The 230,686-nt window shown below is 63.9% G+C and carries 200 protein-coding genes, 2 tRNA genes and 1 pseudogene (1 of these 203 cut by a window edge); 111 read left to right on the top strand and 92 right to left on the bottom strand.

The window, feature by feature from the left end; translation table 11 throughout:
* A protein-coding gene (locus tag K1X15_RS04080) for an LPS-assembly protein LptD (protein WP_220306209.1) crosses the window boundary here: on the bottom strand, positions 1–1,427 show its 5' portion. Its footprint begins 862 nt before the window's first position; 1,427 of the gene's 2,289 nt are visible here — the first part of the coding sequence; the start codon lies at positions 1,425–1,427; its stop codon lies off the left edge, out of view.
* A gap of 268 nt (positions 1,428–1,695) precedes the next feature.
* On the opposite strand from K1X15_RS04080, the gene K1X15_RS04075 reads away from it, so the two are divergent.
* Positions 1,696–2,883 (top strand): O-antigen ligase family protein, encoded by a 1,188-nt coding sequence (locus K1X15_RS04075; RefSeq protein WP_240549730.1) that lies wholly within the window; start codon positions 1,696–1,698, stop codon positions 2,881–2,883.
* Between the two features lie 136 nt (positions 2,884–3,019).
* Here the strand turns inward: K1X15_RS04075 and K1X15_RS04070 are convergent, their stop codons facing one another.
* The 7 genes from K1X15_RS04070 to K1X15_RS04040 form a co-directional block, all read right to left on the bottom strand.
* Positions 3,020–3,424 (bottom strand): DUF6634 family protein, encoded by a 405-nt coding sequence (locus K1X15_RS04070; RefSeq protein ID WP_220306207.1) that lies wholly within the window; start codon positions 3,422–3,424, stop codon positions 3,020–3,022.
* 14 nt (positions 3,425–3,438) lie between these two features.
* Positions 3,439–5,337 carry an AAA family ATPase gene (locus K1X15_RS04065; RefSeq protein ID WP_220306206.1) on the bottom strand — a complete coding sequence of 633 codons (1,899 nt, stop codon included), beginning with the start codon at positions 5,335–5,337 and terminating at the stop codon, positions 3,439–3,441.
* Positions 5,338–5,438: 101 nt separating this feature from the next.
* Positions 5,439–6,329, bottom strand: coding sequence for a DUF4357 domain-containing protein (locus K1X15_RS04060; RefSeq protein ID WP_220306205.1), 891 nt, complete (start codon positions 6,327–6,329; stop codon positions 5,439–5,441).
* A gap of 463 nt (positions 6,330–6,792) precedes the next feature.
* Complete coding sequence (locus tag K1X15_RS04055; RefSeq protein WP_220307427.1) at positions 6,793–9,156, bottom strand: phosphoketolase family protein; 2,364 nt, start codon at positions 9,154–9,156, stop codon at positions 6,793–6,795.
* The gene (locus K1X15_RS04050; RefSeq protein ID WP_240549658.1) at positions 9,156–10,343 is read right to left on the bottom strand and encodes an acetate/propionate family kinase; all 1,188 of its coding nucleotides are present in this window, start codon (positions 10,341–10,343) and stop codon (positions 9,156–9,158) included. Before K1X15_RS04050 ends, K1X15_RS04055 begins: the two co-directional genes overlap by 1 nt.
* A gap of 626 nt (positions 10,344–10,969) precedes the next feature.
* Positions 10,970–11,998 (bottom strand): site-specific integrase, encoded by a 1,029-nt coding sequence (locus K1X15_RS04045; protein ID WP_220306203.1) that lies wholly within the window; start codon positions 11,996–11,998, stop codon positions 10,970–10,972.
* Positions 11,999–12,544: 546 nt separating this feature from the next.
* Entirely contained in the window at positions 12,545–13,594 is a 1,050-nt protein-coding gene (locus tag K1X15_RS04040) for a hypothetical protein (protein WP_220306202.1), read from the bottom strand.
* A 562-nt stretch (positions 13,595–14,156) separates the two neighbouring features.
* On the opposite strand from K1X15_RS04040, the gene K1X15_RS04035 reads away from it, so the two are divergent.
* The 8 genes from K1X15_RS04035 (at position 14,157) to K1X15_RS04000 (ending at position 22,555) form a co-directional block, all read left to right on the top strand.
* Positions 14,157–14,984, top strand: coding sequence for a hypothetical protein (locus K1X15_RS04035; protein WP_220306201.1), 828 nt, complete (start codon positions 14,157–14,159; stop codon positions 14,982–14,984).
* 134 nt (positions 14,985–15,118) lie between these two features.
* Positions 15,119–15,496, top strand: a complete 378-nt coding sequence (locus tag K1X15_RS04030; RefSeq protein WP_220306200.1) for a hypothetical protein — start codon at positions 15,119–15,121, stop codon at positions 15,494–15,496.
* 580 nt (positions 15,497–16,076) lie between these two features.
* Positions 16,077–17,153: a LacI family DNA-binding transcriptional regulator gene (locus K1X15_RS04025; RefSeq protein WP_220306199.1), complete on the top strand. Its 1,077-nt coding sequence runs from the start codon at positions 16,077–16,079 to the stop codon at positions 17,151–17,153.
* Positions 17,150–18,406, top strand: a complete 1,257-nt coding sequence (locus K1X15_RS04020) for a sugar ABC transporter substrate-binding protein (protein ID WP_220306198.1) — start codon at positions 17,150–17,152, stop codon at positions 18,404–18,406. Before K1X15_RS04025 ends, K1X15_RS04020 begins: the two co-directional genes overlap by 4 nt.
* Before the next feature lie 69 nt (positions 18,407–18,475).
* Complete coding sequence (locus K1X15_RS04015; RefSeq protein WP_220306197.1) at positions 18,476–19,549, top strand: carbohydrate ABC transporter permease; 1,074 nt, start codon at positions 18,476–18,478, stop codon at positions 19,547–19,549.
* Entirely contained in the window at positions 19,549–20,427 is an 879-nt protein-coding gene (locus K1X15_RS04010; RefSeq protein WP_220306196.1) for a carbohydrate ABC transporter permease, read from the top strand. The genes K1X15_RS04015 and K1X15_RS04010 overlap by 1 nt, the downstream gene beginning before the upstream one ends.
* A gap of 28 nt (positions 20,428–20,455) precedes the next feature.
* A complete protein-coding gene (locus K1X15_RS04005) occupies positions 20,456–21,448 on the top strand; it encodes a glycoside hydrolase family protein (protein WP_220306195.1) in 993 nt (330 codons plus the stop codon).
* 27 nt (positions 21,449–21,475) lie between these two features.
* Positions 21,476–22,555 carry an ABC transporter ATP-binding protein gene (locus K1X15_RS04000; protein ID WP_220306194.1) on the top strand — a complete coding sequence of 360 codons (1,080 nt, stop codon included), beginning with the start codon at positions 21,476–21,478 and terminating at the stop codon, positions 22,553–22,555.
* Between the two features lie 10 nt (positions 22,556–22,565).
* On the opposite strand, the gene K1X15_RS03995 is transcribed toward K1X15_RS04000, so the two are convergent.
* A complete protein-coding gene (locus K1X15_RS03995; RefSeq protein ID WP_220306193.1) occupies positions 22,566–24,227 on the bottom strand; it encodes a Na/Pi cotransporter family protein in 1,662 nt (553 codons plus the stop codon).
* Between the two features lie 62 nt (positions 24,228–24,289).
* Positions 24,290–24,460 carry a hypothetical protein gene (locus K1X15_RS03990; protein WP_220306192.1) on the bottom strand — a complete coding sequence of 57 codons (171 nt, stop codon included), beginning with the start codon at positions 24,458–24,460 and terminating at the stop codon, positions 24,290–24,292.
* A 39-nt stretch (positions 24,461–24,499) separates the two neighbouring features.
* Between K1X15_RS03990 and ugpB the strand changes: the two genes are divergently transcribed.
* The 11 genes from ugpB to K1X15_RS03935 all read left to right on the top strand — a co-directional run bounded on the left by ugpB (position 24,500) and on the right by K1X15_RS03935 (position 36,092).
* On the top strand, positions 24,500–25,825 hold the full coding sequence (gene ugpB, locus K1X15_RS03985; protein WP_220306191.1) for a sn-glycerol-3-phosphate ABC transporter substrate-binding protein UgpB: 1,326 nt from the start codon (positions 24,500–24,502) through the stop codon (positions 25,823–25,825).
* 53 nt (positions 25,826–25,878) lie between these two features.
* Positions 25,879–26,763, top strand: a complete 885-nt coding sequence (gene ugpA, locus K1X15_RS03980) for a sn-glycerol-3-phosphate ABC transporter permease UgpA (protein ID WP_220306190.1) — start codon at positions 25,879–25,881, stop codon at positions 26,761–26,763.
* A gap of 3 nt (positions 26,764–26,766) precedes the next feature.
* A complete protein-coding gene (ugpE, locus tag K1X15_RS03975) occupies positions 26,767–27,615 on the top strand; it encodes a sn-glycerol-3-phosphate ABC transporter permease UgpE (RefSeq protein WP_220306189.1) in 849 nt (282 codons plus the stop codon).
* Between the two features lie 3 nt (positions 27,616–27,618).
* Positions 27,619–28,677 carry a sn-glycerol-3-phosphate import ATP-binding protein UgpC gene (locus tag K1X15_RS03970; RefSeq protein WP_220306188.1) on the top strand — a complete coding sequence of 353 codons (1,059 nt, stop codon included), beginning with the start codon at positions 27,619–27,621 and terminating at the stop codon, positions 28,675–28,677.
* A 44-nt stretch (positions 28,678–28,721) separates the two neighbouring features.
* On the top strand, positions 28,722–29,468 hold the full coding sequence (locus K1X15_RS03965; RefSeq protein ID WP_220306187.1) for a glycerophosphodiester phosphodiesterase family protein: 747 nt from the start codon (positions 28,722–28,724) through the stop codon (positions 29,466–29,468).
* A gap of 10 nt (positions 29,469–29,478) precedes the next feature.
* Positions 29,479–30,264, top strand: coding sequence for a DeoR/GlpR family DNA-binding transcription regulator (locus K1X15_RS03960; RefSeq protein WP_220306186.1), 786 nt, complete (start codon positions 29,479–29,481; stop codon positions 30,262–30,264).
* Positions 30,261–31,037, top strand: coding sequence for an HAD family hydrolase (locus K1X15_RS03955; protein ID WP_220306185.1), 777 nt, complete (start codon positions 30,261–30,263; stop codon positions 31,035–31,037). The genes K1X15_RS03960 and K1X15_RS03955 overlap by 4 nt, the downstream gene beginning before the upstream one ends.
* 117 nt (positions 31,038–31,154) lie before the next feature.
* Complete coding sequence (locus K1X15_RS03950; RefSeq protein WP_220306184.1) at positions 31,155–32,063, top strand: sucrase ferredoxin; 909 nt, start codon at positions 31,155–31,157, stop codon at positions 32,061–32,063.
* A 91-nt stretch (positions 32,064–32,154) separates the two neighbouring features.
* Positions 32,155–34,806, top strand: a complete 2,652-nt coding sequence (locus K1X15_RS03945) for an outer membrane protein assembly factor BamB family protein (protein WP_240549657.1) — start codon at positions 32,155–32,157, stop codon at positions 34,804–34,806.
* 36 nt (positions 34,807–34,842) lie between these two features.
* Positions 34,843–35,595, top strand: a complete 753-nt coding sequence (locus K1X15_RS03940; protein ID WP_240549656.1) for a cytochrome c oxidase assembly protein — start codon at positions 34,843–34,845, stop codon at positions 35,593–35,595.
* The gene (locus tag K1X15_RS03935) at positions 35,592–36,092 is read left to right on the top strand and encodes a CopD family protein (protein ID WP_220306183.1); all 501 of its coding nucleotides are present in this window, start codon (positions 35,592–35,594) and stop codon (positions 36,090–36,092) included. Before K1X15_RS03940 ends, K1X15_RS03935 begins: the two co-directional genes overlap by 4 nt.
* Here the strand turns inward: K1X15_RS03935 and K1X15_RS03930 are convergent.
* A complete protein-coding gene (locus K1X15_RS03930; protein WP_220306182.1) occupies positions 36,073–36,630 on the bottom strand; it encodes a DUF2231 domain-containing protein in 558 nt (185 codons plus the stop codon). The two genes, K1X15_RS03935 and K1X15_RS03930, sit on opposite strands and share 20 nt — an antisense overlap.
* Positions 36,631–36,702: 72 nt before the next feature.
* Between K1X15_RS03930 and coxB the strand changes: the two genes are divergently transcribed.
* The 3 genes from coxB to K1X15_RS03915 are packed head-to-tail and all read left to right on the top strand — an operon-like array spanning position 36,703 to position 40,114.
* Positions 36,703–37,305: a cytochrome c oxidase subunit II gene (gene coxB, locus K1X15_RS03925; RefSeq protein ID WP_240549655.1), complete on the top strand. Its 603-nt coding sequence runs from the start codon at positions 36,703–36,705 to the stop codon at positions 37,303–37,305.
* Positions 37,302–39,803: a cytochrome c oxidase subunit I gene (gene ctaD, locus K1X15_RS03920; RefSeq protein WP_220306180.1), complete on the top strand. Its 2,502-nt coding sequence runs from the start codon at positions 37,302–37,304 to the stop codon at positions 39,801–39,803. Before coxB ends, ctaD begins: the two co-directional genes overlap by 4 nt.
* Positions 39,800–40,114 carry a hypothetical protein gene (locus K1X15_RS03915; protein WP_220306179.1) on the top strand — a complete coding sequence of 105 codons (315 nt, stop codon included), beginning with the start codon at positions 39,800–39,802 and terminating at the stop codon, positions 40,112–40,114. Before ctaD ends, K1X15_RS03915 begins: the two co-directional genes overlap by 4 nt.
* A 16-nt stretch (positions 40,115–40,130) precedes the next feature.
* On the opposite strand, the gene K1X15_RS03910 is transcribed toward K1X15_RS03915, so the two are convergent.
* Positions 40,131–42,050, bottom strand: coding sequence for a DUF5054 domain-containing protein (locus K1X15_RS03910; RefSeq protein ID WP_220306178.1), 1,920 nt, complete (start codon positions 42,048–42,050; stop codon positions 40,131–40,133).
* An 8-nt stretch (positions 42,051–42,058) separates the two neighbouring features.
* A complete protein-coding gene (locus K1X15_RS03905; protein ID WP_240549654.1) occupies positions 42,059–43,099 on the bottom strand; it encodes a LacI family DNA-binding transcriptional regulator in 1,041 nt (346 codons plus the stop codon).
* A 300-nt stretch (positions 43,100–43,399) separates the two neighbouring features.
* On the opposite strand from K1X15_RS03905, the gene K1X15_RS03900 reads away from it, so the two are divergent.
* From K1X15_RS03900 to K1X15_RS03875, 6 genes are all read left to right on the top strand, one after another.
* Entirely contained in the window at positions 43,400–44,743 is a 1,344-nt protein-coding gene (locus K1X15_RS03900; RefSeq protein WP_220306176.1) for an extracellular solute-binding protein, read from the top strand.
* A gap of 212 nt (positions 44,744–44,955) precedes the next feature.
* Positions 44,956–45,900: a carbohydrate ABC transporter permease gene (locus K1X15_RS03895; protein ID WP_220306175.1), complete on the top strand. Its 945-nt coding sequence runs from the start codon at positions 44,956–44,958 to the stop codon at positions 45,898–45,900.
* A 10-nt stretch (positions 45,901–45,910) separates the two neighbouring features.
* Positions 45,911–46,741 (top strand): carbohydrate ABC transporter permease, encoded by an 831-nt coding sequence (locus K1X15_RS03890; protein ID WP_220306174.1) that lies wholly within the window; start codon positions 45,911–45,913, stop codon positions 46,739–46,741.
* Between the two features lie 6 nt (positions 46,742–46,747).
* Entirely contained in the window at positions 46,748–47,851 is a 1,104-nt protein-coding gene (locus K1X15_RS03885; RefSeq protein ID WP_220306173.1) for an ABC transporter ATP-binding protein, read from the top strand.
* A 173-nt stretch (positions 47,852–48,024) separates the two neighbouring features.
* Positions 48,025–49,428, top strand: a complete 1,404-nt coding sequence (locus tag K1X15_RS03880) for a CehA/McbA family metallohydrolase (protein WP_220306172.1) — start codon at positions 48,025–48,027, stop codon at positions 49,426–49,428.
* 2 nt (positions 49,429–49,430) lie between these two features.
* Positions 49,431–50,285, top strand: coding sequence for a sugar phosphate isomerase/epimerase family protein (locus tag K1X15_RS03875; RefSeq protein ID WP_220306171.1), 855 nt, complete (start codon positions 49,431–49,433; stop codon positions 50,283–50,285).
* 19 nt (positions 50,286–50,304) lie between these two features.
* Here the strand turns inward: K1X15_RS03875 and K1X15_RS03870 are convergent, their stop codons facing one another.
* Positions 50,305–50,544: a hypothetical protein gene (locus K1X15_RS03870; RefSeq protein WP_220306170.1), complete on the bottom strand. Its 240-nt coding sequence runs from the start codon at positions 50,542–50,544 to the stop codon at positions 50,305–50,307.
* Between the two features lie 6 nt (positions 50,545–50,550).
* Positions 50,551–51,216, bottom strand: a complete 666-nt coding sequence (locus K1X15_RS03865) for a helix-turn-helix domain-containing protein (RefSeq protein ID WP_220306169.1) — start codon at positions 51,214–51,216, stop codon at positions 50,551–50,553.
* A 107-nt stretch (positions 51,217–51,323) separates the two neighbouring features.
* On the opposite strand from K1X15_RS03865, the gene K1X15_RS03860 reads away from it, so the two are divergent.
* Positions 51,324–52,034, top strand: a complete 711-nt coding sequence (locus K1X15_RS03860; RefSeq protein WP_220306168.1) for a response regulator — start codon at positions 51,324–51,326, stop codon at positions 52,032–52,034.
* Between the two features lies 1 nt (position 52,035).
* Here K1X15_RS03860 and K1X15_RS03855 read toward each other — a convergent pair whose 3' ends face one another.
* Positions 52,036–53,586, bottom strand: coding sequence for a PAS domain S-box protein (locus K1X15_RS03855; protein WP_220306167.1), 1,551 nt, complete (start codon positions 53,584–53,586; stop codon positions 52,036–52,038).
* A 128-nt stretch (positions 53,587–53,714) separates the two neighbouring features.
* Positions 53,715–54,158, bottom strand: coding sequence for a pseudoazurin (locus K1X15_RS03850; protein ID WP_220306166.1), 444 nt, complete (start codon positions 54,156–54,158; stop codon positions 53,715–53,717).
* Positions 54,159–54,373: 215 nt separating this feature from the next.
* On the opposite strand from K1X15_RS03850, the gene nirK reads away from it, so the two are divergent.
* From nirK to K1X15_RS03830, 4 genes are all read left to right on the top strand, one after another.
* Complete coding sequence (gene nirK, locus K1X15_RS03845; protein WP_220306165.1) at positions 54,374–55,501, top strand: copper-containing nitrite reductase; 1,128 nt, start codon at positions 54,374–54,376, stop codon at positions 55,499–55,501.
* Positions 55,502–55,584: 83 nt separating this feature from the next.
* Positions 55,585–56,469 carry a formylglycine-generating enzyme family protein gene (locus K1X15_RS03840; RefSeq protein WP_220306164.1) on the top strand — a complete coding sequence of 295 codons (885 nt, stop codon included), beginning with the start codon at positions 55,585–55,587 and terminating at the stop codon, positions 56,467–56,469.
* Between the two features lie 94 nt (positions 56,470–56,563).
* Positions 56,564–57,259, top strand: a complete 696-nt coding sequence (locus K1X15_RS03835; protein WP_240549653.1) for a Crp/Fnr family transcriptional regulator — start codon at positions 56,564–56,566, stop codon at positions 57,257–57,259.
* Between the two features lie 85 nt (positions 57,260–57,344).
* Positions 57,345–58,556, top strand: a complete 1,212-nt coding sequence (locus K1X15_RS03830; RefSeq protein WP_220306163.1) for an NnrS family protein — start codon at positions 57,345–57,347, stop codon at positions 58,554–58,556.
* A 7-nt stretch (positions 58,557–58,563) separates the two neighbouring features.
* Here the strand turns inward: K1X15_RS03830 and K1X15_RS03825 are convergent, their stop codons facing one another.
* Genes K1X15_RS03825 through K1X15_RS03810 form a run of 4 tightly spaced genes read right to left on the bottom strand, consistent with a single transcriptional unit; the run spans position 58,564 to position 61,023 of the window.
* Positions 58,564–58,875 carry a metal-sulfur cluster assembly factor gene (locus tag K1X15_RS03825; RefSeq protein ID WP_220306162.1) on the bottom strand — a complete coding sequence of 104 codons (312 nt, stop codon included), beginning with the start codon at positions 58,873–58,875 and terminating at the stop codon, positions 58,564–58,566.
* The gene (locus K1X15_RS03820; protein WP_220306161.1) at positions 58,872–59,381 is read right to left on the bottom strand and encodes a DUF2249 domain-containing protein; all 510 of its coding nucleotides are present in this window, start codon (positions 59,379–59,381) and stop codon (positions 58,872–58,874) included. The genes K1X15_RS03825 and K1X15_RS03820 overlap by 4 nt, the downstream gene beginning before the upstream one ends.
* Positions 59,378–60,727 carry a hypothetical protein gene (locus K1X15_RS03815; protein ID WP_220306160.1) on the bottom strand — a complete coding sequence of 450 codons (1,350 nt, stop codon included), beginning with the start codon at positions 60,725–60,727 and terminating at the stop codon, positions 59,378–59,380. The genes K1X15_RS03820 and K1X15_RS03815 overlap by 4 nt, the downstream gene beginning before the upstream one ends.
* Before the next feature lie 50 nt (positions 60,728–60,777).
* Positions 60,778–61,023: a DUF2249 domain-containing protein gene (locus K1X15_RS03810; protein ID WP_220306159.1), complete on the bottom strand. Its 246-nt coding sequence runs from the start codon at positions 61,021–61,023 to the stop codon at positions 60,778–60,780.
* Between the two features lie 210 nt (positions 61,024–61,233).
* Here K1X15_RS03810 and K1X15_RS03805 point away from each other — a divergent pair, with 210 nt between their 5' ends.
* Complete coding sequence (locus tag K1X15_RS03805; protein ID WP_220306158.1) at positions 61,234–61,686, top strand: hemerythrin domain-containing protein; 453 nt, start codon at positions 61,234–61,236, stop codon at positions 61,684–61,686.
* Positions 61,683–62,369 carry an NnrU family protein gene (locus K1X15_RS03800; RefSeq protein WP_220306157.1) on the top strand — a complete coding sequence of 229 codons (687 nt, stop codon included), beginning with the start codon at positions 61,683–61,685 and terminating at the stop codon, positions 62,367–62,369. The genes K1X15_RS03805 and K1X15_RS03800 overlap by 4 nt, the downstream gene beginning before the upstream one ends.
* Here K1X15_RS03800 and K1X15_RS03795 read toward each other — a convergent pair.
* Positions 62,366–62,950 (bottom strand): UbiX family flavin prenyltransferase, encoded by a 585-nt coding sequence (locus K1X15_RS03795; protein WP_220306156.1) that lies wholly within the window; start codon positions 62,948–62,950, stop codon positions 62,366–62,368. The genes K1X15_RS03800 and K1X15_RS03795 overlap by 4 nt on opposite strands.
* Positions 62,947–64,458: a UbiD family decarboxylase gene (locus tag K1X15_RS03790; RefSeq protein ID WP_220306155.1), complete on the bottom strand. Its 1,512-nt coding sequence runs from the start codon at positions 64,456–64,458 to the stop codon at positions 62,947–62,949. The genes K1X15_RS03795 and K1X15_RS03790 overlap by 4 nt, the downstream gene beginning before the upstream one ends.
* Positions 64,459–64,566: 108 nt before the next feature.
* Between K1X15_RS03790 and ubiT the strand changes: the two genes are divergently transcribed.
* Genes ubiT through K1X15_RS03770 form a run of 4 tightly spaced genes read left to right on the top strand, consistent with a single transcriptional unit; the run spans position 64,567 to position 67,312 of the window.
* On the top strand, positions 64,567–65,061 hold the full coding sequence (ubiT, locus tag K1X15_RS03785; RefSeq protein WP_220306154.1) for a ubiquinone anaerobic biosynthesis accessory factor UbiT: 495 nt from the start codon (positions 64,567–64,569) through the stop codon (positions 65,059–65,061).
* Positions 65,062–65,064: 3 nt separating this feature from the next.
* Positions 65,065–66,042 (top strand): ubiquinone anaerobic biosynthesis protein UbiU, encoded by a 978-nt coding sequence (gene ubiU / locus K1X15_RS03780; RefSeq protein WP_220306153.1) that lies wholly within the window; start codon positions 65,065–65,067, stop codon positions 66,040–66,042.
* A 2-nt stretch (positions 66,043–66,044) separates the two neighbouring features.
* The gene (gene ubiV, locus K1X15_RS03775) at positions 66,045–66,950 is read left to right on the top strand and encodes a ubiquinone anaerobic biosynthesis protein UbiV (RefSeq protein ID WP_220306152.1); all 906 of its coding nucleotides are present in this window, start codon (positions 66,045–66,047) and stop codon (positions 66,948–66,950) included.
* Entirely contained in the window at positions 66,947–67,312 is a 366-nt protein-coding gene (locus tag K1X15_RS03770) for a hypothetical protein (protein ID WP_220306151.1), read from the top strand. The genes ubiV and K1X15_RS03770 overlap by 4 nt, the downstream gene beginning before the upstream one ends.
* 3 nt (positions 67,313–67,315) lie before the next feature.
* Here K1X15_RS03770 and K1X15_RS03765 read toward each other — a convergent pair whose 3' ends face one another.
* The 4 genes from K1X15_RS03765 to K1X15_RS03750 all read right to left on the bottom strand — a co-directional run bounded on the left by K1X15_RS03765 (position 67,316) and on the right by K1X15_RS03750 (position 73,956).
* Positions 67,316–68,653, bottom strand: a complete 1,338-nt coding sequence (locus K1X15_RS03765) for an HlyD family type I secretion periplasmic adaptor subunit (RefSeq protein ID WP_220306150.1) — start codon at positions 68,651–68,653, stop codon at positions 67,316–67,318.
* Positions 68,650–70,821, bottom strand: a complete 2,172-nt coding sequence (locus K1X15_RS03760; RefSeq protein ID WP_240549729.1) for a type I secretion system permease/ATPase — start codon at positions 70,819–70,821, stop codon at positions 68,650–68,652. Before K1X15_RS03760 ends, K1X15_RS03765 begins: the two co-directional genes overlap by 4 nt.
* Before the next feature lie 120 nt (positions 70,822–70,941).
* On the bottom strand, positions 70,942–72,912 hold the full coding sequence (locus K1X15_RS03755) for a hypothetical protein (protein ID WP_220306148.1): 1,971 nt from the start codon (positions 72,910–72,912) through the stop codon (positions 70,942–70,944).
* Positions 72,913–73,005: 93 nt separating this feature from the next.
* A complete protein-coding gene (locus K1X15_RS03750; RefSeq protein WP_220306147.1) occupies positions 73,006–73,956 on the bottom strand; it encodes a hypothetical protein in 951 nt (316 codons plus the stop codon).
* 481 nt (positions 73,957–74,437) lie between these two features.
* On the opposite strand from K1X15_RS03750, the gene K1X15_RS03745 reads away from it, so the two are divergent.
* The 4 genes from K1X15_RS03745 (at position 74,438) to K1X15_RS03730 (ending at position 78,381) form a co-directional block, all read left to right on the top strand.
* Positions 74,438–75,199: a helix-turn-helix transcriptional regulator gene (locus tag K1X15_RS03745; protein ID WP_220306146.1), complete on the top strand. Its 762-nt coding sequence runs from the start codon at positions 74,438–74,440 to the stop codon at positions 75,197–75,199.
* A 13-nt stretch (positions 75,200–75,212) separates the two neighbouring features.
* Positions 75,213–75,692 (top strand): hypothetical protein, encoded by a 480-nt coding sequence (locus K1X15_RS03740; protein ID WP_220306145.1) that lies wholly within the window; start codon positions 75,213–75,215, stop codon positions 75,690–75,692.
* A gap of 101 nt (positions 75,693–75,793) precedes the next feature.
* Complete coding sequence (locus K1X15_RS03735; protein ID WP_220306144.1) at positions 75,794–77,152, top strand: GNAT family N-acetyltransferase; 1,359 nt, start codon at positions 75,794–75,796, stop codon at positions 77,150–77,152.
* A 422-nt stretch (positions 77,153–77,574) separates the two neighbouring features.
* The gene (locus K1X15_RS03730; protein ID WP_220306143.1) at positions 77,575–78,381 is read left to right on the top strand and encodes a Crp/Fnr family transcriptional regulator; all 807 of its coding nucleotides are present in this window, start codon (positions 77,575–77,577) and stop codon (positions 78,379–78,381) included.
* Here the strand turns inward: K1X15_RS03730 and K1X15_RS03725 are convergent.
* The 6 genes from K1X15_RS03725 to K1X15_RS03700 form a co-directional block, all read right to left on the bottom strand.
* Positions 78,359–79,198: an alpha/beta fold hydrolase gene (locus tag K1X15_RS03725; RefSeq protein ID WP_220306142.1), complete on the bottom strand. Its 840-nt coding sequence runs from the start codon at positions 79,196–79,198 to the stop codon at positions 78,359–78,361. The two genes, K1X15_RS03730 and K1X15_RS03725, sit on opposite strands and share 23 nt — an antisense overlap.
* Positions 79,195–80,241, bottom strand: a complete 1,047-nt coding sequence (locus K1X15_RS03720) for a branched-chain amino acid ABC transporter permease (RefSeq protein ID WP_220307423.1) — start codon at positions 80,239–80,241, stop codon at positions 79,195–79,197. Before K1X15_RS03720 ends, K1X15_RS03725 begins: the two co-directional genes overlap by 4 nt.
* 88 nt (positions 80,242–80,329) lie before the next feature.
* Positions 80,330–81,349 (bottom strand): branched-chain amino acid ABC transporter permease, encoded by a 1,020-nt coding sequence (locus K1X15_RS03715; RefSeq protein ID WP_220306141.1) that lies wholly within the window; start codon positions 81,347–81,349, stop codon positions 80,330–80,332.
* Positions 81,350–81,359: 10 nt separating this feature from the next.
* Positions 81,360–82,073, bottom strand: a complete 714-nt coding sequence (locus tag K1X15_RS03710) for an ABC transporter ATP-binding protein (protein WP_220306140.1) — start codon at positions 82,071–82,073, stop codon at positions 81,360–81,362.
* Positions 82,073–82,843: an ABC transporter ATP-binding protein gene (locus K1X15_RS03705; protein WP_220306139.1), complete on the bottom strand. Its 771-nt coding sequence runs from the start codon at positions 82,841–82,843 to the stop codon at positions 82,073–82,075. Before K1X15_RS03705 ends, K1X15_RS03710 begins: the two co-directional genes overlap by 1 nt.
* A 75-nt stretch (positions 82,844–82,918) precedes the next feature.
* Complete coding sequence (locus K1X15_RS03700) at positions 82,919–84,109, bottom strand: substrate-binding domain-containing protein (RefSeq protein ID WP_220306138.1); 1,191 nt, start codon at positions 84,107–84,109, stop codon at positions 82,919–82,921.
* A gap of 214 nt (positions 84,110–84,323) precedes the next feature.
* On the opposite strand from K1X15_RS03700, the gene K1X15_RS03695 reads away from it, so the two are divergent.
* From K1X15_RS03695 to K1X15_RS03660, 8 genes are all read left to right on the top strand, one after another.
* Positions 84,324–84,881 carry a PAS and helix-turn-helix domain-containing protein gene (locus K1X15_RS03695; RefSeq protein WP_220306137.1) on the top strand — a complete coding sequence of 186 codons (558 nt, stop codon included), beginning with the start codon at positions 84,324–84,326 and terminating at the stop codon, positions 84,879–84,881.
* Positions 84,882–84,925: 44 nt separating this feature from the next.
* Complete coding sequence (locus tag K1X15_RS03690) at positions 84,926–86,320, top strand: sigma-54 interaction domain-containing protein (protein ID WP_220306136.1); 1,395 nt, start codon at positions 84,926–84,928, stop codon at positions 86,318–86,320.
* A 611-nt stretch (positions 86,321–86,931) separates the two neighbouring features.
* Positions 86,932–87,714: a 3-hydroxybutyrate dehydrogenase gene (locus K1X15_RS03685; RefSeq protein WP_240549728.1), complete on the top strand. Its 783-nt coding sequence runs from the start codon at positions 86,932–86,934 to the stop codon at positions 87,712–87,714.
* Entirely contained in the window at positions 87,711–88,469 is a 759-nt protein-coding gene (locus K1X15_RS03680) for an ABC transporter ATP-binding protein (protein WP_220306134.1), read from the top strand. Before K1X15_RS03685 ends, K1X15_RS03680 begins: the two co-directional genes overlap by 4 nt.
* Positions 88,462–89,193: an ABC transporter ATP-binding protein gene (locus tag K1X15_RS03675; protein WP_220306133.1), complete on the top strand. Its 732-nt coding sequence runs from the start codon at positions 88,462–88,464 to the stop codon at positions 89,191–89,193. The genes K1X15_RS03680 and K1X15_RS03675 overlap by 8 nt, the downstream gene beginning before the upstream one ends.
* A 42-nt stretch (positions 89,194–89,235) precedes the next feature.
* Positions 89,236–90,432 (top strand): ABC transporter substrate-binding protein, encoded by a 1,197-nt coding sequence (locus K1X15_RS03670; protein ID WP_220306132.1) that lies wholly within the window; start codon positions 89,236–89,238, stop codon positions 90,430–90,432.
* 76 nt (positions 90,433–90,508) lie between these two features.
* A complete protein-coding gene (locus tag K1X15_RS03665) occupies positions 90,509–91,396 on the top strand; it encodes a branched-chain amino acid ABC transporter permease (protein ID WP_220306131.1) in 888 nt (295 codons plus the stop codon).
* Positions 91,397–92,377, top strand: coding sequence for a branched-chain amino acid ABC transporter permease (locus K1X15_RS03660; RefSeq protein WP_220306130.1), 981 nt, complete (start codon positions 91,397–91,399; stop codon positions 92,375–92,377).
* Between the two features lie 47 nt (positions 92,378–92,424).
* Here K1X15_RS03660 and K1X15_RS03655 read toward each other — a convergent pair whose 3' ends face one another.
* On the bottom strand, positions 92,425–92,979 hold the full coding sequence (locus K1X15_RS03655) for a helix-turn-helix transcriptional regulator (protein ID WP_240549652.1): 555 nt from the start codon (positions 92,977–92,979) through the stop codon (positions 92,425–92,427).
* A gap of 82 nt (positions 92,980–93,061) precedes the next feature.
* Between K1X15_RS03655 and K1X15_RS03650 the strand changes: the two genes are divergently transcribed.
* Genes K1X15_RS03650 through K1X15_RS03640 form a run of 3 tightly spaced genes read left to right on the top strand, consistent with a single transcriptional unit; the run spans position 93,062 to position 95,600 of the window.
* Complete coding sequence (locus tag K1X15_RS03650) at positions 93,062–93,775, top strand: CoA transferase subunit A (protein ID WP_220306129.1); 714 nt, start codon at positions 93,062–93,064, stop codon at positions 93,773–93,775.
* The gene (locus tag K1X15_RS03645; protein ID WP_220306128.1) at positions 93,775–94,431 is read left to right on the top strand and encodes a 3-oxoacid CoA-transferase subunit B; all 657 of its coding nucleotides are present in this window, start codon (positions 93,775–93,777) and stop codon (positions 94,429–94,431) included. The genes K1X15_RS03650 and K1X15_RS03645 overlap by 1 nt, the downstream gene beginning before the upstream one ends.
* Positions 94,428–95,600 (top strand): acetyl-CoA C-acetyltransferase, encoded by a 1,173-nt coding sequence (locus K1X15_RS03640; RefSeq protein WP_220306127.1) that lies wholly within the window; start codon positions 94,428–94,430, stop codon positions 95,598–95,600. Before K1X15_RS03645 ends, K1X15_RS03640 begins: the two co-directional genes overlap by 4 nt.
* On the opposite strand, the gene K1X15_RS03635 is transcribed toward K1X15_RS03640, so the two are convergent.
* The 8 genes from K1X15_RS03635 to K1X15_RS03600 all read right to left on the bottom strand — a co-directional run bounded on the left by K1X15_RS03635 (position 95,597) and on the right by K1X15_RS03600 (position 107,207).
* Positions 95,597–96,607 (bottom strand): sodium:calcium antiporter, encoded by a 1,011-nt coding sequence (locus K1X15_RS03635; protein ID WP_220306126.1) that lies wholly within the window; start codon positions 96,605–96,607, stop codon positions 95,597–95,599. The two genes, K1X15_RS03640 and K1X15_RS03635, sit on opposite strands and share 4 nt — an antisense overlap.
* Entirely contained in the window at positions 96,604–99,315 is a 2,712-nt protein-coding gene (locus K1X15_RS03630) for a cation-translocating P-type ATPase (protein ID WP_220306125.1), read from the bottom strand. The genes K1X15_RS03635 and K1X15_RS03630 overlap by 4 nt, the downstream gene beginning before the upstream one ends.
* 13 nt (positions 99,316–99,328) lie before the next feature.
* The gene (locus K1X15_RS03625) at positions 99,329–99,772 is read right to left on the bottom strand and encodes a DUF2267 domain-containing protein (protein WP_220306124.1); all 444 of its coding nucleotides are present in this window, start codon (positions 99,770–99,772) and stop codon (positions 99,329–99,331) included.
* A 278-nt stretch (positions 99,773–100,050) separates the two neighbouring features.
* A complete protein-coding gene (locus K1X15_RS03620; RefSeq protein WP_240549726.1) occupies positions 100,051–100,818 on the bottom strand; it encodes a carbohydrate ABC transporter permease in 768 nt (255 codons plus the stop codon).
* Positions 100,819–100,931: 113 nt separating this feature from the next.
* Positions 100,932–101,813: a carbohydrate ABC transporter permease gene (locus tag K1X15_RS03615; protein WP_220306123.1), complete on the bottom strand. Its 882-nt coding sequence runs from the start codon at positions 101,811–101,813 to the stop codon at positions 100,932–100,934.
* A 71-nt stretch (positions 101,814–101,884) separates the two neighbouring features.
* The gene (locus K1X15_RS03610; protein WP_220306122.1) at positions 101,885–103,159 is read right to left on the bottom strand and encodes an extracellular solute-binding protein; all 1,275 of its coding nucleotides are present in this window, start codon (positions 103,157–103,159) and stop codon (positions 101,885–101,887) included.
* 91 nt (positions 103,160–103,250) lie between these two features.
* Positions 103,251–104,333, bottom strand: coding sequence for an ABC transporter ATP-binding protein (locus tag K1X15_RS03605; RefSeq protein WP_220306121.1), 1,083 nt, complete (start codon positions 104,331–104,333; stop codon positions 103,251–103,253).
* Between the two features lie 93 nt (positions 104,334–104,426).
* Entirely contained in the window at positions 104,427–107,207 is a 2,781-nt protein-coding gene (locus K1X15_RS03600; protein WP_220306120.1) for a glycoside hydrolase family 2 protein, read from the bottom strand.
* 195 nt (positions 107,208–107,402) lie between these two features.
* On the opposite strand from K1X15_RS03600, the gene K1X15_RS03595 reads away from it, so the two are divergent.
* Positions 107,403–108,425: a LacI family DNA-binding transcriptional regulator gene (locus tag K1X15_RS03595; RefSeq protein WP_220306119.1), complete on the top strand. Its 1,023-nt coding sequence runs from the start codon at positions 107,403–107,405 to the stop codon at positions 108,423–108,425.
* On the opposite strand, the gene K1X15_RS03590 is transcribed toward K1X15_RS03595, so the two are convergent.
* The 4 genes from K1X15_RS03590 to araD all read right to left on the bottom strand — a co-directional run bounded on the left by K1X15_RS03590 (position 108,422) and on the right by araD (position 113,000).
* The gene (locus K1X15_RS03590) at positions 108,422–109,489 is read right to left on the bottom strand and encodes a LacI family DNA-binding transcriptional regulator (RefSeq protein ID WP_240549651.1); all 1,068 of its coding nucleotides are present in this window, start codon (positions 109,487–109,489) and stop codon (positions 108,422–108,424) included. The genes K1X15_RS03595 and K1X15_RS03590 overlap by 4 nt on opposite strands.
* A 130-nt stretch (positions 109,490–109,619) precedes the next feature.
* Positions 109,620–110,330: a ribonuclease activity regulator RraA gene (locus K1X15_RS03585; protein ID WP_220306118.1), complete on the bottom strand. Its 711-nt coding sequence runs from the start codon at positions 110,328–110,330 to the stop codon at positions 109,620–109,622.
* A gap of 12 nt (positions 110,331–110,342) precedes the next feature.
* Positions 110,343–111,242 carry a dihydrodipicolinate synthase family protein gene (locus K1X15_RS03580; RefSeq protein ID WP_220306117.1) on the bottom strand — a complete coding sequence of 300 codons (900 nt, stop codon included), beginning with the start codon at positions 111,240–111,242 and terminating at the stop codon, positions 110,343–110,345.
* Between the two features lie 15 nt (positions 111,243–111,257).
* Positions 111,258–113,000 carry an L-arabinonate dehydratase gene (araD, locus tag K1X15_RS03575; protein ID WP_220306116.1) on the bottom strand — a complete coding sequence of 581 codons (1,743 nt, stop codon included), beginning with the start codon at positions 112,998–113,000 and terminating at the stop codon, positions 111,258–111,260.
* Between the two features lie 194 nt (positions 113,001–113,194).
* Here araD and K1X15_RS03570 point away from each other — a divergent pair, with 194 nt between their 5' ends.
* On the top strand, positions 113,195–114,226 hold the full coding sequence (locus K1X15_RS03570; RefSeq protein ID WP_220306115.1) for a LacI family DNA-binding transcriptional regulator: 1,032 nt from the start codon (positions 113,195–113,197) through the stop codon (positions 114,224–114,226).
* Positions 114,227–114,242: 16 nt separating this feature from the next.
* Here the strand turns inward: K1X15_RS03570 and K1X15_RS03565 are convergent, their stop codons facing one another.
* Positions 114,243–115,604, bottom strand: coding sequence for a mandelate racemase/muconate lactonizing enzyme family protein (locus K1X15_RS03565; protein ID WP_220306114.1), 1,362 nt, complete (start codon positions 115,602–115,604; stop codon positions 114,243–114,245).
* 186 nt (positions 115,605–115,790) lie between these two features.
* On the opposite strand from K1X15_RS03565, the gene K1X15_RS03560 reads away from it, so the two are divergent.
* Both K1X15_RS03560 and K1X15_RS03555 read left to right on the top strand, forming a co-directional pair.
* The gene (locus K1X15_RS03560) at positions 115,791–116,537 is read left to right on the top strand and encodes a ribonuclease activity regulator RraA (RefSeq protein WP_220306113.1); all 747 of its coding nucleotides are present in this window, start codon (positions 115,791–115,793) and stop codon (positions 116,535–116,537) included.
* A 46-nt stretch (positions 116,538–116,583) separates the two neighbouring features.
* The gene (locus K1X15_RS03555; protein WP_220306112.1) at positions 116,584–117,741 is read left to right on the top strand and encodes a mandelate racemase/muconate lactonizing enzyme family protein; all 1,158 of its coding nucleotides are present in this window, start codon (positions 116,584–116,586) and stop codon (positions 117,739–117,741) included.
* Between the two features lie 31 nt (positions 117,742–117,772).
* Here K1X15_RS03555 and K1X15_RS03550 read toward each other — a convergent pair whose 3' ends face one another.
* From K1X15_RS03550 to K1X15_RS03520, 7 genes are all read right to left on the bottom strand, one after another.
* Positions 117,773–118,735, bottom strand: coding sequence for an ABC transporter permease (locus K1X15_RS03550; RefSeq protein WP_220306111.1), 963 nt, complete (start codon positions 118,733–118,735; stop codon positions 117,773–117,775).
* A gap of 9 nt (positions 118,736–118,744) precedes the next feature.
* Positions 118,745–119,782, bottom strand: coding sequence for an ABC transporter permease (locus K1X15_RS03545; protein ID WP_220307419.1), 1,038 nt, complete (start codon positions 119,780–119,782; stop codon positions 118,745–118,747).
* A gap of 5 nt (positions 119,783–119,787) precedes the next feature.
* Positions 119,788–121,314 (bottom strand): sugar ABC transporter ATP-binding protein, encoded by a 1,527-nt coding sequence (locus tag K1X15_RS03540; protein ID WP_220306110.1) that lies wholly within the window; start codon positions 121,312–121,314, stop codon positions 119,788–119,790.
* 69 nt (positions 121,315–121,383) lie between these two features.
* Complete coding sequence (locus tag K1X15_RS03535; RefSeq protein WP_220306109.1) at positions 121,384–122,520, bottom strand: sugar ABC transporter substrate-binding protein; 1,137 nt, start codon at positions 122,518–122,520, stop codon at positions 121,384–121,386.
* A gap of 95 nt (positions 122,521–122,615) precedes the next feature.
* On the bottom strand, positions 122,616–123,368 hold the full coding sequence (locus K1X15_RS03530; RefSeq protein ID WP_220306108.1) for a FadR/GntR family transcriptional regulator: 753 nt from the start codon (positions 123,366–123,368) through the stop codon (positions 122,616–122,618).
* Positions 123,365–125,326 (bottom strand): ABC transporter permease, encoded by a 1,962-nt coding sequence (locus K1X15_RS03525; RefSeq protein ID WP_220306107.1) that lies wholly within the window; start codon positions 125,324–125,326, stop codon positions 123,365–123,367. Before K1X15_RS03525 ends, K1X15_RS03530 begins: the two co-directional genes overlap by 4 nt.
* 137 nt (positions 125,327–125,463) lie before the next feature.
* Positions 125,464–126,864: an ABC transporter substrate-binding protein gene (locus K1X15_RS03520; protein ID WP_220306106.1), complete on the bottom strand. Its 1,401-nt coding sequence runs from the start codon at positions 126,862–126,864 to the stop codon at positions 125,464–125,466.
* Between the two features lie 338 nt (positions 126,865–127,202).
* Between K1X15_RS03520 and K1X15_RS03515 the strand changes: the two genes are divergently transcribed.
* Entirely contained in the window at positions 127,203–128,261 is a 1,059-nt protein-coding gene (locus tag K1X15_RS03515; protein WP_220306105.1) for an ABC transporter ATP-binding protein, read from the top strand.
* A gap of 164 nt (positions 128,262–128,425) precedes the next feature.
* Positions 128,426–129,235: a FadR/GntR family transcriptional regulator gene (locus K1X15_RS03510; RefSeq protein WP_220306104.1), complete on the top strand. Its 810-nt coding sequence runs from the start codon at positions 128,426–128,428 to the stop codon at positions 129,233–129,235.
* 434 nt (positions 129,236–129,669) lie between these two features.
* Here K1X15_RS03510 and K1X15_RS03505 read toward each other — a convergent pair whose 3' ends face one another.
* The gene (locus K1X15_RS03505; RefSeq protein WP_220306103.1) at positions 129,670–131,076 is read right to left on the bottom strand and encodes an MFS transporter; all 1,407 of its coding nucleotides are present in this window, start codon (positions 131,074–131,076) and stop codon (positions 129,670–129,672) included.
* A 367-nt stretch (positions 131,077–131,443) separates the two neighbouring features.
* Between K1X15_RS03505 and K1X15_RS03500 the strand changes: the two genes are divergently transcribed.
* Complete coding sequence (locus K1X15_RS03500) at positions 131,444–132,205, top strand: class I SAM-dependent methyltransferase (protein ID WP_220306102.1); 762 nt, start codon at positions 131,444–131,446, stop codon at positions 132,203–132,205.
* A gap of 50 nt (positions 132,206–132,255) precedes the next feature.
* Here K1X15_RS03500 and K1X15_RS03495 read toward each other — a convergent pair whose 3' ends face one another.
* The 7 genes from K1X15_RS03495 to K1X15_RS03465 all read right to left on the bottom strand — a co-directional run bounded on the left by K1X15_RS03495 (position 132,256) and on the right by K1X15_RS03465 (position 144,128).
* Positions 132,256–132,969, bottom strand: coding sequence for an NAD(P)/FAD-dependent oxidoreductase (locus tag K1X15_RS03495; protein ID WP_220306101.1), 714 nt, complete (start codon positions 132,967–132,969; stop codon positions 132,256–132,258).
* Complete coding sequence (locus K1X15_RS03490) at positions 132,927–135,713, bottom strand: winged helix-turn-helix domain-containing protein (RefSeq protein WP_220306100.1); 2,787 nt, start codon at positions 135,711–135,713, stop codon at positions 132,927–132,929. The genes K1X15_RS03495 and K1X15_RS03490 overlap by 43 nt, the downstream gene beginning before the upstream one ends.
* A 25-nt stretch (positions 135,714–135,738) precedes the next feature.
* A complete protein-coding gene (locus K1X15_RS03485; protein ID WP_220306099.1) occupies positions 135,739–136,530 on the bottom strand; it encodes a DUF4386 domain-containing protein in 792 nt (263 codons plus the stop codon).
* Between the two features lie 111 nt (positions 136,531–136,641).
* On the bottom strand, positions 136,642–137,538 hold the full coding sequence (locus K1X15_RS03480; protein ID WP_220306098.1) for a LysR family transcriptional regulator: 897 nt from the start codon (positions 137,536–137,538) through the stop codon (positions 136,642–136,644).
* A gap of 262 nt (positions 137,539–137,800) precedes the next feature.
* Positions 137,801–138,259, bottom strand: a complete 459-nt coding sequence (locus K1X15_RS03475; RefSeq protein WP_220306097.1) for a cupin domain-containing protein — start codon at positions 138,257–138,259, stop codon at positions 137,801–137,803.
* A gap of 520 nt (positions 138,260–138,779) precedes the next feature.
* On the bottom strand, positions 138,780–139,322 hold the full coding sequence (locus K1X15_RS03470) for an invasion associated locus B family protein (protein WP_240549650.1): 543 nt from the start codon (positions 139,320–139,322) through the stop codon (positions 138,780–138,782).
* Positions 139,323–139,349: 27 nt separating this feature from the next.
* Positions 139,350–144,128 carry an autotransporter domain-containing protein gene (locus K1X15_RS03465; RefSeq protein WP_220306096.1) on the bottom strand — a complete coding sequence of 1,593 codons (4,779 nt, stop codon included), beginning with the start codon at positions 144,126–144,128 and terminating at the stop codon, positions 139,350–139,352.
* Between the two features lie 324 nt (positions 144,129–144,452).
* Here K1X15_RS03465 and K1X15_RS03460 point away from each other — a divergent pair, with 324 nt between their 5' ends.
* From K1X15_RS03460 to K1X15_RS03430, 7 genes are all read left to right on the top strand, one after another.
* Positions 144,453–146,453, top strand: a complete 2,001-nt coding sequence (locus K1X15_RS03460) for a sensor histidine kinase (RefSeq protein WP_220306095.1) — start codon at positions 144,453–144,455, stop codon at positions 146,451–146,453.
* 5 nt (positions 146,454–146,458) lie between these two features.
* Positions 146,459–147,166 carry a response regulator transcription factor gene (locus K1X15_RS03455; protein ID WP_220306094.1) on the top strand — a complete coding sequence of 236 codons (708 nt, stop codon included), beginning with the start codon at positions 146,459–146,461 and terminating at the stop codon, positions 147,164–147,166.
* Positions 147,167–147,772: 606 nt separating this feature from the next.
* Complete coding sequence (locus tag K1X15_RS03450; protein WP_220306093.1) at positions 147,773–148,789, top strand: LacI family DNA-binding transcriptional regulator; 1,017 nt, start codon at positions 147,773–147,775, stop codon at positions 148,787–148,789.
* On the top strand, positions 148,786–149,676 hold the full coding sequence (locus K1X15_RS03445; protein WP_220306092.1) for a carbohydrate ABC transporter permease: 891 nt from the start codon (positions 148,786–148,788) through the stop codon (positions 149,674–149,676). Before K1X15_RS03450 ends, K1X15_RS03445 begins: the two co-directional genes overlap by 4 nt.
* On the top strand, positions 149,673–150,539 hold the full coding sequence (locus tag K1X15_RS03440; protein WP_220306091.1) for a carbohydrate ABC transporter permease: 867 nt from the start codon (positions 149,673–149,675) through the stop codon (positions 150,537–150,539). Before K1X15_RS03445 ends, K1X15_RS03440 begins: the two co-directional genes overlap by 4 nt.
* Positions 150,540–150,559: 20 nt before the next feature.
* Complete coding sequence (locus tag K1X15_RS03435; RefSeq protein WP_220306090.1) at positions 150,560–151,795, top strand: ABC transporter substrate-binding protein; 1,236 nt, start codon at positions 150,560–150,562, stop codon at positions 151,793–151,795.
* 60 nt (positions 151,796–151,855) lie between these two features.
* Positions 151,856–155,053, top strand: coding sequence for a glycoside hydrolase family 31 protein (locus K1X15_RS03430; RefSeq protein ID WP_220306089.1), 3,198 nt, complete (start codon positions 151,856–151,858; stop codon positions 155,051–155,053).
* Between the two features lie 640 nt (positions 155,054–155,693).
* Here the strand turns inward: K1X15_RS03430 and K1X15_RS03425 are convergent.
* A tRNA-Gln gene (locus K1X15_RS03425) sits at positions 155,694–155,768 on the bottom strand.
* Positions 155,769–155,940: 172 nt separating this feature from the next.
* Between K1X15_RS03425 and K1X15_RS03420 the strand changes: the two genes are divergently transcribed.
* From K1X15_RS03420 to cydB, 3 genes are all read left to right on the top strand, one after another.
* A tRNA-Pro gene (locus K1X15_RS03420) sits at positions 155,941–156,017 on the top strand.
* Positions 156,018–156,334: 317 nt separating this feature from the next.
* A complete protein-coding gene (locus tag K1X15_RS03415; RefSeq protein WP_220306088.1) occupies positions 156,335–157,759 on the top strand; it encodes a cytochrome ubiquinol oxidase subunit I in 1,425 nt (474 codons plus the stop codon).
* Positions 157,749–158,753: a cytochrome d ubiquinol oxidase subunit II gene (gene cydB, locus K1X15_RS03410; RefSeq protein ID WP_220306087.1), complete on the top strand. Its 1,005-nt coding sequence runs from the start codon at positions 157,749–157,751 to the stop codon at positions 158,751–158,753. Before K1X15_RS03415 ends, cydB begins: the two co-directional genes overlap by 11 nt.
* A 129-nt stretch (positions 158,754–158,882) precedes the next feature.
* Here the strand turns inward: cydB and K1X15_RS03405 are convergent, their stop codons facing one another.
* Complete coding sequence (locus K1X15_RS03405; protein WP_220306086.1) at positions 158,883–159,917, bottom strand: LacI family DNA-binding transcriptional regulator; 1,035 nt, start codon at positions 159,915–159,917, stop codon at positions 158,883–158,885.
* Positions 159,918–160,164: 247 nt separating this feature from the next.
* Between K1X15_RS03405 and K1X15_RS03400 the strand changes: the two genes are divergently transcribed.
* The 5 genes from K1X15_RS03400 to K1X15_RS03380 all read left to right on the top strand — a co-directional run bounded on the left by K1X15_RS03400 (position 160,165) and on the right by K1X15_RS03380 (position 166,775).
* Positions 160,165–162,480 carry an alpha-L-rhamnosidase gene (locus tag K1X15_RS03400; protein WP_220307417.1) on the top strand — a complete coding sequence of 772 codons (2,316 nt, stop codon included), beginning with the start codon at positions 160,165–160,167 and terminating at the stop codon, positions 162,478–162,480.
* A 58-nt stretch (positions 162,481–162,538) separates the two neighbouring features.
* Complete coding sequence (locus K1X15_RS03395; protein WP_420828362.1) at positions 162,539–163,837, top strand: ABC transporter substrate-binding protein; 1,299 nt, start codon at positions 162,539–162,541, stop codon at positions 163,835–163,837.
* A gap of 75 nt (positions 163,838–163,912) precedes the next feature.
* Positions 163,913–164,827 (top strand): carbohydrate ABC transporter permease, encoded by a 915-nt coding sequence (locus K1X15_RS03390; protein ID WP_220306085.1) that lies wholly within the window; start codon positions 163,913–163,915, stop codon positions 164,825–164,827.
* On the top strand, positions 164,824–165,651 hold the full coding sequence (locus K1X15_RS03385) for a carbohydrate ABC transporter permease (protein ID WP_220306084.1): 828 nt from the start codon (positions 164,824–164,826) through the stop codon (positions 165,649–165,651). Before K1X15_RS03390 ends, K1X15_RS03385 begins: the two co-directional genes overlap by 4 nt.
* Before the next feature lie 35 nt (positions 165,652–165,686).
* The gene (locus K1X15_RS03380) at positions 165,687–166,775 is read left to right on the top strand and encodes an ABC transporter ATP-binding protein (RefSeq protein WP_220306083.1); all 1,089 of its coding nucleotides are present in this window, start codon (positions 165,687–165,689) and stop codon (positions 166,773–166,775) included.
* Here K1X15_RS03380 and ligD read toward each other — a convergent pair whose 3' ends face one another.
* Positions 166,776–169,334 carry a DNA ligase D gene (ligD, locus tag K1X15_RS03375; protein ID WP_220306082.1) on the bottom strand — a complete coding sequence of 853 codons (2,559 nt, stop codon included), beginning with the start codon at positions 169,332–169,334 and terminating at the stop codon, positions 166,776–166,778.
* A 3-nt stretch (positions 169,335–169,337) separates the two neighbouring features.
* A complete protein-coding gene (gene ku, locus K1X15_RS03370) occupies positions 169,338–170,204 on the bottom strand; it encodes a non-homologous end joining protein Ku (RefSeq protein WP_220306081.1) in 867 nt (288 codons plus the stop codon).
* A 127-nt stretch (positions 170,205–170,331) separates the two neighbouring features.
* Between ku and K1X15_RS03365 the strand changes: the two genes are divergently transcribed.
* Positions 170,332–171,375 (top strand): DNA topoisomerase IB, encoded by a 1,044-nt coding sequence (locus tag K1X15_RS03365; protein WP_240549649.1) that lies wholly within the window; start codon positions 170,332–170,334, stop codon positions 171,373–171,375.
* Positions 171,376–171,451: 76 nt separating this feature from the next.
* Here K1X15_RS03365 and K1X15_RS03360 read toward each other — a convergent pair whose 3' ends face one another.
* Positions 171,452–172,066, bottom strand: coding sequence for a biotin transporter BioY (locus K1X15_RS03360; RefSeq protein ID WP_220306080.1), 615 nt, complete (start codon positions 172,064–172,066; stop codon positions 171,452–171,454).
* Between the two features lie 94 nt (positions 172,067–172,160).
* Here K1X15_RS03360 and K1X15_RS03355 point away from each other — a divergent pair, with 94 nt between their 5' ends.
* Positions 172,161–173,078, top strand: coding sequence for an MBL fold metallo-hydrolase (locus K1X15_RS03355; protein ID WP_220306079.1), 918 nt, complete (start codon positions 172,161–172,163; stop codon positions 173,076–173,078).
* Here the strand turns inward: K1X15_RS03355 and aroC are convergent.
* Entirely contained in the window at positions 173,075–174,190 is a 1,116-nt protein-coding gene (gene aroC, locus K1X15_RS03350) for a chorismate synthase (protein ID WP_220306078.1), read from the bottom strand. The two genes, K1X15_RS03355 and aroC, sit on opposite strands and share 4 nt — an antisense overlap.
* 48 nt (positions 174,191–174,238) lie before the next feature.
* Positions 174,239–174,880, bottom strand: coding sequence for a histidine phosphatase family protein (locus K1X15_RS03345; protein WP_220306077.1), 642 nt, complete (start codon positions 174,878–174,880; stop codon positions 174,239–174,241).
* Positions 174,881–175,006: 126 nt separating this feature from the next.
* Here K1X15_RS03345 and K1X15_RS03340 point away from each other — a divergent pair, with 126 nt between their 5' ends.
* Positions 175,007–176,422 carry an FAD-binding oxidoreductase gene (locus tag K1X15_RS03340; protein ID WP_220306076.1) on the top strand — a complete coding sequence of 472 codons (1,416 nt, stop codon included), beginning with the start codon at positions 175,007–175,009 and terminating at the stop codon, positions 176,420–176,422.
* Positions 176,423–176,616: 194 nt separating this feature from the next.
* Positions 176,617–177,180, top strand: coding sequence for a hemerythrin domain-containing protein (locus tag K1X15_RS03335; protein WP_220306075.1), 564 nt, complete (start codon positions 176,617–176,619; stop codon positions 177,178–177,180).
* Positions 177,181–177,202: 22 nt separating this feature from the next.
* Here the strand turns inward: K1X15_RS03335 and K1X15_RS03330 are convergent, their stop codons facing one another.
* Positions 177,203–177,952 carry an SOS response-associated peptidase gene (locus tag K1X15_RS03330; RefSeq protein WP_220306074.1) on the bottom strand — a complete coding sequence of 250 codons (750 nt, stop codon included), beginning with the start codon at positions 177,950–177,952 and terminating at the stop codon, positions 177,203–177,205.
* A gap of 77 nt (positions 177,953–178,029) precedes the next feature.
* On the opposite strand from K1X15_RS03330, the gene K1X15_RS03325 reads away from it, so the two are divergent.
* The 4 genes from K1X15_RS03325 (at position 178,030) to K1X15_RS03310 (ending at position 179,947) form a co-directional block, all read left to right on the top strand.
* Positions 178,030–178,431 (top strand): NUDIX hydrolase, encoded by a 402-nt coding sequence (locus tag K1X15_RS03325; protein ID WP_220306073.1) that lies wholly within the window; start codon positions 178,030–178,032, stop codon positions 178,429–178,431.
* 164 nt (positions 178,432–178,595) lie between these two features.
* Complete coding sequence (locus tag K1X15_RS03320; RefSeq protein ID WP_220306072.1) at positions 178,596–178,955, top strand: TIGR02301 family protein; 360 nt, start codon at positions 178,596–178,598, stop codon at positions 178,953–178,955.
* 95 nt (positions 178,956–179,050) lie between these two features.
* Complete coding sequence (locus K1X15_RS03315) at positions 179,051–179,329, top strand: hypothetical protein (protein ID WP_240549648.1); 279 nt, start codon at positions 179,051–179,053, stop codon at positions 179,327–179,329.
* A gap of 66 nt (positions 179,330–179,395) precedes the next feature.
* On the top strand, positions 179,396–179,947 hold the full coding sequence (locus K1X15_RS03310) for a hypothetical protein (RefSeq protein WP_220306071.1): 552 nt from the start codon (positions 179,396–179,398) through the stop codon (positions 179,945–179,947).
* Here K1X15_RS03310 and K1X15_RS03305 read toward each other — a convergent pair whose 3' ends face one another.
* Positions 179,948–181,273, bottom strand: coding sequence for a dihydroorotase (locus K1X15_RS03305; RefSeq protein ID WP_220306070.1), 1,326 nt, complete (start codon positions 181,271–181,273; stop codon positions 179,948–179,950). It abuts the gene before it with no gap.
* A gap of 87 nt (positions 181,274–181,360) precedes the next feature.
* Between K1X15_RS03305 and ygfZ the strand changes: the two genes are divergently transcribed.
* The 3 genes from ygfZ to K1X15_RS03290 all read left to right on the top strand — a co-directional run bounded on the left by ygfZ (position 181,361) and on the right by K1X15_RS03290 (position 183,459).
* The gene (gene ygfZ / locus K1X15_RS03300; protein WP_220306069.1) at positions 181,361–182,203 is read left to right on the top strand and encodes a CAF17-like 4Fe-4S cluster assembly/insertion protein YgfZ; all 843 of its coding nucleotides are present in this window, start codon (positions 181,361–181,363) and stop codon (positions 182,201–182,203) included.
* Positions 182,204–182,271: 68 nt separating this feature from the next.
* Positions 182,272–182,889: a YfbR-like 5'-deoxynucleotidase gene (locus tag K1X15_RS03295; protein WP_220306068.1), complete on the top strand. Its 618-nt coding sequence runs from the start codon at positions 182,272–182,274 to the stop codon at positions 182,887–182,889.
* A gap of 114 nt (positions 182,890–183,003) precedes the next feature.
* On the top strand, positions 183,004–183,459 hold the full coding sequence (locus K1X15_RS03290; RefSeq protein WP_220306067.1) for a hypothetical protein: 456 nt from the start codon (positions 183,004–183,006) through the stop codon (positions 183,457–183,459).
* A gap of 6 nt (positions 183,460–183,465) precedes the next feature.
* Here K1X15_RS03290 and K1X15_RS03285 read toward each other — a convergent pair whose 3' ends face one another.
* The 4 genes and pseudogenes from K1X15_RS03285 to K1X15_RS03270 all read right to left on the bottom strand — a co-directional run bounded on the left by K1X15_RS03285 (position 183,466) and on the right by K1X15_RS03270 (position 188,401).
* A complete protein-coding gene (locus K1X15_RS03285; RefSeq protein WP_220306066.1) occupies positions 183,466–184,134 on the bottom strand; it encodes a DUF2306 domain-containing protein in 669 nt (222 codons plus the stop codon).
* A 103-nt stretch (positions 184,135–184,237) separates the two neighbouring features.
* Positions 184,238–184,651: pseudogene (locus K1X15_RS21490) on the bottom strand (cell wall hydrolase); the annotation flags it as partial.
* An 838-nt stretch (positions 184,652–185,489) separates the two neighbouring features.
* Positions 185,490–186,044, bottom strand: a complete 555-nt coding sequence (locus K1X15_RS03275) for a hypothetical protein (protein ID WP_220306064.1) — start codon at positions 186,042–186,044, stop codon at positions 185,490–185,492.
* An 86-nt stretch (positions 186,045–186,130) separates the two neighbouring features.
* Positions 186,131–188,401: a putative PEP-binding protein gene (locus tag K1X15_RS03270; RefSeq protein ID WP_220306063.1), complete on the bottom strand. Its 2,271-nt coding sequence runs from the start codon at positions 188,399–188,401 to the stop codon at positions 186,131–186,133.
* A 121-nt stretch (positions 188,402–188,522) separates the two neighbouring features.
* Between K1X15_RS03270 and ispH the strand changes: the two genes are divergently transcribed.
* From ispH to K1X15_RS03250, 4 genes are all read left to right on the top strand, one after another.
* Positions 188,523–189,494 (top strand): 4-hydroxy-3-methylbut-2-enyl diphosphate reductase, encoded by a 972-nt coding sequence (ispH, locus tag K1X15_RS03265; RefSeq protein WP_220306062.1) that lies wholly within the window; start codon positions 188,523–188,525, stop codon positions 189,492–189,494.
* The gene (locus K1X15_RS03260; RefSeq protein WP_220306061.1) at positions 189,491–190,018 is read left to right on the top strand and encodes a GNAT family N-acetyltransferase; all 528 of its coding nucleotides are present in this window, start codon (positions 189,491–189,493) and stop codon (positions 190,016–190,018) included. Before ispH ends, K1X15_RS03260 begins: the two co-directional genes overlap by 4 nt.
* The gene (gene rnhA, locus K1X15_RS03255) at positions 190,011–190,481 is read left to right on the top strand and encodes a ribonuclease HI (RefSeq protein WP_220306060.1); all 471 of its coding nucleotides are present in this window, start codon (positions 190,011–190,013) and stop codon (positions 190,479–190,481) included. Before K1X15_RS03260 ends, rnhA begins: the two co-directional genes overlap by 8 nt.
* Positions 190,482–190,556: 75 nt before the next feature.
* Positions 190,557–191,639, top strand: coding sequence for a nucleotidyltransferase family protein (locus tag K1X15_RS03250; protein WP_220306059.1), 1,083 nt, complete (start codon positions 190,557–190,559; stop codon positions 191,637–191,639).
* Here the strand turns inward: K1X15_RS03250 and K1X15_RS03245 are convergent.
* From K1X15_RS03245 to K1X15_RS03230, 4 genes are all read right to left on the bottom strand, one after another.
* A complete protein-coding gene (locus K1X15_RS03245) occupies positions 191,636–192,616 on the bottom strand; it encodes a DUF808 domain-containing protein (protein ID WP_220306058.1) in 981 nt (326 codons plus the stop codon). The genes K1X15_RS03250 and K1X15_RS03245 overlap by 4 nt on opposite strands.
* A 68-nt stretch (positions 192,617–192,684) precedes the next feature.
* A complete protein-coding gene (glyS, locus tag K1X15_RS03240) occupies positions 192,685–194,709 on the bottom strand; it encodes a glycine--tRNA ligase subunit beta (RefSeq protein ID WP_220306057.1) in 2,025 nt (674 codons plus the stop codon).
* Between the two features lie 80 nt (positions 194,710–194,789).
* Positions 194,790–196,694: a DUF2207 domain-containing protein gene (locus tag K1X15_RS03235; RefSeq protein ID WP_220306056.1), complete on the bottom strand. Its 1,905-nt coding sequence runs from the start codon at positions 196,692–196,694 to the stop codon at positions 194,790–194,792.
* 7 nt (positions 196,695–196,701) lie between these two features.
* A complete protein-coding gene (locus K1X15_RS03230) occupies positions 196,702–197,256 on the bottom strand; it encodes a LemA family protein (RefSeq protein WP_220306055.1) in 555 nt (184 codons plus the stop codon).
* A 314-nt stretch (positions 197,257–197,570) separates the two neighbouring features.
* Here K1X15_RS03230 and rnk point away from each other — a divergent pair, with 314 nt between their 5' ends.
* The 3 genes from rnk (at position 197,571) to K1X15_RS03215 (ending at position 199,511) form a co-directional block, all read left to right on the top strand.
* Positions 197,571–197,981: a nucleoside diphosphate kinase regulator gene (gene rnk / locus K1X15_RS03225; RefSeq protein ID WP_220306054.1), complete on the top strand. Its 411-nt coding sequence runs from the start codon at positions 197,571–197,573 to the stop codon at positions 197,979–197,981.
* A gap of 133 nt (positions 197,982–198,114) precedes the next feature.
* On the top strand, positions 198,115–198,750 hold the full coding sequence (locus tag K1X15_RS03220) for a TetR/AcrR family transcriptional regulator (RefSeq protein WP_220306053.1): 636 nt from the start codon (positions 198,115–198,117) through the stop codon (positions 198,748–198,750).
* Entirely contained in the window at positions 198,747–199,511 is a 765-nt protein-coding gene (locus K1X15_RS03215; RefSeq protein ID WP_220306052.1) for a hypothetical protein, read from the top strand. Before K1X15_RS03220 ends, K1X15_RS03215 begins: the two co-directional genes overlap by 4 nt.
* A 21-nt stretch (positions 199,512–199,532) precedes the next feature.
* On the opposite strand, the gene K1X15_RS03210 is transcribed toward K1X15_RS03215, so the two are convergent.
* The 6 genes from K1X15_RS03210 to K1X15_RS03185 form a co-directional block, all read right to left on the bottom strand.
* Positions 199,533–200,456 carry a glycine--tRNA ligase subunit alpha gene (locus K1X15_RS03210; RefSeq protein ID WP_220306051.1) on the bottom strand — a complete coding sequence of 308 codons (924 nt, stop codon included), beginning with the start codon at positions 200,454–200,456 and terminating at the stop codon, positions 199,533–199,535.
* Between the two features lie 64 nt (positions 200,457–200,520).
* Positions 200,521–200,757: a hypothetical protein gene (locus tag K1X15_RS03205; RefSeq protein WP_220306050.1), complete on the bottom strand. Its 237-nt coding sequence runs from the start codon at positions 200,755–200,757 to the stop codon at positions 200,521–200,523.
* A 101-nt stretch (positions 200,758–200,858) separates the two neighbouring features.
* Positions 200,859–201,830 (bottom strand): LuxR C-terminal-related transcriptional regulator, encoded by a 972-nt coding sequence (locus K1X15_RS03200; RefSeq protein ID WP_220306049.1) that lies wholly within the window; start codon positions 201,828–201,830, stop codon positions 200,859–200,861.
* Between the two features lie 60 nt (positions 201,831–201,890).
* The gene (locus tag K1X15_RS03195) at positions 201,891–202,121 is read right to left on the bottom strand and encodes a hypothetical protein (RefSeq protein ID WP_220306048.1); all 231 of its coding nucleotides are present in this window, start codon (positions 202,119–202,121) and stop codon (positions 201,891–201,893) included.
* A gap of 12 nt (positions 202,122–202,133) precedes the next feature.
* A complete protein-coding gene (locus tag K1X15_RS03190; protein WP_220306047.1) occupies positions 202,134–202,976 on the bottom strand; it encodes a S49 family peptidase in 843 nt (280 codons plus the stop codon).
* 49 nt (positions 202,977–203,025) lie between these two features.
* Positions 203,026–203,769: a tRNA1(Val) (adenine(37)-N6)-methyltransferase gene (locus K1X15_RS03185; RefSeq protein ID WP_220306046.1), complete on the bottom strand. Its 744-nt coding sequence runs from the start codon at positions 203,767–203,769 to the stop codon at positions 203,026–203,028.
* Between the two features lie 130 nt (positions 203,770–203,899).
* Here K1X15_RS03185 and K1X15_RS03180 point away from each other — a divergent pair, with 130 nt between their 5' ends.
* On the top strand, positions 203,900–204,919 hold the full coding sequence (locus K1X15_RS03180) for a polyprenyl synthetase family protein (RefSeq protein WP_220306045.1): 1,020 nt from the start codon (positions 203,900–203,902) through the stop codon (positions 204,917–204,919).
* A gap of 100 nt (positions 204,920–205,019) precedes the next feature.
* Here the strand turns inward: K1X15_RS03180 and K1X15_RS03175 are convergent, their stop codons facing one another.
* The 4 genes from K1X15_RS03175 to K1X15_RS03160 all read right to left on the bottom strand — a co-directional run bounded on the left by K1X15_RS03175 (position 205,020) and on the right by K1X15_RS03160 (position 211,898).
* Positions 205,020–207,371: a S8 family peptidase gene (locus K1X15_RS03175; protein ID WP_220306044.1), complete on the bottom strand. Its 2,352-nt coding sequence runs from the start codon at positions 207,369–207,371 to the stop codon at positions 205,020–205,022.
* 145 nt (positions 207,372–207,516) lie between these two features.
* Positions 207,517–208,407, bottom strand: a complete 891-nt coding sequence (locus K1X15_RS03170; RefSeq protein WP_220306043.1) for a 4-(cytidine 5'-diphospho)-2-C-methyl-D-erythritol kinase — start codon at positions 208,405–208,407, stop codon at positions 207,517–207,519.
* A 7-nt stretch (positions 208,408–208,414) separates the two neighbouring features.
* Positions 208,415–210,148: a tetratricopeptide repeat protein gene (locus K1X15_RS03165; protein ID WP_220306042.1), complete on the bottom strand. Its 1,734-nt coding sequence runs from the start codon at positions 210,146–210,148 to the stop codon at positions 208,415–208,417.
* Positions 210,149–210,245: 97 nt separating this feature from the next.
* Positions 210,246–211,898 carry an electron transfer flavoprotein-ubiquinone oxidoreductase gene (locus K1X15_RS03160; protein ID WP_220306041.1) on the bottom strand — a complete coding sequence of 551 codons (1,653 nt, stop codon included), beginning with the start codon at positions 211,896–211,898 and terminating at the stop codon, positions 210,246–210,248.
* Between the two features lie 77 nt (positions 211,899–211,975).
* On the opposite strand from K1X15_RS03160, the gene K1X15_RS03155 reads away from it, so the two are divergent.
* The 3 genes from K1X15_RS03155 to moaB all read left to right on the top strand — a co-directional run bounded on the left by K1X15_RS03155 (position 211,976) and on the right by moaB (position 214,728).
* Positions 211,976–212,791 carry a uracil-DNA glycosylase gene (locus K1X15_RS03155; protein ID WP_220306040.1) on the top strand — a complete coding sequence of 272 codons (816 nt, stop codon included), beginning with the start codon at positions 211,976–211,978 and terminating at the stop codon, positions 212,789–212,791.
* A 97-nt stretch (positions 212,792–212,888) separates the two neighbouring features.
* On the top strand, positions 212,889–214,214 hold the full coding sequence (locus K1X15_RS03150) for an MFS transporter (protein WP_220306039.1): 1,326 nt from the start codon (positions 212,889–212,891) through the stop codon (positions 214,212–214,214).
* Positions 214,192–214,728: a molybdenum cofactor biosynthesis protein B gene (gene moaB, locus K1X15_RS03145; protein ID WP_220306038.1), complete on the top strand. Its 537-nt coding sequence runs from the start codon at positions 214,192–214,194 to the stop codon at positions 214,726–214,728. The genes K1X15_RS03150 and moaB overlap by 23 nt, the downstream gene beginning before the upstream one ends.
* Before the next feature lie 98 nt (positions 214,729–214,826).
* Here moaB and K1X15_RS03140 read toward each other — a convergent pair whose 3' ends face one another.
* Positions 214,827–216,311, bottom strand: a complete 1,485-nt coding sequence (locus tag K1X15_RS03140) for an MDR family MFS transporter (protein ID WP_240549646.1) — start codon at positions 216,309–216,311, stop codon at positions 214,827–214,829.
* 380 nt (positions 216,312–216,691) lie between these two features.
* On the opposite strand from K1X15_RS03140, the gene K1X15_RS03135 reads away from it, so the two are divergent.
* Complete coding sequence (locus tag K1X15_RS03135; protein WP_220306036.1) at positions 216,692–217,840, top strand: PA0069 family radical SAM protein; 1,149 nt, start codon at positions 216,692–216,694, stop codon at positions 217,838–217,840.
* Between the two features lie 221 nt (positions 217,841–218,061).
* Here the strand turns inward: K1X15_RS03135 and K1X15_RS03130 are convergent, their stop codons facing one another.
* Complete coding sequence (locus K1X15_RS03130) at positions 218,062–218,643, bottom strand: hypothetical protein (RefSeq protein WP_220306035.1); 582 nt, start codon at positions 218,641–218,643, stop codon at positions 218,062–218,064.
* 145 nt (positions 218,644–218,788) lie between these two features.
* Here K1X15_RS03130 and K1X15_RS03125 point away from each other — a divergent pair, with 145 nt between their 5' ends.
* The 3 genes from K1X15_RS03125 (at position 218,789) to K1X15_RS03115 (ending at position 221,068) form a co-directional block, all read left to right on the top strand.
* Entirely contained in the window at positions 218,789–219,154 is a 366-nt protein-coding gene (locus K1X15_RS03125; RefSeq protein WP_220306034.1) for a DUF4180 domain-containing protein, read from the top strand.
* Positions 219,155–219,156: 2 nt separating this feature from the next.
* Positions 219,157–219,849 (top strand): ribonuclease HII, encoded by a 693-nt coding sequence (locus K1X15_RS03120; RefSeq protein WP_420828361.1) that lies wholly within the window; start codon positions 219,157–219,159, stop codon positions 219,847–219,849.
* Positions 219,850–219,931: 82 nt separating this feature from the next.
* Positions 219,932–221,068: a site-specific DNA-methyltransferase gene (locus K1X15_RS03115; RefSeq protein ID WP_220306033.1), complete on the top strand. Its 1,137-nt coding sequence runs from the start codon at positions 219,932–219,934 to the stop codon at positions 221,066–221,068.
* A gap of 109 nt (positions 221,069–221,177) precedes the next feature.
* Here K1X15_RS03115 and mutY read toward each other — a convergent pair whose 3' ends face one another.
* Positions 221,178–222,230 carry an A/G-specific adenine glycosylase gene (gene mutY, locus K1X15_RS03110; RefSeq protein ID WP_240549645.1) on the bottom strand — a complete coding sequence of 351 codons (1,053 nt, stop codon included), beginning with the start codon at positions 222,228–222,230 and terminating at the stop codon, positions 221,178–221,180.
* A 259-nt stretch (positions 222,231–222,489) separates the two neighbouring features.
* Between mutY and K1X15_RS03105 the strand changes: the two genes are divergently transcribed.
* From K1X15_RS03105 to K1X15_RS03070, 8 genes are all read left to right on the top strand, one after another.
* Positions 222,490–223,005, top strand: coding sequence for a DUF721 domain-containing protein (locus K1X15_RS03105; protein ID WP_220306032.1), 516 nt, complete (start codon positions 222,490–222,492; stop codon positions 223,003–223,005).
* Between the two features lie 92 nt (positions 223,006–223,097).
* Positions 223,098–223,907: a thioredoxin domain-containing protein gene (locus tag K1X15_RS03100; protein ID WP_220306031.1), complete on the top strand. Its 810-nt coding sequence runs from the start codon at positions 223,098–223,100 to the stop codon at positions 223,905–223,907.
* Positions 223,908–223,931: 24 nt separating this feature from the next.
* Positions 223,932–227,387 carry a chromosome segregation SMC family protein gene (locus tag K1X15_RS03095; RefSeq protein ID WP_220306030.1) on the top strand — a complete coding sequence of 1,152 codons (3,456 nt, stop codon included), beginning with the start codon at positions 223,932–223,934 and terminating at the stop codon, positions 227,385–227,387.
* 205 nt (positions 227,388–227,592) lie between these two features.
* A complete protein-coding gene (locus K1X15_RS03090; protein ID WP_240549644.1) occupies positions 227,593–227,988 on the top strand; it encodes an AtpZ/AtpI family protein in 396 nt (131 codons plus the stop codon).
* A gap of 18 nt (positions 227,989–228,006) precedes the next feature.
* The gene (locus K1X15_RS03085; RefSeq protein WP_220306029.1) at positions 228,007–228,786 is read left to right on the top strand and encodes a F0F1 ATP synthase subunit A; all 780 of its coding nucleotides are present in this window, start codon (positions 228,007–228,009) and stop codon (positions 228,784–228,786) included.
* 59 nt (positions 228,787–228,845) lie between these two features.
* Positions 228,846–229,073, top strand: coding sequence for a F0F1 ATP synthase subunit C (locus tag K1X15_RS03080; protein ID WP_067459640.1), 228 nt, complete (start codon positions 228,846–228,848; stop codon positions 229,071–229,073).
* A 101-nt stretch (positions 229,074–229,174) separates the two neighbouring features.
* A complete protein-coding gene (locus K1X15_RS03075; protein ID WP_220306028.1) occupies positions 229,175–229,825 on the top strand; it encodes a F0F1 ATP synthase subunit B in 651 nt (216 codons plus the stop codon).
* Between the two features lie 5 nt (positions 229,826–229,830).
* Positions 229,831–230,319, top strand: a complete 489-nt coding sequence (locus K1X15_RS03070; protein WP_240549643.1) for a F0F1 ATP synthase subunit B family protein — start codon at positions 229,831–229,833, stop codon at positions 230,317–230,319.
* The last annotated feature ends 367 nt before the right edge of the window (positions 230,320–230,686 follow it).

The following is a 230,686-nucleotide window of genomic DNA, read 5'->3' as shown; positions in this document are numbered from 1 at the left end:
TGCGCCGAAGGGGCCTTAGCGAGGCCGCTGCCGCCATCATAATTGGCACCGTCCAGCCGCAGGCCGAGGAAGGGCGTCACCACCGCGCCGCCGGCGATCCACTGGTTCTGCCAGCTGGCCTGCGCCATGCCGTGGATGCGGTTGCCGGCATAGCCGTAGTCATAGGGAATGAAGTTGGCCGTTGTCGTCGAGTCGGCGGCGCGCCGCATCGCCAGCAGGCGCCCCTCGACCTCGATGCGCCCGGCCCCGTCGGGGAGGGTGAAGCTGCGGGCCACTTGCACATTGGGCAGCGCAATGCCCTGCTGGTCACGTGTCTGATTGGTGTTGTTGCCCAGGAGGTTAAACTGCTGAATCCGGGCGTCGATATAGGTGTCGTCGCTCAGATGGGTCGCGTAGACCTCGTTGACCGCCGAGCGCCGCGGGTCGAGCAGATAATCGGCGAAATAGGCGCTGTCGGTGAAGATCGAATAGGCGGCCCCCAGGGTCCAGTCGTCCACCGGCTTGAACGCGCCATCTGCCTGGACGGCGCCGCGCCAGTCACGCTGCGCATCGGCAAAGGTGAAGGCCGCCTTGTCGCGCTGGTAAAGGCCTGACGCCTTGATGCGGAATGAGCCGCGATCGAACCGCTGAATCCATTCAGCACCCATCAGAAAGCCCTGCCGGCTCATCAGGGTGGGCGAAAGGATCACGCTGGTGTTTCGGGTGGAATAGACGGCGAACGGGAACTCGGCCTTGACCCCGATCTCGTCGGAATAGCCCAGGCTCGGCTTGGGGATGCTGTCGAGCGCCTCGTTGCTCATGTCGGGCAGCCAGAGATAGGGCAGCCAGGCGACAGGAATACCCAACAGCGCGATGCTGGGCTGTTCGAGCGTGATGGAATTGTCCTCGGCGTTCTGGACGATCCGCGCGGCGCTGATCGACCAGCCGATCCGCTGGCCCTGGGGCCCGACGCACTCACCGCAGGGCGCGTATTGCGCGTTGGTGAGGATGGAATTGAGCACTTGGTCGAACTCGGCGCTGTCTGCCGTGATGCGCGAACCGTCATAGGCGGTCAGGGTCATACTATCGAGCACGGCCCGCTTGAGTCCGCCGGTCAGGTCCAGCGTATCACTGTGCGACACATTGCCGGCTGGATCCGTGACGGTCGCGTCGCCGATCAGTTGCATGACCCCTTCAGCGCGCCGATAGACCAGTTCTCGACCGGTCAGTACGTAGCCGCTCACTTTCAGTAAGACGTCGCCCCGGGCAGTAATGACATTGCTCACGGAGTCGAAAACCAGTTCCTCGGCCTCGATTTCCGTGGGGGATGACGGATCAATGGGGGCGGAAAAGAAGTCCTGCGGCACAAGGCCCTGCGCCGCGGCGGGCGCTAGTCCGGACGCACCGGTCAGGATAAGCGCGGCCACCATGAGCGGCAATGCGCGCATGCCGGACTTCATCGCAAAGCCCCTTCCGCGTTCTTTGCTCTGGAACTCCGGGTTGCCATGCTCACACTACGCCGACTTAAGAAACGCAACGCCGTCCAAAGCCGAAACGCCCGCGGACGACAACCTACCGGCCAATGTAGGCGTGAGCAATGAAGAATGTGCAAACCCTGGCCGGGTGTGACCAATTCGCTTCACCGCCCCGTTCGGACTATGCCAGAGGATCGGGTCCCCGCTTGCAGGTGTCCTGAAGCCCCGATATTTGAACGCCATGACCCAAGGCCTCAGAAGCATCGTCCCGACCATCGCGCTGATCGCTGTCCTGGCCATGGCGCCCGTGGCACCAGAGGCGGGGAATATGCTGTTCCTCGTTGCCGGGGCCCTGGGATTTTCTCTGATGTGGCCCGAGGCAATAGTGCAGGTTCGGCGTCCCATCGTCTGGATGCCGCTGGCCGGTCTGGTATTGGTCGCCACCGCATACGGAATTAGCGCCGGGGCCAATGGGCTGGTCGGGCTACTCTATTTTGCGCCACTGCTGGCAATCTGGCCGCTCGTGACCTTGTTGCAGTCAAGTGGCCGCCCCCAGTTGGCCCTGCTTTCCGGCGTCCTTGCGCTTTGCGGGGCGAGCGGTGCCGCGATCATGGCGATGTTCGAAGTCCAGTCGACTGGCACGACGCGAGCGGGTGGATTGGTGGCCAACCCCATTCATTTTGCAGATGTGGCCCTGCTGGTGGGATCCACGGCGCTCATTGGCGCCCTGGTGGTCAAGGCGCGTTGGAGATTCATGTTCGGTCTGGCACCAGTGATGGCCCTGATTGCGGTGCTTCTTTCCGGGACAAGAGGCGCTGTGGTTGCGGTTGTCGCCATGCTGGCCATCGCAGTCGTGACCGCGGTACTTCATCGGCTTTTTTCACTCCGCCTAATGCTGGCCTTGGGGGTTTGCCTAATCGTGGTGGTCGCCGGATTCTTGGTGTTGGGCGGCGCCCAGATATCAGGGGTTCAGCGAGTTCTCGCCGATATCGCTGCTACTTTATCAAGCGGCGCACCCACCGACGGCTCTACCGCACTACGCCTGCAGATGTATCTCGGCGGCTTCAGGGCGTTTCTCGAAGCTCCGATTGTGGGGCACGGTCCGCTGGCCTTCACGGCCGTTGCCGATGGCCTCGCCGATACCTCCTTTGGCGGCGCGCCGCACCTTCACAACGATCTTGCCGACATGGCCGCCAGTGCGGGGCTTTTCGGCGTTGGCGCTTATATTCTGTTCCTGCTGGCGCCGGTCGTGGAAATCATCCGGTCTCCAGAAAAGCCGGGCAAGAGGGCAAACGTGGTCTTGATCGCGACACTCGTGGCTGGTTTCTTCACAATGGGACTGACGAATGCCATGTTCGGCATTCTCACCGTGACCGTTACCTTCGCAGCGATCTGCGCGATCACCGGGCTGCTTGCCGCACCAGAATAATAGGGCAGAAAACCAGGGGCTAGCCGCCGTGGCTTGGGCGATGGTGACTAGGGTAGACTGACTGAAGCCCTACGCCCTACGGCGATTGCCGGGGGCGGCAGCTTTCACCCCCGCCCAAAGCTTGGTTTCACCAAACCTACCCTACCGGATAACCCATCGGCTCTCCCAGGACATAAAACCGCGACAGGGTGCGGGCCCATTTGAGATGGGTGGCATCGAGCCCGATGAGGTAGGAGGTCTGCACATAGGGCCGGTCACCGAGGCGCGGATGGCCGATGACCGTGCCGACCAGGATTGTGCCGCGGGGTTCGACCTGGATAAAGCGCCAGTCATGGAGGCGCGGCGCCAGTTCGAGAATGTCGGGTCCGGGGCACCAGCCGGCGCGTAAACGCTGCAGCGACTTGCGGGCCGCCGCGATCTTGCGGCGCATATGCTCGCTGAGCTTGTCGTCATCGACATCGATCAGGCGGTCGAGATCCATCAGGCCGATGCTGCCGCTCCGGTTGGAGACGGCGATATCGAAGGGCGGAAGGATCATCATGGGTTCGGGTCCTTTCAGGGAGTGGAGGGATCTGTGGGATTGTTGGGCTCGGCGCTGCTTGAGCCGCCGAGATCGTGCGGCTCAAGCAGCGCCGTGAGTTCGGTGCCGGTGAGCACGGGTTTGGCGAGGAGAGCCTCGGTCACGGCCTCGAGCGCCAGGCGGAGCGGGGTGAGGATGGCGATGGTTTCATCGAGCAGACGACCCAATCGCTCCTCGACGAGGCGCCGGCGATCCTTGAACTCGGCCCCCTGCCCGGCCCATTGGCGGGTGGGTCCATAAAGAAAGAGCTCGAAGCAGGCGTCGTGAATGAGTTCGGCGGCCCGGGCGATGTCCGAGCGGGCGCCGGTATTGGCCCCGCGCCCGGCCAGCATATCGGCGGCGCGACCGGCCAGGAGGATGCGCACATTGTCCTCGAGGACACCGGCGGTGATAATGCCGGCGGGCGGCTCGGCAATATCGGTCTCACCCTCATGCCCGGCCCCGGGCAGGATCGAGACCGAGTGGACCGGACGCCCCAGATAGAGAGCCATCACCGCATGACCGGCCTCGTGCAGCGCCACCGCGCGACGCAGTTCAGTTGGACGGGTGTCGGGCGGCACGAGGACCGCAAGGAGATGCTCAAGAGCGGGTGATTTGTTCTCCTTGGTGGCCTCGGCCGTCGCCAGCACCGCCAACTGCTTGAGCTCGGCCTGGGTCTGGGTGCCAAGGAAGGGCAAAAGATGGGTCAGATCGGCCTTCTGGAGCGCTTCGGGCAGATGCAGCTTGAGCATGGAAAGACGCTGGCTGCCCGAGTGGGGTGGCGGCAGCGTTAGGTGCTGCCCCAGGCGCCCGGCGCGGATCAGGGCCGGATCGAGCCGCTGGACATGATTGGTGATGCCGATCAGCAGCACCGGCTTGCCTGACGCCACCATCTGGTCGATGCCGGTGAGCAGGCTATTGGTGAGGCTGACCCACCAGGGGTCATATTCGCCACGCAGATCCTGCCGGTTGGGCACGGAATCGAGCTCATCGATCACCCCGATGGCCGGGGCCAGGCGATGGAGCTCGGCAAAGAAACTCGCCTGGGCGGAGAGGACATCGGAAAGATGTCCCTTGCCGGTCTGCAGCCAGTTCGCGGCATTGGTCATCACCAGAGGCAGTCCGGCACTCGCGGCGAGCGAGTGCGCCAGCAGCGTCTTGCCGGTGCCGGGCGGGCCTTCGAGCAGGACATGTTCAAGACCGGCGGTCTTGCCCTGCGGCAGGTCGGTCACCACCCGCCTCGCCCAGTCCGACACGTTGTCGGGCACGCACAGCGTGTCGATGTGTGGCGCGTCCGGCACGTTCTGCGCCCCGCTCTGCCTTTTGGCGATGGCGGCAAGGCGTTTGGCCATGGCCCCGGCGCTGGCTGCCGGACGCAGGGCCGCCAGCAACTGACCGGCATCGAGCCCTGCGAGATGCTCGGCCTTGAGGGCACGCGGCATGCAGGTGGTGAGATCGATGATGCAGTCCCGCACCATGGCGTAGTCGGGGCGCGCCAGATCGGGCTTGTGGTCGGCGGTGTCGAGCAGCAGGGAGGGCAGCAGCCCCTCAGGATCCTGGGAGACGCCGATCACCGAGCGGGAGTGGAGGAAGGGCATCAGCGACGAACTGGTCCAGCCGGCAAGTCCGCGGCCCGCACTCTCATGGCGGGCCACCACCAGGGCCTGGGGATAGACCTCGCGCAGATGCTCTTCGAGATAGTCGACCCAGTCCGCTCCGGGCGCTTCGAGAATGACCACGACGGGCCTGTTCGCCGTGAGAGCTGCAACCAGACTCCCGGGCAGCGCGGCCTTGAGCATGGCGGTGCAGAAGCGGTCCGCAATGGCCCGGACCCGGATCTCGGGATCGGGCAGCAGCGGCGATTGGGGGTCTTGTGTTTGCTTGGATTTGGGCATGGCTGTCCTGGGCGCCCGCGCGGATGCGGCGGCGCTATGCGTGAGAATGGAGAGATTGGGTGGGTGCCGGCGCGATCCCGAGGGCAGATACCGGGTTCGGCCTAAGGCTGGCGCGGCAAGGGACCGGGCACGCCGTTCCTGACCATGCAGAGGCGGCGCCAGCCGGTCGGCCCATAACCCTTGCTGCCGGCCACAAAGAGCGCGGCGCCACTGGCAGAGGAAAAATGCAGATGCCGGCGGGTCACCAGCAGCCGCGGATCGTCGGCATGCGCCTCGATGCAGCCCGAATAGAGGAGGCTTTCGTGCCGCACCCGCAGCAGCTGGCCGGCCGAGGGGACCGGCGCGCCCCAGATCTCGCTGCCTGCCAGCAGCATCCAGTCGCCCTCTGCCGTCTCGACGGCCTGGGCCGCAATGCCCTTGCCGACAAATTCGTGCAGCACGCCTTCATAAAGACCGGGCAGATCGTCGCCCAGAATGTCGCTGTTGCCGGTGGCGCCGACGAGGAGCGCGGCATCGGATATGGTGGTCAGGGCATGGCCGCTGGCGGCGATGATCTGCAGCGCCCTGCCGCAGAACATGCGCAACTGCGGATAGCGGTCGGCCACCGGCGCCCCCAGCGGGATCTGCCCGAGGGTAATATAGCCGCAGACCTCGTTGAGGCTTTCCCAGACGATGCGCTCGGCGGCGCGGGCCTCGTCGAGCGTCCAGCGGTCTTGGGCCTCGGTGAGGACAAAGACCTGCTCGAGCGGACCATGCCAGGTGAGATGCGGGCTTTCCCCGGCCCGGGCGGAATAGTCGCCGCTGACCCCAACATAGGCATGGATGCCATCGGCATAGAGCGCCACATAGACGGCGGGGCCGGTGACGCGCAGACGGCTGAGATCGCCGCGGCGGTTGCCGGGGACATGCAGCACCGTGGGCACCAGCGGATGATCGTCATCGCCGAACTGGCTGACGGCGGAAAAGGCAGAATGAATGGACAGAAAAGACAATGGACTTCTCCCGCGCAAAGCCCAAGGGGCTGCGCCTGATCGAATGAACCAAGAGGGTGTGAGGACGGAGAGCGCCGGCTAGGGGCGCCGCATCAGCGCCAGGGGCGCCGTCTCAATCTCGATCGGGTGGGGAAAAGCGCTTGCCGGGAAGCGGCAGCGATTGTGCGGGACGCGCGTCCCGCTAGGATTGGCCTCAGCCATATTGCACCTGCTAACTCAGGTTGATGTGGTCAGGCCGTCGCTCCGCGCCAACGGATCGGCGGCCGCTTCTTATGCGAAGCGGCCCGGCCAGTCCGAATCGTTCATCGATCCGGTATCGATTACCTTGACGAAGGTTCCGCTTCCGTTCCAGCACTCCTCGATCGCATGGTTAATTTGGAAAAACGGGGCGACCTGCCCGCAAGCTAAGCTCTGGTCGCCCCCTGCCCCCGTCTGTGCCTTGCCAGATGCTTGTTGCCCCCGGTTATTTCTGGGTCCAGCGCCAGTTACGGATTTCGGGCATGTCTTCCCCATTCTGCCGGACATAGCGATCATGCTCGGCGAGTTGGGCATCAACGAACTGGGCGAAGGCCGTCCGCCTCCCGGCAAACCTCTCGATGCGGTCAATCACAGCCCTGGCCAGATGGAAGCGATCGAGCTCATTGAGGACGGCCATATCGAATGGGGTCGTCGTCGTGCCTTCCTCCTGAAAGCCATGGACATGGAAATTATCATGGTTGCGGCGACGATAGGTCAGCCGATGGATCAGCGCCGGATAGCCGTGATAGGCAAAGATGACGGGCGTGTCGGTGGTGAAAATGGCGTCGAATGCTGCATCATCCATACCGTGAGGGTGCTGGCTGGGCGCCTGCAGGGCCATCAGGTCCACCACATTGACAAAGCGCATCTTCAGCTCGGGGATTTGCTCACGCAGGATGGTGACGGCGGCCAGCGCCTCCATGGTGGGCACGTCGCCGGCGCTGGCAATCACCACATCGGGTTCATCTGCTCCGCAATTGGACGCCCAGTCCCAGGTCCCGAGGCCAATGGTGCAATGCGCCGCCGCCGCGTCCGGGCTCAGCCATTGCGGTGAGGGTTGCTTGCCGGCAACGATGACGTTGATGTAGTCGCGGCTGCGCAGGCAATGGTCCACGACGGAGAGCAGAGTATTGGCGTCGGGCGGCAGATAAACCCGGACCACGCTCGCCTTCTTGTTCATCACATGATCGATGAAGCCGGGATCCTGATGGCTGAAACCATTGTGGTCCTGGCGCCAGACATGGGACGTCAAAAGATAGGTCAGCGAGGCGATCGGCTTACGCCAGGGCACGTCCCTGGCCACGTTCAGCCACTTTGCGTGCTGGTTGAACATGGAATCGACGATGTGGATGAAGGCTTCATAGCACGAGAAAAAGCCGTGCCTGCCGGTCAACAGATAACCTTCGAGCCAGCCTTGGCACAGATGCTCGCTGAGCACTTCCATGACGCGCCCGTCTGCGGCCAGCTGCCGGTCCGTTTCGAGCTGGGGGCCGATGAAGACCCGGCTGGTTGCTTCAAAGACCGCGCCGAGCCGGTTGGATTCGGTTTCGTCAGGGCCGAACACCCGAAAATTGGCAGTGTCGGCGTTGAGCCTGAGGACATCGCGCAGAAACTCGCCCGCCGCTCGCGTCGCCTCGCCGATGGTGGCGCCGGGTTGCGTCACCTCGAGCGCATAGTCGCGGTAGTCGGGCAATCTGAGGTCCGACAGGAGTTGGCCACCATTGGCATGTGGATTGGCGCCCATGCGGCGTTGACCGGTCGGCGCCAGGTCAGCCAGCTCGGCCTTCAATCGACCGGCGCTGTCGAACAGCTCTTCCGGCCTGTAGCTGCGAAGCCAGTCCTCGAGGATATCAAGATGACCCGGAACTTCGGCCAGTTTGGCCAGCGGAACCTGGTGGGAGCGCCATGTGCCCTCGGTGGGATTGCCATCGACCTCCTTAGGACCAGTCCAGCCCTTGGGCGATCGGAGGACAATCATCGGCCAGGCCGGCCGATCCATTGCGCCGCGGCTACGGGCGTCCCTCTGAATGGCCCGGATGTCCGCGAGCACGGTGTCGAGCGTTGCCGCCATCAACTGATGCATTGTGGCAGGGTCGTCACCCTCCACGAAATGCGGCACATAGCCATAGCCACGAAACAGCGCGTCCAGTTCGTCGTGGCTGATGCGCGACAATATTGTGGGACTGGCAATCTTGTAGCCGTTGAGATGCAATATCGGCAGGACCGCGCCATCGCGTGCCGGGTTGAGGAATTTATTGGAGTGCCAGCTTGTGGCGAGGGCCCCGGTCTCGGCTTCGCCGTCTCCGACCACGCAGGCAACGAGCAGGTCGGGATTGTCGAATGCGGCGCCATAGGCGTGCATGAGGGAATAGCCCAGTTCGCCCCCCTCGTTGATCGATCCGGGCACTTCGGCAGCGACGTGGCTTGGGATGCCACCGGGCCAGGAAAACTGCGTCACGAGCCGCTTGAGCCCTTCCACATCCTGACCGACCTCGGGATGGAGCTCGCTATAAGTCCCTTCGAGATAGGTGTTTGCCACCAGTCCCGGCCCGCCGTGACCGGGCCCGGTGACATATATCATGTTGAGATCCATGGCCTTGATCACCCGATTGAGGTGGACGTAGACGAAGTTCAGTCCCGGCGTCGTTCCCCAGTGTCCCAGAAGGCGCGGCTTGACATGGGCCAGGGTCAGCTTTTCGCGCAACAGAGGATTGTCCCGCAGGTAGATCTGTCCGACCGACAGATAGTTGGCGGCCCGCCAGTAGGCGTCCATGCGGGCCAGTTGGTCCGGGGTGAGCGGCGTCTTCATCATGAGACATCCTTGGGTTGGAGCAGTTCCGCAAGGGCCGCGGCAATAACCGCTTCCTCATCGGTGGGAATGACGCGGACCGACACGGGCGCATCGCGCCTCGATATGACCGGGCCCCCGGCACGGTTGAGCTCGTTGTCGAGGGCAATGCCCAGGAAATCGAGGCCCGCGCATATCCGTTCCCGGATGGGCGCGGCATTCTCCCCGATACCGCCGGTAAAGACGATAGTGTCGAGGCCACCCAGGCTGGCGGCAAAGGCTCCTATGGTCTGCTTTATCCGGTAGCAGAACAGGGCCAGCGCCTCGGCTGCCCGGGGGTCGGCCGTTTCGCTCGCCAGCAGCTCCCGAATATCCGAGCTGCTGCCGGACACACCGAGCAGTCCCGACTGGTGGTTGGCCATGCGGTCGAAGGCCAGGGCGTCCATATCGTGCACTTGCGCCAGATATCGAACCAGGCCCGGATCGAGATCGCCGCTCCGGGTCCCCATCGGAACCCCGGCTGCCGGCGTAAAACCCATCGACGTATCGACGCTGCGCCCCTCATGAACGGCAACCAGGCTCGCGCCATTGCCCAGATGGGCAAGGACCAGGCGGCCTTTGACCGCCTGCTCGCCGGCGCGCCGACGCAGTTCTCCCAAGAGATAGGTATAGGACAGGCCGTGAAAGCCGTAACGCTGCACGCCATGATCAAAGAAGTGGCGCGGAATGGCCAGCATCCGGGCGATCTGGGGCATGCCAGCGTGGAATACGGTGTCAAAGCAGGCAAGCTGCGGCAGTGCCGGATAGCGCGCGCGGCATGCTTTCATCATGGCGATTTCGGCCGGCAGATGCTCCGGCGCATAATCGGAAACGCGCTCGAGTTCCTCGAGCATCGCCTCATCGACCTCGCCATGGACGCGATAGCGTGGTCCGCCATGGACGACGCGATGGCCTATTCCCGCGATCGCCTCCGGCCCCAGTTCCCGGTCCAGCCAGTCAAACAGCACGTTCAGCGCCTCGGCATGGCTGGTCGCGGACACGCGCTCGATCCGATGCGGCAGGCCAGTACCGCCAACTTCAAAGGAGGCGCCGGACTGCCCGAGCCTGTCGAACTTGCCACCAAGGCGCCGGGTCTTGCCGTCGGGTGCAAAGAGAGCAAATTTCAGGCTCGAGGACCCGCCGTTGAGCGTGAGCGCGAACCGGTCCACGAGGCTTCCCTTCCGTTGCTGGCGCTGCGTTGGTTCCACGATATTGCCGATCGGTTGGGCGCAATTGCTGACGCCGACATGGGTTATCTTGGCTGCGCCCGCATCGAGGCCGCCTGCGATCTCTCTGCCTGATCGGCATTGCATTGCCCCATCGTAACGGTTGTGAGACCGGCGCGCTTTCCTGGGCCACCTTCGCCGAAGCCATATTGAGCACGCGAAGCGCGCAGCATCGTCCGGCCTGACGGCATAGCCTAGGGTCGACGGTCAACCTAGAAGACAAATGGCAGACGCGGATTGACCTGCATCAAGTCAACCAACCGGTGAACTTCTTTTCAACGGTTGAGCAGATAGTCGATGTGAGACACAGCCGCGTCGAGGATTTCGACAGAGTTCGCAGAGCCAGTCAAAAGCTTATGCTTGCTCGTCGGCGCAACGGGGCCAGGCATTGGCCGGGGGATCGGGGCCTTGCCGTTTCTCGTCTCCATGGGCGCCTTAATCGTCCAGCTTTGCTTAAGTCCGGAGCAATTGCCAAGCTGCCCGGCACACCCGATCAAAAGTGATCCGTTCCTTGGCGACAGGCTTTGCGGGGGAGCAGCCATGACCGAAACCCGAAACGCTGCTCACTCTCAATCATCCTCGAGCGTCGAATTAAGGGAGGATACGGCATCCAGATCCCGCTCCTTCTCCCGCATTCTCGCCTGAGCCCGCCGAATGTTGGCCGCAATGGTTTCTGGATCACCAGCGTCGGGGATGTGGGCCCGGGCAGCGGCAATTTCCTCGGCCGTCAGCGCCGGTCGCGTCGGATCGACCCGATAGATCGGGGCGGGCATATCCGAGAAGTCGAACGTGGGGTCCTGGGGCGCAGAATTGCCAGCCGCATGAGTATTTCCGCGGTCGGGCAACAGCTGGCCGGCAGCTTGCTTAACTTGGCCCGTGGGGGCACCCAGCTGACCATCGATTCGGGGCTGCAATCCTGGCACGGGTCTAATCAAAGCTTTGCGCTGATGTCCCACCTTGGCACGAGCATAGTGGGTGATGTGGGTCCTGGCAGAGAGATGCCCTGCCAGTTCCGCGATCTCGGCCGGTGACAGTCCTGCCTTTGCCCAGGTGGCAATCGCCACATGCCGAAACGAATAGGGTGAGAGTATTCTGATGCCGACCCGCTTGCAGGCGCGGCGCATCTGGGCGGCCATTGCCTTGTGCCAATCTTCGAACTGGCTCGCCGTCATTGCATCAGGCGTAAGATCGATGAGGAGCGCGACGGCGACACGAACATCGGCATGAAGGGGTGAAAGGTCGTGACTGCGCAACTCGGGCATCCCAGCGCGTCGTTTGGCGGAGCGCAAGAAAAGTCTGCTGCCTTCAATCCTGGCGCCTACCAGCTCAATCGGGCGAAAGCCGGAATGGTTTGCGACCAGAACGTAAAGCGCGGCCAGGATGGCAAACAGCCTCTTGTGAGCCAGTGCATGGCGCTTGAGCTCGATAAAGAGGGTACGGGCCTCTTCATCTGTTGCATCGACCACTTTGAGGGCAGATGTGCGGCGTGCAGCTTTGGGTATTCGGGCGCGGCGCGCATCAAGAGCAGCCTCGAGCGGAGGCCATAGGACAGCGAAAGCGTTCGCCCGACGGTCAAGGCGCAACAGGACTTCGAGCATGCGTCTGTGGTCGGCCTTGTATCTGTCCACCGTGGCTGTCGCGAGCGGGCCGCCGCCCGACTGAGCGGCCAGAAGTGCATTGACCGGAGGCAGCGAGGGGTGGCGCGCGAGGGCTGCCCGAAGATGCCGCCGCCCTTCCCTATAATAGGAGAGCCGCGACCGTGCACCGGCGGGTCCGTAGAAGGGTGGGGGCTTGCGGGGCATTGGAAGGACCTGTGATGCAGCGCACTATAGCCACGATTTCCCATTAGTCTACGCTTTTGATGCACCTGACTCATTCCGTTTCTTGCCTCTCGCGACAGCATAGAACCAACGAAATACAACGTACCGCCAACGCGCTACCAACACGCCACAAACGAAAAGAAGCCGTGCACCTTCACCTAGACGACCTGGTGTCAGCAGCTCGCCAACAGACCATCGCCAAACCACCAAGGAGAGGCCGGGTTCGGGGATATTTGAGCCAAGAAATCGTGGGGCCTCAACCGGCAAGAGCACGCCGTCTGTCCTGTCTCGGGACCCTCCGTCCGCCCGGGTGAATGGCCTCAGTCAGTACAGCCCCGTGAATTCGCCGGCCCACCTTTGGCCATCAGACCAGAGGCGCTCCTCTCCCTCGACTTCTCTGGTAGAACGCGAGCGCTTCTTGCGCCCCTTTGACCCAGCCTTCCTGCCCTGCGGGACGCGCCATCGTGGACCCGGTGGCATTGTGAGATCCTGCAAGAGGCTGAACGGGGTCGAAAACAGGATGAGGCCCAGGCCCGCGGTGGCTCCGGCGACGATGGGCACCGAGGTCCCCTTGCGTTGACCAGACAGTCTTTCCGGATCGGCGGGATGACCGAGCCAGGCACTGGCGGCGGTGGGTGGGATGACAGACAAGAGCTGCCGCCGCGCCCCCGCATTTGGGCTCACGATGATGACCACTCGATAATGAGCGCTTGCGGCGACGGCACGAGTCCAGATTCCGCGCGCTTCGGCTGCATAACGCTCCGGCATGACCATGGACGGAACCTCGATCAGGCCCGCCCATGCGCCTGCAGTCTCTCCCTTCTGTCCAATTTTTCGCCAGGACAGTTGGGGCATTGCTGCAGCTTCCATTGGTTCCTCCAGCACGGCCTCGTGCCGAATGCCATAGAAGGCGGCGACTGCAGGATCGACCCCGACGAACCTGACGGCCTCCCTACGCCACCGCCAACTGGCCATCGAAAAGACGGAACGGGGGTCGGCGGTCACTAACGACCCTTCGGGTTCGGAGAGACGCTGCAGACACTGCTCGAGTGTCAGTGTCTGCTTGGCCGGAGCCGAACGTTTGGTCGTCCGGACACCAAGGGCGGACCGCACCACGGCATCGGTGATTTCTTCACGCTGGTGGAGAAAGGCAAGCACGGCATCGGGATCCTCCAGGAACCAACGGCTCAATGCCGCAGAAGCCACAGCCGAGGCCTCTCGACGGAGGCGCATCGCAAGATCGAGCGGCAAGTGGTTTGTCAACACGTAGGCGTCGCGATAGTGCCGCAACGTCGCTCGCGAAACGCCCAGGCGGCTGGCAAGCTCACTTTCCCGCTGCAGGCGCCGTCCGGCTCCGCTGTCCCGAAGTTTCATTCTTGCAAGCCGGCCTAGAAGAGCCCAGCGGCGTACCCTGTCCATGGTCTATTCGGTGTCGGAGTCGACTTGGCTTGACAAGTCCAATTCCTCACCCGACAATGAAACGAAATTTCGTTTAGTGATTCATGAACGACCTCCACCACGCTCAGCTATGCGCACGCCTTCAGCGCCATCACGCCGATATCGGCGGCCCCACTTCGCTGGCGCGCTTCCTCACGGTGGCAGCGCCGACTATCGAGCCGCTTTTGGCCAACGGTGTGCGCTGGGCCTGGATCGCGCCGCGCATCGACGCCGTGCGCGCTTCAAGCGAGCAAGTCATCCCATCCGACCTTCCTGACGCAACGGGGTCCCGCGTTCACCTCATGAGGAATACCTATTGCCGTGTAAGGAAGCGGCACCTGGAACCGGCCCGACACAACCTCGTCGCCCCGGTCCCGATTGCTCCCTCAGTCGCCCCTTCCAGCACCGAGCGAGGCCATGATCCGCCTCGACCTGCCGGCGCTCGCGGACGCATTCACAGTTCCGCAGACCGGCTGGATAATTTCGGAAACCTGGAGACATGATGAAAGCCAACCTTCCTCCCTACGCCGGTCCGAGCATTGCCCGTCTGGGCTTCATCGGCGTGTTTCAACCCAAGAAATCGGGCAAGACGAGTGTATCGACCCTGGTCGCCAACCAGGCCCGCGACCTCGGCCTGAACGCTGCGGTCTTCCAGCATGACCGGCATGATCGGCTCACGCCCTACGGGGCTGTGACCCGCATCGAGCTTGCAAGGGCCCAGGACATCATTGGCGGCGACACCTCGGCTGATCTCAAGGCTCATGAAGCACTGGCCGCCGCCATGGAAGCACTGCCGAACCAGCCGTCCGGTCTCGTTATCCTTGATAGTTCGGGGCCCGCGGCGTCGCTTATGGCGCCTGTGCTGGAGCTGGCGCGCTTCGATGGCTTCCTGACCCGGCATGGCCTCTCCGGGTTGCTGTTGGTGCCCGCGCGCCCGATCCTTGACGTGGCGGAGGGTGCTCTTGCCATGGCAAGGGACCTGCGGCAGGCCATGCCCGGGCATATTGTCATGCCGGTCGTCATTGCATCCCGCATCGAACTGGCGGGCCTGGGCGACAACCACCCGCTCTGGAGCGTGGTGGCGGAAGCGAGCCAGGGTGTGATTCATCTGCCGGCCCTGGGTCCTACGATCGCCGCTGGCTTGGAGAGGGTCCTCCACCCGCTCTCCGAGATCGCCGATCCAGGAAGTGAAGACGCTCTCAGCCTGATCCGGGACCACACTGGCTATGGACGGATCGAAGCTGGTGCCGTGGCCGCCGGTGCAGCCTCGCTGATCACGGCCTTTGACCGGGGTCTCGCGCCACTGGGTTTTACGCCGGGCGCCTAGCGCCCGGCCCGCACATAAGGCGATATCAGCGCTGGCTGGCGAATAGCTTCGCCAGCCGCATTGATCTCAAGAACCCGGGACTTGTCAGGCACCTGCCAAGGCTCGCGCCTCTTCTCGACGACAGCGACCTTGCGTTGGTCAGCGATGCCATCAAGGCAAACCTGGCCAACGCATCTGAGGCTGCGTTGGTGGAGCTCCTGAAGACTGGTGGACCGGCCGGGTTCCGAAAGCGCTATCCGCATTTGGCGACGACGCTTGCGAGACAGTTTGCCAGCAACCGTAGCCGTTTCACGCGGTTGTGGATTGCCAGTGGTGGCCGGCACCGAATTCCGGCGCCCGCCGCGAGGGACGCGGAGGCGCTGGTAATGCGCCTCCCGATCCTACTGCTGGTGCGGCTGAAGCTGAGGCTCTACCGCAGGCACTCGTTCTGGCGTCTCCATCGCCGCCGCAGGCGCAAGGCCTATGTCGCGCTCCTCGCGTCGTTGTCGCGCCGCCACAATCGCGTGCGGTAAAGGGTGCAACCGGTGCATGAACCGTCATAGGCGTTCCGCTTCCCGGAACCGACCGGACGGACTCGCCGGTTGCACCACCCCTATTACACCCCTAGAGGCTCGCGAAGTGTCATGGTGTGCGCCTTCCTATTGGCAATAGAACCGACCCGCACCGAGCAGCGAAGAGTCCCCATTAGTCTACGCTAATTCCGGATGGATGAGATGCCGTCGCAGGAGAGGCTAACAGCAGAGCACCAATGCCGCACCCTCCGGTCACCAGCTCCGTGCCAACAGTCTGCCGACACACCACCAATGGTCTGCCACCAGAGCGACAACCCGTCGCAAACGGGTCCGGATTGGTCCATCGAGTGAACGCGCTCTAAGTCCGGCGGGGAGAAAACCTGGGCGTGCAGGCACCCCACGCCGCCCCTCCAAGACACACTTTGCAGCAAAACGCTTGACTCCCGGCTTCTCCTCATTCATTCATGACACCGATGTCATGACATCGGTGTCATAGAGCGCCGGCGACATCTCGATGCTTCGTTACCCCGCGCTGCGCGACCGCGTAGACTGGTGTTTCGATTCATCGGAGGAGGAATGAATGGCCACGATCTACGATGTTGCCAAAGCTGCAGGGGTCTCACCCAAGACAGTGAGCCGGGTGATGAACGGCGATGCGCCGGTCAATCAGGCGACGCGCGAGGCTGTCGAGCAGGCCATGCTGGCGCTCAACTATGTGCCCTCGAGCGCAGCCCGCACCATGCGCTCGCAGCGCTCGGGCCTGATCGGGATGATCACCGGCGCCATCAGCACCACCCATCAGTTCGAGGATGCGGGCCTGCCCGAAATCTACCTGGTGCAGGGCGCCCAACGCGTCATCGACCAATCAAACCGCACCTTGCTGATCGCCGATAGCGGCGGCCAGGCGGAGCGCATCCCCACCCTGCTCCAGACCTTTCGCGAGCATCGGGTGGAAGGCATCCTCTATGTGGCCGAGTACCACCGTGAAGTCAGCCTGCCAGCCACCTTGCGCGACCGGCCGATCGTGCTGGTCAACTGCTTCGATGCCGAGGACACGCCCTGCGTTCTCCCCGATGACGAAGGCGGGCAATTTGCCCTGGTCGATGGGCTGATCCGCCGCGGCCATCAGCGCATCGCCTATTTGACCCTGCCCGAGCATCAGGTTGCGTGCGGCCTGCGCGTTTCCGGCTATCGGCGGGCGCATACCCAGAATGGCATCGAAATCGACGAACGGCTGATCCAGGTCGGCGCCCTGCCCAGCCCTACGCACGAATATGACCTGCTCTGGGACGCGCTGGATCGCGTGCTCAAGGCGGAGCCGACCGTCATTTGCTGCGCCAACGACAAGATGGCCATGCGCGTCTATGGCCTCTTGCGCGAGCGCGGCATTGCCATTCCCCAGCAGATGTCGGTGGCCGGCTATGACGACTACCGGATGATCGCCGAGCACCTGCATCCCGGCCTCACCAGCGCCGAGCTGCCCTATGGCGCCATGGGCGCCCGCGCTGCCGACAAGCTGCTGCGCCTGATGAGTGGCACCACCAAACCCAACGAGCCGAACCGCGAACTGGTCTCGGCTCCGGTCGCCTGGCGCGAAAGCGTCCAATCCCGTGACGTCAATGTCACGCAACTGAACTCAAGGAGGAGAGAAACATGACATCCCTACGCCTGTTGGCCACCAGCCTGGCCATCACCACCGCGATGAGCAGCGCCGCAATGGCGCAAACGACGCTGACCATGTGGTATCATGGTGCCGGCAACGAGGTTGAATCCAACATCGTCAACCAGATCATCTCGGATTTTAACGCCAGCCAGTCCGACTGGGCGGTGGAAATGCAGAGTTTCCCGCAGGCAGCCTATAATGACAGCGTCGTGGCCGGCGCCCTGGCGGGCAATCTTCCCGATATTCTCGATGTCGATGGCCCGGTGATGCCCAACTGGGCCTGGTCGGGCTACATGCAGCCGCTGCAGATCGACGAAGCCAAGATCGCCAACTACCTGCCCGGCACCAAGGGCGTGTGGAACGACCAGCTCTATTCCATTGGCCTCTGGGACGCAGCCATCTCGCTGGTGACGCGCAAATCCTATCTCGATGAACTCGGCCTGCGTGTGCCCACGCTGGAGCAGCCCTGGACGGGCGAAGAATTCATGGATGCCCTGGCCAAGGCCAAGGCATCGGGCAAGTTCGACTACGCGCTCGATCTGGGCACTGCCTGGACCGGTGAATGGTATCCCTACGCCTTCTCGCCATTCCTGCAGAGCTTTGGCGGCGACATCGTCGACCGCTCAACCTACACCACCGCCGAAGGCGTGTTGAACGGCGATGCCGCAGTCGAATTCGGCAATTGGTGGCAGGGCCTCTTCAACGATGGTTACGCCCAGGCGACGCAGGACCCGGCGGACCGCGACAACGGCTTCAACAGCGGCAAATATGCGTTCTCCTGGAACGGCAACTGGGCGGCCCTGGGCACATTGGATGCCTATGACGATGTGCTGTTCCTGCCGGCCCCGGACTTCGGCAATGGCCCCAAGATCGGCGCCGCCTCCTGGCAATTCGGCGTCTCAGCCGCATCCGAGCATCCCGAGGGCGCCTCGGCCTTCATCGAGTTCGCGCTGCAGGACAAGTACCTGGCCGAATTCTCCAACGGTATCGGTCTGATCCCAGCCACCGCTTCGGCTGCCGCCATGACCGAGAACTACAAGGAAGGTGGTCCGCTGGCCGTCTTCTTCGAGCTCTCCGAGGCCCAGGCGCTCGTCCGTCCGGTCACGCCTGGCTATGTCGTTGCCGCCAAGGTCTTCGAGAAGGCCCTGGCCGACATAGCCAATGGCGCGGATGTCCAGGACACGCTGGACTCGGCGGTCGATGAAATCGACGCCGATATCGCCAAGAACGACAATTACGGCTTCTAGAGTCCTCCCCTCGACTCTGGAGGGACCCCGGCGACAGCCGGGGTCCCGATGCGGAAAGGTTCGCGGCCGATGGCCTCCAAGTTCACACGCTCCAATTCCACCGGCTGGATGATGGCCGGGCCTGCGGCCGCGCTGATGGCGCTGTTCATCGTGCTGCCCTTCATCTTCGCGATCGGCCTGAGCTTCACCAATCAGCGACTGATCTCGCCCAATCCCACCCAGTTCGTGGGCCTGAGCAACTATTCCCAGCTGCTGGGCGTGGGCTTGCTGACGCTGGAGCCGGAGCGGGACGACGCCGGAGCCATTGTGCGCGAGGCGGATGGCTCGCCCGCCTACCCCGCCCTGCGCGGCTATACCCGCAACAATGAGGACTATCCGCAGCTCGACGGCATGCGCGAGTGGTTCAGCGTCTCGCTCGGCGACAGCCGCACCTATGTGTTGGCGCGAGACGTGGTGTTCATGAAAGCGGTGGTCAACACCGTTATCTTCGTGCTCGTCGTGGCGCCGGTCCAGGGCGGGCTGGCTCTGGTCCTGGCGCTGCTGATCAATCAGAGGCTGCGCGGCATCAATGTCTTTCGCGCCATCTATTTCATGCCGGTCGTGGTCTCGATCGTGGTGGTGTCGCTCTTGTGGCGGTTCATCTATGACGGCCAGAGCGGCCTGCTGAACAATCTATTGGGTGCCCTGACATTCGGCGCCTTCCCGCGCATCGACTGGCTGGGAAATCCCAGCACGGCCCTTGGCGCGATCATCGCCATGTCGATCTGGCAGGCGGTGGGCTTTCACATGGTCATCTGGCTTTCCGGCCTGCAGACGATCAGCCCGTCTCTTTACGAGGCCGCGGCCATCGAGGGCGCCAGCAAGTGGCAAACCTTCCGCTATGTGACCTGGCCGGGCCTGCGCAATACAGCGGTATTGGTGCTGATCGTCATCACCATGCAGGCCTTTGCCCTGTTCGCGCAGATCGACGTGATGACCAGCGGCGGGCCGCTCGACTCCACCCAGACCATCGTGTTCCAGGCCGTCGAGCGCGGCTATGGCAAGCAGGATATCTCCGGCGGCTCGACCATCTCGGTGATCCTCTTCGTGTTCGTTCTGGCCATTTCGCTGCTGCAGCGCTGGCTCACCCGGGAGAAAAAGTGATGGCTCAGATTTCCGGTGACAATCATGGGCTGCGCCTGGCGGTGCGATACACGGTGCTTGGCCTGATCGCCCTGATCTTCGTGTTCCCGCTGGTCTTCATGCTGATGTCGAGCCTGAAGCCCGACGCGCAGTTGCTCAGCGACACGCGGAGCCTCCGCGCCTTCCTGCCGGTTGGCGACATCTCGCTCGACAATTATTTCGATGCGTTCCGCCGCGCCCCGGTGGGGCTCTTCATCTTCAATTCCGTCATCGTCACCGGTGTGACGGTGGCCCTGTCCCTGCTCATCTGCTCGGCCGCCGCCTTCGCCTTTGTCTTCATCGACTGGCGTGGCCGGGACCTGGTCCTGGCGTTGATCCTTGCAACCCTGATCGTGCCCTTCGAGACGATCGCCATTCCGCTGCTTTTGATTGCCTCAAAGCTCCCCTGGCTGGGGCTCGAAGGCCTCACCTATGGCTGGCTGAACTCCTACCAGGTGCAGATCATTCCCTTCGTGGCCGATGGCCTCACGATTTTCCTGTTCGTCCAATACTTCAAGGACCTGCCCGGCGAGTTGATCGAAGCGGCGCGCGTGGAAGGGGCCAGCTGGTGGCAGGTCTATCGCCGCGTCGTCATGCCCCTGGCCGGCCCGGTATTGGCGACGGCTGCCATCCTCAAGTTCCTGGTCATGTACAACCAGTATCTCTGGCCGCTCATGGTGGTTCAGGAAGAGCGCTACCGGCCGGTGATGGTCGGGTTGCAGTACTTCTTCCAGCTCAACCGCGCCTGGGGCGAGATCATGGCCTATCTCTCGCTCATCACCGTCCCGGTGCTGGCCTTCTACCTCTTCCTCCAGCGCGCCTTCATCGCCTCCATCGCCTCGACCGGCGTCAAGGGCTGATGCGGCACACTCTTTGAAAGACCGACAAGTGGTTATTGCCCTTAAAGACAAATGGATTTGGGACTTCTGGATTTATCGCGACGGCGATGACTACCACGCCTATTTCCTGCAGGCCGACAACACCCTGGCCCATCCCGACATGCGCCACCGCCATGTCTCCCAGGGGCACGCCGTGTCCAAGGACCTCGTCAACTGGACCCAACTGGGGACCACTTTTGCACCCGCCCCGGCCCCGGCATGGGATGACTGGACCACCTGGACCGGCTCGACCCTGCGCGACGACACCGGGCTCTGGCACCTGTTCTACACCGGCACCGAACACGCCGAAGAGGGCATGAAGCAGCGCCTGGGTCATGCGACTTCGACCGACGGCCACAACTGGACCCGCGTGGGCAATGGCCTGGCGCTCGACATCTCGGGGCCTGACTATGAAGAGTACACGCCCGGCCATTGGCATGACCGGGCCTTCCGCGACCCATGGGTGATGAAGAACCCCAAGGGCGATGGCTGGGTGATGTATTTCGTGGCCCGTCGCCCGGGTGTGGCCGAGCCCAATGCCGGCGGCACGATCGGCTTTGCCACCTCGCCCGACCTCTATACCTGGACGCTGCAGCCCCCGGTCTATGCCGGCGGCATGTTCGGGCAGATGGAAGTGCCGCAGGTCTTCGAGGCCAAGGGCAAGTGGTACATGCTGTTCTGCACCGACGGGACCCACTGGTCCGAAGCATATAAGCGCCTCAACCCGGAAAAGCCGGTGCGTGGCACGCATTACCTGATCGCCGATGACCCGTTTGGCCCCTGGGAAGTGGCCCCCGGCCCCTTCTTCGACGGGGCCCAGGGCAGTCGCTATGCCGGCAAGATCGTCGAAACCGACAATGGGCTGGTTTTCATGGGCTTCCGCCACGACGCCCCCGACGGCTCGTTCATCGGCCAGGTCTCGGACCCCATCCCGGTCCGCATCGATGCCGATGGCCTGTTGCACACCGAACTCGACAAGCTGCCACCCGGCGCCAAGGTCTGACCCCGAACCCCCGCAAGGACACTCATTATGGCCAGCGTATCCCTCAAAAATGTCCGCAAGAATTATGGCGCCGCCGATATCATCAAGGGTGTCGACATCGAGATCGCCGACGGCGAGTTCTGCGTCTTTGTCGGGCCCTCGGGCTGCGGCAAGTCAACGCTCCTGCGCATGATCGCGGGGCTGGAAGACATCAGCGGGGGTACGCTGAGCATTGGCGACCGCGTGGTCAACGACCTGCCACCCAAGGACCGCAGCATTGCCATGGTGTTCCAGTCCTACGCCATTTTCCCGCACATGACCGTGCGCGAGAACCTGGCCTTCGGATTGACCATCGCCAATGCGCCCAAGGCCGAGAAGGACGCCAAGGTCGCCGAGGCCGCCCGCATCCTGCAGATGGAGCACCTGCTGGAACGCCGCCCGAGCCAGCTTTCGGGCGGACAGCGCCAGCGCGTGGCGATCGGCCGCGCCATTGTCCGCAAACCCGGGGTCTTCCTGTTCGACGAACCCCTTTCCAATCTCGATGCGGCGCTGCGTGTCGACATGCGGATGGAACTGGCCAAGCTGCACAACGACCTCGGGGCAACCATGGTCTATGTGACGCATGACCAGGTCGAGGCGATGACGCTGGCCGACAAGATCGTGGTGCTGAGTGCCGGCACCGTGCAACAGGTGGGCACCCCGCTCGAGCTCTATCACCGCCCGGCCAATATCTTCGTCGCCGGCTTCATCGGTTCGCCCAAGATGAATTTTGTCGAGGTGACGGTCGATGCCCTCGATGCCGGTGCCATGCGGATTTCCAGCCCGGTGATGCGGACGCAGGTGCTTCCCCTCTCCGGCTCGGGGCAGAAGGCCGGCGACACGCTCACCCTGGGCGTGCGTCCCCATGACTTCAAGCCAATGGACGACGGCCCCTTCTCCGGCAGGGTGACGCTGGTCGAGCATCTCGGTAACGAGACCATCGTCAACATGGAACTGGCCAATGGGCAGCATCTGATCGTGGCGCTGGATGGCGATACGGACTGCAGCCTCGGTCAGACGCTTTCGGTCGGCTTCACGGCGGAAAAGGCGGCGCTCTTCGATCAGGCCGGCGAACGCATCACGGGCTGACTGGCCGCCATCAAGCCTTGTCGGCCACCAGCTTGCTTGGCAGCAGTTCGCCCTGCTCGCTCAGGATGGAATAGGCAATTCCGGTCAGCAGCGAGTTGATGCGACGCAGGGCGTGCATGGTTTCGAGGTGCAGTTCGCTAGTTTCGAAGCTGTTGGGATCGCCGGCGCGCAGTCGGGCGAAGTGCCGTTCCATGCTGCGCCGCTCCATCAGGCCCACTTCGTCCTTTTCGGCGACGAGCTGGCGGGCCGATTCGGCATCCTCTGAGACCAGCACGTTGAGCGCGAGCTGCATGTTGGCGAGCACCCTTGCGTGCAAATCGGTCAGTTCCTGCCAGCCCTGCTGGGAGAAGGCGATACGCCGCTCCGACTTCTGGTCGGCAACGCGCAGGAGCTGGCGCGCCACGATGTCGCCGGCCTGTTCGAGACCGATGGCAAAGGTGCTGAGATCGGAGGCGCGGCGCGCCTGATCGGGATCCATGCGATCCCAGTCAAGGCGCGTCAGGAAGAGCTTGATGGCGCGGTTGGCGCCATCCACTTCGGGCTCCAGATCCTTCACCCGGCGGATCGCCGCCTTGTCTCCGCTGCGCACGATCTCCATGACCGGCTGCAGCATCACCTCGACCATTTCGCTCATGCGCAGCAATTCGCGCGTGGCGCTGGCCAGGGACGCGTCGATATTGCCGTTGGGGTCGATCGCCAGCGCCGTTTGGCGCAGACGGGCGATGTCGGACTGTCCGGCAATGGGTGCCTCACGGATGATCAGGGTCATCAGCGCTTCTACCGGCCGCACCAGCGGCAGGCCGATGATCAGGACACCCAGGTTGAACAGGATGTGCAGCAGGCTGGCCTGCTGGCCCACCGTGCCGGGGAGGCCGGACTGGTGAAGCTGGAACAACTGGAACAGCACCAGACAGACCAGCGCCGCCCCGCCCCTCAGGGCCAGGGCACCTGCCGCGATGCGACGCGCCCTGATATCGGCGCCGCGCGTCATGCCGAAGGCGATCAGCGTACCACCCAGATTGGCACCGAGCAGGAAGGCGGCCGCGATCTCGATGGGGATCACGCCCGTGGTGCCGAAGGTGATGATGACCAGCACGCTGGCGACCGAGGAATAGGACGCCCAGGTGATGAGCGCCGCCACGGCGAAACTGGTCCAGAGATCACCCCGCAGATAGGTGATGACGACTGCCAGCATGTCACTGTCGCGCCAGGGCGCGGTGGCCTCGGAGACCATTTCAAGCGACAGCAGCACGAAGGCGATGCCCAGCACCAACCGCCCCACCTGCTTGGTGCGCCGGGCATTGCCGCGCAGGAAGAGCAGGCCCCCGATGATGATCAATGGCGCCGTCAGCAGGGATAGATCGAAGGAGAGGATGCTGGCGACGAAGGCCGAGCCGAGATAGGCGCCCAGCATGAGCGCCAGGCCCGTGGCCACGGACATCAGGCCACCGCTGGCAAAGCTTGCCGCAAGGGCGGCAACGGCGGTGGAACTCTGCAGCGCGATCGCCAGCACCATGCCGATGACCGAGGCGCCGATGCGGCTGCGCTCGGCGCGTCCAAGCGTCCGCTTGAGCTCGGCAGCATAGGCGCGCTCGACTGCGGTTCGCACCATGCGCACCGCCCAGAGCAACAGGACAATGGCGGCGATCAGCTGGACGATGATGAAATACATGGACCTCCCCGATTGCACTCGTGTGCAGAATGCGGTCAACCATAATGTTCACATGAGCATAATCAGCGCAATCCGCTCAAGTGAATGTTGAAAACCCAGCGCCATTCGCTCAAAAATGCTGATTTTTCAGATAATTGATAACAGATGCCCTGACCCACCGTACAGCCGGAATGTTCAAATGAACATTTTTTGGTTGCAATGGCACGGTCCGGTGCTACCGTCTGCGCCAGCACGGAGCGGGAGGCTCCGGCATCGAAAACAAGGGAGTGAGCATGTCCAAGAACACTTTGTGTCTGTCCGTTGCGCTGGCCACCCTGCTGTCGGCAAGTCCGGCCATGGCCCAGACCGAAATTGCCTGGTGGCACGCCATGGGTGGCGAGCTGGGTGCCAAGCTCGAGGAAATCGTCGCCGGCTACAATGCCAGCCAGTCCGACTATGTCGTCACCCCCGTCTACAAGGGTAGCTACGACGAAACCATGACCGCCGCCATCGCGGCTTTCCGCGCCGGCGAGCAGCCCGCAATCGTGCAGGTCTATGAAGTGGGCACCGGCACCATGATGGCCGCCAAGGGCGCGACCTACCCGGTCTATCAGCTGATGGCCGACATGGGCGAGGACTTCAATCAGGACACCTATCTGCCGGCCGTCGTTGGCTATTACACCGACACCGAGGGCAACATGCTCTCGATGCCGTTCAACTCCTCGACGCCGATCCTTTATTACAACAAGGACGCGTTCGAGGCTGCGGGCCTCGACCCGAATACCCCGCCCAAGACCTGGGGTGAGCTCGAAGAGTTCTCCCGCAAGATCATGGATTCGGGCGCCGCGAAATGCGGCTTCACCTCCGGGTGGATTTCCTGGGTTCAGCTCGAAAATCTCTCGGCCTGGCACAACCAGCCCATCGGTACGCTGGAGAACGGCTTTGGGGGCCTGGGTTCCGAGCTGACCGTCAATGGTCCGGTGCAGACCAAGCACTGGGAAAACCTGAAGAAATGGCAGGACGAGGGCCTGTTCCAGTATGGTGGCCCGGGTGGTGGCGGTGACGCTCCGCCGAAGTTCTATTCGGGCGAATGCGCCATGTATATGAACTCGTCGGCCTCCCGCGCCGGCGTCCTGGCCAATGCCAAGGATTTCGAGGTCGGCTTCGGCATGCTGCCCTATTACGACGATGTCGAAGGGGCACCGCAGAACTCGATCATCGGTGGCGCCACGCTCTGGGTGCTGCAGGGCCGCGATGAAGCCGAATACAAGGCCGTGGCGGACTTCTTCACCTATCTCTCCTCGCCAGAGGTCCAGGCGGACTGGCACCAGTTCTCCGGCTATCTGCCGATCACCCAGGCCGCTTACGAACTGGGCCAGGAGCAGGGCTACTACGAATCCACCCCCGGATCGGACGTCGCCATCAAGCAGATCACGCTCAATGAGCCGACCGAGAACTCCAAGGGCCTGCGCTTCGGCAACTACGTGCAGATCCGCACCATCATCGACGAAGAGTTCCAGCAGCTCCTGTCGGGCGACAAGACCGCCCAGGAAGCCCTGGATGCCGTGGTCTCGCGCGGCAATGAGCTGATCCGCGACTTCGAATCCGCCAACAGCTAATTGCAGCAGCTTTTGGCCCGCGCCTCAGGGCGCGGGCCTGCCAGGGGGCCAAAATGCAAACCAAAAGAACCGTCTTTACGAACAAGGGACTTCCCTATGCCCTGCTGTTTCCGCAGCTGGCGATCACCGGGATCTTCTTTATCTGGCCCGCCGGGCAGGCCATCTGGCAATCGTTCCTGCGGCAGGACGCCTTTGGCTTGCGAACCAGTTTCGTCGGCCTGGCCAACTTCCAGGACCTGTTCCACAATTCCGAATACCTGAACTCGATCTGGGTAACGGTGGTCTTTGCCACCAGCGTGACGCTGCTATCGATGGGGCTGTCGCTTGCGCTGGCGGTTGCGGCAGACCGCATGATCCGTTCCCGCAATGCCTATACCACCTTCCTCGTCTGGCCCTATGCGGTGGCTCCCGTGGTCGCTGGCGTGCTCTGGTGGTTCATGTTCAACCCGTCCATCGGCGTGCTGACCTATCTTCTGGATCACCTGAACTACAACTGGAACCACTCGCTCTCGAAGACCGATGCGATGCTGCTGGTCATCTTCGCGTCCAGCTGGAAGCAGATTTCCTACAATTTCCTGTTCTTCCTCGCAGGCCTTCAGTCCATCCCGGCATCCCTTTCCGAAGCGGCCGCGATCGACGGCGCCGGACCGGTGAAGCGGTTCTTCACCATCCTGCTGCCCCTGCTGTCGCCAACGACCTTCTTCCTGTTGGTCGTGAACATCACCTACGCCATGTTCGACACCTTCGGCATCATCCACGCCACCACCTCGGGTGGACCGGCCCAGGCCACCAATGTGCTGGTCTACAAGGTCTATGAGGATGGCTTCATCGGCCTCAATCTGGGGTCCTCCGCCGCCCAGTCCGTCATGCTCATGGCGGTCGTGCTCACCCTCACCGTCATTCAGTTCCGCTATATCGAGCGGCGCGTGGAGTACTAGGACATGGTCGAAAACCGTCCCTTCCTGACCTTCCTGGCGCATCTGGTGCTGATCGTCGGCGTCGTCATCGTCGCCTTCCCGGTCTATGTCGCGATCATCGCCTCCACCCGCGCATCCAATGAGTTCCTGTCCGGTCTCATCCCTCTGCTGCCAGGGCCGCATGCGATCGAGAACTACACGCGGATGCTGTCCTCGGGCGTGTCGACATCCGGCGCACCGCCGTTCGGCCTGATGATGGCCAACTCGCTGATCATGGCGCTGGTCATCGCCGTGGGAAAGATCGCGATCTCGCTGCTCTCGGCCTTCGCGATCGTCTATTTCCGCTTTCCGTTCCGCCAGCTCTGCTTCTGGACGATCTTCATCACCCTGATGCTGCCGGTGGAAGTGCGCATCCTGCCCACCTTCGAGGTCGTGGCCAATCTGGGGCTGCTCAATTCCTATGCCGGGTTGACCATTCCGCTGATCGCCTCGGCAACGGCCACCTTTCTCTTCCGCCAGTTCTTCATGACCATTCCGGACGAGTTGATGGAAGCGGCGCGCGTGGATGGTGCCGGCCCGATGAAATTCTTCCGCGATATCATGCTGCCGCTCAGCCGCACCAATATCGCCGCCCTGTTCGTCATCCTCTTCATCTACGGCTGGAACCAGTATCTCTGGCCGCTGCTGGTGACCACGCAGGAGCGCTATTACACCGTCGTGATGGGCATCAAGCGCATGGCCGCGACCGCCGATACCGAACCCTTGTGGAACGTGGTCATGGCCGGCGCCGTGCTCGCCATGCTCCCCCCCGTCCTTGTCGTCATCTTCATGCAGCGCCTGTTCGTCAAGGGCCTCGTGGAAACGGAGAAATAAGCCATGGCAACGATCGACCTGATCGACCTCAAGAAGAACTACGGCAATGTCCCGGCCGTCAAAGGCGTCAACCTCAAGGTTGCCGATGGCGAACTGATCGTCCTGGTCGGTCCCTCGGGCTGCGGCAAGTCCACGCTCCTGCGCATGGTGGCCGGGCTTGAAACCGTCACCTCCGGGCGCATCGAGATTGCCGGCAAGGACGTGGTCAAGGCCGAACCGGCCGAGCGCGACATCGCCATGGTGTTCCAGAACTACGCGCTCTACCCGCATATGAGCGTGCGCGGAAACCTCGAATATGGCCTCAAGAACCGCGGCACGCCGCGCGCCGAGATCGACCGCCGCGTCCAGGAAGCGGCCGATATCCTCGAGATCGGGCCGATGCTCGAGCGCAAACCGCGCCAGCTCTCGGGTGGCCAGCGCCAGCGCGTGGCCATGGGCCGCGCCATCGTGCGCGAACCAGCCGCCTTCCTGTTCGACGAGCCGCTGTCCAACCTCGACGCCAAGCTGCGCGTGCAGATGCGGGTGGAAATCCGCAAGCTGCAGCGCCGGTTGAAGACCACCAGTCTCTACGTCACGCACGACCAGCTCGAAGCCATGACCCTGGCCGACCGGCTGGTGGTGATGAACGGGGGCCTCGTCGAACAGATCGGCACACCGACCGAAGTCTATGACCGGCCCGCCACCCTTTTCGTTGCCGGCTTCATCGGCTCGCCGCCCATGAACCTGATCGAGGTCTCCTCGGTGGCGGACAAGGCGGCGCTCGGCGGCCTGCCCGCCCAGACCGACATTATCGGCATCCGGCCCGATTCACTCTTTCTGGACCTGCCGGAGGGTCCGGCGATCAGCCTCAAGGGGACAGTCGAACTGCTCGAGCCGATCGGCGGCGAAAGCCATCTGCATGTGCGGCTGGACAGTTCGGGCCAATCGGTGGTGCTGAGCGTCCCGGGCCGGCCGCAAATCGAGGAGGGCGCGGCAGTGACCGTTCATGCGCGCCGCGCCGACCTTCATCCCTACAATGCCGGCACGGGACGGCGAACCGACGACCCTGTCGCAAATCTGTAGCAAAATCAGCCTAAGGGCCTGCCATTCCATCACGAAGACGCGTCATGACAACCCAATTCTCCATCGGTCCCCAGCGGGACGAAGTTCAGGCCCATCGGGGCGCCTCGGCCATTGCCCCGGAAAACACCATTGCCGCCTTTCGCGCGGCCGCCGAAGCGGGTGCCAAATGGGTCGAACTCGACGTGGCGCTCAGCGCCGACGGCACGCTGGTGGTCATCCATGACGACAGCGTCGACCGCACCAGCTCGGGCAAGGGCTCGCTGGGCGAATTGACCGGTGCAGAGATCGGCGCCCTGGACGCCGGCACCTGGTTCGATCCCAGGTTTGCCGGCGAGCGGATCCCGACCCTGGCCGAGACCATCGTGGCTCTTGGCGAACTGGGGCTCAGCGCCAATGTCGAGATCAAGCAGCACAAGCACCACAAGTCGCTCGACCAGCTGGTACGGGCCGTGCAGGCCGATATTTCAAAGCGGGCCGCCAACACGCAGATCATGATTTCGAGCTTCGATCCCGAAGCGCTCAAGGCCATGCATGCGCTCGAGCCGGAGCTGGAAATGGCCATGCTCTGGGGACGACCGCCGGAAGACTGGGCAGAACAACTGGCTGCCATTCCCGCGACCACCATCCACATGCATTTCAAGGCACTCAGCATTGGCCTTCTGGAAGAAACCACCAAGCGCGGCATCAAGGTGCGGGCCTGGACCTGCAACGATCCGGTGCAGCTCGTCTCCTTCTGGGGCGCAGGGCTGAGCGGCGTCATCACCGACAATCCGAAGGTCTTCCTCGGGTAGTGGGGGCATTATGGGGCAAGACATGCTGTCGAGCCGGCAACGCGATATCCTGGCCCTGATAGAGGCGGAAGGCGCTCAATATATCGAGCACCTCGCCAGCCGCTATCAGGTGACCACCCAGACGGTGCGGCGCGACATCAACGCGCTGTGCGACCTGGGCTATGCGCGCCGCTTCCATGGCGGGGTCGATGCGCCCGTGGAGAGCCGCAATATCTCGATCAATGCCCGCGCCGCCCTCAACAGCGCCGCCAAGCGCCGCATCGCGGCACGGATCGCGGCGGCCATAGAGCCCGGCTCCACCGTCTTCATGGGCATTGGCAGCACGGTGCAGTTCGTCGCCGAGGCCCTGCGCGCCCATGACAGCCTGCGCGTCGTCACCAACAATATCGACGTGGCCCTGATGCTGTGCGAAGCGCCGCAGGTTGAGGTGCACATGACCGGGGGCCTCTTGCGCCACAATGATCGCGACGTGGTGGGCTCGGATTCGCTGCAGTTCTTCGAAAAGTTCTATGCGTCCTACGCCGTCATCGGCGCCGGCGCGCTCGATCCGCAGAAGGGCATTCTCGACTTCAGCTATTCGGAAGCCCAGACCACCTCCACGCTGATCGCCAATTCGCGCGTGCAGTTCCTGGCCGCCGATGTCAGCAAGTGGACGCGCGATGCCTCCGTGCGCGTGGTACCGTTCAATCGCATCACCACCCTTTTCACCGACCGCCTCCCGGACGATGGCCTGGCCGCTGCGGCCCTGGCCGAAGCGGGCACCGAGGTCGTGCTTTGCGACCAGGATCAAGCATGATGTTCCAGGGGCCGGCTCCCGCGCCGGAAGATCTGAGCGGGGTCCAATATCTGTTCACCGATATCGACGACACGCTGACCACCGAAGGCCGGCTGCTGCCTGAGACCTATCAGGCGCTGTGGGATTTGCATGTTGCCGGGATCAGCATCGTGCCGGTCACGGGCGGCTCGGCGGGCTGGTGCGAACACATCGTCCGGGCCTGGCCGGTGAAAGCCGCGATCGGTGAAAGCGGCGCGTTCGTCATGACGGCCCGAGGCAATCGCGCCGAGTTCGAATTCTGGGAAGACGAGACCTTGCAGCAGGAGCGCAAGGAACGGCACCTGGCGGCGGTCCTGCCCCTGCTCGGAGACCGGTTCCGGCTGGCTCATGACCAGCGCCTGCGGGTGGCCGACGTCGCCATCGACATCGTCGGACATGCCCGCGCCGAAGTCGACGCGCTGGCCGAACGCATCCGCGCCATCGGCGGAACCGTCGCCATCAGTTCGGTGCATATCAACACGTGGCTGGGCAATTACGACAAGAAGGCGATGAGCGAGCGCGTGCTGCAGCGCCTGGGCATAGACGATGCCGGGGTGGCGCGCTTCGTGTCCTTCGTGGGGGATTCGCGCAATGACGCGCCCATGTTCGGCTATGTCGGCAAGTCCTTCGGCGTTGCCAATATCGTGCCCATATTGGGGGACCTGCCCAGCCGGCCGCGCTGGATCACCAGCAGCCCCGCAGGGCTCGGATTCGTCGAAATCGCCGATGCGTTGCTCGCGGCAAAGGGACGTTGACGGGGTCCGTTTCGCGTCCCTGCGTTAAACCCTGATATTGACACTCATCTTTTAATAGCCCAACAAGACTCGCGACCCGGCCACCTTGGAGCGGGCAACGCCAGGCATTTTGGGCGCATGAACAAGCACGTCTTTTGCACCGATCTCTGCCTCGCGCGAGGCGAGCCTCTGGCCGGAACCGGGGATGCGCCCGAGCGCGTGCTAATGCTCGCCTGGCCGCGTGGCAAGTGGCGCAACCCGCGCTGGCAGTCCGTGGATATGTCTGAGCCGCTCGGCCAGGCCCTGCATGAGGCGATGGAGGCCGGCATCCATGTTGCACTCGTGGACAAGGTCGAGGCGCCGGCCGCCCTGCCCATGCTGCACGCCATGCCTGAAAACGTCCGGGCCGACTTCGACGATGACGCAAGTCTGATCGCGGCGATCCGTGACTATGTCCGCGGCAATGTGTTCGTCGGCCGGCCCGATGCGCGCACGACTATCCTGTGCTGCACCGACAGTCGCCGCGACGCCTGTTGCGCCCGCAATGGCTTTTCCACCTACAAGGCGCTGGTGGCCATTGCCGATCCCGGACGTTTCAACATCGTGCAAGCAACCCATATCGGCGGATGCCGTTTCGCGGCCTCGCTGATGGTGCTGCCGCAGCGCCAGCGCTACGGTCGCATGACCGCCGGGCTGGTCCCGGCCTTCCTCGCGGCGCTGGAACGGGACGAGATCTATCTCCCTGCCTTCAAGGGGCGCACCGACCAGCCGGAGCCACTGCAGGTGGCGGAAATCGCCGCGCTCAACTGGGCTTATGCCGAAGGACGGCCGACGCAGCAGGTGACGCTGCATGGCGATGTACCGCATGCGGCGCCGGCCGGCACGGCGGTGACGTTAGAGGCGCATTTGCCGCATGCCAGCCTCATGATCGGCCTGCGCGCGGAGGATTTTTTCGTCCAGGGCAATTGCCGGATCGTTGCGAACGGGGGCGGCAAAACCGAACTGCGCTGGCTGGTCGAAAGCGTTGAGGTGGCGAACCGGCTTTGATGCCAGCGAGCGGGCGCGGCCACTGAGGCAAGACATTTTTTGGAACACATGGCCCCAACCTTCGTTGGCCCCTACGAAGGGAGGTATAGTCATGACAGATCACCACACCATGCATCACAACGCACATCCGGGAGGCCGCTGGTACGCCTGGCTGCTTGGATTGATCGTCGGATTGATCGGGATCACGATCACAGTCGGGGGCGTCTGGCTCGCGACCCTGGGGGGCTCCTGGTACTATCTGATTGCCGGAGCCGGTCTGTTGGCGACCGCGTTCTTCCTGTTCCGGCAGGAGATGCTTGCGGTCTGGCTATACCTCCTCACCTATCTCTTCACTCTTGCCTGGGCCCTGTGGGAAGTCGGCTTCGACGGATGGGCGCAGGTGCCGCGCCTTGTGGCGCCAACGGTGATCCTGGTTCTGGTTCTGCTGGCCATCCCGACGCTACGGCGCCGCGAAAGCATAATGGGCGCACGCACGGCCGCCCCTGCGGCCATGGCCATTGTCGGGGTGTTGGGCGTCATAGGGCTCACAGGTCCCGCACGCACCGATCATGCAATGGCACAGGAAGCCGGCTCGCCCGCACAGGACGAGCCGGTCAGTGTCGAGCCACCGGCCCCTGACGTCGCTCCCGAAGTCGAGGCCCAATCGCGTGAGGCCGAGGACGTTGCACCTCTGTCGCCGGCAAATGACCAGCCCGCCCCTGCCGAAGACGGTGCTGCTCCGGCGCCTGGCACAGACGCGTCGGCCCCGCAGGCCGGCACACAAGAGGCTTCCGCGCCGAGCGCGCCGACAACGCCAACTGGCATAGAAATTCGCGCCGCCGCGCCGGCCCTCGAAACCGGCGCCGACTGGCCCGCCTATGGCGGCACTTATGAGGCGCGTCGCTTCTCGCCGCTCGCCAGCATCACGCCCGACAATGTCGGTCAGTTGCAACGCGTCTGGGAATACCGGACCGGCGATATGCCGAGCGAAGAGGCCGAGGGCAAGTATTCTCCGGAGAACACGCCGCTCAAGGTGGGCGACGATCTCTATCTGTGCAGCGCCATGGGCATCGCCATTTCCGTGGATGCCGCCACCGGGCGCGAGGAATGGCGCTACGATCCCGAGGTGCCCGTTGACGCCATTCCTTATGGCGCCACCTGCCGCGGCGTCACCTATTACGCGGTGCCCGACGCCGAACCCGATAGCCTCTGCGCAACGCGGGTCATCTGGGGGACGCTCGATGCGCGGCTGATCGCCGTGGACGCGAAGCTCGGGCAACCCTGTCCCGATTTCGGCATGAACGGGGAGGTCTATCTCGAGGACGGTATCGGCGACACGGTGCCGGGCTGGTATTCGATCACCTCCGCGCCCACCATCGTCCGTGGCATCGTTGTCACCGGCGCGCAGGTGCAGGATGGTCAGGCCGAGGATTCTCCCTCCGGCGTCGTGCGCGGCTATGATGCGGTGACCGGCGAACTGGCCTGGGCCTGGGACCTGGGTAATCCCGGCAACCGCGGTGCCCCTGCGGAAGGCGAAGTCTATACCCGTGGCACGCCCAATATGTGGACCACGGCCGCCGCCGACGAAGAACGCGGTCTGGTCTACCTGCCGCTCGGCAATTCGGCCGTGGACTATTACGGCTCCAATCGCAGCGAGCTCGAGAACGAATATGCGACATCGCTGGTCGCCGTGGACGTCACCACGGGCGAAGACGTCTGGCATTTCCAGACCGTCCACAACGACGTTTGGGACTATGACCTGGGCTCGCAGCCGAGCCTGGTCGACTTCCCGGCCGATGACGGGACGGTTCCGGCCATCATCCTCTCCTCCAAGCAGGGCGACATCTATGTGCTGAACCGGGAGACCGGGGAGTCGCTATTCCCGGTCGAGGAGCGCGAGGTGCCCACGGGCATGGGCGTGGAGCCGGGCTATCTCTCCGAGACCCAGCCCTTCTCGGCCTATCACAGCCTGCTCTTCCCGGCGCTGGAGGAAAAGGACATGTGGGGCATGAGCCCGCTGGACCAGCTCTGGTGCCGCATCCAGTTCCGCATGGCCAATTACGAGGGTCCCTATACCCCGCCCACCACGGATGGCCGCTGGATCCAGTATCCAGGCTATAATGGCGGGCAGGACTGGGGCTCGATGGCGGTCGATGTGGAGCGCGGTATCCTCATTGCCAACTACAACGACATGCCCAACTACAACCGGCTGATCCCGCGCGAGGAAGCTGGCGACGCCCATGCCATTTTCGAGCCGGAATACCAGCCGGGCGGCTCCGAAGCCGGACCGCAGCTTGGCTCGCCCTATGCCATCGACGTCAATGCTGGCTGGCGCGAGAGCTGGACCGGGCTGATGTGCAAGCAGCCGCCCTATGGGGGCCTGCGTGCCATCGATCTGGCGACCGGTGAAACGCTCTGGGATGTGCCGCTCGGCACCGCCCGCGCCAATGGCCCATTCGGCATTCCCTCCATGCTGCCGTTCAAGATCGGCACGCCCAATAATGGCGGCCCCCTGGTGACCGCCGGTGGACTGGTGTTCATCGCCGCGGCGACCGACAACCTGATCCGGGCGGTCGATATCGAAACCGGCGAAACGGTGTGGAGCGACACGCTTCCGGCTGGTGGGCAAACAACGCCGATCACCTATTCGGTCGGCGAACGGCAATTCATCGCCATCGCACCGGGCGGTCATCACTTCATGGAAACGCCCATCGGCGACTACGTCGTCGCCTGGGCCCTGCCTGAGGGTGATGGGGCCGAATAGCCCCGGCTCCGCCCGATCACAGCAAACGGAACGGAAATGGACCCAGCGTCAGCCTTTTCCTTCGACATGAGCTATTGCGGATCGCCACCGACCCTGGACACGCTCTGGGGCCGGTGGAACTTCGATCCGCTGCTACTGACGGCGCTGATTGCGCTCGCGATGGGCGCTGCGTTCACCCTTCGGCGGGCGGAGCGTCACCGGCAGCTCGCCTTTTGTGGCGCCTGGCTGCTCGCGGCCGTGCTCTTCGTCTCGCCAATTTGCGCGGCCAGCGTGGCGCTGCTCTGGGTGCGGGTCACGCACCACATCGTCCTCACCATGGTGGTGGCGCCGCTCCTGGCGCTGGCGCTGCCTGCCGCGTGGGCCCGCCGAATAGGGATGCTGCCCGCCCTCGTCGTCTCGACAATGGCGATGTGGCTCTGGCATGCGCCTGATCTTTATGCCTCGGCCTTCGCCCACCCCGCGATCTATTGGGCGATGCAGGCGAGCCTCTTGGGCAGTTTTGCCTGGCTCTGGCTGGGGCTGCTGCGCAAGGACGGGGCCATGACCGCGGGAACCGCGGCCCTTCTCAGCGCGATGCAAATGGGCTTTCTCGGCGCGCTGCTGGTCTTTGCGCCGGGGCCGCTCTACCTGCCGCACCAAGCAACCACGTTCGCCTTCGGCTTCACACCGCTGGCGGACCAGCAATTGGCAGGCCTCATCATGTGGGTGCCGGCGAACCTGCCGCTCTTGGCGCTGGTGCTCTGGCGCCTGGCGGATGCTCTCAAGCCCCGGGGGGCGAGCCCCGGATGATCATGATCTGGATCAAGTTCATCCACGTGGCCGGCATCGCGCTCTGGTCGGCGGGGCTGATCGCCCTGCCCTTTCTCTTTCGCCAGCGGCGCGGCCTTGCGGGGCAGCGGCTGCACGAGCTGCACTCGTTCACCCGCTTTTTCTACATCAACCTGGTGTCGCCGGCGGCCTTCGTGTCGGTGGCCTCGGGCACGGCGCTGATCCTGATGCAGGAGACATACAGCAACTGGTTCTATGCCAAGCTGGTCGGCGTCTCCGCCATGACCGGCATCCACATTTTCTCGGGACTGGCGATCCTCACCATTTTCGAGCGGACGGGTCACTATCACACCGGCCGCTTCCTGCTGGCGGTCCCGCTGACGATTGTCGTGGTGGGCGCCATTCTCGTGCTGGTCCTGGGAAAGCCGGAGATGGATTGGCCAACGCCAATCGACAGCTTCTTTGCCCCGGGCGCCCTCTCGGAATGGACCGCCTGGATCACTGGCGGGTGGAAATGATGAGACCGACGCCATGATCGAACACCAGCTTTCCGCCGTGCCAACTGGCAAAGGCCGTGGCCATGCTGGCCAGAACCGAGAGCATGAGACCCGCCGGCAGGATCTGCTCGGGGAAATTGATGCGCAGCCCGGCATTGGCCGCCGCGATCGCCAGCAGCACCATGGCCGCCACGGCATGGTTCCAACTCGCCACGCGCACCCGGATGCCGGGCACGGCCAGCAGTTCGAGCGTCCCGGCCAGGGCGGCAAACACGCCGAAGGCGAAGGCCGCGCCTGCCGACCAGGTGCCGACCGCGACCCAGAACTGGTCGGCGGTGTACCAGTAGAAGATGTCGATCCCCAGCGTGGCGATGATGAAGGCGATGGGGAAATGCACCATCATGGCGTGGATGGGATGGCCCGCCACGGCAATGGCCGAACCGGTGTCCTGCTCGGCCACCTCGCGAATACGCGGATTGGGATGATCGGCCCGAATTTCCGGTGGCGCCTCCTCCTGGGCGATTTCGTCCTCTTCGGCGCGGCGCGTGTCGTCGGACATGGATCTCTTCCCTGGGTCAGGATTGCAGCTCTGGCTGCAACGCCGCTGGTGCTGACCGGTTGCAGCGGAGAGTTGTCGGCGCTGGATCCTGCCGGGCCTCGCGCGGCCAATCTGGCATTGCTCTGGTGGGTCATGTTCTGGGGCGCAACGGCGCTGTTCGCCCTGGTCATGGCCCTGTTCGCCCTCGCCTATCTGCGCAGCGACCTCGTGGCGCGCCTCACCCCCGGCCAGTGGATCGTCGGGGGCGGGCTGGTGCTGCCCATTCCCATCCTTGTGCTGCTGACCGGCACGGCACTGGTGCTGGGCGAGCAATTGCTGCCCAGGGGCGATGCGCCGGTCCGGATCGAGGCGCAGGCGCAGCGCTGGAACTGGTCCTTCGCCTATCCCGGCGGCGTGGTGGTGCCCGGCGAGACACTGCACCTGCCGGCCGGCGTGCCCGTCGATATCGTCGTCACCTCCGCCGATGTCATCCATTCATTCTGGGTGCCCAGGCTCGGCGGCAAGATCGACGCCATACCCGGCCACACCAATGTCATCCGGCTCGAAGCGGACGCACCGGGCATCTACTGGGGACAATGCGCCGAATATTGCGGCGAGGGCCATGACGGCATGCAGTTTCGCGTGGAGGCCCACGCGCCCGCGGATTTTGCTGCGCTGATGGAGGCAGGCCAGTGAGTCAGACCCCATCTCCCATCCGCCTCCACAAGCAGTTGGATGCCATCTGGCAGACCCCTTCGGGATGGGGGCGGCTTTCCAGCGTCAATCACACCGTTCTGGGCAAGCGCTTCATGTTGGTGGCGCTGGTCTTCTTTGCCATTGGCGGGCTGCTCTCCATGCTGATCCGCGCCCAATTGGCGACCCCCGACAGCGCCTTTCTGGGCCCCGAACTCTACAACCAGATCTTCACCATGCATGGCACGGTGATGATGTTCCTGTTCGCCATTCCCATGTTCGAGGGCTGTGCTGTCTATATGCTGCCCAAGCTCTTGGGCGCGCGCGACATGGCGTTCCCCCGGCTCACTGCCTATGGCTTCTGGTGCTATCTGTTCGGCGGCACGATCCTGATCGTCGCCATGCTGCTGGGCGCCGCCCCCAATGGGGGCTGGTTCATGTATACCCCGCTCAGCTCGCGCCCCTATACGCCCGGGATCAACGCCGACGTCTGGCTTCTGGGCATAACCTTTGTCGAAATTTCCGCGGTCACTGCGGCGGTTGAAATCTTCGTCACCATTCTCAGGATGCGGGCGCCGGGTATGAGCCTGCCGCGCATGCCGCTCTTTGCCTGGTACATGCTGGTGACCGCCGGGATGATGATCTTCGGCTTCCCGCCGCTGATCCTGGGCTCGATCCTTCTCGAACTCGAACGGGCTTTCGACCTGCCGTTCTTCGACCCGAACCGGGGCGGTGATCCGCTTCTCTGGCAGCACCTGTTCTGGCTGTTCGGCCATCCGGAAGTCTATATCATCTTCCTGCCTGCCGCGGGCGCGCTCTCCACCATCATCCCGGTCTTTGCGCAACGCCCCATGCTGGGCTACCGCGCCATCATCGCGGCCATCGTCGCCATGGGTTTTCTCAGCTTCGGGCTCTGGGTGCACCACATGTTCACCGTGGGTATTCCCCATATGGCCCTGGCCTTCTTCTCGGCGGCCAGTGCCCTGGTTGCCGTGCCCACGGCGGTGCAGATCTTTGCCTGGATCGGCACGCTGGCCTCGGGCCGGCCGCGCTGGGACATCCCCATGCTCTATGTGGCCGGGTTCTTCGTGGTCTTCGTCATTGGGGGGCTGACGGGGGTCATGCTGGCCATGGTACCGTTCAACACCCAGGCCCATGACAGTTATTTCGTGGTGGCGCATCTGCACTATGTGCTGGTCGGCGGCTTCGTATTCCCCATGCTGGCGGCCATCTACTACTGGCTGCCGCATATTTCGGGGCGGCAAAGTCTCTACCGGCTTTCCGTGCCGGCCTTCTGGCTGATCCTGATCGGCTTCAACCTCACTTTCTTCCTCATGCACCTGACCGGGTTGATGGGCATGCCGCGCCGCATTTCCACCTATCCCTCCAACTGGGGCTGGGACTGGCTGAACCTGCTCTCCTCGATTGGCGGCTTCATCCTCACCATGGGCCTTGCCCTGGTGCTGGCCGATATGGTGCTGCAATTCCGCCTGGGGCGGCGGTACCGTCGCGATCCCTGGCAGGCCGGGACGTTGGAATGGGCCACGGCGACGCCACCGCCGACCTACAATTTCGCCGCCCTGCCCCGCATCGACACGCGCGCCGACCAATTGTCGCCGGACCGGATCGGTCCTCGCCTGGCCGGCGGTGAGGGCTATCTGGGTTTTGCGCGCAATGGCGAGCAGGAAACGCTGGCCGTCGACATCGCAACGGGCGAAATCGATCATGTCATTATCCTGCCGCGTCGCAGCTTTCTGCCACTATGGACCGCGCTGGCGACAGGAAGCATCTTTCTCGCGCTGTTGTTCAAGCTCTACTGGGCAGCGCCCTTGGGCGCGCTCGTGACCCTGGCCCTGTTTCTGATGTGGCCGCGTAGCCTTGGGCAGCGGCGCGATGTCGGGCCGGTCGATATCGGCCGCGGCGAAACGGCCGTACTCGACGCCGAGGCAGTGGGCAATGTCACCGTGTTGGCCAACCGGACTGCCGTGGCAATGAATGGGACCTTGTTCGCCTCGCTGCTGTTCGGAGGCCTCTTCCTGCTGATTGTCGCTCCGAACTGGACCGATATCGCGCCGCTCGATATGCCCATATGGGCAGGTCTTTCCGCCCTGCTGGCCGCGGCAGCGGGCGCTGTGCTGGCCTGGCTGGCCCGGAAGCGCAACGGCGCCGGCAGGCCCGCCGGCGGTTTCCTGGCCGCCGCCGCCATAGCGCAGGGCGTTGCTACTGGGCTGGTGGTGCCCTTGATGCTGGCCGTGCCCGACCCAACCGGCCATGCGCGTCAGGCGGTGATCATGGCGGTCCTCTTATATGCCATACTGCATTGCGGCCTTGGCGCCCTCATGGCCGCGCACGGCGTCTGGCGCATCGGCCGCGGCTTCGTATCGGCGCGGCGTCAGACCGAACTGGTTCTGGCCACCTTGTGGGCGGCCTATGCGGCGGGCGCGACTGCACTTGCGCTGGGACTCACCCTGCTGTTGGGATCGGCGGGAGGCGGCTCATGACCAGCGGGGACAAGCGCGCATTGCTGTCGCTGGTGGCCGGCTTCACAGTCTGGTCGGCCGCTTTCGTGTTGCTCTATGCCCTGCAGGCGCTGGGTTGCGCCTATGGCTGGAGCCAACACCGGCTGGTCCTGTGCCTCGCCTTCGTCGTCGCCTCATTGCCCCTTGTCTGGCTGGCCTTCTGGCAATCACCGGCAGATGACGAGCCGGCGTCATCCCTCTCGGTCATCGCCCTCTGGGCCAATCGCGCCGCGCTCGGTGCCACAGTGCTGGTGTTCCTCGGCCCGATCGCCGCCGTCAGCCCCTGCCTCTAGGCCGCAGCGCCGCCCGCTATGACCCGAGCGTCACGACGAACCGGAAGGCGATGCTGCCCTCCCACCACATGGGGAAGTTGGTGCCCCATTTGTTGTTGTAGAGGCAGAAGCGCAGCCCTTCGCTGAAGTCCGGCACCTCGGGCTGAAACGGCATGAAGAGTGTGCCGGCGGGGGCAACGAGCGCGCTGTCGACCGGCATGATGGTCAAGGCGCCGGCGCGGGCCGCCTCCACGCCCTGCAATTGACCACCGCCGCGGCGCGCGATGTTGTCGCCGGCATTCCAGAGCCCCAGTTTCTGCAATGACCAGGGTCCGGCATTGCGCGGCGTGAACGTCAGGAAGCCGGCCTCCGGCATGCGATTGGCGGGTTTGGCCCGCAGGACCAGGCGGATTTCGACGCGATCGGCATCGAGGCCCCGGATGCCAATCTCGACGGCGGCGGGGGCCCCGAGCAGGGCGGCCGCGTCTTCCGGCATCTCTGCGCCTGCCGTGCTGGCGTCGGTGGAAATGCCGCGATGGAGGGGCTGGAAATGGCCGGTGCGCGCAGTCTTCGCCCCAGCAAGCCCCGGCTTGTCGTGATCGAGAATGGCCCAGTCCTGCCGGTGTTGCAGATAGCTGTCGAGATGGGTCTGCAATTCGTCCCAGTCGTAACTTTCATGCCGGTAGCCCAACAGGCTTCCCGCCGCCCCCTCGAGAACGCGTCCGTCCGGGGCGGTGATGCGGACAATATCGCTACTTTGCGCATCGAGGTCGGCTTGCCACCCCCCGTTCTGGATCTGCGTGCCCGGCACCAGTGCCGGGGACTTCCCCGGCTCCAGCGCTTCCAGCGCCATCCTGGCCAGAAGCCGATCGGCCGGGGCCAGGCAATCCACCGCCGCGGTGAGATAGGCGCGCTGTTCGCGCCAGGATTGCTCGGCATAGGCGAAGCGATAATCGCTGCGTCGCGCCACCTCGAAATCGGCGCGATCCCAAGCCTGCTCGTCGCGGAGATAGGTCTTGATGTCGACGCCCCAGGTATGCTCGGCCACCATGGCCAACTCACGTCCGAAGGCCAGCCGCTCCGGCGTCAGGGCCCCGGCCCAGCCATCATAGAGGCGCGACAAGGACCGGAACTGCGCCAGCTTCTCTGGATCGCTGGCCGTGCCGTGAATCCAGCTGTCGCCGATTTCGCTGGTGACGACAGGGAATGCCTCACGGCGCGCCCACATCTCGGCCCCGAACGCGTCCAGCGTCGAGGCCTTGATGTCGCTGTCCGGAAACTGGTGCTGCAGATGGCGCAGCGCCTCGACCGTCTGCCCCACGCTTTGCGGGCCGATATTGTCATTGGTATGCGCGAAGCTGAGGCCGATATCGGCACCTGCCGGAAAGTCGGTGGCGCCATATGAGCCCTGGTACATGACCACCACTTCCTCGCCCGAGGGTGCCCGCCAGCGGAAGATCGGCGGCACGTCGGGTACGGGGCTGGCCGTGTTGACGCCCAGATGCAGGAAGCGAATGCCCGCCTGGGCCAGTAGCGGCACCATGCCCAGCGTGTGCCCCGGCACATCCGTCATCTTGGCCGCGATGGTGGTCTTGCCGAAACGCTGGTCGAGTTCGGCAGCATAGGAGAGGCCGGCCCGGAAAATGGCCGGGGTCATCAGTTCGGTATGGGTGGTGAAAGGCAGGCCATGCCAGCCGATCAGGCCGCGTTCGATCGCCTGTTCCAGCGCCCGGACCCGCTCGGGCCCCTGCGAATTGAGGTGGTCCCATATCAGCCAGGCCCCGGTGGTCCAGACGAAAGCGGGCGCCTGCGGGTTCTCGTTGAAAAAATGGGCTCCCGTGGCAATGGCCTGGGGGATGAACTGCTCGTGATATTGCTGCCGCACGCGCGCTGCGTGGTCGGTGAAGCCGATATCGAGATGCGTCTTGAAGACGAGATGAATGGTGTTTTTGGTCATGGAAATGGTCAGCCGACCGTGCCGCGCACGACAAGGCGGGTGTTGAGGGTCTCTTCGAGGCCGGGCGCCTGTGGGTTGTTCAAGCGTCGCAGGATCAGACGCACCAATGCGCGCACGCGCGCCTCGAGGTCGAATTTCACCGTGGTCAGGTTGTAGCTTTTCCAGTGCGACTGGGCGATGTCGTCGAAGCCGACCACGCTGACATCCTGGGGTACGCGCAGGTTCAGTTCATGCTTGAGCGCATCGAGAGCCCCGAAGGCGCTGACGTCATTGGCGGCAAAAATGGCGTCGGCGCCCTCGCCGACCCGGAAAAGGTCGATCGTGGACTGGAAAGCCGCGTCATAGCCAAAATCGCCCTGAATGACGATGGGCGCCGCCATGCCCCGCTCGGCCATCACCTGGCGCAGCGTGGTCTCGCGGGCAATGCTGGCGCGGGACTTGTCGAGGCCGGAGAGATAGGCGATGCGCCGGACGCCATAGCCCTGCAGCAGCGCCACTGCCTGGTCGATGCCGTCGTGCTGGAGGATATTGAGGCGATCGAACAGCGGGCCGCTCTCGGGGGCCTCGGCCTCGCCCGCCAGCGGATAGTCGACATAGATGGGCACCGCCCGGTCGAGGAACCGGGTCAGCGTCTTGGGTTTGACGTTTTCGACGAAGGCAATCACCGAGTCGGGATTGAAGCCGCGCATATAGGCCAGCAATTGCTCGTCCATCGAGTAGTCGGTGCGGGTCTTGAACAGCAGCGTAGCGAAGCCCTCCGCCTGCAAGGCGGTGGTCAGAGCGTCGATTTCCTGACTTTCCCAATTGCTGCACACATCGGGCACGATGACGCCGACCAGGTGGGTGCGGCCGCTCACCAGCGCCCGCGCTGCGCGGTCCGGCGTGTAGTTCAATTCCTGCGCGATCCTGAGGATCAGTTCGCGCTTTTCCGGCTTGAGCGAGGTGTGTGGGTTGAAGGCGCGCGAGACCGCAACGCGTGACACCTTGGCGCGCTCAGCAACCATCTCGGCCGTCGCCCTGCCCCGCGACACTCCGGCACCCTCCGACACTGAACCCCTCCCGCCCATGCACATTTTGAAAGCGTGTTCACTTTCATCGGGCGTCAACCCAGCAAAGTCAAGCTAGCCCAGAATCTGGAAACTCACAATAATTCGACCGATTGTCACCGGAATGTCGCGATTCTCTGCGATCCAAGGCCACGCTTCTCTGACGAAACTTTTCCACCGCGAATTCTCCGCATTGACGAAAAGTGAAAACGTGTTCAATCTGGCCAGGTCGGGTGCGAGGAGCCATCCGGCCAAGACCGGCTACCGGAGAATTCGGAGCCATCATTTGGGAGGAATTCAACGATGAAGAATCGTATTCGCGCACTTGCGCTTGGCCTGATCGGCGCTTCTGCCGTGGCCGTTCCGGCCTTTGCCGTTGACCTGGACATTACCTGCCGCTGCGTCATCGGCGGCGTGAACAGCGCCACGGCCCAGTGGCTTGAAGAACAGGTCATTCCGGCCTTCGAGGCCGCCAATCCCGACATCAATGTCACGCTGAACCAGTTCGGTGGCGAGGATGCCCAGCTCACCCAGCAGCTGGCCCTCGACTTCTCGACCGGCGCCGGCCCCGACATCTCCGCTTTCGACGGCTTCCTCATCCCGGCCTTTGCCGAGGGTGGCCAGCTCAAGTCGCTCGACGACCTGATCGGCGAGGACTACGCCAATTGGGAAGGCTGGGATCATATCTCGCCCGGCATCCGCTCGATCATGTCCTATGACGGGGAAACCTATGGCATTGGCCTGGGCACCGACGTGCGCATGATCTTCGTGCGCAAGGACCTGCTCGAACAGGCCGGCATCGCAGCCGACTGGCAGCCCAAGTCCTGGGACGACGTGCTCGATGCGGCCCGCAAGCTCAAGGAAGCCGGGATCGAAGCCCCGCTGCAGCTCAATGCCGGCGTTGCCATGGGCGAAGCCACGACCATGCAGGGCTATTGGATGGCGCTGCTCGGCACTGGTGAAGGCGTCACCGACGAGAACGGCAAGTTCGTCGTCGAAAGCCAGGGCATCCTGGACGTGCTCAACCTCTACAAGACCATCTATGTCGATGAAGGTCTGGGCGACCAGCGTGCGCAGCTGCTGGCCGATGGCCGCAACCGGTCCTTCGCCAATTTCCGCGACGGCAAGACCGCCATGCTGGTCGAGGGCGACTGGTTCTACCGCTCGGTCACCGCACCGGGTTCGGAATTCGAGGTCGCCGACCGCGACAATGTCATGAGCTGGGTCAAGATGCCGGCCGAAGAGCCCGGCGCCGCCATTCGCGGCCAGGACTTCGTCTCGATCTCGGGCGGCACCGGCTTCGTGATCAACCCGAACACCGACACGCCGATGGAAGCCTGGAAGCTGCTCTCCTTCATGATGAGCAAGGAACAGATGACGGCCTTCCAGGACTACCAGCCGGGCATCCGTTCGCGCTCGGACGTGCCGATCCCGAACAACCCGTTCCTGACCGAAACCAGCCAGACGCTGCTGCCCCTGACCACGGCGCGTCCGAACAACCCGAACTACAACGCGGTGTCGCAGGAAATCCAGCGCATGACCGAAGCGGTGGTGTCGGGTGAACTGTCGCCGGAAGACGCCATGGCCCAGTACAAGGCCGCGGTGATCGGCATTGTCGGTGAAGAAAACACCGTCAGCCTGCTCTAGTTCCTTCCCGGGGATGCCCGGCGCCCCTCGGGGTGCCGGGTTCTGCCGGCGGCCAGCAAAAGAGTATTCACACCCACTGGCCGTCCTCGGACTTGATCCGAGGACCTATCGACACAGGCACATGCTGCGCGTGGCCCTCGGGTCAAGCCCGAGGGTGGCACATAGTGTGACGAGCGTCGAGCCATGCCATGCCTCAGACCAAGGCGAAGCCCATGACCACCGAACCCATCACCACGCGGCCCAAGCGCAAGTCGCGCAACTTCGCGCTCCTGTCCAATCGAGCCGGCGCAGCCTTCATGCTGCCGGCCGGACTTCTGGTATCGGTCTTCGTCATCGTCCCGTTCTTCTGGGTGATCTTTGTCTCCTTCACCAACCGGACGCTGATCGGCAAGACCGCGCTCAATCCCGACTTTGTCGGCCTGGGCAATTACCTGGCCCTATTCGACCCGGCGACCTTCTTCCAGCGCGGCCAGTTCGGTTTTTCGCTGATCCTGACCACGCAATTCGTGCTGGCCTCGGCGCTGATCGGCCAGGCCCTGCTCGGCCTTCTGCTGGCCTGGCTGATCCAGACCGTGCCACCCTGGATCAAGCGCATCACCGAAACCTTCGTCATCGCTGCCTGGATCCTGCCCGAAGTGGTCATCGGTTTTGCCTGGTTCGCCTTTCTCGATCGCGACAATGGTACGCTCAATGCGCTGCTCACCGGCCTCGGCCTGCCGCAGGGCGATTTCCTGCTGCAGCAGCCCTTCTGGGTCATCGTGGTGTTCAACACCTGGCGCGGCGCGGCCTTCTCGATGATGCTGTTCAACTCGGCGTTTTCGTCCATTCCACCGAGCTATTTCCAGGCCGCGGACGTGGCCGGCGCCTCCAGCTGGCAGAAATTCCGCGATATCGGCCTGCCGCTCATTCGCGGCCATATCGTCACCGATCTCATCCTCATCACCATGTGGACCTTCAACACGTTCACGCCGTTCCTTTTGACCAATGGCGGGCCGAGCTACCGGACGGAGCTGGTGTCGATCTACAATTACCGCGTCGCCTTCCAGGACTTCCAGTTCGGCAAGGGCGCCGCCGTGGGCGTCATCATGATGCTGATCAACCTGGCCTTTGCGCTCGTCTATCTGCGCCTGGGCCGCAAGAAGGCCCCGAAGTCCTGAGGATCGCGCCATGAACCTGACCCTGCCCGCCTTTGTCGGCCGCATCGCCTTCTCCGCCCTTGCCGCGCTGATCGGTGCCGTCTTCGCCCTGCCGCTCCTGTGGTTCCTGTTTGCGCCGTTCAACGCGCAGGCCGAGATGGGGCTGGCGCTGCCCGACCCCTGGACGCTGAGCAATTTCGTCACCGTGTTCGGCAATTCCTATGCCGTGCAGGCGCTGTGGAACAGCTTCATCCAGGCCACCGGCGGCGTCATCCTGGTCGGCGCCGCGGCGACGCTGGCCGCCTATGCCCTGTCGCGCTCCTCGGTGCCGGGCAAGGGTGCGGTCACCTATATCCTGCTGCTGTTTTCCTCGGTGGTTTCGGGATCGGCAGCGATGGTGCCGATCTTCCTCATCATCTCGGCCGCCGGCATCATGGATACCCATATCGCGGTCATTCTCACCTTCGCCGGCGGGTTGCTGCCCACCGCCATGTTCATCCTGCGTGACTTCATCGATTCCATTCCCAAGTCGTATGAGGAAAGCGCCATGGTGGCGGGCGCCTCGCCGGTGCAGGCCTTTTTCGACGTGGCCCTGCCGGTCATCCGGCCTGGCATCGTGGTCGTGGTCGTCTGGGCCTTCGTCAATATCTGGGGCTCGTTCCTGATCCCCTTCATCCTCCTCCGTAGCTCGGACAACATGCCGGCTTCGGTGGCCATCTATTCCTTCTATTCGGAGGCGGGCACGCCCATCGTCACGCTGCTGGCCGCCTATTCGCTCATCTACTCCCTGCCCGTCGTGGCGCTCTATCTCTTCGTCAGCTGGAAGTTCGGCTTCCGGTTCTTCGGCGGCATCAAGGCTTGATCATCCATGGCATCTGTTGAATTCAAAAACGTCACCAAGAGCTTTGGCGACTTCAAGGCCGTCTCTGACGTCAATTTCGATATTGGCGATGGTGAGTTCGTCTGCCTGCTCGGGCCCTCGGGCTGCGGCAAGACCACCTCTCTGCGCATGATGGCGGGGCTCGAAACGCCGACCTCCGGCCAGATCCTGATCGGCGGCGAGGAGGTAACGCATCTCCACCCCAAGGACCGCAACATCGCCATGGTGTTCCAGGATTATGCGCTCTATCCGCATATGAACCTGGCCGACAACATCGCCTATCCGCTCAAGGTGCGCGGCGAAGCCGTCGCCAGCCGCCATGGGCGCGCCCGCGAGGTCGCCGACGTGCTCAAGATCGGCCATCTCATGGATCGCCTGCCCAGCCAGATCTCGGGCGGCCAGCAGCAGCGCACCTCGCTCGCCCGCGCCCTGGTTTATCCGGCCAAGGTCTATCTCTTCGACGAACCGCTCTCCAACCTCGATGCCAAGCTGCGCCTGGAAGCCCGCGGTTTCCTCAACCACTTGCAGCGCGACATGGGGATGACGGCGGTCTATGTGACCCATGACCAGGCCGAGGCCATGGCGCTCGCCACCCGCATTGCGGTGATGGATCAGGGCAAGATTGTCCAATACGCTTCGCCCATCGAAATCTATCGTCGCCCGGCCACCACCTTCGTCGCCAATTTCGTGGGCAATCCGCCGATGAACCTGGTCGAGGTCGAGGGCACACAGGTCGATGGACAGCTGGCGCTCAAGGGCGAAGGGCTGACCATGGCCGGCCTGCCCATGACCGATGCGATCGGCAAGGCACTGGCAAATAGTTCGAAACTGACGCTTGGCGTCCGGCCCGAGCATCTCTCGCTCACGGCGGCCGGTGCGATCAACTCCATCAGCGCCCCGCTCTTTGCCAATGAAAACATGGGCCCGGAAAGCCTGGTCACCATCGATCGTGGCGAAGGCGCCCGCGTCACCGCCCGCATCTTTACCGACGACCACCTGGACGTCTCCGACCAGGTGAGCCTGAGCTTTTCGGCCGAGCACGTGCATCTGTTCGACGCGGCCGGCAAGCGCATCCCCGCCGTTGGGGAGTGATGCGTGCGCGGCACCACGGCTTGCGTCATCACCCCACCCTCATTCCCTCCCCATCAAGGGGAGGGAGGCGCAGGACCTCGGCGCCTGAGCTCATCGTCTCCCTCCCCTTTGTGGGGAGGGACCAAGGGTGGGGGTTCGGAGCCATCTGCGGCGCCGCAGTCTGAGAAACAGCCATGAAAACCATCATCGCCCACGTCACCCGCGCCGACCAGGCCGCAAACCCCTACTACTACATTCCCTTTGACGTCCCCGAAGGCACGACCCGCATCGATGTGACCCTCAGCTATGCCAAGGCCGAGGACTGCATCATCGATCTGGGCGCGTTCGACCCGCGCGACACGGGTTATCCGACCGCAGAGGGCTTTCGTGGTTGGAGCGGCGGCGCGCGCGACCGCTATTTCATTGCCACCGATGACGCGACGCCGGGCTATATCCATGGCGAGATCCACCCCGGCACCTGGAACGTCATCCTCGGGCTCTACCAGGTTCCCGAGGCCGGAGCGGACGTGACGGTCTCCATCGCTCTCGACAGCGCCCCCCGCAAATTGGAGCCGCAGCCGGCCCGCACCTTTCCAGTACGATCCGAAGCCGGCTGGTACAGGGGCGACCTGCATTGCCACACCTATCATTCCGATGCGCGCGGCGCCCCGGAACTGCTGCATGCTGCCGCCAAGCAGGCGGGCCTCGATTTTCTCGCCATTGCCGACCACAACACCATCACCCAGCGACGCTATTTTCACCCCCAATCCTCGCCGGACCTGGTCTTTGTGCGCGCCATGGAAGTGACCACCGCCGTGGGCCACGCCAATGTCTATGGCGTGGACGAGTGGATCGATTTTCGCATGACCAGCCCCTCGGACGCCCATGTGCTGGAGCGCCTGGTGCATGACAAGGGCGGGCTGCTCTCGATCAATCACGACAAGCCCACCATTCCCTGGGACTACGACTTCCCCGCCGCTGACTGCCAGGAAGTGTGGCAATCGACCTGGATGGCCTGGAACTGGGTCTCGCTGGAGCGCTATCAGCGCCGCCTCGCCTCCGGCATGAAGCTGTCGGCCATTGGTGGCTCGGATTTCCATCAGCCCGACCGGCTCCTGCCTGAGGGACCGCTGGTGCTGGCACGCCCGACCACAGTGCTGTTCCTGCCCGAGTTGAGCGAGGACGCGGTGCTGGCCGCGATGAAGTCAGGCCACGGCTATGTCACCGAAAGTCCCACTGGCCCGCATCTCGAAATCCGCACTGGCGAAATAGCGATGGGCGGAACGGCCAGCGCCATCCCTGCCATCGACGCGGTTATTCGCGGTGCTGCCGGCGATCGCCTGGTGCTGATCGATGCGACCGGTCCCGTGGTCGATGTCGAGATCGGCAGCGACGACTGGTCCGTCACCCTCCCACTGCCCCAGGTCAAGACATTCATCCGCGCCGAAGTCATCGCCGCTGCGAGCCGGCCGCGCATGATTGACGAGTTCACCTCCGCGCTCGACGGCCGCGACCTGCCCTGGCAGCTCAAGGGCGCCGACCTTGCCCAGCAGCCCATCCGGCGGGCCCTGAGCAACCCCATTTATGTCGAGGCCTGACCATGCTGATCGGCAATGCGCCCTGTTCCTGGGGCATCACCTACCCCATTGGCAACAGCTTCACCTGGCAGCAATATCTCGATGAAGTGGCAGCGGCCGGATATCGCGGCACGGAGCTGGGGCCATTCGGCTTCCTGCCCAAGGATGCGAACCTGCTCAAGGCCGAGCTGGACCGCCGCGGACTGACCCTGATCGGCGTCACCCATGTCCACACCTTCAGCGATACGGGGACGACACCACAGTTCATGGCCACATTGGCCGAACTGGCCCGCCTGCTTGTCTCGCTGGAGGCCCGGCACCTGGTCATCATGGACGAAAGCAATGCCTATCCTCCGGGCCAGGAAGGCGTTCTGGATGAATCAGGCTGGCGCGGCCTCATCAACATGGTGGCCGATGCCCGCAAGCTGGTCGAAGATGAATTCGGCCTCAAGCTCAGCTTCCATCCGCATATCGGCACCGCCATCGAGAAGGAGGCGCAGATCGACCGCTTCCTGGCCGACACCGAAATCGATCTTTGCTTTGATACCGGCCACCATGCCTTCTGGGACCAGGACCCGATTGCCTATATGGAGAAGGTCTTTCCCCGCATCGCCTATATGCACCTGAAAAATGTCGACCCGGCGGTGCGCGCCCGCGTTCTCTCGGGCGAACTTGCGGTCAGCGATTCATACGCCGCCGGGGTCATGTGTCCCTTGCCCGATGGCGCCGTCGATATCCAGGCGGTGATGCGCCTCCTGACCGATCGCGGGTTTGATGGGCCCGTCGTCGTCGAGCAGGACATGGCCGAGAACGCCAGCGAAACGCCGCTGCAGCTCGCCGCGCGCAATCTCGCCTATATGAACGGGCTACCGGCCTGAGGCTCGGACCCGGTCGAGCTCAGCTGTCTCTATCGTGGACCTCGACCCGGCTGGCTTCACTGGACAGCAGGATCTCGAGCAGACGGCGCTCGATGGTGGGTGGCAGAATCACTTCGAGCCGGCAGCCATCTGCACCGACCGCAACGTCATCGGCGCGAATCTCGATGCCGCTTGCGCCTTGGGCGATCAGGGCCCGGCGCATTGCATGGGCGGCTTCGGTGCTGTCAAAGTGGGCGATAGCGAAACGGGCACGCGGCATTTCGGATCAGTGGACCACAGCCTCGCATTCGGCCAGCGCCTGCAGGCGTCCGAGGTCGCGCAGGATGAAATTGCCCCGCCCCGGCAGGTCAATGATGCCCCGCAGCTTGAGCTTGGTGAGGTTGCGGCTGACCGTCTCGATCGTCAGCCCCAGGTGATCGGCGATGTCGGCGCGGCACATGGGCAGGCTGATGCGCTGGTCATTGGCCAGCTTGCCGGTGCGGGTGGCCAGCGAGAGCAGGAAACCGGCGATGCGTTCCATGGCCGACTTGCGGCACAGCAGCAGCGAAAGCTCATGCATGCTGGCGATTTCGCCGGCGGCCAGGGTCAGCAGCTTCTCGCCCAGTTCGGGGCGCTGGCGCATGGCCTGCGAAATGTCGCCACGCGCGGTCACCTGTACCCGGGCCGGGGTCAGTGCGTCGCAATCGAAGCGATAGGCATCGCCATGACCAAAACCGATAATGTCGCCGGGATAGGCGAAGGCGACGACCTGGCGGCGGCCATCCTGGAACACCTTGGTTGCCCGGAAGACGCCGGTCACCACTTCATAGAGGGCGTCGGCGTGGTCGCCTTCATGGAACAGCACTGTGGTGGCGCCGACCACGCGACCCGGCGCGTCGGCCGCATTGCGCTCCGCGTGGCTCTCGGGGGCTGCGTGGGGAAACAGGTACATTTTTCGGCTCCATTCCGCTGTGGTGAAACGGAATTGACCACGCGGACGTAATCGGCCTATCCGGTAATTGTAACCGATTGTAACGGCGCAACCTGGCCCATCGCCCCATGCAGACGCACCACATCCTTATCGTGGACGACGATGCGCAGATTCGCCGCATGCTGCGTCGCTGTCTCGAAGACGAGGGCTATCGCGTCAGCGAGTCGGGGGATGGCGAAAATATCGAGGCGGCGCTGCGCGGCGGCGTGGACCTGGTGACGCTGGACCTCAATCTGGGACGCGCCGACGGGCTGGCCGTGGCCCGCCAGATCCGGCAGGTCTCGGAGGTGCCGATCATCATGATCACCGGCAAGGGCGACATGATCGACCGCATCGTCGGCCTCGAGCTGGGCGCTGACGACTATATCGCCAAGCCTTTTCACCTGCGCGAAGTGCTGGCGCGCATTCGCAGCGTACTGCGGCGCAGTGCTGCGGGCGGCGCTCCCGCGGCGTCATCGGGCGGTCTCATTCGCTTCGACGGTTTCGTGCTCGACCCGACCCGGCGCAGCCTTGTCGGCCCGGACGGCAATGACATTGGCCTGACGACCGGCGAATTCGACCTGCTGCTGATGTTCTGCCGCAATGCCCATGCGGTGCTGGACCGGGACAGGATCATGGACCTGCTCAAGGGGCACGACTGGGCCCCCAACGACCGCAGCATCGACAATCAGGTGGCCCGGCTGCGCAAGCTGATCGAGACCGACACGCGCAATCCGCAGCTCATCAAGACGGTACGGGGCGCCGGCTACAGCTTCACCCCGCGCAGCCTCGAGAGCTGACCTAGCGCTCGCTGTCGAGTGCCTCGGCGATGGCATTGGCCAGGTCGGCGAGGCGATAGGGCTTGTTGAGCACCTTGAGGTGGGCGATGGCGTCCTCGTCCCGCCGCACCAGTTCATCGGCATAGCCCGAGGTCAGCAGCACGGGAAGATGTGGCCATTCGGCGGCGACCCGGTGCGCCAGTTCATAGCCGGAGAGGCCTCCGGGCATGACCAGGTCGGTGAACACCAGGTCCACCTCGGCGCCACTGCCCAGAACGGCCAGTGCCTCATGCGCGTCCGCCGCCACCAGCGTCGCGTAGCCCAGGCTTTCGAGGCGCGTCACGGTGAGCTTGCGCACCCTGGGATCATCCTCGACGACCAGGACGGTCTTGCCCGTCGCGGCGGGTCCGACTTCCTCGGGCGCGGTTTCCGGGGTGATCGAGTCAGCATGGCGCGGCAGGTAGATATTGACGGTCGTGCCGCGCCCGGGCTCGCTATAGATGGTGGCGTGGCCGCCCGATTGCTTGGCGAAACCATAGATCATGGAAAGGCCGAGCCCGGTGCCGCGCCCTTTCTCCTTGGTGGTGAAGAAGGGCTCGAAAGCGCGTTCGCGCACCGCGGGCGGCATGCCCTGGCCGGTATCGGCCACCGAGAGCCGCACATAGTCTCCCTTCGGCAGCCCTTCGAGATCCTCCGACATCGAGGCGTCGATGCTGACATTGCCCGTTTCAATGATCAAACGGCCGCCTTCGGGCATGGCGTCTCGCGCGTTGACCGCCAGATTGACGATGGCGCTCTCCACCTGCGACGGATCGATCCGGGTCGACCAGAGCCTGGGTTTGAGCGCATTTGACAGCGAAATGGTCGACCCCAGCGTGCGGTGCAGCATGTCGGTCAGGCCCAGCACGAAGTCGTTGAGGTTGACCACTTCGGGCTCGAGATGCGAGCGCCGCGCAAAGGCGAGGAGCCGGGCCGTCAGCCGCGCCCCGAGATCGGCGGCCTCGAGCGCTTCGGTGGCCAGTTCGCGCTGCCCGGTCGTGGTCAGCTTGCCCTCGAGCATCTCGAGATTGCCGATGATGACCGTGAGGAGGTTGTTGAAATCATGGGCAAGGCCGCCGGTCAGCTGGCCCATGGCTTCCATCTTCTGGGCCTGGCGCAGGGCCTGCTCCGTCGCCTTCTGACCGGAGAGGTCGTGGATAATGCCGGTAAAGTGCACCCGCCCATCCATCTCGAATTCGCTGACGGCCAGATGCATGGGGAAGGTCGAGCCATCGCGCCGCCGCCCGGTGACTTCACGGCCGATGCCGATGATCTTGCGCGTGCCGGTGGCCCGGTAGTTGGCGATATAGCCGTCATGCGCCGAGTGGTATGGCTCGGGCATCAGGAAATGGACATTGCGCCCGATGAACTCGTCCTGGGCATAGTCGAACAGGCGGGCCGTTGCCGGATTGACCGTGGTGATGATGCCGCGGCCATCAATGGTGATGATGGCATCGACCGCAGATTCGAGCATGGCCTGCAATTTGCGGGCCTGCCCGATCAGGTCGGCATGGTCTGGCTCTTGCTCGGTCACAGCTGGACTCGTTCCCCTCGATCGCTGGGGACCAGATTAGCCGGTTTGCCGGGCCGGGCAAATGGGCCCCGCAGCACAAAAAACCCTCCCGCGGGAGCGGGAGGGTCGAGATCGCTCAGACGAAGTGTTCAGAGGCCGAGGCCGGCATAGGCCGCGTCGAGACGCTCCTGCGCCTTGTTGGGCACCTTGACCGCGCGGGCCGCATCCAGGTTCGGCAGCTCGTCGCCGACGGCGATCGCGCCCACCATGCCCATGGCAAAGTGCGGCGTGCACTTGAAGCCATAGAGGCCCGGGACGTCGAAGGTCATGGTGAATTCCTCATTGACCTTGCCCTTGAAGGGCTCGACCCCGTCCGGGATCATGTCCTTGATATTTTCGACATTGTGGCTCTTGTCGGTGGGAATGAAGGTCACGGTGTCGCCCGGCTGAATGGCCAGGAAATTGGGCTCGAACACCATGGTGCCGGCCTCGCCCTTGTTCAGCATGTGGATTTCGTAGTCCGCAGCCAATGCGGGAGCGGCCATGCCGCCCAGGGCAGCGAGGGTGAAGAGGGTGGCGGCGATTGCGCGCATCGGGGTTCTCCTTGGCAATCGGGTCGGCTGACCCGTTGCCGCCCTTCTAGAAAAGCACGTCCGTCCCGTCTTTGATCCATCGCAAATATAGCGACGCAGTGAGCGTACGAGAGGAGCGCATTTTATTTGCGCTCGATCAACGAAGGATTGCCTCTACCCACATAGTCTGCAGATCGAGGGCACAAAGAAGCACGTGCCAAGTCGTGGAGAAACAAATGACTAATAACACCATGCTATCGCGCCGCGCATTGCTTGCTGGCGCTGCCGCGATTGGCGCAACGGCCCAGCTTGCTGCAGTCGTCGCCAGCACCGCGCAAGAGGCTGCTGCTGCCGTTGCTGCGGTGGACTTCAACACGCTCGAACGTGTCAAGGTGGATCTGGTCGCACCGCCCTTTGTGCATGCCCATGAGCAGGTTGCGACTGGCGCGCCCAAAATCGTCGAGTTCACCATGACGATCGAGGAAAAGCGGCACGAAGTGGAAGAGGGGGTCGAATTGTGGGCCATGACCTTCAATGGTTCGGTGCCCGGCCCGATGATGGTGGTCCACGAGGGTGACTATGTCGAACTGACCCTGATCAATCCCGACACCAATCTCATGCCGCACAATATCGACTTCCATGCCGCCACCGGCGCGCTGGGCGGCGCCAAGCTCACCAATGTCAATCCGGGCGAAAAGGCCATTCTGCGCTTCAAGGCAATCAAGGCCGGTGTGTTTGTCTATCACTGTGCGCCCGAGGGCATGGTCCCCTGGCACGTCACCTCGGGCATGAACGGCGCCATCACGGTGCTGCCGCGCGAGGGCCTCAAGGATCCCCAAGGCAACCTCATCACCTATGATCGCGTCTATTATGTGGGTGAGCAGGATTTCTACGTCCCCAAGGATGCGGACGGCAATTACATGGCCTTCGAGAGCATTGGCGACGGCTATGCCGATACCATCACCGCCATGCGCACGCTGACACCGAGCCACATCGTCTTTAACGGCAAGGTCGGTGCCCTGACCGGCGACAATGCGCTCAAGGCCAATGTGGGCGAGACCGTGCTGATCCTGCACTCGCAGGCGAACCGCGATACCCGCCCACACCTGATCGGTGGCCATGGCGATTTCGTCTGGCCCACGGGCAAGTTCCACACGCCGCCCGATGTCGACCAGGAAACCTGGTTCATCCCCGGTGGTACGGCCGGCGCGGCGGTCTACACGTTCCGCCAGCCGGGGGTTTATGCCTATGTGAACCACAACCTGATCGAGGCCTTCGAACTCGGTGCCGCCGGCCATTTTGTGGTCGAGGGCGAATGGGACGACGACCTGATGACCAGCGTGCTGGCACCAAGCCCGATCTGATTGGTTCCGCCGGGGTCCCGCCAGGACCCCGGCGAAGCCTTGCCGGTGTCCGCCCGTGCATCGGCATTTTCCCGGAGGCAGAGATGACGGCCCATGCTGTTCGCGCCAAGGACATAACCACCCTGCTGCTGCCTGCGACCTTGCTGGCAGTGGCCGTGGGTGCTTTGGCCTTCCAGCTGGCGCCATCGCTGCCGGACCCGTTCCGCCCGGCAGCAATTGTTGCACCCGCAACTGTCACATTGCCTCCGGGGAACCTCACCTATCGGCCCGAGGGCCATTTCCTCCAGGACAATGCGCCGATCGACGGCCCCAGGGTGACCACCACCATCGCCGCGCCACTCGTCATCATGCGCCACCAGGTCAGCGTCGAGGACTATGCGCGCTGCGTTGCCGATGGGGCCTGCGCGGCGACGGCGGAAGCCGGGCTCGACGGCTACCCGGTGACCGGGGTGAGCTTTCAGGATGCAATTGCCTATGCCGACTGGCTGAGCGCACAAACCGGCCAGGTCTGGACACTGCCCACCGATGCTGAATGGGCCTATGCGGCGGCCGAACGCTATGTCGATGAGGCGGCAAATGTTGAGGATGTTGGCAACCCGGCCCTGCGTTGGCTCGCCGAGTACCGGGAAGAAGCGGCCCGCAGCCGCACGGCCGATCCCCTGCCCCATCCTCAGGGCCATTTTGGGGCCAATAGCAGTGGCCTCATGGATCTCAGCGGCAATGTCTGGGAGTGGACCGATACCTGCCACCGGCGCATCCATGTCGACGCGGCCGGCGCGATCCTCAGCGAGCAGCCCGCCTGCACGATCCGGGTGATCGAGGGCAAGCACAGGGCCTCGACCAGCTATTTCATTCGTGACCCCAAGAGCGGCGGCTGCTCGGTTGGCCTGCCACCCGACAATCTCGGCTTCAGGCTTGTCCGGCGCCCGGCCTGGCACGAGCAATTGCTCGACCGGATCGGGCTGTGACGGGCTGGCCCGGGGCGGGTGCGACGGCGGCGCAGGTATCGCTGCAGCGGCTTTTGATGTATCTCAGGCACATCGAAAGTCGGGGAACTGCCCTTTGGCCGATATCGACCGCAGCCTGATCAAGAGCCTGCCGCTCTTTGCCAACATGGCCGATGACGCCCTGGACCGGCTATTGCTGCGCGCGTCCATGCGCCGCCTGCCCATCGGGGAGGCCGTCTTCGAACAGGGCCAGAGGGCGACGCACTTCTTCCTGTTGCTGCATGGCCGGCTCAAGGTCACCCAGGTGACGCCGGAGGGATCGCAGATCATCGTGCGCGTGGTGCATCCGGGTGACCTCTTCGGCTTTGCCCAGGCCCTGCAGCGCGACGACTATCCGGGCACGCCTGTCGCCGCCGCCGAAAGCGTGCTCATGTGCTGGCCCAACGAAGTCTGGGGCAGCATTGTCGAGCAGAATCCGCAAATGGCGGTCAACGCCATGCGCACAATCGGCCAGCGCCTGCAGGAGGCGCATACCCGCATTCGCGAGATGTCGACCGAAGAAGTCGAACGCCGCGTGGCCCATGCCGTGCTGCGGCTGATGGATCAGGCCGGACGGCGCGAGGATGATGGTGTGCGCATCGACTTCCCCCTCACCCGCCAGGACGTTGCCGAGATGACCGGCACGACGCTGCACACGGTATCGCGCCTGTTCAGCGCCTGGGAGAGCCAGGGCATCGTCAAGGGCGGGCGGCAAAAGCTGCTGGTGCGTGACAAGGCCCGCCTGCAGGCGCTGGCAGAGGGCCAGGCCTAGCCAGGCCAATCGGTCCTTGCGCTGGCGCAAGGATAGCCAGGGCAATGCGGGATAGGGCGGAAGCGTCCAGTTCCGGAGCCCGTCAATGAATCAAATCCATGCCATCAAGCGCAAGCCGGTGCCGCGCGGCATCGCTCATACGGGCCCGGTCATTCTGGCCTATGGCTTTCGCCCCTTTTTCCTCGGCGCCGGAATCTGGGCGGTCCTCGCCATGGGCCTCTGGATCGGCGCCCTGGCGTTGGGCCTGCCCATCGGGGAAGGCTATGGCGGCGCGGCCTGGCATGCCCATGAGATGCTGTTCGGCTATAGCTCGGCGGCGCTGGCCGGGTTCCTGCTGACCGCCATCCCGAACTGGACCGGACGCCTGCCGGTGTCCGGTGCGCCCCTGGCCCTGCTGTTCCTGGTCTGGTTACTGGGCCGCCTGGTCCTGATCGCGCCCACACTGCTGGGTCTCGGCTGGGCCGTCGCGCTCGATCTCGCCTTCCTGCCGCTGCTCCTTGCCATCTGCCTGCGCGAAGTGGTCACCGGACGCAAATGGCGCGACCTCAAGGTGCTGGCGGGCGTTCTGGCCCTGGCGCTGGCCAATGGCGGCTTTCATGCGCTGGTGATCTGGAACGGCGATACGGGCCTGGCCAGCCGGCTCGCGATCTCGGCCTATGTCATGCTCATCGGCATTATCGGCGGGCGGGTCGTGCCCAGCTTCACCCGCAATTGGCTGGCCAAGCGCCATGTCACCGCCCTGCCCGCTCCCTATGACCGGCTCGACACCATTGCCCTTCTGGTTGGTCTGGCGGCGCTTGTCTGCTGGGTGGCCGCACCGGAGCAATTGGCCACCGGTTTGATCGCCCTTGCCGCCGCGGCCCTGCACGCGGCCCGGCTCAAGCGCTGGCAGGGATGGCAGACGGGCGAGGAGCGGCTGGTTCTGGTGCTGCACCTGGCCTATGCGGCGATCCCGCTCGGCTTTGTTGCTATGGCTCTGGCCGCGAGCGGCCTGCTGGAAGCCACAGCGGCGCTACATGTGTTCACCGTCGGGGCCATCGGCCTGATGACCCTGGCGATCATGAGCCGGGCGACCCGCGGTCATACCGGCCTGCCGCTCACCGCGCCGCTGCTCACCGGCGTCAGCTATGCGTATATCATTGTCGGGACGATCCTCAGGCCCGTGGCCGTGTTGATCCCGGACCACTATCTGATCCTGGTGTCGCTCAGCGGCCTCTGCTGGATGGCGGCGTTCTCGCTCTATCTGGTCGAATACGCGCCCGCCCTGGTGACCCGCCGCAAGCCCCGCCCGGCCTGACGCCGGCTCAGAAGCGCATGGCGATCTCCGGCGCCATGCGGTCGGGGGTCCAGGGTGGGTCGTAGGTGAGTTCGACCCGCACCTCCATCACCCCCGGCACCGCCCCGGCGGCGGCAGCCACTGCCCCTTGCAGAAAAGCGCTGGCCGGGCAGAAACGCGCCGTGGTGGTCATCACGATGGCCACGGCCCCATCGGCAACCACATCGACATCATAGACCATCCCGAGATCGATGATGTTGTGCCCAAGCTCGGGGTCGATCACCCCGCGCAGCGCGGCCCTTATGTCGGCCTCCATCTCCATGCGCGGGTTGGCAATCATGGCCGGGAACCTGCCCGCATCATCAGCCGGTAGGTCGTGCCTTCGGCATCGAAGTCGCCGACCCAGGCGTGGCCGCGCGCTTCGAGCTCGGGGAACAGGAAGACCGGCTCCCGCGCCAGCAGGGCAAACAGCACCTCGCCCTTCGCCATGGCCTCCAATTGCGCCAGAATGCGCACCATGGGCTCGGGCGGGTCGAGTTCGGTGCAATCGAGATAGTGCGCCGGGTCGGGCCAGTTGTCCGGATCGTCGCTGCGCGATCCCGCCGGTTCGGATGCCGCGCCATCGGGCGTGAACAGCACCTGCCAGTCGCCGCCGTCCAGTGGGGTCGCCTCGTAGTCGAAACCCTTGGCCTGCATGACCTTGAACAGCGGCTCGGGCCGGAAGGTGGCGTAGAGTCTCAGCCCCTGCCCCGGGGCCAGGCTGCCCACGGCGCCCATGATGGCCCCGAAGGGCTCGCCGCCATTGTGCAGCAGCGGACGCACGTCCAGTTCGAGAGGATCGGTCATGTGGGGCTCCTGAAATTGCGTGCCGGCCAGAGCAGGCGCGGCCGGGGGTGGTCTTGCCAGAGCAGCGGCAGATCAGCGAGCCGCCGCGCCCGATAGAAGTGGTGGATCAGATAGAGAACGGCCGCCATTTGCAGGACTGCGGCCAGCTGCAGCAGAGCCGGAACACTTGCGGCAATGGCCACCGCGCCCGCCGTCACGGCGCCGAAATAAAGGCCGAAACCGAGCCGCGCCGGCGCTTCGCGCACCATGTCCTGCACGCGCGGCGTGGGCAGGCGGCCCATGGACGGGGCGAAACATTCAAGCCAGGTCAGGAACGGGATGATCTTGTAGAGCATGGCCAGGCCCAGCCCACTGAGCCAGCCCAGGCCGAGCAGATGCACGGCTGCGGCCACGGCACCCTCCCAGCCCAGCCAGGTGGCGAGGGTGAGCAGCAGCACCCCCAGAACCAGCATGATGAACGCGCCGATGGCCGCAATCATGTGCAGTTCGAGCTGGGCCCGCCGGCGGCGGCGATAGAGCGTCACCACGTCGCCCAGATAGGCGCCGAGAGCAAGGAGCGCCGCAAGACCCACCACAGCCAGGCCGAGGGGCCATGGCGCGTTCAGCCATAGGAGAACCCCGAGCGCTGCGCAGGCGAGGGCCAACCCGGCCACAGCTGAGAGAAAGGCCACCCGCGGCACCCATCCCGTGCGCTCGGGGGAAATCAGAAACATCGAGACCAGCCGGTAGCTCACACCCATGGCCGCCAGGGTCAGCCAGCCCCCCAGGCCAAAGCCGGCATGGAGGGTCACGCCATGGGTCACCAGCGCCACCGCGAAATCGCCGCCGATCAGCCCGGCCAATGCGGCGGCCAGCGTGTCGCCGAGCATGGCGGCCACGAGCAGGCTCATCAGCGCGACGGTCACAAATCCGGCGGGTAGCGGCAGGGATTTGGCGCGCAGCAGGGTGGCAAAGAGCGGCACCGCCGCGATGCCGAAGCCCGCGATCACGACCAGGCCGCCCAGCGGCAGCAGTTCGGCACTACCAAGCCAGCCATCGAGGGCGGCAAAGCCGCACAGCATGAGAAAAAGGCCAACAAGGATCGTGCCCAGTGCAACAGGCGCCAGGCCCGGCAATGCCAGCTCCCGCCCCACCAGCACCGGCAGGAACTGCATCAGCGCGCCCAGCATCAAGAGGCTCAGCCAGCCAATGGCGAGCAGATGCACGACAATGAGTGTCGAGGGCGCAGCCAGCGGGTTCTGGGGGTAAGCCCAGCCCAAGCCGATCAGGGCTAGCGCCACGACCAGCGCGGTCAGCGCGCAGCCGAAATAGGCAAGTGTCCAGCGCGAGAGTGTGGCCATCTGCATCCTGGTGCTCCCCGACAGGGGAACCGAACGGGCCGGTTCCCCAATGTGTCTCAGGCCGCCTCGGCGCGGCCCAGTTGCACCCGCCAGACCTCCGGGCCGCTCTCGAGATAGGTCCAGGAGAACTGGCCGGGATATTCGGCCTGCAACTGATAGTGCAGCGGCCGCGGATCGTGGTCGTTGACGATCACGAAGCTGTCCCCGACGGCCAGGTCATTGGCCATGGCAAAGATTTTCGGATGCCGCTCCCGCGGCTGGATGGTGCGCACATCGATGAAGGCCAGTTCCTTGTCTGCCATCTGTCCTGTCCTGACCGCTGATGAAAATGACGGCGGGCGGCGGTCCTGCGTCCCGACCCTGGCCAAGCTAGGACGGAACGGTCCGGGCTCACTTTGTCGCAGCGCAAACTCTCTTGCCCCATCCGGGCGGCACCGCGCCTTGATCCAAAGCAAAGTCGGCCCTGAGTGCGGCCACTAAAAGGGAATGGACTGAAACGGGAAGGTGTGGGGATGACCCAGGACGTCGCGCTCGACGCACTCAAGAATTGCTACGAGCGGCTTCTCGAGGCCTGCGACATGCTGGAGCTGATCGCGGACGGCCTGCCCGGCAGCGTGCCCCTGGCGCTATGCAACCGGCTCGTGGTCAGCCTGGTCAGGCTGGTGACCGAGACCCATCTGCAGGAGAACCAGGTGCTGCTGCCGATGCTGCTGGCCTCGGAGCGCGCCGAAATGCGCCAGGCCGCCGAACGCCTGCGGCAGGAGCACGACTATGACGACCAGGTCGCCATCGAAGTCGAGGAAGCCCTTGTTGACCTCGTCTCGGGCCGCTCCGTATTGTCACCCGACGCGACCGGCTATCTGCTGCGCAGCTTTTTCGAGAGCATCCGCCGCCATGTCTATGCGGAAATGGACCTGCTCTCGCTGATCGTCAACGTCGCTCCACGAGGCGGACATCTGCATTGATCCAGTTTCTACTTGCCTTCGCGCTTTTTCTGGCCCTGCATTCCGTTCCCGCCATACCCGCAATCCGCCAGGGCCTGGTCGCGCGGTTGGGGCGCCGCCCCTATCTGGCGCTCTATTCCATCGCTTCGATTGCGAGCCTGGTCTGGGTGTTCCAATCTGCCCTGGCGCTCGATTATCTCGAACTCTGGCCGCCCGCGGCCTGGCAGGCGTGGCTGGCGCTGGTCCTGGTCCCGGTCGCTCTGGTGCTGCTGATTGCCGGACTTGCCAGCCCCAACCCACTTTCCATCAGCTTCCGCCGCGGCTCTGATCATCCCGGCGCCATCACGGCCATTACCCGCCACCCGGTGCTGTGGGGCTTCGTTCTCTGGGCCGCCAGCCATGTGCTGGCCAATGGCGACGTGCGCAGCCTGATGCTCTTCGGGGCGTTGGGCCTGTTCGCTGTGTTCGGCATGGTGATGACCGATCGGCGCAGTCGGCGTCGCCTGGGTTCCGACTGGACGCGGCTGTCCGAGACCTCTTCGGTGCTGCCCTTCGCAGCCATGCTGGCGGGTCGCAGCCGGCTGCGCCTCGACCTGCCCCTCGGCATCGGTATTGCTGGCGCCGCCCTGCTCACGGCCTGGCTGCTGCTGGGCGGCCATGCCGCGCTCTTCGGTGCCGACCCGCTGGTGCTGGCAGCGAGCTAATCAACGCCGCCGTCCCAGGCCTGGGCCTCGGGGCCGCCCGGCAGGCCCAGCAGATCGATGGCCCGCGCGGCCAGATGGTCGACGATCTCGGCCAAAGATTGCGGCCGGTGATAGAAGGCGGGGACCGGCGGCATGACGATGGCACCCATCTCGGTCACGGCCACCATATTGCGCAAATGGCCCAGATGCAGCGGCGTTTCCCGCGCCAGCAGCACCAGTTTCCGCCGCTCCTTGAGGTGAACATCGGCTGCCCTTGTCACCAGATTGTCGGTAATGCCGGCGGCGATGGCAGCCAGGGAGCGCATGGAACAGGGAGCAATGATCATGCCGGCGGTGCGACAGGACCCGCTGGCGATGGTGGCGCCGATATTGGTGGCATCATGGACGGTCTCCGCCAGCCCCACCAGTCTTTCAAAGGCCGTGGCCCCGACCTCCTCGGCCAGGGTGCGGCGGGCGGCAGGCGACACCACCAGGTCGGTCGCAACCTCCGGCCGGGAAGCGAGCCGTTCCGCCACGCGCAAGCCGATGGCGGCGCCCGAAGCGCCGGTCAGCGCCAGCACGACGCGATGTGCCCCGCTCATGGCTGGAGACCCAACTGGGTCCAGATGGCATCGACGCGGGTCCTGATCGCATCGGACATGACCAGCGGACGCCCCCACTCGCGCTCCGTTTCCGCGCCGATCTTGGTGGTGGCATCCAGGCCGAGCTTCCCCCCGAGGCCTGGCCGGGGCGAGGCAAAATCGAGATAATCGATGGGCGTGTCCGCGATGGAGAGCAGATCGCGGGATGCATCGAAGCGCGTCGAGAGCGCCCACATCACGTCCGCCCAGTCGCGGACATCGATATCGGGATCGACCGCAATGATCAGCTTGGTCATGCTGAATTGCGGCAGCATGGACCACAGCCCCATCATCACCCGCCGGGCCTGGCCGGGATAGCGCTTGTCGATGGCAAACACCATGGTCCGGTAGGAGCAGGCCTCGGGCGGCAGCCACAGATCGCGGATTTCCGGGAATTGCTGTCGGGCCAGCGGCACGAAGAGCGGTGTCATTGCCGCGCCAAGGCGCGAGGGCTCATCGGGCGGGCGCCCGGTATAAGTGGAGAGATAGACCGGCTGGCGGCGCATGGTGATGGCGCTGAGGCTCACCACAGGAAAGGGCTCGACGGAATTGTAATAGCCCGTGTGGTCGCCATAGGGCCCCTCGGGTGCGGTTTCAGTGGCACTCACCACCCCCTCAAGCACGATTTCCGCCGTGGCGGGCACTGGCAATGCAATGGTCAGCGCCCTCGCCACCGGGGTCGGTCGCCGCCGCAGCACCCCGGCGAAGGCCATTTCGTTCAGCCCATCGGGCAGCGGCATGACGGCGGCCAGCAGCGTTGCCGGATCGGCGCCGATGGCAATGGCGATGGGCATGTCCTTGCCCTTTGCCTGCCACAGCCGGTGGTGCCGGGCGCCGCCGCGGCTGGGCAGCCAGCGGACGATGGCGCGATCCGGGCCAAGGACCTGCATGCGATAGACGCCGACATTGATATCGCCCGGATCGTCGGGCGCCCGGGTGATGACCAGCGGCCAGGTGATCAGCGGCGCCGGCTCCCCTGGCCAGCAGACCTGGATCGGCAGCCGCGACAGATCGATGTCCTTGCCGCGCCAGACGATTTCCCGGCAGGCAGGCCGCGCCACGGTTCGCGTGCGCAGGCTGAGGGCGGCCCGCAACATGTCGCGCTGCGCCCAGGCGCCTCCGAGATCGCGCGGCGGGTGCGGTGTCCGTAATTGCGCCAGCCCCTCCCCCAGCCCTACCAGATCGGCCGCATCCAGGCCCATGCCCAGGGCAATGCGCTCGGTAGTGCCGAAGAGATTGACCAGCACGGGCATGGGCGAGGGCGTGCCATCGACCATGACGGGGTGCTCGAACAGCAATGCGGGACCATCGGCCGCCAGCACGCGCCGGTGGATTTCGGTGATCTCGTGCCGCATCGACACCGGATGCGCGATCCGGCGCAGCAGACCGCGGGCCTCCAGAAGTGCGGCAAACTCTGACAGATCAGCGGCGATGGGGTGCCTGGGGCGCGGCAATAGGGGGGCGGTCATGCGCCAGCCTTGCCAGAGCCATGTTCGGAGTTCCTTGCGCTACATCAAGGTGCTGGCGGGCAGGACCGGTTAGTGGTCACCCGCTGCCCACTCAACAGGAGCTGCCAGATGCTGCTGCCGCGCCCGCTATCCCTTGTCATCAACCGCATGCCTATCGCCTTGGTGCAGCGCCTTGTCGACCAGGTGTTCCAGCGCGCGTTGCAGCAGCATCCTGACCTGTTCGATCGCCTCGGCGCGGAGGCCGACAAATATTTCCGGTTCACGCCGGCGGACCTTGACCTGAGCTTCATCGTGCACCCCGCCGGGCGCACCATCCGCGCCTGCCGCAAGAAAGACGCGCCGGCGGCCCATGCCAATATCTCGGGACCATTGCTGACCCTCCTGGCGCTGCTGGAAGGACGGATCGATGGCGATGCGGTGTTCTTTTCGCGCAGCCTGACCGTGACCGGCGACATGCAGGCCATGCTGGCCCTGCGTAATGGCCTCGATGATAGCGGCTTCGACCTGCCCAGCGACCTGGCGGGTCTGGCCGGACCCTTCGCGCAACCGTTCCGGCAGGTGGCCGAACTGGTGCGCCGCCGTGCCCTGGCCGGGCTGGGCTGAGCCATGGAACTCATCTGTCCCGCCGGCACGCCGGCCGCCTTTCGTGAAGCCGTGGAAGCCGGCGCCGATGCCGTCTATTGCGGCTTCCGCAACGAGACCAATGCCCGCAATTTTCCCGGGCTCAACTTCATGCCAGAGGAGTTGCAGAGCGCTATCGCGTTTGGCCGGTCGCGGGGCGTGCAGACCTATGTGGCGCTCAACACCTTCATGCGCGCCGGAAACGAGGATCTCTGGTACCGCGCTGCGGACGATGCCGTGGCCGCGGGCGCCGATGCGCTGATCCTCGCCGACATGGCGCTGATGGACTATGTGGCCTCCACCTATCCCGAGCAGCGCCTGCATGTCTCGGTCCAGGCCTCCGCATCCAATACCGATGCGGTCAACCTCCTGGTGGAGAGTTTTGGAGCAAAACGGCTGGTGCTGCCGCGCGTGCTGACGGTCGCCGAAATCGCGGCGCTGGCCCGGCAGGTCGATTGCGAACTCGAAGTCTTCGCCTTTGGCGGCCTCTGTGTCATGGCCGAGGGGCGCTGCTCGCTGTCCTCCTATGTCACCGGCCAGTCGCCGAACATGCAGGGCGTATGCTCGCCCGCCAGCCATGTGCGCTACCGCGAGGATGGCGATGACATGGTCTCGGAATTGGCTGGCTTCACCATCAACCGCTTCGGACCAGGCGAGGCGGCGGGCTATCCGACCCTCTGCAAGGGCCGGTTCCACATTGCCGGAGACGAGGGCTATGCCTTCGAAGACCCGGTGAGCCTCGACGTCATGGACCATCTCGATGCCCTGCAGGCCGCCGGGGTCACCGCCCTCAAGATCGAGGGGCGGCAAAGAGGCAAGGCCTATGTGGCCGAAGTGGTCTCGAGCCTCCGCGCCGCCCTCGCGGCGCCCGCCGCGGACCGGCCGCAGATGCTGGCGCGCCTGCGCCGCCTGTCGGAGGGGCAAAGCACCACATCCGGCGCCTATGAGAAGAAATGGCGGTGAGCATGTCCGAAACTGCCGACCTCAAAATCACCATTGGTCCGGTGCCGTTTCTCTGGTCCGGCGAGAAATGGCGCGACTTCTATTACCGCATCGCTGAATCGGGGCATGTCGATGCGGTGACGCTGGGTGAGGTGGTCTGTTCCAAGCGGGACCACTTCACCCGGCCCTTCCTGCCCCAGGTGGTGGAGCGGCTGACCGCTGCCGGAAAATCGGTCGCGCTGGCCTCGCTCGCACTGGTTACCCAGGAGCGCGAGGCCGCCCAGACCCGGCGCCTGGCCCGCGAGGCGCCGCTGGCCGAGGCCAATGACCTCTCGGCCCTGCGCGAGCTGGCCGGCAAGCCGCATCTCGTGGGGCCCTTCGTCAATGTCTATAATGGCGCTACCGCAAGGCTGCTGGCCCGGCGCGGCGCCACCCGCATCTGCCTCGGCCCCGAATTGCCGGCCGCCTCGATCGCGGCGATCACCGCCGGCGCGCCCGGGACCGAATTCGAGATCATCGCCTTTGGCCGCCTGCCGCTGGCCATTTCGGCGCGCTGCGCCCATGCAAGGGCCAAGGGGCACAGCAAGGACAATTGCCAGTTCGTGTGCGGCGAGGACCCCGACGGGCTCGACGTGGACACGATGGATGGCCAGCCATTCCTCAGCCTCAACGGCGTGCAGACCATGTCCCGACATTGCCAGGTGCTGCTGGGCGAGTTGCCCGCTCTGGCGCGGATGGGCGTGACGCATCTGCGCCTCTCGCCGCAGGATTGCGACATGGTGGCGGTCGCCGCCATCTATGCCGCGGTCCGGGACCGGGAGATGTCCGCCGAAGACGGCATTGCCAGGCTCGGCGCTATCTATCCGGGCGCGCCCTTCGCCAATGGCTTCCTCCATGGCGCGGCCGGCATGGACTGGGTCGCGGCGTGAGCCGGCAGGCCGACCAGCCCGACGCGTCGGAGCCGGAGGCGCTGGTCGAACGCATCCGCGCCATCATCGGCACGGTGGCGCTCGATTGCACCTGCCGCCAGCGCGTGCACGATGCGCTGGGGCGGTTCATGAGTATGGAGGTCCAGCGCGAGGCCCGGCGCCACCTGATCGCCTCGCGCCATCACCGAGCTGCCATCGCGGCGCTGGTGGAGCTCCTCGCCGAGCTCGAAGAAATCGGTTTCGAGGAGGCCGATCTCAGCGTCTTCGCCGAACTGGCGCATCTGTTCGAGGACATTGCCGATCACGCCGCGCAGGGGGCAGCCGACCTCCGGGCGATCGGCGCGGTGCGTGGCGGCCGGTAGCGATCAGTTCTCGCGGAAGGCGCGGCTCATGCTGTCGCTGATGGGCTTGGCCAGATAGTCGAAGAAGGTCCGCTCGGCCGTCTGCACCATGACTTCGGCAGGCATGCCCGGCGTGGGGACGAAGCCGGGCACCCGCGCGATCTCATCAGCCGAGATCGTGACGCGGGCCAGATAGACCTCGGGCTGCCCATTCGACGACCCCTCGCGGATGGAGTCTGCAGAAAGGTAGTCCAGCCGCCCCTCGAGCACGGGCGTGGTGCGTTGGCTCAGCGCAATCAGGCGGACGGCCACCGGCTCGCCCTGCCGCACGTCGTCGATCTGGTTGCGCGAAATCATGGTTTCGATCAGCAGCGGCACGCCGCTGGGCAGGATCTCCATGATCGGCTTGCCGCTTTCGACCACGCCACCGGTGGTGTGGTAATGGATGCGGACCACCTTGCCATCCACGGGCGAGCGGATCTGGGTGCGCTCGAGCACATTGCGCGCGTGCCGGATCTGCTCCCGCACCGAGTCGAGCTCGATTTCCACCGACTGCACCTCGTTGAGCGCCGTCTGGCGCGCGCCATCCTGCACCTGCACCATTTCGCCCATATATTTGGCGATCTGCGCGTCGATCTCCTGCATCTCTGCCGAGAGACGGGCGATATCGCCGTCAGCATCGGCCACGGCGCGCTGCAATTCCATCACCTCGGAGCGGGTGACCAGGCCCTTTTCGAGCAGGGTGGTGCGCGACTGCAGCTCGAACAGCAGCAATTCGCGCTGCCGTTCCATGGACTGGAGCTGGCTCTGCTCGCCGCCGCGGCGGAAGTTGAGCGCATCGACATTGTGCTGGTAGAGTGCCAGATCGTTGTCCAGCTTTTCGCGCCAGGACACGAAATGCGCGCGCTGGCTGTCATAGACCTGCCGGGCCTCCTCGGTCATCGCCTTGGGGTCGCCTTCGGGCTCAGTGAAGCTGCGCGCATTGAGCGCCTCGTCGTTGAGCCGCTTGAGTATGGCCTCCAGGCGCAGCTCGCGCATCAGCAATTGCCGTTCAGTAGCCAGCGCCGCAGTATTGTCGAGGGTAACGAGCACCTGCCCGGCCTTGACCAGTTCCCCCTCCCCCACCGCCAGATCCTCAATGATGCCGCCTTCAAGGTGCTGGATGACCTTGTTCTGCCCGGTGGCCACGAATGTACCCTGGGAGATGACTGCGGCAGCCAGCGGCGCGGTCGATGCCCAGACACCAAAGCCGCCGAAGGCGATGGCCACCAGGCCAACGCCGAAAATGGCGTGGCGGCGGATCGAGCGCGGCACATCGCGATACCATTCAAGGTCTATGGCATGGGCGTTGACGACGGTCATTCGGCGGCTCCCTGCATTGCGGCATCCGTGGTTTTGACTGGGTTCGAATTGCTCCGCTGGGAGAGCGCCGTCATCACCTTGTCGCGGGCGCCGAACAGCGCCACCGCGCCATTGTTGAGCACCATGATCTTGTCGACGGCGCTAAGCAGTGCCGGGCGCTGGGTGATGGTGACCACTGTGATGTTCTGCGCCTTGGCGTGCTTGAGCGCCCGGGCAAGCGCTATCTCGCCCTGGCTGTCGAGATTGGAATTTGGTTCGTCCAGAACCACCAGGCGCGGATTGCCGAGGAAGGCGCGGGCCAGCGCCACGCGCTGCTTCTGGCCGCCCGAGAGCGGCGAGCCGTCGCCGGCGACATAGGTTTCATAGCCCTGGGGCAGCGTCGAAATCAGCTCATGCACGTCGGCGAGAACGGCAGCATCGAAGATGGCCCGATCGGAAATATCCTCGCGCATGCGGGCGATATTGGCCTTGATGGTGCCGGGGAACAGCTGCACGTCCTGTGGCAGATAGCCGACGCTCTCGCCGAACTGCCGCGGGTCCCAGTTGCGCAGGTCCATCAGGTCCAGCCGCACATTTCCCGAGGTGGGCAGGATGGAGCCGACGAGCATCTTGCCCAGCGTGGTCTTGCCGGCGCCCGAGCTGCCGATGATGGCCAGCGATTCTCCGGGCTGCAGCGAGAAGGTGATACCGTTGAGAATGACCTTCTTGTTGGGCGGCGGCACGAACAGCACGCGCTCGACATCCAGCCGGCCCTGCGGCGATGGCAGGCGCAAGCGGGCGAAGTTGAGCGGCGAGTTCTGCAGCAGCGTACGGACCCGGCCAAGGGCCGAGCGGGCCTGGACGACGCTGTTCCACCCCTCGATGGCGCCCTCGATGGGGCCCAGCGCCCTGCCCGAGACGATGGACGCCGCAATCACCATGCCACCGGTCAGGTGACCGCCAAGGGCGAGATAGGCGCCCCAGCCGAGCAGCGAGACCTGGGTGACCAGGCGCGTGGCCTTGGAGAGCGCCGCAAAGACGATATTGAGGTCCTGCGCCCGCACCTGGGCTTTCAGCGAGCCGGCTGTATCCTTGCCCCAGATGCGCACGGCCTCGGGGATCATGGCCAGGGCGTTGATGATCTGGGAATTGCGCGACATCGATTCCAGATGCGCATTGGCCCGCCCCAGAAAGGTGTTCGCCTCGCCGAAAGGCTGCGCCGTCAGCCGCTGGTTGAGCGTCGCGATTATCAGCAGGATCAGCGACGACCCCACCACGATAAATCCCAGATGGGGATGGATCAGATAGACGACCAGCACGAAGAGTGGCGCCATGGGGGCATCGAGAAAGGCCAACAGGGTTCCCGAGGTCAGGAAGGACCGGATCTGCTGCAGGTCGGCAAGGGTCTGGTATTCCCGGCCATTGCTGTTGAGCGAGGCGCGCGCCGCGGCGCTCAGCACCGGCGCGCCCAGTTGCACCTCGGCTTCCACCGCCGTGCGCATGAGAATGTGGCGCCGCGTTGCGTCGAGCAGCACCTGGGCCACGATGGCGCCGATCACGAAGACAGTGAGCATCACCAGCGTGTCCAGCGAGCGACTGGTCAGCACCCGGTCCGACATCTGGAACAGATAGACCGGGATGGCCAGCACCAAGATGTTCACAAAGACGGTGAAGAACATCACCAGGACCAGGTTGCGGCGCACGGTGGTGAATGCGTTGTGATAGGCCTCGGCAAAGCTGACGGGTTTGACCCGGCGGTGGAAATTGGCGCCATTGTCGTTGCGCGCCTCGGGGGTGCCGCGCCGGCTGCCCCTGGTGGTCGCCGGTGTGCCGCTCCCTTCTTCCCCCTTCTTGTCGTCTTCGTCGTCCTGCTCGGCCAGGATCGGCCCCCGGTCGATGTCGACCACGGGTGAGAGTGGAGCGGCCGGGCCGCCCCGTGACGCCTCGCGAAGCGGCCGCGCGGTCAAGATTTCGTCAGCCTCCCGGGGCTGCGCCTCCGGCCTCGCGCTGCGGGCGGGCCGCTCCGGTTCCTGGATTTCGACGCGCGGTTGCTCGCCTTGTTCGTCTGCCTCGTCGCCGATCGCATCCTCGACCGCGGCATAGAGCCTGGCCTCGGTCTCTTCGGGATGCGGATCGCGGGGCTCCGCCGCACCCCCTTCGGCCATTTCGGTCAGCGTCCCGGCCGCCATCTCGATCTGATGGAGATAGCCCTCTGGGTCGCTGTCGTCCTGGGGTGACTCGACCGGGTCAATGTCGTCCTGCACGGGCTCCCGCGGCTCGTCGTCTGGGTGTACGGTCATGGCTTGCCCCTAGGTCAAAACGGAACTCAGGACGTCCACGCTGGTGCTGTCGGTCGGCACGAGGTTGACCCCGTCATCGGCCGTGAAGACACCGTCGCAGTCGTCGGCGGTAATGAAGGCGATGGCCTCGTTGACCAGCGCGTCCGGGCCGCCCTCGGTGGGCCCTGAGAGGATTTCGGACTGGATCAGCACCGCGTCCGAATAGAGCCGGCCACCGACATAGGCGATGTCACCGAGGCTGTCGGTGTCGAGAATGGAGGCCGTGTTGACCAGTGCATTCTCCCCCGTCGAAATGTCCCAATTGCTGCCGCTATCCACGGCCTTCTGCAGGGCAGCCGCTTCGGCGGCGGCAACCAGGTCGGAGTCGCCGACCACATTGGTCTGGCTGATGTAGCAAAGGTCATAGACATTGCCCGTGACCACCAGCACCGAAATGGTGTCAAAGCCGGTAAAGGCCGCATCATCGCCAAATCCTTCGGGCATCTTGCCACCGCCGGCGGAAAGCCGCTCGAGTGCCTCCAGATAGTGAGACGGCAGGCCGTCCAGCCAGTTCTGCGCGCCCATATTGGTGATGCTGGCGCCATTGTAGAGAAGGTTGCCGCTGGTCTCGTTGGTCCCCCCAGACCCGCCGCTCCCGGCCAGATCGAGCCAGTCGTCATCAAGCAGGACGTTCATCTGCGAGATGATGTTAGCGTCATAGAGATTGCCGCCGATCAGGATCAGGTCATAGACTTTCCCCAGGTCGCTGAAATCAAGGATGTTGTGCGCCATATTGGCGCCGGTCACGAAATTCGAATAGGCGCCGGTCTCGGTGAGCACGTGGATGTCGTTGTCGATAACGAAATTGCTCTGCACGACCCATTGGGCAAAGATCAGGTCGCCATCGACGACGCTGATGACCCAGTTGTCGGGACCACCGGTGTCTTCGCCTGCCGGGGTCGGAGCCACATAGGCCATGGGCACGTGTGCGAACGAGGCGTAGTTGACGGTGGTCGTGCCGTTGTCCTCCGTCGGGATCAACTCGCCGTTGACATGATCGGTGTCGCTATAGGCGTTGGACTGGATGATGGCGTCGAGCCGGTACACATTGCCCGCTACTGCTATGACCCCACCCAGCAAGCCCACATCGCTGATGACGGCCGCGTTCATGGCCATGTTTGCGCCGGCCTGAAGGGCCAGTCCGCCGTCTCCCACTTCGTTCTGGGTCTTGATGATGTAGTCGGTCTCCCTGGGCTCGGCCTCGGGGTCCGGCAGGAAGGGGCCCGGGAGCAGGTCGTCAAGCAGCGGCGGCTCGTCGGTGGCCTCACCGTTCATGAACCCACCCGACAGGCTCGGGCCGAGCGCCACCACATCGGGGCTGTCCTCCGTCAGCTCGGAAACGATCTCGTGCGCCGTCGTTACGATGGTCCCCAGGTCGGACTCGTTATGGGGCATGCCCAGCACATTGAGGAGGTCGATCGCCTCTGCCCTGGCGGCCAGTTCCAGCAGGCGATGGGTCAAGGTCGGATCGAGTTCGGGCAGGTCGCCGCCGACAAGATCGAGAATGTCGTTGTCTTCGAGATAGATCGCCTGGTTGGCGATGAGAAGGACCTGGCCCGGTGAGTCGATGACGTGGACAAGGTCGGGGTAGGACCAGTTGTGCAGGCTGGGCCAATGCGCGCCGAGCCGCGGGCCATGCAGGTGGAAGGTCTCGTCCAGATCCTGCGGCCAAGCGGGTAGCCGAGGCATGTGGAAGGGCGCCGCGCCGGTGGGGTCCCATTGATGGGGATGGTAGTCGACGCCTGGCTGGTAGTCCTTGATGTTGTGATATTGCCGCTGGTTGAAGCGGTAGCTCGCGACGTCGCCGGGTTCGTCTTCTTGCTGCTGCAGGCGGCGGAATGCGATCAGTTCATCGCGCATTCGCGCGCCTTCGGTGGCCATGTGCCACTGGCCGATGAAATGCAGAATGTTCTCGTCATACAAAGCCGAATAGACAATCATGGCGTTTCTCCCCCATGCGGTCGCGCGTCCGTAAAGACGGCTGACCTGCGCGTTGGCGCGCAGGTCGAGTTTGCAGAACTCTGAGGAGAGCGATCAGGCTTCGGCTTCTTCGCCGCCGACACTGGTGTAATTGGTGTCGCCGCCCACGATGGTGACGTCGATCGCATTCTGCTGCAGGTTCGCGCCCAGCACGATTTCCTGCGAGAAGGCATTCGAGCTCAGCGCAGCATTGGCACTTGCAGCAGCCGAGGCAGCGATGTCATCGCCCGCATCTATCCGCCAGCCGGCACTGTCCTGGCTGTCATTGTCACCGCCGCCGCGATGGTGCCCATCATACTTGCCATCGGATTCGCCAGCGCCACCGCCGCCGCCAATGCCGTCACCGGCCGTGGCGTCGCCGCCCTTGGCTTCCCAGTGCATGTCGTAGGTGCCGGAATTGTCCATCCGGACGCCACTCAGGGAGTCGTTGTCGACGAGGTCGGCGATCTGGTTGACCGCGAAGGCAGAGTTGTTGCTGCCCGCCCCGAAGGCATTGTTGAAGATGTTTTCGAAGTTGACGTCGTCACCCGGATCGAAGCTGATCGACGAGCCATCATCGGCCATGAAGATATTGTCGAACTTGACATCCTTCATGTCGATGTCGCCGAAGTCGTTGTCATCGGGCGCACGCAGGTGGTCGAGGTCCAGGTCAACATCGACGTCAACATCCACCTTCACGTCGGTGTCGCTGGTGTTCTCGTTGTAGTTCAGGTTGCCGTTCAGGTTGCCGTTCAGGTTGCCATTGCCGTTCAGATTGCCATTGCCGTTGAGATTCTCGTTCTCACTGCTGGAATGCTGCCACTGGCCCTGGTCCTGGTCCTGCTTTTGGTCCTGATCCTGATCCTGCTTCTGGTCCTGATCCTGGTCCTGGTCCTGCTTCTGGTCCTGGGCCTGCAGTTCAGCCTGGAGCTGAGCCTGCAGTTCGGCCTGAAGCTGGGCCTGAGCCTGATCCTGGTCCTGGGACGGATCGATCGGGTTGTAGTGGTTGTGCCTGCTGCGGGACATGGTGGTCCTCCATCTTGTCGTGCGATCGGCAGAACCCCACTCATCTCAAAAGGGTCATGTGCCGAATATCGCCTTCGTTACCGGCCATCGGCGCAAGGGCATCCGGTGCCAGAACACCCGCTTAAGGCGCCGGCATGAAGGGCGATTGCGACTTTGACCGTGGGCTGACTGGCCGCCCCTGACACACTTGCCCGGGATACCGACCGACGGCGCCAGAACGGCACTCCGCCATTCCAGGGCCCACCTGGAACCTCTCGATCCCATCCCGAATGGCCGGTGAAGTTAAGACGACAATTGGAGCTAACCCGTCGGGCTGATCACGGCCTGGCATAATTTGACCAGCGTCAAGTCAGGGGCCGTGATTTCTGGGCACCTGTTGGCTCCTTCGGGCTAACCCCCGGGGGCGGGCGCGTCCGGCGTTCGCGACAGGGCGCGTGCATTTCGACCAATGGCGCCGGGAGTGAGAGAGAGGAGTACGAGGATGACGAACCCCCGCACAAGCTTCGCTTCGGCCGACCGGTCGCATCATGACGGGAGCCATCTCCCGCAGCCCCGCATGCTGTTCCGGGCCAGGCATGACCTGATATCGCACTCCCTGGTGCGGGCCGTAGCGGATTGCTACATCGACTATCAGGTTGAACTGGTCTCGCATCTGAACGGCGAGGAGAGCGGGGTGGCGCTGGTGGCCTTCCAGCTCGAACCGGACGCCGACGCCGATGCCGGGGTCGCCCAGTTGCGCCATCTCTACCCCGAGGCCGTCCTGACGGTTCTGGTCAGCAGCCCGGCCCAGGTGCCGGCGGGGATCGACGACCTGGTCGGCCGTGGCATTCTCCAGGGCGTCGTTCCCCTGACCCTGTCGCTATCCCTGTGGCTGGCGGCCTTCGGCCTGCTGCTCAATGGCGGGATCTACCTGCCATCGGGTGTGCTGCTCCGCCGCGCGTTCAATGCGGACGGGCACAGTCTGGACCATGACGCGGGCCACCCGGAGGAGGAGGAGGAGTGGTCCGAACCCGATGGTGCGGACCGCCAGGATGACCTGACCAATCGCGAGCAGGAAGTGCTCAAGCTCCTCTCCATGGGATTTCAGAACAAGATCATCGCCTCGCGCATGAACCTCTCCGAATACACCGTGAAGGTCCATGTCCATAACATCATCCGCAAGCTGCGCGTGCACAACCGCACCCAGGCGGCCGCCTACTGGCTGGGCAACGCGTCGCGAAGGCCTGACAAGCCGCTGGACTGAGGGAGGCCGAGCCATGATTGCCATCAATGAAACCCTGCTCCTGGTCGGCCGGATGAACTATGTCTGGACCAATACGGAGAGCCTGTTCATCTACCTGATCGCGCAGTTGATGGGCACCACCAAGGAAGCGGCGATCCTGGTCTTCCTGACGCTCAACACCACCCGCGCGCGTCTCGACCTCATCCAGCGCCTCGCCAAGCTTCGCACCACCTCCCCGGCAGACCGGGAGGCCGTGCTGGGATTTGCCGACCGGCTGGGCAAGGAAAGCGGCCTGCGCAACAAGTTCAACCACTGCATCTATTCGTTCGACGAAAAGGGTGAGGCAAGTACACAGCTGATGCGCGTGGCCGATGTCGGCGAGGATCTGCGCTATGGCAAAGTGGAACTGCTGGACCGCAACGAACTGGACCGCCTGAACGCGGCCATCGACCGCATTGTTTCGGTCAATCGCGACATCTGGGACTATATCCGCAATCACAAGATCGCCCCCTGACTCGATCAAATTGGCTAGGCCAGTAGTCGATGCGGGTAATATTGGCCCGTCAGGTCTGTTGCTAGTCTTGTCAGGCATTATTGGGGGAAAGGCCGCCCATCATGATCGTGGAAATTGTCGATACGATGGATGGATTTGACCAGCTCGCCCAGAACTGGGACGAGGTCTATCTGGCCGATCCGCATGCGCGCTATTTCGTGTCGCACCGCTTTCTGCGACGCTGGCTGCGCGCCTTTGGCGGCCAATGGTTCGTCCTTGCGGCCAAGCCCACCGCCAAGTCGAAATACGAGGCCTTCCTGCCGCTGCGCCTGCGCACCTATGCGCGCCCCGACGGCCATTGCGTTTCGGAAATCCTGATGGCCGGAAATTACGGGGCGGACTATACCGGCCTGGTTGCCCTGCCCGCCCGACTGAATTCGGCCATGCCGGCCAGGGCCGGTGCGCTCAAGCTGATGCACTGGCACCAGATCAGCTTCGATTATGTCGATGCCGGGGACATGCGCTACCGGGAGTTGCTGAACCATTTCGCCGATCCGGCCTTCCGGATCAGCAGCGAATTCCGCGTCAACAAGCGCGACAATGTCAACAATCTGGTCTGCCCGGTCGTGCACCTGCCAGGGCAATGGGAGCTCTATCTCGAGCAACTGAGCGCCAATACGCGGCAGAAGCTGCGGCGATTGCTGCGTGCATTCGAAGCCGACCAGTCGCTGACCATCACGCAGCCCACCGCCGCCAGCATCCGTGACGATATCGAAAAGATGAATGCGCTCTGGCTCACCAAATGGTCGGATCGCAAGGGTGTCGAGCGGGCCCAGAGGATCCTGGCGACCAACCGGCAGATGCTGCTGGATGCCTTTGCCAACGGGCATCTGTTCATGCCCATCCTGCGCCAGAACGGGCAGATGGTGGCGGCGCTTGCGACCATGCTCGATCCGCTCAAGCGAGGCGCCAATTTCTACATGACCGGCCGCGACGAAAGCTTCGAGGGCCCCTCCCCGGGCCTGCTGCTCCACGCCTATTCGATCCGCGCCCTGATCGAACAGAACTTCGTCACCTATGATTTCCTGAGAGGCGACGAGCCCTACAAGGCGCTGTTCGGCACGCGTCTCGAGCATCTCCAGTGCCTGCGCGTCACGACGCGATCCGGTCTCAACCTCGGCAATGGCATCGAGGCCCGGGCGGCGGCGACCGTGCTTGCTCTGGCAACGGCCGCCCATCGCCAGGGCCGTTTTCGCCAGGCCGCAATCGGCTATGGACAGGTGCTGACACAGAACCCCGACAATATCGACGCGCTCTACCGCTATGGGCAATTGCTGCAATATATCGGCCAGCTCCAGAGTGCGCGCCGGCTGCTGGGCCGTGCCCGGGCCCTGCGGGCAAAGAGCGCCCTGCCGGAGACTACCGATGTTGCGTCGGCGCCATCCGAACCGGCTCCCGGCAACAGGCCGGCCGTTCACTAGGCAATTTCAGTAGTAAGCGCGCGCAGACCCGTGGCGAGAAGGTCGATTTCCCGCCTCCCGGCCGGCACCTGGGCCCCCTGCACCGGTCAGTCTTGTCGCGCCCCTTGCGAGCTCTCGTCCCTGAGGCGGCGGAGTGCCGTCAGTTCCGCCTTCAAGGCCCGCTCCAGCTGGACGCGGCGGTGCGGATCGTGCTCCCGGGCCAGGTCGTCCCTGTACCGCACGATATTCTGCTCCGCCGCCCAAACAAAATGTCTGTGTGTCTTGTCGTCCATAAGAACTATGCTAGGTCGCCCAAGCTGCCTACGGGAGTCCACGGACGGTCTATTTATTGATCAGGATCAAGGTCCGGTTCAAAATTGCAGTTATTGGTGACATTGTCGGCAATACTGACGAGGCCTGGCCTCCGAGGAGCAGTTCACAGCATGGCAAATCGCCCGCTCGCCCCAAAGCTGATAGCTACGCGCGCTTGGGTGCCGGGCAGTGCCGACGCCGGTCTGTCCCGATCGCTTCTGAGCCAGGAAGAGGCTGCCAAGCTGGCGACAATCGCCACCATCTCCCGTTTCCGCAGGGGCGACACCATCTACACGGCCGGGACACAAGCGGACGCGGTCTATATCATCAGCTCGGGCCTGGTGAAGGTTTTTCGCCAGGATCAGCCGGGATCGCAAATCCTGATCTTCGCCTTTGCGCTGGAGGGCGACATCATCGGGATGGCCGATGACGGGGCCTATTCGAACTCGGCGACTGCCGCGAACAATGTCACGGCCTACAGGATCCCGATCAAATCCCTGCGCAGCCGGATGCTGTCCGATCTGGGGCTCGACCTGGCCCTATTGGCCAAGCTGGTGCATGAGTTGCGCGCCAGCCAGCGCCACGCCTTCATCCTCTCCGAACGCCTGGTCGCCAACAAGATCGCCATGTTCATCGAAATGCTCGAGCAGGACCAGGCCAGCCGCCTCGGTCTGACGCCGGAGGAAGTGCACCTGCCCATGTCGCGTCGGGACATGGCCGAATTTCTTGCGGCCACCCCTGCAGCCATCACCCGCGGGTTCAAGACCCTCGAAAAGGCAGGCATCCTGCGCTGCCGCGACAACCACCATGTGGCAATCCTGGATCAGGCCGGTTTTACCCAGCTTGTGAACGGAAGCCTTCACCCCGGCGGTGACGTCGCGACACGTACACGGAATGGCGGCTCGCGCCTGCCGCTCAAGCGCTCAGGAAGTCGGTAAGCAGCCCGATCTGGCTTCTATCGGCCAGGGTCGGGGCGTGGCCGCAATCGGGAATGACCACGAGTTCAGGGCAAGGCCCGCGCATGCGCATGGCACTGGCAATGGTGGGTGCGAGCACGTCGGAATGTTCTCCCCGAAGCAGCAGGGTGCGGGCGGTGACACTGTCATAGGCCTCCCAGACATCGAGATCGGCCTTGTTCTCCCCCATCAGCGAGACGATTGCAGGGTCATAATGCACCGTGATCTTGCCATTGCCGGTGCGGCGCAGGGATGTGTCGACCATGCGCCGCCAGAAGGCGTCGCTATTGCTACCGAATGGCGCATAGGTGCGGCGCAGCCAGGCTTCGTATTCGGCCACGGTTTCAAAAGTCGGCGGGTTCCCCACATAGTCCGAAATGCGCTTGGCGCTGTCGACCGGTATGTCGGGCCCGACATCGTTGATGACCAGGTGGGTGATGCGATTCCGCAAGGCCCCGGCCGCAAGGGTGATGCCTAGAAGTCCCCCCATCGACGTCCCCACCCAGCCGAAGCGATCGATGCCGTAGTGATCGAGCATGGCGGCCGCCATGTCACCATAGGTCGCGAAGGTGTAGTCGGCAGCACCTCGGGTCGCCCAGGCCGAAAGACCGCGTCCCAACGTGTCCGGGCACAGCACGAAGAAGCGTGAGGACAGGGCGCTGGCCGCTTCGTCGAAATCGCGGCCGGTCCGGGCCAGGCCGTGCCACATGACGATGGCGGGCTTCTCCGGATCGCCCCATTCGGTCACATGCATCTCGAAGCCCGCGGCATCGAGATAGGTCGATCGGGGCTGGGTCATTTCCTGCCTCCCTTGCCCAAAAGGGTCCCGGCAATGCCCGAGGGGAAGAAGTAGACCAGAAGGATGAAGCCCAGGCCGAGCCAGAGCAGCCAGCGCTCCGGATTGAGCAGATCCGGTACAATGGGCAGGTCGGCCGTCGCCTCTGCGCCGAGCACCATCAGGTCCTTGAGATAATATTGGGCGAGGGTCATCAGCACGACGCCGATGACGGCACCGAGCATGGTGCCCATGCCCCCGATGACGACCATGAGCAGGATGTCGATCATGATGTCGAAGGACAGCACCACTTCGGGTCCGGTATATTTGAGCCAGACGGCGCGCAATATGCCCGCGCCGGCCGCCATGCCGGCGGCGATGCAGAAGATCGTGGTGCGGTAGAATACCACGCGATAGCCGATGGCCTCGGCCCGCATCTCATTTTCACGAATGGCCTCGAGCACCGAACCGAGCGGCGAGGCGACGATGCGCATCATCGCCAGGAACAGCACCAGTGCCGTCAGGAAGACGAAATAATAGAGCGCGAGCTTGCCATTGAGCGGCACCCCGAACAGCCGCAACGCCTTGCCGTCGGCATCGGCGAGCAATTCGGTGGCCGGCGAAAAGAGCTTGGGAATGGAATAGGTAATGCCGTCCTCGCCGCCGGTGAAGTCGGAGAGCTGGCTGGCCAGCACCATCATCACCGAGGCGGCCGAGAGCGTGACCATGGCAAAAAAGATGGCCTTGACCCGGAGGGACAGGAGCCCGATCAGCAGCGCCAGGACCAGCGCCGCTGCAATGCCAGCGCCGCCGCCGAGCAGGATCGCCTCGAAACCGGGGCCCATGGTTTTGATGGCAATGGCGGTGCCATAGGCGCCCAGGCCGAAGAACATGGTGTGGGCAAAGGAAACAATCCCGGTATAGCCGATCAGCAGGTCATAGCTGGCGACCAGGACGATGAAGACGCAGATGCGCGCCGCCACTTCCTGGCTGCGGATGTCGGGGAAGAGAAACGGCGCCAGGGCCAATGCGAGGGCGATGAGGCCCACCGCCCCATAGACCAGCATGCGGCCGGACCAGTTGGCCGCACCTGCCCGGTCTCGGTTCGGCTTGGTGGCGATAGCGGAATTGGATTGGGTCATGGTCATGTCCGCCTCACCGCTTGACCGCCGGCAGCAGCCCATAGGGGCGCCAGAGCAGGATGGCCATCATCAGCAGCATGTTGGAGGCCAGGGCCATCTTGGGCACGAGAAAGGCGACATAATTCGCCATCAACCCGACCAGGATCGCGCCCAGCAATGAGCCCTGGATCGAACCCAACCCACCGATGATGACGACGATGAAGACCAGGATCATCATTTCCGAGCCGAGTGCGGCGGTAATCAGGCCCTGATAGCCGGCCCACATGGCCCCACCCATGGCCGCAAGGGCCGAGCCCGCCATGAAGACGAGGATGAAAAGCCGGTCGACCCGGAAGCCCAGGGCCTCGACCATTTCGCGGTTCTCCACCCCTGCCCGGATCAGCAGGCCCAGCCGCGTGCGGTTGAGCACCAGATACATCGCCACATAGACCAGAAGGCCCAGCAGAAATGCAAAGATGCGGTAGATTTCGACGGACACGCCGGCAAAGATGATCGAACCGGTCAGGACCTGCGGACGTGGCACCGGGATCGGTGCGCCACCCCAGATCAGCAGCACCAGTTCCTCGGCGACGATCAGCGCGCCCACGGTGATCAGGATCTGCCGCAGATGGTCCTGATAGACGGGGCGGATGACCACCCGTTCGAAGAACCAGCCGGCCAGCGCCCCGAAAATGGTGGCTGCCGCGATGGCGAGCAGGAGACCGGTCAGGTTGAGGGCGGGATTGCCCCCGGTCACCCAGAAGCCGAGCCAGGCCAACACCGTCGCACCGATGAAGGCACCGGCGGTGACAAAGGCGGAATGGCCGAAATTGAGCACGTCCATCAGGCCGAAGATCAGCGACAGGCCCGAGGCCATGAGGAAGATCATCATGCCCATGGCAAGCCCGGCTATGGTCAGCGTCGCCCAGGTCGAGGGCTGGCCGATCAGCACCAGCGCCACCACGGCCAGCACCACGGGCAGCCAGAGGACACCGCCGAAGCGTTCGATATCGGCCTTGATCCTTGCGGGGAGAGAGGCGGTTGTTTCGGTCATTCTGTCCTCGCTAGGCCTCTACCGACAGGCTCAGGAAGCGGCTCTGCAATGCGGCATCACCCGCCAGCTCGGCCATGGTGCCACGATGCACGATGCGCCCGTCATCGATGACGGCCACGGTCTGGCCCAGCGCCTTGGCGAAGTGGAAATTCTGCTCGACCAGGAGGATTGTGGTCTCCGCGGCGACCTCGCGGAAGGCGGCGATCATGTTGCGGATGATCGCCGGGGCGAGCCCCTTGGTCGGCTCGTCGATCAGGATCAGGTCGCGTTTTTCGATGATGGCGCGGGAGACCGCCAGCATCTGCTTCTGCCCGCCCGAAAGCGCATGCGCCGGCTTGGTCCAGAACTGCGCCATGGCGGGAAAGATGGCATGGATGCGCTTGAGACGTTCGGCGTCGAAACTGCCGTCGGCGGTGGCGAGGCGCATGTTTTCCTCGACCGTCAGCCCGCCGAATATGCCCATGTTCTCGGGCACGAAGGCGATACCGAGCCGGGCGATGTCCGGGGTCTGCAGCCTGGTGATGTCCTGCCCGCGAAACCGGATGGACCCCTGGCGCGCCTTCCACAGGCCCACGATGGTCCGCAGCGTTGTCGTCTTGCCCGCGCCATTGCGCCCCAGGATGACATGGACCCCGCCCTCGGGCACTTCCAGGCTCACCCCATGCAGGATGTGATACTGGGCAATGTCGGTGTGGACATCTTCGAGCGTCAGGACCGGGGCCATCACGCCACCTCCTCGGCGCCCACGCCGAGATAGATGTCGCGGACCAGCTCCATGGCCATGACCTCGCCCGGCGCGCCATCGGCGAGCAGTTCGCCATTGTGGAGCACCACGATGCGATCGGCCAGGGCGCGGACCACGTCCATCTTGTGCTCGACCAGGAGGATGGTGCGCGAGGGGTCCTGTTTGATGCGGGCGATCAGCTCGAGGATCACCGGCGCCTCGTCCACCGACATGCCGGCTGTGGGTTCGTCGAACATGAAGATGTCAGGCTCCATGGCCAGCAGCATGGCCACTTCCAGCTTGCGCTGGTCGCCATGCGGCAGCGCCGCAGCAGGCAGCTGCGCGACCGCTGCGAGATTGGCCTCATCGAGATAGTGCATGGCCTTGTCGGTGAGCCCGGTCAGCGCTGTCGCCCGCGCGAACAGCCGGTGCCCCTGCCCCGCCCTTGCCTGCACGGCCAGCCGGACATTTTCCAATACGCTGAGCTTGGGAAAGAGATTGGTGAGCTGGAAGGCGCGCCCGATCCCGGCCTTGGCGCGGGCGGAGGGCGAGAGCGCGGTGATGTCGCGCTCGCCGAGGAATATCCGCCCGGCGCTGGGCCGCAATTGCCCCGAGACAAGGTTGAACCAGGTGGTCTTGCCCGCCCCATTGGGGCCGACGACCACGGTCAGCTCGCCGGGGAAAAAGGCGCAGCTCACGCCGTTGACGGCCGCGTGGCCGCCGAAGCGGATGGTGAGGTCCTGGGTGCGGATGGATGGGGTTTTGGGCACTTCGGTTCCGAAACTCTGGTGTGTCCGGCCGGCAGGAGGGCGCCGGCCGGACACGGTGTAGCCGCTTGTGGCGGGCTATTCCTGGTTGTTGCGGCCGACGGGAATATCCATCTCGTCCGCCCCGATGACCCGAACGAGCTCGGGAATGGCCCAGTCGACGCCGTCTTCGACCTTGATCTTGAAGTGATACATGTCCTGGAGCGCCTGGTGATCCTCGGGGCGGAAGGTCATGGTGCCCTTGGGCGTCTCGAAGCTCATGCCTTCCATGGTTTCGATGAGGGTCTCGGTCTCCCAGTCGGGCGCGGTTTCGAGCGCCTTGACGATCGCCATGGCCGAGGCCATGCCGCCGGCGGTGAAGAAATCGGGCGGGGTGCCGAAGCGCTTCATGTGTTCCTCGACCAGCCAGTCGTTCACTTCATTGTCCGGCGCTTCGTAATAGTAGTAGATCGCCCCTTCCATGCCCGGCACCTGCTTGTAGGCGGCGAGCGCGGGCAGGATATTGCCGCCGGTGGAAAGCTCGATGTCGAACCGCCCCGGATCGGCCGAGGCCAAGGGCGTCATCGCATCGATGCCGGCGACATAGATCATGATGACCTTGCGGCCGGGCTGGTCCTTGAGCGCATTGAACAGGCGCTCGATGGTGGCGGTGAAGTCGGTGGTCTGCTGGGGTACATATTCTTCGCTGACGATATGGGCGCCCGTGCCCTCGAGCGCCGACTTGAACGCGGCCACGCCGTCGCGGCCAAAGGCATAGTCCTGGGCCAGGGTCGCGACATAGAGGTTCTCGTCGGGGTCCAGCGCCAGCGCCTGGGCCTGCATGTCCATGGAGGAATTGCGCGAGGTCTTGAACACATAGCGGTTCGAATCCGGGCCAGTGAGGCCATCGGCCACGGCCGGCTCGACCACCAGGATGCGCTCATATTCCTCGGCCACCGGCAGCATGGCCATGGCGACGCCCGAAGAGGTGTCGCCCACTGCGATCAGCGCATCGTCGTCGCCATAGGCCTCGGCCAGCAGCGCGCGGGCGATATCGGGCTTGAACTGGGTGTCCTTGACGATCAGCTCGATGGGCTTGCCCTTGACCTGCATGGTGCCGCCGGTCGCATATTCGAGCCCCATTTCGAAGCCGGTATGGGTCTGTTTCGAATAGGCCTCGAGCGGCGAGCCCGACAGGCCGTGGATCAGGGCGATGCGCGCGGCGTCCTGCGCAAATGCGGCGCCGGTCAGCGCCGTCGAAATAGCCAGAGCGGCCAGAAACGTCTTCATTGATATCCTCCCTCAACCGGCGGCGGGATGCGCTGGGCGCCCGGCCAAACCGTATTCGATCTCATCGGGATCGTGCAGCGAAACCTTGCCCGCGGCGCGTCCCTCCTCCGGTTCCCCCCGGCGTGCCGATTTCGGCTTTGACTGGCGCGGGGCGAATTGCTGGCTATTATCCGTGTGGCTTTCCGGCGCGGACAATACCGTAGAAACACACCATATGACCGACCCCCACGATCTCAGCACCCTCGCCTTCGAACATGCGCCAATCGGGCTGGTGGTGACGGAAAGCCGCGTGATCAAGGGCTGCAATCCGAGCTTTGCGGACATGTTCGGGTATCGTGTCGAAGAGCTGCTGGAACAATCCTTCGCGATTCTCTATCCGTCCATGGAGGAGTTCGAGCGCATTCGCGATGTCGGGGTGGAACCCCTCAAGCGCAATAATCGCTATTCGGACGAGCGCATCATGGCACGCAAGAACGGCTCGCTGTTCTGGTGCCGGGTGCGGGGCCATTCGCTGACCCGGGACGACGACCCGTTGCGCCGCGCGGTGTGGAGCTTTGCCGACCTCTCGGAAACGCGCAATGTGCTCAACCTTTCTGGCCGCGAGCGGCAGATCGTGATGCATTTGGGCGAAGGGCGGACCTCCAAGGAAATCGCCCGCATGCTCGACATCTCCCCGCGCACCGTGGAAAGCTATCGCGCCAGGCTGCTCAAGAAGTACAATGCGCACAATGTGGCCGAGCTGCTCTCGCATCTGAGCTCCATGCCCGGCTGACGGCCCGGCCCCACCCGAAACCCGGTATGACGATCGGCCCATAAATGCCCGCCAAGCTCGCCCTTCCCAAGTCCGTCGCCACCGTGCTCGACGCCTTCAATGCGCTGGGCGAAAGCTTCAAGGGCGCCATTACCGTCGACGCAGCGGCCCGCATCACCTGGATCGACGAGCGCTATCGTGAATTGCTGGGCATCCCCGGCCATGTCGACATTATCGGGCAGCAGGTCGAAGAGGTCATTCCGCATTCGCTGCTGCGCCGCGTGGTCGAGACCGGGCGGCCGATCCTGATCGACATCATGGCCTTTGACGACAAGCAGTTCGTTGTCTGCCGATTGCCCTTGCGCAACGAGACCGGGGAAATCCAGGGCGCCGTGGGCTTCGTCTTCTACGAGGAAATCGACTATCTCGCGCCGATCCTCGAAAAATTCGAAACCATGCAGCGCCAGCTCAGCCGCGCCCAGGCCGCGCTGACGCGCGAGCGGCAGACCAAATATTCGCTGTCGAGCTTTGTCGGCGCCTCCGAGGCGGTGCGTGACCTCAAGACCGTGGTGCGCCGCTATGCGCTGCGTGACGGCGCGGCGCTGATCCTGGGGGAGACCGGCACCGGCAAGGAATTGCTGGCCCATGCCATTCACCAGCAGTCGGACCGCGCCGATGGCCCCTTCGTGGCCGTCAATGTCGCGGCCATCCCCGAGGCGCTGCTGGAAGCCGAATTCTTCGGCGTGGCCCCGGGCGCGTTCACTGGTGCAGACCGGAAACCGCGAAAAGGCAAGTTCGAGCTGGCCCATGGCGGCACGCTGTTTCTTGACGAAATCGGCGACATGCCGGCGTCGTTGCAGGCCAAGCTGCTGCGCGCCCTGCAGGAGGGCGAGTTCGAGCCCCTGGGCTCCAACAGTGTCAAGAAGGTGGATGTCCGCATCATCGCGGCGACCTCGCAGCCGCTCGAACAGAAGATCGAGGACAGGAGCTTCCGCGCCGACCTCTATTATCGCATCGCCGTATTGGCCATTCATGTGCCGCCGCTACGGGAGCGGCTGGACGATATCGGGCTAATCGCCGAAGCGCTGCTCGAAACCACGACACGTCCACGCGATCAGCGCGGCTGGATCATCACGCCCGAAGCGGTGGAACAACTCAAGCGCCACGACTGGCCCGGCAATGTGCGCGAATTGCGCAATGTGCTGGAGCGCGCTGCCGCCATGGCGCCGTCGGAGGTCATAGACCTGCACCTGATTTCCAAGGCGTTGCCCCCCAAGGCCAACCTCGACCTCATCCCGCCCATTACCGGCAACCTCTCCGAGCGCATGGCGGCCGCCGAGCGCTCGGCACTGGTCGAGGCCCTGGCCGCCGAGGCAGGCTCAAAGAGCGCTGCCGCCCAAAGACTGGGCGTGTCTCGCTCGCAATTCTACGAAAAGCTCAAGCGGCATAGCCTGGATTAGCGCGGCCTCATCGCCCCGTCCCGACGTCCGAGCGCGCTGCCCACCCCACCCTCAATCCCTCCCCATCAAGGGGAGGGAGGCGCAGGATCGGAACGTCTGTGTTCATCGTCTCCCTCCCCCTTGTGGGCTTCGAGCCGTCCTGAAGGCAAATCTCTCCGGTGGAGAGATTTGAGGCGCGAAGGCCATGAGCGCTACGCGCGAGTGGCTGACAGCGTGGCTCCACGCTGTAGGGCGTAGCAGAGCTAGGGTGAGATGGAGGGTGATAGAGCCTTTGCGGCTAGGTTCCCCTCCCCCCTTGAGGGGAGGGGTTAGGGGTGGGGGTGTCGCGTTCGACATAGGCCTACCAACTGCGTCAGCACCGACACCCCCACCCTCGGTCCCTCCCCTCAAGGGGGAGGGAGGCGATGGAGCCATTGGTCGCGGTTTGCGGAACCCGATCGTCCGCAAACCCGGACACATGTTCCAGACTCCGTCCGATAATCCGGACATTCGGCCAACCTTCAAAGACCCACATATCGCAAAACCCCCGGAAACCGGGCACTGGCACGCTTCCTGCAAAGCTGCACCCAATAAGCAAGGCCAAAAGGCCGACGTCAGGGTGGAGGCAAGGGATCGTGTCAGAGCGCGTTGCGCTGGTGACGGGATCGACGAGCGGTATTGGGCTCGCGATCGCGCAGAAATTTGCTCAAATGAACTATTCGGTGGCGCTCAACAGCTTTGAGCCGGCCGACACCTGGTTCGGTCTGGTCGCCGAACTGGATCGCCTCGGCTCGGGCGAGATCGTCTATGTCCAGGCGGATTTGGCCGACGCCGCCGCAAGCCGGGCATTGTCCGATCAGGTTCTGTCGCGCTTCGGCCGGGTCGATGTGCTGGTCAACAATGCCGGCGTTCAGAAAGTGTCGCCCATCGAGCAGTTCGAGGACGCCGATTGGCAGCGCATCGTGGCCGTCAGCCTCGACTCTGCCTTTCACGCCATCCGGTCCTGCCTGCCGGGCATGACGGAAAGGGGCTGGGGCCGCATCATCAATATCGCCTCGGCCCACGGGCTGCGGGCCTCCCCGTTCAAGTCCGCCTATGTCGCCACCAAGCATGCCGTGGTGGGCCTCACCAAGACCGTCGCGCTGGAAGCGGCGGAAAAGGGCGTCACCGTCAATGCCATCTGCCCGGGCTATGTCTGGACGCCGCTCGTCGCCAAACAGGTAGCCGATCAGGCGCGGGTGCACGGCCTTTCCGAGGAAGACGTCATCCGCCAGGTCATTCTCGCCCCGCAGCCGACCAAGCAGTTCGTGCAGCCCGAGGAGATCGCCGAAATGGCCGCCTATCTCTGCTCGGATTGGGCCCGCTCGATCACCGGCTCGACCATTTCCATCGACGGGGGCTGGACCGCCAAATGAGCGCATCCGATACCATCCTCTCCGCCCGCGGGCTGACCAAGCGCTTTTCCGGTTTCACCGCCGTCAATGGGGTGGATCTCGATATCGAGCGCGGCACCATTCACGCTCTGATCGGCCCCAATGGCGCGGGCAAGACCACCTGCTTCAACCTGCTCACCAAGTTCCTGCAGCCAAGCGCCGGCAGCATTGCCTTTAACGGCCGCGACATTACCGGCCTGGCCCCCGCCGCCATTGCCCGGCTGGGGGTCGTCCGATCCTTCCAGATTTCGGCGGTGTTTCCCCGCATGAGCGTGCTGGAAAATGTGCGCATCGCCCTGCAGCGGCGCCGTGGCGACAGCTTCGATTTCTGGCGCAACCAGAAGGTGCTCAATGCCTATGACGAGGAGGCACGGGAGCGCGTCGAGGAAGTGGGGCTCACCGAGTTTATCGGCGAGATGGCCGGCGAGTTGAGCTATGGCCGCAAGCGCGCGCTCGAAATTGCCACCACCCTCGCTCTCGAGCCGGAAATGCTGCTGCTCGACGAGCCCATGGCCGGCATGGCGCAGGAAGACGTCAGCCGCATCTCGGCCCTCATCCGCCGGATCGCCGCCAAGCGCACCATCCTCATGGTCGAGCACAATCTGTCCGTGGTCGCCGACCTTTCCGACAAGATCACCGTGCTGGCGCGCGGCGAAGTGCTGGCCGAAGGCCCCTATGAAACCGTCTCGAAGGACCCGCGTGTCGTCGAGGCCTATATCGGAGCCGGTCATGGCTGATGCTGCACGCAAACTGGAAGCCGCCCAGAGCGCCCTCGCCGTCCGAGACCTCCAGGCCTGGTATGACGAAAGCCATATCCTGCATGGCATCAATTTCGATGTGGCGCCGGGCGAGGTCGTGACCCTGCTCGGCCGCAATGGCGCGGGGAAGACCACGACCCTGCGCGCCATCATGGGATTGATCGCCAAGCGCACCGGCTCGGTGCAGTTCGAGGGCCGCGAACTCATCAACCTGCCCGCCCGAGCCATTGCCAAGGCTGGTATCGCATTCTGCCCGGAAGAACGCGGCATCTTCTCATCGCTCTCGGTGGACGAGAACCTGATGCTGCCCCCGGTCATCAAGCCGGGCGGATTGAGCCGCGAGGACGTGCTGATCATGTTCCCGAACCTGCGGGAACGGCTCTCGAGCCAGGGCACCAAGCTTTCGGGCGGCGAGCAGCAGATGCTCGCCATCGCCCGCATCCTGCGCACCGGCGCCAAATTCCTGTTGCTGGACGAACCGACCGAGGGCCTGGCCCCGGTCATCGTGCAGCAGATCGGCCGGACGCTGGCGAGCCTGAAACAACAGGGCTTCACCATCGTCCTGGTCGAACAGAACTTTCATTTCGCCGCCTCGGTCGCCGATCGCCACTACGTGGTCGAACAGGGCCGGGTCATCGACATGATCCCCAATTCAGAGATCCAGAACAATCTGGGAAAGCTGCACGCCTATCTGGGCGTGTGAGCCAAAAGGTCCGCAATCGGGCCACCAAAGGAGGAGAATACAATGATCTTCAAGACTGCAACCCTGGCGGGCCTTGCCGCTCTCTTGATGGCGGGTTCCGCCATGGCCATCGACATCAAGCTGGGCGTGCTCAACGACCGCTCCGGCATCTATGCCGACCTTTCGGGCGAAGGCTCGGTGGTCGCGGCCCGCATGGCCATCGAGGATTTCGAAGCCGCTGCCAAGGGCATCAATGTCGAGGTCATCTCGGCCGACCACCAGAACAAGCCCGACGTGGCCTCCACCATTGCCCGCCAGTGGTATGACGAGGAAGGCGTCGATGTGATCGTGGACGTGCCCACATCCTCGGCCGCCCTGGCCGTCAACGAGATCACCCGTGAAAAGGGCAAGATCTTCCTCAACTCCGGCGCCGCCTCGACGGACCTCACCGGCGCGCAATGTGCTCCGGGCACGGCCCACTGGACCTATGACACCTATGCCCTCGCCAATGGCACGGGCAAGGCCATGGTCGATAATGGCTACAAGAACTGGTATTTCCTCACCGCCGACTATGCTTTCGGCCATTCGCTGGAGGAAAACACCACCGCCGTGGTCGAGGCCGCGGGCGGCAAGGTGCTCGGCTCGGTTCGCCATCCCTTCCCCGGCACCGATTTCTCGTCCTTCCTGCTGCAGGCCCAGGCCTCGGGCGCGGACGTGATCGGTCTCGCCAATGCCGGTGGCGACACCGTCAACTCGATCAAGCAGGCGGCCGAGTTCGGCATCACCCAGGCCGGCCAGGCGCTTGCCGGGCTCCTGATCTTCATCACCGACGTGCATGCCCTTGGTCTCGAAACCGCCCAGGGCCTCGTCCTGACCGAAGCCTTCTATTGGGATCTCAACGACGACACCCGCGCCTGGTCCGAACGCTTCTCGGAAGAAATGGGCGGCTCCAAGCCCACCATGGTGCATGCCGGCGTCTATTCCGCCGTCCTGCATTACCTCAAGGGTGTCGAGGCCACCAACAGCAAGGAGACCGATGCCGTGATGGGCTGGATGAAGTCCAACCCCTCTTCGGACCCGGTCTTTGGTGAAGGCGAGTTGCGGGCCGATGGCCGGCACATCCACGACATGTATCTGTTCCAGGTGAAGGCGCCGTCCGAATCCACCGGCGACTGGGACTATTACAAGCTGCTCGCTACCATCCCGGCCGAGATCGCCTTCCGTCCGCTCGAAGACGGCGGCTGCGCCCTCGTCGAGTAATTCATAATCCGTTCATTATCGGGGTCCTGGCTACGGTCAGGGCCCTTCCCCAACCGGTAGGCGAGAGACCGAAATCATGTTCGAGCTCCTGGGAATCCCCCCACAGGCCCTGTTCGGCCAGCTCCTTCTGGGGCTGATCAACGGGTCGTTCTATGCCCTGCTCAGCCTGGGCCTGGCGGTCATTTTCGGCCTGCTCAACATCATCAATTTCAGCCACGGCGCCCAATATATGATGGGTGCCTTCGTCGCCTGGATGGCGCTGACCTGGCTCGGCATCCCCTATTGGGGCGCCCTCGTCATCGTGCCGCTGGTCGTCGGCGCCACCGGCGTCGTCATAGAACGACTAATGATTTCAAAGCTTTATCATCTCGATCATCTCTATGGCCTGTTGCTCACCTTCGGCCTGGCGCTGATCATCCAGGGTCTGTTCCGCAACCAGTTCGGCGTGTCGGGCCTGCCCTATTCCATCCCGCCACAGCTTTCGGGCGGCACGAATCTCGGCTTCATGTTCCTGCCCAATTATCGCGGCTGGGTGGTGCTGGCCTCGCTGGTGGTCTGCTTCGGCACCTGGTTTGCCATCGAGCGCACGCGCCTCGGCGCCTATCTCCGCGCCGCCACCGAGAACCCCACGCTGGTCGGCGCCTTCGGCATCAACGTGCCGCGCATGATCACGCTAACCTACGGATTTGGCGTGGCTTTGGCCGCCTTTGCCGGCGTCCTCGCCGCCCCGATCTATTCGGTCAATCCGAACATGGGCGCCGATCTCATCATCGTGGTTTTCGCCGTGGTGGTGATCGGTGGCATGGGCTCGATCCTGGGCGCCATTCTCACCGGCTTCGGCCTCGGCATCGTCGAGGGGTTGACCAAGGTCTTCTATCCCGAAGCCTCGTCCGTCGCGATATTCGTCATCATGGCCATTGTGCTGCTGGTCAAGCCGGCCGGCCTCTTCGGAAGGACCGCGTAAATGAGCGCCAGCACCGAAACCACCTATGCGAGCGCCTCGGCAGCCATGCCCATCGGCACGCCGCGCCACCACATCATCATCTTTGCAGGTCTCCTGGTCCTGCTGCTGATCGCGCCCTATGTCCTCTACCCGGTCTTCATCATGAAGATCCTGTGCTTTGCGCTCTTCGCCTCCGCGCTGAACCTGCTGCTCGGCTTTGGTGGATTGCTCTCCTTTGGCCACGCTGCCTTTTTCGGCTCGGCGAGCTATGTCACCGCCCATGCCGCCAAGGTCTGGGGCCTGACCCCGGAAGTCTCGATCCTGCTCGGCACCGTGGCCGCCGCCTTTCTCGGCCTCGTCATCGGCGCTCTCGCCATCCGCCGCCAGGGCATCTACTTCGCCATGGTCACGTTGGCCTTTGCGCAGATGATCTTCTTCTTTGCCCTGCAGGCCCCGTTCACGGGCGGTGAGGACGGCATCCAGGCGGTGCCGCGCGGCGACCTTTTCGGCTTCATTCCGCTCGCCAACGACATGACACTCTACTTTGTCGTGCTGGCCATTGTCTTCGGCGGGCTCCTCGCCATCTACCGCATCATCCACTCGCCTTTCGGGCAGGTGCTCAAGGCCATTCGCGACAACGAGCCGCGCTCGATCTCGCTCGGCTACAAGGTCAATCGCTACAAGCTCGCCGTCTTCGTCATGTCCGCCACCCTGGCCGGCATGGCCGGCGCCACCAAGGCGCTGGTGTTCCAACTGGCCTCCCTCACCGACGTCTACTGGTCCATGTCGGGCGAGGTGGTGCTGATGACGCTGCTGGGTGGCATGGGCACGATCTTCGGACCTTTTGTGGGCGCCGCAGTCATCGTCACCATGCAGAACTATTTCGCCAGCTTCGGCGCCTGGGTCACCGTCCTGCAAGGCACCATCTTCGTGGTCAGCGTGCTGCTGTTCCGCGAAGGCATTATTGGCGTGTTGTCGCGTTGGCTGAAAAAACCACTTTGAGCGGGCCATGCCGGGCGGGGCCGCAGGGTCCTGCCCTGCCGCGGGTGTCACACCGCCGGCTGCGAGAGGAACCACGCCACCAGTTCGGCGGAATTCGCCACGCCCACGGAGCGCGCCAGTCGCAGCCTGTGCGCCTCCACCGTTCGGCGCGACAGCCCCACTTCTGCGGCAATTGCCGCATTGGTCTTGCCCTGCGCGACCAGCGTCATGATCTGGCGCTGCCGTCCCGTCAGTTTCAGCGTCGTCTCGGTCACCGGGCGGTTCATCGGTTCGAAGCAATAGAGCGCTGCCGCGAAGGGGTCCCCCGCATCGCGCGAGCGACCATTCACCCGGCACCAGAAACGCTTGCCGCCGGCCCCGGCCATGATGCGCTCGTCATAGTAGACGGCGCCACCCGGCAGGTGGTGCCGCCACATCTCGCCCGTGCGGACGAAATCGGCAATGGCCGGGTAGAGCCTGGAAAAACTGGCGTCCACCAAATCCTCGCGACGATAGCCGAACAGGCCCGCGAACTCGGGATTGCAGTCGCGGATGATCCGATGCGTGGCGTAGACCATGGGCACAGGGATGTCGGCGAGGGTGAATTTGGGCTCTGTCGTCATGTCGTAGAAATACGACTAACGCGGGCCATGCAGCAAGCCCTAGCGTCGGGGCAATGATCCGGAAATGGGAGGGGAAAGCGCGATGCGCAAAGTTCGTTCTAGTGTTGCCGAAGCGCTGGCCGGTGTGCTGGCCGACGGCATGACCATCATGTCGGGAGGTTTCGGTCTCTGCGGCATTCCCGAGGCATTGATCGAAGGCATCGAGGCCTCGGGCGCCAAGGGCCTCACCGTCATTTCCAACAATGCCGGTGTCGATGGCATTGGCCTCGGACGCCTGCTGGCCACACGGCAAATCAAGAAGATGATCTCGTCCTATGTGGGCGAGAACAAGCTCTTTGCCGAGCAGTATCTGTCCGGTGAGCTCGAGCTGGAGTTTAATCCGCAGGGCACCCTGGCCGAACGCATCCGCGCCGGCGGCGCGGGCATTCCGGCCTTCTTCACCAAGACGGGCGTCGGCACGCTGATCGCCGAGGGCAAGGAAGTACGCCGCTTCGGCGAGGATGACTACGTGATGGAAACCGGCCTCGTTGCCGATGTCTCCATCGTTCACGCCTGGAAGGGCGACCCGGAAGGCAATCTTGTCTACCGGATGACGGCGCGAAACTTCAACCCGATGATGGCGACGGCCGGCAAGGTGACCATCGCCGAGGTGGAGCACCTGGTGGAAACCGGCAGCTTCGACCCCGACCAGATCCACACGCCCGGCATTTTCGTCGACCGCATCGTGCATGTGCCCAATCCGGCCAAGCATATCGAACAGCGCACCGTGCGCCAGCGCGACGAGGAGGTGGCATAATGGCCTGGACCCGCGACCAGATGGCGGCCCGCGCCGCCCGTGAACTCGAAGACGGCTTCTATGTCAATCTGGGCATCGGCATCCCCACGCTGGTGGCCAATTTCATCCCCGAGGGGATGGATGTGCGGCTCCAAAGCGAAAACGGCATGCTGGGCATGGGCCCATTTCCCTATGCGGGCGAGGAGGACGCCGACCTCATCAATGCCGGCAAGCAGACCATCACTGCCCTGCCGGAAACCAGCTTCTTTTCGAGCGCCGACAGCTTCGGGATGATCCGGGGTGGCCACATCGACCTGTCCATCCTGGGCGCAATGCAGGTGGCCGAAAACGGGGACCTGGCCAACTGGATGATCCCTGGCAAGATGGTCAAGGGCATGGGCGGGGCTATGGACCTGGTGGCGGGCGTCAAGCGCGTCGTCGTGGTCATGGAGCACGAGGCCAAAGGCCAGGCCAAACTCCTCAGGGAATGCACCCTACCCCTTACGGGCAAGCGCGTTGCCGATCTGGTCATCACCGATCTCGGTGTCTTCTCCATCGCCCGGCGCGGCGACGTGGACATGCGCCTGATCGAACTGGCGGATGGCGTCAGCGTCGATGAAATCAGCGCGAAGACCGAGGCGCGGTTCACCGTCGCCCTGGAGGAGAAGGCAGCATGAGCGATATCGTCATTGTTTCGGCCGCCCGCACGCCGGTCGGCAGCTTTTTGGGGCCGTTGAGCACCGTTCCGGCCCACGACCTCGGCGCCACCGCCATCACGGCGGCGCTCGGGCGGGCGGGTGTCTCGCCGGCAGACGTCAACGAGGTCATTCTGGGCCAGGTGCTGACAGCAGGCGCGGGACAGAACCCGGCCCGCCAGGCGGCGATCAAGTCCGGCATTCCCAAATCGGCAACGGCCTTCGGCATCAACCAGGTCTGCGGCTCCGGCCTGCGCGCCGTTGCACTGGGCATGCAGCAGATCGCCTCCGGTGACGCGGATATCATCGTCGCTGGCGGCCAGGAATCCATGTCGCTGTCGCCGCACTGCCAGGTGCTGCGATCCGGCGCCAAAATGGGCAATATCAGCCTGGTCGACACTATGATGTCCGACGGGCTGCTGGACGCTTTTGGCGGCTATCACATGGGCATCACCGCCGAGAATGTCGCCCGCGAATTCGGAATCTCCCGCGACCAGCAGGACGCCTTTTCCCTCGAGAGCCAGCGCAAAGCCGCGAAGGCCCAGGCGGACGGTCTCTTCAACGAAGAGATCGTGCCGGTGAGCATCGAGACGCGCAAAGGCACAGTCGTGGTCGATGCAGACGATCACCTGCGTCCGGACACCAGCGCCGAAGTCCTCGCCAAGCTGCGTCCTGCCTTCGACAAGGATGGCAGCGTTACTGCCGGCAACGCCTCGGGCCTCAATGATGGCGCAGCCGCACTGGTGCTGATGCATCAGGACGAGGCTGCACGTCGTGGCCTTATCCCACTTGCGCGCATCGCCAGTTGGGCTACGGCCGGCGTCGATCCCGCCCTGATGGGGACTGGGCCGATCCCGGCGTCGAAAAAGGCACTCGAGAAGGCCGGCTGGTCGATCGACGATCTCGACCGGGTGGAGGCCAATGAGGCCTTTGCGGCCCAGGCCTGCGCCGTCAATGCAGGCATGGGATGGAACCCGGATATCGTCAATGTCAGCGGCGGTGCCATCGCCATCGGCCATCCCATCGGCGCGTCGGGCGCCCGGATCCTGGTGACCTTGCTCCACGAGTTGAAGCGCAACAATCTCAGGCGTGGCCTCGCCACGCTGTGCATTGGCGGCGGCATGGGCATTGCGATGTGCGTGGAGCGCTAGTCTCCTATCAGATAGCTCGCATAGGAGCTGAAGAGCGACACGGCCAGAAGGGCAATGCTTGACCAGCCGATTGTCCCCCACAGGCGTGTCGCCGGACGATAGAGCACGGAGGCGATGAATATGCCGGACATGATCGTGGCCGAAAGCGCGGTGATGGCGTGGGTCGGCGAAATGGCCGCGCTGAGCGGGCCCGGAGTGTAGACCAGGTCATCTATGGCCAGGATGAGAATGTCGAACAGATTGCTGCCGAGCAGGTTGGCGATGGCCAGGTCCGCCGCGCCGAGCCTTAACGCACTCACGGTGACGACCGCTTCGGGAATTGAGGTCGCACCGGCGATGAAAAGCGTGCCAACGAAAGTGGCGCGCCAGCCCATGACGTCTGCCAGTTCGGTCCCCACGAATGGCAACCAGGTGCCGGCGGCGACCACGACGGCAGCGGCCGCGGCATAGCGCTGGAGGGCCTTGCGCAACGCAGTACCGCGATCCGCTTCGGCGGCATCCTGCGGACGCGGCTCTCGCCGCTCGTACATATAGGCGGCGCGCATGGCCACGAAATAGATCGCGACGATCAACGGCGTCGACAGGCTCACATGGAACAGCTGCCCCCCGACACCATGTTGCTCGAGGAGGATGAAGGCGCCCGTCGCCCCGATGAGGATGACACCGAAGCCGGCGGTCAGTACCTGGCCCTGATCGACCCGGGAATAGAGCGACGGCTTGCGGCTCAATGCATCGAGCACCACCAGCATCATGAGGTTGAAGACGCAACTTCCCAGCGCATCGCCCGCGGCGATATTGGGCGCGTTCGCGATTGTCACGGCGCTGACCCCGGTCAGCAATTCCGGCAGGGACGTTGCCGTGGCCAGCAGGACCAGGCCAATCCAGGATCGGGACAGCCCCGTCAGGCGCGCAATGGCGTCGCCGTTGCGCACCAGTATGGGCCCCGCGACGCCGATCATGACGACGCAGGCGGCCAGTTTCAGCCATGGCAGCAGCATCACCATCATGCAGCTGTCACCAGGGCCCGGCGCAGCAGCATGCCCGCCTGCAGAATGACCAGTGGGGCAAGGCTGCATGCGAGGACAATCGTCCACATCGTGCGGTCCGGCGGGGCAACCCCAAGGAGGCCGGCCAAGGGCGCGAAGTATGGTGGAAGGACGAGAAGCACACCGCAGAGCGCCAGGGCAATCCATATCCAGACATTACCGGTGATCTCGTTGACGAACAGACCCGCCCGCACGCTGCGCATATTGAACACATGCCAGACCTGGGCGAATGCCAGCGTGAGGAAGCTGACGGTCACGGCCTGCGTCTCGGACAGCGCATACCAATGTGCGGCAACCACCGCCGCCAAGGTTGCGGCGGTCAGGGTGGTCGCAAAGAGGACAATCCGTCCCCATTGGTCCGCCCCCAGAATGGACTCGGCGGGCTTGCGCGGCGGTCGCCTGAGGACGCCGTGCTCACCTTCCCCCATCGCCAGGGCGAAGGCGGGAAAGATGTCGGTGACCAGGTTAAGATAGAGGATCTGCAGCGGCAGCAGCGGCAAGGGCAGCCCGAACAGCACGGCCGCTGCGACCACCAGAACCTCGCTCAAATTGCACGAGAGCAGATAGACCACGAAGCGGCGGATATTGCCGAAGATGACGCGACCTTCACGGATTGCCTTGACGATGGTGGGAAAGGCATCGTCCAGCAGGACCATCGCAGCGGCCTCGCGGGCGACATCGGTGCCCCGCAGCCCCATGGCAACCCCGATATCGGCCTGGCGCAGGGCGGGTGCGTCGTTCACGCCATCACCCGTCATGGCGACGATTTCACCGGCCGCCTGATAGGCCTTGACCAGTGCCAGTTTCTCTTCGGGACTGACGCGCGCGAAAATGCCGATCCTGGACAAGGCGGCGGGGCCATCCTCAATGACGGTCTCCACAGCGTCCCCTTCGGCCGCCTCAAGCCCCTGCGCGAGACCCACCGCGTGCGCAATGCTTCGTGCCGTGGTGGCATGGTCTCCCGTTACCATGACGACGCGGATGCCGGCGGCGAGGCAATCGGCTATCGCGCCGGGGACATCGGCCCGTGCCGGGTCTTCAAGGCCGATCAGGCCGACCAGGACCAGATCATCGAAAGGATCATTGGTCGACCGCGTCTCCATCTTCATGGCGCAGGCGAGGACACGCAATCCGTGATGGCCGAAAGTCTCTGCCTGAGCCAGCCATTCTGCCCGCAATGCGTCGTCGAGATCGGTTTCGCGGTGATCGAGCACCACACGGCTTGCTGCCGAGACAATAGCCTCCGGCGCACCCTTTGCGGCCACCAGAAAGCCGTCGCCGCTCTCATGGACAGTCGCCATCATGCGCGAGCGTGGATCGAACGGTTCCGTGCGCACCAATCTATGGGTAGCCAGCAGCCGGTCACGCTCCTGGCCTGCCAGCAGACCGGCACGCAGCAGCGCGACCTCCATCGGATCACCGCTTCCCGTCTCATCGACGCCGGCGAGGTCGGCGCCATTGCAGAGCACCGCTATGCGCAGTAGCGAGACTGCCTGGGGATCCTCGATCAGTCTGGCCAAAGCGGGATCGGGTCCCTGTTCGGCAAGGTCGACTTCGCCGTCGGCGAAATGCAGACGCCTCACCGTCATGCGGTTTTCGGTCAGCGTGCCGGTCTTGTCCGTGAGGATCACCGTCGTGGCGCCCAGCGTCTCCACGGCCGACAATCGTTCGACCAAGGCATTCTGACGGGCCATTCGCCACATGCCGCGGGCCAGAGCGAGCGTTGCCACGATCGGAAGGCCCTCGGGGATTGCCGCCACCGCCAGCGCGATCGCGGCCTCCAGAATAAGTACTGTGTCGCGTCCGCCCAGCACGCCGAGCAGTGCGATGACTCCCGCGATGACGAAGGTTGCGACAACCAGTTGACGGGACAGGCGAGCCAGTTTGCGTTCAAGCGGCGAATGACCGGGATCGGCCTCCTCGATCAGCCGTGCAATCCGCCCGATCTCGGTTCGCGCTCCGGTCGCAACCACGACACCGAGCGCGCCGCCCTGTGTCAGGGCGGTGCCCTTGTGAAGCATGCAGGTCCGGTCCCCGAGACGTGTTTCCCCCGGCACTGGCGCGGGGGTCTTTTCGACGGTGATCGACTCGCCGGTGAGCAGCGATTCATCGACACGGAGATTGGCAGCCTCAATGATGCGGATGTCGGCCGGAACCGCATCGCCGGCTTCGAGGATGACGATGTCTCCGGGCACGAGGTCCTGCGCCGGAAGCAGCCGCACAAGTCCATCGCGCTTCACCCGCGCGCTGTGTGTCCCCAGCCTGCGCAGGGCCGCGATGGAGCGAATGGCCCGAAGTTCGGTTGCGAACCCGATGGCTCCGTTGATCGCGAGAACCGCCAGTACCGCGATGGCCTCCTCCATCTGACCGGCATAAAGGGCGAGGGCCGCGGCTGCGCCGAGCAGGTAGACAATCGGGCTATTGAACTGGTGCCAAAGCAGTCGCCATGCGCTGGCTGGCGGGCGCATGTGGGCAATATTGGCGCCGTGATGATGGCGGCGCTCCATGATCTCTTCTTCGGCAAGACCCGAGCCAGGGGAAACCTGCAAATCCTGGAGGACGTCCACGAAGGGCGCGGCATGCGGCGCAGGCGGGACGACCGACCTGCCCCGTGCAACCGGTTCAGGATCGCTCTTCGCCGACCCGCGCGGGCCGGGCGCCGGTTCCATGTCCCGACTTGTCTCAGGCCGATTCACGGCGTGCAATGGAGGGCCAGAGTTGCCGCAGCCCCTTGGGCATCTGATCAATGACCTTGGCCGACTCTCCGGGGTCGAGCTGCCTCCAGACGACGTCGAATACAGCCTCGGCGACCATCTTCGGGTTGCGCTGGTAGTTGGGCGGCAGCTCCCGGCCTAGCCTTTCACAGAATTCCTCGACGGTGTTGTCGGGCGTGGGCTTGCCGGCCATCTTCCAACCTTCGAAGAAAAGGCCACGCACGATAAGCGGCAGCTGTGCCGACAGATGCACCGCTGCCTCGGGTGGCAGGCGATCGCGCAGGGCGTGCAGTCCCGCGCGCAGGGCGGGGTAAGCCAGCCGGGAATCGTCGAGATGCAGTGTCTCTGCAGTGGCCTTGAGCCAGATATTGCCGTCCTCGATGGCGGCGTCGAATGGTGATCGTCTCGTCATGCGGTCCTCCGCCGGATCTTGTCCTGCTCGGCATGGTTGCCGCTTGCAAGACTGCCCGGCTTTGAGGGCCTCGACTTTGACTGGTGTCATATTGCACGCGACTTTTTCGCCCGCCCCTGCCGGTCGCGCACGGGCCGAAGTCGGTGGCTAGTCTCTGGGCGGGTCGCTGATGCTGGTAGGTCCGGTGGGGGCCGATTGCGACAAGAGGAATGCCCAGGGATAGAGCAAACGCATAACCGGGCGCCGGACGCATTTCGGCGTCCGGCGGCGGTTCTCCCTCATCCTTTCACACCGGCGGAGAGCATGATCGCCTGGGTCACGCGGCGCTGGAACAGAAGGAAGACAGTGGCCACCGGCAGCCCGGCCATGACCGCGGAGGCCATGAGCCGCGCATAGACGATGCCATAGGCATCCTTGACCTGCGTGATGCCGACCGGCACCGTCATCGTCGCCTCCCCGGTTGCGGCCAGGAAGGGCCACAAGAAGCTGTTCCAGGCGCCGATGAAGGTGATGATGGCCAACGCGCTGGTGATGCCCCAGTTCATCGGGAGGTAGATGCGGAAAAGCGTCTTGAAGTGCCCTGCCCCATCCATCTGTGCGGCCTCGCGGAACTCTCGTGGCACGCTGTCGAAGAACTGCTTGTAGACGATGATTGTCACCGGCACGACGAGCTGCGGCAGGATGATGCCCGCCCATGTGTTGAGGAGCTTGAACTGCGCCATCAGGACGAAATGATTGATGATCAGCGCCTGCATGGGCACCATGAAGCAGGCCAGGATCAGGATGTAGATGATTTTCCGGCCAGGAAAATCCAGCTGGCTCAAGGCATAGGCGCAACCAGCCGAACTGACGATTACTCCGAAGGTGATCAGTGACGAGGTCACCAGCGAGTTGATGTACCAGGACCCGATATTGGTGTTGTTCCAGATGTGCTGGTAGGCCTCGGTGTTGATTTGGCTCGGCCACAGGGAGATGCCGCTCGCAATGACCTCCGTCTCGGATTTGAAGGAGGTCACCACTGCCCAGTAGATTGGGAAGATGGCCATGAGTGCAAAGGCAAAGGTCACCAGCGTCAGGATGATGCCGCCAATGTCGATCAACCGATCATGGCGAAACCGTTCAGCAAGCGCGGCGCCGGGTTGTGTCATGGTTTCGCTGCTCATTTTTCACCCCTGGCGCGGAGCGCCTGATACTGCACGACGGAGAGGATGATGATGATGGCGAACAGGATTGTCGCTGCGGCAGCGCCCTCCCCGCCCTTGTTCTGCTGGAAGGCGAGTTTGTAGACGTACTGCACCATGACAATGGTCGGGTCCTGCCGTCCCCCGATCGAAAACAGATAGACCTGGTCGAAGATCTTGAGCTGAGCGATGAGCTGGATGGTCAGCACCAGCGCCGTCACCGGCCAGATCAGCGGCCAGGTGATCTTGCGGAACTGCCGCCAGCGCCCGGCGCTGTCGAGGGACGCGGCCTCATAGATTTCCGGCGAGATGTTGCGCAAACCGGCAATGAACAGCAGCACATTGAAGCCCAGCGTCCACCAGATCGTGACCACAGCCACCGTGGGCATGAAGAACGGGATGGTCCGCGTCAGCGACATCGGCTCTCCGCCGTTGAAAGGCCGGACGATGTACTGGATCAACCCATATTGCACGTCGATGATCCAGTTCCAGGTGAGATAGACCACCGAGACCGGCAGGATGTAGGGGAGAAAAAAGCAGGCCATGACAAAGCCCTGCTTCCAGCCCCTGAGGCGATTGACCGCCATGGCAATGGCCAGCGACACCAGCGTGTTGGGAATGACGGTCAGGAGCACGAAATAGACCGTGTTCCAGGTGGCGTTCTGAAACAGGCGGTGCGAGAGGATCTTGACGTAATTGTCGATGCCGACCCATTGGCCGGGGCCGATGAGCGGCGCCTTGGTGAAACTGAGCATCACCATCTGAATGGTCGGCCACACGAACAGCAGTCCGTAAATGGCTATGAAGGGCCCCACCAGGATCAGGGCCGCCAGATATTCCGAGCGCTTGTCGCGGATCATGTCGTTTCTCCTCCCGCCAAGAGATGGTGTCATGGCCGGCACCCTGGGAGCGCCGGCCGGTTGTCAGCGGGTCAGAGCTGGCTGTTGAGATCGTCGCGCATTTGCATGGCAGCATCGGCCGGGTCGAGTTCACCGGTGGTCGCGGGCACGATGTAGTTGGTCCAGGCATCGCCGAGCGGGGCGGCGGGGCCAGCGAGGATCGTGCGCGGGTCGAACACGGCCGTCGCGGCAAATCCGGCGTAGTCGGATTGCGGCTTCAATGCCTGGAAATCGGCGCTCTCGCGCACCGCGTTGAAGGCCGGGATATGACCTGCGCCCGCCCAGTCAAGGCTGTGCTCGTCCATCCATGCGATCACTTCCATCACCGCAGCGCGCTTGTCCGGATCGGCGTCCTTGCCAGCATTGGCGGGAATGACGAAGGCATGGGAGTCGGACCATGCGGCCGGCTGGTCGAACAGCACCGGCAATTCCACGGCGCCCCATTCGAACAGTTCGCCCTTGGCGGCCAGATCGGTGAACGTGGGGACTTCCCAATTGCCGTTGATGAAGAAGGCGGCCTGACCAGAGGTGAAGAGCGCCAGCGCGGCCGGGCTCTCGATCTGGGCGGGGGTCCAGCCATTGTCTACCCAGCGCTTCATGGTCTCGGTGGCGGTGGTCAGCTTGGCGACATCTTCGTCGGAGGGGAAGAACCCGCCGGCATCGGCGTCGAACATGGTGCCGCCCTGCTGGCCGAAGAACGAGTAGACTGCGCGGTATCGGTCACCGGTCGGCATGGACAGGCCATAGGCGCCGTCCTTGGTGAACTGGGCCAGCGCGCTCTCGAAATTCTCCATGCCGTCGAGCCCGGTGGGCAGGCCGTTTTCGCCCAGCATGCCGGCGGCTTCGAGCATGTCCTTGTTGTAGTAGAGGATCAGGCCGTGCTGATCGAATGGCACACCATAGCGCACGCCATCCACCTTGGCGGCCTGAGCCGCCGCAGAGGTGAAGCTGTCGTCGGAGAGGCCGACCGAAGCCAGGTCCTCGTCACTGATCTCGGACAAGGTGCCGCTATCGACGGCCAACGGCATGCGAGAAAGGTGATAGGTGGCGATGTCGGGACCCTCGCCAATCGCCGCTGAAGTCTGCAGCTTTGTGTAGAAGGGGGTGCCCCATTCCAGGGTCGTGCCTTCGATGGTGATCTCGCCTGCATGCTCCTCATTGAAGGCGTCGATCAGCGCTTTCATGCGGACGCCGTCGCCGCCGGCCAGAAAGTCCCACCAGACGACCGTCTGCTGGGCAAATGCTGTGCCCGTCAGGCCCATGAGTACCGTTGACACCAATGCCAGGCGTTTCATTGTCTTGTTCATGTTCACTCCTCCCATGTCATGCCCAATGCATGATCCTATTTCGGGTCCCGGCGGCGCATTGAGCCGAGCCGCCAGTCCGAATTTCGTGTACTCAGTTGCCGTGGAAAGCTGTGCCCTGGGCGTCGAAGAGATGGGTGGCGGCACCGTCCACCGACAGCTGGACCTCCATGCCGGGCTCCAGCAGGCTCTTGCCGACGTCTTCTCCGATCACCAGCGTGCCGTCGGTCAGGGTGACATGCACCAGTGTGCGGTCGCCCAGCCGTTCGACCAGCGCTATGGTTCCGCGCAATTCTCCGGCTTCGGCCACGGTCAGCGCCTCGGGGCGAATGCCCAGAACAAGGCCCTCCGCCATGGCCGGCGCATTGCTTTCCGCGATCGTGGTTGAGACCCTGCCGCCCCCCGCTGTCGCGACCATTCGACTATCGACCACATCGAGCGCGCTGACGGGCACAAAGTTCATCGATGGGGAACCGACAAAGGCTGCAACGAAGCGGCTGGCCGGGCGGGAATAGACATCCATCGGCGAGCCGATCTGCTCCACTCTCCGGTTGTTCATCACCACGATCCGGCTGGCCAGCGTCATGGCCTCGGTCTGGTCATGCGTGACGAAAATCATCGTGGTCCCGATGCGCTGGTGCAATTGGGCCAGTTCCACCCGTGTGCGCACCCTGAGGCCGGCGTCGAGATTGGACAGCGGCTCGTCGAGCAGGAAGGCCTGCGGCTCGCGAACGATGGCCCGGCCGATGGCGACGCGCTGACGCTGGCCGCCGGACAACTGCGCCGGCCGGCGATCGAGCAATTGCCCGATTTCCAGCATGCGGGCGGCCTCGTCGACGCGCCGGGCGATCTCGCCCTTGTCGGTACCGATGTTTTCGAGCCCGAAACTCATGTTCTGGCGCACGGTCATATGCGGGTAGAGGGCGTAGTTCTGGAACACCATGGCCACGCCGCGCTGATTGGGCGGCAGTTGGTCGACGCGGCGGTCACCAATGTGGATTTCGCCATCATTGACCGCCTCGAGACCCGCGATCATCCGCAGCAATGTCGACTTGCCGCAGCCCGAGGGGCCGAGAAAGACGATGAATTCGCCAGAGCGGATATGCATGTTCACCCGCTCGAGCACCTTCACCGTGCCATAGGACTTGCTCACGTCCTTGAGGACGATATCGGCCATACTGGTCTCCTCCGAACTACTGGGGTCCGTCGGCTCTCCGTCCGATCGGCTCCACGCTGACCTTGCCGATGCGGCGCGGTCAGGGACTGGTTTCTAGATCGCTCCCCGATCCACCGGCAGGTCCGCCGCTGTCGCCACGATGGCGTCGAGAAGGGCCGCCGCCACCGGATCGGCGCCCGGTGCCTCGCGCGTCAGCCGGAATGTCGTCGCCACCACCCCGCCGCGGCCGACGCGCTTCTGCCCGATAATGGCCGCAGGCTTGTGGACCCAGCCGCAGACCATCCCGGAAATCACGTTGCTGCCGAACTCCCAGGGCCGGAACCCGGTGAGCAGGTGGTGCGGCACCACGCCGGACAAGCTCAGGTCGAAGAGCGGGCCGCCCGGGATATTGGAGAAGTGCCCGTCGCGCCGGATCCAGGAGAAACCTGCTATCCAATCGCCCCGCCAGATTGTCCCGTCGCGCTCCACGAGGCTGATGCCTGGCAGGTGCTGGTCGAGGCTCGGGCGAAACTGCCTGCCATCGGCGACGATGGAGCGATGTGGCAGTTCCCCGTCCGGCATGTCGGTGCGCAGATTGTTGTTCGTCCGGACCGTGCCGTCCGCCAGGATCACATAGCGGGCGCCGGCCTTGATGGCTTCGACGTCGTCGCCATTGACGGCGTGCGTAATGACAATGTCGGCCTCGGATGCCGGCACCACCCGGTAACCGAGGCCGCTGGCGTAGGCTGCGAGATCGGCGTCGGCGGTTGCGATGGAGGAAAGGCCCGCCGCCTTGCGCTGGGAGTAAAGCGCGATGTCGCAACTGTTGCGCGCCAGAACTTCGCCATCGGCTTCGAGCACGAATTCGATGGTCAACATTTCATTTGTCGCAGCGTCGGGCATGCGAATGGCCGTCCTGCCCAGATCGGCCACGGAAACGGGACCGGTCGCGGGCACCTCCAGAGAGCCGCTGACCCCGCCGCGCCAGGTCAGTCGCGCGCCCGCCGGTATGGACAGACCGCCCGTGGCAATCCTGAGTTCGAGATCGAGGTCTTCGCCGGCCCAGGCCGCGTATCGCGCCGGCCGCGGGACGATGACAATATCGGTGTTGATGGTGGCGAAGACATCGTGGAACACACGGGGATTGCGCTCGATGTCGAGCAGCCCATTGGCCTCCCAGTGCACATCCGTCAGCTCGGTGATGACGTAGCCCATGATCGAGGGATAGCGCCGCATTTCCTCGATCTGGTAGCGCAGGTTCATGAACTGGTACCACTGGACCTTTTCGATGAAGCCATGGAAGCTGCCAAAGGTGCGTGCCATGTCGAGTGCGCCGAAGCGCTCTTCGACGCCATGCGGCAGCGCCACGCCGTCGCCCCAGAGCGATCCGGTCTCGAACCAGTCCGGCTCCGTGCCGTCCTCGCGGCGCAATTTGCCCGGATCAGGCAGGCCCCAGACACCGAATTCGGACACGATCAGCGGCTCGTCGCCCCGCCGCTCGGCGTCGCCCAGCGGCGAGAAGGTCCAATCGGCACCTGCCGCGAACTGGGCGGTGATATCATCCCATTCCTGCCGACGCTCGGGAACCGAGCGGTAGTAATGGTAGTCGTTGAGGTCGGTCTTGACGTGGAAGTTGGGGAAACAGGCGGAGTTGTCGATCACCAGCCGAGTGGGGTCCTCGGCCTTGAGCCAGTCATAGCTCTGCTTTAGCCATTGCCGGTGCTCCGCATTCTCGACGAGGCGCGTGCCCCAGTCCTCGTTGATCAGCGTCCAGGCGATGATCGAGGGATGATTGCGATCGCGGGCGAGAATGCCGACCATGGTCTCGCGCATGCGGCGCGCTGAGTCAGCAGTGAAGCTCTGCACATTGGGGACTTCCGTCCACACCAGAAGGCCAAAGCGGTCGGCCACGTCGTAATAGCGCGGGTCGGGCACCTTGATATGGCAGCGCAGCGTATTGAGGCCGAGTTCGACGGCTTTTCTCGCCTGGTCCTCTAGGAATTCAAGCGAAGGCGGGGTGTAGATGCCGTCGGGGTAGTAGTCCTGGTCCAGCGCTCCGCGCATGTAGACCGGCTTGCCGTTAAGCAGAATTTGGCCATTGGCGGTGGTGACGGTGCGGAAGCCGAAGGTTTCCTCATGCACATCGATACCGTCGGCCAGATTTACCGCGAGGGTATAGAGGTTGGGCTGGCCCACATCCCAGAGCTTGGCGCCGGGCACATGAAGGACTACCGGCAAGCGGCCATCGGCCGTGATTGCGGCTTGCGCCACCACAGTTCCGTCGGCGTCGCGCACTTCCACATTGGCAGCAAGACCCTTCGCCGCATCGGAGAACGCCAGGTTGGCGCGCAACACGCCATCCATGCCTGCCTCGATGACGACGCTTTCGAGCCGCCGCCGGTCGCGGGCCTCCAGTGAAACGGATTGCCACAAACCACCGATCCGCCCGTACCAGGAGATCTTGCCGTGCGGCACCTCGGCGAAAGGAAACTCGGGAAAGGCGTGGTGATCGGCCGAAGGCAGGGCCACCCTCACCTCAATCTCGTTGGTCGCGCGCAGGATTGAAGCGTCAACGGCGAATTCGAAAGGGAGGAAGGCGCCTTCGTGGCTGCCCAGCGTCTCGCCGTTGAGGAAGACTTCGCAGAAATAGCTGACGGCACCGAACCGCAATGCCAGATCGTGCCCCTCCCAACCGGACGGCAGGGTGAAGCTGCGCTTGTAAATGGCACGCCCGAACGTATCGACCAGATCCGAAAACTCGGCCTGCCAGGGCTGTGGCACATGCGCATCGCGCCAGGGGCCACCCTCGTGCCGGAACTGCCAGACCCCATCGAGCGACAAGCTCATCCGCGACGCGTCAGCCGACACGGAGGTTGCGGCATTGCCCAAGTTCATAATCTCCACCCTAAGCACTATTAGTTATATTATTAGCACCGTATTACCTTTTCTACGGCTTTGGCAAGAGGGTGCGCGGTGATGCAATTTCACGCGGGGAATTCCGTCGAGTCATGCGATCTCACGGGCGCGAAAAGCTGGCAGGAGACGGGGTTTATGCATTAGAAGCGGGTGGCCGGTGGCGATGGAGGGGATGTGGAAAAGCGCGCAACCATGCATGACGTGGCGGAACTGGCTGGCGTGTCCCAGGCCACCGTTTCGCTGGTGCTCAATGGCGTGCCCAATGCCCGCATCTCTAAAGCCACGCGCAGGCGCGTCGAGGAGGCTGCCGAGCAACTGGGATATCGGCGCGGCGCGGCCCATCCGGTTCCGGCCGGACGGCAGCGCGTCATCGGCCTCTTCATCGATGAGGTCTCGACGACCCCATTCCTGGCGCCATTCCTGGAAGGGGCACGTGACGAGGCGGCCCTGCAGGATGTGGCCGTCGCCGTGTTCTGCACGGGCAACAGCGCGAAGCTGGAGCGCGCCGCCATGGACATGCTGGTTGCGCAGAATGCCATCGGCTCCATCTATGCCACGCTGATCACCCGAGAGGTTGCCATTCCGGACCATTTTGCCGGACTGCCGCTGGTGCTTCTAAATTGCTACGAGCGCAGGGTGCGCTACCCGTCGGCGGTCCCGGGAGACATTGTCGGGGGCTACACGGCCACCGAGGCCCTGATCAAGGCGGGTCACAAGCGTATCGCCCATCTGGCGGGCGAGCACATAGTCGAAGCGGCCGTGGATCGAGAAAAGGGGTTTCGCCAGGCCATGGAAAGGCACGGCCTGGCTGTGGATGAAAGCCTTGTGACGCTTGGGGGCTGGAGCGTGAAGGCAGGGCGAGAGCGGGCGCTCGAACTGCTTTCGCGACCAGATCGGCCGACTGCCGTCTTCTGCTATTGCGACCGGATGGCGATGGGCTGCTACGAGGCTGCCCGCCAGCTCGGACTATCCATTCCCGAAGATATTTCCATCGTAGGATTTGACGACGAGGACATCGCGGCCAGTCTTAACCCGCCCCTCTCCACGCTGGTCCTGCCCCATGACGAAATGGCACGCTGGGCGGTCAATCAACTGCTCGATGACTTCGAAGGCATCGACGCCGACGAACGGCTGCAGAAGCTCAAGATCGAATGCGAGTTCATCGGGCGGCAATCCATAGTGCCGCCTAAGGCCTAGCCGAGGGCGCGTGGCGGCGCCACCGAATCGCGCTCGACCAATGGGCATTCCAGCTTGGTCAGCGAATGGCGCTCGTCCGTCTCGGCCTCCAGCATCTGTTCGATCACCCATCGCCCCATGGCCCGATGCGGCAGGATGGTGGTGGTCAGCCGCGGGTGCAGATGCCGAGCGATCTCCTCGTCGTCATAGCCGACGACCGACATGTCGCGGGGGATGTCGAGCCCAGCTTCCTTCAGGGCCTCGAAGCACCCGATGGCCATGCGGTCATTCTGGCAGAAGATGGCAGACGGCACCTCGGGCAGGGCGAGGATGCGCCGGGTCGCGTCATATCCCGCACTCGCCGACCAGTCGCCGTTAAAGACCAGGCTGTCGTCGAAGGGGATGTCAGCAGTTGCCAGGGCCCGTCGATAGCCCTTGAGCCGGTCCCGCGCGGCCTCCATCCAGATTTCGCCCGTGATGGTGGCGATGCGCCGATGCCCTTGCGTAATCAAATGGTGGGTGGCGCGCTGGCCACCGGCGATTTCGCTGGGAACGACAGCCGCATGGGTCATGCCGGTCGTGTAGCAGTTGAGCAGATAGACCGGTATGCCGAGATTGCGCAAAGCCAGCGGCAACTCCACCTCGCGGGTGAAAATGGTCATGTAGACCAAGGCGACGACACCCTGGTCCACAAAGGCCGCGATCAGGTCGGACTCGGTGTCTGCGTCGTTCTCGCTCTGGGCCACGAAGACCAGATCGCCCTGCTCCTTGGCGGCCTGGGTGATCCCGTCAATCGCCTGAACGGCCTCCGGGCTGGTCGCGATCTGGTCGACGATAAAGCCAATCCGCCGGGCGCGACGGGTCGGGCGCGCGTCCGGCCGTGCCTTCGGCGCCGCTTCTCCATAGCCCAACCGCCTTGCCGTCTCGAGAACACGTTGTCTCGTGTCCGCCGAGAGGCGGATACCGGGGACGGCGTTGAGCACAAATGACACGGTGGCCTGTGAACACCCTGCCTCACGCGCCACATCGGTCATGGTGACGCGGCGCGCCCTGGGCTGGCGTTTGAGCGCAGGGCGTCTGGACATAGATGCGGTCTTGGAGGGCGGCATGGGCGGCTGCGGAGTTGATACTGGCTAATAACTATTAGCACGCGCAATTAGCATTGTCTTGCTCTCCGCGACAGCACGAGAATGGGCAGCGGAAACCGAAACGGCCCTAGCGGTTTTCGCGGCGACGCCATGCTTCAAACTCGGCGACGAAGTGGTCCTGTGTCCGCGGGTAGAGGCCGATCACAGGCGTGCCTGCTTTGACTTTCTCCACCACGAAATCTTCATAGGCCGTCATCTCGACCGCCTCGTCGGCAACTTCGCCGGCAATGGCCTGCGGAATGACGATGACGCAGTCGTCGTCTCCGACGAGAATGTCACCGGGGAACACGGCCACGTCGCCGCAGCCGATGGGAACATTGAGATCGAGCGCTTCATGCAGCGTGAGGTTGGTCGGGCTCGAAGGGCGGGTATGATAGGCCGGGATGTCCAGCGTGCCGATCGTCGCGGCATCGCGGAAGCCGCCATCGGTGACGACGCCGGCGACCCCGCGGACCATCAGCCGCGTGACGAGAATGTCACCGGCGGAGGCAGCGCGCGGATCCTTGCGGCTGTCCATCACCAGAACGTGCCCGGCCGGGCAGGTCTCCACCGCGACGCGCTGCGGGTGTTGCGGATTGCGGAACTCGCTCAGCTGATTGCGGTCCTCGCGAGCCGGAATGTAGCGCAGTGTGTAGGCAGGGCCGACCATGTTGACGCCCTTGGCCCTGACCGGATGCACCCCCTGGATGACCTGATTGCGCAGGCCGCGCTTGAACAGGGCAGTAGCAAGGGTTGCGACTGAAACGGTCATGAGCTTGTCGCGAAGGACCTTGTCCATGTCGAAGACCTCCTAAGTCAGCTGGTTCTGGGTGATGAAGGCGTCGAGTTTCGCCTGCTGGGCCGCGGTCAGCGGCCAGGCAGAAGGCGGACGCGTCGGTCCGCAGTCCCGACCGAGCGCCAACAGAACGGCCTTCACTCCGGTCACATTGGTGCCGTTCATTTCCTCGGCGCGTATCTCTTCGAAGGCCTTCATGCCGGCGATAAGGTCATTGGCCTCGGTGTACCGTCCCGCCTCGAGCGCGCCATGGATGGCCAGGGAGCGCTCCGGCCAGACATTGATCAGCCCGGAGGTGAAGCCGCGTGCACCCACCGCATAGAAGGCGGGCGCCCAGATTTCCGCCAGTCCGCCGACCCAGACCAGCGACGGATCGCAGGCGGCCTTGGCCTCGGCCAGCTTCAGCGGATTGGGTGTCGCCCATTTGATACCCTTGACCTGCGGCAGGGCGCAGAGATCGGCAATGGCCCTCGTGCCAATGGCGTCATTGCGCAGATAGAGCATCATCGGCAGCCCGCCCGACGCGTCGGCGATGGCCTTGAGGTAGTCGACAATGCCGCGGGGGGCGACGAAGGGGTCGGGCGGCTGATGGACCATGAGCGCGGTCGCGCCCGCCTCCGCCGATACCCTTGCGAGCGCCGTGGCGTCGCGGATGCCTCGGCCGATGCCGGCCAGCACCGGGGCGCGACCGGCCACCAGGCGCACGACTTCGCGCACCATCGTGGAGGCTTCCTCGGTGGTCAGGGCGTAGAACTCTCCGGTATTGCCATTGACCACGGGCATGTGCAGCCCGGCGCCAAGCGCGCGGTCGAGAATGGGGACCAGCCGATCCGGCGCGACGTCGCCTTTGTCGTCATAGGGCGTAACCAGAATGCCGGAAATGCCCGTCAGGGCCTGATCCAGGGTAAGTGTCATGATGAAACCCCTTGCTCAGAAGATGTCGGGTTCGCCGGCGGCCCGGCCGAAATCGCGTTCGAGAAAGTCGAAGTCGCAACCCTTGTCGGCCTGGGTGACGTGCCGGGAATAGATCCAGCCCCAGCCCCGCTCGAAGCGGGGCGCAGGCGGCGTCCAGGCGGCACGCCGGCGGTCGATCTCCTCTTCGGCCACCAGCATGTCGAGCCGTCGATTGGGAAGGTCGAGCCGGACTATGTCGCCCGTCTGCAGAAATGCCAGCGGACCGCCGACAAAGCTTTCCGGGGCCACGTGCAGCACGCAGGCGCCATAGGAGGTGCCGGACATGCGCGCATCGGAAATGCGCAGCATGTCGCGATGCCCCTGCTTGATCAGCGCCTTGGGGATGGGCAGCATGCCCCATTCGGGCATGCCCGGACCGCCCTGCGGCCCGGCATTGCGCAGCACCAGCACGTGATCGGGTGTCACCGCGAGGTTTTCGTCGTCGATGGCCTTCTTCATCTCCGGATAGCTGTCGAAGACCAGCGCCGGACCTTCATGCACATAATATTTCGGGTCGCAGGCGGCCGGCTTGATGATGGCGCCGTCGGGGCAGAGATTGCCGCGCAACACGGCGAGCGACCCTTCATGATAGACCGGGTTGGAGAGTGGGCGGATGACGTCGTCATTGTAGACAACCGCATCGGCGATGTTCTCGCCGAGCGTCCTGCCATTTGCGGTGACCACGCTGGTGTCGAGGCGATCGGCGATCTGCCTGATCAGCGCCAGCAGTCCCCCGGCAAAATAGAAGTCCTCCATCAGATAGCCTTTGCCCGATGGCCGGACATTGGCGAGGAGTGGGGTATTGCGGCCCAGTGCGTCCAGATCATCAAGTGACAGCTCCACCCCTGCCCGGCGCGCCATGGCGATCAGATGCACGACTGCATTGGTGGAGCAGCCCGTGGCCATGGCGACAATGGCCGCGTTGCGTACCGCGGCTTCGGTCACGATCCTGTCTGGCGTCAACTCCTCCCAGACCATATCGACAATCCGCCTTCCGCAATCGGCCGACATGCGGGCATGCGCCGAATCCACAGCCGGGATGGATGAGGCGCCCGGCAGGGTCAGCCCCATGGCGTCGGCAATCGCCGTCATCGTCGAGGCAGTACCCATGGTCATGCAGACGCCGGCCGAACGCGCTATGCCGCCCTGCACGCCGCGCCATTGCTCGTCGCTGACATTGCCCGCGCGGCGTTCGTCCCAATATTTCCAGGCGTCGGATCCCGAACCAAGCACCTGACCGGCATAATTGCCACGCAGCATGGGACCGGCAGGCAGATAGATCATCGGCACACCGGCAGTGATACCGCCCATGACCAGGCCCGGCGTGGTCTTGTCGCAGCCACCCATCAGCACCACGCCATCGAGCGGGTGCGAACGGATCGTTTCCTCGGTCTCCATGGCCAGCATGTTGCGGTAGAGCATGGAGGTCGGCTTGGTGAAGCTCTCATCCACAGACAGGGTCGGCAGCTCCACGGCGAGACCCCCGGCCTGCGCGACGCCGCGCTTCACGGCTTCAACACGTTCCGGAAAATGACTGTGGCAGGAATTGAGCTCAGACCAGGTATTGAGGATGCCGATCACCGGCTTGCCCGCGAAATCGGCTTCCGAATAGCCCAATTGCATGAGGCGCGAGCGATGCCCGAAGCTGCGCAAATCGTCCGGCGCAAACCACCGGGCCGACCGCAATGTGGCGGGATCTTTACGCGACTTTTCGGTCATGGGTTCCTCCGCAATCGAGTTGATGTGTATGCGCATACATAAGAGGCTGTCAACGAGCGGCGTGACCCGAAATCATAGGCCTACCCTAAGGCAAATATGTCGCCCATGGCGCGCAATGATGAAAGCGAATACATAATGCCGTCGAAACAAGCATGACCCTTTGCGCCCCTTCGGGCATTCGGTAAGAGCATTGCATGGCAAACCGCACCCGGGACCCAGCGCAGATTCGTCGAGGCAGTGGCGTGACCATGGCCGAAGTGGGACGGCTGGCGGGTGTGTCGCAGGTCACGGTGTCGCGGGCCCTGTCCTCGCCCTCCAAAGTCTCCCCTGAAACGCTGCAGCGCATCCAGGATGCCATCGCGCGGACCGGCTTTGTTCCCAATGCCGTCGCCGGGGCGCTGGCCTCCAGCAAGTCGAACCTGATTGCGGCCCTCGTGCCCTCGGTCACCAACATCGTCTATTCGAGCATGCTGCATGCCTTCTCGGACATCATGTGGGAGCATGGCTATCAGATCATGCTGTCAGAGACCGGGTTCGACCTCGACCGGGAAGAGAAGGCCATCGCCACCCATCTCTCGCGCAGGCCCGATGCCATCCTGCTGACCGGCGTGCGACACAGTGCCGGCGCCCGGCGCATGCTGCTCAACGCCGGCATTCCCGTGGTGGAAATCTGGGATATCTCCGATACGCCCATCGATTGCTGCGTCGGTTTCTCCCATGTCGATGCGGGGCATGCGGCTGCAGACTTCGCATTCAATGCTGGCTATCGCATAGCCGCCACCATTACTGCCGGCGACGAGCGGGCGGTGCGTCGCCGCGACGCTTTCCTTGCTCGCTTCGCCAAGCGCGGCGGGAGTATCGCTGGTGGCATCGACTACACCACCTCCGCGACGCTTGGTCTTGGCCGACAAGCATTGTCGAGCCTGCTCGATCGGGGACTGCAGCCGGGGACACTCCTGTTCTGCAGCTCTGACCAGTTTGCCCAGGGCGTCCTGATCGAAGCCCAGGCGCGTGGCCTCAAAGTGCCCCAGGATGTCGCGGTCATAGGCTTCGGCGACCAGGAATTTGCCGCCCTGATGGAACCGGCCCTCACCAGCATCCGCATCGACCGGCAAGTGCTCGGCCAGGTCGCCGCAAGGGCATTGGTGGAACGCTTTGCGGCCAGTACCGACCTGCAGGCGGTCCATGATGTCGGCTTTGAACTGGTTCCCCGCTCCTCGACCTGAGCCGGGGCCGACACCATCAACTCCAGGTCCGATCCCACGAATATTCGTCGTCCCAGTGATCCGTCGGCTGCCATATGCCGGCAACGCCTGGCTGCAGATGCTGGCTGATGACCTCATCGACCACATCGTCAATGCCCAGCCCGGGCTTGTCCGGAACCTCGATGAAGCCGTCTTTGACAAGCGGCTTGGGAAGCCCGGTCACGATGTCATCCCACCAGTCGACTTCAACAGAGTGATATTCCAGCGCCATGAAGTTTTCCGTCGCAACCGCCACATGGGCGGCGGCCATGGCAGCTATGGGGCTTTCGGCCATGTGGATAGCCATGGCCACGCCGTGATCCTGGGCCATGTCGCCAATCTTCTTGGTTTCGAGAATGCCGCCCGACGTCAACAGATCCGGATGAATGATGGACACGCCGTTGCTCTTGAGCAGGGGCTCGAAGCCCTCCTTGAGGTAGATATCTTCGCCCGTGCAGATGGGCACCGTGGTGGCCTGCTGAAGCTGTTGATATTGCTCGGTATATTGCCAGGGAATGACATCCTCGAGCCAGGCTGGGACGTATTTCTCGATCCGCCGCGCCAATCGGATGCCGTTCTGGAGAGAAATGTGCCCCACATGGTCGATGGCGAGCGGGATGTCGTAGCCGATGACGTCCCGCACCTCATGGATATACTGTTCGAGAAGGTCCAACCCCTTGTCGGTAAAGTGCAGTCCGCTGAACGGGTGCCGGACATTGTGGGTGTCATAGACCGCATTTCGGGTCCGCCGCTCCTCCATGGAGCGCGCAGGGCCGCGACCGGGGTGAACGCGATAGCCTTCCAGCGATCCGGCCGGCGCGACAACAGCGCCGGGAATGTCGGCGATCTGCATCAGGCCCAGATCCATCTTGAGGAAGGTGAAGCCCATCTCCATGCGCGCCTTGAGCCGCTTGCCCGTCTCGGTGCCACTGGGCTTTTCGGCGTCCGTGTCGCAGTAGCAGCGAACCCTGTCCCGGAATTTGCCGCCCAGCATCTGGTAGATGGGCACCCCATAGGCCTTTCCAGCGAGGTCCCACAGCGCAATTTCAATGGCCGAAACGCCCCCACCCTGCCGGCCATGACCACCGAATTGCTTGATGCGGCGGAACAGGCGATCGATATCGCAGGGGTTCTCGCCCAGAAGGCGGGACTTGAGCATCAAGGCGTAAGTGGCGCTGGCGCCATCGCGGACCTCGCCGAGCCCGACAAGGCCCTGATTTGTGTAGATCTTGATCAGAGCCGAGGTGAATGGCGCCCCTTCGATCTCGGCGACCCTGAGGTCGGTAATGCGCAAATCGCTCGGTCGTGAGGCGGTCCGGACATTGGTTTCGATTGTCTCAGCAGCCCTGTCGGCGTCCATGAAATCCTCCCCCGTTTTGGCCCCCGGCTCGCAAGCTGAAGCAGCGTCGCTTCGCTACCGGGCAATTCCAGACCCTCGACTACATAGTTCGGGCGAAAGCGACCGCGATTTTGCGCACTCGCTGCAAGCCGCAGAACGACAGCCCGATTTTGAGCTGGTATGGTAGCAGATAGAGGGGAGAACAACATGATCAAGACTGCCGATATCAACCGGCCATCAAAGCATCTGATCGAAGGCCTGAGGGGGCTCGGCGCCGCCACGATTGCCGGTACGCTAGGGCATCTGGGCTTCCGCAATCCGCACATGACCGGCATCCTGCCCCAGACAATGGGCAAGGCCATCTGCGGCCCTGCGCTGACCTTGCAGTGCCTGCCGCAGCGGCCGGACCTGTTTACCGAAGGCGAATATGCCGATCCCGAAACGCAGCTGCATCGGCACGTCCTCTATCACGTGCAGGAGGGGGACGTTGTCGTCGTGGATGCGCGCGGGGACATGCGTTCGGGTATCTTCGGGGACATGATGTCCACCTATTTCAAAGGGCGCGGCGGGGCCGGCATCATTATCGACGGGGTGATGCGCGATCGACCCAATGTCGAAAAGCTCGACCTGTCGCTCTGGCTCAGGGGATGGTCTCCGAACTACCACGTCCAGACCGACATCTACCCCTATGCCGTGAACGTGACGATCGCCTGCGGAGGGGTGACCGTGGTGCCGGGCGACATCATCGTGGCCGACGACGACGGCGCCGTGGTGGTGCCGGTATCCATGGCCGAACGGGTCATCGAAGACGGCCACAAGCACGCGGAATGGGAAGAATTCTCCCGCATGAAGCTGATGCAGGGCGAGCCGCTGCAACGCTATTATCCACTGCATCCCGATGCCCAGGAGGAATACGAGGCCTGGCGCCGGCTGAACCCGGTCAAACCCGGCTGATTGGCGGCCGGGACCAAACAATAACCACACGCTCGGGGGGAGCATTGTGAAGATCACATCGGTCAAGACGGCCGCCACGACTGGCCATTGCATGCATTTGTGGGTTCGCATCGAAACAGACGCCGGCATTACAGGCCTCGGCGAATGCGTCCATGGTGGCCACCAGGCCATAGCGATCATCCAGCAGGAACTGGCCGACAAGCTGATCGGCCGCGATCCCTTCGCCATCGACGCGATCTTCGAGGAGATCCGCCGCAGCCTGGTGTTCGAAGGCGGCTTTGCCGGCGCGCTGATCACAGCGCTGACCGGCATTGAGATTGCGCTCTGGGACCTCAAGGGCAAGGCGCTCAAGGTGCCGATCTATGAACTGATGGGCGGCAAGTTTCGCGACGACATCCGCGTCTATTGCGACTGCGAAGTGTCACCCGGCATGAATATGGACGAGGTCCAGGCCGAGGTGGACCAGGTGCTGGCGGCCGGCTTCACTGCGCTCAAGGTCGATCTCGATATCCGCGCCTATGGCCATACCGGCACGGAGACCGGCTGGTATGAAAAGGACAGGTTCAACATGACTCCCAATAAATGGGAGCACGACCGCATGGTGCAGCTGGCCGAGATGGTGGTGAAGGCCGCCGGCAAGGGAGTAGAGGTTGCCTGTGACCTGCATACCAGGCTCGACAAGCACAGCGCCATCCGCCTCGCCCGGGATCTCGAACATCTGCAGCTGATGTGGCTCGAAGAGCCCATTCCGCCCGAGAATATCGACGTGATGGCCGAGATCACCCGCAGCACCTCGACCCCGATTTGCGCCGGCGAAAACCTCTATCTGCGGCATGGCTTTCGCAAGCTGCTCGAACAGCAGGCGGTGGACATCATAATGCCCGACATTCCCAAATGCGGCGGGCTCTCGGAGTGCCGCAAGATCGCCGAGCTGGCCGATCTCTATTCAATCCCCTTCGCGCCGCATAACGTGTCCTCGCCCATCGGGACCATGGCATCGGCGCATGTCTGCGCCACCATTCCCAATTTCCTGGTGCTGGAATTCCACTGGTTCCATCGCGACTACTGGTCGACGATCACCGATGGCGGCGAAATCATCAAGAACGGCAAGATCGCCCTGAGCGACCGACCCGGGATCGGGCTGGAACTCAATGAAGAGGTTGCGAGGGCGCACCAATATCCTGGAACCACGTGGTTCGCCTGATCGGGACGGTCCTGGCGCATGGCGTCGGGACCTATCCCCCCAGATTGCGGCTCCCGCGGCCATAGACCAGAAGCATGCCGATGATCACGCTGCCATAGATCACCTGCCGTCCGGCTTCGGGCATCTGCATGATCGAGAGCACCGAATTGAGCAGGACGATCAGGGTGACGCCAACCAGCGTCCCCACATAACGCCCCTGCCCGCCCAGAATCCGCGTACCGCCGATGACCACGGCGGCAATGGCCGGCAGCAGGTAGGCATTGCCCATGCCCTGATAGGCTTTGGTGGAATAGCCCGCCAACAGGATGCCAGCGATGGCCGCGCAGACGCCTGAGGCAACAAAGGCACCCACGATCACCCAGCGGGTCCTGATGCCCGAGAGGTAGGCAGCAGCCTCGCGGTTTCCGGTCGCATAGACCGATCGTCCGAATGCCGTGCGGGTCAGCAACAACACGATGACAAGCGACACCGCTGCCCACACGAAGATGGCGAGAGGCACGCCGAACAGCTTTTCTGCCGCCAGCATGCGCATCAGCGGCGTTGCCTTGTCCTGCGGGGCGAAGCCTCCCGTATGCCAGACCATGAGCCCGCGCATGACCGAGTCCACGCCAAGCGTGAAGATCATCGAGGGAATGCGCAGATAGGCGACGCCAAGGCCGTTGACCAGCCCCACGGCGACGCCCACGGCGATGCCGGTGGGCAGCGCGAGGTCACCGCCGACGGCGGTGGCCATCATCGCTGCGGCTGCAAGGGTCCAGGGCACGGACAGATCGATATGGCCAAGCAGGATGACCATCATCATCCCGGCCGCGACGATTCCCAGGAAAGACCCTGTCTGGAGCTGCTGGAGCAGATAGTTCGGAGAGAACAGTGGCGCGGTGCCCTGGGTTGCGAGCGTATAGACCGTGCCCAGTATCAGGATGACGACGATGAAGCCGGCCGAAATGAACACGGGCCTGTCTTCCGGTCGAAGGCGCGAGAGAGCGGTCTGCATGGCGTTCTCCTAGCGGAAGAGTTCGAGGCGGTTCTTGATCCGCAACACGCGAAACGCCCCCAGGCTGACGGCCGCGAGCAGCACCACCCCCTCCACCAGAGGCTGCAGCAAGGGGTCAATCGAGAGGATGCGGAAGTAGAAGGACATGACGCGCAGTATCAGCGCCCCGATGATTGAACCGATGGCGCCGCCCACCCCGCCAAGCAGCGACGTTCCCCCCAGAACGACAGCCGCGATGGAATTGAGCGTATAGGCTCCTGCCTGGGTAATGTCGGCATTGCCCGAAGCCGTCTGGATCGCCAGATAGAGCCCGCCACAGGCGGCGAAGAACCCCGCGAGGGTGAAGGCGGCAATCTTGGCGCGGTCGATCGGCAATCCGGACATGTAGGCCGCGCCCTCCGCCGACCCAGTCGCATAGATGGTCCGGCCGATGACGGTCCGCCGGAATGGCAACCAGACACAGGCGCCAAACACTACGATTATGAGCAAGGGCACCGGTATCCAGGACACCGGCGCGAACCAGACGGTGTCCGGGTCAAAGAGGCCATAGGTGTCCACGAAGTCCCAGAGGGAATTGGTGAGCGCCCAGTTGAGATCACCATCGATATCGCCACCCGGCTTGGGCCGGATGAAAAGCGCCAAACCCATGGCGATGGCCCCGGTGGCCAAGGTCGCGATGATCGGCTGCAGACGTCCGTAGACGACGATGAGACCGTTGCACAATCCAAACGCCGTACCTGCTGCCAGGGTGACGACCATGCCGAAGACGATCTGAAGCGGCGAACCATTGACCAGCACCGATGCGATGCAGGCGGCCAGCGTCATGACGGCCCCCACGGACAGATCCAGTCCGCCGAGCAGGACCGGAATAGTCTGCGCCATAGCAACGAAGACAATTGCCACCGATTCATTGGCGTTCTGGATCAGCACCGCGGTCGAAAAGCCGCGCGGATGCAGCAAATTGTAGAGGAGATAGAACGCAGCGAGCAGAACGACTGCACCGTAAAAGCCGCGGTTCTGCCGCATGGCAGTGCCAAGGGAGGTCATGTTGCTCACGACACGGCCTCCGGAGCTCTGGTGCCAATGTTCAGCGAGGCACCGACGATTGCCTCCTCGTTGATGTCGGCACCCGTCAGATCTGCGACGATGGCGCCGTCATACATGATCGCCACCCTGTCGCAGCAGCCGATGAGCTCGGCATAGTCGGTGGAATAGAAGAGAATGGCCCTGCCCTCGTCGGCGAGCTGGCGCATCAGCCGGTAGATTTCCTGCTTGGTGCCAACATCGATGCCCCGCGTCGGATCGTTGAGCAGGATGACCTCCGGATCGGTCATCAGCCATTTGGCGATGACCACCTTCTGCTGATTGCCGCCGGAAAGCGTCGCCACGGCATCCTGCGGCGAGCCGACCTTGATCTGCAGCTTGGCAATCGCGGCATCGACCGCCTTGCGCTCCTGGCCTGGGTTGATGAACGGCCCCACGGAGACGCGCGAATAGGACGCCGCAAGCAGATTGTCGGCAATCGACATGGGTAGCATCAGGCCCTCGGTCTTGCGATCCTCGGGGACAAGGCAGATGCGGCGCGGATCGCGTTTTGCCGTCGCGGGAGAAGAAGGCGCGCCGCCAACGCCGCCGACATCAACCCTGCCCTCCACGCCACGCAGAACGCCGAAAAGGGCCAGCATCAGCTCCTTCTGACCCTGACCGTCCAACCCACCCAGACCGACAATTTCGCCCTTGCCCACGGACAGGGTCGCGCCCTTGAGGCGGTTCTCCCAGACCAGATTGCCGACGCTCAAATGCGGCGGCCGCGCCATGGCGGCAGGCTTGGGCGGGAACTGGGCATCGACCTCGCGCCCGATCATCAGCCGAACGACGTCCCTGTCCGTCCTGCTGCCCTTGGCAAAGGTCTCGACATGGCGCCCATTGCGGAACACCGAAAGCGTGTCGCACAGGCGCTCCACCTCATTCATGCGATGAGAGATGAACAGGCTGGCGACGTTTTCCTGCCGCAGATCGGCCAGAAGCTCATAAACTGTTTCAACGTCGTTCCGGGTCAGGGCCGAGGTTGCCTCGTCCAGGATCAGCAGCCGAGGTGACTTGCCGAGAGCCTTGGCTATTTCGACCATCTGACGCCGCGACAGCGAGAGGTCGCGCACCAGGGTATTGGGGTCCACATCCTCGCATTTGATCCGCGCCAGGACAGCCTCGGCGAACTCGCGCTGGGCCCGGCGATCGATCATGCCCAATCGGCGCGGGGGCGTGGCCAGGCAGATATTGTCGGCCACCGTCAGGTCCGGGACCAGAGAGAGTTCCTGGAAGATGCAGACCACCCCGGCGGCGTTGGCCTCGGAGGGTCTCGAGAATTCCACAAATTGCCCATCGATCTGCATTGAACCGCTATCGGGCTTGAGCACGCCGGCAATGATTTTGATCAGCGTTGACTTACCGGCGCCGTTTTCGCCCAGAACGCCGTGAATGGTCCCGCGCTCGCAGGCAAAATCGACATTTTCCAAGGCGCGAGTCCCCGCGAAATGCTTGGAGATCCCGGCAAGCTGAAGAAAAGGTTGGGCTGACATCAGGCTTGGGCGCTCCAGGACCAGCACGTGGATGGGGCAGCGCCAGCGGGTGGCGCCGCCCCGCTCAACTCAGTTCACGTCGGCCTCGGACTGCGACATGATCGCCGGACCCGAGATATTCACGCCGCAGGGCGGGAATTCATTGACCGTGAAAAAGTTGTCCGGCAGGTCGGACCAATAGTTGGTGCCGTCCTCGAGCTGGTCATAGGTCGCCACCGGCAGCGGCACTGAAATCAGCTGCGGCATGACGTTGCCTTCGAGGGCCGACACGGCCGCCTTCATGGCAATCGCGACAAGGCCGGGCGACTGGCCGATGGAAATGCCCTTCAGGCCATCCGCAGAACGTTCGGCAACCAGCTTGCGGAAGCCGTTTTCGGATTCACCGGCGATCGGCACCATCGGGTGGCCAGCATCGATAAGCGCCTGCACCACGCCGGTCGTGCCACCCTGTGCCGCAACAGCGTCGAACTGGCCATGGACCGCTATGGCATCGGCCGTCACTTTCTGGGCCGTCCCATCGTCCCAGTTGCCAACGACCTCGACGATTTCCCAATCGCCGCCGCTGGCGGCGAAGGTGTCGTGAATGGCCGCGGAGCGATCACGGTCAACGGAATTGCCGGCCAGGCCACGCACTTCGAGGATCTTGCCGCCCGTCTTGCCCTGGGCGGCAAGCTCGTCGATGATGAATTGGGCCCATTTCCGACCCATCTCGGTCTGGTCTTCGTTGACCTGCATGACCGCGTCGGTGTCGAGCACGTTGTCAAACGGCACCAACACGACGTTTTCACGGTCTGCCAGCCGAATGACACGGTCGAAACCATCGGGCGATACCGCAATGGTGACGATGGCATCAAAGCCCTGGTTGATGAAGTCTTCGATGGCGCCGAGCTGCGCGGGGGCGTCCGTGCCGGTGGAGACCACCTTGAACTCGGCAATCTTGTCCTTGATGGCCGGATCTTCGGCGAAAGCCTTGGCGGTCTTGATCATCTGGATGCGCCAGGTATTGCCAACGAACCCATTGACCACGGCGATGCGGTATGGTCCTTCCTGGGCAGGCCATTGCAGGAACTTGGTCTCTGCACTCCATGGCGCAAAGCAAGTGGGATCGGCCCCGGGTCCCGACACAACTTCGGGACCGGCGATCGTCAGACTGGTCGATGCGAGCATGCCCGCTACAACCAGTGATGCAACACTGATGGTCTTCATAGTCGTCCTCCCTCTCAAACGTCTCAACGACGCTATGTCCGGGCGGCCGGGCCCCGTATGGGTCGGGCGGCCCGCACATTCGGTGCAGCAAAGGCCTACACGGCCTGCTGTTCGGGCCTCGTCTCCTCCTCGAAGGCCCAAAGTCCCAGTTCCAGATGCGACACGAGCGCGTATTGGTAGTGAATGCGGTCCTTCTGTTCGAGCGCATCGACGATGGCCGAATGCTGTTCGAACGTGTCTTCGTTGAAGTCGCGCAATTGCTTGGCGCGTTCCATGATGCGGATGATCACGGGCTTCATGATACGGTAGACGTCGCGGACGGCACGATTGTTGAGAATGGAGACCAGCCGCAGGTGAAACCTGAAATCCTGCTCGGATGCGTCGGAAATCGTCGGAGCGTGCCGCAATTGCGCATTGATTTCGCGCAGGGCCGCAATATCGTCCGGCTGCACGTTGTCGAAAAGGGTATCGACCGTGCCGACTTCGATCAGCTTCCTGAAACCCTGGATATCATTGAATGTGCGGCGCGATATCTCGAGCGTGTTGAACGAGAACAGGTCCAGTGCCCGCTCCATGCGGTCATCGATCAAGGTCGCACCGACCTTGGGCCGCACAGAGACAATCCCATAGGCCTTGAGGATGCGCATGGCCTCGCGGACGGTATTGCGCCCGGCGTCGAACCGTTCGCAGAGTTCCTTTTCCGTCGGCAGGCTGTCACCGACCTTCAGGCCGCCGTCGGTAATCAGGGCCCTGATATTGCTGACCATGGCGTCGACGGCCGAAGGCGCCGGGTTCACCCTGGCGCGCGCAGAGCCGACTGCCGCCTCCGCCGACCGTTTGGCACTCATCCCTTTACCGCCCCGACAGTCAGGCCCTCGGCCAGGAAACGCTGCGCATAGACGTAGAGCACGGCAACGGGCACTGCGGTCAGGAGCGATGCCGCCATCAACTTGCCCCAGGGCAGGATGTCGCCAACCACCAGTGACTGCAGTCCGATGGGCAGGGTGCGCAGGGACTCGGAGGTAATGAACACAAAGGCGAAGAGGAACTCGTTCCAGGCGTTGGTGAAGGCAAAGAGCGTCACCGAGAGAATGGCCGGGGCCGCAAGCGGCAGGGTAATGCGCCAGAAGATATAGAACCGGCTGGCGCCATCAATGAGCGCCGCTTCCTCCAGTTCCACCGGGATGGAGCGGAAATAGCCCATCAGCACCCAGGTTGCGAAAGGCAACAGGAAGGTCGGGTAGGTCACGATCAGCGCCGCGTGCGTGTTGATCAACCCCATCGAGTTCAGCGTCTGATAGAGCGGAATAAACAGGAGAGTGCCCGGCAGCAGGTAGGTGATCAGCAGCAGCGTCGTCAGGACGCCCGCGCCTCGGAACCGCAGGCGCGACAGGGCATAGGCCGCCAACGCCGCCAGCGAAACCGAGATGACGGTGGCCGCTGCCGCCACAAAAGCGGAATTCAGCAGCCAGGTGAGGAAGGGTGTGTCCTGCACCAGCGAACGGTACTGTTCCAGTGTTGCCGGTTGCGGCCAGAAGATGGATTGGCGCTGGCTGATCTGCTCGGTCGTTTTGAGCGAGGTGGTGACGATCCAGTAAAAGGGGAAGGCCACGAAGATCAAAACCGGCAGGAGCAGAAGCACGCGCAGCCATGGCCCGACTTCGCGGCGGACAGCCGTGCTGGTCAGCGGCCGCGTCTCCGGCCTGCCCGTCGCGCGCCGCACCCGGCGGATCAGCGCCTCGAAGCCGGAAAAGACGAGCTGGATGGGCCAAAACACGATATCGAGCAGCAGGTTGACGCCCTTGCCCCCAAGCGCCACCAGCCGGTCGGCGATGCCCGGCCGCGCGTCAAAACCGCCATCGCGCTTGTCGTCATGCCGCATGAAACGCGCAAGGAGCCAGATGAGAATGGCCATCAAAGGCGCGACCGAAAAGGCAATCGCGATGCCGGGGCCGTATTGCAGCGAACCGATGGCCTTCTCGTAGGCGAGGATGGAATAGAGCTTTGTTGCTCCGCTCGGTCCGCCACCCGTCATGAGGAACGGCAATCCGAACTGATTGAAGGTCGAGATGAACGACAGCAGCATGGTCACCACGATGACGTAGCGCAGGCTTGGAAGGGTGACGTGGCGGAAGCGCTCGACAGCATTGGCGCCATCCACCTGTGCCGCCTCGATCTGTTCGCGGTCGACCGCCTTGAGGCCGGCGAGCAGCAGCAGCACGTAGAAGGGTATGCCCTTCCAGACGTTCACCGAGATAATCGAGCCCATGGCCATGTTGGGGTCAGACAGCCAGCCCAGCGGTCGATCGATGACGCCAATTCCCTGCAGGATAGGGTTCAGGCCGCCGAACATGGGATCGTAGATGCTCTTCCAGGCCAGTGCGGTGACGATCTCCGGCACGATCCAGGGCAACAGCATGATGCCGCTGAGAAGGCTTCTGAATGGCAGGCGGCTGTTCAGGATGAGGGCCACCGACATGCCTACGACAAACTTGTAGAGCAGCGACCAGAAGGTGAAGACGAGCGTATTCTGCATGGAGAGCAGGAAATCGCTGTTGGTCCAGAGGCGCTGGTAGTTGCGCAGCCCGACGCTGTTGGTTTCACCGGTCAGGAAATTGAAGGAGGTGGTGCTGATGAAGATGGCATTGACGAAGGGCCAGAAGATCAGCAGTGCCATGATCAGCACCATGGGCAGCACGAAGAGCTGTCCGACCTTCCAGTCGGGCCCGAAAAGCCTCTCGAAATACTTCTTGCGTGACGTTTGCGGCTTTGCCGCTCCAACGGCCAGCGTCATCCGGTCTTCCATGCCTGAACTCCATCCCGGGCGCCGCAGCGGCCCGGTCGAACAAAAGTTGGCAATTGCGCCGCCGGAGCGGCGCAATGCATGAGCAATGAACGACCTGGCGGGACGGCTTTCGCCGGCCCGCCGGCCATTCGGACCAGCTACATGATGCCGCCTTCTTCGAAGAGCTGAACGATCTTGTTGTGGGCATCGGTGACCGCTTCCTGCGAGGTCATGCGCCCGGCAATCACATTGCCCATGGACTGTTCGAGAATGCCCTGTGCCCGGATGGCGTCGATCTGCGCGGCAGGCTGTGCCGGCCAGGACGGGCCGATGAACGGCTCGGGCACGCTGACCTGATCCTTGATGATCGCGAAGTTCGGGTCGGCCGCGATCAGTTCGGGAGTCCAGAGGTTTTCGTAGGCCGGCATGAACAGGCCACCGGCAACCGACGACATCGGGGTGAAGTTGGCCGGATCGAGAAGATCGAGCGCCAGCTTCTTGGCGAGGTCGGCGTTGGGCGCGCCCTTGAAGATCGTCAGCCAACCGCCGACCTGGCCACCGTCGCGGCTATCGCCATTGTTCGCATTGGGCTGGCGGAGCAGCACCGTGCCAGGGAAGACCGGGTTGTTGTCGCGCTTGGCCGCCGCATAGACCGAGAAGGCGTTATGCGTGTAGCCGATGCTGCCGGCGAGATAGGCCTCGTTGTTGGAGATGTCGCCCCAGCTCTCGACGCCCGGCGGCAGCATGGCCGCGTATTTGCCATTGCGATCATAAGTTTCACGGACGAACTCGTAGGCAGCAACCGTCTCGGGCGAGTCGAATTCGACCTTGGTGCCCGAGGCATCGGTGAAGTGGCCGCCGAAGGCATTGAGGATGCCCGAAGCCACGCCCCAGCCGTCGCCGGACTGGTTGACCGTCAGGCCCCAGCCCCAGAAGCCATTGTCGGGATCGGAAATGGCAAGAGCGGCCTCGCGGCGCTTTTCCCAGGTATCCAGGGTCTGCGGGTCGATACCCTTTTCCGCCAGCTTGTCGCCTCGGAAGAAGGTGCCCGTGGTGTTGGCGATGAAGGGGATAGCGACCCAGCGACCGTCGATCTTGCCGGACTTTTCAGCATTGATGCCCTGCATGACATTGCCATAGCGGCTGATGGCTTCCTCGACGACGTCATCGACGTCTTCCAGCAGGCCCAGCAGTTGCATCTGCGGAACAGAAACATTGCTGGTATAGGCCAGGTCGGGCGGATTGCCCGCGCGCACGGCCGCCGACATCTTTCCAAGGAAGTCACCAAAGGCTTCCGGATTGGTGGTCGAAATGTCGAGTTCGACACCGTTGTCCGCGGCGAACCCGGCCACGGTTTCCCGGAACAGGTTCTGCGCCTCCTCGAAATATTCCGTCCGATGAATGACCGTGAGCTTGCCGGCGCTGCCGGTCGGCAGGTCCATTTCGGGCTGCGCATCCTGCCCGAATGCCGGGAAGCCTTGGCTGCCTGCCAGCAGACCCAGGCCCGCAGCACTGCCACCCCGTAATACGTCACGCCGAGTAAACTTGTTTGACGACATGGTTCCAGTCTCCTCCAGTGGAACATGCGACCGGCGTCCGCACGCCTCAGGGCGCGGGCACATCATTGCCAACGGCTGCCAGGTCCTCCCTGCCGGGGCCAATTCCCTCGCCCCGCATTCACCGCCACGCTCTCTTTTGTCCCAGCATTGGCGATCAATATGCCGACAATTATGCCCATCAAAGCTATCCGTCAACATATTGTCGGACAAAATGCTTGTTCACGCGCAATCTGTGGACTACATAGCAAAGCCAGGCCTGCCGGGCCGGTGCCTAAGGGCGGGGACACACCGCCGGGGCCGCGGCAGATCGCCGGCAAGGATTGCATGGGAGGGGACAGATGGGCGCAGTCACGATCCGCGACGTACGAAAGAACTATGGTAGCCTCGAAGTTCTGCACGGCGTCTCCATCGACATTGCCGATGGAGAATTTGTCATTCTCGTGGGGCCCTCTGGCTGCGGGAAGTCGACATTGCTGCGCATGATTGCGGGCCTTGAGGACATTACCGGCGGCGAGATCGAGATCGGCGGCCAGGTGGTGAACGATCTCGCGCCCAAGGACCGGGACATCGCGATGGTGTTCCAGTCCTATGCGCTCTATCCCCACATGACGGTCGAAGAGAATATGGGGTTCTCGCTCAAGCTGGCGCGAGTGCCCAAGGATGAAATCAGGGCGCGCGTCGCCAGCGCGGCCGAAGTGCTTGGCCTGCAATCCTATCTGGAGCGCTACCCGCGGCACTTGTCCGGCGGGCAGCGGCAGCGTGTCGCCATGGGCAGAGCGATCGTGCGCAGTCCTCAGGTGTTTCTGTTCGACGAACCGCTCTCCAATCTGGACGCCAAGCTGCGGGTGCAGATGCGCAGCGAAATCAAGATGAACCATCGGCGCCTGAGCACCACGACCGTCTATGTGACGCATGACCAGATCGAAGCCATGACCATGGCGGACCGGATCGTGGTGATGCGGTCCGGCTACGTGGAACAGATCGGTAGCCCGCTCGACCTCTATGACACGCCCAACAATCTGTTCGTCGCGGGATTCATCGGGTCACCGGCCATGAATATCCTGGACGGATCGCTGGTCGGTGCGACATTCACCATGCCCGATGGCACCGCCATTCCCTTGTCGCCCGACGCGGCGAGCTTGCATCAGGGCTCGGTCAAGCTTGGGATTCGGCCGGAACATCTCCGGCTCGATCCCAATGGGCTTCAGGCAGAGGTCCTGGTTGTCGAGCCGACCGGGTCGGAGACGCAAGTCGCCTTGCGTCTGGGCGATCAGGAACTGGTGGGCATATTTCGGGAGCGCATCCCCATGAATCCCGGCGACATGATCGGGATCGGCATCGCCCGTGAACAGGTTCACCTCTTCGACCCCGATAGCGGAAAACGCCTGGCCCGCTGACCGGGTCGTCACGGAAGACCGGTTCTGGAACGATGCGCAGCACACCTGGCTGCCTTCGACGGCAATGCATTGCTAAGTCGCACTTTTAATCGCAACCCTAAAGGGATATGGGGGACATCACCGAGACTGCCCTGCTCGCGGCACCAGACTTAATTGATATATTTATGGCTTTCAGCAATCTTTCCGCCGACGACGAATACCGCCCCGACCACAATCCCGCCGTTGAGAGACTGATATCGCCCCCGCCCAGCGCCAAGGGCGATTCCAGCCTGCTGCACCAAATTGGCCGCGAGATTGTCATTGGCGACTATCCCCCAGAGGCGCGCATGCCCGACGAGGCCAGCATGCTGGCCCGCTATGACATCACGCGGACCGCGCTGCGCGAAGCCTATTCGCAACTGACCGCCAAGGGCATGATCGTGGCCAAGCCCAAGGTTGGAACCAGCGTCACCTCCCCGATCTTCTGGAACATGCTCGATCCGGACGTGCTGCTCTGGCATCTGGAGTCCAGGCCCCTCGAGGACATCGCGATGAGCCTGCATCCGCTGCGCCGGATGATCGAACCGGGTGCCGCGGCGCTGGCGGCGCAGCTGCGCACGACCGATGAACTGGCGCGCCTGGAACGCGCCTATGAACAGATGCAGGGAGCCGGCCCCGATGCGGAGGCGCTGATCGCGGCCGACCTGCGCTTCCATCTCGAGATTCTAAGCGCGACCCATAATCCGTTCATCGGCGCTTTCAACACGCTGCTCAGCACCGTGATGCTGCGGACCCTGCGCCTGGGCTGGGACGGCGTCGACGACGCCGCGCTCAAACCCGCCCGGCTGTTGCAGCATGAGGATGTGCTTGAAGCCATTCGGCGACAGAACCCCGACATGGCCCGGATGCGGATGGAAATTCTGGTCGACGATTCACTCAAGGACATCATGCACGCGCTGGGGTCTGGCGCAGGCAAACGCCAGCAAGGGCGATAGTAGTCCGACAATTTGCTTGAAATGCCTTGATACAGGCCAGGCCGGATCCACGGCTTTCCGACGGTCCACGTCTCGAGCTTGATGGGCGTAACCTACCCACATTTCCATGGCCAGGCTCGAGGCTGTGCGTGGCTCGGGCAGAGATCAGCGTGTGCGAGCGCTGGTCGGCCTGGCTAATGTCCACCACCAGCACAAACAGGGGCACGAAGATCGACTTCGGAATGCTGAGGGGAAATAAAGGATCGGCTTGATCACCTTCGACCTATAGCGAGATTTGGAGATCAGCGCGACTGTGATAACGCCCGCCGGAACGCGCAATCAGAAGCATAGTGACCAGGGCAATCAACGTCGCGAGGAGTTCTCCCGAACTTCAGGATTCTGAAGCAGGTGCGCTGCCGACTGCGATCCGGGCCTGTCTGCGGTCCTGGGCGACATCACCTCTGTCGTCCCTTCACCACCAGCAGCAGGGTGGCTATCGCCAGCATGACCGCGGCCCCGAACGTGGCCTTGAGTCCGGCCGCTTCACCCACGGCAAGGTCCCAAAAGACCAAGCTCTTGGTGGCGAACGCAAACAGCGCCCCCATGGCGGATGCGCCCGTGATCAGCCCCAGGTTTCGGGAAAGTCCGAGCAGCGCGGAGGTGACGCCGCGGCGGTCCGGCCCGACACTGTTCATCACGGCAGTGTTGTTGGCGGCCTGGAAGAGAGCGTAGCCAGCAGTAATGGTGGCCAAAGCACCGGCATAGCCTGGAACCCCGAACACGTCTGGCAGGACTGTCATAAGGGCAGCGCCCGAAGCGACAAGCACGATCCCGGTGAGCATGATCCGGAAAGAACCCAGACGATCAACCAATTGACCAGCGGGAAATCCGGTGGCGGCGGCAACACCAGGGCCGATTGACATCACCAGCCCCGTGCGCACCGCGTCCAGTCCGAGTGCGTTGGTCAGATAGAACGGCCCCACCACCAGGGTGGACATCATGATGACGGAGACCAGACCTATCGAAACGAGGCCTGTTCCGATCGTTCGATCGCGCAGCAACTCAAGCTTCACGAGTGGCGATGGCACACGGGTTTCGACGAAGGCAAAGGCAACAAAGCCGACCGCCGCAAAGGCCGCCATCATGGCGTTGAACCATGTCAGCTCCCCTCCCCCCAATGTCATGGACAATGCATAGGCGCCCAGCGAAAGCGCCAGGAGGATGGAACCAGCATAATCGAATGAGGCGCTCGCCCGCTCGACGGGCCGGTCGATCGCGATGCTCCGCCGAACGACAAGAAGGGTAGCCACACTGGCGCCCGCAAGGAAGAAGAAGACCGCTGGCCAGTCGAACCAGTGGATCAATGCGCCCCCAAGGGTGGGCCCGAGTGCCGTTCCGACCGCCGAGACTGTGCCCAACAGACCAATGGCACTGCCGGTGCGGTTCTGCGGCACCACGTCGCGAACCATTGCGGTTGTCAGAGCCATCATCACGGCAGCTCCAAGTCCCTGCAGGAAACGAGCAGCCACAAGCGCCCACAGGCTGGGCGCCAGAGCACAGCTGACGGAGGCAACAGCAAAAATGGCGATGCCGACGAGCAACAAGCGCGTTCGTCCGAACACATCGCTGAGTCTGCCCGCGCTGACGATCAGTGTGGTGAGCGCCAACAGATAGCCCAGAACCACCCACTGGACCTGCGGGAATGTCGCTCCGAAGGCACCTGCCAGGGTGGGCAGGGCGACATTGGCGATGCTGGTTCCCAAGGATGGGAGCAGCATAGCCATGGACAACGCGAAGAGCTGCCAGCGATAGGGGCGGACGGATGAATCAGTTTGAGGTGGGGGGACCGTGGCCGATTGCATGATGGGTCTCCTGTATGAACCGCGCTGACAGATAGGCCAGCCCACTCACGTGCGGAACACACAGCAGAAGCACGTTATTAGTGCACCAGACGCCTTGTCGCCTATGCTTCGACACAGCGACATGCTCCCAAGGCACCATTCGCGCGAAATGGAGACCTGCGAGCGTCATGACGTGAAGTCCCGCAGGTCAGCGGACACCCAGCAGGAATTGGTGCTCCGGCCGGACGGTCATTGGATCGCAGGCAGCAAATGGCCTGGCGCTCGGACGCGTTACTGTTGGGGCGCACAGTGGTCTCGGCATTGTCGCGCTGCACGAGATTGTGTCTGTGGTAGACTGGATGCCGCCAGGCGAGGCGGGGAGGAAGACATGCAGATCCAGTTCAGCGATGGGACACACTATGAGCGCTTCATGGGTTCCTGGAGCCAAAGTGCAGGTGGCATCTTCCTGGATTGGCTAGAACCCCAGGCGCGAGTTTCATGGCTGGATGTTGGGTGTGGCAGTGGCGCCTTTTCGAGCCTCATCCTCGATCGCTGCGCCCCCGCATCGCTTCTCGGCATTGACCCGTCAGAGGCCCAGCTCGCTTTTGCACGGAGCCGCGACCTGGGACCTGCAGCGACCTTCAAACGCGGAGACGCAATGAAGATCGAGTTGCCCGACCAATCCGTCGACATCGCGGTCGCAGCGCTTGTTCTGCACTTCATGCCTGATCCGGCGCTCGGCGTCCGCGAGATGGCGCGCGTGGTTCGTCCCGGAGGCATTGTGGCCTGCTACACTTGGGATCTTGAGGGGGGCGGGTTTCCCTACGAAGCGATGAACCGTGCCGCGCGCGACTGCGACTTCGAGGTGCCAGTCCCGCCACATCCGGAAGCCGGCGATGCTGACGAGATGAAGCGCCTTTGGATGCAAGCGGGCCTCTCCAACATTGAAGGCCGAGAAATCCGGATCACGCAAGGATTTCGGGACTTCGATGAGTTCTGGGCGACAGCCATTTTGTCGCCGCGCCTGGGCGCTGCAATTGGCAGCATGTCCCCCCAGGAATTGCTTCGATTTGAAGAAGCCGCTCGGCGACATGTTCCCGATCCCCCATTAATCCACGCGCGCGCAAATGCCATCAAAGGCACAGTCTAGTCCGAACAGGCATTGATGCGGTGTGGCCGCCAGGGCAATCAATCCTGCGCTCAAGATTGAAGGACCAGTGATCGATGGATAGCCATGGCGGCCGCTACCCCATCGGCGCAGGCGAAGCTGATGTTGTGTGATGTGCGCGCAATGTCGCCGGCTGCGTAGACGCCCTGGACCGTTGTCATCATCATGTCATCCACGGCAATGAAATGCCCATTCGGGGCCTCCCGAATTTCGCAATCAATCAGGCTGGCAATATTGCTGTTGAGCGCGACCTGAGGGCTGATAAACAGCGCTTCCAGGGGGCGAGAGCGACCGTCCACAAAGTGGATAGCTGAAAGTTTGTCTTGCTCACCCACCAGTCCTGCGACCGGTTCCATTTCGATCTCGATATCACGTCGCTTCAACTGTTCAATGCCGAGTGGGTCCAGCTCGGCGCCATTCGCATAGAAGGTGGTCGGCCCCCAATCGGAAACGAGCAATGCCTGCTGCAACGACATCGCCGAAACGTTCAAGACACCGAGTTGCTGCCGGCTGACTTCATAGCCGTGACAATAAGGGCAATGGAGCACCGATTTTCCCCATCGCTCTGCAAGACCCGGAATGCTTGGGAGAATATCCGAGACACCGAATGCCAGAAGCAGGCGCGAACCGGATACGATCGACCCGCCCGCAAGGGCAACGTTGACGCCACCACTGTCCTTGCTGGCATCGACGGCGCCGTCATTTATGAAGTGCACTGTTGGATATGCCGAGACCTGCCGGCGCATGGTCTCGAGGATGGTTCGCGGTTCGCTGCCATCCTGAGCAAAGAAGCCATGTGACTCCTTGGCAAATCGGTTGCGCGGCCGCTGTCGGGGCCGCTGAGATCGCTGCGGAGCATGCGCAGGACATCGCTCTCCCGGTCACTGAGCGGTTCGATCAATGCTGGATGCTCGATTGCCGGCGGTGGCGGGAAATCGCCAGTCGGCGGAACGAGGCTCGACACGAAGGCGCCCGCACGCTCCGACTTGCTCAACTGCGCGAACAGACCCGCCAGCCCTTCACCCTCATCGAGAAAGGGGCGCCGGATCGCTTCGGGCTCGGCGAGGCTGATGGCGCGGCGAAGGGACTCAAGGGCATGACGCGTGTCATGCCGCGCCTGATGGGCCAGGGCCGCCAGGATCGACAGGGTTACGAGGCTCCCACCGCGTCCGCCCCTGGCGGCGGCGTGGGTCAGGCGATCGATGAGACCGAGTGCTTCGCCGATGGCCTCTGGTCCTCCATGCGCGATGAGCAGCCGCGCCAGCGTCATGTGCTCGAATTCCCGCAGGTAGGTCGGTGTGTCGTCAGCCGTGACACCTGCCGCTCGCGACCAGCGATCGGCCTCATCGAGATGTCCAAGTCGGATATGGGCATTTGCGATCAGTGCCGGGATGGGCCGGACGTTGGGGAAGAAGTCGCTGACATAGCGGCGCTCCGCCTCTCGAAGCAATGCTATCGCGTCGATCGCCCTGCCCTCGGCCAGGGCAAGACCGGCCTGGGCTACCCGCAGGCGGTACGGATACTGGGGCAAACCAAACACCTCGCCAAGTTCGCTGCTTTTAGCCAGGTGCTCGCGTGCCAACTCCAACGCGCCGCGTTCGAGGTGAAGCATGGCCATGCTGGCATGGATGTCGGCCGCGCCGCGCGCCAAGGGCCCACCATTCCGGCTCGCAAGGTCCAACGCTTCCGTGCAGGCACGCTCGGCGTCGTCCAGCCGGCCCTGGGTCATCCGCATATCGGCGAGGGCGATCGTCGTCCCCTGAACGTCGGCAATGTGGCCCTGATTGCGCAGGCCGTCGCGGCATTCGGTCCAGAAGCCGATCGCGTCTTCAAGCTCTCCGGCTGTCCACGAGACGATACCGAGAAATCCTGCCGCACTGGCCCGGGCAAGGTGATCATCTGCGGGCGCCAGGGCAAGCACGCGGTGGGCATGGCTGGCGGCTCCCTCGATGTCTCCCCGCACCTGCGCAAGTGCCGTGCGATAGAGCTCGACCTGGGCGAGCAGAGCTTCGGGATTCTCCAGTTTCGCGCCTTCGGTCTCCGCCATGCGGAGGCGCTCTTCAACGCCTCCGAAAGCACCGAGCGAAACCAGTATGCCCGCATAGCCCACGGCAAGATTGGGGCGCGACCGGACGATCGCGTCCGGTATGTCTTTCATCCAGGTGCGGAACAGGGCCTCCTGGCGATGTTTCCGTACCTGCGGAAGCGCTCGCTCGATCAGCTCCGCGGCCCACTCAAAGTCCCGTGCCGCCAGTGCGTGGTGGATGGCTTCGGCACGTTCTCCGTTGGCCTCAAACCACTCGCTCGCGCTGCGATGGATTCCGAGCAAAGCCTGCGCCTGTTCCGCGTCGAGATGGGCGAGCAGGACGTCGGCGAACAGATGGTGATAGCGGTACCACTGGCGGCGGGAATCGAGCGGGACCAGAAACAGGTTCTGTCGTTCCAGCCGGTCCAGCATCGGCTTGCTGCCGCCCGCTTCGCCCAGGACGAAGTCGCAAAGAGGCGCGCTCATGCGGCGCAGGGCCGAAGTCGCCACCAGGAACATGCGAAGATCATCGGGGAGACGGCCAAGCACTTCTTCGACCAGGTAGTCGACGATGTAGCGCCCGGTGCCCGCGAATTCTTCTATGAATGCCGTGGGGTCGTCTCGCCCCTCAAGCGACAGCACGGCCAATTGGAGCGCGGCTATCCATCCTTCGGTCTTTGCCTCCAGGGTCGCTGTGTCGGCAGATGAAAGCTCGAAACCCATCGCGTCGAGATAGGCGGCCGCTTCGTCGGATGTGAACCTCAGATCGGCCGAGCGAATTTCGACCAGGTCGCGCCGCACCCGCAGTCGCGCCAGCGGAAGACCAGGATCGGCGCGCGTACTGATGACGACATGGACATGGTCCGGGAGATGTTCGATGAAAAAGCTGAGCTGCTCGTGTATGTCGGCCCGATCCACCAAGTGAAGGTCATCAAGGATAACCACGATCGGTGTTGCCATGCGCGCGAGCTGGTTCAGGAGGGCAACTATAAGGCCCTGATCCGCCGGTCCCGATTGCGGCAGGTCCGGAAAGGCCGTCTCCGCCTTGGCGAAGGTCGCCTGTATTGCAGCGGTGAGGTTGGCCCAGAACGCAGAGGGTTCGTTGTCGCTTTCATCGAGCGACAACCAGGCGATCAGTCGTCCCGTGTCGGATGCCTGCGCCAGCCAGTCGGCGAGCAATGTCGTCTTGCCGAAACCAGCAGGGGCCGAAATGAGCGTGAGCTTGGCGCCTGCACTGCGATCGAGGATCTGGCGCAATCGCTGCCGCACCACGATACCGTGTCGGAGGATTGGCAAATTGAGCTTGGTAGCAACGAGCGGCGCGGCCATCGTCCAACACAAATGCGCCTCGACCATCCCCAAATCAAGCTGGCATATGAGCGAAGGGGGAGGCCAGTGGCCTCCCCCTTCCAGTCGTGAAGCCGGCGATGTCCCTCTACGACGAGACGCGACATCGCAGGTCAACGGGGTGGATGTCGTTCGACCGACCTCACGCCTGATCGGTGTCCAGTGCCGCAAGGGCTGCGGGATTGAAGCCCCGCACCAGCAGCCAGATGCCAAGCAGCAGCTCCCAGAAGAACTCGGGGACAACGGATAGGCTGTGGATGGTCGAGCCAAAGTCGAAGTGGCCGAACATCACGCCACAGCTGCCGAGGAGGAGGGCCGGACCGCCGATGAGACCGAGGGTTGACAGGAAGCGCGGCAGCAGCCGGGTCTTCCACATCATGTACCCGAGGATCAGACCATTGCCGACGCCGACCACGACACCGGGCCCCATCTTGAATGTCCAGTCATGAATGGCGACCAGAGCCTGTCCGACCACGGCGAGAGCGGCCGGGTCGGCGTCTCCGGCGGTCGCCCGCAAAGTGATGAGAGCGAGCACCGAGATGATGCCAATCGCAATGAACGCGCTTTCCATGACACGCGCGGCGACGAAGCCGAGGCTCAGCACTGGGAAACGCTTCCTGAGCACCGGATAGAGCGTGAGGGCTGAGGCGATGTTGGCGGCGATGAGCAGGAGCTCGAGGATGGCGCCCCAGGTCACACTGTCGATGAAGGGTCCACCGAGGATGAAAGCGGGATCGCTCAGCGCCGGAACATAGAGCGTCAGGACCGGCGGGATCGAGGTTGCGTAGGTGATGAGGAAGAAGAGGCCGGTAAGCCGAGCCAGTCGCTGCGACTGTTTCTGGCTTTCCAGGCTCGCAGAACGCGGACCTGGACTAAAGGCGGAACTTGATTGGGTAATGGCGGCGGCCGGGGCCGACGTAGCGATCGTAGTCATCTAGTGCCCTCCGGGGGTTGGCGGTGATGTTGAACGCCACTTTGCTACGCCCGGAGACATTGTTGCGGAACGCGCGTCGTTTGCATTTCATCAGTGCACGCAACGCCTGATTTACTTGCGCGCCACGGTGGAGCAGGCTTCACGCAGGCAGGACCTGAGCCATCGATGGGCCAGATCGCCATCCATGCGCGGGTGCCATATCATGGAGACAGTAAACCCGCCGATCTTGAAGGGCAGGTCGAAGGTGGTGACGCCTCTGCGCAGACCTTCGGTGTGGAGCTCCGGCACCGTCGCAATGAGATCGGTATCCCGGGCCAGTGCAATCGCCGCGGCGAACCCGTTGACCACGACACCGACCGGACGTTGCGATCCGCCGGCCATGGCGGCCTGATCAACCTCGGAGCTATGCAAGCCACGCCTCAGGATTTGCACGTGGCTTTCCGCCCCATAGCGCTCGGCCGTAACCTCCCCCTTGAGAAGTCGATGACCATCGCGTGCCACCCCGACCCAGCGATCCTCGAACAACGGAAAGGCCCGCATCTCGGGCGCCGTGGTCAGGTCGATGACACCCGTCTCCAGGTCCACCTCGCCTTCGCGCAGGGGTGCGCTATCCTTGTCCGGCTTGGCCACGAATTGTAGCAGCACGCCGGGAGCATCCTGGTGAACCTTGGCAATCAGCCCTGGGCCGAAGGTTTCAACGAAGCCTTCGCTGGTGCGCAGGACGAAGCGACGTTCGAGCCTGGCGAGATCCAGCTTTTCCGCCGGGCGCAGAATTGCCGTTGCGCTATCGACAACAGTTCCGACCTGGGCGCGCAGTTCAATAGCCCTCGGCGTGGGGACCAGGCCGCGGCCGGCCCGCACCAGCAACGGATCTCCGGTGACCTCGCGAAGCCGCGCCAGCGCGCGGCTCATCGCGGACGGGCTGAGCCGCAGCCGACGCGCCGCGCCCGCAACGCTGCCCTCGGACAGCAGCACATCGAGTGTCACCAACAGATTGAGATCTGGCATCTGCGTCTGCGCCTCGAATGTAGCGTACCAGTGCGACTATGGTGCACTCCCGCATTGGTTCGCAATAGAAGCTGCTGCGGGACCAGCCGGCGCCCACGGCGCGATCGGACGGCGCTTGTGCCGGCGACAATTCATGCTGCCCCGGGTGGGTCCACACAGACCGAAGGAAGGCTGATGCTGTCGAGGGCCAACCGCTCGAAAGTGAAAGAACCATACTTCAGGCGCGGGTCAACTCACCCGGTCACGCGGTCTGACCATTCATTCAATAGGGTGTGCCGTCCTTGTGGGTGAACACCCACCCCTTGGCGCCTTTCGCGGCCTGCAGGTCGTCAGCGGGATAGCTGACAGCATCACCTTCCGTCCGATCGCCCACCTCAAGGTAGACCGCCGGGTCAGTGCCTCGATTCTCCAGGTGATGGCTCGCCCCGCCTGCTGGGAAACCGATGCATGAACCAGGGCCAAGCGTTTCGACCACATCCCCCATTATCAAAGTCACTTCGCCCTCGAGCACGAATACGAACTCGTCCTGCAGACTATGGCGATGCTGGAGCGCCGAGACCGCCCCGGCGTCCAGGGTGGTGAGATTGACACCGAAGTTGGTAAGTCCGAATACGTCGCCCAGCTGCCGCTTCACCCGACCGCGCATTCTGGATGCGAATGGCTCAGGATAGTTCGACGGCTTCGTCCGGGGATCGACATCCGCAGCAACGACCGGTTTCATGGTTGATCCTCATCCGCCAGGGAACCATCGAGCATTGGACGAAGCTTTCTTGCGCTGAGAGGATGGCCAAGCACACTTTTAGCGCCGCTCGATCTGAAGCGGAAGTGATCTGTGCCGGCGATTTGAAGAGATGATCAAGTCCGGCAACCTTGGATTGCCGGGAGCACCAAATGGTGGTGCGGCGCAATGAACTCACGCGCCCAGCCAAAAGCGCGCAAAAGCGTCTGATCGTCCTGTAGCGGACCGACAACTTTTTAGAAGGTGGGACAGCAGCGCGAATGACCAAGATGGGGCGCCCACCTGCCCGGCGGGTTATGGAAGCTCCCTGCCCCACAATTCTCCACGCCAGCGCCTTAAGCGGGGCCGTAACCTGTTAGTCTCCTTTGAGCGTTGAAGGTCGGATAGCGGTCGGTCAGTGGCAGTCTAGGAGGGCTGCCGTTGGTCAGGGCTGCTGGACTGACGGGAGCGGATAGTTCCGCTGGACGATGATATCCGCGCCCCGCACGCTGGGCAGATCTTACTATCGCAGAAGGGCATTCATGCGGTCGTGTGCATTCGAAAACCCAGCAAGCGAGATCGAGAAAGCGATCTCTTGGCCACCATCAGCGGTGGCAATGACATCGAGCTGGTCACCGGTCCCCAGCGATGCGACCATGTCGGCGTCGAAGGCGATGTCGACCAAGCAACCGACCGGCAAGCAGGTTCGGAAAGGTTGGACGGCGCTGGCCTGATCTTCGTCGAGCCGGTAGGTGATCCCCCTCGCAAGGTCGAGGCCGAAAGGCAGGACCAGAACGCCACTGGCCGTGTTGCGGTCGTCTCCGTGGGATAGCTCGATGCTCAAGACCTTCTGACGATTCTCAGCCAGCTGGGTTTGCGACAGGACGCATCTGACTGTGCCTTCGGGGGACGTGCAGACGAGCTGCCAGCTGCCATGGCTCTCAAGCAGGCTCGAGGCATTGCCGGGCAGTCCCGTTTCCTGTCCGTGGGAAACTGAGATGGACAGCACCAGGGCAAGGGTGGCGGCAAGAACTGATTTGGGGGAAGGCATGGTGAGGGTTTTCACATTTCTACGGAATGGCGCCGCTCGCGGTCAGAACTTTACATTCAAACTAAGGCTGGCGCTGTGGTTCTGAATGCCCGAACCCAGCTGGCCGCCATAGGCGAATCCCAGCGTTGCGCTGTCGGTCAGGTTCACATCGAACCCGGCATCAAACACCAGGCTGTCCTGCGCCAGCGGCACGCCGGCTATAGTGAAGGCATTGCCGCCCGACGTGAATGCCATCTGCGCATTTGGCGCGCCGCCAAAGGCGTGCTGCCAGCCCACCATGCCGCTCAGCTTTGCTTCCAGCTCGCCGAGCGAGACATCTGTCTCGGCGCGCAGACCCAGCGTTGCAAAGGTCGCACTGACCACATTGGCAGCAGCGCTCAGGGCCGCGGCGCCGCCGCTCTCGGTGTAGCCATCGGTGGCGAGGCTGACATGAGCGAGATTGGCAAAGGGTTCGAACCGGACCGCGCCAGTCTCGAAGCCATAGGCGGCTTCGCCCCAGGCCTGCAGGGTCCGGGCGCCGTAGGAGGCCGAAAGGCTGTCCGTGAAGCCGGTAAACGCCGCCGAGCGCGACGTGTCGAGGCTGTGCCAGCTATGGGCCAACCCGCCACTCAGGGCGAACGAGTCCCATTCGCCACCGCCGTAGACGCCCAACGTATAGGTATCGGCCGTGCCGGACGACAGGCGATCATCTACGCTGAAGTTTGAGCGAGAATAGCCGCCCAGAACCCCGAACCGCGCATTCTCCCAGACCACCGCGTCGCCGCCCATGAGGAACCCGCCGATGGCGCGGTCCAGTACGGCGGCATTGCCGTCGCTGTCCCATGGGCCCCAGGAGCCGAAGCCTTGGCCCCATGGGCCGGAGTTCTCGGAAAATCGGTCCTCGATCTGGGCGCTGTCGTCAGCCCCAACACCGCCGCGTGTCACACGCAGCCGGTCCATCGCCGCCTCGCGCGGGAACCGGCTGTCTTCCAGAAGCGCCGTCTTGGTAGAGGCGTGAATCTCGCCGGAAATTGCGTCGAAAGCCGCCCGGGCCTGGGCCGCGGTGCCGAGCACGCCGATCGCATCGAAGACCGCGTTACCCGAGACGAGACTGTCGGCTCCGCTCGCCGCCGCGATCTGGTTCGGCGTCATCGCAACCGCACCAAAGGTCGTCTTGCCCAGCGTTACGAAGGCGTTGTTGCCGTCATAGGTGAGCGTCGGGGTAATGAAGAGAGAACTGCCCCCGAAATTCGCCGCATCGAAGGTGCCGGTCATGCCGCCCGCCGCGGTGACTATGGTGTAAACCGTGTCGAGCGCGTAGTCCGGGAAAGGCACCACGGTAACCGTGCCACCATTAATGGTGACCGTTCCGGTGGCGTTGATCAGGTCGCTCTGGCCCGCGCTGTTCACCTCCACCGAATAGGTCGAACCTGCTGCGATGGTGATATCGCCAACGTTGAGCGTGCCGATGGAATTGCCCGGGGCGACGGTGCCGCCGGAGGCAATTGCGACAGTGCCCAGCGTGCCCGAACCGCCAAGCGCACCACCCGTGACGTTCACAGTGCCGCCAAGCGCGTTGTTTACATAAAGCGTACCGCCGGTGACATTGGTGGTGCCGTCGAAGGCGCTGGCATCGCCGGACAGCCTGGTGACCCCAGCAAGGTGGTTGATGGTGCCGGAACCGAGTGGCCTTGAAAGATCTACGGCGAACTCATAGTCGGTGTCCGTGTGGTTGAAGTTGATTGTGCCGGCACCTTGACCGAATTGCACCATCTCCGCGTCAAGCGTGCCCGCGCCAACCGCAGTATCGCCCGCCGCAGCACCGATATTCAGTGTGCCATTGGCACCCAGTTCCTTGCCGAGATCGACAATCCCGGCATCCGAACGCACCACGCCGCCATCGGCAATTGTCATCGTGCCCGTCGCGAAATCGCCGATGACAAGGCGCTGCGCACTGGTCCATTTCGAGCCACTGCCGGTCACCGTCGCTATCCCCGTGCCGGTTTCCGCGCCGAGATAGCCGTTCGTTGTCACGAGTGCGCCGCCATCGGCAATCGTGATCCGGCCGGTGCCGTGATCGCCGATAATGGTCGCATCCGTGTCCCAGATCGAACCGGCTCCGGTTACCGTCACCGTGCCCTCAGAGCCGGCGTTATAGGCGATATAGCCGTCTTCCGCACTGACCGAGCCGCCATTTTCGACCTTCAATATCCCCTCGCCACTATAGCCGATGGAAAACATGCTGCTGTGATCCCAGCTCGAACCCGTGCCATTCACGGTGACCGTGCCGGTTCCGTCGGTGGTTTTGCCGACATAAGCCGTGTTGTCGCTGACCGAAGCGCCATCAAGAATCGTGAGAACGCCCGTGCCGAAGTCGCCGACAAAGAGATCGTTCGCGTTCGTCCAGGTCGAACCCGGACCCGTCACTGTCGCGAAGGCGACGTCGCCGGTGTCGTCGCCTATGGTGCTGTCGAGCGTCGAGTTCGCCATACCGCCATTGTCGATGGCGAGCGCGCCATTGTTCACCCGCAAAACGCCGCCAAGCGTTCCTTCAAGCCTGAGGAACCCGCCACTGATATTGGTGGTACCGAGAAAGCCGGAGCTGTCACCCGTGAGCGTTGTGGTGCCCGAAAGATGGTTGATCGCGCCGTCACCGGAAATCGCCGCCCCAAAGTCGTAGTCTCCCTCCGTGTGGTTGAAGACCAGCGCGCCATCACCGTCGCCGAAAATGACGTTCGCTGCGTCGAGCATACCCGCGCCTGCAGCCATATCGCCTGCCGCCGCGCCGATATTGAGCGTGCCGGTGGCATCCACGTCATTGGCGATCACGACATTTCCGCTGCCGCCGCCCGCGCGGACCGCCCCGTCATCAGCGATGGTCAGGGTGCCGGTTCCGATGCTCCCGACGACTACATTGGCCGAATTGGTCCATGTCGAACCCGCGCCGGTCACCGTCACCGCGCCATTCGACCCGGCTCCGCTGCCGATAAAGCCCAAGGTATTGCTGACCGCGCCGCCATTGGTGATGTCCAATGTTCCAGCGCCGATTTCGCTGATGGTCAGGAATGACGCATTCATCCAGCTCGAACCCGCGCCATCCACCGTCACCTTGCCGTCTGAACCGGTGCTGTTGCCGACATAGCCTGCATTGCTGCTGACCGCGCCGCCGACCGTAACGTTCAGCGTGCCGGCGCCGGAATTGCCGACAATAAGGGTCTGCGAGTTGGTCCAGATGGAGCCATCGCCGTCCACGTTCGCGGTACCGCTTGCGGTGGTGGCGTCTCCGATCCAGCCATAGGTATTGGTGACCGAACCGCCCTCCGCGATGCTCAACGTGCCATTGCCTTCAAAACCGACAACGAGATTATCCGAATTTGTCAGCTTGGAGCCTGAACCGGTAACTGTCACCTCTCCCGACGACCCGGAATCGTCCCCGATATAGCTCGCCGCCGTGCTGACTTCGCCGCCCTCCGTGACGTTCAGAACGCCGGTGCCCTCATCACCGGCAAACAGATCGTTGCTGCCCATTTCGAAGCTCGACCCGTCGCCCGATACGTTCACCGTGCCGTTGCTGCCCGACCTGGCGCCAATAAAGGAATCGTTGCCCGCAGTGACCGTCGCTCCGTCCAGTATATTGAGCGTTCCGGTGCCGAAGCGGCCGATATCCACGCCGTTCGAAGCTGCCAGGCTTGAGCCGGCACCGGTCACGCTTGCCGTGCCGATAGCGCCGGAGGCATTACCGATCCACGCGTCGCCGCTGCTCACCGTGCCGCCACCGGCGATGGTCAATGTGCCGTTGCCTTGATCGCCGACACGTAACGTCGTCGTCGTCCAGCTTGCCCCCGATCTAAGGACCGAGACGTCACCCGTCGTTCCGGCGCTGCTGCCGATAATACCGCCGGACCCGCCAAGCTGGCCGGTAATGAGCAGTGTGCCCCCGTCTGCGTACGTCGTGCCGGTAAAGCCGGAGGAATCACCCGAGAGATCGGTTACGCCCGAAAGCTGGTTGATCGTGCCCGCGCCGGAAATATCCACCGTGAATTCATAATAGTCTTCGGTGTGGTTGAAATTGAGCGTGCCGGTGCCGCTGCCAAACCAGAGTTCCCCCGCAGTGAGCTTGCCCGCGCCCACAGCCGCATCGCCCGCCGCCGCGCCGATATTGAGCGTGCCGGTGGAGCCGGAACTTGATGCAATATTCACGTATTTCAATTCATTCCACGGACCACTCGCGACAACCGCGCCGCCATTGGTGACGCTCAGGGTCCCCGTGCCGGCATAGCCAATGTCAAGGGTCTCCAAGTTCGTCCAGGTGGAACCCGCGCCGTCCACCGTCACCGTGCCGACGGAACCTGAAACATCGCCGACAGAGCCAAATGTATTGCTGACCGCGCCGCCACCCGTGATGCTCAGACTTCCGGTCCCGCCATGACCTACAGAAATATCCTGCGAATTGGTCCATGTAGAGCCGGTGCCATCCACCGTCACCGTGCCGTTTCCTCCAATAAGGCCGATAAAGCCAGCTGTATTGTTGACCTCGCCGCCAGCGGTAATATCCAGCCTTCCGGAACTGAGGTCCCCAACGGTAAGAGGACCGCCGATATTCCAAGGGCTCGCCTGCGTGCCACCACCCGTGCCGATGACGGTGTCCGTTTTGTTGTCGATGGTTACTTGCGCCTGCACGGGGACGCCGAAGGCCAGCAGCGTCGCCGTGCAGAGCGCGCTGGTGGTGAGCAGCCGTCCCCTGCACCAGTTCGCTGCCGGCCCCGCGGACTCGCTGTCCCGAACCAAATCCGTCCGTGCCGTTCGGTCCGGATCGCATTCTCCTGTTTCGTGAATGCTCACCACGTCGCGTCCTTATTCGAGCCTCACGACATCTATTAACTTCGATTCACCCAAATAAAAACGACTCTTTTCGTGTGATTACTTGAATATAAATACGATTTCGTATTATAAATACGAAGCGGTTCTATCGTTTCTGCATTTTTTGTTCGGTTGATCCCGACCTGCGTTGTCGCCATGCGAGAATGACGATAGAGCAATTGTTGTGACAGGCAGCGACACGACGCCATGAGAAGGACGCAGCTCAGGCAGGCACAAAAAACGCGCGCGCAACCGTTTCGGACGGACTGGCGGGGCGCATTTCGTCGCGCACTTTTCTTGGCGGCGATGCTCTCCTTTCCCGCGGCCGTCGGCGCCCAGGATCGGCCTGCGCCCGTCACGCACGATCTCGCGGGACATCTCGAGGCGCTTTACGACCCGACTGGCGCGCTAACGCTCGATGACGTCGCTTTCGGGGAAGAGGCCAAGGAATTCGCGCCCGTCGCCGCAGACTACAACAAGGGTTTCGGCAAGCCCGGCGCCGCCTGGGTCCGGTTCGACCTTGCTGCCGGACAAGACCTGGCCGAGACCGGCGAAGCCTTTTTCCTTGTGCTCGACCCGCCATTTCTCGACCGGCTTGATGTCTATGTCGCAAATGCGGCGCGCCCGGTCGACCCGACCGATTTCAAGGCTTTCGAGATGGGCGCCGTGCGTGGTGATGCGGCGCGCGATTTTGCCCTGCCGAGCTTTGTCGTGCCGTTCAAGCCGGCCGCCGAGCCGCGTTCCGTTCTGATCCGCCTGGAGAACCGGACCACGCTGTCGCTGCGCGGGTCGGTCGAAAGCACGAAAAGCCTGTTCTGGCTGTCGCTGTCGAACTGGCTCTATCTCGGCGGCTATTTCAGCGCCTGCCTGATCGCCGCAGGCATCAATTTCGCGTTCTGGTACTGGCTACGCGAGCGCTATTACCTGCTCTATGCCGGCTTTTCCCTGTCGCTCGGCGCCATGGCCTTCTGGCGGGCCGGATTGCCGTCGCTGTTGCTGCCCGGCCTTGCCCAGCACGTCCATATTCCCTTTCTCGGACTGGCAACTGGTATGGCGACGTTTTTCGCCTACGGCTTCGCCGCTACCTTCGTGCCCTACCGTCGGGTCGCGCCCTTCGCCTGGCGCCTGACCTGGGCCATCGCGGCAACGGGCCTCCTGCTGATCGCGCTGGCCTTTTTCGATCTTTGGGACGAGTTTTCCTCGCAGATCATCGTGGCGGACCTGACCTTGGCCGTTTTACCCCTATTCGTGGTCTTCCGCCTCGCGCTCGGGGGAAACCTGTCGGCCCGCATCTACCTCTGGTCCTTCATGCCCATGAATATTGGCATCGCGGTACTTCTCGCGCGCAATTTTGGATGGCTGCCGTCCAATATCCTGGTCGACCACGGCCTGCAGATCGGCGCAGCGCTGCATCTTCTGACCATGACGGTTTCGCTCGGCAGCCGCATCAACCGATCGGAACGCGAGCGGCGCAAGGCCGAACAAAATGCGCTGCTGGCGGCGCAATCGGCCGAGAAGCGGGCAAACGAGATCGCTGCGGCACGGACCCGCGAACTGGAACAGGCGACGGTCGAGCTCGAGGGCGCGCTCGAAACCGAGCGGCGCGTCTCGCGCGAGCAGATGCAGTTCATCGACACCGTCTCGCACGAATACCGGACGCCGGTCGCCATCCTGCGCGCCAATCTCGACGTCCTGCATTTCGCCCAGGCGAACGAGTCGCCGGTCCCGGCAAGCCCGCTCAAGCGCATGAACGAAGCCATCCAGCGGCTGGTCGAGATCGTCGATGTCAGCTTTCAGCGTTTTCGCGTTGCTGGCGAAAAGCTGGCGCCGACACTGGTTGAGCTGGATGCGCGCCAACTTGTCGACGACGCGATCAAGGTCGCCTGCGGCGCGCATCAGGACCGGACAGTCACAGTTCGCCAGCATCCCGAAACCGAGAACTTCACTTTGTTGGCGGATGCGCCTCTGCTCAAGACCGCCCTTAGCAACCTGGTCGAGAACGCCCTCAAGTATTCTCCAGCGGTCAGCATTGTCGAAATCGACCTCACCTCTGCGGGGGAGGACAAACTGTCGATCAAGGTCATTGATGAAGGCATTGGTATTCCCGACCGGGACCTGCCTTTTGTCTTCGACAAATATTACCGCGCCGCCAATACCATGACGCGAGCCGGCGCTGGTCTTGGCCTGCACCTGGTGCGTTCCATCGTCACCGCCCATGGCGGCGATATCGCCCTTGCCTCTTCCGGCGGCGGCACCATTGCCACCATGACACTGCCGCTCATCCAACGCGAGAACGGAGCGCCCTGATCGCCATGTTGGCTCCCAATGTCATTCTGGTCGAAGACGACGACGCGCTGCGCGAAAGCCTTATGGACTGTTTCGATCCGTCCGGCCTCAACGCCGTGTCGGCGGGCACGGCAATGCAGTTCTATCGCCTTCTGGCCAGCCGGCCCTGCGATGTCGTCGTTCTCGATATCGGTCTACCCGACGAAGACGGGCTTTCCATCCTGCGCTTCCTGCACGAGCAAAGGCCGGAAATCGGCGTCATCATCATGACGGCGCGCGGCACAGTCGCCGACAGAATATCCGGGCTGCAGACCGGCGCCGACCTCTATCTCGTCAAGCCAGTCGAGTTCGAGGAGCTCGAAGCGGCCATTCGCAACCTATCGCGACGCCTGAGCACCCAGACCGCACCGGACACCGGCCTGCCGCCTGCCGGCAAGCTCTGGCTGTTCCAGAACCAGAATCTGCGGCTCATCGCCCCGGACAACACGCCCGTGCCCCTGACCAATCTCGAATGCCGGCTGCTCAATGTCATGGCACGTGCCGGCGACAGCGCCATATCCCGCGCCGATCTGCTCGAGGCGCTCGGTTATTCCGAAACCGACGCCGGCCACCGCGGCCTCAATGCCGCCTTGGTCCGCCTGCGCGCTAAGGTCACCGAAGCGACGGGCCTCGCTCTGCCGATACAGACATTGAGAGGCCAAGGCTACGTCGCCCGGAACCTGATTCGCGAGTGATGAAAGGCAACCATGGAGGGTATGGCAGATTGCCGGCATCTCTGCGCTCTGAGACCTGCCTGAAAACTCAGCTCGGACGCCGCAACCTGGAACCTCTGCGTACACCGGGAGCATGGACACCGCGCTTCATTCCCCAGCGATCAGCACCTGGAGATGGTCAGCTCGGCGCTTTGCTGCCCCTTAAGCCGCCATTCCGCATCCGCCCCCTCGTGAGCCATTGCACTTCGCCAAGCCAATGACCTTTTTGGGGCGCGTTCCGGTCTTGGGAAACCGCCTCTGCTGTATCACGTTCGCGAGTAGGAGAATGCATTGCGGTTGGTCGAGAAGCAGAGGTCAGGGCCGGCGAACGTGAAAAGGGCGGCCCCGAGACCGCCCTTTTCACGAATCTTTCCTTTGACGATCAGGCTTCTTCGCCCTTGAACGCCTCTTCGCGGTTCTTGCGGAAATTCGGCGCGATCTATGAGCCCCCTCCGAACGTGGGGCGATTGACAGTCGCCCACGTTGATGTCACTGTTTCTTAGTTTAGCGCAAAACCACAAGGTCGTCGGACTTGATCCGACATTTCTCGCTAGATCAGGTTTAGCGTTATACGCAGGGAGGATATGTGTGGCACGGGTCACCATCAAAGACATTGCACTGGCGGCAAATGTGTCGCCTATGACCGTCTCGAACGTCATCAATGCGCGCGCTTCCAAGGCGTCGCCGGAGACGATCGAGCGGATCAATGAGGCGATCCGGACGCTGGGCTACCAGCCAAACCTCTCCGCCCGTGCGTTGGCCTCGAACGCATCGCGGCTGATCGGCGTCGTCGTTCCATTCACTGAAGACCAGAACCAATTGCTGCTGGACAATCCGTTCTATGCCGAAGTGGTCTCCGGCATAGAAAGTGCCCTGCGCGCGCGCGGCTATTTCATGATGCTGTCGGGCCTGGGCGAGACTTCCAACGAAGTTGACGCCCTGGCGCAGTGGAATGTCGACGCGCTCATTGCCATAGGCATCTATCGCGAAGGTCTGTTCGAGCGGCTGCGCAAGCGCCATCTCCCCACCCTGCTGGTGGATTCCTACCTGACTGACGACCACGTCCACCATCTGCGTGTGGCTGACGATCAGGCCGCGCGCCGGGCCACTGAACATCTCATTGCCCACGGGCACCGCCGCATCGCCCTTGTCACCGGTGCGGTTCGCGATGGCGGGGTCATCGAGCAGCGTCTTGCAGGTTATCGGCTGGCTCTGGATGCCGCAGGGATCGCCTTTGACCCAGACCTGGTTCTGGCCGGTTCGGTGACCTTCGACTGGGGCATCGATGCAGCTGACCAGCTGGTCGCCCGTCGCGCCACGGCTGCCTTCTGCACCGCAGACCTCATTGCTGCCGGCGTCCTCACCGGGTTGCACCAGCGCAATATCGACATACCCGGCGATGTCAGCGTGTTGGGGTTCGACAACCTTCCGGTCTCGCGCATGGTCTACCCGGCGCTCAGCACCGTCGATCAGACGATCCTGGCCAAGGGCAAGCTCGCCGGCGATATCGTTCTCGACATGCTCGAGGGCCGCAAGCCACCGCGCGAGACGCTGCTCGACGCCCGGATCATCGAACGTCAGAGCGTTGGGCCGGTACCAAAATGAGCACGGCCTCCTTTTCCCGTGGCTGGTCCAAATATGCGGCACTGGCCGTTCTGCTGACCCCGAGTCTTGTCGGCATGGCCATTTTCGTCATGGGACCGATCCTGGGCTCGCTGGCCCTGAGCTTCACCAGCTGGGACATGTTCGCCGCCATCGAATGGGTCGGTTTTGCCAACTACTTCAAGGCGATCGGCGACCCCGCGGTCCGAACCGCGCTGGGCAATACCATGCTGTTCATCCTGGGTTACCTGCCGCCGGTGGTGGGCATCGGGCTTTGCCTGGCACTTCTTCTCAACCGCGCCTTTCCTGGCCGCACGCTGTTCCGCGCCATCTACTTCATCCCGGTGGTGACCTCCTGGGTTGCCGTCTCGCTGGTCTGGAAGTGGCTGCTCAATCCCGAATTCGGCCTCGTCAACTACGGGCTTTCGCTGATGGGCATCGAGGGGCCGGGCTGGCTCTACGATCCGCAATGGGCCATGGCCGGCATCGTGCTGACATCGGTCTGGAAGGACATCGGCTTCGTGATGGTCATCTACCTCGCGGGCCTGCAGGAAATTCCGGACAACCTCTATGAGGCAGCCGCCATCGACGGCATCCATCCGCTGAACGTGTTCTGGCGCATCACCCTGCCACTCCTGGCTCCCACGACCTTTTTCGTCACCACGATCTCGCTGATAAACTCCTTCCAAGTCTTCGACCAGGTTTGGATCATGACAGAGGGCGGCCCGGCGGGCGCCACCAGCGTCGTCATGGAACTGATCTACAAGAACGCCTTCCGCTACTATCAGATGGGCTATGCATCGGCGATTTCCTGGCTGTTGTTTGCCATCATTTTCGCCGTCACCATCGTCCAGAACCTGGCGCAGCGCCGTTGGGGGGCCGTGGAATGACCAGTCTCGCCCTCCCCCAGTCGGCCCGTGGCCGCGGGCAGTTTCCCGCCATCACTTGGCGCAGCCTTGCCCACTGGGTCATCCTGCTGCTGGGCGCCTTCATCATGCTGCTGCCCTTCGCCTGGATGATTTCGACCTCGTTCAAGGCCACCGGCGCCACCTTCGTGATGCCACCTCAGTTCGTGCCCTCCGAGCCGACGCTGGACAATTATGCGACCGCCTTCACCACCATGCCCATGGGACGGTTCCTGCTCAACAGCCTCGTCGTCTCGCTGGCGAGCACCACGCTCATGGTCCTCAACTGCGCGATGGCTGGCTATGCCTTTGCGCGCATTCCGTTCCGCGGCCGCACCACCCTGTTCTATGCCTATCTGGCCACGCTGATGGTGCCGCAACAGGTAACGTTGACGCCGCTCTTCGTGCTGATGACGCAGTTGGGCTGGACCAATTCCTACCAGGCTCTGATCTTGCCCGGCAGCTTCGGCGCCTTCGGCACCTTCCTGATGCGCCAGTTCTTCCTCAAGCTGCCGCGCGAAGTGGAAGAAGCCGCCTTCATCGATGGCGCCGGCTATATCCGCATCTTCTTCCGCATCGCCATTCACTTGGCGCGCCCGGCCCTGGCGACCCTGTTCATCTTTGCCTTCATGCAAAGCTGGAACAACTTTCTCTGGCCCCTGATCATCACCAGCGACAAGCAGATGATGACGCTGCCGCTGGGCCTCTCCTCCCTGCAGGGACGCTACACCACCGACTGGAACGTGCTGATGGCCGGCACGGTGATCAGCACCGTGCCAGTGCTCGCCGTCTACGTCTTCGCCCAGAAATACATCATCCAGGGCCTATCCCACACAGGCCTCAAATAGTCACTCAAAGGGAGGAAACCATGAGTAAGACGATACAGCTGCTGGCGGGCATTGCCGCCGTTGCCCTTCTGGCCACGCCGGTCTGGGCGCAGCAGACGACGGTCAAGTACATGACCTTCTCGGCGGCGCCCAACTACATTGCACAGCTCGAGGAAACGATCGCCGCCTTCGAGGCCCAGCATCCCGATATCAATGTCGAATATGAGACAGCCGCCTTTGGCGATTACTTCACCAAGCTGCAGACCCTGGTGGCCTCGCGCAGCCTGCCCGACACGTTCGAGCTCAACTACGAGAACTTCGTCACCTATGCCGAGCGCAATGCCCTGCTCGATCTCAATCCGCTGATCGAGGCCGATGAAGGCTTTGATGTTGGCATCTACAATCCCACCGCGCTGTCGGCTTTTGCCCTCGATGGCAAGCAATACGGCCTGGTGGAGAGCTTCTCCAATGTCGTCCTCTACTACAACAAGGACCTGTTCGACGCTGCCGGTGTCGACTACCCCACCGCGGACTGGACCTGGGAGGACGAGTTGGCCGCTGCACAGGCGCTGACCAAAGCCGACGCCGGCGTCTGGGGGACCTTCTCGCCCATCCAGTTCTGGGAATTCTACAAGACCATCGCCCAGAATGGTGGCGCGGTCCTCAATGCGGACAAGACTGAGGTGACCCTCGCTTCGCCCGAGAATATCGAGGCGCTGACCTGGATGGTCGACAAGGTCAATACCTACAAGGTCACCCCGAGCGATGCCGAAATGGGCGGCCAGTCGCCCGAGGACCTGTTCAAGGCCGGCAAGATCGCCATGCTGCGCACTGGCATCTGGATGCTGGGCGCCTTCGCCGATGCACCATTCGCATGGGACATTGCCCTCGAGCCTGGCAAGACGCAGAAGGCGCATCACTTCTTTGCCAATGGCGTCGCCGTGTCCGCGCAGACCCAGAATGCCGAAGCCGCCTATGAATGGATCAAGTTCCTGACCGCCTCCAAGGAGGCCGTGGAAATCCGCATCGCTGCCGGTTGGGAACTGCCCGCCGTCACCGACGAGGCCGCGCTCGAAGGCTATTTGGCCCAGCCCACACCTGAAAGCCGCGAAGTGGTGTTCGAGGCCCTTGATACCGCCGTCGTGCCCCCGGTGATCGGCAACTGGAACCAGTTGACCGATGCGGTGGGCAAGGAACTCGATGAGGCCAAGCTCGGGCGCAAGACGCCCGAACAGGCGCTCACCGACGCGGCAGCCATCGTCCAGGGCCTGCTCTAAGCTCCTCCCAGGCCGGGGTGCCGTTCTGGCATCCCGGCTTTCTCTTGCCCGGATTCCGCCATGACCGCCCATTCGACCGATCCCGATCTCAGCTGGTTCTTCGATGCCCTCGACACCCCTGGTGCGCGAAGTGAGATCGCGCAGCGTCTGCAAGACACCGACCCGGCGGCCACTGGACTTGCCGCCTATCTGGTCTTGTCCGATGGACGGGCTGTCCCCGAAAGCGCCCTGACCCGTGTGGCAAACGCCCTTGAGCAGGAACTTGAAGGGACGTCGAACAGCCCCTGCGCGCTCTGGCTCCTGGCGCTCTGGGCAGCGGTGCTGAGGCTGGCCGACCGGCAAGCAGAGTCGGCCCGCCACGCCAGCCTGCTCGCCCGCGTAAAGAACCATGCCTATGTCAACTTCACGCGCGGCGGCACGCTGATGGCGGACAGCCACAAGAGTGGTCTGGACTATACGATCATCCTGGCATCGGTGCCTTTCGGTCTGTTCGAGCCCGAAGACCTGGCTTTGGTCGCCGCCATCAACGAGATAACTGGGTCCGGGCGCGAGATGAGCGCCGACGACCGCATGTTGCTCGCCTGGTATTATGGCGAACAGGGCAGCTACGCCAAGAGCCGTGCCCTGCTGACCGCCTCGCCGGGGGCGCGGCTGACAAGCGTCGTGCACCGGACACTGGGCAAGCAGGGCCAATTGGCGGAGAACTTCATTCGCCATTTGCCCATGGGCAACGGCAATCGCTATGAACCGCTCTACGAGGAACGCTTCCCAAAACTGGTCACGGACACGGACGGGGTGACGCTCTTTGCGCGCGCCGCGCCGCTCGACGCCCACCGGCCAGTGGTCCTTCATCTTGCCGACACCATCCTCGCCGGTGCGCTGGAAACCGAAGGCTGGCGTTTCGACCTGCCGCCACAGCCGGCCGGGACCACGGTGCACTACAAGTTTGGCTTTGCCGGGGAGGCGCCACGCGACGAGGCGTTTTCCTATACCGTGCTGGCCAATCGGGTCGCCGGCCCAGTCATCGGCGTGACGGTCGAGGCGGACAAGATCACATTTGCCACCGCAGCCGCCAGCTGTTCCGTCTCGCTCAACCACGGACAGCCACGCCTGCGGATCGTGCCCGGCGCCGGCACGCACACGTCTCTGGCTCAAGGCGAATGGTCCCTTGGTCCGGCCCGGTTCACGCTCGACGCCTCGGACCGGCTGCAGATCGCCATTGGCGGCGCGCAGGTTGGCCTTGACCACATCGGCTGGCTCGAAGACGCGGCGGGCACAGTGGTCGCGATCGAAGCCCGCCTTCGCACGCCGCCATGCGGTATTTTCGGGTTGGGCGAGCGCTATAATGCCCTGGACCAATGGGGGCAGCGCGTCGACCAGTACGTCTATAACCAATACAAGAACCAGGGCCTGCGCACCTATATCCCCATGCCGGTCTTCTACACCGATGCCGGTTTTGGCCTGTGGCTGGCAACGGACAGCTATTCCTGGTTCGACTTCGGTCGCAGCGCCCCGGACACTGTCGCCCTCGGCGCTGAGACGGACTGTCTCGACCTGGTCCTGTTTGGCGGTTCGGTCAACGCGCAGATCACCCAGTTCATCGACCAGACCGGCACTCCCGCCAATGTGCCCGACTGGGCTCTCGGTCCATGGATGAGCTCGAACAACTGGGACAATCAGCGCGAAGTGGAAAAACAGCTGGCGCTCACGCGTGAACACGGCATTCCCGCCACCGTACTGGTCATCGAGGCCTGGAGCGACGAGGCCACTTTCTACATCTTCAATGACGCCAGCTATGCCCCTCGGCCAGGCAGCGGGGCCTTCTCCTATGCCGACTTCACCTTCCCGGAATGGGGCCGCTGGCCCGACCCCAAGGGCATGATCGAGGCGCTGCATGAGGAGGGCGTCAAACTCATCCTCTGGCAAATCCCGGTCATCAAGCACGTGGCCAGTCTCGATCACCCACAAAAGAACCGGGACGAAGCCCACTTCCTCGAACGCGGCTATGGTGTCCGTCACCCCGACGGAACGCCGCTCCGCCTGCCCGAAGGCTGGTTCAAGGACGCCCTGCTCATGGACTTCACCCACGAGGAAGGCCGGAAGTGGTGGTTCGACAAGCGCCGCTACCTGCTTGAGCTGGGAGTTGACGGCTTCAAGACCGATGGCGGTGAAATGGTCTGGGGGCAGGATCTCCTCTTTGCCGATGGCAGCAGCGGCCTGGAACAGCGCAACCGCTATCCGGGCGACTACATCTCCGCCTACTACGATTTTGCCCAGGCCAATGGCGGTATCACCTTTTCTCGTGCCGGCTATACTGGCGCCCAGACCTACCCCGCTCACTGGGCGGGCGACGAACGCTCGACCTGGGATGCGTTCAAGCGCTCGATCCTGGCCGGACTTTCCGCAGGCATGTCCGGCATCATCTTCTGGGGCTGGGACATGGCCGGCTTTTCCGGTGAAGTGCCCAGCGCTGAGCTCTATGTCCGTTCCGCCCAGATGGCCGCCTTCTGCCCTATCATGCAGTACCATGCCGAGAGCAAGGCAGAGTTCAATCAGGACCGCACGCCCTGGAACATTGCCGAACGCAGCGGCGATCCGCGGGCGCTGACGCTCTATGCTTTCTACGCACGCCTGCGTATGGCCCTGCTGCCCTATTTCGTTGCTGAAACCGCGCATTGCGTTGCCTCCCGCACGCCATTGATGCGCCCCATGCTGCTGGACCATGCTGACGACCCCACAGCCCGCAGTCTTTGGGATCAATATCGCCTGGGAAGAGACTTGCTGGTCGCCCCGGTCATCACGGAAGGGGCAACCGATCGCCAGGTCTACCTCCCGGCCGGCCGGTGGTGGCACCTGCTGGAGGAGCGCTGGTACAACGGTGGCACGAGTGTACGGGTCGATGCCCCGCTCCATTCCATCCCCGTGTTTGTTCGGGACGGCGCGCTCGTGCCTCTGGCCTTCAAGGGCGAAACCAGAATTGGCGCACCCCTGCCTGCCGGCCTCGTCAGCCCGGATTGCCTCGCCCTATTGCTCGTGGCCGGTGGCGCGATGAGCACTGAGATCCATCTGCAGGGATGGCATGTACGCGTGTTCAGGGCGGCCGACGGAACGCTCGATATCCGAACCACAGGAGATGGTCCCAAATTGATGCTGGTCCTCTGCGATCCATCAAACGAGGCGCGGCTCAATGGGGCTGCCATCTCGCTCGAACCCAAGGTGATACTCAGCAAACCCATGCTCACCGTTGCACTGGGATAGACGAGGGCAACTCAATGGACGAAGCGGGCCTCCCCCCCCCCCTCCTCGGCATAAGGGTTGTAATCCAGGAGATACTTGATCGTGCGCGCGAGCCAGCGTTCCTGAGGCTCTGAACTGTTCGAGCTCTCGGGTAGCCCTTGGCCGTTGGCGATCTCGGCGATGATTTTGTCGACACCAATGTCAGCGACGCTCAGCTCCCTGGCCGATTGACATGCCAAGGAGGCCGCAGCCAGCGGCCGAACCCTTGCCGCCTGCTCCGCATCCTAGCACGTTGGATCCCTCGCGACGGACAGGGACGCCGCGATGGCCTGGTCGACAAAGGTTGCGACGTCCGGCGGATGCCGTTTGGTTTGGGCCATAGCGTGAACGACGCCATTGACCAGGTCTGGTTGCCCCCATTGCCGCTCGAGCGCGACGCGATCCGCTGCGCTGAGTGTGAGACTGACCTGCACGAGGATGCGTCTGGGTGCGGGCGTCCAGCGGCGCCAATAGCAGACGGCGTCGCGTCGAAAACAGTGAGAAATGGCTGGCAAGGCGACATGCTCCAAAAGCATGTAACACACCCATGTAATACAGTTGCTACTCGCTGCGACGCCAACCAGCGGCGAAAGCGAGACTTTTCAATGGTTTAAGGAATTTCTGGCTGGGGCGCCAGGATTCGAACCTGGGAATGGCGGTACCAAAAACCGCTGCCTTACCACTTGGCGACGCCCCAACTTGGAGCCGGTTCCTACACGGTTCGCCGGTCGCGCGCAACACGCTCGGATGGGCGATAAAAGGTTGTCAGACCCGCTTGAACAGCGCGGGGAGCGCAGCTATAAAGCCGCCACATCGCGACCGGGCGGATCTTCAGACCGCCTGCGTTTCCCGACACGTCGCGAGCCTGACGGAGTATAGCGCAGCCTGGTAGCGCACCTGCTTCGGGAGCAGGGGGTCGAGTGTTCGAATCACTCTACTCCGACCAATCAACCCCGGCGTCTTTGGACGTCGGGGTTTTTGTTGCCGGCAATTGCTGGCAGCAGCCCAGTGTTCAAACCCGGCTTGGCCTGAGGTCTCTTGCCTGCGCCCTGCCCGGCCAGTCCTGTGGCGCACAATCGAAAGCACAATCGCCACCCCGCGCGGGGCCAGCGCGCATCAAAACTGCCTGCGACCAGTTGCAGGGTTCCGCGTGACCCCTGGGCCCGTTATCCTCCCTTAACCTGACGGCCGACTGGCGGTCAGGTCAGGCGAGATCATGCCGGTCGCGGGCAATCGTGGAACCGGCGGAAGGAGGGTGCGCGCATGGATTTTGGACTGACCGCAGAAATGCTGGCCCGCATCCAGTTTGCCTTCACCGTATCGTTCCACTTCATCTTCCCCGCCTTTTCCATCGGCACGGCGAGTTTCCTGGCGGTGCTGAACGCGCTCTGGCTGTGGAAGCGTGACGAGGCCTATCTCCAGCTGTTCGAATACTGGAAGACCATTTTCGCGGTCACCTTCGGCATGGGCGTGGTCTCCGGCATCGTGATGAGCTACCAGTTCGGGACCAATTGGTCGGTATTCTCCGACAGGGCTGGCGCCGTCATCGGGCCGCTGATGGGCTACGAGGTGCTGACCGCATTCTTCCTCGAGGCGGGCTTTCTCGGGATCGCGCTGTTCGGGCGCAAGCGCGTCGGCGACACGCTGCATATGGTGGCCGTCGCTGCCGTGGCCGTGGGCACGTTGATATCGGCGACCTGGATCACCTCTGCAAACAGCTGGATGCATACCCCGGCCGGCTTTTCGATCGGCGCCGACGGCACATTCATTCCCGAGGACTGGTGGGCCATCATCTTCAATCCGTCTTTCCCCTATCGGCTGACACATACCGTGCTCGCCGCCTTCCTGACGACCGCCTTCGCCGTGGGCGCCGTGGGGGCCTGGCACCTGCTTAAGAGCAGTTCCAACCGGCAGGCCCGGATCATGTTCTCCATGGCCATGTGGATGGCTGCCCTTGTCACACCCATCCAGATTTTCGTGGGTGACCAGCACGGGTTGAACACGCTCGAATATCAGCCGGCCAAGATTGCCGCCATGGAGGGGCATTACGAAAGCCATCCCGAGGGGGCGCCACTGGTGCTGTTCGGACTGCCGAACGAGGCCGAACAACGGATGGACCTTGCCATCGAGATCCCCAAGCTGGGCTCGCTGATACTCAAGCACGACCCCAATGCACCGCTCGAAGGGCTCGATGCTTTTCCGGCCGATGGGCGGCCACCGGTGCTGGTTCCGTTCTTCGCCTTCCGCATCATGGTGGGGCTGGGCCTGCTGATGCTGGCGATCGGCCTGTGGTCGCTGTTCGAGCGCTGGCGCAAGACGATCTACACCAATGCCTGGCTGCACCGCGCCGCTGTCACGATGGGGCCATCCGGCTTCGTGGCCGTCCTGGCAGGCTGGTACACGACCGAGGTGGGCCGCCAGCCCTATACCGTCTATGGGCTGATGCGCACCGCCGAAAGCCTGTCACCGGTCGACGCCCCGGCGGTGGGCGCATCCCTGATGGCCTTCGTCATCGTCTACTTCCTGGTGTTCGGCGCGGGCGTCTTCTACCTTTTCCGCCTGTTCCGCCGGCCGCCGGTCCTGAACGAGGATCACGAGCTTGATCGCGGCCCGCACCGCTCCGCCGGCATCAATCCGGGTCCGGCGCAGGAAGACACGATCAGGGAGGGAGCAGGCCATGCCGATTGATCTGCCAACCATCTGGGCCGCCATCATCGCCTTTGCGGTTCTCGCCTATGTGGTGCTGGACGGGTTCGACCTGGGTGTCGGCATTCTGTTCCCATTCTTTCCGGAGCGGCGCGACAGGGATGTGATGACCAATTCCATCGCGCCGGTCTGGGACGGAAACGAGACCTGGCTGGTGCTCGGCGGTGGCGGGCTGATGGCGGTGTTTCCCGTCGTGTACGCGACGGTTCTGCCGGCGCTCTACATGCCCATCATCGCCATGTTGCTCGGCCTGATCTTTCGGGGGGTCGCCTTCGAATTTCGCTGGCGCACGGCACGCGGATCGTCCTGGTGGGATATTGGGTTCTGCCTGGGATCGCTGGTTGCCGCCTTCACGCAGGGGATCGCGGTGGGCGCATTGGTGCAGGGCATCGAGATCGCCGACCGGGCCTATGCGGGCGGCTGGTGGGATTGGCTGACGCCCTTCTCACTGGTGACGGGGCTGGCGGTGACGGTGGGCTATGCCCTGCTCGGCGCCACCTGGCTCAACCTCAAGACCTCCGGCGACCTGCAGGCCCGCGCCAGACGCCTTTCCATGGTGGCCGGGGCCGCCACGCTGGTGCTGATCGGCGTCGTGTCGCTGTGGAGCCCTTTCATCGACCAGGTCTATTTCGAGCGCTGGTTCGGTTGGCCGACCGCGTTCTTCTCGGTGTTCGTCCCGCTCCTGCTCGCCGTCTGCGCTATCGGCCTCTGGCATGGCCTGACCACGGACAAGCATTTGCAGCCTTTTCTTGCGGCGCTGGGCCTCTTCGTCCTCAGCTTCGTGGGTCTCGGGATCAGCTTCTATCCCTATATCGTGCCGGGTGCGCTGACCATCGAGGACGCGGCTGCGCCCGACAGTTCCCTCGCCTTCCTGCTGGTTGGCGCGGCGGTCCTCGTGCCTGTCATCCTGGCCTATACCGGCTATGCCTATTGGGTGTTCCGCGGGAAGGTCGACCCCGGCGAGGGCTATCATTGATGCCGCTGGCGCGACGCGGCAGGCAGCTTGCCTGGTTCTTGGGCCTGTGGCTGGCCGGCGTGGGGACGGTGACGCTGATCGGTCTGGTTGTCAGGCTGTTCCTGGCACCCTGATCGAAAGGCGTCGGCGTCAGGCCGATTTCTGGCGGCTGGTGCTGCGGCGGACGACGAGCCGGGGCGGCACCACGAAATGCTCGGCCTCGGTGCGGCCCTTGATGCGCTCGATCAGGAGGCGCGTGGCCTGCAGGCCCAAGAGCTCGCCCGACTGGTCGATGCTCGAAAGGCTGTTCTGCGCAAAGTCGCAGAACATCGTGTTGTCATAGCCGACCATGCCGATGTCCTCCGGGATGCGGAGGCCCAGCTCGGTAGCAACACTGATCACCTCGAGGGCGATGAAGTCGGTCCAGCAGAAGATGGCGTCGGGGCGGTTTGGTCCCTGCAGCAGGCGACGGGCCGCAATCTGCACTTCGCGGAGGGTTTGCGGAATCTGCTGGATGTTGATCTGGTTGCCCAGGCCCGCCTCGACCATGCCTCGCCGATAGCCCAGTTCGCGCTCGGCCAGGATCGTCGAAGTGCCGCTCCGTAGGCTGATCATGGCGATGTTGTTGTATCCCGCCGCCACCAGATGCCGCACAGCCAGCAAGCCGCCCTGCTGATCGTTGTTGTTGACCGTATCGAAATGATCGGCCTCGGGATCATGATGACCGATCGTCACCAGCGGCTTCTTGGCGGCGATGACGTCGAGATTGGCGCGATCCTCGGTCGATCCGATCAGGATGATGCCGTCCATCTGCCGGTCGATCATGGCCTCGACAATCGCCAGTTCGCCTTGCGCCGACCCCTGGCTTATGCCGATCATCGACCGGTACTGGGTGCGCTCCAGCGCGTTGTTCACGCCCACCATGATGTCGGCGAAGAAGGGGTTGCGGATATCGGGCAGGACAAGGCCGATTGTGTAGGTTTGACCGCGCATGCCCCTGGCGGCCGCCAGAGGCCGATAGCCGAGCTTGTCCATGGAGGCGCGCACCTTGGCCCGCAACGCGTCGGACACGCCATAGGCGTCGCGCAGCACCTTCGAGACGGCAGCGACAGAAACGCCAGCATCTTCAGCGACTTCGCGGATCGTGATGCGACCGGAGCGGGTTTCGCCGTTCTTCTGGGCCATGATTTCTTCTCCCCCGACAAGGCTCTGATTCTGCGACCAGATTCCCGGTCAGCCCGCGCTTCCATCCGCTTCTGGCACCCTAGCGCAAGAATGCCTATTGCCAAATGGTGAAAAACGTAGAACGATACACGTAGAACATTCTACAAGATCGCGACAGCGACATATTTCCGGGAGGATCGGCGTGAACGACGCAGTGGCACTTCATACCCAGGATTCGGACCTGGCCCGGCTCAACTGGACGGCCGCCATGGTGCGCCCGCAGGCCGATCAGGGTGTCGGCACGCCGGCGAGCTTTGTCGCCAAGTCCTTTTCGCTCGAGGCGGTTGGCGGTGGCGAAGTCCTCCATATCAGCGCGCTCGGGCTCTACCGCGCCTTCATCAATGGCCAGCGCGTCGGCAATGACCTGCTGACCCCCGGCTGGACCGCCTATGATGCGCGCTTGAGCTATCAGAGCTACCCGGTCAGCCATCTGCTCAGGGCCGGCGAGAACCGCATCGAAATCTGGCTGGCCGATGGCTGGCTGCGCTCGCAGATGATGTGGGGCGGCTCGCCCATCTTCAACACCTGGGGCGACAGAATAGCCGCCATTGCCGAGTTGCGCGCCGCGCCGGGCAGCGAAACCACCCTCCTGGTCACCGACGAGAGTTGGGAAAGCGGTGAACTGCCGGTGCGCAAGTCGGGGATCTATTTCGGCGAAGTGTTCGACGCGCGCATCGTGCCGAAAGTCGCGGCCGGCACCGAGGCCCTGCCCTTCGACACCGCCATTCTCGTTCCACACGAAACCACCCCGCCCCGCGAACTGGCGCCCTTGCCGGTGGTCAGGAGCTGGACCGATGCGGACGGCCGGACGGTCTATGATTTCGGGCAGAATGCCGGCGGCAATGTCGCCATCACCGTTACGGGCGCCGCGGGCGCCAAGGTCAGCGTCGAGCATGGCGAGGTGCTCGACAAGGATGGCCAGTTCTACAATGGCAATTACCGCACCGCCGCCGCGCGCATCGAATACATCCTCTCCGGCAATGGCAAGGAGCATTACCGCCCCTACTTCACCTTCCAGGGCTATCGCTATGTCCGCGTCACCATCGAAGGTGACGCAAGGCTGACCGACATCGTCTCCGTGCCGATCTCCTCGGTCACCGAGGTCAAGGCCAGCTTCACCTCGGCCAATCCGCTGGTCGACCGGCTATTCCTCAACACGCTCTGGAGCCAGCGCGCCAATTTCATCGAAGTGCCAACCGATTGCCCGCAGCGCGACGAGCGCCTGGGCTGGACCGGCGATGCGCAGGTCTTTGCCGGCACGGCCTGCTACCTCGCCGATGCGCAGAGCTTCTTCCGCAAATGGGTGCGCGACCTGGTGGTCGACCAGCGCGAGGATGGCGCCGTGCCGCATGTCTGCCCCGACCCGACGCGGCTCAACCCCAAGGACTATCCGGGCTTTTTCGGCTCGACCGGCTGGGGCGATGCGATCTGGATGGTGCCCTGGCAGATGTATCTGCACTATGGCGACACGGCCATTCTGGCCGAAACGCTGCCGGCCATGGTCAAGTGGGTGGATTTCGTCTGGTCGATCAGCGACGGCCCGATCGTATCCCCGCCCCGCGCCTGGGGCGCCCGCGGCTTCTCCTTTGGCGACTGGCTGCAGCCCGGTGGCCCCAGCGCTAAGCCGCTGCCCACGATCGGCGACGACGCAGCGGCCACGCTCTATCTCTATATCGCGGCGACCCATGTGGCCGAGATTGCCCGCATTTCCGGAGATGTCGCGACCGCCGAGCGTTTGACCGGCATGGCCGCGCAGGTGAAGGAGGCCTTCGGGCGCGAATTCATCACCCCGTCGGGGCGCCTGGCCTATGACGACCAGACCTCCTATGCGCTGGCTTTCCTCCATGACCTCATTCCCGAGGACAAGCGCGAGGCGGCCAAGGGCTATTTCAGGAACGCCATCAAGCGCACCGATGGGCGCATCGGCACCGGCTTTATCGGCACCCCGGCTCTCTTGCCGGCCCTGGTCAAGATTGGCGAGGTTGGTCTTGCCGCCGAAATGTTCCTCCAGGAAGAGGTTCCGGGTTGGCTCTATCAGGTCAAGATGGGCGCCACCACCATCTGGGAGCGCTGGGACGCCATCCAGCCGGACGGCACCATCTACAATCCGCAGATGAATTCCTACAATCACTATGCCTATGGCGCCGTGTGCCAGTGGCTGCTCGAAGCGGTCGCCGGTTTCCGGCCGGATGCCAATGATCCGGGCTTTGCCAATGTGGTGTTCGAGCCGGTCATCGTGCCCGAGCTGTCGCCGGTCAAGGCGCATCACGACAGTCCCAAGGGCCGCATCGCGGCCGAATGGACGGCCGATGGCGAGGCGGTGCGCTATGCCTTCACCGTGCCGGAAGCCGGCAAGGGGTGCCTCGTTCTCAACGCCGCCTATCGCGATGCCATGCTCGATGGACGGCCCGTTTCGGGCACTGTCGATGGCATCGCCCCCGGCGCGCACGTTCTCACTTTCAACTATTCGGCGCCGGTCCGGCACAAGAAGGACGGCCCGAGCATCAATGCCCGCACGCCCTAGGGGAGAGGGTGTCGTGCACAACCGGCCTGCATGGTGCAGGCCATTTGGGAGGAAGACCATGATCAAGACTACTCGCAGGATTGCATTGGGCGGAATGACCGCCGGCCTGCTGACTTTGACCGCGCTGTCGGGCACCGCCTTCGCGCAGAGCGTCAACCTGACGTTTCTGACCACGACTGGCGCCGACGACCTGGCGATCGCCGAAGAACTGGTGAGCCGGTTCGAGGCTGCCAATCCCGACATCAATATCGACATCGAGACGCGTCCGGGCGGTTCGGAAGGCGACAACCTCGTCAAGACGCGCCTGGCCACCCAGACCATGGCCGATGTGTTCCTGTACAATTCGGGTTCGCTGTTTCAGGCGATCAACCCCGCCCAGTTCCTGGTGGACCTCACCAACGAACCCTGGCAGGCCAATGTGCAGAACAGCTTCAAGCAGGTCGTGACGGCACCCGATGGCACCGTGCGCGGCGCGCCCATTGGAGCGGCCATGGGCGGTGGCATCTACTACAACAAGCCCATCTACGAGGAGCTCGGCCTTTCCGTTCCCAAGACCTGGGACGAGTTCATGGCCAACAACGAAAAGATCAAGGCCGCCGGCAAGGTTGCAGTGGCGCAGACCTATGGCGACACCTGGACCAGCCAGCTCTTCGTGCTGGCCGACTATTACAACGTCTCGGCCAAGGACCCGAGCTTTGCCAGCCGCTACACGGCCAACGAAGCCAAGTTCGCCACCGAGCCGGCGGCCCTGCGCGGCTTTGAAAAGCTGCAGGCGGTCTATGAAGCAGGCTATCTCAACGAGGACTTCGGCGCCGCAAAATACGAGGACGGGGCGCGCATGGTCGCATCCGGCGAAGCGGCTCACTACCCGATGCTCACCTTCGCCACGACGGCCATCGCGACGAACTATCCTGACCTGATCGACAATGTGGGCTTTTTTGCCCAGCCAGGAGACGACGCGGCACTCAACGGACTGACGGTCTGGATGCCCGCGGGCCTCTATATTCCCCAGACGTCGCCCAATGTCGAAGCCGCCAAGAAGTTCGTGGCCTTTGTGGCAAGCATTGAAGGCTGTGATGCTCAGACGGCTGCCGTCGGGGCGTCTGGTCCATATCTGGTCAATGGATGCACCTTGCCCGACGACGTCCCCCCGGCCGTCTCTGACCTGCTGCCCTATTTCGGTGAAGGCGGCCAGAACGGCCCGGCCCTGGAGTTCCTGTCTCCGGTCAAGGGTCCGGCACTCGAACAGATCACGGTCGAAGTCGGCTCGGGCATCCGCTCCGCCGCCGATGGCGCAGCGCTCTATGATGAGGATGTGCGCAAGCAGGCCCAGCAGCTTGGTCTTCCCGGCTGGTAACCGATAGGCGCATGATGCGGCTCCGGGCAGCTGGTCCCGCCCGGAGCCGCAATCCCTGTGGAGGAGGATTGGCCAATGGCCGCGATTTCTGAGGCGGGCGCCACCACGGCGCCGCGACCGGTGGCGGCGCGCAAGCGCCCCTCGGCCTATCCCATGTGGTTCTTCATACCGGCGGCGGTGATCTATGGTGGGCTGTTTCTATTCCCAACCTTCTCGTCGGCCTGGTTCAGCCTGACACGCTGGAACCTGTTCAGCTCTTCTTTCATCGGGCTCGACAATTTCGCGCAGTTCTTCCGCGAGCCCTTCCTGATCCAGGGCCTCACCAATACGGTCATTTTCGCCGTCACGACGTCCGGGCTCAAGGTGGTGCTGGGCCTGGCGCTCGCCGTACTCCTGACCTCGCCCCGGGTGTGGCGGGACTGGCTGCGTTCAGTCGTCTTCTTCCCCGTGCTGGTGTCCACGGTCGGCATCGGCATCACCTTCACCGTGTTCATGCATCCCACCCAGGGCCTCATCAACGAGACCCTGGCGCTGATCGGCATCAAGGGACCGGGCTGGCTGACCGATCCGAAACTGGCCCTGCTGTCCGTTGCCTTTGTCGATGTCTGGCGCGGCGTCGGCTTGGCCACCGTCATCTACATTGCCGGCATCGTCTCGATCCCCAAGGATTTCTACGAGGCCGCGCGCATTGACGGCTCCACCCCCTGGCAAAGTTTCCGCTATGTCACGCTGCCCCTCTGCCGTCCGGCCACCGTCACCGTCATCACGCTGAGCTTCATTGGCGGGTTGCGCACATTCGACCTGGTCTGGGCCATGACGCGCGGCGGGCCTGGCTTTTCATCCGACACCATCGCCTCGGTCATCTACAAGCAGTATCAGGCGGGCTTCTATGGCCTCTCGACCGCGGGTAATGTGGTGCTGTTCGTGCTCATCGCCCTCCTGGTGATCCCGCTGACCATGTTCCTCAATCGCCGGGAGGGTCACGAATGAACATCCTGCGTCGCCATTGGCTCAACGCCGTCGCCATCCTGGTCTCGACGGTGGTGTTCCTGGTCCCCTTCGCCTTCATCATCCTGACCTCGGTCAAGAACAAGCAGGAGGCGGGCCTTCTCGATTTCACCTGGCCCACGAGCTTCCATCTCTGGGAGAATGTGGTTGAAGTCATTACCACGCGGAACTGGATGCTGGTGACGGCCTTCGTCAATTCCACCATCCTGACCGTGGCCAGTGTCACGCTCCTGGTCATCTTCTCGGCCATGGTCGGTTTCGTTCTCCAGCGCCGCAAGACGCGCTGGAACGGGGTGATCAACTTCCTGATCCTCGCCGGGCTGATGATGCCGCCGGCGGTGGTGCCGACAATCTGGCTGCTGCAATCAATCGGGCTCTTTGCCAAGCTGCATGGCCTGGTGCTGATCGAGGTGGCCTATGGCCTCTCCTTCTCGATCCTGCTTTACCGGGCCTTTATCGCCACCATCCCGCGCGAGCTGGACGAAGCCGCCATCATCGATGGCGCAAGGCCGCTGGACGTCTTCTTCCGCGTGATCCTGCCCCTGCTCTGGCCGGTAACCGTCACCAATATCGTGGTGCAGTCGGTGGGCATCTTCAACGACTTCACCAACCCGCTTTACTATCTGCCGGGCAATGCCAATGCCACGGTGCAGCTGACGCTCTACAATTTCCAGAGCCAGTACAACACGTCCTACAACCTCTTGTTCACCAACATCCTGCTCATCACCATTCCGCCGCTCCTGGTCTTCCTGTTCTTCAACCGGCAGATCGTGGCCGGCATGACGGCCGGCGCGGTCAAGGGTTGAGAGGACACACATGAATACCTCAAAGGAGACCCATCATGGCCGGTCTTGAACTCAGAAAGCTCCAGAAGAGCTATGGCAGTGTCGAGGTCATCAAGGGCGTCGACCTGTCCATCGACCACGGCGAATTCGTCGTCTTCGTCGGTCCCTCGGGCTGCGGCAAGTCCACGCTGCTGCGCATGATTGCGGGGCTTGAGGATATTACCGGCGGCGAGCTGGTCATCGGAGACCGTGTGGTCAACGAGGTGGAGCCGCGCGACCGTGGCATTGCCATGGTGTTCCAATCCTATGCGCTCTATCCGCATATGACCGTCTACGACAATGTCGGTTTCGGGCTGAAACTGGCGCGCACGCCCAAGGATGTGCGCGACCAGAAAATCCGCGAGGCCGCCCGCATCCTGCAGATGGAACATTTGCTCGACCGCAAGCCCAGCCAGCTCTCCGGTGGCCAGCGCCAGCGCGTTGCCATTGGCCGGGCCATTGTCCGGCAGCCGGAAGTTTTCCTCTTCGACGAGCCGCTGTCCAATCTCGACGCCGCCCTCCGGGTCGATATGCGGATGGAAATCTCCAAGCTGCACAATGAGCTCGATGCCACCATGATCTATGTGACCCACGATCAGGTTGAGGCCATGACGCTGGCCGACAAGATCGTGGTGCTCGATGGCGGGGTGGTGCAGCAGGTGGGCGCCCCGATCGAGCTCTACCAGCGACCGGCGAACCTGTTCGTGGCTGGCTTTATCGGCTCGCCCAAGATGAATTTCGTTCCCGTCAGTGTCGACAAGATCGAGGGCGACATCGTCACCGTCAGTGGCCCTGATGTGGTCGGCGTGCCGGTTGCCATACCGGCGGGCCGCGTGCGTCCCGGCGACAGGCTGACGCTCGGCGTGCGCCCGCATGACCTCGCGGCCGCCCCCTCCGGCGCTATTGTCGGCCGCGTCAACATGGTTGAACGGCTGGGCAATGAAACCATCGTCAATCTCGAACTGCCCTCAGGCGCATCCTGGCTGGCGGTGCTCGATGGCGACCAATCGCTCAAACGTGGCGAAAGCGTCACGCTCGATGTCGACCCGGCCAAGGCATTGCTGTTCGATAGCAATGGGGTGGCGGTGCTCGGGGTCAGTGATTGATCACTCCGGAGCAAAAGCCGCCTGCATGCTGGCCGTGAGCTTTTGCTTGCGCTTGAAATAGTCGGGCCAGGCGTCCCCGCCCTTGGCCCGGTCGGCGGCCGCGGCCAGCGAGAATCCGTTGGCGGCCTTGAGCGCAGGCACTTCGTCCCAACCGACCGGCACGGCGACAGGGGCCCCTTCGCGGGAGCGCACCGACCAGGGGCAAATGGCCGTCGAGCCGCGCTCATTGCGCAAATAGTCGATGAAAAGCCGGCCCTTGCGTCGTGCCTTGGACAGGTTCGCAGTGAAGCGGTCCGGCTCGGCGTCGGCCAGGTTCCGGGCAAGCCCCTTGCAGAACGCCTTGACCTCGGGCCATTCGGCATGGGGCTGCAGCGGCACGATGACGTGAAGGCCTTTGCCGCCCGAAACCATGGGAAAGCTGGTCAGACCGATGTCGGCCAGATGATCGCGAATGTCGATGGCGGCGCTGGTGATGGCGGAGAAATCGAGGCCCTCGTCGGGATCGATGTCGAAAACCAGGCGATCGGGCTTTTCCAGATTGGCGAAATGCGATCCCCAGATGTGCCATTCGAGCACGTTCATCTGTGTGCCGGCGACAAGGCCCGCCAAGTCATCGACATAGAAATAGTCCTTCCTTTCACCGTCCTTCTCGGGGATGGGCCGGGAATGCAACTGTTCTGGAAAACCGCCAGTGTCATGCTTCTGGAAGAAGCAGTGTCGCGTCCGCCCCTGCGGGCAGCGGACCAGGCTCAGTGGTCGGTCCTTGATATGGGGCAGGATGGCCTCGGCCACGTCCTCGTAATAGGCAACGAGCTGCGATTTGGTGATCCCCTGGCCGGGATAGACCACGCGGTCCGGGCTGGTCAGGCGCACCCCGAGCTTTTCCGCCACGGCTTCGCCGTCGTCATCGATGGCAAGTGGTTTTTCCATGCGAACCTCCCGGGCGGGCTTGTCGCCGCGCAGACCGATAAAGCTGGGGTGGCGGAGAATGTCGTCGGGGGTCAGCTCGGTATAGGCGATCTCGGCCACGAGCTGGGGCGTGACCCAATGGGCGCCGCGCGCCCGGTCCTTGGGAACGGCGTCGAACGGGCTGGTCTTGCGCGCAAGCTTTTTCAGCTTCAGATTTAGTTCATCAAGCAGGTCCTGGGTGAAGCCTGTGCCCACCCGGCCGCGATAGAGCAGCCTGTCGCCGTCCCACGTCCCCAGCAAAAGCGACGCAAAACCCCTGCGTTTGCTCGATGGCGACCATCCGCCGACGACGAATTCCTGGCGCTTCAGGCACTTGATCTTGAGCCAGCTTTTGCTCCGTTCGCCGCGATAAGGTGCATCGGCCCGCTTGGCGATGACCCCCTCATGTCCGTCGCGGCACAGCGCGTCGAGTACTTTCTGGCCGTGCCCCGCAACATGGGAAGAATACTGCACCGGGTCCTTTTTCGCCGATTTTGCCAGAAGTTTCTGGAGCTGCGCCTTGCGCTCGACCAGCGGCAAGTTGGTCATATCCTTGCCATCCGCTTCGAGCAGGTCAAAGGCGAAGAATTCCAGGCGCCCGCCATTGGAGAGAACGGATTTCAATGTCGAGAAATCGGTCCGTCCCCTGTCGTCGAAGGCGCAGATTTCGCCATCGATCAGCGCCGAGCCAATCTTGAGTTTCTGAAACGGCTCGACCAGGGCACCGAATTGTTCGGTCCAGTCCAGCCCGTTGCGGGTAAAGAGCCGCACATTGTCGCCCGCGATGGCAGCCAGGCACCGGTAGCCGTCATACTTCATCTCGAACAGCCAGCCCTCGCCGGCCGGAACGCTGTCGACCAGCGTCGCCAGTTGCACGGGCCGAAAGGCCGGCGTCTTGCCCTTGCCCGCTGTCGCTGCCAACCGGGTCTTCTGATCGGCCTTCTCAGCCTCCTCCGGGTCCGAATGCCAAACCGCCTCGGCCGGCACATCCGACGGCTTTTCGGGCGCGTTGCCATTGGCAATGGCCTTGAAGTCGCGCCCCGTTGCGACCGAGCGGGTGAAGCGAGTGGTCAACGTGTCCTTGTCGCGCGCGTAACTGTCGCGATGCTTGATCAGCAGCCAGTTCTCCCGGTCCGGTGCATTGCGGCGCCTGGTGTCGCGCCCCTTCATGTGCACCAGCACATATTCGCCCTTCATGCGCTCGCCGAAGAGCCGCAGTTTCAGGTCGCCCTTTTCCAGGCCTTCATGGGGATCGCCGATCGGCTCCCAGGTGCCGCGGTCCCAGAGCATGACAGTGCCACCCCCATATTCGCCCTCGGGTATGGTGCCTTCGAAGCCGCCATATTCGAGCGGGTGGTCTTCGACCCGCACCGCGAGACGCTTGTCGGAGGGATTATTGGATGGGCCCTTGGTGACGGCCCAGCTCTTGAGCACACCGTCGAGTTCGATGCGGAAATCATAGTGCAGCCGCGTCGCGTCGTGTTTCTGCACGACGAAACTGCCACGGCCTGCCTTGCCGGATCTGGGAGCGGCGCCGGGCGGCTCCTGGGTTTTGGCAAAGTCCCGCTTGGCCTTGTAGTCCTTGAGCAGATCCTGCGCCTTGTCTGCCATGGATCAACTCGCCTTCTTCCGCGACGCGCCGGATTTTGCCGGGGCGGCCTTCTTGGCCGGCGCCTTCTTCCTGCCGCCACCCTCCAGGCTTTCCTTGAGCGCCGCCATCAGGTCCACGACATTCTCGCCACTCGGGCGTTCGGGTGTCTCGTCTTCGGTGGCGGTGATCTTGCGGCCCTTGGCCTTCATCTTGCGCTTGATCAGGTCGCGCAAGGCGGTCTGATAGTGATCCTTGAAGGCCCCGGCGTCGAACGGCGCGGTCTTTTTTTCGATGAGGGCCGTCGCCACTTCCAGCAGGTCGGCTTCAGCCTTCCTGGAGGAAATCTGCGAGAAGAAGGGATCGGCCTTGCGCACCTCCTCTTCGTAGTGAAGCGTCTCCAGCATCAGCCCGGTGCCCGAGGGCTTGATGGCAGCCAAATATTCTTTGCCGCGCATGGACAATTGCCCAAGTCCGACTTTTTCGGTCTGGCGCAGCGCATCGCGGATCACCCGGAAGGCATCCTCGGCCAGCTCGTCGGTGGGCACGACGAAATACGACTTGTCATAGTAGATCGGGTCGATCTCGCAGGCGCCGACGAACTGGGTCAGCTCCAGCGTCTTGCGGGTTTCGAGCTTGACCGCGTCGATCTCGTCATCGGTGAGCAGGACATAGTCGCCCTTCTCATATTCAAAGCCCTTGATGATCTCGTCCTTGTCCACCGGACCCACCCCGGCCACCACTTTTTCGTAGTGTATCGGCTTGCCGGTGGGCTCGTGGATCTGCCGGAAACTGGGCTTGGCGCCGCTGCGCGCGGCGCTGAACAATTCCACCGGAATGGCCACCAGGGAGAGGCGCAGCTGACCCTTCCAGATCGGACGCGAGGCGGGCATGGCAAAAGTCCTGTCGTTCGGTTCCCCGATTCAACGCCTCATGGGGCCCCGCGTTCCGGTCACCTTTTCGCGGGTGCGGAACGCAGGGCCGGGTTCGATCATTTGCAGCGATCGAAAGGGAGCTGACATGCGCCTGGCAAGGATAGTGCTGGACCGAATGCGGGCCGACGAGATCGGACCGGCGCCGCAGCTCTGTTTTTCCTCGGACGAAGATACCGGGTGGCGCCGGAGGAAACGGGGCGCCGGATTTTCCTACATTGATGAAGACGGCCATCACCCTGGCGGCAGCGACCTCCAGCGCATACGGGCGTTGGCGATCCCGCCGGCCTGGAGCGATGTTTGGATATGCAAGGATCCCTGCGGCCATATCCAGGTCACCGGGCGCGACGAAAAGGGGCGCAAGCAATACCGCTATCATGCCGAATGGACGGCCCATCGCAGTGCTACCAAGTTCGACACGCTTGGCGCCTTCGCCAAGGCCCTGCCAGGTCTGCGCGAACAGGTGCAGCGGGACCTGCGGCGTCGGACCCTCGGTTACGAACGGGTGGTGGCTTCGGTCGTCTGGCTGCTCGACAACAGCCTGATCCGCGTCGGCAACCCAACCTATGCTAGGGAGAACAAAAGCTTCGGATTGACGACACTGCGCAACCGGCATGTCGACATCACCGGCTCGACCTTGCATTTCCACTTTCGGGGCAAGTCGGGCAAGCAGTGGCGGCTCGAACTGGCCGATCGGCGCATCGCCAATATCCTGAAAACCCTGCAGGACATGCCTGGCCAGCATCTGTTCCAGTATGAGGCAGAGAATCGGCGCTGCGCCATTTCCTCGCGTGACGTGAACGACTACCTCGCCGCCTTCGCCGGGCCGGACTTCACCTCGAAGCATTTTCGCACCTGGGCAGCGACGGTGCGCGCTTTCGGGTTGTTCACGGAAACGGAGCTACCCGAGACGCAGACCATGCAGGCGCGGACCATCAACGCGGTTATTGATCAGGTGGCTGCCAAGCTCGGCAATACGCGCACCGTGTGTCGTCAATGCTATGTGCACCCGGCCGTGCCCGAGGCCTGGCAGACAGGCGAGTTGCGTCGTTCCGGGCGGCTGAAGCCCGTCGAGGGCCTGGACGAAGACGAGGTGGAAACCGCTGCATTCCTCCGCCGGCTGGGAAAGTAGCCGCTTGCTTCGCAGGCTCTCAAAAGCGAAGGGCCGGTGTCGCCACCGGCCCTTCGTCAATTCGCGGTTGCCGCGTTTAGCGCTTGGCGCCAAACAGACCCCACAGACCGGTTACGGTCAGGGTGGCGAATGCCATTTTCAGCGTGTCCCAGACGAGGAAAGGCTGCACAGCCTTGGCGAAGGCCGAAGCCACCACATTGGTCTGGTCGACCCAGCTGGCCTGCCCGGCCATGGCCACCAGCCAGGCGAAACCGAAGGCATAGAGCACAGCGCTGGCCACCAGCATGGCGCCGAACAGGGTGAAGGGGCGGCTGGACGCGCCACGGTCAGCGGCGTAGCCGATGATGGCGGCCTGCGCCAGGAAGCCGAGGAGGAAGCCGCCGGTGGGTCCAACGAGATAGGCCAGGCCACCGCCAGTGGCGAAGACCGGCAGACCAAACGCGCCCTCGAGGAGGTAAGCGGCGACGGTGGCGACACCGATACGCATGCCGAAGGCGGCGGCAAGGGCCGCAATCGCGAAGCTCTGCAGCGTCACAGGCACCGGCCACACCGGCACGTTGACCTTGGCAGCAGCGGTGATGAGCATCGTGCCCAGCAGCACGATTGCAGCATTGGTTGCCAGCTTGGCGACGTCGCTCTTGGGCTGGAATGCGCCGAGCAGCGTGTTGGGCGTGGTCAAAGTCACAGCCATTTCATACCTTCCATGCTTGAAGGGAAGTGCGCCGTCCCTCATGGCGAGCGCAATTCCGTCTCCCGCTTATTACTTTCTCGTTACCAGCAGCGCAATGGCAAGCACCTCTCCGGCTCCCAGCTACCAGACCGACTTTGCGCCCCAAACGGGCGAACCCGTCCCGCTGGCGCCCGGCGTGGTGCGCGTCACCGCGCCCAATGCCTCGGCCTATACCTTTACCGGCACGAATAGTTTTTTGCTGGGCCACGAGCGACTTGCCCTGGTCGATCCCGGTCCGCTGGACGACGCCCACCAAGCCGCTCTCCGGGCCGCAATGGATGGCCGGCAGGTCACCGCAATTCTGCTCACGCATACCCATCGTGACCACAGCGCAGCGGCCGATTTCTGGCGCCGGGAGCTTGGTGCGCCGCTGTGGTTCGGGGGGCGGCACCGGCTGTCGCGGCCGCTGCGGCGATTCGAGATCAATCCCATCCGCAAGTCCTGCGACTGGGAGCTTGTGCCGGATCGGGTGCTCACGGATGGCGAGACCATTGCGGCGGGCGATTTGTCCGTCAGCGTGCACACCACGCCCGGACATTGCGCAAATCACCTGGTTTTCGGGGTTTCAGGGACCGAAATGCTGCTGTCGGGGGACCATGTGATGGGGTGGAATTCGACGCTGGTGGCGGTGCCGGATGGGTCGATGGCCGATTATTTCGCGTCTCTCGACAAGGTCATCGGCCTGCCCTACCGGCGCTACTTTCCCGCCCATGGCGGTTCGATAGACGAAGGCCCGGCGCATGCCGCTGCCCTCAAGGCACACCGGGAGTTGCGTAATGAACAGGTTCTGAACGCGGTGCGGAATGGTGCGCGCAGCATCGGCACGGTGGTGGATCAGATCTATCCCAGGCAAGCCGCCAGAATTCGCTTCGCTGCCCGCATGACCATGATGGCGCATGTGGAATATCTGGAAGGACTTGGGGCGCTCAAAGTCAGGCGGAGGATTTTCGGGACGCGCCTGTCCCTGCCTTAATTTCTCTGGAACCCAACCGCGCCCTCACGTCCGGTCTGGCCCCGGTGGCGCAGCATGTGGTCGGCCAGGACCAGCGCCATCATGGCTTCGCCCACCGGGACGGCGCGAATACCGACGCAGGGGTCGTGGCGGCCCTTGGTGATGATGTCGGTGTCCTCATTGGCAGTGGTGACCGTCTGGCGCGGGGTGAGGATGGACGAGGTGGGCTTGACCGCGAAGCGGCAGACCACGGGGTCGCCATTGGAGACGCCGCCCAAGATGCCGCCGGCATGGTTGGAGAGGAAATAGGGCTGGCCCTCGCCGGCCCGCATCTGGTCGGCATTCTCGACGCCGGTGAGGCTTGCCGCTTCAAAGCCGGCGCCGATTTCGACCGCCTTGACGGCGTTGATGCTCATCATGGCCGAGGCCAGATCGGCGCTTAGCTTGCCATAGATCGGGGCGCCCCAGCCGGCCGGCACGCCTTCGGCCACCACTTCGATGACCGCGCCGGCCGAATTGCCGTCCTTGCGCAGGCCATCGAGATAGTCGGCCCAGAGTTCGGCCGCCTTGGCATCGGCGCAGAAGAAAGGGTTCTGCCCGACCTGATCCCAGTCGAAATTGCCGTAGTCGATCTTGTGCGGGCCCATCTGCACCAGGCTGGCGCGAATGGTGACGCCTGCCAGCACCTGACGCGCCACGGCTCCGGCGGCGACCCGGGCAGCGGTTTCGCGGGCCGAGGTGCGGCCACCGCCGCGATAGTCGCGGATGCCGTATTTCTGGTCATAGGTGTAGTCGGCATGGCCCGGGCGATATTTGTCGCGGATCTCCGAATAGTCCTTGGAGCGCTGGTCGGTGTTTTCGATCAGAAGCGAGATCGGCGTACCCGTGGTGCGGGGGCCATCGGTGCGCTCGTCCTCGAACACGCCGGACAGAATCTTCACCTCGTCGGCCTCGCGGCGCTGGGTGGTGAATTTGGACTGGCCCGGCTTGCGGCGGTCGAGATCGCGCTGGATCATCTCCGGGGTCAGCACCAGACCTGGGGGGCAGCCATCGACCACGACACCCAGCGCCGGCCCGTGGCTTTCGCCCCAGGTGGTGAAACGGAAGAGATGCCCGAAGGTATTGAATGACATGGCGCGGCCCCGGTTATGCGGGCGTTTTAGGGGGCGCTGGCGAGCGGGTCAATCGACGCTGGCGTCCCAGGTGTTCTCGGCGGAGTGCAGGGTCATGCGGCCATTGACGAAATGGGCGATGACGCCCTGCGGCGGCGGCCAGTTGAGCACGTCGCTGCGCGAGGTGCCTTCGACCAGGTGGCGCAGCACGCGCAGCACGCCGCCATGGGCGACAACCACGGCGTGGCGAGTCAGCGTCTGGGCAAAGTCGAGCAGGCGCATAGCAACATCGTCATAGTTCTCGCCGCCATTCGGACGGAACTGCCAATAGCTTTCGTCCCGCTCGCCGGGCGCCAAAGCGGCGTGTTCCCGCGCGATCTCGGCATGCAGGCGCCCTTCGAAGTCCCCGAAGGAAATTTCGATCAGCCGCCTATCGTGGATGACCGGCGGCAAATCGATATCGAAGGCGGCGCGCATGCGATCCATGGTTTCCGAGGCGCGGCTCAAAGGCGAGGCGAACCAGTTGAGCGAGGCCGGGTCCACTCCCTCGCGCTCGAGCAGGTCGCGCAGCAGAAACCCATTGGCATCGGCCTGCAACTGTCCGGTCCGGTTGAGCGGAATGTCGCGGCTGCCCTGGTAGCGCTGTTCGCGGTTCCAGTCGGTCTCGCCGTGCCGCGCAAAATAGAAATCCGGCCAGTCGGGGGCAGTCATATGGTCTTTCCGCGCCAGGCCGGCGCGGCCTTTGCAAGTCTGGAGTCGTCGTCCCGCTTGTGGCACATGGAGGGTCGGGCGAGCAAGCGCAACGCCTTCATAGCTCATCTGTTTCGGACCCATACCATGACCATGACCGCCGCCCAGATTGCCGCCGCCCTGGCCGACATTGTTGGCAGCGACGGCGTCGTTTCCGATCCCGGCAAGATGGGGGCCTGGCTCAACGAGCCGCGCAAGCGCTTTCACCAGAATGCGGCCGCGGTGGTGATGCCGGCCAGCGTCGCGGCGGTGCAGGCAGTGATGCGCTGGGCCAATGAAAATCGCGTGGGTATCATTCCGCAGGGCGGCAATACCGGGCTGGTCGGCGCGCAAGTGCCGCTGAGCGGACAGGAGGTGATCCTGAGCCTGCAGAAGCTCGACAATATCCGCTCCATCGACACGGCCGCGGGCGTGATGACGGCCGAGGCCGGCGTCATCCTCGAAAATGCCCACAAGGCGGCCGAGGCCAAGGGAGCCATGTTTCCGCTCTGGCTGGCCTCGCAGGGATCGGCGCGCATCGGCGGCGTGCTCTCGTCCAATGCCGGCGGCGTCAATGTGCTCGCCTATGGCAACGCGCGCGAGCTGACCATGGGTGTCGAGGCGGTCCTGGCCGATGGCCGGCTCTATCAGGGGCTCAATGCGCTCAAGAAGGACAATACCGGCTATGACCTCAAGGACCTGCTGGTGGGCGCCGAGGGGACGCTGGGCATCATCACGGCGGCGAGCCTCAAGCTCTATCCCCTGCCAGAAGACTACGAGACGGCCATCGTCAATGTGGCCTCGCCCGAGGCGGCGCTGGACCTGTTCCAGCTGATGCGCCAGCGGGCCGGTAGCCGCCTCAATGCCTTCGAACTCATCCCCTGGATCGGCCTCGACATCCAGTTGCGCCATGGCATGCTGGATGCCGACCCGACGGCCAGCGCCTCGCCCTGGTATGCGCTGATCGAATTGACGCGCATGGCCGGAACCGAGCCGGGCGCGCTGCAATCAGCGCTCGAGGCGGCCTTCGAGGAAGCGCTGATTTCAGATGCCGTGGTGGCGGAATCCCTTTCCGACCGCACGCGCATGTGGGCCTTCCGCGAGCAGATGAGCGAATGCCAGAGCCGCGAAGGCGCCTCGATCAAGCACGATGTGTCGGTGCCCATCGCCGCCGTCCCGGCGTTGATCGCCGAGGGGTCGGCAGCCGCCGAAAAGCTCAGCCCCGGCATCCGCCCCGTGCCGTTCGGGCATATGGGCGACGGCAATATCCACTTCAATTTCTCCATGCCCGTCGGGGCCGATCCCAAGGCCTTCATGGCGCAATATGACGAGGCGATGCACGCGGTGATCTACGAGGTGGTACTGCGCCATGGCGGTTCGGTGTCGGCCGAGCATGGCATCGGGCAGCTCAAGGTTGGCCTGCTCAAGCAGGTGAAGGACCCGGTAGCGCTGGAGATGATGGGAGCGATCAAGACGGCGCTGGACCCCAAGGGCATCCTCAATCCGGGGAAAATGCTGGGATAGCCGCCCTCGTGGTACGAGGCTTTGCTGACGCAGCGCCTCATCATGAGGGCTCGTGCAGCACCGTGGCCACATAGCCCTCATGGTGAGGTGGGAGCGCAGCGACCCTCGAACCACGAGGGCGGTTGGCTGCGATACCCCAGTCACTCCCCTGTGCCTTCTTGCGCTTGCCGCCTGCCGGGCCCATCTCTGGCCCCATGCTGCTCAAAGATATCCAGTTTCTCGACGACGCGACGCGTCCCGCAATCCCCAAGCTCGATGGCCTGACAGAGGCACAGAAGGCGCCGGGCGAACATCTCAGACAAATCCACGATCATCTGCGCGAAAACATGGTGGTGCTCGGGCGCCTGATCGAGCGCGCGGCCGAGGGCCATGCCACGGTCGAGGAGGTGAAGGCGGAAACCGCCGACCTCGTCATGGTCTCGAACTATCGCCGTTTCGGTACGCTGTGCGGGCAGTACTGCCAGTTCGTGCATGGGCATCATTCCATCGAGGATCAATACATCTTCCCCTCGCTGGCCCAGCAAAGCCCCGCCTTCAAGGCCATTTCCGACCGGCTGCAGGCCGAGCACGTGGTGGTGCACCAATTGCTCGAACGGCTGATCGATGCCCTGATCGCGCTGGCCGAAGCGCCGGGCAAGAGCAATTTCGAGGACGCGGTCACCGTGTTCCGGGCGCTCGAAAAAGTGCTGCTCAGCCACCTTCACTACGAGGAAGATTCCATCGGTGACGCGCTGGGCTATTTCGAGATCGGGGTTTAGCCGAGACGGCGTGCCGATTTGGTCAGAACAGATCCATCTGCCCGCCGCCACCCGCCACCTTCTTCGGCCTGGGCTTTTCTACCGGGGGCTCGGGCTTATCCAGTGATATCGGCTCGATCAGGCCAGGATCATCGTCGCGGGCTGAATTGACCCGGGTTGAGACCGGATGGAATTTCAGCGCCCCGTCCTCAAGCGGCAGGGCCATCTGCACCGCCTCATGCGCGCGCACGTCGCGGACATTGAGCCAGTCGTCCTGCTGCTGCTCGGTCAAAAGGATCGCCGGCATGCGGTCGTGGATCACCGAAAGCTGCGGATTGGCGGCCACGGTGATGGTCGCGACGCTGTCCACCTCCTCGCCATTGGGGCCCATCCAGGTGGCGTAGAGCCCGGCCAGCGCCATGGGCTGGTCGTCGGCGCGGGTGATGTAATAGGGCTGCTTCTTCTTGTCGGGGCCGGTATGCCATTCGTAATAGCCGCTTGCGGGCACGAGGCAGCGGCCATGCTTGACCCGATCGCGGAAGGCCGGCTTTTCGGCCATGCTCTCGGCCCTTGCATTGATCAGAAGCGGAAACTCGCGCGGGTCCTTGACCCAGCCGGGTACGAAGCCCCAGCGAGCGAAATGCGCCTCGCGGCGGCCCTCGGCTTCCCAGATGGCGACGATCGGCTGGGTGGGCGCGATATTGTAGCGCGGCACGATCTCGACGCTGTTGAGCAGCTTGAACAGCTCCACCATCATTTCGGGCGGCAGGGTCGAGGCGTAGCGACCACACATTGGCGTGTCTCCTTTACCCGTGCAGAGGTAGTCTCTACGCGTCCGAATCGCAAATCAGCCAGAATGGCCTCCCGGAAATGATCGAGCCTCCCAACGCCGCCAGTGTCGGCATCGTCAAGCACGGCAAGATCCTGCTCATCAAGCGCGCCTTTGCGCCCTATCAGGGCCTGTGGACCTTTCCCGGCGGGCGCATGGAGCCAGACGAGACAGTGGAGCAATGCGCCGTCCGCGAGGTGCAGGAGGAACTGGGGCTGACCATCCGCAATCCGCGCCATGCGCTGACCCAGTCGCTGGGCCGCGACGGCACCTATCGGCTCGCCGTCTTCACTACCACCGATTATGTGGGACAGGTCCGGCCCTCGAACGAGATCAGCGACCACAAATGGGTCGACCCGGGCATGCTCATCGCCCTGCGCACGACCTCCAGGCTCGATGACGTGATCAGAGAGTGCTTCAAGGTTCTGGGGCAGAGCTGGTAGAGAGTGGGGATGGACCTTTTGCCGACATATGGCCTTTGCCGCTCCGCCCCCTCCCCCCTCCCCCATCAAGGGGGAGGTGTGGAACGGGTCCGGGGCGGGCACCTGCGACACACTCTGGCGCGCCACCTCCCCATTGATGGGGGAGGCCGGGAGGGGGCGTCCTGATGAAAAAGGCCCTCGCGCTTGCTCTCGCCCTTCTCATGACTGCTCCGGCCCTGGCTATCGACCCGCCCTATCAGCGGCAGATGGAGCGGCTGGCCGAGATCATGGGCAGCCTTTACTACCTGCAGCCGCTCTGTGCGGCCGGGGACGAGGACTGGCGGGCGCAGGCGGCGGAGCTGATTGCGCTGGACGAACCCGACGACGACCGGCGGCAGCGTCTGGCGGGGGCATTCAACACCGGCTACACGGCTTTTTCCCGCCTGCACAACCATTGCACCCCGGCGTCGCGCGAGGCGCTGACACGGCTGCTGACCGAGGCACAGAAGCTGGCGCGCGACATCCATACGCGCTTCGCCGAATAGGCAGGACATATCGGTCCATGCAATTGCCTACCGGCCGTTAACCTTCGGCTTACTTCCTCCATTGAGCGGAGAGCGGGGCATGCTATGCCCGCATCATGAGCACGACCAAGTCCATCTTCTCGCCCGCGTCGGGGATCGGCCCGTTCGACCGCAGCCAGTCCGAGCGCCAGCTGGCGCTGGAATATCTCGCCGAGGCATGGAACAGTGCCGAGGAAGACGGGCTGGAGGCCGCCTCGCTGGCTCATGCCTCGCTGTTTGCGGCGCTGGCCACTTTCGTGCGCATGCATGGGGATGAGGCGACGGCAGACCTTGTCGAGCAATTGCCCGAACGCATCCGCAACGGCGAATACAATCTCGAGCGCATTCTGCAATAGGGGCCGGCCAAACGGGGCTTGCCAGCAAGTGGACACCACCCGATGATCCCCCCGGGAGGATCACCGATGCGCCATGCTGCCCTGTTTCTGCTTGCCCTCGCCGCCCTGCCGGTCATGGCGCAGGACGATGTCGAGAACTATCCCTACCCCAAATATGAAATCAGTTCCGATCTGTCGGCGCTGCCCGGGCCCGTGGCGCGGACGCGCGAGCGGCTGATCGCCGTGGCCCGCAGTGGCGATATCGAGGCGCTGCGCCCCATCATCGCGGAGCAGGAATTTCCGCCCACCGTGTCCTATGGCGGGCCCGACGACGCGGTGGATTATCTCAAGACCTATTCAGCGGACGGGGCGGGGCTGGAGAACCTTGCCATTCTGCTCGACCTGCTGGAGGCGCCCTATGCCGTCTTCGATACCGAAAGCGAGACGCCGAGCTATGTCTGGCCCTATCTCGCCGTGGTCGAGGACCTTTCGGCGCTGACGCCGGCCCAGAAGGTCGACGCCTATCGCATCCTCACCCATGATCAGCTGACCGAGCTCACCGAACTGGAAGCCTGGTATTACTGGCGCGTCTATATCGGCAAGGATGGCGAGTGGCAGGCCTTCGTGGCGGGGGATTGATCAGCCGGCCAGCGCTTCGAGGAAGCGCATCGGCTGGCCCTTGCTTGGCGTCACCAGCTCGCCCTGCCACATGACCTTATTGCCGCGCACCACGGTGCCGACGGGCCAGCCGGTGACCGTGACGCCATCATAGGGCGTCCAGCCGGCGCGGCTCCTGATCCAACTATTGGTGATGGTCTCGCGGCGCTTGAGGTCGACAATGGTCAAATCGGCGTCATAGCCCACGGCGATGCGGCCCTTGTTGGCAATGCCGAACAGGCGATTGGGGCCGTGGCTGGTCATGTCGACGAAGCGCTGGAGGCTCAGCTTTCCATTGTTGACGTGGTCGAGCATGGTCGGCACCAGCGTCTGGACGCCGGTCATGCCCGAATGGCTGGCGGGATAGGCATGGTCCTTTTCCTCGCGCGTATGCGGCGCGTGGTCGGAGCCGAGGATGTCGGCAACGCCATTGGCGACGCCCTTCCAGATGCCCTCGCGATGGTCCCTGTCGCGCACCGGGGGGTTCATCTGCGCATAGGTGCCGAGGCGGGTGTAGGCGGTTTCGTCGAGCGTCAGGTGGTGGGGCGTCACCTCGACCGAGGCGACATCCTTGTGGTCGGCGAGATAGACGATTTCTTCCTTGGTCGAGATATGCAGCACATGGATGCGCTTGCCGGTCTTGCGGGCGAGGTTCACCAACCGCGTGGTGCAGCTCATGGCGACTTCGGGCGAACGCCAGACCGGATGGCTCGACGGATCGCCCGGCACACGCAGATGCTTGCGCTCCTCGAGCATATATTCGTCTTCCGAATGGAAGGCGGCGCGGCGGGAAATGGCGCGGAGGATGGCTTCGACGCCATCGTCATCCTGCACCAGCAGCGAGCCGGTGGACGAGCCCATGAACACTTTGACGCCGGCACAGCCCGGCAGCTTTTCGAGCATGGGCAGTTCGGCGACGTTTTCGTGGGTGCCACCGATATAGAAGGCGAAATCGCAATGCATGCGATTGGTGCCGGCAGCGATCTTGGCCTCGAAAGTCTCGCGGGTGGTGGTCAGCGGATTGGTATTGGGCATCTCGAAGACGCCCGTCACGCCGCCCATGACCGCGCCGAGCGAGCCGCTTTCAAGGTCTTCCTTGTGGGTCAGGCCGGGCTCGCGGAAATGCACCTGGGTGTCGATGACGCCGGGCAGGATATGGAGACCCTTGCAGTCCACGGTCTCGGCGGCGCTGCCCTCGATAGTGCCAAGCGCAGCGATTCGGCCGTTCAGAACCGCGATATCGGCCAGGCCCTCGCCATCCTGGTTGACCACGGTGGCGTTCTTGAAAATCGTGTCGTACTGCGCCATGTCTCGGGTCCCGCCTGTCGGTTCTGTATGGTCTTGTCGACCGTCAAAACCGACATATCGGACGGCAGCTTTGCAAGGCAAGTCACTATGACCATTCATCTGCGGGCCGACCGTGCCCTGTTCCGCTTTTCGGGGCCCGATGCCCACAGGCTGCTCAACGACGTCGTCACCGGAGAAATTCCCAGCGAGGGCAATGGCGACGGGGACGTGGCCGCCGCATGGGCCCTCCTGTCACCCCAGGGGAAAATCCTGGCCGAGGGATTGGCAGGGCATGCCGAGGATGCGCTCTGGCTCGATGTCCACCAATCGGTGGCCGACGACTTCTTCAAGCGCATGAAGATGTACCGCCTGCGAGCGCAGGTGGTGATCGACGATCTGCGCGAAACCCATCGCGTCGGCTTTGCGCAGGATGCAGAACCGGACGGCATCCGCCACACGGACCGGATGGGTCCGATAGACATGGGGTGGCGCGCCATTGCGGACGTCGAGGCGACCGGCGGCTGGGTGCAGGATGATGCATTCTATCAGGGTGAGCGCATCGCTTGCGGCATCGCACATCTGGGCAATGACTTTCCCGCCAATGACGCCTTCGCCCACGACATCGGCCTTGACCTGCTCGACGGCATCGACTTTGCCAAGGGCTGCTATGTTGGCCAGGAAGTCGTCAGCCGAATGAAGCACCGCGGCACGGCGCGGCGGCGGCCGGTGATTGTCTCAGGCATTGAAGGTGAGGCAGGACAGGCAGTCATGGCCAATGGCCGTGAGGCCGGCACGGTGGGACAGGTGGTGGATGGCAGGGCGGTCGCCATCGTCCGGCTCGACCGGATCACCGACCCGGCGGCGGTGACGGTCGGCGGCAGGCCGGTGCATATCGAACTGCCGGTCTGGGCCAACTATCGGCTGGGCGACGCTGCCGCCGAAGACGACTAGCCGAACATTCTCGAATCGGCCCGATCTGTTATGGCTAGTGCAACAGTCCGCATTTCCGGTTGATGCCGATGTCACGCCAAAGCGCCCGCGCCTGGCAGCGTATGCTGTCTGGTCGCCGTCTCGATATTCTCGATCCCTCGCCTGTCGATGTGGAATTGAGCGACATTGCCCATGGCCTGGCGCGCGTGGCTCGCTGGAACGGGCAGACCCAGGGCGATTATCCCTTTTCGGTGGCGCAGCATTCGGTGCTGGTGCTCGAGCTGTTCCGCGCCTCCAATCCCGACGCCGCGGCGACCGCATTGCTGCAGGCACTGCTGCATGACGCCCCGGAATATGTGATGGGCGACATCATCTCGCCCTTCAAGGCGGCCATGGGCGGGAACTATAAGGACGTGGAGAACCGGCTGCTGTCGGCGATCTTCCTGCGCTTCTCGCTGCCGGCCACGATGACCGCGGCGCTCACCAAGCTGATCAAAAAAGCCGACCGCGAAGCGGCTTTTTTCGAGGCGACGCACCTGGCGGGCTTCGATCCGGTCGAGGCGCGACGCCTGTTCGGAGAACCGGGCCAGTCGGCGTTCGACGTCGATGCCTTCGACCGGCTCATCCGGCCCTGGCCCACCCAACAGGCCCATGAGCGTTTTGTTGAGGCGTTCGAGACCATTAGCGACACGATCCAGGGCGCCTGACCGGGCCTGTTGAGATTAACCCTAAGGGCAGTTTGGCGTTTCTCGTCCGGCACTTGATGGTTACTGATCCGTTAAGGCATGTGTGCCGAAGTGGAACAGAACGGGGTGCCCGCCATGAATCTGCCGACCAAGCATATGTTGATGGGCATGACCCTGGGTGCGATATGCGCAACCGGGCTGGCCGCCATCGGCCCTGGCTATGTGCTGGAAGCCTTTGGCGATGAAATGCCGGCCGGGTTCGACACCGACAAGCTCGTCAAGTTCGAAGGCCGCGACTATCTGGTGGACTATGCTGACTGGGTCTCGACCGATCCGCTCTCGAGCAGCACGGTCAAGAAGATCGAAGGCGGACGTGTAACCTATGTCGACATCACCACCACCGCCACCGGCACCTATTCCACCGATGGACTGACCTCCAAGCACGTGCTCTATCCGGGCGTCGACGTCACCGAGGTGACGCCCCACCGGCGCAATTGGGTGCGGTTCTGGAGCAATGGCGACTGGTTCAGCTTCTCGAGCCGCGCTGGCAATTCCTTCCTGCGGCTGAGCGGTCGTACCACGGGCTACTGATACGGCTCAGGCGCTGGCTGGCAGCGGGCGCACGGCCTGCCCCGGGCGCCGGCCCAACAGCCATTGCGCCACCGCCAGATTGAGCAGCCAGGCGCCGCCCAGCAAGAGGTCGCCCACAACAGGTGACGGCTCTCCGAACAGCAGCAGCCAGGGGATACCGATCAGCATCTGCGTGCTCGCACCCAGGCCCAGGGCATAGGCGCGCATCATGCTGGCCTGGTGGCGATCAAACCGCCGCGCCCGCGCGGCGCGATAGCCACTGATCAGGAAGGCCAGCATGGCCGACCCTGCGGCAAGCCGGAACCAGTAGAGCAACGGCCCTTCACTGGGCGGGTGTGGGTAGAACTGGGTGAGCCACAGGGCCGAGAGCGCGGCGATGAGCCCCGCCGCGACCAGAACGCGGCCGGTCAGCCGGTGCCATGGATATCGGCGCAGCGTCGGCGAGAACTGCAGCGCACCGAGCAGGGTGAAGAGGCAACCGCCGACGACATGCAGCACCACCGGCACGGGCATGATGAAAAAGCGCGCGGTGTCGGCGACCATCTCGGGTGGCGCATCCACATCGACAAAGCGCAGCAGCATGCGCCCGATCGCCGGCAGCAAGGGCAGAGCTCCCAGACCGATCAATGCGGACAAAGCAAGCCGATTGCCAAAACTGCCGGTTCTGCTGGTCATGATGCACTCCGTGGTCCTCCCGCCAAGGAAGACCACGGATCGCATTCAAACGAAATTGCAGAAAAGTGCCGAAGTCATATGCGCTGACGCATAGATGCAGGCACTAGCCGAACAGCCAGCCACGTTTGAACTTGTAGAAGACGTGCAGGCCGATCTGCGTCACCTTGGTCATGCGTGGAGCCCAGGCGGGACGCACATAGGTGGCGTGGTAATGGGTCGCATCACCCACTTCGGTCAGATAGAGCTCGCCGCTGGTGACCTTGGAGGCAATTTCCTCGGCCTGGGCCCAGGGCTCAGGCTCGGTCACCGTCTCGGGAATGCCATCGCAGGCAAAGGAGAACTGGCAGGCATTGCGCTTGTTCTGGTTCTGGAACACGACGCCGCAGATGGTGTCAGGATAACGGTGGTCCTTGACGCGATTGAGCACGACCTGCGCCACGGCGACCTGACCGCGATAGGCTTCCCCGCGCGCCTCGAAATAGACGGCGGTGGCAAGGCACCATTGCTCGCGTTCGGAGACCTTCATGGCTTCGCCCGTGGCCATGGCGCCGATGGCGGGGGTATTGGCGCGGGCATAGGCCAGTTGCTCAGGCACGGCCACCGGCAGGGTCACGCCGGACAGGGTCTCATCGGATTTCGGCGCGATGCCGGCAATGGCGTCGAGCGCGGCAGCGGCATTGGGGTGGATCGAGGCCACCGACATGCGCGGCCCGGCTTCTTGGGGTTCCACCTCGGCCTGGGCGATGCTGGATTGCCCGTAGATTGCAGGATCCGCAGGCGCGCGCAGGGAGGCGAGCTGCAGCCGCGCGGTCTCGAAGCTTTTCGAGATTTCAAGCGCATCGACAGCCGGGCGGACACGATCGGTCTTTTCGGCGCGATTGGGACCGGTGAAGCTGGCGCTGTCGAACAGGTGATTGACCGAACCGGTGATGACCGGGTCGACGCCGGAAAAACTGAGGCTAGCCTGGGCGATTGCCACGGGCTGCTCCTGACCCGGCAGGCCGGCAAGCCCAAGGGGTGCAGAGCCGGGGCCAAAAGCTGCGCCAGCAAAACCGAGATAGGCAAGGGGAGCCACCATCGCCATCACCAGCGCCCTGGCGATACCAACTCCTCGGCTAACCGCTCTGACCGGGCGACGACGCGCCACCGGCCGGTGGGAAAGGGCCATATAGAATACTCAACGCTACGCAACACGAACTACGCCCGGCAAATGTGACGCTCAAATGCCGACAGTCGTGATGATCGGTTATTAAGGTTAGCGCTGGGTAAATGGGGTTCGGGGCGCGCAAAGGGCGCAGATGTGGCGGGGCTGGGGCAGTTCCATCACATCACTGCGGCAAAGTGTACCGCCCGCCCTACTGGCTGCAGGCGGCCACCACCGGCGCGACTTCCTGGGCAAAGGCATCGACGCGGAACCGCACCGACAGCGAGCGCGTGCTGGCCGGGGTGACCCGCACAGTGAGATTGGTGGCGCCGGCCAGCCCGTCGAGGAAGCTGCGTGCGTCGCGGGTGTTGTCGATCAGGATCGCCGTATTGTCCGCATTGACCGGCAGCGTGGACGAGCGGGCCCGTTGCAGATCGTATTGCAACGTGATGCCGGTATCGCTCCCTAGCGCCGACATGGTGTTGCCGGCAAAGCCGAAGGCCACCTGCAGGATATTGGCCTCGCAAGAGACGGTGATCGTGGCGGGGGCCCGGCCGCTGGGGCGCGCCGGGATCAACTGTTCGGATTGCAGCGTGACGCTGAGCCCTTCGGGGGCAGTGCTCCCGGAGCGGAACAGATTGTCATAGCAGGCGAGGCGCTCGGCATCGTCGGCAATGGCGGCGCATTGGGCGCCTGTCTGTGCCGAGGCCGGAAGACCAGGCACCAGAAGCAGTGGCAAGGCCAGGACGAAAGCTAGTATTTTCACGGAGGCCAAGCCCCTTCCCTTTGGTCCCGGCTCGTAGCGACCGGCTTCTACCGATCTCACCCAAATGGGTATCCGGCCTCGACAATTTAAGACGAAGTCTGCGCCAAGGTCAGCCGGGCAACCGGAACACGATAGGGTGAGCAGCTCACATAGTCGACGCCGAGCCCGGCAAAGAACTTGAGCGAGGCCGGATCGCCGGCATGCTCCCCGCAGATACCGATCTTGAGCCGCGGATTGGCGGCGCGGCCGCGCGCAATGGCGATCTCGATCATTTCGCCCACGCCTTTCTCGTCAATGGTGACGAAGGGGTCGCGCTCATAGACGCCCTTGCGCTGGTAGGCCGCGAGGAACGCCGGAGCATCGTCTCGGGAAATGCCGAAAGTGGTCTGGGTCAGGTCGTTGGTGCCGAAGGAGATGAAATCGACCATGGCCGCAATATCGCCGGCCCGCAGGCAGGCGCGCGGCAGTTCGATCATGGTGCCGAATGAAAAGCGCACGCGATCGGAACGGGTGAGGCCGGAATTGTCCAGGATGGCCATGGTCCGTTCGCGCACCCAGGAGACTTCGGTGGCCGTGGAGACGAAAGGCACCATGACTTCGATGGCTACCGGCTCAGACTGCTTCTCGCTGGCCGCGCGGGCGCCGGCGAGCACGGCCTGCATCTGCATCTGGAGGATTTCGGGATAGGTGATGGCGAGGCGCACGCCGCGATGGCCCAGCATGGGGTTGATCTCGGCAATGCGCTCGAGCCTGAGCCTGAGGGCGCGGACCGCCACGCCCAGTGAGGCCGCCGTCTCCTCGATCTCCTCGTCGGTGCGCGGCAGGAATTCGTGCAAGGGCGGATCGAACAGGCGAACCGTGACCGGCAGGCCCTGCATGGCCGAGAACAGCGCCGAGTAATCGCCCGTCTGGAAATCCACGAGCCCCGCAATGGCGCGGGAGCGCGCGTCTTCGTCCTCGGAGAGAATCATGCGGCGCAGCGCCACCATGCGCTCGGGCGAGAAGAACATGTGTTCGGACCGGGCCAGACCGATGCCCTCGGCGCCGAAACTCAGCGCCGTCTGCGCCGATTCCACCGTCTCGACATTGGTGCGCACGGCAATGGCGCGGCTGGCATCGGACCAGCCCAGGAGCTTGCCGATGGCGCCGCCGATCTGCGGCTGGGCCAGGGGCAGATTGCCCAGATAGACGGCCCCATCGGTGCCATCGATGGTGAGACGATCGCCGGCGCGGAACTCGCGGTCGCCGATGCGGCATACCATTTCGACGGCATCGACCGACAGGCTGCGCACCCCGGCCACGCAGGGCTTGCCGGTGATGCGGGCGATGACCCCGGCATGGCTGGACATGCCACCGCGGGCCGTCAGGATACCGGTGGCCGCCTTCATGCCCTCGATATCGGCGGGGCCGGTTTCGTTGACGACGAGGATGCAGTGCTTGCCGCGGGCGCGCAGGCGGGCCGCGTCGTCGGGATTGAAGGTGATGATGCCGCTGGCCGCACCCGGGGAGACGCCCAGGCCCATGGCGATGGGGGTCGCCTCTTCCGGCGACTTGAGGCGCGGGTGCAGCATCAGCGCCAGACGATTGGCATCGACCCGGCTGACGGCGCCCTGCGGGGTCCAGACCTTGCGCTCGACGCGGTCCACCGCCGCTTCGAGCTCGGCACCGGCACCGGCCTGCACTGGCCGGGCCGACAGGAATGTCACCTTGCCGCCATTGACGGAAACGAGGCACGCCATGTGGCGGCCGGCCTTGGCGTCGAGCAGGCCGATCAGCGCCTCCACATCCTTGGGCAGGCGCGGCAGCGGGCTGCCGTTGAGGGGGGCGGGGCCGAGCGCGCCGGTGGTGGCGTTGCGGGTCAGGAACTGCTCGATCTCACCCTCGGCCAGGGCCTGCACCAGGACGATCTGGCGGGCACGATCTTCCTCGGGCCGCGCGCCGGTCCAACTGCGCCCGAAAAAACCATAGCTCTCGAAGGCCTGCTTGATCGCCCTGGCGAGCGGCCGGGTCGGATCGACCGAATCCTCGGGCGCGGTCGGCGCCGCTATACCGAGCCGGGCCGGAGCAAGGCCACTATTGTGGGTGGTGGCCGAGGTGCGCACCACCAGTTGGGGCGGCTGGCCGTCTTTGGCGACGAGCTTATAGAGGCAGGCGACCCAATGGGTGCGCAGGCGGGAATCGCGCCGCCCGCGTTCGGCCTGCAATTCTTCCCAGGCGGCGCGGGTGATGGCGATGGTGGGCACGGTGGGAAAGCCGGCTTCCCCAACGCGAAAAATCCAGCGGGCCTTGCCGGTGAGCAGCTTCAATTGACCGGCGCTCAGGTTCGCTTTCCCCGTTGCCGGGGCAATCGCAAACATTTCCTGCGCCAAACTCACCTGGAACCGTCCCGGTCACACTCTCGAAAAGCATATTGCCCATGCCCTGCCCCGGCTGCAACAGCACTTGACTTGCGAAGTCGCTGAAAGCATCTGATCTGGCATGGAAAAAAGGCCGCACCTCGACATTCTGCTCTGCGCCCCGCGCGGATTTTGCGCCGGCGTGGACCGCGCGATCCAGATCGTGGAGCTGGCGCTCCAGAAATATGGCGCACCGGTCTATGTGCGCCACGCCATCGTGCACAACAAATATGTGGTGGAAGGCCTCAAGGCCAAGGGCGCGGTGTTTGTCGAGGAGCTCGACGAGATCCCCGAAACCGAGGCGCCTGTGGTCTTTTCGGCCCATGGCGTGCCCAAAAGCGTGCCCGCCGACGCAAAGGCACGCAACATGTTCTTTCTCGACGCCACCTGCCCGCTGGTGAGCAAGGTGCATGTGGAGGCCTCACGCCATTTCGAGGAAGGGCACGAGATCGTGCTGATCGGGCATGCCGGTCACCCCGAAGTGATCGGCACGATGGGCCAGTTGCCGGCCGGCGCGGTGACGCTGATCGAGACGGTCGATGACGCCAGGGCCTTTACCCCCAAAAATCCCGAGACACTGGCCTTCGTGACCCAGACGACGCTGAGCGTGGATGACACGCGCGAGATCGTCGCTGCGCTTCGGGCGCGCTTTCCGGCCATCAATGGGCCGCACAAGGAAGACATCTGCTACGCCACCACCAACCGGCAGGAGGCCATCAAGGCCGTGGCGCCGCTGGTCGATGCGATGATCGTGGTGGGTTCGCCGCATTCGTCGAACTCGCAGCGCCTGGTGGAAGTGGCCCTGCGCAATGGCTGCAGGGTCGCCACCCTGGTGGATCGCGCTAGCGACATTGACTGGTCGCTTTATGGCGACATCACCTCGCTGGGCGTCAGTGCCGGCGCCTCGGCACCTGAAAGCCTGGTCGAGGAAGTGATCGACGCCTTCGCGGAGCGGTATGCGGTCACGGTCGAGACCAAGACCACGGCCGAGGAAAACATCGCCTTCAACATTCCGCGCGTGCTGCGCGACCTGGAAACGGCCTCGGGCCGATGAGCGCGCTGCACCTGTTCGAGACCGATCGACTGGTGCTATCCGGTTGGCGCATGGACCAGTTGGACGATCTCGTCGCGCTGCATGGCAACCCCAATGTGTCGCGCTACCTGACGGTGAGCGGCGATCCTTGGACGCGAGAGCAGGCTGAACGTGCTCTCCAGGGCTGGATAGAGCTGTTCGAATCCCGGCGGCTGGGCAAGCTGCGCCTGACCCGCAAAAGCGACGGCAAGTTCATCGGAAGGGCCGGCTACGGCATTTATCCTCCCACTGGTGAACCCGAACTAGGCTACGCCCTGTTCGAAGACCATCACGGGGCGGGCTATGCGACGGAAGCGGCGGCGGGGCTGCGGGACTGGATATTCCGGGAAACCGGCGCTCCCCATTTCATCGGCTTCGCCGACACCAGAAACACCCCGTCCCTCGCCGTCCTCAAGAAAATCGGCATGGAAGAAACGCATATCGAGACCGAGCCAAACGGGCTCAAATGCCAGTTCCACATCTACAGGCGGCCCGCAAATGGCTGACAGCGTCATCATCCATACCGATGGCGCCTGTTCGGGCAATCCGGGGCCGGGCGGCTGGGGGGCCATTTTGGAATTCGGGCCCCACCGCAAGGAATTGAAGGGTGGCGAGGCGCTGACCACCAATAACAAGATGGAGCTGACCGCGGCCATTGAGGCGCTCAACGCCCTCACCCGCCCCTGCTCGGTCGAACTCCATACCGACAGCCAATATGTGAAGAACGGCGTACAGAGCTGGATCCATGGGTGGAAGCGCAATGGCTGGCGCACCGCCGACAAGAAGCCGGTGAAGAATGTCGAGCTGTGGCAGGCGCTGGACGAGGCGACCAAGCGCCATGACATTGCCTGGCACTGGGTCAAGGGCCATGCCGGCCATGACCTAAACGAGCGCGCCGACGAACTGGCGCGCGAGGGCATGGCGCCGTTCAAGGGCAAGAAGGCCGCGTCACTGACGCCGCCGGTTTGATTTTTTGTTACCAATTCCGCGAAAGTGGTAACATGTGACTTGTTACCATCTCTGCAAAAATGGTAACAAGTCACTATGAAGCTCCTAGATCCGGCCTATGCGGTCCTCTATTCCGAACTGTCTCAACGCAGCCTCGACGCGGCGTTCGAAAGCGATTTCTCGCTGACAGGCAGGTTCGTTCGCGTCACTGCCAATGAGCGGACCTATTGGTATTTTGATACCGCCAAGGACGGCAAAAAAGTGCGCCGCTATGTCGGGCCGACGGCAGACCCGGAAATCAGCAAGCGGGTAGAGAACTTCAAAAATCTCAAAGCCGATTTCCGCGCCCGGCGAAAACTGGTCTCCACCCTGGTTCGCGACGCATATCTGCCGGCCCCGCCACCCAAGGTCGGCGCGGTCGTCGAAGCGATGGCCAATGCGGGCTTTTTTCGCCTGCGAGGCGTCCTGGTCGGCACTGTTGCCTTTCAATGCTATGCGGCAGGGCTGGGGGTCAGATTTCCCGGGGCGCTACTGCAAACCGGCGACGCCGACTTTGCCCAGTTTCACTCCATTTCCGTCGCCGTCGAGGATAGGATGCCCGATATCCTCGAGGTCCTGCAGGGGATCGATTCCACCTTTCGAGCCATACCGCGTCTAGCGTCCGATGAGGCGCCCACACAGCTTGTTTCGCGAGACGGCTATAGGGTCGAGTTCCTCACTCCCAATACAGGAACCGAGGACTACAATGGACGTGCGGCCTCCATGCCTGCCCTTGGCAACATCGCGGCAGAACCGCTTCGTTTCCTTGATTTCCTGATTTATGAACCCGTGCGGGCTGTCTTGTTGCACGGCGCCGGCGTCCCGGTTCTCGTTCCCGCGCCCGAACGCTTCGCTGTGCACAAGCTGATCGTGGCCACGAAACGGCTGCAAGATAAAAATGGCCGTGACAAACGCCAAAAGGACCTGCGGCAGGCTGCGCTGCTGATGCAGGCCATGATTGCAACAAATCAAACATTACCACTCGCCGACGCCTTCATGGAAGCTTGGCACCGTGGGCAGTCCTGGCGCGATGCCATCTCGCAAGGCCTGGCATCCGTGCCGGACGCTGCCGAAATTACGATGAAACTGGCTGAAGGCATAAAAGCTCTGGGTCACGACCCAGAAGAATTCAGTTTCTAGGTCCGCTTGGGCACGAAGCCCTTCACGCCCCTCCAGGCCGGGCTGATGACAAAGCCCACCACTGGAATCAGCAGCGCGCCGAGCGCCAGCCCGATGACGAAATCGACAATTGCCGTGGCCAGCCATCCGGCCAAGCCGGCAATGGTCGGGAAGGCATGTTCGGCCCAATGGGCGGCGGCCTCGATGACGTGTTCGGGCCAATCGAGGCCGAATTCATAGAGGCCATGCGCAATGATGCTGCCGCCGACCCAGGTCATGGCCGCGGTACCCACCAGGCTCAGAACCTGCATCAGGACAGGCATGGCGACGACGATGCCCCGCCCGGTGGCGCGGCCGGCGCCGGTGCGGGCATTGCGGGCCAGCCAGACGCCGAAATCATCACCTTTGACGATCAGCGCCACCGCGCCATAGACGACGATGGTGATGCCGATGCCCGCCACGGCCAGAACGGCGGCCCGCGTCCAGAAGTCGGGGACCTCCACCGCTGCCAGGATGATCGTCATGATCTCGGCCGAGAGAATGAAATCGGTCTTGATGGCGCCGGCCACCTTCTGCTCCTCGAGCGAAACAGGCGCGATAGCGGTGTGCTCGAGGGCGGCTTCGTGATGCTCGGCCTGGTGCGGCGCGATGAGGTGAAAAACCTTCTCGGCCCCTTCATAGCAGAGATAGGCGCCGCCGATCATCAGCAGCGGGGTAATGAGCCAGGGCGCAAAGATCGACAGCAGCAGGGCCGCGGGCAGCAAGAACAGCAGCTTGTTGCGGATCGAGCCCCAGGCGATCTTGGCGACGATGGGCAGTTCGCGCTCGGCCGTAAAGCCATGGACGTAGTTTGGCGTGACGGCGGCATCGTCGATTACCGCACCGGCCGCCTTGGCCCCCGCCTTGGCCGCCTGCCCCGCGACGTCGTCGATGGACGCAGCCGCCACCTTCACCAGGCCAGCGACGTCATCGAGAAGTGCGAGAAGGCCGACCGACATGATGCACCTGCGCGATAGGAAATGAAGACATTGGGAAACCGCGCCGGGCGGGCGCGGTTCCCTCGGGTCTAGCCGGCGACCTTCCCGAAATCGGCCACCAGATGCATGGTGTCGCGGAGGCGGGCCAGGAGGTTGAGCCGGTTGGCACGAACGGCCGGATCGGCGTCGTTGACCAGCACCGCCTCGAAGAAGGCATCGACCGGCGCGCGCAGGGTCGCCAGCTCGCCCATGGCGCCCTTGTAATCGTCGCGGGCCACATGATCAGCAACCGCCGCATGGACGGCGTCGACGGCGAAGGCCAGGGCGGTTTCCTCGGGTAGTTTCAGGGCCGACTGATCGACCGCGCCGGCATAGGCCTTGCCGTCCTTCTTTTCTTCGGCAGCCAGGATATTGGCGGCGCGCTTGTAACCGGCGAGCAGGTTTGCCCCGTCATCGGTGGCCAGCAGGGTCGAGAGCGCTTCGGCACGCTGGGTGATCTGCAGGATGTCGTTGCTGTCGGCGGAGATGACGGCATCGACGAGATCGTGCCGCGCCCCGGCGTCGCGCAGCGAGACCTTGAGACGATCGTGGAAGAAAGCCAGCAAGTCCGGTTCGACCTCGAGCGGGAATTTGAGGTTGTTCTCGGTGATGATGCGGATGACGCCGAGGGCCGCGCGACGCAATGCGAAGGGGTCGCGCGAGCCTGTGGGCTTTTCGTCGATGGACCAGAAGCCCGAGAGCACGTTGAGCTTGTCGGCCAGCGCCACGGCGATCGAGACCGGCTCGGTGGGCACGCGGTCGGAGGGACCGAGCGGCTTGTAGTGCATCTCGATGGCATTGGCGATTGCGGACGGCTCCTTCTGGGCGGTCGCATAATAGCGCCCCATCAGGCCCTGCAATTCGGGGAATTCGCCGACCATGCCGGTGACGAGATCGGCCTTGGCCAGCATGGCAGCGCGCTTGGTCATCTCGACATCGGCGCCCACCTTGGGCGCAATCTCGGCGGCCAGATGCACGAGGCGCTCGACCATGGCCAACTGGGTGCCCAGCTTGGCGTGGAACACCATGTCCTCGAGCTTGGGCAGGCCATGTTCGAGCGGGATGGCCAGGTCGCCCTGGTAGAAGAAGGCCGCGTCGGAAAGGCGGGCGCGGATGACGCGCTCATTGCCGGCCACCACTACGGCGCCGCCATCGGCGGGAATGGTGTTGGAAGTGATGATGAAGTTGGGCGCCAGCTTGCCCGAGCCATCACGCAGGCAGAAGCATTTCTGGTTGGCGCGGATGGTGGCGATGATGACTTCCTCGGGCAGCTTGAGGAAATCGGGATCGAAGCCGCCCATCATCACATTGGGCCATTCGACCAGGCCCGCGACTTCTTCGAGCAGGCCTTCGTCGTGAATGACGCTCATGCCCTGGGCAAAGGCCAGGTTGTCGGCATCGGTTCGGATGATCTGCTTGCGGCGGTCGATATCGAGCACGACCTTGGCGCGTTCGAGCGCGATCTGGTAGTCCTCGAACCGCTTCACGCGGATGGCGTCGGGCGCGAGGAAGCGGTGACCGAACGTGGTCTGGCCCGCCTCAAGGCCGGCCACCGTGAACGGCACGACGATGGGTTCGTCGTTCTCGGTGCCGAAAGTGGCGGTGACGGCGCGCAGCGGGCGCACCCAGTTGAAGCTGCCATTGCCCCAGCGCATCGACTTGGCCCAGCCGAAATCATTCATCACCCTGGGGAGGATGGATGAGAGCAGGTCCACCGCATCGGCGCCCGGCTTTTCGATCAGCGCCACGTAGAAGTCGCCCTTTTTCGGGTCGCTTTCCACCTTGGCCTGATCGATCGAATTGAGGCCCGCAGAGCGCAGGAAACCGTCGATGGCCGGCTGCGGCGCCCCGACCTTGGGGCCCTTCTTTTCCTCGCGCGTGTCCGGCGAGCGGGCCGGCAGGCCGGCGACCGACAAGGCCAGGCGTCGCGGGGTCACAAAGGCCCTAGCGCCTTCATAGACCAGACCTGCATCGACCAGAGCATTGGTGACGGCCTTCTTGAGGTCTTCGGCCGCGCGACGCTGGAAGCGGGCGGGAATTTCCTCGGAGAAGAGTTCGAGCAGCAGTTCGGGCATAGTGGCAACCGGGTTTCTTGAGGCGAGTGCGTGATTAGCGCGGGGGCGCGGGGATGTCTATCGGCTGGGGGCCGCTTTGGCTACCAGCCGCCGCCGCCGCCACCGCCGCCGCCACCGCCCGACGAGCCACCGCCGCCCGAGCCGGATGAACTGGCCTGGACCGGCTGGGCCGCGATCATCGCCGCCGCCATGCCCGAGGAGGCGGTGGTGATGGCGCGCGAGAGGTTGTTCGAAGAGAAGGATCGTCCACCCGAATACCAGGCAGGGGAATAGCCCGTTTCGGCGTCGGGCACCGCGTGGCGGGCCAGTTCGGCCTCAAAGTGTTCCGACCACGGCTTTTCGACACCCAAGGCGATGGCATAGGGCAGGATGCGCTCGAAGCGCTCCACGGTCATGGGCGGCTCGTCGATGATGTTGAGGCGGTTCTTCTCGGCGGTTTCGAGATAGAGCCGGAAGCCGTCGATCTGGTCCATCACCTTGCGGCCCTGCACGGTGGGGGCGCGCATCAGCACGGTGAAGATGACGCAGATCACCACCATGGAGGCCGCCGCGATGGCGGCGGAGTTGATGGAAAAGCCGGTAAAGGTTTCGAGCAGGCCACCGCCCATGTTGAAGGCGAAGACCGCCACCCAGACCACGATCATGAAGCGCTGGAACCAGCCGCCGGATTTGACCACACCGAAGATGACACCGCCGATTATCCCCAGGAAGACCCCGCCGAACAGGGCGATGAAAAGCCAGACCGGCTCGAGCACGTCGAACAGCACCATGCCGCCGATCATCAGCGCCGCCAGCACGAAGCCCAGCCCGGCAAAGCCCCAATTGTTGTTGAACCAGGTCTTGCGGTTCTCGCTTTCGATGGCAGTGGTGAATTCGGTGCGCTTGGACCCGAGATCCTTGCCATTGGCCTTGTCGAAGGTGACGGCGCCGCGACTGTCGAAATAGGAGAACAGAACCTGCTCGCCCACGGGCAGCTTCTTGTCCGGCTGCTTGCCGGTGACGGTGACCGTCAGGGTCTTGTCCGGGTTCTTGATGGTCACGAGACCCTTGACCCCGAGATTGAAGATCGCCGCGGTCATGGCGGTCCAGCCCGAATTGGAGAAGCCCCATTTGTGGACATAATGGGTGAGCGCGGGGGAGAAATCGCGCGGCGGATGAAAGAGCGGGATGATCGTGCCCTTGGGCGGATCGCGCCCCACGCGCATCCAGGCGGTGAAGTTGTAAGCCAGCAGCAGGATGACGGCGAGCACCGGCAGCCAGACTTCGCGCAGGTCCGAGGCGGACTGGATCAGCGCATCCATGCCCTCGGGATAGGCAATGATGCCCTTCTGGAAGGACACGGCAAAGGTCATGCCCTCGCCCGGGGCCAGGGCGCGCTGGGTACGGAAGATGGCGGTGGTGTCGCTCTCGCGGATGATGCTGACGTCGCGCCCGGTGGCGCCAGCGACGCCGGTATAGGCGGCCAGGTCCTCGATCACCGCCCCCGTGGGCAGGCGCACCCGCGCCACCGAGGTGAGGATGGGAAAGTCCCAATAATTGCCGGTGGCGTTCCAATAGAGCTCATCGCCCTGCCCGTCGCCGGTGGGGCGCGCCATGCGGTTCATGGTGTAGGCGATGGTATAGCGGTGCTCGCCATAGGACAGGAATATGTCGGGATCGCCGATCCAGATGCGCTGGAAATCCCCCATGCGCTCGACCCGGAACATTTCCGGCTTGCCGGCACGGGTGACCGCCTGAACGTCGAGGTCGATGCGGATCTTGTTGCCGCTCGACCCCAGCATGGTCACCGGGATATCGCGATAGATGCCACGCCGGATCTGGTTGCCCTCGGCATTGACGTCGATGGTTTCGAGGACGGCGACCGAGCCATCGGTGCGCAGTTCGACATCGGACGCAAACGCGCGAATTTCCTCGCGGGCCAGGGCCGGAATGGCCAGCGCGCCGAGCAGGACGAGGGCGGCAATCAGGCGGGCGAGCAAGCGCATCAGCTGATCAGAACTTGACCTGCGGCACGGCGCGCTCGGCTTCGTTCTCCAGCTCGAAATATTCTTCCTGGGTAAACTTGAAGGCATTGGCGACAAGGTTCGAGGGGAAGGATTCCACCTGGATGTTCAGATTGCGCACGGCGCCATTGTAGTAGCGCCGCGCCATCTGGATTTCGTCTTCCACGCCCTGCAGGGCGGTCTGGAATTCGAGGAAGGTGGTGTTGGCCTTGAGGTCCGGATAGGCCTCGGCGACGGCGAGCAGCCGTCCGAGTGCGGCGGAAAGCTCGCCTTCGGCCTTGGCGCGAACCTCCGGACCGGCAGAGGCGGCGCTGGTGGCCTTGGCACGGGCATTGACCACGGCTTCGAGCGTGTCGCGCTCATGCGCCATATAGCCCTTGACCGTCTCCATGAGGTTGGGGATCAGGTCGGTGCGGCGCTTCAGCTGTACGTCGATGCCCGACCAGCCCTCGCGCACCATCTGGCGGTTGGAGACGAGGCCATTGTAGATGATGATGGCGTAGCCGACGACGCCGACGACCAGGGCTAGAATGACCCATTCCATGGAGACGCTCCCTCAGGCAAATGTCGGGCGGAGACTGGCAGTTTGCCCGTGAGTTTGCAACGGCGCTCGCCGGTGGGCTTGACTTCCCGGCCCCAATCCCTAGCTTTTATGCATGAACACGCGCCTGAGCCATCGCTGCAGCTTCCTCCACGCAAGCTTGAAACCCTAGGCATGCCCGCGCCGGAGCCTGCTTAGGGCTCCCGGACATTCCCGTCCTGCCGCCGGCGACCGTGTTCCTCCAGTTCCCCCCATTCAGTCCGCGAGCGCGACGCCTTTGGCGCGCGCCCGGATGCCAGTTTCGAAAGGAAACTCAAATGACCGAAATCCGTCGTGACCTGACACCGCCCCTGACGCTGGGCAAGGCCGACCACGCAAAACTGCTCGCGCTGGGCGAAGCCGGTCTCGACCGCAACCCCGACCTGGCGGAAATCCTGCTCACCGAGCTCGATCGCGCCAAGGTCGTCAGCGACGGCAAGCTGCCCGAGGGCGTGGTGCGCATGGGCTCGCGCGTGACCTATGAGACCAATTCGGGCCAGCAGCAGACCGTTACGCTCGCCTATCCCGCCGATGCCGATATCGAGGCTGGCCGCATTTCGGTCATGACCCCGATTGGCGTCGCCCTGATCGGGCTCAAGGCCGGCCAGTCGATCACCTGGCACGACCGCGCCGACAAGCGCCACAAGCTGACGGTGCTGAAGGTGGAGGCGCCTGTAGGGGCGAACTGACCCGACACGTCCCGGCCGTTCGTTCAGATCGGCCGCGGACGCCGACCTGCCCCTCGCCGATCCGGTACAGGTCAAAACCGGGTCGGCGAATTTTATCCTTGATAATTTAATGAGCGCTCATTAAATTATGAGCATGGAAACGAAACCAACCAGGCGGGGGCGTCCCCCGAAAGCCGAGAGCCAAGAGACTCGCGAGAGACTGCTCGCGGCGGCCCTTGAGCTGTTTGCCGCGCAGGGCTTTGCCGCGACCACGGTGCGGCAGATTGCCCAAGCCGTGGGGATTCGCGACAGTGCGATCTATGGCCATTTCGAGGGCAAGCAGGCCATTCTCGACGTGCTGATGGACCGGGCAGGTCCGGGGGTCCTGGGCCAGGCGGGGTTCGATGCAGCCAGCATGGTCCGCATGCCACCGCGCGAGGCCCTTCCGATGCTCTTCGGCCGGATCGTGGATCATTGGACCGATACGGACGTGCGCAAGTTCACATCCATGCTCCTGCGGGACAGCGCTGATGGCGCCGGCGAAGCGATCGATGCTGTCGCCGGGCGCCTCGCCCCGCTGTTCGAGGCCTGGCAGGCCGAAGGGTATTTCGTCGGCCAGTTCGATGCCGCCTGGTTGGCCTGGGAAGCCATTGCCCCCCTGGCAACCATCCGACTGACCTTGATGGGCAGCCATGCCTCACCGGCCGATCTCGACCGCGCCAAGAACATGGCCGAGCGCCACGTCGCCCATTTTCTCGCCGTTCATCTCAAGTCAGGAGTTCCGTCATGAACAGCATGATCCAGCCGCAGGATGCGGAGGTCACTGTCGTCAATACGCATCTCAACTTCCCAAAGGTGCATCTGATCGAGCCCAAGGCATCGGGCTACATCCATGTGGCGGCGGAGATCGACCCGATACGGCCCTTTGGCCTGGGGGCAAGGAGCAGCCGCAAGCGCGAAGCCCTCGCTCTTGCCAAGTCACTGGCCCGGCGTCTTGAACGGAAGGCGGGCGCCATTCGCGCCACGGTCTTTGTCGGGCGCCTGCTGCCACCCGGCTCGCACCATCCCCAGGGCGTTCACAAGCCCGCCTCTGACCTGGTGATCCTGATCGAAACCGCCGACATGGCTGCCGCAAAGGCGCTGCAAGGCAATTCGATCTATGCTGAGCTGATCGAGGGCCTGAAGGCCCGGTCGACCTACCTGCATGTGGTGCGGGCCGCGAATGGCCGTCGCATCGGGTCAGTGGATTTCTCGCGGGACGGGGTGTTCCTGTTCAACTATTTCCACGGCGAGCAACCGCGCAAACTCATCCCGATCTGGGAATATACGGCCGGCTGGTTCGAGGACCGCACGGGCCTCGACAATTCCGAGCTGCTGGTGCCCGAACCCGGCCAGGGTTCGGAATACGGCCTGATCAATCACTGCCGCTGGGATCACTGGCACGACATTCTGCCGGACCTGGCGCTGCGCCCGACCTTCAAGAGTTATGTGCTGGACAATTTCGCCGCCAACGGCGTCTCGCCCATGCCCATTCTCTATTCGCTGGCCTGATGCGAACCGAGGCGGCGTGGTTTACTCCGCGCCGCCGCCCGATGTCTGCAGCCAGGCTTCGCCGCAGGCCTTGGCCAGTTCGCGGATGCGCAGGATGTAGCTCTGGCGTTCGGTGACCGAGATCACCCCGCGCGCATCGAGCATGTTGAAATTGTGCGAGGCTTTCACGACCTGCTCATAGGCGGGGATCGCCATGGTCTGGCGATTGGCCTCGGCGCCCTTTTCGAGAATGGCGCGGCATTCCTTTTCCGCATCCTCGAAGTGGCGGAACAGGATCTCGGTATCGGCCGCCTCGAAATTGTATTTCGAGCTCTCCTGCTCGTTCTGCAGGAACACGTCGCCATAGGTGACCTTGTCGGCACCCGACCGGCCATTAAAATTGAGGTCGTAGACGTTCTCGACGCCCTGCACATACATGGCAAGGCGCTCAAGGCCATAGGTGATCTCGCCGGGCACGGGCGCGCATTCAAAGCCGGCGACCTGCTGGAAATAAGTGAACTGGCTCACCTCCATGCCGTCGCACCAGCATTCCCAGCCCAGGCCCCAGGCGCCCAGGGTCGGGCTTTCCCAGTCGTCCTCGACAAAGCGGATGTCGTGCACCGACTGGTCGAGACCGATGGCGGCCAGCGAATCCAGATAGAGCTGCTGGATGTTCTCGGGCGAGGGCTTCAGGATCACCTGGAACTGGTAATAGTGCTGCAGGCGGTTGGGGTTTTCGCCATAGCGCCCGTCCTTGGGCCGCCGGCTGGGCTGCACATAGGCGGCGTTCCACGGCTTGGGACCCAGCGCACGCAAGGTCGTGGCGGTGTGAAAGGTGCCGGCGCCCATCTGCATGTCGTAAGGCTGCAGGATGACGCAACCCTGCTCGGCCCAGAATTGCTGCAGCGTCAGGATCAGACCCTGGAACGAGTTCTTGGGGTCCATATGGGCGGGGCGAGCGGTCATGTCAAAGTCCTGCAATTATGCGGGACAAACCTCTAGTTGGACGGGTCCAAACGGTCAATGGCGCTCACGACCATGGCCGCTGCGACCCGCGCATGAGTTCCTCGAGCCAGCGATAACGCGGCTGGATTGGCCGGCCGATGTCCAGGCGCTGCTTCCGATCCAGCGCGGCAAGCCGGATTTCGTGCCGCGCGGCCATACGCCAGAGCCGGTAGCGCGCCTTCAGCCGACGCCAGGCACGCGGCCGTGCCGATGCGCCATAATCCGCGTCAGGCTGAAAGCCGGACATTGTCTGGAGGGCCATTTCCGCCTCCTGTTCCCTGCGACGAGAAACAGGCTATTGCGCGGCCCGGCAAAACGCTGTGCGCTGATCATGGGACGCGCGCCCGTCCCCCGATCAGGGGACTAGAGGGGCACACCGACGGACAGCAGGACACGGACCAGTGCCGGCTGGCTGTGCACGCCGGTCTTGTCATAGATGCGCTGCAGGTGCGTCTTGGCGGTATTGGCGGAGATACCCATTTGCGCAGCCGCATCAGGCAGCGACCGGCCGTCTGCAATGAGCCGCGCCAACCGCCGCTGCGCCACGGAGAGGCCGAAGATGAGCGCGGCCTGATCCAGTCTTTCCTCGGCCATGGGGGCGCCATCGAGGACAAAGTAGATCGCGCCGCCCTCGACCTTGATCCACCAGACCCTGGTCGGCAGGCCCTCGCCCTGCCCCAGAACGATCGGCACGCTGCCACGCCCCGAATTGTAGCCACCGTCGACGCCAGCGGCCCAGCGCACGGCCGCCTGCAACTTGCGATCGCAGGCCGTATCCCGCACACGCAGCCTGCCATTGCGGATCACCAGATCGTCGTCCTCGGGCAGGCGCCGCGCCGCCTCGGGACTGGTCCACTGCACCCGCCCCTCGCCATCGAGGATCAGCAGTGCCTCGCCCTTGCGACCCGCATTATTGTCGAAGAAGCACATGGCGGCGATCTTCCAGCGCCCGCCATGCCGCTCGAACACCCGAAACTCATTGGCCAGCCCCGGCCCCACATGGCCAGGATAGTCATAGCCAGGATATTGCTGATCGTAGATGGCCCAGGCCATGTCGCCGCAAATGCGGAGATTGAGATTCTTGATCACGGTCTTGAAGGCATAGTCGGTATTGTAGGGGAGCTCGTGGCCCTCCATATGGGCCCGGGCGCGGCGGGATATCTCGTCCCAGCCCCGGCGCACGAAGGTGCCGCCACCCGCCCAATAGCCGAACCTGACCGTATAGGGCGCCGGCACGAAGCAATCGGCCCAGGCCTGGAAGTTTTGTGTCCAGATGGCCGCGCGCTGGGCGTGCATGAGCGCGATCAGTTCAGCCCTGTCGTCTTCCTCGCTCACAGCGCGCCCTCCGAGACCGCCGCCAGAACAGGGTATGACCGGCCGAAATCGCGCGCAATCTCAATCTTTGTGCAGGTCGTCCTTGCCCTTGGGCCGGTAAGTGCCGTCGTCGCCGCGTTTCAAATCGATGACATCGGGACGCTGGCGCTCGATGCGGTCGCGTTCGCGGGCGATGCGCTTGGCTTCTTCGGCATCGTGGTTGAACTTGTTCGACCAGTCCTTCCAGATGCGGCGAATGCCAAAATAGATCAACAGACCGAGGCCGACGAAGAGCAGAATGCGCAGCAGCATGAGAAACCCGAGCTAGAGTCCCAACCGCGCCCACCAGGCGCGGTCCTCGATGGAATTGGCGACGTCCTCTACCATGCCTTGCGCCGAAAAACCCAGTCGGGGCAGCGCGAAGAAGGGGCGTCTGGGCGCAATGGTCTTGAGCACCACCTCGGGGCCGAACCGATCGCGCAGCGTGGCGTGAAGGTCGCCTATGCCATCGACCAGACCGAGCTCGATGCCGCGCAGCCCGGTCCACCATTCACCGGTGAACAGGGTATCGTCGTCGGCCTTCAGGCGACCCCGGCGCCCGGCCTTCACATGATCGATGAAAACCTGGTGGATATCGAGTTCGAAGCGCTTGATGCGCTCCACGTCCTCTTCCTTTTCGGGCAGGAAGGGATCGAGCGTCGACTTGTTGCGGCCCGCCGTATGGACGCGCCGCTCGATGCCGAGCTTGTCGATGGCGCCCACGAAGCCGAAGGTTGCCATGATGACGCCGATCGAACCCACGATAGAGGATGGATCGACGAAAATCTCATCCCCCGCCACGGCAATGAAATAGCCACCCGAGGCCGCCGCGTCTTCGACAAAGACCAGGACCGGCTTGCCATGCTGGTCCGCCAGATTGCGGATACGTTTCGAGATCAGCCGGCTCTGCACCGGCGAGCCCCCGGGCGAATTGATGACAATGGCCACGGCCGGAGCCGACTTGATGGCGAAGGCCTTGCTCAGCAAGGGCTCGACAGTGGCGATGTTGAGCCGGCCCGGACGCTGCTCGGCGGCGATGACGCCCTGCAGGCGCACCACGGGAATGACAGGCGGATGCCGCACCAGCCGGCTCAGCCAATTGCGCTTCGGGGCAGGCGTTTCGGGCATGTCCACTCCAGGAAGATGTGCGGTCCTATTTAGGGGTGGCGCCTGTCGATTACCAGTCCAGTGCGGCCGCGCCGCGAAACACCGCGTCGAATTCTGGCGCAAAGTCATTGCCCGTGGGGCCGTGCATGGCCCTGCTGGCCAGAAGGGTGAGGGGCGCACGCGACCCCTTGGTGCCGCGCAGCAGGATGCGGCTCGCCGGTTCGCCGGGACGCGGCGACAGGGGTAGCACCACCATAGCGCCGAACCGGGGTTCGAAACGCGCGAGGAGGGCAGCCAGCCCCTGGGCGGGGTAAATGAAGATCGCCATGCCGCCGGCCCGCGCACAGGCCGCGGCGCAGCGCACCCAGAGATCGAGTGCCTCGGGCCCCATGTGACGGGCTGCGGCGCGGCTGGCCTCGGGCGCGGGCGTGCCCTGCCCGGAGCCGAAAAAGGGTGGATTGGCGATCACCACGTCATAGGTATTGTCGGCAAGGCCTGCGGCGCGACGCTGCACCGCCTTTGCCTCCACATCTGCAGCCAGCGCGACGGCCCGGCCCGCAAAGCCGTTCTCGGCAATGTTGCGTGCCGCGAGGTCGAGCGTGGCCGCGTCACGTTCGGCAAGGTCGGCGCCGGTGGCGCGTTCAAGGGCCAGCGCCACCAGGCCCGCCGTGCCCACCCCTGCCCCCATGTCCAGCAGGCGGCCAGTGCCCGCCGGCACAGCCGCGCCCAGCAACACACTGTCGAGCCCTGCCCGAAAGCCGTTGCGGGGCTGCGACAGAGTGAGGCGACCGCCCAAAAAGGCGTCGCGCGTCACGGTTTGATGTTTTACAAATTCGGCTGGCTGGTCTAGGGACATCGCACCCGGATGGCTTGTTTCGTGCGACCATATATGGCAGCGCATGACGGTCTCAACCCGATTTGCCAATCGTGGCAACAAGGACTTTATGGCGGTGTCAGTTCTGCCCCAGATCAAGGAAGCGCCAAAGATGAACCCGGTCGAGCGGCTGATGGCCGCCACGGCCGATGACATGGCGCGCGTCAATGCGCTGATCCTGGATCGCGCCCGCAGCCATGTCGACATGGTGCCCGAGCTGGCGCGCTACCTGATCGACAGCGGCGGCAAGCGCCTGAGGCCCATGTTGACCGTGGCCGCGGCGATCCTGTTCGGCAGGGGCGAAGGGCATGCGGTCAATTTCGCCGCCGCCGTCGAGTTCATGCACAATGCCACGCTGCTGCATGACGATGTGGTGGACGAGAGCGACATGCGGCGCGGCAAGCCGGCGGCCCGCATGGTGTGGGGCAACAAGGCCTCGATCCTGGTGGGTGATTTCCTGCTCGGCCAAGCCTTCATGATGATGGTCGAGACGCGCAATGTCGATGCGCTGGGCGTGCTCTCGGCCGCCTCCGCGGTGATGGCCGAGGGTGAAGTGTTCCAGCTGGCCAAGACGGGCGATCTCGACACCAGTGCGGCTGACTATGCCGAAGTGATCCGCGCCAAGACCGCCGTGCTGTTCGAGGCCGCCTGCGAAGTGGGCGCCATGTCCGGCGGCGCCGACGCGGCCGGCCGCAAGGCGCTTGCGCTTTATGGACTCGAGCTGGGCAATGCCTTCCAGCTTGTCGATGACGCGCTGGACTATGGCGGGCAGTCGGGCACGCTGGGCAAGAATGTCGGGGACGACCTGCGCGAGGGCAAGATGACCCTGCCGGTGATCCTGGCCCTGGAGGCGGCAAGCGAAAGCGAGCGCGCCATTATCGCCTCGGCGCTTGGCAATGCCGAAGCCACCGATCTCGAAGTGCACCAGGTGGTGGCGATCTTCAATCGCTATGACACGCTGAAAAAGACCCTGGACAAGGCGCAGGAGCATGCCAGGGCCGCCATTGCCGCGCTCAGCGCGCTGCCCGACAGCGAGATGAAATCCATCCTCGCCGATGTCGTCGTGCACAGCGTCAGCCGCGCCAGCTAGAGCGCTTTCAGCAAAAGTGGACACCACTTTTGCGGTTCGAAAGCGTGACAAAACAAAGAGATGGAGCTCCCGTTCAGATTCAGTCAGAACGGGAATTGCTCTAAAAGCCCTGCCGATAGCCGATCATGATGCCGGTGCCGCTCTGGCCGGCAATATGGCCGGCGCTGAGCGCATGCTTGAAGCCGATGGAGAGCGCCGCCTCATTGGGCAGCGTGGCCTGGTAGCTCAAGCTCAGATCCAGTTCCCGGCCCGAAGCATTGAGGTCGGCGGTCGCGGTTTCGTTGACGATGCCGCCACTGGCCACGCGGGCCACTGGGCGATTGAGTTCGAGCGTGCCGCTTTCGATCCGCAGCGGCTGCGAGACCGAGAGGGTCAGCCGATCGCCCGCGGTGATGGCGTCCGAAAAACTGGCGCCGATCTCCATGCCTGAAAAAGTGAGTTCGGAAAGGTTGGTCACGAGGCCGCCGGTGCTGCCCTGGCGCGCGGCCACGCCGTATTCGAGCCGGCCGAACAGCGACAGGCTGGGCGCAATGGGGTGTTCGAAACCCAGATTGACCGCGCCGATCGTGCTCCCGGAGCCGAAATCGAAGGCAGTGCCGCCATCGAGGCCCAGGATGCCGCCCTGTTCGCTCGCCAGGGTCGCGCCAAAACGCAGCCGACCGTCTCCCGCCGGCAGCGCCAGGGTCATGCCGGCGCCGGCCAGATTGCCCTCGGGCACCGAGCCGTGCTCGGTGGCAAAGCCGTAGGTGGTCAGTTCGCCTGCTGCCCCCACCGGCGCGATGGAAGCAACAAGAATGCCCTCGCCCGCGATGGACAGCACCGAGGCCTGTCCGCCCGTGCCGCCAAAGCCGCTCACCGCCCCGGCGAGGTCGCCAGTGTGCATCAGGTTCAGCCCCTCATGCCCCTGGTCGAGGCTGGCCTGGCCCGGCAGGCGCGGGGTCACCGCGATGGGGGCGCTGGCCACGGCCGAGGCGGCGGACACCGAATAGGCGCGGTTGAGTGAATCGAACACGGCCAGGTCCTGTGGGGCCAGGGCTCGGGTGAGGCTGTCGCCAAAGCTGGCTGGCGCGACGATGGTGCTGTCAGCCAGGTCATGGCGCTCGGCGCTGGCCACACTGGCCCCGCTCAGCACCGATACCGAGCCGATGGGGCTCAGGGCCGCCTTGATATCGAGGACGCCATGGCCCCATTCGGTCGAATAGGCATGGGAGACGCCATTGCCATAGTCGACGGTTCCGGCAATGGCGACGCCCTGGGCAGCGAACCAGGAATTATCGGCACTGGCGAGCAGGCGCTGGGCCCATTCGGCCGGCGTCATGTCCGGAAAGGCCTCCGCGAGCAGGGCCACGGCGCCGGAGACCTGAGGCGCCACAAAGGAAGTGCCGAAGCCGCTGGCATAGTTGTTGTCACCGGTGCCCCAGGCGGCGCGGACGATGCCGTCGCCGGCCAGGCAGAATTTGGCCGCCAGCCCGCAGGCGGCCGAAAGGCGCACGGCGCGGGTGATGTCGCCGCTGCCATTGACCTCGAAATAGCCATTGGCAGTGGTGATCCAGGCTTCGGCCAGGCGGGGCTCGAAATAGGGCAGCGTCGCGGTGACGTCGCCATAGGCCAGGCTGTTATTGTTGGACAGCGCCCAGACGATCACCCCGTTGTTCTGGAAATTATCCAGGGCGTTGATATAGCTCTGCCAGTTGCTCGAGCCGTGTCCCAGAAGCGCGTTCATGCCCTGCGCAGTCGAGGCGCCGGGATTGGCGGCGAGGTAGTTCTGCAGGTTCTGCGCAGAGGTGTTGAAGCCCCAGGAATTGTTCTGGACCACCGCGCCCAGCCCGGCCGCCGCCTGCGTGCCGGCGATCACATTGGGGATGCTGAGCGTCGAGCCCGAAGGCTGGAACGAGGTGAGGTGCAGGCTGGCACCGGGCGCCACGCCATGCATGCCCGACCCGTTCTTGTTACCCGCCGCAACGGACGCGACGAAGGTACCGTGCGACTCGAGCGGCAAGGTCCCGCTCTTGGTGATCGACTTGCCGGCAAATTCTGTGTGGGTGAGGCGAAAGCCATCATCGACAATGGCAATCAGCTGGCCCGCGCCGGTGAGGCCGGCAGAATGAGCCCAGTTCACATTGTGCAGCTGGAAGGGGCTCGACTGCGTCCCCGTGGAGGAGACGCCGCAACCGACCGTGGCGCAGCTGGCGTCGCTGGCGCGGAACTCGCTCGAAGCGGCAATGCTGGCCGCCAGGGAGGCGTCGAAGGTGACGCTCCTGGTACCCCAATTGGCGCTGGGGGCCGGGGTAAACACCGTCACGGGGCCACTGCCACCACCACCGCCGCCACCGGAGCCGCCGCCCGGGCCATTGCTGGCATTCGAGCCCGAGCCACCGCCGCCGGAACAGGCAGCCAGCAGCAGCGACAGGCCGATGGCGGCCGCTGCCTTGAATCTATTCAGGTTTTGCAAGTCGTCAGGGTCCGCAAGGTCAGGGCAGACGCGGTGAAAACAGCCCTGAAAATTTCCAGTTAAGTGCGCCCCCAGCACTTAATGGCCGAACGGGGTAGAGACAGAATCCGTCCTGAATGTGGCCGACGGCCACATTTTCCACAGTTCAGTGGGCGCCGACGGTGGGCAGCAGGAGCGGCGCGGCGGCGGCCCAATGGTCGGGATGGAGTCGACGCAGCTGGTTTGCGGCCTCATGGGCCTGACCTTCGGAGCCGAACAGGCCAAAGACGGTGGCGCCCGAGCCGGACATGCGGGCCAGCATGCATCCCTGCGTCTCCGCCAGTTCCTCGACCAGCAGCCCGATCTCGGGCACGAGCTTCACCGCGGGGGGCTGCAGGTCGTTGCGCGTTTCGCTGAGCCACAGGCCAAGCTGGGCGGGTCGCGTCAGCGGTGACGGCAGCGCCGGCAGGGGATAATTGTCGTGGGCGCGCAGGCGCCGGAACACGTCGGCGGTGGCAACCGGCACCTTGGGATTGACCAGGGTCACGTAGAGCTGCGGAAACTCTGGGAGCGGCGAAAGGATTTCGCCGACGCCTCGGGCCACCAAGGGCCGCGACAGCAGGCAGGCCGGCACATCGGCGCCCAGCCCGGCAGCGAGGTCGGCCAGATCGGGCACCGGTACGGGTTCGGGCGCCAGCGCCGCCATGATCCGCAGCGCCGCGGCCGCGTCTGCCGAGCCACCGCCAATACCCGCCGCGACGGGCAGGTTCTTGACCAGGTGCAGTTTCAGGCCGCGCGGGGAAAGCGCGGGCCAGCGATCGCGGAACGCCGCCACGGCACGCAGGACGAGATTGCTTGGTCCCGCTCCCAGCCCGTCCGAGAACGGGCCGGAAATGGTCAGGCTGTCATCATCGGCAGTCTCGGCCTCGAGGTCATCGCTGACATGGGCAAAGACGATCAGGCTTTCGAGGTCGTGATAGCCGTCCTCGCGCCGATGGGTCACATGCAGCGCGAGGTTGATCTTGGCCGGTGCCGTTTGGGTGATGGTCTCGCCCATGCCCGGTTTACTGGGTCTCGGTCGCCGGCGTCAGCCCTTCGGCGAGCTTGGGCGCGACCCGTTCGGCAACATTGCCGTCGGTGTCCACCGAGCGGGCGATGTTCCACTGGAAGCGCGCTTCCAGCTTGCGCCCGGCCTTCCAGTAAGCGTCGCCGAGATGATCGTTGATCTCGGGATCGTTGGGCAGCAGCATGACGGCGCGTTCCAGCGTCTCGACCGCCTCTTCCATGCGGCCGAGCTTGTAGAAGGCCCAACCGAGGGAGTCGATGATGTAGCCGTCCTGGGGCTGCGCCTCGACGGCCTTCTCGATCATGCCGAGCGCCTCTTCGAGATGCATGTCCTGGTCGATCCAGCTATAGCCCAGATAGTTGAGCACCTGCGGCTGGTCGGGATTGAGCTTGAGCGCCTTGAGGAAATCCGCTTCCGCCTTGGGCCATTCCTTGGCCCGCTCATAGGCAATGCCGCGCACATAATAGAAGCGCCAGTCGGCGGGGGACTCGCCACCCGAAATTTCCAGCGCCTTGCCATAGGCGTCGGCCGCGCCAAGATAGTCTTCGTCATAGCGCAGCAGGTCGCCGAGCACCGACACGGCATCGAGGTCGTCGGGCCGGGTGGCCACGATATTGCGCAGGCGGCGAATGGCCTCTGCGCGGTCGCCGGTGGCATCGAGGTTCTGCGCGATCCGCACCACGGCCATGGGCTTGAGCGCCGAATTGACGGGGATGGCGTCGTAGATGCCATTGGCGGCCTCGTGCTGCCCGGCATTGTCCAGCAGTTCCCCAAGGGACATGGCGATGACATCGGCGCCGGGATCGAGATAGACGCCGAGCCGGAGGAAGACCAGGGCCAGGTCCGAACTGCCGTCACGCGAGAGGGCGACACCGATGCCGTGGAACATCTCGGCGGCGCCGATCTGCACATTGGCAGCAAACACACCCGGGCGGCGGCCGGCCTCGACGGCCTCGCGCACGACCTGAATGATGGGATGGCTGAGACCTTCGGCCTCGAAGGTCTCGAGCACGTCCCGGGCCGCGTCGAACTGCCCGTCATTGGCCAGCATGCGGGCATAGACTTCGGCCATGCGCGCGACATAGGGCTCGGCCTCGAAGGCGCGGGCGGCCAGTTCGAGCGCCAGGTCGGTGTTGCCCGCGGCCTCGGCCATCAGTGCCCGGTGGAACACGAGGAAGTCCTCGAGGCCATTGGCGCCAAGCTGCTCCATGAGCGCCTGCGCCTCGTCGCCGCGATTGTCGCCCACCAGCGCCCAGGCGCGCAGGATGCCCGCGGTGATGCCACTGAAGCTGTCCTGGGAGATTTCGCCGAGCTGCCGGATGGCGGCGCCGTAGCGGCGTTCCTTGAGCGCTTCGGTGGCCACGACCAGCTCGGCCAGCTCATTGCGCGAATCCAGCTCGAGCATGCGCCGGGCGGTCGAGGCGGCCTTGCCGATCTGCCCGTCGGTGGCCAGGGCCACGAAGGCACGCTCAATCAGGATCGGGTTGTCCCAATCGGCCTGCGCCGCATCGGAAAAATAGCGGGCGGCTTCGTCGGTCCGCAGGTCCTTGAGCGCCTGCTGGCCGGCCATATAGGCGCCGGTGGCACTGGGACGGAACAGCTTGAGCATGTCCTGGGCCGCCTGCTGCACCGCAAGGCTGGCATTGGTCTGGGCCGCCAGGGGAGTGGCCATCAGGGCAAGCAGGGCAGCCATGGTCAGGCGCCATGCCCGTCGATTGGAAAGCAGGATCACGTGCTCAAAGTCTCCCTTTGCCGTTGCCGGCAGCGTTTGGGCGCAAAGATTGTCCGTTTTGCGACTGCGCCGCAAGGCCGGGCATGAATTGGGCGGGTCACATTCCGCTGTAGTTGGGACCGCTGCCACCCTCTGGCGGAACCCAGGTGATGTTGCGGGCCGGGTCCTTGATGTCGCAGGTCTTGCAGTGCACGCAATTGGCCGCGTGAATGCGGAATACCGGTGCGCCGCCCTCCTCGGCCAGTTCATAGACACCGGCCGGACAATAGAGCGGCGCCGGCTCGCCGAAGCGGGGCAGGTTTTCGCGGACCGGGACCGACGGATCGGCCAGCTTGAGATGCACCGGCTGATCCTCGTCATGCGCCAGATTGGCGAGAAACACCGAGGCGGCGCGATCGAAAGTGGTCTTGCCGTCGGGTCGGGCATAGTGGCGCGGCCTCACCTCGGCAATCGGCCTGAGCCTGGCCGCGTCGGGTGTGGACCAGCTCTGGGTGCCGAAAGGCGAGAACCGCAGGACCGTCTGGCACCACATGTCGACACCGCCAAGGAAAGCCCCTGCAAGCGTGCCGAACCGGCTCCATAGCGGCTTGAGGTTGCGCACGCCGCGCAGTTCCTTCTCGATGCCGGTCGAGAGGATGTGATGGCCGAGATCGTCGATGCGATCGTGCTGCCGCCCGGCAGCCACGGCCTCGCCCACCGCGTCGGCGGCGCCGATGCCGGACAGAATGGCGTTGTGAATGGCCTTCAAACGCGGGGCATTCATGAAACCGGCGGCGCAGCCGATCAGTCCGCCCCCGGCAAAGGCGAGGTCCGGAATGGCCTGGAGGCCACCTGCCGTCAGCGATCGCGCGCCATAGCTGAGGCGGGTGGCGCCGTCGAGCAGTGGGGCAATGGCGGGATGGGTCTTGAAGCGCTGGAACTCGTCGAAGGGCGACAGTGTCGGGTCGGCATAGTCGAGATGGACGACCAGGCCCAGATAGAGCTTGCGGTCCTGGGCGTGATAGGCAAAGCCCCCGCCGCCGGTGGCATTGTCGAGCGGGAAGCCGAGATAGTGGTCGACCTTGCCGGGCTGGTGCCGCTCGGCGGGAATTTCCCAGACTTCCTTGATACCGAGGCCGAATTTCTGCGGGCTGGCATGCTTGTCCAGCGCAAAATCCCCGATGATCTGCTTGGCCAGTGAACCGCGTGCGCCTTCGGCAATCAGGGTATATTTGGCTTCGAGCGCAATGCCCTGAGCGTGGCCGGGTTTCGGTTTCCCCGCCGCGTCGAGGCCAAGATCGCCGGTGATAATGCCGCGCACCGGGCCATCGCCCGAGCGCAGCACATCGACGGCCGCCGTCATGGGGAAGATGTCGACGCCCAGTTCGGCCGCCTGTTCGCCCAGCCAGCGCACGAGGTCGCCAAGACTGACGATCAAACCGTCCCTGGTGCGCATCTGCGGCGGCACCAGCACATGGGGGAAGGCAAAATCGCCTTTGGCGGTGAGGAAATGATAGGTGTCGCGGGTGACATTGGGGCCAACGGGCGCCCCCTTGAGACGCCAGTCGGGGATGAGGGCTTCGAGCCCCACCGGGTCCATCACCGCCCCGGAGAGAATATGGCCGCCGACTTCGGCCGCCTTTTCCACTACGGTCACGGCAATCTCGGGATGGCGCTGCTTGAGCCGGATGGCGGCCGCCAGGCCCGAGGGACCGGCGCCGACAATCAGCACATCGGTAGAGAGCGTTTCGCGATCACCGGCATCTGCCATGGATAAGCTACCTTTGGGGCAAAGCTGTTGGGCCCGGCGACTGGTCGCCTTGGACGGGGTGTGACATAACGGGGCCGATGTCTCAAGATCGCCCGCTCAACAATGCCGAACTGCTCTCGGTGCTCGACTGGTATCGCGCCGCCGGGGTGGATCTGGCCGTGGTCGACGAGCCGGTCGATCGCTTTGCGCAAAAGCCCCCTGCCCCGACTGCCATGCCGCGCCCGACCGCGGGTGCGCAACCGGCCCCGGCAGCACCCTTGGCGCAGTCGCCCGGCCCCATTGGCGGCGACCCGAGCGAGGCCCGGCAATTGGCGGCCACGGCGCAATCGCTCGAACAATTGCGCGGCATCCTCGAAAACTACGATGGTTGCGGGCTGAAGTTCCGGGCGACGCAACTGGTCTTTGCCGACGGCAACCCCGAGGCGAAAATCATGCTGATCGGCGAGGCGCCGGGGGCCGAGGAGGACCGGCAGGGCAAGCCCTTTGTCGGGCGCTCGGGGCAATTGCTCGACCGCATGCTGGGCGCCATCGGGCTCGATCGCAACTCGGTCTATATCGTCAATACCGTGCCCTGGCGGCCGCCGGGCAATCGCACGCCGACGCCCGAGGAAATGGAATTGTGCCTGCCCTTCCTCAACCGGCAGGTGGAACTGGTGGCGCCCAGGCTGGTGATGACCCTGGGCGGCCCGGCCATGCAGACCGTGTTCAAGACCACCAATGGCATCATCAAGATGCGCGGCAAGTGGCAGGACGTGACCATCGGCTCACACCAGGTGCCCGCCCTGCCCACGCTGCATCCGGCCTATCTGCTGCGTAATCCGCCCGCCAAGCAGCAGGCGTGGAAGGACCTTCTGAGCTTCAAGGCCAGGATCGGCGCGCTGGGCCTGGGCTGAGCGGGACCGATGGGGGCTTTCCTAAGCAACCCCACGCGCTATGGTCGCGTTCGAGTGATTTGCAACGTTTCGACCATCAGCGAAGGCCCAAAGCGTCATGGCTTCCGTCATCAAGATCTATGCCCTGTTCCTGGGGTCTGCCCTGCTCATGTTCGGCGGCGGCCTGCAGGGGCTGCTGCTCTCGGTGCGCGGCGCCGAGGAGGAGTTCTCGCTCCTGGCGCTGGGCCTGATCGGCACGGGCTGGTCCGTGGGCTTCGTGGCCGGCTCGCTGTTCGTGCCGTTGATCGTGCGCAAGGTGGGCCATATCCGCGCCTATTCGGTCATGGCCGCCATCGGGACCGTCACCATTCTCCTCAATCTCCTGTGGATCAACGATATCGGCTGGATCATGCTGCGCGCGCTTTCCGGCTTCTGCTTTGCCGGCGCGGCGATGATCGTGGAGAGCTGGCTCAACGAGGTGGCCGACAATCGCAGCCGCGGCACGATCTTTTCGATCTATGTGACCATCAACATGGCCGCTTCGACGCTGGGGCAGATCGCCATGTCGGTGACCGGCACCGCCGGTTATTTGCCGTTTGTCATCGGCGCCATCAGCTTCATCTGCGCGGTGCTGCCCACGGCCCTCACTTCCAGCCCACAGCCCAAGCCGCTGCAATCGGCGCGGCTCGATCTCAAGCTGCTCTATCGCACTTCGCCGGTGGCAGCGATTGCGGCCTTTTCCTGCGGCATGGCCAATGGCGCCTTCGGCACGCTGGCGCCGGTCTATGGCTATGAGCAGGGTCTGGATGCGAGCGGCATTGCCTTGCTGTTCGCCGTGGCCGCCATTCTCGGTGCCGTGGCGCAGGTGCCGTTCGGACGGCTCTCGGACCGCATCGACCGAAGGCTGGTGCTGATCGGGCTGTCGGGGACCGCCGCGGTAGTCGGCGCGCTCACCGCGCTGATCAATCCCGGGGCCGGCTGGGGCATGTATGTGCTGTTTGCCGCCTATGGCTTTGCCGCCAACCCCATCTATGCCGTGGCCGTGGCCCATGCCAATGACTTTGCCCGCGATGGCGACTTCGCCAAGATTGCCGGGGGCATGCTGCTCATCCTCGGCGTGGGGCTGGCCATCGGCCCGGCCGTCGCCTCCCTCATCATGGGTGCCTGGCATCCGGTCGGCCTGTTCGTGGTTACCGCCACCTTCCACGGCGCTCTGGCTGGCACGGCCTATCTGCGCATGCGCGTGCGCAAGAGCCGTGACGCGGCCGAGCGGGCGCCGTTCCAGCCGATGAGCGACAAGCAGGTGACGCCGGAAAGCTTTGTTCTCGATCCGCGCGCTGATAGTGATGCCGACGATATTCCGGTTCAGCGCGAGGCGCCTGTACCGGACGAATTGATCGAAACGGCAGAGGACGGGCAGAATGTTCAAGACGGCAAGATTTGAGGACCGGGCGTTCAAGCCCCTGTCGATTGCCGTCATCGCCGTGTCCGACACACGGACGCTCGAAACCGATACCGGCGGGGCGCTGCTGAAATCGCTGCTGGAGGCCGATGGCCACAAATGTTTCGAGCGGCAGGTGGTGCGCGACGACATCCAACTGATCCGCGCGGCCGTGCAGGCCTATGTCGCCGATCCCAAGGTCGATGTCATCCTCACAACAGGCGGCACCGGCTTTTCCGGCCGCGACGTGACGCCCGAAGCCATCGAACCGCTGTTCGACAAGCGCATGGAAGGCTTTTCGGTGCTGTTCCACCAATATTCGGCGACCACCGTCGGCACGTCGTCGCTGCAGTCACGCGCCACGGCGGGATTGATCGGCACCACTTTCGTCTTCTGTCTGCCCGGCTCGCGCGGCGCCTGCCGCGATGCCTGGGAAGGCATCCTCACCCACCAGCTCGATTACCGGCACAAGCCGTGCAATTTCGTCGAGTTGATGCCCCGGCTCGACGAGCGATAGAGCGTTTTTGCGGTTCGAAAGCGCGACAGACAATGAGATAGAGACGAAAAAGGCGCCGGATTGCTCCGGCGCCTTTTCTTTTCGCGTCTGGTACGGGCTCAGTGCCCGCCATGTCCCGGCATGCCGCCTTCGGGCTTGCGGATGAAGAAGGCGGTGACCACGGCAAAGAGCGAGATGATCGCCCCGACCAGGAAGGCCGCACGGATGCCGCCGGCCAGGGCCTCGACGGGTACCACGCCTTCGGCAGCCAGGGCCGCAGTGCGGATGGTCATCAGCGCGATGAAGAGCGCAATGCCCGCCGCGCCGGCCAGCTGCTGGATCGAGCCCAGCACGGCCGAAGCATGCGAATAGAGCTCCATGCGCACCGAGCCCATGGACGAGGTGAAGACCGGTGTGAAGATCAGCGCCAGGCCGACGCTCAGCACCACGTGACCGGCCAGCAGCGCCCAGGGCGAGGTATCCTGCCCCACCATGGTCAGCGCCCAGAGCACCGCCGAGACCAGGATCGCACCGGGCACGGCCAGCACGGTCGGGCCGACGCGATCGAACAGACGCCCGACCACCGGGCCGAGCAGGCCCATGATGAGACCGCCGGGCAGCAGCAGCAGGCCGGTCTGCAGCGTATCGAGCCCAACCACGTTCTGGGTGTAGATGGGCAGCAGGATCACCGTGCCGAACAGCGCCATCATGGCGACCAGCATCATGGTCACCGAGACGGTGTAATTGCGCGACTGGAAGACGCGCAGGTCGAGCAGCGCCTTGTTGTCACGCTGCAGCACCAGCTGGCGCCACACGAAGACGGCCATGGCCACGACACCGACCGCGATCGGCACCCAGAGCGGAAGGGCAGTGGGCTCATCGGGATGGGCAAAGCTCTCGCCGAACCCGGACAGGCCATAGACCAGCCCGCCAAAGGCCAACGCCGAGAGCACCACGGACAGATAGTCCAGCGGCGCATAGCGCGGGGTGGAGACGTTGCGGATGCGGGTCGCGCCCAGCAGCAGCGCACCAAGAGCGATGGGCAGGGTGAAATAGAACATGAACCGCCAGTCGAAATTGGCGAGGATGAACCCGCCGATCGTCGGGCCGATGGCCGGAGCCACCGACATGACGATGGAGATATTGCCCATGGTCTTGCCGCGTGCCTCGGGCGGCACCAGCGTCATCACCGTGGTCATCAGCAGCGGCATCATGATGGCGGTACCGACCGCCTGGATGACGCGGCCCACGACCAGCAGTTCAAGGCCAGGCGAGAGCGCACAGACCAGCGTGCCGGCGGTGAAGATGGAAATCGCCAGCAGGAAGATCGGGCGCGTGTTGAGCCGCTGCAGCAGGAAGCCGGTGATCGGGATCACCACGGCCATGGTCAGGAGGAACGCGGTGGTCAGCCACTGGGCGGCGCTGGCGGCCACACCGAGATCGTTCATCAGATGCGGGATGGCGACGCTCATGATGGTTTCGTTGAGAAACACCACGAAGGTGGACACCAGCAGGATGGCGATGACCAGCCTGTTGCGTGCGGCATTGGCGGGATGGTGCGGCGCGCTTTCGGGCACGGCGGCGGCATCCATGGTGGCATCCATTGTCATCTCATATCCCTCGTAAAAAACAGCGTGTCGCCCATGCGACGGTGCGGGCCGTCAGCTTTCGACACGGGGTTTCCGAATTTTCTGCGACAGAGACTGTCAGCAGCAAAAAGTGATTTGCGACCGCGCCACTCCCCAACGAGAGAGGGGCGGATAGGCGTCATCTAAAAAAGCGCAGGGCCGGGCTGAGCGCGGTTCTCTACGCCCGCGAGAGGCGTTCGTAAAGTCTTGTAATGCATGGGCGTCATGCCGATATCAGGTTCAACACGGCGCGGCGGCGCTTGTATGTTCTTGTTCTGTTCCTATCTTGCTGATAGCATTTGCAGGCGTTGGAGGAAAGCCGATTCTCCTTCCGCGCCTTGCCAGGAGACAGGACAATGGCCCTCTATCAGGCCCCCTCTTTCGAAGCCCTCGAACGCTTGAGCCGCAGCCGCGACGCCGATCTGGCGCGGCGCGAACTGGTGCAGCCCGACCGCATTCGCGGACGCGGCGCCCAGACCAATCGCTCAGGCCGCTTCGAGGTGCATCAGCGCGACAGCTTCGACGATGGCTGGGGCAGCGTCGAGCCGATGCCGGTGTTCGAAACCATCGAACATGTCGAGCGCGCCAAGACCATCATCACCACCAATGACAGCCCGGATATCGGGTTCGAGCGCTCGATCAACGCCTATCGCGGCTGCGAGCATGGCTGCTCATATTGTTTCGCCCGGCCGACCCATGCCTATCTCGGGCATTCGGCGGGGATCGATTTCGAACGCGACATCTATGTCAAGGCCAATGCCGTGGAGGCGCTGCGCGCCGAACTGGCGGCCCGGAACTACCGGCCCAAGCCCATCGCCATGGGCACCAATACGGACCCCTACCAGCCGGCCGAGCGCACGCACAAGCTGACCCGCGGCATCCTCGAGGTGATGCTGGAAACTCGCCATCCGGTGATGATCACCACCAAGTCGGCGCTGATCATTCGCGACCTCGATCTTCTCACCGAACTGGCCAAGCTTGGGCTGGTCAAGGTGGCGCTGTCGGTCACCTCGATGGACCATAAGCTCAGCCGCAAGATGGAGCCACGTGCGTCCTCGCCGGCGCGGCGGCTCGAAGCGATCCGGCTGCTTTCCGAGGCCGGCGTGCCCACCGCCATCTTTGCCTCGCCGATGATCCCGGCCATCAACGACATGGAGCTCGAACGCATCCTCGATGCCGGCAAGGCCCAGGGCGCCATCAGCGCCTCGATGATCCTCCTGCGTCTGCCCGGAGAGGTGCGCGACGTGTTTCGCGAATGGCTGCTCCGGCATTTCCCCGACCGGGTGCGCCATGTGCTCTCGCTGGTGCGGGACACCAGAGGCGGCAAGGATTACGACTCGCGCTGGGGCACGCGCATGACCGGGGAAGGTCCCTATGCGACGCTGTTGCGCCAGCGCTTCGAAAAGGCCCGTGAACGCTATGGGCTCGACGCCAAGCTGCCGCCGCTGCGCGCCGATCTGTTCGAGGCACCCAAGGTCGACAGTCCGCAGATGAGCCTGTTCTAGCGGCGTTTCACCATTCTCTGGACTCGCGGCTCCTTGGCCTCCCTCCCCCTTGAGGGGAGGGTAGCAAAGCTCGGCCCATTGGGCCGTAGCGGTGCTGGGGTGGGGGTGACTCAGCGAAGAACCGATAGACCCCCCACCCTCATTCCCTCCCCTCAAGGGGGAGGGAGGCGATGGAACCGCGCGCCTGAGTTTGAAATGCTCCAGAGGTTCCCGCGAGCAGGCTAATACTGCGCCACCTTGCGGGCATAGGTCGCCATGAAATCGAGCGAGGCCAGCACGCCGCGCAGGGACAGCCAGGTCTTGACCGGCTCGTCCTGTCCGGCAAGCGGCACCGAGAGGGTCACCGCATTGCGCTCCTTCATCGTCTCGATGATGGAATCGCGCTGGACGGGATCGGCGATAAAGAACTGGTTGATGGTGTTGAACCGGGTTTCGATGCCGGTGCCCATGGCGAGGCTGATGGGTGGCTCGCCACCGAATTGCAGCGTGATCGGCCGGGCCGGGTCATATTCGCCCCGATCGGGCGAAACAGTGATGGCCAGGTCCAGCGTGCCATCGAGCCGGTTGCGGATCAGCGTCAGCTTATAGGCCGGCAGATTGGCGCCGTTCAGCTCCTGGCTGCCGGTGCTGGCAAAGCACGAATAGCCATAAAAGTCGCCCGCGTCCTCGTTGATGGCATCGGGGCAGGCCGCCAGCCAGTCGCGATTATACTCACGCCATTCGCCATAGGGATGATGGAAGGGTTCGGCCGAAACGGCACCGGTCAGCAGCAGAAATGCCGCCAGGCTGGTTGCTTTGCGCATCAAAGTCTCTCTCGCCTTTGCCCCCCGGCTGAGACTCTTGTATCAGCACAAGCGTGACGACGAACAGGGGATACCTTCATTCCGACACGGTCGGGATCCAGTCAGTGGGTTGATCGACCGAAGGCGAAGGGGAAGACGGACCGCGATGACGACACAGATCATCAACGGGATCACGGTGTATTTCGTTTCCCACGAGGGAAGCCATCTCAGTGCCGAACAGGATGCACTCGATCTGCTGGGCGAAATCTATGGCACGGAAGCGGAAATGCTCGTGGTGCCGGCGGAGCGCTTCGCCCCGGGCTTCTTCGATCTCAGCACGCGACAGGCCGGTCACTTCTTCCAGAAGCTGCAAAACTATCAGATGCGGCTCGCCATCCTTGGCGATATCTCGCAGCACCTGGCGACGAGCAAGGCGCTGCGCGATTTCGTCGGCGAGACCAACAGGGTCGGCCACCATATCTTCGCATCGGACCAGGCGGCGCTCGAGGCCGGACTGGCGCGGGGGCGCTAGCGATGGCGCGCAAGGCCAAGGCGATGGAGGCGACGGCGGAGCTCTTCGCCCCCGAGGCCGAATTTCCCGACTTCAGCCATGAGGCCATGCTCATGGCCCGCGGCGCCCGCCTGGTGGCCGGGGTGGACGAGGCCGGGCGCGGTCCGTTGGCCGGGCCGGTGGTTGTCGCCGCCGTGCGGCTCGATCCCGAACGCATCCCCGAGGGTCTCAACGATTCCAAGAAGCTGACGGCCGAGCGCCGCGAAGCGCTGTTCGACCAGATCCTTGCCACGGCCGAGGTCGCGATCGTCTCGGCGCCGCCCAGCGACATTGTCGCGCTCAATATTCGTGGCGCGACGCTCGCGGCCATGGCGCGGGCGGTCCAGGCCCTGCCCCACAGGGTCGACCGGGTGCTGGTGGATGGCCGCGACGTGCCGCCGGACCTGCCCTGCCCCGGCATTGCGCTGATCGGCGGGGACGGGCGCAGCGTTTCCATTGCCGCAGCCTCGATCGTGGCCAAGGTGATGCGCGACCGCATGTGCGAAATCATGGATTGCGATGCGCCCCATTTCGGCTTTGCCGGCCACAAGGGCTATGGCACCGCCGCCCATCTTGCGGCGCTGGACCTGCATGGCCCGTGCCGTCATCACCGCGCGGAATTCGCCCCGATTGCGGCGCTGCTGGTGCGCCGGACCGTCGTCGAAGTCATCGGTTAACCCCTCGCTAACCCCTTGCGAACGCTCCATTAACCCGTGGCCGATATAACGGGCTTGTTAGTACTGCGTTAGGGTTAAGTGCATGTTGCGTACCGCGCGTACGGCCCGTAAGGCCGATGCGGAAAGGGAGGCCACGCGCCTTCCGATCGATACTATCCTTGTGGGCGATTGCATCGACCACATGAATAGTTTGCCGGCCGGCTCCATCGATCTCATTTTCGCAGATCCCCCCTATAATCTGCAGCTGGAACAGGGTCTCACCCGCCCCGACCAATCAAAGGTCGATGCGGTCGATGATGATTGGGACAAGTTCGACAGCTTCGCCCATTACGACGAATTCACCCGCGCCTGGATGGCGGCGGCCAGGCGGCTGCTGAAGCCCGACGGGGCCATGTGGGTGATCGGGTCCTATCACAACATCTTCCGCGTCGGCACGGTGCTGCAGGACCTTGGGTTCTGGATGCTCAACGACATTGTCTGGCGCAAGGCCAATCCAATGCCCAATTTCCGCGGCACGCGCTTTACCAATGCGCATGAGACGCTGATCTGGGCCGCCAGGAGCCAGAAAAGCCGCGTCACCTTCAATTATGAAGCCATGAAGCTGGCCAATGACGACACGCAGATGCGGTCCGACTGGCTGTTTCCCATCTGCACCGGATCGGAGCGGCTCAAGGGCGAGGATGATGGCAAGCTCCATCCCACCCAGAAGCCCGAAGCGCTGCTGTTCCGCATTCTCAATGCCACGACGAAGCCGGGCGATATCGTGCTCGACCCGTTCTTCGGCACGGGCACGACCGGCGCAGTGGCCCGCAAGCTGGGACGCCACTTCATCGGCATCGAGCGCGAGGCCGACTATATTGCCGGCGCCCGCCAGCGCATCGCCACCATTCGCCCCGGCGTTTTCGAGGCGCTGCAATCGGTGACGCCCAAGCGCAAGGAAGCCCGCATTCCCTTCGGCTCGCTGGTCGAGCAGGGGGTTCTCGACGTCGGCACGCAACTCTTCGACGCCGGCCGGCGTTACTCTGCCATGGTTCGTGCAGACGGCTCGCTCGTCTCGGGTCCACACCAGGGGTCGATCCACAAGGTCGGCGCGCTGGTCCAGGGCGCCGAGTCATGCAACGGGTGGACCTTCTGGCACCACGAACAATCGGGACGAATGGAGCCGATCGACGTGCTTCGGGCCGACATTCGTCAAAAACTTGATTTGCTTTCTGCCTGATCCTGACCTCCAATCAACTCTCAGGCTCTAAAACTGGCCGCCGGGCAAACCGGCGGCCTTTTTGTTTGTCGCGACAGACATCGGTCGGCCAAAGACGCAGTGGACCCGGTCAGTCCAGCCCCGCCGCCGCCAGCACCTTCCGGAACAGCGTCGGCAATGCCTCGCCACCGAGCGCTTCGGGCGCGGCCCACCAGCCCGTCTCCAGTCCATCCGGCGCGACCACGGCCGACCACACGTCCAGCTCCAGCCGGAAATGGGTGAACACATGCACAACCTGGCCGCGGTGACGCCAGTCGGCGACCAAAGGAAAGGCAGGATCGCCCGATAGTTCGCCCCAGTCCGAGGTCGGCACTTCGGTCATGCCGGCGAGGAGGCCCTTGGCAGGGCGGGATTGCAGATAGACGTCGCCCGCCGCGTCCTGCATCACGAAGGCATGGCCCCGGCGCACCGGCCGTTCGGCCTTTTGCGGCTTGATCGGGTAGCGCGTCGGCTCACCCTCCCGCCGCGCCTCGCAGCCATCGTGCAGCGGGCACACCAGGCACATGGCGGCGCGCGGCGCGCAGATGGTGGCGCCCAGGTCCATCATGGCCTGGGCAAAGTCCCCGGCCCGCTCGGGCACGGCCAGTTGCAGCGCGCCGCGCAAGGCCTCCTTGGCCTCGCGCACCGGCACCTTCAGCGCATAATAGCGCGCCAGCACCCGGTCGAGGTTGCCGTCGAGCACGGCCACGCGCTCATCGAAGCAGATGGCAGCGATGGCCGCGCTGGTATAGGCGCCGATGCCGGGCAAAGCCTGCAGCCCGGCGGCCGTATCGGGAAAGATGCCGGCATGGTCGCGCACCACCGCCTGGGCGCAGGCGTGCAGGTTTCGCGCGCGGGCATAATAGCCGAGCCCGGCCCATTCGCGCAGCACGCTGTCGAGCGGCGCCGCAGCAAGGTCGTGCACACGCGGCCAGAGAGCCGTGAAGCGCAGGAAATAGGCCTTCACCGCCGCCACCGTGGTCTGCTGCAGCATGATCTCGCTCAACCAGACCCGATAGGGATCGGGGCGGAGACCGGCGCGGCGATCGGCCGGCGAGACGCGCCAGGGCAGCTCGCGGGCATGGTGGTCATACCAGGCGAGCACGGCCGCGGAATCGATGGGGTGCGGATTGGCGAGGGGCATGGGTGCGGGGATAGCGTCTTAGGTCTCGATTGGGCAAGGGCGTGATGGCCGCGCGGTTGCCGATCACCCCACCCTCAATCCCTCCCCATCAAGGGGAGGGAGGCGCAGGTCCGCAACGCCAGTGTTCATCGTCTCCCTCCCCCTTGTGGGCTTCGACCCGTCCCGAAGGGCAAACCTCTCCAGCGGAGAGGTTTGAGGAGAGAAGGACCAAGGGTGGGGGTACCTTGCCACCGCCCGCAGGCGGCGCTACTCCAGCCATATGCCCAAGGACGAGCTGCCAGAACCGAAACGCCGCAACAGGACGCTGTCGGTCGCCGACGCGCTTTCGGGCGCGCTCGATCCGGTCTTGAAGAAGCGCGGCTTTGCCGGGCGGGACATTATCGCCCAGTGGCGGCACATCGCCCCCCGGCCGTTTGACGAGACCACCTTGCCGGACAAATTGAGCTGGCCGCGCGGCGAGCGCAGTGCCGAGGGCGCGACGCTCTATCTGCGCTGCGCGCCCGGACAGGCCCTCTTCGCCCAGCACGAGGCGCCGGCCATTGCCGCCGCGGTCAACCGCTATTTCGGCTATCTGCTGGTCAATGATGTCAGATTGTCGGCAGAGCCATTCACCCCCGGTTCAGGCCGGACCGTGCAAAAACCCCATCAACCGAGCCAGAGCGATATCGCAAAGGTCGGCAAAGCGACCGAAATGGTCGAAGATGACGATCTGCGGGAAGCGTTGCAGGCCCTCGGGCTGGCGCTCTCCGGCAGGTCCAGCAAGAAGCGGGGCTGACCCGTTCACCCCCAAGTGATGGCGATGCCCACTTGCCGACACCATCCCCATGTGTAGTGTCGCGCAGCATAAAATATTCAGGAGCCTCAGACGTGAAGTTCAACCGCCGCGAGACCATCATCCTAGCCGCCGCCGCGTCCGCCGTCAGCCTTTCCGGCCTTGCCAGCGCGCAGGCTGCCGAGGGAGACATGGTCGATGTCGCCAAGCTCATGGCTCCGGCCGGTGACCTCACCGACAAGGCCGAGGGCAATCCCGATGCGCCCGTCACCGTGATCGAATATGCCTCGCCGACCTGCCCGCACTGCGCGGCCTTCCACAACAATGTCTATGAGGCGTTCAAGGAAGCCTATGTCGATACCGGCAAGGTGCGGTTCATCCTGCGCCCCTTCGCCCGCAATGCGCTCGACGCGGCGATTTTCCTCCTCGCCGAAGCGGCCGGTGAAGAAAACTACCACAATGTCATCGCCACCTATTTCAAGTCCCAGAACGAGTGGGGCATGTCCGAAAAGCCGCGCGATGCGATCTTCGCGGTGGCCCAGCAGCTCGGTTTTACCGAGGAAAGCTTCTCCACTGCCTTGACGAATCAGCAGGTGTTCGAGGGGATTGAAGCCCAGAGAACCCAGGCTCTCGATGAGTTCGGGCTGACGGGGACGCCGACATTCTATGTCAACGGCAAGACGCTTTCGGGGGACAAGACGCTCGAGCAGCTCGCTGCCGAGATCGACCCGCTCGTGCCCGCCGACTTCGTGGCGCCCGCCGCAGCTGCAGAACCTGCCGCCGACGCCATGGCCCCTGCAACCGACGCAATGGCCCCGGGCAATGAAATGGCCCCGGCCACCGACACAATGGCACCCGCGACCGACACCATGGCCCCGGCCAACGAGATGGCGCCTGCCAACTAAGTCTGCTTCTGGGCGGGTGAACTCATGAAGTTCTCCCGCCTCAAGCTGCACGGCTTCAAATCCTTCTGCGATGAAACCGTGCTCGTCATGGAGCCCGGCCTCACCGGCATTGTCGGGCCCAATGGCTGCGGCAAGTCGAACCTGGTCGAGGCCATGCGCTGGGTCATGGGCGAAAGCTCCTACAAGGCCATGCGCGCCTCGGGCATGGATGACGTGATCTTTTCGGGCTCCGGCAATCGCCCGGCGCGCAACAGTGCCGAAGTCACCCTCGTCCTCGACAATGCCGATCGCACGGCGCCGGCCGCTCTCAACACCGCCGATGTGCTCGAAGTCACCCGCCGCATCGAGCGCGAGGCCGGGTCGGTCTATCGCGTCAATGGCAAGGAAGTGCGCGCCCGCGACGTGCAATTGCTGTTTGCCGATGCCTCGACCGGTGCGCATTCGCCCGCCATGGTGCGCCAGGGGCAGATCGGCGAACTGATCGCGGCCAAGCCGACGGCTCGCCGGGCCCTGCTCGAGGAGGCCGCCGGCATTTCAGGCCTGCATTCGCGCCGCCATGAGGCCGAATTGCGCCTGCGCGCCGCCGAGGGCAATCTCGAACGCGTTGATGATGTGATCGCCCAGGTCGAAAGCCAGCTTGAAACGCTCAAGCGCCAGGCGCGGCTGGCGACGCGCTATCGCGGCCTTTCCGGCGATATCCGCCGGGCCGAGGCGACGCTCTATCACATCCGCTGGGTCGCCGCCCGCGTGGCAGAAAAAGAGACCGAGGCGGCCCAGGCAGTCCTGATCCGCCAGTTGGCCGATGCCACCCATGCCGAACTCGCCGCGCAAAAGGCGGCCGAGGCGGCCGAGGCAGCCCTGACGCCGCTGCGCGAGCGCGAAGCGGTGACCGGCGCGGTGCTGCAGCGCTATACGATCCTTAGCGAACAACTGGCTGAAGAAGCCCGCCGGATCAGCCAGCGCCGCGCGGAACTGGAAGACCGGTTGCGCCAGATCGCGGCCGATGGCAGCCGCGAACGCGAATTGGTGACCGAGGCCGAGGCGACCCTGGCCGCCTATGCCGCCGAACAGGCGCAACTGGTTGCCGAGCAGGAGGCCGCGCAGGCCGAATTCGATGCCGCGCGCGTTGAGGCCGATACGGCCAGGGCCGCAGTGGCCGAAGCCGATGCCGCCACGCGCGAAGCCGCCGACGCGCTGGCGCAATTGCGCGCCCGACGGAGCCAGGCGGAACGCAACCTGGCCGACGCCCGCAACCGCCATGCGCGCCTGGCCCAGCAACTGGCCGAGGTGGAGGCCGACCGCGCCCGCGTCGAGGCAGCGCTGGCGGCGGACGAAACGCTGAGCCTCCGCCGGGTGGCTCTCGAGGCGGCGCAGAGCGAAACCGTCGCTACCGAAGCGGCCGCATTGGGTGCGGAGGAAGAAGCCGGCGCTGCCCAGGCCAGGCTCGATGCGGCCCGCCCGCGCCTTGCCGAGCTCGAAGCCCTGGTAACGCGGCTCGAAGCCGAGGCCTCGACACTTGGCAAGATGCTCAATACCGGTGCGAGCCTCTGGCCGGCAGTGGTGGACGAGCTGTCGGTGGAGCCCGGCTATGAAACCGCCCTCGGCGCCGCTTTGGGCGACGATCTCGAAGCCTCGTCCGATGCCGGGGCGCCCATGCACTGGTCCATCGCCATCGATGGCTATGACGACCCCGCCCTGCCGCAGGGCGCCGAGCCGCTTTCCCGCCATGTCACCGGTACGCCGCTGCTGAAGCGCCGGCTGGACCAGATCGGCCTGGTCGATGCGGTGGACGGCCCGGCCTTGATGAAGGCACTCAAGCCCGGGCAGCGCCTGGTGACGCTCGAAGGCGCGCTCTGGCGCTGGGACGGATTTGTCGCCGCCGCCGACGCCCCCAGCGCCGCCGCCCAACGCCTGGCGCAGCGCAATCGCCTGGCCGAGCTGGATGAAGAAATCCTGCGCGCCAAGGCGGAACGCAATGGCTGGAAGCGCGATGTCGATGCGCTGGTTGCGGCGCTCGACGCGGCGCGGCAGGCCGAGCGCGAAAGGCGCGAAGCCTGGCGCCGGGCCCAGCATGCCATCGGCGCCGCCCAGGCCGAACTCGACAAGGCGCAACGCGCCATGGGCGACCTCACCACCCGCCGCTCGACCCTGGAAGAGGCACAGGCGCGGCTGGCCGCCAGCCTGACCGAGGCGACCGGCATGCAGGTGGAAGCCGAAGCCTTGCTGGCCGGAACCGGCGAGGAAACCGAGATGGCAGCGGCCGCCGCCGCGGGCCAGCAGCGATTGACCGCCCTTCGCGACAGGGCCGATCAGGCGCGTCTCAAGCTCTCGACCGTCGAATCGGCGGCGCGCATGCGCAATGCCCGCCTCGACCAGCTCGGGCGCGACAGTGCCGCCTGGCAGCGGCGACGCGACGGGGCTCAGGGACAATTGGCAACGCTCGACCAGCGCATGGCCGAGGTGCAGACCCAGCTTTCCGGGCTGGCCGAAGCGCCGGATGGGTTTGCCAGCAAGAAGGCCCAGCTCGACGAGCAGATCGAAACGGCAAAGGCGGAACACCAGGCGGCCGGCGATCGGCTCAATCAGGCCCAGAGTGCCTGGCGCGAAGCGGACCGTGCCCATAAGGCGGCCGGCGACGCGCTCAACGCGGTACGCATCGAACTCACCCGTATCGAGGAGCGCCTGAAAGGCGCCATCGCCCAACGCCAGCAGATCGAACGGCAGGTCGAGGAATCGCTGGGTATTCCTGCAGCGAAAACGCTCGAGGCCTCGGGCATCCGCCCCGAAGAGCCCCTGCCCAACGAGCAGGCCACCGAACACAGGCTCGAGCGGCTCAAGGCCGAGCGCGAGCGGCTGGGCGGCGTCAATCTCTCGGCGGAGAAGGAGGCCGAGGAGGTCCAGGAGAAGCTGGACACCATGGTGCGCGACCGCGACGACATCATCGAGGCCATCGCCAAGCTGCGTGGCGGCATTGCCTCGCTCAATCGCGAAGGCCGCGCCCGCCTCAACGAGGCCTTTGGCAAGGTCAATGCGCATTTCCAGGAGCTGTTCACCACCCTGTTTGGCGGTGGCACGGCGGAATTGAGCTTCGTGGAGAGCGATGACCCGCTCGAAGCCGGGCTCGAAATCATCGCCCGCCCGCCGGGCAAGAAGCCGCAGACCATGACGCTGCTGTCGGGCGGCGAACAGGCGCTGACGGCAATGAGCCTGATCTTTGCGGTGTTCCTCACAAACCCCGCGCCGATCTGCGTGCTCGACGAAGTGGATGCACCGCTCGACGACGCCAATGTCGAGCGCTTCTGCAATCTGCTCGACAGCATGCGCCAGCGCACCAATACCCGCTTCATGGTCATCACCCACAATCCGATCACCATGAGCCGGGTCGATCGCCTGTTCGGCGTCACCATGGCCGAGCGCGGCGTTTCCCAGCTGGTCTCGGTGGACCTGACGACCGCAGAAAGTTTCCGGGAAGCGGGCTAGAATCCCCTGCCCCCGGCCTGACTCTGCCACCGCTGTGGTGTGGACAGCATGCCGCACCCCTGCGACAACCTGAATAAACATTTCGAAACAATAACTTAGACCTTTTCCACGCGCCTTGACACCTTTTGGGGCCACCACTATGTTGCGCGCGACTTAAAAGGGCGCCCCGAAACAGGGGAATTTGGCCGGCCAAGGGGAGCAGCGGATGACCAATTCGCCGGACGACCAGGGCCAGCCAGACAGCGCCCGGGGGGTGACGCACGATCTTGCATCGCGTATCGCCTCTGCCAAGCGGGAGCGCGAGCGGGAGGACAACAGATCCGCCCGAGATGCTTCCCCGGAGATGAGTGGTCTGGCGCGCGGCATGCGCATCGGTACCGAGTTCATCGCCGCGGTCCTGGTGGGTGCCGGTCTCGGCTATCTCATCGACCTTGGCCTGGGAACCAGCCCCTGGGGCTTGCTCATCCTGCTGTTGATGGGCTTTGCCGCTGGAATCCTGAACGTCATCCGCGTGGTGACGGAAATGAATGCCGCCTCGCCTGCCCCGAAGGGTGCCGATCTCGGACCCGACGCGGAAGACGAAGAGCGGGACGAGAATTGATGACGCTTAGAGGGCTCCATGGCCGGTACTGACCCGATCCACCAGTTTGTCATCACTGACATCTTCGAGCTGTTCACCCTGGGCGGTGACGGCACCGAAGGGTCGGGCACGACCTTCGCCTTCACCAATTCAGCCCTGTTCATGGTGCTGACGGTGGCGACGATCACCCTGTTCCTGCTGCTCTCGACCTCGGGCAAGAAGCTCGTTCCCACCCGGGCCCAGCTCACGGCCGAACTGCTCTACGAGTTCGTGGCCGGCATGGTCAGAAGCTCCGCCGGCACGGCCGGCATGAAGTTCTTCCCGCTGGTGTTCAGCCTCTTCACCTTTATCCTGTTCGCCAACATGTTTGGCATGGTGCCGTATTTCTTCACCGTCACCAGCCACATCATCGTCACCTTCGCGCTCTCGATGATGGTGTTCCTGACGGTCATCATCTATGGCTTCGTCAAGAACGGCCCGAAATTCCTCAAGCTCTTCGTGCCCGCCGGTGTGCCGGGCTATATCCTTCCCATCGTGACGCCGATCGAGGTCATTTCCTTCCTCTCGCGTCCCATCAGCCTCTCGGTCCGTCTGTTCGGCAACATCCTTGCCGGTCACATCACCCTCAAGGTCTTCACCGGCTTTGCGGTCATGATGATTGCGGGCCTTGGCGCTTTCGGCTGGGCCGCCGCTATCCTGCCCCTGCTGATGGCAATCGCCCTTACGGGCCTCGAGTTTCTCGTCGGTGCAGTCCAGGCCTATGTCTTCGCGGTCCTGACCTGCATGTATCTCAACGACGCGATCCACCCGTCCCACTAACCACCCCTTCCCGGTGGATGACCCACCGGAACCCAAAAGTCGCTTGAAAGGACATTAAAATGGAAGCTGAAGCCGCAAAGTTCATCGGTGCCGGTATTGCCACCTTCGGTATGGCTGGTGCCGCCCTGGGCGTGGCCAACATCTTCGGCAACTTCCTCTCGGGTGCCCTGCGCAACCCGTCGGCTGCCCCGAGCCAGTTCGGTAACCTGATCTTCGGCTTCGCCGTGACCGAAGCTCTGGGCATCTTCTCGTTCCTGGTTGCCCTGATCCTGCTGTTCGTCGCCTAAGACGTTCGTGCACAGCATTGCCGCAGCCGGACCCCAGGTTCGGCTGCGCGCCCTTCTCCGGCCGTCGGCCGGTTGACCGGATTTAACGGGACCTCGACCAGATGGTAACGCAAGCCTACGCTCAAGAAGCGGCACCCCCGGCAGACGACCACGGCACTCCTGCCGCTGGCGCCACCGATGCAACGCATGTCGAGGACGGCGTTCACGCCGATCCGACCGCGGACACGCATGCAACGACCGAAGCGCATGGCGATGCCGGCCATTCGGACGTCTTCCCGCCCTTCGACCCGGCCACTTTCCCCAGCCAGTTGCTCTGGCTCGCCATTACCTTTGGCGCGCTCTATCTGCTGATGAGCAAGCTGGCCCTGCCCCGCATCGGCGGCATCCTGGAAAACCGCAAGACGCTGATCGATGCCGATCTGGCGGCTGCCGACGCGGATCGCCAGAAGACCGACGCGGCCATTGCCGCCTATGAAAAGGCGCTGGCGGAAGCCAAGGCCAAGGCTCAGGGCATTGCCAACGAGTCCCGTGAGGCCATCAAGGCCGATCTGGCTGCCAAGCGGTCTGCCGCCGAAGCCGACCTTTCGGCCAAGGTCACCGCCGCCGAGGCCAGCATTGCCAAGACCAAGGCCGAGGCTCTCACTCATGTCGACGAAATCGCTGCCGAAACGGCCCAGGCCGTGGTTGGCCAGCTCGTCGGCGACGTTCCGGCCGACAGCGTCCGCGCTGCCGTTGCCAAGGTTAAGGGGTAAGCGCCATGGCTGAATGGATGGACAACAGCTTCTTCGCCTTTGTCGCGCTGGTCGTCTTTGTTGGCCTGGTGCTCTATTTCGGCGTCCATCGCATCATCGCCAAGATGCTCGATGGCAAGATCAAGCAGATCGAAACCGATATCGCCGAGGCCAAGCGCCTGCGCGATGAGGCCGCTGCTCTACTGGTCGAATACGAACAGAAGCGCGTCGCCGCCGAAAAGGAAGCCGAAGGCATCGTCGCCGCTGCCAAGGAAGAGGCCGAGCGCCTGACCGTGGAAGCCCAGGCCTCGCTGGCCGACCTCGTCGCTCGCCGCACCGCTGCGGTGGAAGACAAGATTGCCCAGGCCGAAGCCCAGGCCGTCGCCGAAGTGCGCGCCCGCTCGGCGGACATCGCCATCGAGGCCGCCCGCTCGGTGCTGGCCGACCAGATGGGCAAGCAAGGTGGCAAGGTCATCGACGCCGCCATCGCCGATGTCGGCAGCAAGCTGAACTGATCCGGTTCGAAATCGAATGACAAAGGCGGGCAGCGATGCCCGCCTTTTTTGTTTGGTCGCTCGCTTTTCTTCGCCTTGCAGCAACCGGTGCGCTCTAGCAAAATAGCTCTCACAGCACGTGATCGATCAACTGAGGTCTAGTCGGTGACGCTCCTAATTCAGAAAATCGACGAGGCACTGGCCCAACTCTCGATGCCGCTCACGCCTGCGCAGGTACAGTGCGGTTGGACCAAGAACGCGAAGATAGCGGCTATTCAGTATTTGACAGAGGTCCGCGAGAACTCTCGAAGTGCAGTACCTTACGACATCGTCAGGACTCTGGATTCCTGCGGAGTTTTCGGCGGCGATCTGCACTGTAGGATCGCAG

The organism is Devosia salina (assembly GCF_019504385.1).
GTDB lineage: Bacteria > Pseudomonadota > Alphaproteobacteria > Rhizobiales > Devosiaceae > Devosia > Devosia salina.
The sequence above is the reverse complement of the archived record's forward strand: the minus strand, read 5'-3'. Positions and strand labels throughout refer to the sequence as shown.

Excerpts from the sequence above, each read along its gene's own strand:
- K1X15_RS04075 (WP_240549730.1), top strand. The coding sequence starts at position 1,696 with ATGACCCAAGGCCTCAGAAGCATCGTCCCGACCATCGCGCTGATCGCT.
- K1X15_RS04070 (WP_220306207.1), bottom strand. The coding sequence starts at position 3,424 with ATGATGATCCTTCCGCCCTTCGATATCGCCGTCTCCAACCGGAGCGGC.
- K1X15_RS04065 (WP_220306206.1), bottom strand. The coding sequence starts at position 5,337 with ATGCCCAAATCCAAGCAAACACAAGACCCCCAATCGCCGCTGCTGCCC.
- K1X15_RS04055 (WP_220307427.1), bottom strand. The coding sequence starts at position 9,156 with ATGAAGACGCCGCTCACCCCGGACCAACTGGCCCGCATGGACGCCTAC.
- K1X15_RS04045 (WP_220306203.1), bottom strand. The coding sequence starts at position 11,998 with ATGCTCGAAGTCCTGTTGCGCCTTGACCGTCGGGCGAACGCTTTCGCT.
- K1X15_RS04040 (WP_220306202.1), bottom strand. The coding sequence starts at position 13,594 with ATGAAACTTCGGGACAGCGGAGCCGGACGGCGCCTGCAGCGGGAAAGT.
- K1X15_RS04035 (WP_220306201.1), top strand. The coding sequence starts at position 14,157 with ATGATGAAAGCCAACCTTCCTCCCTACGCCGGTCCGAGCATTGCCCGT.
- K1X15_RS04025 (WP_220306199.1), top strand. The coding sequence starts at position 16,077 with ATGGCCACGATCTACGATGTTGCCAAAGCTGCAGGGGTCTCACCCAAG.
- K1X15_RS04020 (WP_220306198.1), top strand. The coding sequence starts at position 17,150 with ATGACATCCCTACGCCTGTTGGCCACCAGCCTGGCCATCACCACCGCG.
- K1X15_RS04015 (WP_220306197.1), top strand. The coding sequence starts at position 18,476 with ATGGCCTCCAAGTTCACACGCTCCAATTCCACCGGCTGGATGATGGCC.
- K1X15_RS04010 (WP_220306196.1), top strand. The coding sequence starts at position 19,549 with ATGGCTCAGATTTCCGGTGACAATCATGGGCTGCGCCTGGCGGTGCGA.
- K1X15_RS04000 (WP_220306194.1), top strand. The coding sequence starts at position 21,476 with ATGGCCAGCGTATCCCTCAAAAATGTCCGCAAGAATTATGGCGCCGCC.
- K1X15_RS03995 (WP_220306193.1), bottom strand. The coding sequence starts at position 24,227 with ATGTATTTCATCATCGTCCAGCTGATCGCCGCCATTGTCCTGTTGCTC.
- ugpB (WP_220306191.1), top strand. The coding sequence starts at position 24,500 with ATGTCCAAGAACACTTTGTGTCTGTCCGTTGCGCTGGCCACCCTGCTG.
- ugpA (WP_220306190.1), top strand. The coding sequence starts at position 25,879 with ATGCAAACCAAAAGAACCGTCTTTACGAACAAGGGACTTCCCTATGCC.
- ugpE (WP_220306189.1), top strand. The coding sequence starts at position 26,767 with ATGGTCGAAAACCGTCCCTTCCTGACCTTCCTGGCGCATCTGGTGCTG.
- K1X15_RS03970 (WP_220306188.1), top strand. The coding sequence starts at position 27,619 with ATGGCAACGATCGACCTGATCGACCTCAAGAAGAACTACGGCAATGTC.
- K1X15_RS03965 (WP_220306187.1), top strand. The coding sequence starts at position 28,722 with ATGACAACCCAATTCTCCATCGGTCCCCAGCGGGACGAAGTTCAGGCC.
- K1X15_RS03960 (WP_220306186.1), top strand. The coding sequence starts at position 29,479 with ATGGGGCAAGACATGCTGTCGAGCCGGCAACGCGATATCCTGGCCCTG.
- K1X15_RS03955 (WP_220306185.1), top strand. The coding sequence starts at position 30,261 with ATGATGTTCCAGGGGCCGGCTCCCGCGCCGGAAGATCTGAGCGGGGTC.
- K1X15_RS03950 (WP_220306184.1), top strand. The coding sequence starts at position 31,155 with ATGAACAAGCACGTCTTTTGCACCGATCTCTGCCTCGCGCGAGGCGAG.
- K1X15_RS03945 (WP_240549657.1), top strand. The coding sequence starts at position 32,155 with ATGACAGATCACCACACCATGCATCACAACGCACATCCGGGAGGCCGC.
- K1X15_RS03940 (WP_240549656.1), top strand. The coding sequence starts at position 34,843 with ATGGACCCAGCGTCAGCCTTTTCCTTCGACATGAGCTATTGCGGATCG.
- K1X15_RS03935 (WP_220306183.1), top strand. The coding sequence starts at position 35,592 with ATGATCATGATCTGGATCAAGTTCATCCACGTGGCCGGCATCGCGCTC.
- K1X15_RS03930 (WP_220306182.1), bottom strand. The coding sequence starts at position 36,630 with ATGTCCGACGACACGCGCCGCGCCGAAGAGGACGAAATCGCCCAGGAG.
- K1X15_RS03915 (WP_220306179.1), top strand. The coding sequence starts at position 39,800 with ATGACCAGCGGGGACAAGCGCGCATTGCTGTCGCTGGTGGCCGGCTTC.
- K1X15_RS03910 (WP_220306178.1), bottom strand. The coding sequence starts at position 42,050 with ATGACCAAAAACACCATTCATCTCGTCTTCAAGACGCATCTCGATATC.
- K1X15_RS03900 (WP_220306176.1), top strand. The coding sequence starts at position 43,400 with ATGAAGAATCGTATTCGCGCACTTGCGCTTGGCCTGATCGGCGCTTCT.
- K1X15_RS03895 (WP_220306175.1), top strand. The coding sequence starts at position 44,956 with ATGACCACCGAACCCATCACCACGCGGCCCAAGCGCAAGTCGCGCAAC.
- K1X15_RS03890 (WP_220306174.1), top strand. The coding sequence starts at position 45,911 with ATGAACCTGACCCTGCCCGCCTTTGTCGGCCGCATCGCCTTCTCCGCC.
- K1X15_RS03885 (WP_220306173.1), top strand. The coding sequence starts at position 46,748 with ATGGCATCTGTTGAATTCAAAAACGTCACCAAGAGCTTTGGCGACTTC.
- K1X15_RS03880 (WP_220306172.1), top strand. The coding sequence starts at position 48,025 with ATGAAAACCATCATCGCCCACGTCACCCGCGCCGACCAGGCCGCAAAC.
- K1X15_RS03875 (WP_220306171.1), top strand. The coding sequence starts at position 49,431 with ATGCTGATCGGCAATGCGCCCTGTTCCTGGGGCATCACCTACCCCATT.
- K1X15_RS03870 (WP_220306170.1), bottom strand. The coding sequence starts at position 50,544 with ATGCCGCGTGCCCGTTTCGCTATCGCCCACTTTGACAGCACCGAAGCC.
- K1X15_RS03865 (WP_220306169.1), bottom strand. The coding sequence starts at position 51,216 with ATGTACCTGTTTCCCCACGCAGCCCCCGAGAGCCACGCGGAGCGCAAT.
- K1X15_RS03860 (WP_220306168.1), top strand. The coding sequence starts at position 51,324 with ATGCAGACGCACCACATCCTTATCGTGGACGACGATGCGCAGATTCGC.
- K1X15_RS03850 (WP_220306166.1), bottom strand. The coding sequence starts at position 54,158 with ATGCGCGCAATCGCCGCCACCCTCTTCACCCTCGCTGCCCTGGGCGGC.
- nirK (WP_220306165.1), top strand. The coding sequence starts at position 54,374 with ATGACTAATAACACCATGCTATCGCGCCGCGCATTGCTTGCTGGCGCT.
- K1X15_RS03840 (WP_220306164.1), top strand. The coding sequence starts at position 55,585 with ATGACGGCCCATGCTGTTCGCGCCAAGGACATAACCACCCTGCTGCTG.
- K1X15_RS03830 (WP_220306163.1), top strand. The coding sequence starts at position 57,345 with ATGAATCAAATCCATGCCATCAAGCGCAAGCCGGTGCCGCGCGGCATC.
- K1X15_RS03825 (WP_220306162.1), bottom strand. The coding sequence starts at position 58,875 with ATGATTGCCAACCCGCGCATGGAGATGGAGGCCGACATAAGGGCCGCG.
- K1X15_RS03820 (WP_220306161.1), bottom strand. The coding sequence starts at position 59,381 with ATGACCGATCCTCTCGAACTGGACGTGCGTCCGCTGCTGCACAATGGC.
- K1X15_RS03815 (WP_220306160.1), bottom strand. The coding sequence starts at position 60,727 with ATGCAGATGGCCACACTCTCGCGCTGGACACTTGCCTATTTCGGCTGC.
- K1X15_RS03810 (WP_220306159.1), bottom strand. The coding sequence starts at position 61,023 with ATGGCAGACAAGGAACTGGCCTTCATCGATGTGCGCACCATCCAGCCG.
- K1X15_RS03805 (WP_220306158.1), top strand. The coding sequence starts at position 61,234 with ATGACCCAGGACGTCGCGCTCGACGCACTCAAGAATTGCTACGAGCGG.
- K1X15_RS03795 (WP_220306156.1), bottom strand. The coding sequence starts at position 62,950 with ATGAGCGGGGCACATCGCGTCGTGCTGGCGCTGACCGGCGCTTCGGGC.
- K1X15_RS03790 (WP_220306155.1), bottom strand. The coding sequence starts at position 64,458 with ATGACCGCCCCCCTATTGCCGCGCCCCAGGCACCCCATCGCCGCTGAT.
- ubiT (WP_220306154.1), top strand. The coding sequence starts at position 64,567 with ATGCTGCTGCCGCGCCCGCTATCCCTTGTCATCAACCGCATGCCTATC.
- ubiU (WP_220306153.1), top strand. The coding sequence starts at position 65,065 with ATGGAACTCATCTGTCCCGCCGGCACGCCGGCCGCCTTTCGTGAAGCC.
- ubiV (WP_220306152.1), top strand. The coding sequence starts at position 66,045 with ATGTCCGAAACTGCCGACCTCAAAATCACCATTGGTCCGGTGCCGTTT.
- K1X15_RS03765 (WP_220306150.1), bottom strand. The coding sequence starts at position 68,653 with ATGACCGTCGTCAACGCCCATGCCATAGACCTTGAATGGTATCGCGAT.
- K1X15_RS03760 (WP_240549729.1), bottom strand. The coding sequence starts at position 70,821 with ATGGCGGCCGGGACGCTGACCGAAATGGCCGAAGGGGGTGCGGCGGAG.
- K1X15_RS03755 (WP_220306148.1), bottom strand. The coding sequence starts at position 72,912 with ATGATTGTCTATTCGGCTTTGTATGACGAGAACATTCTGCATTTCATC.
- K1X15_RS03750 (WP_220306147.1), bottom strand. The coding sequence starts at position 73,956 with ATGTCCCGCAGCAGGCACAACCACTACAACCCGATCGATCCGTCCCAG.
- K1X15_RS03745 (WP_220306146.1), top strand. The coding sequence starts at position 74,438 with ATGACGAACCCCCGCACAAGCTTCGCTTCGGCCGACCGGTCGCATCAT.
- K1X15_RS03740 (WP_220306145.1), top strand. The coding sequence starts at position 75,213 with ATGATTGCCATCAATGAAACCCTGCTCCTGGTCGGCCGGATGAACTAT.
- K1X15_RS03735 (WP_220306144.1), top strand. The coding sequence starts at position 75,794 with ATGATCGTGGAAATTGTCGATACGATGGATGGATTTGACCAGCTCGCC.
- K1X15_RS03730 (WP_220306143.1), top strand. The coding sequence starts at position 77,575 with ATGGCAAATCGCCCGCTCGCCCCAAAGCTGATAGCTACGCGCGCTTGG.
- K1X15_RS03725 (WP_220306142.1), bottom strand. The coding sequence starts at position 79,198 with ATGACCCAGCCCCGATCGACCTATCTCGATGCCGCGGGCTTCGAGATG.
- K1X15_RS03720 (WP_220307423.1), bottom strand. The coding sequence starts at position 80,241 with ATGCTGGTCTATGGGGCGGTGGGCCTCATCGCCCTCGCATTGGCCCTG.
- K1X15_RS03715 (WP_220306141.1), bottom strand. The coding sequence starts at position 81,349 with ATGACCGAAACAACCGCCTCTCTCCCCGCAAGGATCAAGGCCGATATC.
- K1X15_RS03710 (WP_220306140.1), bottom strand. The coding sequence starts at position 82,073 with ATGGCCCCGGTCCTGACGCTCGAAGATGTCCACACCGACATTGCCCAG.
- K1X15_RS03700 (WP_220306138.1), bottom strand. The coding sequence starts at position 84,109 with ATGAAGACGTTTCTGGCCGCTCTGGCTATTTCGACGGCGCTGACCGGC.
- K1X15_RS03695 (WP_220306137.1), top strand. The coding sequence starts at position 84,324 with ATGACCGACCCCCACGATCTCAGCACCCTCGCCTTCGAACATGCGCCA.
- K1X15_RS03690 (WP_220306136.1), top strand. The coding sequence starts at position 84,926 with ATGCCCGCCAAGCTCGCCCTTCCCAAGTCCGTCGCCACCGTGCTCGAC.
- K1X15_RS03680 (WP_220306134.1), top strand. The coding sequence starts at position 87,711 with ATGAGCGCATCCGATACCATCCTCTCCGCCCGCGGGCTGACCAAGCGC.
- K1X15_RS03675 (WP_220306133.1), top strand. The coding sequence starts at position 88,462 with ATGGCTGATGCTGCACGCAAACTGGAAGCCGCCCAGAGCGCCCTCGCC.
- K1X15_RS03670 (WP_220306132.1), top strand. The coding sequence starts at position 89,236 with ATGATCTTCAAGACTGCAACCCTGGCGGGCCTTGCCGCTCTCTTGATG.
- K1X15_RS03665 (WP_220306131.1), top strand. The coding sequence starts at position 90,509 with ATGTTCGAGCTCCTGGGAATCCCCCCACAGGCCCTGTTCGGCCAGCTC.
- K1X15_RS03660 (WP_220306130.1), top strand. The coding sequence starts at position 91,397 with ATGAGCGCCAGCACCGAAACCACCTATGCGAGCGCCTCGGCAGCCATG.
- K1X15_RS03655 (WP_240549652.1), bottom strand. The coding sequence starts at position 92,979 with ATGACGACAGAGCCCAAATTCACCCTCGCCGACATCCCTGTGCCCATG.
- K1X15_RS03650 (WP_220306129.1), top strand. The coding sequence starts at position 93,062 with ATGCGCAAAGTTCGTTCTAGTGTTGCCGAAGCGCTGGCCGGTGTGCTG.
- K1X15_RS03645 (WP_220306128.1), top strand. The coding sequence starts at position 93,775 with ATGGCCTGGACCCGCGACCAGATGGCGGCCCGCGCCGCCCGTGAACTC.
- K1X15_RS03640 (WP_220306127.1), top strand. The coding sequence starts at position 94,428 with ATGAGCGATATCGTCATTGTTTCGGCCGCCCGCACGCCGGTCGGCAGC.
- K1X15_RS03635 (WP_220306126.1), bottom strand. The coding sequence starts at position 96,607 with ATGATGGTGATGCTGCTGCCATGGCTGAAACTGGCCGCCTGCGTCGTC.
- K1X15_RS03630 (WP_220306125.1), bottom strand. The coding sequence starts at position 99,315 with ATGGAACCGGCGCCCGGCCCGCGCGGGTCGGCGAAGAGCGATCCTGAA.
- K1X15_RS03625 (WP_220306124.1), bottom strand. The coding sequence starts at position 99,772 with ATGACGAGACGATCACCATTCGACGCCGCCATCGAGGACGGCAATATC.
- K1X15_RS03620 (WP_240549726.1), bottom strand. The coding sequence starts at position 100,818 with ATGGCCATCTTCCCAATCTACTGGGCAGTGGTGACCTCCTTCAAATCC.
- K1X15_RS03615 (WP_220306123.1), bottom strand. The coding sequence starts at position 101,813 with ATGATCCGCGACAAGCGCTCGGAATATCTGGCGGCCCTGATCCTGGTG.
- K1X15_RS03610 (WP_220306122.1), bottom strand. The coding sequence starts at position 103,159 with ATGAACAAGACAATGAAACGCCTGGCATTGGTGTCAACGGTACTCATG.
- K1X15_RS03605 (WP_220306121.1), bottom strand. The coding sequence starts at position 104,333 with ATGGCCGATATCGTCCTCAAGGACGTGAGCAAGTCCTATGGCACGGTG.
- K1X15_RS03600 (WP_220306120.1), bottom strand. The coding sequence starts at position 107,207 with ATGAACTTGGGCAATGCCGCAACCTCCGTGTCGGCTGACGCGTCGCGG.
- K1X15_RS03590 (WP_240549651.1), bottom strand. The coding sequence starts at position 109,489 with ATGTCCAGACGCCCTGCGCTCAAACGCCAGCCCAGGGCGCGCCGCGTC.
- K1X15_RS03585 (WP_220306118.1), bottom strand. The coding sequence starts at position 110,330 with ATGGACAAGGTCCTTCGCGACAAGCTCATGACCGTTTCAGTCGCAACC.
- K1X15_RS03580 (WP_220306117.1), bottom strand. The coding sequence starts at position 111,242 with ATGACACTTACCCTGGATCAGGCCCTGACGGGCATTTCCGGCATTCTG.
- araD (WP_220306116.1), bottom strand. The coding sequence starts at position 113,000 with ATGACCGAAAAGTCGCGTAAAGATCCCGCCACATTGCGGTCGGCCCGG.
- K1X15_RS03570 (WP_220306115.1), top strand. The coding sequence starts at position 113,195 with ATGGCAAACCGCACCCGGGACCCAGCGCAGATTCGTCGAGGCAGTGGC.
- K1X15_RS03565 (WP_220306114.1), bottom strand. The coding sequence starts at position 115,604 with ATGGACGCCGACAGGGCTGCTGAGACAATCGAAACCAATGTCCGGACC.
- K1X15_RS03560 (WP_220306113.1), top strand. The coding sequence starts at position 115,791 with ATGATCAAGACTGCCGATATCAACCGGCCATCAAAGCATCTGATCGAA.
- K1X15_RS03550 (WP_220306111.1), bottom strand. The coding sequence starts at position 118,735 with ATGCAGACCGCTCTCTCGCGCCTTCGACCGGAAGACAGGCCCGTGTTC.
- K1X15_RS03545 (WP_220307419.1), bottom strand. The coding sequence starts at position 119,782 with ATGACCTCCCTTGGCACTGCCATGCGGCAGAACCGCGGCTTTTACGGT.
- K1X15_RS03540 (WP_220306110.1), bottom strand. The coding sequence starts at position 121,314 with ATGTCAGCCCAACCTTTTCTTCAGCTTGCCGGGATCTCCAAGCATTTC.
- K1X15_RS03535 (WP_220306109.1), bottom strand. The coding sequence starts at position 122,520 with ATGAAGACCATCAGTGTTGCATCACTGGTTGTAGCGGGCATGCTCGCA.
- K1X15_RS03530 (WP_220306108.1), bottom strand. The coding sequence starts at position 123,368 with ATGAGTGCCAAACGGTCGGCGGAGGCGGCAGTCGGCTCTGCGCGCGCC.
- K1X15_RS03525 (WP_220306107.1), bottom strand. The coding sequence starts at position 125,326 with ATGGAAGACCGGATGACGCTGGCCGTTGGAGCGGCAAAGCCGCAAACG.
- K1X15_RS03520 (WP_220306106.1), bottom strand. The coding sequence starts at position 126,864 with ATGTCGTCAAACAAGTTTACTCGGCGTGACGTATTACGGGGTGGCAGT.
- K1X15_RS03515 (WP_220306105.1), top strand. The coding sequence starts at position 127,203 with ATGGGCGCAGTCACGATCCGCGACGTACGAAAGAACTATGGTAGCCTC.
- K1X15_RS03510 (WP_220306104.1), top strand. The coding sequence starts at position 128,426 with ATGGCTTTCAGCAATCTTTCCGCCGACGACGAATACCGCCCCGACCAC.
- K1X15_RS03505 (WP_220306103.1), bottom strand. The coding sequence starts at position 131,076 with ATGCAATCGGCCACGGTCCCCCCACCTCAAACTGATTCATCCGTCCGC.
- K1X15_RS03500 (WP_220306102.1), top strand. The coding sequence starts at position 131,444 with ATGCAGATCCAGTTCAGCGATGGGACACACTATGAGCGCTTCATGGGT.
- K1X15_RS03495 (WP_220306101.1), bottom strand. The coding sequence starts at position 132,969 with ATGCGCCGGCAGGTCTCGGCATATCCAACAGTGCACTTCATAAATGAC.
- K1X15_RS03485 (WP_220306099.1), bottom strand. The coding sequence starts at position 136,530 with ATGACTACGATCGCTACGTCGGCCCCGGCCGCCGCCATTACCCAATCA.
- K1X15_RS03480 (WP_220306098.1), bottom strand. The coding sequence starts at position 137,538 with ATGCCAGATCTCAATCTGTTGGTGACACTCGATGTGCTGCTGTCCGAG.
- K1X15_RS03475 (WP_220306097.1), bottom strand. The coding sequence starts at position 138,259 with ATGAAACCGGTCGTTGCTGCGGATGTCGATCCCCGGACGAAGCCGTCG.
- K1X15_RS03460 (WP_220306095.1), top strand. The coding sequence starts at position 144,453 with ATGCTCTCCTTTCCCGCGGCCGTCGGCGCCCAGGATCGGCCTGCGCCC.
- K1X15_RS03455 (WP_220306094.1), top strand. The coding sequence starts at position 146,459 with ATGTTGGCTCCCAATGTCATTCTGGTCGAAGACGACGACGCGCTGCGC.
- K1X15_RS03445 (WP_220306092.1), top strand. The coding sequence starts at position 148,786 with ATGAGCACGGCCTCCTTTTCCCGTGGCTGGTCCAAATATGCGGCACTG.
- K1X15_RS03440 (WP_220306091.1), top strand. The coding sequence starts at position 149,673 with ATGACCAGTCTCGCCCTCCCCCAGTCGGCCCGTGGCCGCGGGCAGTTT.
- K1X15_RS03435 (WP_220306090.1), top strand. The coding sequence starts at position 150,560 with ATGAGTAAGACGATACAGCTGCTGGCGGGCATTGCCGCCGTTGCCCTT.
- K1X15_RS03430 (WP_220306089.1), top strand. The coding sequence starts at position 151,856 with ATGACCGCCCATTCGACCGATCCCGATCTCAGCTGGTTCTTCGATGCC.
- K1X15_RS03415 (WP_220306088.1), top strand. The coding sequence starts at position 156,335 with ATGGATTTTGGACTGACCGCAGAAATGCTGGCCCGCATCCAGTTTGCC.
- cydB (WP_220306087.1), top strand. The coding sequence starts at position 157,749 with ATGCCGATTGATCTGCCAACCATCTGGGCCGCCATCATCGCCTTTGCG.
- K1X15_RS03405 (WP_220306086.1), bottom strand. The coding sequence starts at position 159,917 with ATGGCCCAGAAGAACGGCGAAACCCGCTCCGGTCGCATCACGATCCGC.
- K1X15_RS03400 (WP_220307417.1), top strand. The coding sequence starts at position 160,165 with ATGGTGCGCCCGCAGGCCGATCAGGGTGTCGGCACGCCGGCGAGCTTT.
- K1X15_RS03395 (WP_420828362.1), top strand. The coding sequence starts at position 162,539 with ATGATCAAGACTACTCGCAGGATTGCATTGGGCGGAATGACCGCCGGC.
- K1X15_RS03390 (WP_220306085.1), top strand. The coding sequence starts at position 163,913 with ATGGCCGCGATTTCTGAGGCGGGCGCCACCACGGCGCCGCGACCGGTG.
- K1X15_RS03385 (WP_220306084.1), top strand. The coding sequence starts at position 164,824 with ATGAACATCCTGCGTCGCCATTGGCTCAACGCCGTCGCCATCCTGGTC.
- K1X15_RS03380 (WP_220306083.1), top strand. The coding sequence starts at position 165,687 with ATGGCCGGTCTTGAACTCAGAAAGCTCCAGAAGAGCTATGGCAGTGTC.
- ligD (WP_220306082.1), bottom strand. The coding sequence starts at position 169,334 with ATGGCAGACAAGGCGCAGGATCTGCTCAAGGACTACAAGGCCAAGCGG.
- ku (WP_220306081.1), bottom strand. The coding sequence starts at position 170,204 with ATGCCCGCCTCGCGTCCGATCTGGAAGGGTCAGCTGCGCCTCTCCCTG.
- K1X15_RS03365 (WP_240549649.1), top strand. The coding sequence starts at position 170,332 with ATGCGCCTGGCAAGGATAGTGCTGGACCGAATGCGGGCCGACGAGATC.
- K1X15_RS03360 (WP_220306080.1), bottom strand. The coding sequence starts at position 172,066 with ATGGCTGTGACTTTGACCACGCCCAACACGCTGCTCGGCGCATTCCAG.
- K1X15_RS03355 (WP_220306079.1), top strand. The coding sequence starts at position 172,161 with ATGGCAAGCACCTCTCCGGCTCCCAGCTACCAGACCGACTTTGCGCCC.
- aroC (WP_220306078.1), bottom strand. The coding sequence starts at position 174,190 with ATGTCATTCAATACCTTCGGGCATCTCTTCCGTTTCACCACCTGGGGC.
- K1X15_RS03345 (WP_220306077.1), bottom strand. The coding sequence starts at position 174,880 with ATGACTGCCCCCGACTGGCCGGATTTCTATTTTGCGCGGCACGGCGAG.
- K1X15_RS03340 (WP_220306076.1), top strand. The coding sequence starts at position 175,007 with ATGACCATGACCGCCGCCCAGATTGCCGCCGCCCTGGCCGACATTGTT.
- K1X15_RS03335 (WP_220306075.1), top strand. The coding sequence starts at position 176,617 with ATGCTGCTCAAAGATATCCAGTTTCTCGACGACGCGACGCGTCCCGCA.
- K1X15_RS03330 (WP_220306074.1), bottom strand. The coding sequence starts at position 177,952 with ATGTGTGGTCGCTACGCCTCGACCCTGCCGCCCGAAATGATGGTGGAG.
- K1X15_RS03325 (WP_220306073.1), top strand. The coding sequence starts at position 178,030 with ATGATCGAGCCTCCCAACGCCGCCAGTGTCGGCATCGTCAAGCACGGC.
- K1X15_RS03320 (WP_220306072.1), top strand. The coding sequence starts at position 178,596 with ATGAAAAAGGCCCTCGCGCTTGCTCTCGCCCTTCTCATGACTGCTCCG.
- K1X15_RS03315 (WP_240549648.1), top strand. The coding sequence starts at position 179,051 with ATGAGCACGACCAAGTCCATCTTCTCGCCCGCGTCGGGGATCGGCCCG.
- K1X15_RS03310 (WP_220306071.1), top strand. The coding sequence starts at position 179,396 with ATGCGCCATGCTGCCCTGTTTCTGCTTGCCCTCGCCGCCCTGCCGGTC.
- K1X15_RS03305 (WP_220306070.1), bottom strand. The coding sequence starts at position 181,273 with ATGGCGCAGTACGACACGATTTTCAAGAACGCCACCGTGGTCAACCAG.
- ygfZ (WP_220306069.1), top strand. The coding sequence starts at position 181,361 with ATGACCATTCATCTGCGGGCCGACCGTGCCCTGTTCCGCTTTTCGGGG.
- K1X15_RS03295 (WP_220306068.1), top strand. The coding sequence starts at position 182,272 with ATGTCACGCCAAAGCGCCCGCGCCTGGCAGCGTATGCTGTCTGGTCGC.
- K1X15_RS03290 (WP_220306067.1), top strand. The coding sequence starts at position 183,004 with ATGAATCTGCCGACCAAGCATATGTTGATGGGCATGACCCTGGGTGCG.
- K1X15_RS03285 (WP_220306066.1), bottom strand. The coding sequence starts at position 184,134 with ATGACCAGCAGAACCGGCAGTTTTGGCAATCGGCTTGCTTTGTCCGCA.
- K1X15_RS03270 (WP_220306063.1), bottom strand. The coding sequence starts at position 188,401 with ATGTTTGCGATTGCCCCGGCAACGGGGAAAGCGAACCTGAGCGCCGGT.
- ispH (WP_220306062.1), top strand. The coding sequence starts at position 188,523 with ATGGAAAAAAGGCCGCACCTCGACATTCTGCTCTGCGCCCCGCGCGGA.
- K1X15_RS03260 (WP_220306061.1), top strand. The coding sequence starts at position 189,491 with ATGAGCGCGCTGCACCTGTTCGAGACCGATCGACTGGTGCTATCCGGT.
- rnhA (WP_220306060.1), top strand. The coding sequence starts at position 190,011 with ATGGCTGACAGCGTCATCATCCATACCGATGGCGCCTGTTCGGGCAAT.
- K1X15_RS03250 (WP_220306059.1), top strand. The coding sequence starts at position 190,557 with ATGAAGCTCCTAGATCCGGCCTATGCGGTCCTCTATTCCGAACTGTCT.
- K1X15_RS03245 (WP_220306058.1), bottom strand. The coding sequence starts at position 192,616 with ATGTCGGTCGGCCTTCTCGCACTTCTCGATGACGTCGCTGGCCTGGTG.
- glyS (WP_220306057.1), bottom strand. The coding sequence starts at position 194,709 with ATGCCCGAACTGCTGCTCGAACTCTTCTCCGAGGAAATTCCCGCCCGC.
- K1X15_RS03235 (WP_220306056.1), bottom strand. The coding sequence starts at position 196,694 with ATGCGCTTGCTCGCCCGCCTGATTGCCGCCCTCGTCCTGCTCGGCGCG.
- K1X15_RS03230 (WP_220306055.1), bottom strand. The coding sequence starts at position 197,256 with ATGGAATGGGTCATTCTAGCCCTGGTCGTCGGCGTCGTCGGCTACGCC.
- rnk (WP_220306054.1), top strand. The coding sequence starts at position 197,571 with ATGACCGAAATCCGTCGTGACCTGACACCGCCCCTGACGCTGGGCAAG.
- K1X15_RS03220 (WP_220306053.1), top strand. The coding sequence starts at position 198,115 with ATGGAAACGAAACCAACCAGGCGGGGGCGTCCCCCGAAAGCCGAGAGC.
- K1X15_RS03215 (WP_220306052.1), top strand. The coding sequence starts at position 198,747 with ATGAACAGCATGATCCAGCCGCAGGATGCGGAGGTCACTGTCGTCAAT.
- K1X15_RS03210 (WP_220306051.1), bottom strand. The coding sequence starts at position 200,456 with ATGACCGCTCGCCCCGCCCATATGGACCCCAAGAACTCGTTCCAGGGT.
- K1X15_RS03205 (WP_220306050.1), bottom strand. The coding sequence starts at position 200,757 with ATGGCCCTCCAGACAATGTCCGGCTTTCAGCCTGACGCGGATTATGGC.
- K1X15_RS03195 (WP_220306048.1), bottom strand. The coding sequence starts at position 202,121 with ATGCTGCTGCGCATTCTGCTCTTCGTCGGCCTCGGTCTGTTGATCTAT.
- K1X15_RS03190 (WP_220306047.1), bottom strand. The coding sequence starts at position 202,976 with ATGCCCGAAACGCCTGCCCCGAAGCGCAATTGGCTGAGCCGGCTGGTG.
- K1X15_RS03180 (WP_220306045.1), top strand. The coding sequence starts at position 203,900 with ATGGCGGTGTCAGTTCTGCCCCAGATCAAGGAAGCGCCAAAGATGAAC.
- K1X15_RS03170 (WP_220306043.1), bottom strand. The coding sequence starts at position 208,407 with ATGGGCGAGACCATCACCCAAACGGCACCGGCCAAGATCAACCTCGCG.
- K1X15_RS03160 (WP_220306041.1), bottom strand. The coding sequence starts at position 211,898 with ATGGCAGATGCCGGTGATCGCGAAACGCTCTCTACCGATGTGCTGATT.
- K1X15_RS03155 (WP_220306040.1), top strand. The coding sequence starts at position 211,976 with ATGTCTCAAGATCGCCCGCTCAACAATGCCGAACTGCTCTCGGTGCTC.
- K1X15_RS03150 (WP_220306039.1), top strand. The coding sequence starts at position 212,889 with ATGGCTTCCGTCATCAAGATCTATGCCCTGTTCCTGGGGTCTGCCCTG.
- moaB (WP_220306038.1), top strand. The coding sequence starts at position 214,192 with ATGTTCAAGACGGCAAGATTTGAGGACCGGGCGTTCAAGCCCCTGTCG.
- K1X15_RS03140 (WP_240549646.1), bottom strand. The coding sequence starts at position 216,311 with ATGGATGCCACCATGGATGCCGCCGCCGTGCCCGAAAGCGCGCCGCAC.
- K1X15_RS03135 (WP_220306036.1), top strand. The coding sequence starts at position 216,692 with ATGGCCCTCTATCAGGCCCCCTCTTTCGAAGCCCTCGAACGCTTGAGC.
- K1X15_RS03130 (WP_220306035.1), bottom strand. The coding sequence starts at position 218,643 with ATGCGCAAAGCAACCAGCCTGGCGGCATTTCTGCTGCTGACCGGTGCC.
- K1X15_RS03125 (WP_220306034.1), top strand. The coding sequence starts at position 218,789 with ATGACGACACAGATCATCAACGGGATCACGGTGTATTTCGTTTCCCAC.
- K1X15_RS03120 (WP_420828361.1), top strand. The coding sequence starts at position 219,157 with ATGGCGCGCAAGGCCAAGGCGATGGAGGCGACGGCGGAGCTCTTCGCC.
- K1X15_RS03115 (WP_220306033.1), top strand. The coding sequence starts at position 219,932 with ATGTTGCGTACCGCGCGTACGGCCCGTAAGGCCGATGCGGAAAGGGAG.
- mutY (WP_240549645.1), bottom strand. The coding sequence starts at position 222,230 with ATGCCCCTCGCCAATCCGCACCCCATCGATTCCGCGGCCGTGCTCGCC.
- K1X15_RS03105 (WP_220306032.1), top strand. The coding sequence starts at position 222,490 with ATGCCCAAGGACGAGCTGCCAGAACCGAAACGCCGCAACAGGACGCTG.
- K1X15_RS03095 (WP_220306030.1), top strand. The coding sequence starts at position 223,932 with ATGAAGTTCTCCCGCCTCAAGCTGCACGGCTTCAAATCCTTCTGCGAT.
- K1X15_RS03090 (WP_240549644.1), top strand. The coding sequence starts at position 227,593 with ATGACCAATTCGCCGGACGACCAGGGCCAGCCAGACAGCGCCCGGGGG.
- K1X15_RS03085 (WP_220306029.1), top strand. The coding sequence starts at position 228,007 with ATGGCCGGTACTGACCCGATCCACCAGTTTGTCATCACTGACATCTTC.
- K1X15_RS03080 (WP_067459640.1), top strand. The coding sequence starts at position 228,846 with ATGGAAGCTGAAGCCGCAAAGTTCATCGGTGCCGGTATTGCCACCTTC.
- K1X15_RS03075 (WP_220306028.1), top strand. The coding sequence starts at position 229,175 with ATGGTAACGCAAGCCTACGCTCAAGAAGCGGCACCCCCGGCAGACGAC.
- K1X15_RS03070 (WP_240549643.1), top strand. The coding sequence starts at position 229,831 with ATGGCTGAATGGATGGACAACAGCTTCTTCGCCTTTGTCGCGCTGGTC.